The following is a 172,112-nucleotide window of genomic DNA, read 5'->3' as shown; positions in this document are numbered from 1 at the left end:
CACCCGCCGCTGCCGAGACATTCGCTAGGTTGATCCCGCATTCGACTCTGAAGATATTTCCGAAGGCCGGCCACTTCATATTTCTGGACACGTGCACTCTGGTCGGAAGCGCATTCTTTCGGAGCACGTGCCGCGATCCCGATGACGCCGACCGTGAGGCAGTTCATGCCGAGACGATCAGACTTGCGGTCGATTTCTTCACCACGTATCTGCGCTGAGCGCTTTCATTGTTGGTCTTCTCGACTGCAATTTATCTGCTGGCTTGTGTTTAGTCCTAATAGCGATCCGTTGTCGTGCTAGGCTGTGGGCATTGTGTTTGGCGGGGTGCATGTGATTCGAACTCCCAAACTGGAGAGCGAATCATGCGCTACGAACTCGCCGACTATGAATGGGTTGCCATCAAGCCATGCTGCCCAACAAGCCGCATGGCGCTCCTCGGGTGAACGACCGTCGGGTCCTTAATGGCATCTTCTGGGTCTTGCGATCTGGAGCGCCATGGCGCGACGTGCCAGACGCCTACGGCCCGTACACGACCTGCTACAATCGCTTTGTTCGTTGGCGACAAGTCGGTGTTTGGGCCAAGATTCTGAACGCACTGGCAGGCGCCCATGATGCCGCTGTCCAGATGATCGACACCTCCATCGTCCGCGTCCATCAGCATGGAGCTTGCATCACAAAGAACCAGCGTCAATCGATGGGACGGTCACGCGGCCGCCTGACGAGCAAAATTCACGCGGTTGTCGATAGCAATGATCTGCCGGTACGGCTTGCGTTGAGCCCCGGCGAAGCTCACGACGTTCGACTTGCCGGGAAACTGCTGTCTCGTATGAAATCCGGATCAATGCTGCTTGCGGACCGTGGCTATGGCGCCGACTGGATCAGGGAGCTTGCCATGAAGGGCGCGTGGGCAAACAGCGCGAGGGCCAGCCGCCGTCCTGCAGGATCTCGATCGACAATATCGCGCGCGATGTGGTGCCGCAGATCCGCGCTGCGCTTGGGGTGCGCGCCTATATCGATGTGCTCTACCGCGAATATCTCGGCAGCGACCTGACCGGCCCGGCCTATGGTCCCGTGCAGTTCGAGCTGCGCAACATCCAGATGACGGGGACCACCGTGACCGGAACGGTCATCGCGAAGAACCTGCAGAACAAGCGCTTTCAGCGCATCACCAAGAACTACGACTATCAGCAGTTTCCGAGCCTGTTGTCCTGATCATGAAAATGAGATGGCTCGATAGAAATAGCTCGCGATGTATCCATAAGCGACAGCGAGCAGGACGGCCTTCAGCAGGAACAGAATGTGCATGGGAAGATCGAGCAGCGGTGTGTGACGGAAATCCTCGTTCTCCTTGATGCCAACGATCTCCTGCTTCCGATAGTACAAGAACCAGATGATTGCTCCGAGGAAATACTGGAGGAGATCAGCCAGTAGACCGCACGCAATCAGAAGGAGCGGAATCAATAGCTCGCGCGGAATAGCGGATCGTCCTGTGACGTCCTTCTTGAACGTCCAAATGATAACAACGCCTGTCAGACCCAGATGACGACAGATGTCGCTTACCTTGCCGGAGTACGTCGCGAACGCGTCTCGGCAGTCCTGAAGGTTCATCGTGTTTTCGAGTCACGGCTGAAGATCTTCAGGCGACCAAACCGCTCCCTTTGTTTTGCCTCTAAAGAACCGCGCCCGGCTGTCGGACCTCTGAAGAGGTCTTCCCACCATCGCCTCTTGCGGTGCACGAATTCCACCTTTGGCTTCTCCACGAATGCCGTCGGCGTGTCGGGCTTATGGTTATCGACCATGTCGCAACCTCCAATTGCATGACGCAATATGACAGCGTGGCCGAGAGAATTCAACTGACATGGGACGCGGCGACCGAGCGGCCTTTCTCAGCCTCCTGATCGGCGAGCCCTGGGCCTGGGCCCAGCACAATTGCTGGCAGTTTGCGGCGGCGGTGCAGCGCGAGCTGTTCGGCCGCGAGCCGCCGCATGTCGGCGTGCCCACCGGCTTTTCGCGGTGCTGGGTGATCGAGGAGTTCGCCGGCCATGCCGCTCGCGCGGCCGCGCCCGACTGCGCGTCGCAAGCGTGCGCCGAAATCGCCGCCAAGGATGACCAGGACTGCCGGAGCTACGGCGCGCAGCCGGGCACGGACGCCTATGTTCAATGCCGGGCGACGCGCGCATCTGCAGTTTGCGAGGCCGATCAAAGCGCCCTAGCGGAAGATCCCTCTTGCTTGAAACGCTTTCAGGGGATTGCCTCGCGAAAGGGCGACCTGCTGCTGCTGCTAGAGAATAGGCAAATTAAGACCTACAGGAGTGATCGAGAGGCATGTCGGCGAGATCCAAACGGCGAGAGGTGCGTCGTCTTCCGGCTAGACGCACTATATCCTTCGCAGAACTCGCTCCTGATTGAGGGAATTCTGGCGACTGCGGGGCACTATGAGTTCATTAGCCGCAAGACCGGCAGTATCGTCCAAATGTCCAATGCCACGAGGCCGGTACAGTCACCGAACGGCCGGTATCTGGTATCCATTGATCGGAGCGACGAATGCAGTCGTCCCTACGACGCCTCGATTTGGTCAACCGATTCCGATCCGCCGACACAACAGCTTAAATACACAGCTAAGCGGTATGAAAATTGGAACATCTTCACATGGGTCGGAGATGAACTAATCAACTTCAAAGTCATCGTTAGTGATCACGACGGATCCTTCGAGCAAGAAGCCCAAGCGACTCGGTCTGCAGAAGGCTGGAAGCTGGTATGGGGAAAGCGAACTCAGCCCCGCTAGTTTGCGCAGGAGGTGTCGGATTGGATGATATGACGCGGTTGGGAAACACATTGATGGTCGCTTGAGCGCTGCGACCAATCACATTGGTTATTGGCCGGCGCGCGGGAAGTCCTTTTTCGGGGATCAGCCGGAAATAGTCCGTTGGCCTGCCGTGCCGCGCTCGTAACCGGGTTGAGCGGTTCTTCAATAGGATCAAGCAATGTCGCCGGGGGGGCGACGCGCTACGACAGTCTGGCCGCGAACTACCTTGCCTTCGTTCAACTCGCGTCAATCCGGCTATGGCTGCGTCTTTATGAGTCCGCGTCCTAGTTGCGTCGGATCAGCGTGAGTGCTCCAGCGGCAATGGTGCCGCAGCCTTCCGTGTCTCGATGGCGATGTTGCTTTTGACCTCCCGGACGATGGGGAGGTTCAGCAGCCGCTCGACCAGGAACTTTCGATAGTGCTCCAGGTCGGCGGTCACGACCTCGAGCAGGTAGTCCGACTCGCCGGAAACCAGATGGCAGGCGAGGACTTCCGGCATGGCGCAGACGGTCTCCTCGAACGCCAGGGCGTGCTCGTTGGCGTGTCCTTCGATCTTGATCGCCAGGAACGCCGAAAAGCCGAGACCGACGCCATCGCGATTCAAGACGGCGCGATAGCCTTGGATGATGCCCTCCTGCTCCAGCCGCTTGACGCGCCGAAGGCAGGGCGAGGGTGACAGACCGACCCGATCGGCAAGCTCGACATTGCTGAGCCGCGCATCGGCCTGCAATTCCCCGATGATGCGCTGGTCGATCGCATCGAGCTTGGCTTTTGGCATATTTCTGACAATCCGGGCGCCGGGAGGACGGTTTATTGCGCGGCAGGCCGTTATGGTAGCACAGTTCGCAAGGACATGCCCGCCGGTCCGGAGCGAAGATGAGGTGAGATCAACCCGCCCGGAGATCCCTCGACATGACCGATACTGCTACCCATCAAGGATTGTTCGCCGCCGTCGAGCGATACTTCGACCTGATGTTCGATTCCGACGTCGACCGGTTTGACCGCGTGTTCGCGCCGACCGCGCAGCTGCATGGCCTGCGTGACCAGGCTCTGCGCGTTCTGACCGCGACCGACTATCGTCAGCTGCTGGCGACCACTCCCTCTCCGCAGTCGAAGGGAGCGCCCCGCCAACAGGAGATTCTGCTGATCGACTTCGCGTCGCTCTCGCAGGCGGTCGTGAAGGTGCGCGTCAGGATCGATCCGATCCTCTATCTCGACTATCTCTGCCTTCACCTGATCGATGGCGAGTGGCTGGTGACGGCCAAGTCGTTTCATGTCGAGCAGCGCTTTACGGACGGAGAGTGATCTCGGTCTGGTGCCGCGCCGCATATCCGCTGCCTGCAGACAGCCCGTCGGGCTAATCTGTCGCATGAGATTTTGATTGCTATTTTTCCGAAGTTGTGCTCTTATCCGCGCACCCCGTCCTCATGCAGAGGGGCGTACGCGTCGTCACGATACGTAGAGGCGGGGAGCGGTGGCCGCGTGCCTGTCAGGCGCTCTTGCGCTGACGAACGGCAGCGCGCGGACGGTCAAGCCGTGTGGTCCTGGCGCCCCGATGCTGGCGCCAATCTCGCGATGACGTTCGTGCGTCGTGGCGGGCGACGGGGGCAAACAAGCCGGTCCCCGGGGAGAGTACGGAGCAGCCGTTAAACCCATCGCGCAGGGAGGGCCGGGATGTCTCGGCTGAACCTGTGGTGACCGCCGCGTGCATTTTCTTTCGCACGCGGGCCATGGGGGCGGCCAGCTCCCGGCCTTCCCTGCGCCCTCGCATTTTCAGAGGGCGAGATCGATCAGCATAGCTCGGGCAAGCATGGCCGCGAGATCGACGCAGCGCGTCTCGTTAGCAACTCTCCGATGATCAACGATGCCTTGGCTGATGTGAGCACGCGCCTCGCAGAACGATCAGTTCTCACCTCGCCCCGCTTGCGGGGAGAGGTCGGATTGCATCGAAGATGCAATCCGGGTGAGGGGGGCTCTCCGCGAGTCTGGTGTGCATGGAGAGCCCCCCTCACCCCAGCCCTCTCCCCGCAAGCGGGGCGAGGGAGCGCACCGCCGATACGGTACCAGTTCGGCTCCCACTCCGAAGAAAATACTGCCTTCGGCTCCGTCATCGCGGCGAGAGACGTGCAGTGCTCAGATCTTCAGCTCGCTGCCCGTCACCCGCCGGAACGCCTCCAGATAGCGCTGGCTGGTCGCATCCACCACGCTCTGCGGCAAGGGCGGCGGCGGGGCGTCGCCGTTCCAGCGGCCGGCACGGCGCTCGGCATCGAGATAGTCGCGCAGCGGCTGCTTGTCGAAGCTCGGCTGCGGCTGGCCCGGCTGATAGGCATCGACGGCCCAGAAGCGCGACGAGTCGGGCGTCATCACCTCGTCGATCAGGATGATGTGACCGTCCTTGTCGCGGCCGAACTCGAACTTGGTGTCGGCGATGATGATGCCCTGCTCGCGCGCCAGCTTTTCACCCAGCGTGTAGACCGCCCGCGTCATGCTCTCCAGCGTATACGCGGTGTCGTCGCCGACCACCTCGCGCATCCGCGCAATGGTGATGTTCTCGTCATGGCCGGTCTCGGCCTTGGTCGCGGGGCTGAAGATCGCGGGGTCGAGCTTCTGGCTCTCGACGAGGCCGGCGGGAAGCTGCTCGCCGGCCAGCGTTCCATGGGCCGCATATTCCTTCCAGGCCGAGCCGGAGAGATAGCCGCGGATCACGCATTCGATCGGGAACACGGTGGTGCGCTTGCACAGCATCGCGCGCCCAAGAATCTCGTCGCGATGCGGCGCCAGCGCTGGCACCTCCGCGATGATCGTGTCGGTGTCGGCCGAGATCATGTGGTGATGCACCACGCCTTCGAGCGCGTTGAACCAGTAGGCCGAGATCTGCGTCAGCACCGCGCCCTTCATCGGGATGGTTTCGTTCATCACGACGTCGAAGGCCGAGATGCGGTCGGTGGTCAGCAGCAGCACGCGGTCGTCGCCGACGGCATAGATGTCGCGGACCTTGCCGCGGCCGATCTTCGGGAGCGGCAGATTGCTGGCGAGAAGCGTGGTCATCGTGCAGAGCCTTCGAAACGGGAGCGTTGCGACCGCAATAGCCTATTCCGGCAGCGGAATGAACTCGTGCTCCTGCGGAACGGCGGCGAAGCGGCCGGTTTTCCAGTCCTGCTTGGCCTGCTCGATGCGCTCCTTGCTGGAGGAGACGAAATTCCACCACACGTGCCGCGGCCCTTCCAGGGCGTCGCCGCCAAGGAACATCATCCGGGTCGGCTTCACCGTGCGCACGCTGATGGCGTCGCCCGGGCGGAAGATCAGGAGCCGCGGGCCCTCGTGGCGCTCGCGCGCGATCTCGACCTCGCCATCGACGATATAGATGGCGCGCTCCTCGTGATCGGGATCGAGCGGCACCACCGTGCCGGCCTGCGCCGTGACCTCGACATAGAACCAGGGCGAGACCATCGTCACCGGCGAGGCCGCGCCGAACGCCTTGCCGGCAATGACGCGCGCGGAGAAGCCGGTGTCGCTGACCGTCGGCAGCGCGTCCGCCGCGTAGTGCTGGAAGCTCGGCGCGATCTCTTCCGATTCGACCGGCAGCGCGATCCAGCTCTGCAGGCCCAGCATCTTCTGCCCGTTCTGCCGCTGCAGGTCGGGTGTGCGCTCGGAATGCGCGATGCCGCGGCCCGCCGTCATCAGGTTCATCGCGCCGGGCTGGATCTCCCGCACGTTGCCCTCGCTGTCGCGATGCATGATGGCGCCGTCGAACAGATAGGTGACGGTGGCAAGCCCGATATGCGGATGCGGCCGCACGTCCATGCCCTTGCCGGACATGAATTGCACCGGGCCGAAATGATCGAAGAAGATGAACGGCCCGACCATCTGCCGGCGGCCGTGCGGCAGCGCTCGGCGCACGGCAAAGCCGTCGCCGAGATCGCGGGTGCGCGGCACGATGACGTGCTCCAGCGCGTCGCAGGATGTGGGATCGCCGAACTCGGGATCGATCGATGGCTGCCAGCTCATGGGGCGCTCCTGCAATGTGGTCGCGCGAGCTTAGCAGCTTCACGAGGGCGAGGGCAGGGCACGAGGTCGCGGCATCCGCGCGATTTGAACGAAGCGAAGCTCCGGCCTAGAGTTCCGGTGCCGACAACGGACCCATGACGATGACGCTCGAAAGCCTCGACCTCGCGCTTCGCGCCGCCGCCATCGCGCTGCTGGCCGTGCTCGCCGTCGCGCTGGGACGCGATCTCGGCAGGCAATGGCGCGGCCGGCTGGCAATCGCGCTGGCGCTGGGCTCGGCCGCGCATGCCGCGACCTTCAACATCGGCGGCACGGCTGCGCCATCGCTCGCTTCCGTGCCGCTGATTGCGCTGGCGACCGCCGACATCGTCGTGCTCTGGCTGTTCTGCCGCGCGCTGTTCGACGACGGCTTTGCGTTGCGTTGGCTGCACGGCCTGATCTGGCTCGCGGTGTTCGGCTTCAGCCTGCTGAGCTGTCTCGTGCTGGGGCCTGCCGGACATGGACGGCTCGTGATGGTCGCCAATAATGTGCTGGCTCTCGGCTTCCTCGGCCTGACCTTGGCGCAGACCATCCGTTCCTGGGCGGCGGATCTCGTCGAGGGACGGCGGCGCATCCGCGCCTTCGTCGTGATCGCGGCGCTGTCCTACGGTGGCGTCAATGCGCTGCTGCAGATGGCGTCCGCCGGCAGCGGCCCGTCCGAGCTTGCCAATGTGGTCAATGTGGCGATGTTCTTGGTCGTGGTCGGCGCCGTTGCGCTGATGCTGCTCAAGGTCGGTGCCGGCGATGTGCTCGCGCCGGAGGCGCCACCGGCTGCGGCGCTCGAAGCGGTGGCTCCGAAAGCCGCCGACCGCAGGTTGGTGGACGCGCTGATGCGGCTGATGGCGGACGAGCGGATCTATCGTCAGGAGAACGTCACGATCGGCATGCTGGCGACGAAGCTCTCCATTCCTGAATACCGGCTGCGGCGGCTGATCAATGGCGAGCTCGGCTACCGCAACTTCAACACCTTCCTCAACGCCCACCGCATCGAGGAGGCCAAGGCCGCGCTCGCCGATCCTGCCCAGGCCGAGGTGCCCGTGATCACCATCGCGATGGACGCTGGGTTCCAGTCGCTTGGGCCCTTCAACCGCGCCTTCAAGGCGGTGACCGGGGTGACGCCGACCGAATACCGGCGCATGAGGCTGTCGGCGGCGTGATCTGTTCAGCCTTGAAACTGCAGAGGAATTCCAGAATTGGCGAGATCCCGGCGATTCTCGGCTGGGATGATTTCCGAAATCGGCGAGCGTCCGGGCCGCGGCCGCGGTCTGGTCCGGCAGATCCAACTGCCGGAGCTCCTCATGACCAGACGCCGCCTGCTGCTTGCTCTCGTTGCCACCACCGCGCTGACCGCCCTGGCGGTCGGCGGGGCCCGTGCCCGCGATATGCCGAAGGTGGCAACCGGCTTCATCGCCAGCCTCCTGTGCTCGGAGACCTTCGTCTCCGGTCTCGACCCGGACCGCACGCTCTCCGAGACCCGGGCCGCGATGCCCGGCGCCGGCCTGCTGAGCTGGGCGATGGACGTCCGCGTCGATCGCGCCGCCAAGGACGTCACCGTGACGCTGCTCGGGATCGGGCAGAGCCGGGCCGTGTATCGCGACGGGCTCGGCTGCCACATGGACCATGGCGAAGCGGCGGATTGGCCGGCCATCCGGCCCGCTGCGCCAACCCCCGCCTTGCTGCCCGACATCGCTCCGCCACGCGTCGTCGCGCCGGTCACTCCGGCCCTCGCGGCAGCGCTGGATCGCGCCTTTGCCGAGCCGGACTCGCCGCCGTTCCGGCATACCCATGCCGTCCTGGTGATGAAGGACGGCAAGGTGATCGCCGAGCGCTACGCCCAGGGCTTCACGCTCGACACGCAGCTGCTCGGCTTCTCTGCGACCAAGTCGATGACCGCGACCTTGATCGGCATTCTGGTCCGCCAGGGCAAGCTCGCGCTGCATGCGCCCGCGCCCATCGCGGCGTGGCGGGACGACAAAGATCCGCGCCACGCCATCACCGTCGATCACCTCTTGCGCCACACCGCAGGCCTCGCGCTCGGCAGCTCGCTGCAGGCCTCGCTGTTCTCGGCGCTCGAGCCGGTCAACCGCATGAAATTCGTCGAAACGGACCGCGCCGCCTTCGCCGAAACCATGCCGCTCGAAACCACGCCGGGCGCGGTCAGCAATTATCACGACGGCAACACCGTCATCCTCTCTCATCTCATCCGCGACGCCGTCGGCGGCAGCGCTGCGGATGTGCTGCGTTTTGCGCATCGCGAACTGTTCGATCCGCTCGGCATGACCAGCGTCACCCTCGAATTCGATGCCGCCGGCACACCGGAGGGATCGAGCCAGATGCTGGCCTCGGCGCGCGACTGGGCGCGGCTCGGCCAGCTGTATCTCGACGACGGCGTCGTGGCTGGCCGCCGCATCCTGCCCGCCGGCTGGGTCGCGTATGCCAGCGCGCCGACGCCCGGCGCGTTCGTCGGCCTCGGCGCCGGCTTCTGGACCAACAGTGGCGACAGCTTTGGCGCCAACTACCGCACCTCCCATGGCTGGCCGCGCGACGCGTTCTTCGCCAAGGGCACGCTCGGCCAATATGTCATCGTCGTCCCGTCGGAGCGTCTCGTCATCACGCGTTTCGGCCGCACCGTGAACTGGCCGCCGGAGGCCGATGGCGTCGCGCAGCTCGTGAGCGACGTGATCGCGGCGACGCAGGGAGAATGACGCATGCGTTATGCTCTTCCCAAAGCGGTGGCCTGCTCGACACGTTCGAATCGCTCCAGCGACAGGATCGCGTCGGCGAAGCTCTGTGCCCGGCTGCTCAGCACTGGCCGCGCCAGCGTCAGAAACTTGTCGCTCATCGCCTGCGCTGCCGGAAACGAGGTCGGCTCGCCGGAGGGATCGCCGTGCAGCCGCTCGTGCACGCCATCCGCGGTGGTGATGGTGACGCGCGCGCCGAACGGATGGCTGCGGCCGATCTCCAATTTGTCGTCCTGCACGACGTCGAACTTGTCGGCCAGCGCATTGATCGCGGCGTCGCCAAGGCGCGTGTAGTCGTCCCAGCCGAAGCGGCCCTGGTCGAGCGCGAGCGCGCCGGTGAAGAACATCGAGAACTGGCCGCCGACGATCGAGGTCGGATGGCGCTTGGTGGCGGCATCGCCCGTCAGGGTGATGCCGTTGCGATGCAGGCCGATCTCGACGCGCTTGACCTGGTCCGGAGTCAGATTGTGCTCGCGGCGGAGCGCGATGATGGCGTCGATCGCCGCATGGGTATAGCGGCAGCTCGGATACGGCTTCACGCCGATCTTCATTGTCTCGTAGGTGGAGCCGAGCCCTGCGACCGCCTTGTCGTGATGCGGCGTGTCGGTGTAGCCGACGAGGAGGCCGTGCTTGCCCTCGACGGATTCGATCGCGCCGACGAAGCCGTTCTTGGCGAGCGTCGCCGCGATCACGCCGTTCATCGCCGACGCCCCGACCTGATAGCGCTTGTTCCAGGCGCCGTTGACGAGAAACTGCAGCGAGCCCGCGGCCTGGCTGCCGGACACGCCGAAAGCGTAGATCAATTGCTGCTCCGACAGGCCGAACAGCTTGCCGGCGGCGGCCGCCGCGCCATAGGTGCCTGCGGTCGCGGTCGGGTGGAAGCCGCGGGCATAATGCGAGGTCGGATCGAGCGCGTTGCCGAGCCGGCAGCACACCTCGTAACCGGCGACAACAGCGGTCAGCACCTCGCGGCCCGAGGCGCCGACCATCTCGCCGACGGCGAAGGCGGCCGGCACCACCGGCGCGCTCGGATGCAGCGAGGAATCGGCGTGGGTATCGTCGAAGTCGAGCGAATGGCCCATCATGCCGTTGAGCAGCGCCGCCACCGCCGGCGTCCAGGTTCTGTCGTCGCCGAATACGGTCGCCTCGCCCGCTGTATCGAGCTTCAGCGCCGCCAGCATCTTCACCACCGACGGCGTCGATTCCGCCTCGCGCCGGGCCCGGATGGCGCTGCCGAGGAAGTCGAGCGTCAGCACCTTGGCGCGGTCGAGCACCTCGGGCGGGATATCGTCATATTTCAGCTCCGCGACATAGGCGGCGAGCGTTGCGGTTTCCTGGGCCATCGTGTTTCCTCGCATCGTTGCAATGACCGTAGGCAAGCCGATTCCGCCTTTCAAGCCGGTTCGGCCCGGTGGGGAGCTGCCATGCCGCGATCGCGCTGGTGCTTTTCGAGGTGAGCGACTGATGGTGTCCTTGAAACGGCTGTTCGGCCGGTTGCGCGCCCGCAAGGCGCCGATGTCGCTGGCGGTCCGCGGCACGGTGGCGGCGACGCTTGCCTTCGCGATCGCCACGGCCTTCCACCTGAAGCTGCCGCTGTGGGCGGTGCTGACCTCGCTGATCGTGACGCAAGGCAGCGTCGGGCGCTCGCTGAAGGCAACGCGCGACTACATGTTCGGTACCATCGGCGGTGCGATCTATGGCGGCGCCATCACGGTCTTCATCCCGCATTCGGGCGAACTGCAACTGCTCGGCATGCTGATCCTGGCGGTGACGCCGCTCGCCTTCATCGCCGCGATCAATCCAAGTCTCAACGCGGCGACGGTGACGGCCGTGATCGTGCTGCTGGTGCCCACGATGGGCCATCTCGATCCGCTGGGATCGGCGATCGACCGTGTGTTCGAGGTCGCGGTCGGCGCGCTGACCGGCCTCGCCGTTTCGTTCATCGTGCTGCCGTCGCGCGCGCACGTGCAGATGCGTAGCGCGGCGGGCCGTCTGCTCGAGCTGATCGCAGCCGCCTTCACCGAGCTGCTGGCCGGCCTGTCGCGCGGCCGCGACAACGACGCGTTGCATCGGATCCAGGACGGCATCGGTACCGCGCTCACCGAATTGAATGCGACAGGAGCGGAGGCCGAGCGGGAGCGCTCGGCGCGGCTGTCCTCCGGCGCCGATACCGGCCCACTGCTGCGGACGATCCTGCGCCTGCGCCACGACGTCGTGATGATCGGCCGTGCCAGCGTGGTGCCGCTGCCGTCGGAGCTCCAGGCGCGCTTGTCCGGACCAGTGTCGCGCGTCAGCGATGCCATCGCGAGCTATCTGCGCGGCTGTGCCGCGGCCATCCGCAACGGCTCCGGTCCGCCGGCGATCTGGCCGATCCACGTCGCGGTGAAGGCCTATGCGGAAGAGGTCGCCGCCGTCCGCAGCGACGGTCTCACGCGGGGCCTGCCGGGTGACGCCGCCGAGCGCTTCTTCGCGCTCGGCTTCTCGCTGGAGCAGATGCGCCAGAACCTGATCGACCTCGAGCGCGTCGTTGCTGAATGGGCGGGAGCGTCGACCGGGAAGCCGCATCGACCGGAGCGCGACGAGACGCCGGATACAGCGGGGGCCTGATCTCCTCATCGCGACAACCGCAGGAAGCGCAGCACCAGCAGGGCCGCATAGATGGCGGTGCCGATCGACAGCCCGATCCAGATTCCGATCGCGCCGAGCTTGGTGTGCAGGCCAAGCACGTAGGATGCGGGAAAGCCGATCAGCCAATAGCCGAGCACGGCGAGCAGCAGCGGCACGCGCGTGTCCTTGATGCCGCGCAGCGCGCCGACCGCGATGGTTTGCAGCGCATCGGTGATGAAGAAGGTCGTGCCGACCAGGAGCAGCGTGGCAGCAAGTGCCACAGTCGCCGCGGCATCGGCGAGGCCGGCGCCGAGGAACAGCTGCACGATGTCATGGCGGGCAATGACGATGCCGAGCGTGAACAGCATTGCGAGACTTAGGCCGAGCGACATTGCCATCAGTCCGGCGCGACGGACTCCGGCCGCATCGTTACGTCCGGCGGCGTGGCCGACGCGCACGGTCGCAGCCATGCTGATGCCGAACGGCACCATGAACAGGATCGCCGTGATCTGCAGCGCGATCTGATGCGCGGCGAGAGCGGCCGTGCTGATCAGTCCCATCAGGATCGCCGCCGCCGAGAACAGGCCATATTCGAGCAGGAACGACAGCGAGATCGGCGCGCCGATGATCAGGAGCTGCCGCATCAGCCGCCAGTCGATGCGCCCGAGCCGGGCCAGGACATGATAGTCGCGGAACGGCGGGCGCAACGCGGCGAACCACAGGCCGGCGAGAAACGTTCCGAGGTTGACGGTCGAGGTGGCGAGGCCGACGCCGGTCAGGCCGAGCTGCGGAAAACCCCAGTGGCCGTAGAGCAGCGGATAGACCAGCAGCGCGTTGAGCGGGATCGCGGCCAGGGTGATCCAAAGCACCGGCTCGGGGCGGTTGACGGCGCCCATGAAGCTGCGCAGCGCCAGGAACCACAGCATCGGCGCGATCCCCCAGGCGAGACCGGCGAGATAGTCCTGCGCGAGATGCGCCACGTCCGGCGCCTGTCCGAGTGCGAGCAGGATGATCTCGCCGTTCAGCGCGATCAGCATGATCGGCAACGCGATGAACAGCCCGGCCCACAGCCCGACACGCAGCGCGCGCCGGACCAGCCCGGCATCGGCCGCGCCGAACGCCTGCGCGGCGAGCGGCGCCACCGCGGACATCAGACCCATGCCGAAGGTCGAGCCGACGAAGTAGACGGTGCCCGCTAACGCGGCCGCTGCAACGGCATCGCCGCCGAGACGGCCGATGAAGGCGAGATCGGTCGACATCATCGCGATCTGCGACAGCTGCGTCAGCGCCATCGGCGCGGCGAGGCGGACCGTCTCCCAGAGGTCGAGCGCGAGAGAAGGTGTCGGCGCCGCCGGCGGCGGCGCGTGGTCGGTTCCGGCTGTGGAGGTCATGATCGAGGCTATAGCAGTCCCCGCAGTGTCGTGCACATCACGCCGTCGTCGTCATGGGCCGTGCGAGATGCGAGCGTCGCGGCAACATCATCGTTGGAGCTTGGGTTCGCGACGTCGGCCATCGCGGACTGCTCTCGTGCCGAACCAGATCGGATCGGACGGCCACACGCGTTCCCGCGACACGGCGTGCCCGGGTGATGCTCGATTTGCTCCCCTCGAACAGGAAGAGGGGCAGGGAAGGCCGGGTGCTTGACCACACCCATGGCCCGCCTGCAAAAGAAGTAGCAGGCGGCAGTCACCACAGGTGGGCCGCACATCCGGCCTTCCCTGCGCCATGGTTGGAACGGCTTATACGTACTCTCCCCGGGGACCGGGCTTGTTTGCCCCCGTCACCTGCAGATCGCTCGCCGGCTTGACCTCAGCATCGGGAGGCCAGGACCATACGATTTCGCCGTATGCGACAGCCCCTTCGTCCACGCGCCAGCCTCAAGAGAACCTGAGTGCGCGTTGTGAGCCGCCGCATCCATCGCATCCCACCCTCAACGGTCCGTGACGATCGCGAAGCGCCCCTCTCATGAGGACGGGACGGGTGCAGTATTTCCGATTTTCGGAAGTAAAGCAAGCGGAAAGTTTAGGCCAGATGATCTCGATCGGACCATGTGTCTGAGGTGGCTATCGAAATCAATGTTTGCACGCGGCCTGCTCTCTGCTGACGAGCCGAGTGTAGCGCACACGTCAGCCGTCCATGTGGGCGCGGAGCGCTTTGGAGCCGCGGAGCTCCACGATCAAGATGTGCTCCTGGTCGGTTCGCGAAGCGAACGACATATCCCAATCAGCAGGTCCCGCGTTCAGCAGCGGAACCGAAAAGCTGTTGAGTACGAATTCCGTGTCGAACGAAGCTTCGAGCGGTTTGCCGAACCAATGCTCGTAAGTCGCGCGCGCGCCATGATCGATGTTGCGGATGATGTCGGTGTAGTCGCGTTCAACCCAGGCGAAGAACTCGCGCTGTCGTTGGTCGGGCGCCAGCCGGTCGCCAGGCGCATCAATGAAGAGCTCGATCTCGGTCTGCGTTGGTGAGAACTGCCGCTTTGCTTCCCAGTAGGATCCCATCGAGACGAGATGTCCAAAGAACGCGTCGTCAATTTCAACCCGCCTCATGATCAGTTCGCTGAACAGCCTGCGTATCAGGCCCATCTGATCGCCCCCTGACGCACAATGCGCCGTGCCTTCATTTTTCAAAGCAAGCCGAATTGCGCAAGAGCATCGCGCGCCTGCTGATCCAGTCCTTCCTGTCTTTCGTCCTCGCTCGGCGTGCTGCAAAGCCGCCTGAGCTCAGGGAGAAACTGGAGAGCAACGTCCTCGGGAAGGAACGGGATGAGCAGCTGGAGTATCCAATACTTCCAAACGGCATCGTCGGAATTCAAGACATGCCAGATGTGCGGTGCCATCGGCGCGCCGATCGAAGCGAGGAAGGGGGCGAGAATGTGCGCCACCGGCCAATTGTAGTCCTTTAGCCACGCCGTCAGCTCGGGAAGGATTGGCGCGACGGCCGGGTAGCCGGCCTGCACGGCTGCCCGCGCACGATCGAGGTCGGCCTTTCCCTTTGGGATGAGCTGATGGATATCGTCCATGATGGGTCTCGGTAAAGACAGATTGATGAACTTCTGCGGGCCGTTCTGGCGAAGATGATCGCGCTATGCTGGCACGCGTTTCGCGAGAGTCACGGGCGGCGAGTTGGAGTATGTGCAGGCCTCGCTGAACCAGATCGCACCCGTGCTACATGTGCTGCTGGCGGCCGAGCAGGTCTTGGCTCTCGGGATCGATTTGCGCCAGGAGGCCGCGGGGTCAGGCGGGCGCTGCGACCTGCCGGAGCATTGTCTTCACCACCAGCCGGTGAAACGGCATGATGGCGGCGAGATAGGAGCGGCCGAGCGTGTTGTGCGTGTGCACCAACGTGGTCGCGGTCACCTGCGAGGCCTTGCCAATTGGGCTGACGTCGGACCTGACGTCGACCACGACACGAAAATCCAGATGCTTGTCGTCGAAGCCGAGCACGATTCGTTGCGGCGTTTCGTCCACGACGGGAAACATCCCGATCAGAGGACGTGGGTTGCCTGGATCCGCGCCCGAGGTCTTCAGACCGAACGGCCTGACCAGCAGGTTGCGGAGCTTCAGGAGCGCCGTCATCCACCAGGGCGCGTGACCGAGCATGCGCTCGGCCGCCGTGCGGGCATTGATGGCCGGCTCGTCAATCGCGATGCGAAAGGCATCAGCGAACTCCGCGCCGGCGAGCCATCTGGTACGGTCGACGTTGGGAGGGATCTGGCTGACGGCCATGTGCAATGAGCCTCACATGTCACGGTTGTGCCCGCGCTGTGCGCGATGCGGAGCATCATCGCACGCTCATGTTCGCGAAGCCAGCGCGCGAATGGAATAGCGTTACGGCCGGTCATTCGTCATTGCTTCGCTTCGCGCTTCGCTCGCAACGACGTCGGAGAAATGCTGCGTGAATGGCGCTACCGTCCGCGTTCCGGCACGCGCGTGATCTTGGCGCCCAGCGCATTCAGCCGCTCGTCGATGCGTTCGTAGCCGCGCTCGATCTGGTCGGCGTTGTCGATATACGAGGTCCCCTCGGCGCACAGCGCGGCGAGCAGCATGGCCATGCCGGCGCGGATGTCGGGCGACACGACGCGGGCGCCGCGCAGGCGGCTCGGGCCGGCGACGATGGCGCGGTGCGGGTCGCACAGCACGATGCGCGCGCCCATCGAGATCAGCTTGTCGACGAAGAACATCCGCGACTCGAACATCTTCTCGAACATCAGGATCACGCCCTCGCATTGCGTGGCGGTGACGAGCGCGATCGACATCAGGTCGGCGGGAAAGGCCGGCCAGGGCTGGTCCTCCAGCTTCGGCACGTGGCCGCCGAAATCGTCCTTGATCCGCAGCGTCTGCTCCGAGGGCACGATGAGATCGTCGCCGGCAACCTCGCAGACGATGCCGAGCCGCTCGAAGCCCATGCGGATCGAGCGGAGATGCTCGGTGCCGGCGCGCACGATGCGTAAGGGAGAGCGAGTCACGGCGGCAAGGCCGATCAGCGAGCCGACCTCGATGTGATCGGGCTGGATCGAGTAGCTCGCCTGGCCCAGCGTGCTGGCGCCATGGATCACCATCGTGTTGGTGCCGATGCCCTCGATGTTGGCCCCGAGCGCCACCAGGAAATGCGCGAGGTCCTGGACATGCGGCTCCGAGGCGGCGTTGCGCAAGTAAGTCGTGCCGTGGGCGGCCACCGCGGCCACCAGCGCGTTCTCGGTCGCGGTGACACTGGGCTCGTCCAGGAAGACGTCGGCGCCCTTGAGGCCGGAGGCGCGCAGCTCGATCTTGTCGGTTGCGGTGACGGTGGCGCCGAGCTGCTCGAAGGCGAGGAAATGGGTGTCGAGGCGGCGGCGGCCGATGACGTCGCCGCCTGGCGGCGGCAGCGCCACTTCGCCGCAGCGGGCGAGCAGGGGCCCTGCCAGCAGGATCGACGCGCGGATGCGCGCGCAGAGGTCCGGATCGAGGTCCGCGGCGCGGATCTCCTTGGCATGGATCGTGAGCCTGTTCCGGCCGCGCCATTCGGCGGAGGCGCCGACCGAGCGCACCAGCTCGACCAGCGTCTCGGTGTCGCGGATGCGCGGCACGTTGTCGAGCGTGACCGGATGCTCGGTCAGCAGCGCGGCGGCGATGATCGGCAGCGCGGCGTTCTTGTTGCCGGACGGCTCGATCGCGCCCTTGAGCCGGTGACCGCCCTCGACGATGTATTGAATGGGCGCCATGCGCGAAAAGTCCGTTCTGAGATGGTGATTCGCCCGGGGACCGGCGAAAGCGGAACATCGATCTTCAACGGAATTAACACGGAAGGCACGGGCAGGCCACTGCTCCGCAGACTCAGGGTGCGCCTGGTCGTCTATCGCGCCAGTGCGAGGTAGACTCGGGCTGGACGTCGCGACTACACGTCCACGTTGGCCGACAGCGAGTTGTCCTGGATGAACTCGCGGCGCGGCTCGACCACGTCACCCATCAGCTTGGTGAAGATGTCGTCGGCCTCGTCGACCTCCTTGACCTTCACCTGGAGCAGCGTACGGGCCTCGGTGTCGAGCGTGGTCTCCCAGAGCTGTTGCGGGTTCATCTCGCCGAGGCCTTTGTAACGCTGCATGTTGATGCCCTTGCGGCCGGCATCGGTGACCGCCTCGAACAAATCGACCGGGCCATGGATCACGGTCTGGACGTCGCCACGGCGCAAGGCGCCGGGCTTCGCATAGGCCTCCTGCAGGCGGCCCGCATATTCGTCCAGCTTGCGGGCATCGACGGACGCGAGCAATGCGTCGTCGATGACGGCGACGTCCTTGACGCCCCGCACGGTGCGCTCGAAGGTGAAGCCCTGGCCCTCGACGAAGTGGCCGATCCAGCCGCGCTCGACCTCGTCGGCCAGCACGTCGAGCCGTTTTGCGATGTAGGCGGCCGCGGCGTCCGCCGTCGGGATGTCGCGGGTGATGTCCGGGCGCAGCACGCCGGCGATCGCGGCCTGCTCGACGACCTTGCGGTCGTAGCGCGTGTGCAGGTTGCGCAGGATGTTGCGGACGAGACGCGCTTCCTCGACCAGCGCCAGGAGGTCACGCCCCTTGCGCTCCTCGCCTTCCGCCGTCTTGAACACGCAATCGTCGAGGCCGGTGCCGATCAAATAGTCCTCGAGCGCGCGCTCGTCCTTCAAATACTGCTCGGACTTGCCGCGCGTGACTTTGTAGAGCGGCGGCTGGGCGATGTAGAGGTGGCCGCGATCGATGATCTCGCGCATCTGCCGGTAGAAGAAGGTCAGCAGCAGCGTGCGGATGTGGGCGCCGTCGACGTCGGCGTCCGTCATCACGATGATCTTGTGATAGCGCAGCTTGTCGATCGAGAACTCGTCGCTGATGCCGGTGCCGAGCGCGGTGATCAGGGTGCCGATCTGCTCGCTCGACAGCATCTTGTCGGGGCGCACGCGCTCGACGTTGAGGATCTTGCCGCGCAGCGGCAGCACCGCCTGGAACTCGCGGTTGCGGCCCTGCTTGGCGCTGCCGCCGGCCGAGTCACCCTCGACGATGAAGAGCTCGGACTTGGCCGGATCCTTCTCCTGGCAGTCGGCGAGCTTGCCGGGCAGCGAGGAGACGCTGAGCGGGCTCTTGCGGGTCAGCTCGCGCGCCTTGCGCGCGGCCTCGCGTGCCGCCGCGGCCTGGATCACCTTGCCGACGATGGTCTTGGCCTCGCCCGGATGCTCCTCGAACCAGGCGGCGAGCGCCTCGTTCAGAACGTTCTCGACCACGGGACGCACTTCCGAGGACACCAGCTTGTCCTTGGTCTGCGACGAGAATTTCGGATCCGGCACCTTCACGGAAAGAACGGCGGTGAGACCCTCGCGACAGTCGTCGCCGGTCAGCGCGATCTTCTCCTTCTTCGCATTGGCCTCGGCGTAACCGTTGACCTGACGCGTCAGCGCGCCGCGGAAGCCGGCGAGATGGGTGCCGCCGTCACGCTGCGGGATGTTGTTGGTGAAGCACAGCACGTTCTCATGATAGCTGTCGTTCCACCACAGCGCAGCTTCCACCGTGATGCCGTTGACCTCCGAGCGCACCATGATCGGCGCCGGAACGATCGCCTTCTTGTTGCGGTCGAGATATTTGACGAACTCCTCGACGCCGCCGTCGTAATGCATCTCCTCGCGCTTCTCGACCGCGTGGCGCATGTCGGAGAGCACGATGTTGACGCCGGAATTGAGGAAGGCGAGCTCGCGCAGGCGATGCTCGAGCGTCGCGTAGTCGTATTCGACGTTCTTGAAGGTCTCCGTCGAGGCCAGGAACGTCACCTCGGTGCCGCGCTTGCCCTTGGCCTCGCCGACCACTTTCAGCGGCGCAATCGCGTCGCCATGGGCGAACTCGATGAGATGCTCCTTGTCGTCGCGCCAGACCCGAAGCTGCAGCTTGCTCGACAGCGCGTTGACGACGGAGACGCCGACGCCGTGCAGTCCGCCGGACACCTTGTAGGAGTTCTGGTCGAACTTTCCGCCGGCGTGCAGCTGGGTCATGATGACCTCGGCGGCGGACACACCTTCGCCCTTGTGAATGTCCACGGGAATGCCGCGGCCGTCGTCGCGCACGGTGACCGAATTGTCCGGATTGAGCACCACCTCGACCGCAGTGGCGTGACCAGCCAGCGCCTCGTCGATCGCGTTGTCGACGACTTCGTAGACCATGTGATGCAGGCCGGAGCCGTCATCGGTATCGCCGATATACATGCCCGGGCGCTTGCGCACGGCATCCAGGCCCTTCAACACCCGGATCGATTCTGCGCCGTATTCGTTCGCGGTTGCAGGCTCGTTGTCGGCGATGGTTTGCCGGGCGGGTTCGGTCATGTGGGGCCTTCGGAAGGGGTGGTCGAATCGGCATTGCAGATCGCATGCCGAGAGCGCTCTTTCTCTCACGAAAGGAGCCACGCGCCTAGCGCAAAGTGGCCCGTCGTAAGACATTGAAGAGATAGCGCTTTTTAACGGTTTTTCAAGGCCTGGCGAGGGTCGTTTTCGTCCCCTCCGAAAGCCGGATTCAGGCCATTCCCGCGGCTGGTTTTGAGGCGTGCGGCGGGGCGCTTTCGCGTGCGATTCAGGGCACGAGTCACGCGTGACGCGGCAGGTGCCGCCTCAGTAGAGCGGGAGCGGCAGGGCGGTGCCACCCGGGCCAACCATGAGGCCCCAGGCATCGCCGGCGGCGAGCTCCAGCGTGTCGATCACGGCGGGCCGGCGGGCGATCTTCAGCTCGTAGCGGTGCTTGCCTGGCGGCAGGTCGAGCAGCGGGCCGTTGGGCGATTGCGGGCTGCCGGTGCCGGCCGCGATCCCGATCGTCTGCCCGTTGATGGTCAGCACGGCGTCGGTGTCGCCGATATTGCCGAGCATCAGCTTGGCCCGGCCAGGCTTCGGCAGGATGCCGGCCTTGGCCGCCGCTTCTGCGTTCCTTTGCACCAGGTTGACCGAGGTCTCGCCCTTGGCGCGCCCGAGCGTGAGCACGGCGGGTCCCTGCGACGAGGTAAAGGTGAGCCGGACCCGATCGGGGCTGGCCTGCGCGTCCTCGGGCTTCTCCCGCCAGCCGAGCCTGGTCAGCTCGGCGCGGTAGAAGGCCGTGACGGCACCGAGCTCGGCCGGGACGCTGGCCTCCAGCTCCAGCCGCAGCGGCGTGTCCGTTCCCGGCGCCCTGGACCGCGACAGCGCGGTCGCGCTGTGCTGCTTCGGCACCGGCAGCGCCGAGTCGGGATCAGCCTCGAGCGGCGTCGCGTCCTTGGTCGGTCGGGCCGCGGCCGAAGGCCGGGCGGCGGCGAGCAGGCCGGTGCCGTCGGCCGTGACGTTCACCTTGGGGCCCATCTGCATGATCGTGAACGCCACCGACTTGCCCTTCGCCGAGAACTCCAGGCGCGCCATGGTCGGATTGTCGATCACGGTCGGCGACTCCTTCCAGCCGGCCGTCTTCAACGTGGAACGGAAGAAGCCGGCGAGTGTCTTCACTGACGAAGCCGACTTGAACGCGAGCTGTCCCCGGTCGCCATCGAAGCTCACGGCCTCGGCGGTCTCGGGCAGCGCGATCGGCGCCGGATTGTCGGCCAGCGGCTTCACGGGCGCATCCGACATGGCGCCGGCCTGCACGGCGCGGCGCGCCGCGTCGGCGGCGATCACCTGCTTGGCCATCGCGGCGGCATCCGCCATGAACCTGTCGTCGGCGTCCTTCTTCGCCTTGGCGCGGGCGGCCAAGGCGGCTTCGGTGGTGCGCATCGACAGCTCGACCATGGTGAGATCGTACTTGCGGGACAGCTTCAAGGTCCCGTTGTCCTCGGGCGCGACGACCTTGAGCGTGACCTCGTCCGGCGTTCCCGGACCGGCCGTCTCGATCCGCCAGCCGCGCGCGGGGATCTCCCGCGTGTAGAAGGCGAGCACGGCCGGCAGCTCGGCGATCACGGCGGCCTTGGCCTGCCGGGTCGGCAAACTCGCGCTGCCGAGGCTTTGCGACCACTTGGTCGGCTTCGGCATCGGCAGGCCGGCGTGGTCGTCGCCGGCTTCGAGGGTGGAGGGCAGCGCGAATGGCGCGATCCGGATCTCGACATGGGTCCGGCCGTCGTCGCGCCGGGTCAGCGTCAGCATCACCGGATTCTGCCGGCGATAACCGTCGCCGTCGTCATGGCCGTAGAAGGCGCGCACGCCGCCCGGCGCGGTCTCGCTCAGATCGGCATTGGGCCAGCGCGCGGCGGCCCCGGCGGTCAGCGGCTCCCAGCCGAGGGCGGACATCTCCTTGCGGAACAAGGTCCGCGCCGCATCCAGCGTCATCGGCGCGATGCATGACAGATAAGGCCGCGTCTCGTCGAACACGATGTCAGCAGCGCCATCGGGGAACGGCAAATTGGCGTAGATCCGCTGCGGCGAGTAGGTCACCTCCGACTGCCCGGCGCGGCCGGCGCTGCCCGTGAAGAAGACCAGGAGCCCCTGCTTGCCCTTCTTGTAGCTGAGCGTCGGATTGCGCTCTTCGAGCGGCCTGACATACCGCACCCAGCCGTCGGCGCCGAGCAACTGCTGCGTGGCGGTATTGGCCGCAGCGACAGGCGCCGGCAGACGATAGATGGCGCGGTAGCGGTCGGGATGCGACGTGTCTTCCACCGCACCCTCTAGCCGTGGCAGCGCGTGGACGTCGACGATGGCGTCGTCGGCGCGCGCAGGTCCGGCACAGCTCGCGAGCAGCAACAGCCCACACGCGAACCGACGCAGCCGCGGCGCGGCGATGGCCTGCTGCCAAAGCTCTGACATCATCGATCTCCGGGATTTCGAGTTCGGGGCGCTTGGGCCCTCGGGCGCTGGAGGAGAGCGGTTGGCGCCGGCGTGCCATCCAACGACAACTAGTCGAACCCGCGAACTGATAGGTTCAACGGCGGAATGAGTTACCGCCGCGCGCTGATCCGCCCCGCCTCGACGTCGAAGATCTCGCCGAGCTCGCGTAGTTCGGCAAACGCCGCGGGATCGGCGCCGGTCAGCCATACCTGGGCACCGAGCGTGCCGAGCTCGGCGAACAAGGCGGTGCGGCGGCCGGGATCGAGATGGGCGACGATCTCGTCGAGCAGCAGCATCGGCACGATGCCGGTGGTTTCGGCGACCAGCGTCGCATGCGCGAGGATGAGGCCGATCAGCAGCGCCTTCTGCTCGCCGGTCGACGCGTCGCGCGCCGGCATGTTCTTCGGCGCATAGACGACATGGAGATCGGTGAGATGCGGACCGTCGAGCGTGCGGCCGGCGGCGGCATCGCGCGCGCGATTGTCGCGCAGGACAGCGCGATAGCGGTCCTCGACGGCGAGGGCCGGCTCGCTCAGCAGCGCATTCTCCATCCAGCCGTCGAGCGCAATCTCGGCGGACGGGAACGCCGAGGCTTGTCCGCGCTGCCGCAGCATCGCGGCGAGCTTCACCGCGGTCTGGCCGCGGCTCGCGGCGACGGCGACCGCGAGCTCCGCGGTCTCGCGCTCGATCGCGTCACACCAATGATCGTCGAAATTGCGGACCTCGAGCAGCCGGTTGCGCGAGCGCAGCGAGCGCTCCAGCGCCGACACCCGGCTCGAATGTTCGCTGTCGATCGCGAGCACCAGGCGGTCGAAGAAGCGCCGCCGCTCCGAGGCCGCGCCCATGAACAGGCCATCCATCGAAGGCGTCAGCCACACCATGCGGATATGATCGCCGAAGGCGGCGGCCGAGCCGACCGGTTCGCGGTCGATGCGGCAGCGGCGTGTTGTGCTCGCATCGCTGCGCGGCGGCTCGATGCCGGTGCCGAAGGTCGTCAGCCCCAGCGCGCCCTCGACCTCCGCCGAGACCGCCCACGACCCGTCGCCCTGGTTGTCGGCGACGTCCTCCAGGGTGGCACGGCGCAGGCCGCGGCCCGGCGCGAAGAACGAGATCGCCTCCAGGCAATTGGTCTTGCCGGCGCCGTTGGCCCCGACCAGCGCGACCATGTCCGCCTGCACGCTGACGCTGGCAGCGCGATAGCTGCGAAAATGCGTCAGCGCGAGACGGTGGATGCGGGAGGGGGTCATGGGGTGGAGTTGCAAGCCCAGTTCTGTCATTGCCGGGCTTGACCCGGCAATCCATCGTCCGCGTCAGCGGACGATTTCATCATAGAGATCGCGCCAGTCCGGATTGTTTGCGACGATCAAGTCGACCTTCCATTCGCGTGACCAGTGCTTGATGTTCTTCTCACGCTGCAATGCCGCGGCGATCGTCTCATGCGCTTCGAAATACACCAGGCGCTTGATGCCGTAGCGTCGGGTGAAGCTCTCGGCGAGTCCTTCGCGATCGAGATGGATGGCCGGGTCACGCCCGGCCATGACGAGTTAACTTAAGAGCTCGCAGCGGATCACTTGTCACACGCGCATCGGCATCAGCACGTACAGCGCATTCCTGTTGTCACGGTCCTGGATCAGCGTCGGCGAGCCTGGATCGGCGAGCCGGAGCACGGCGACCTCGCCCTCGATCTGGGCAGCGATGTCGAGCAGATAGCGCGAGTTGAAGCCGATATCGAGCGCGTCGGCGGCGTATTCAACCTCGAGCTCTTCGGTCGCGCTGCCGGAATCCGGATTGGTCACCGACAGCACCAGCTTGCCGGGCGCCAGCGCCAGCTTCACGGCGCGGCCGCGCTCGGAGGAAATGGTGGAGACGCGGTCGACGGCGGCGGCGAAATCGGCCTTATCGACGACCAGCTCCTTGTCGTTGTTCTGCGGAATGACGCGGCCGTAATCCGGGAAGGTGCCGTCGATCAGCTTCGAAGTCAGCACCACCTGCCCCAAGGTGAAGCGGATCTTGCCCTGCGACAGCTCGATCCTGATCTCGCTGTCATTGTCCTCGATCAGCCGCTGCACCTCGCCGACGGTCTTGCGCGGCACGATCACGCCTGGCATCTCGGCGGCGCCGGCCGGCTGCGGCAGGTCGACCTGGGCGAGGCGGTGGCCGTCGGTGGCGACGGCGCGCAAGGTCGGCTGCTTGGCGGTGCCGCCGGCGTGCAGATAGATGCCGTTGAGGTAATAGCGCGTCTCCTCGGTGGAGATCGCGAACTGCGTGCGGTCGATCAGGCTCTTGATGTCCTTGGCGGGAACCGCGAAGGCGTGCGTCATGTCGCCTGCGGCGAGATCCGGGAAGTCGCTCTCCGGCAGCGTCTGCAAGGTGAACTTGGAGCGGCCGGCGCGGATCGCGAGCACCGCGCGCTCGCCGTCGCTCTCCAGCACGATCTGCGAGCCGTCCGGCAGCTTGCGGACGATGTCGTAGAACATGTGCGCCGGAACTGTGGTCGAGCCCGCGGTGGCGGTCTCGGCAGCCAGGGTTTCCGTCACTTCGAGATCGAGATCGGTCGCGCGCAGCGACAGCCGGGCATTCTCGGCGCGCACCAGCACATTGCCCAGGATCGGGATGGTGTTGCGGCGCTCGACCACACGATGGACGTGGCCCAGCGACTTCAGGAGCTGTGCGCGTTCGACGGTCACCTTCATTGTATTATACCCGCCCGTTCCAACTGAGCTTGTCCTGGAATGCCGGCGGGCTATAGCAGCGCCGCGGCCGATGGCACCTCGCGCCCGAACGGCGCTTGGCCAGCGTCCAGGAGCGTGAGGGGGAGGCGTAAAGTGGCGCGGATGAGGCTCAAGCGCAAGGGATGCGGAGCCGATTTCCCATGTTTCGGCAGGCTCTTCCGTGACCCGGAGGCAGGGGCCGAGCATGACGTCCGAGGACAGCGTCGAACGGCCGGGACAACGGCCCGGCTGGGGGCGAACCTTCTGTCCGCTCCCCTGGCCGTGCGTGCCCTCTAATCCTGCAACTGGCGCTTCAGCGACTCGACTTCGTCGTTCAGCGCGACGTCCTTGCCGACCAGCGCCTCGATCTTGCGCACCGCATGCAGCACGGTGGTGTGGTCACGCCCGCCGAAGCGGCGGCCGATCTCGGGCAGCGAGCGCAGGGTCAGCGTCTTGGCGAGGTACATCGCGACCTGGCGCGGGCGCACCACGTTGGCGGTGCGGCGCGACGACAGGAGGTCGGAGCGGCTGACGTTGTACTGCCGCGCCACGACGCGCTGGATGTCCTCGATCTTGATGCGCTTCGGTTCCTGCGGCCGCACCAGGTCGCGCACCTCGCGCTCGGCCATGTCGAGCGTGACCGGCTGGTTGTTGAGCTTGGAATGCGCCAGCAGGCGGTTGATCGCGCCCTCGAGATCGCGGCCGTTATGGGTGATGGAGCGGGCGAGATAGTCAAGCACCGGCTCCGGCACGTCGAAGCTCGCATGATGCGCGCGGGCCGCCGCGACGCGCGACTTGAGAATGCCGAGGCGGAGATCCTCGCCCAAAGTTGCCATCTCGACGACGAGGCCGCCGGCAAGCCGCGAGCGGACGCGATCATCGAGACTTTCGAGGTCGGACGGCGGCCGGTCGGCTGCGATCACAACCTGACGCCCTGCGTCGATCAGCGCATTCAGCGTATGGCAGAACTCCGCCTGGGTGGATTTGCCCTGCAGGAACTGCAGGTCGTCGATCACCAGCACGTCGATGCCGCGCAGCGCCTCCTTGAAGGCCAGCGCGGTCTGCGATTTCAGCGCTGCGACGAAGCCGTACATGAATTTCTCGGCGGTGAGATACAGCACCTTGCGTTCGCCGCCGGCGTTGCCGGCCCAGGTCACGGCCTGCAGCAGATGCGTCTTGCCCAGCCCGACACCGGCATGGATGTAGAGCGGGTTGAACATCACGGGATCGCCGCGGCGACCGTCGGCAACCTGGCGCGCCGCCGCATGGGCCAGCGTGTTGGCGCGGCCGACGACGAAGCTGGCGAAGGTCAGCCGCGGATCGAGCGGCGAGCCGCCGAGCGCATCATGGCTCGTGGCGAGCGAAGCCGCAGCCGACGCCGTTCGCGCGTCGGCGCTGGTCGCCGGCCTGGCGTCGTTGCGTTCGGCGCGGCGGGCTTCGACGGCGACGGGAGCTTCCTTGACCGGTGCCGCGCAGCGCATCGCGGTGCGAACGGACAGATCGATACGGTGCACCTCCGGCATCTCGGCCTGCCAGCACGACAGCACGCGCTCGGCATAATGCGCCTGGATCCAGCTCTTCAGGAAACGCGTCGGCACCGACAGATGAACGCTTTCGTCCTGGACGGCTTCGAGGTCCATCCGCGCGAACCAGCTCGTATAGACGTCCTCGCCGACGGTCGAGCGCAGCCGACCCTTCACGCGAGACCAGCGTTCCTGTTCCGAATTTGTCATGGCAGTCGCAACTTTTCGAATTGAGTGGTGGTGTCGTGTGATCGCCGGGCAGACGTCCCGTGAAAGGACACGTGTGCCGCAGCGAGACCTCGAGCGGAGGCTCAACTCCAGACATGGCTCGCCGTTCGGCGTGGACGCCGTCGGGCCATCAATGCTGGTGGAAGAAGCTTCTCCGCGAGGTCAGCGCATACTCAGATGCGCGATGGACGCGGGAGGGCCGATCGCCGTGCTGGCAATGGCCGGGCTGGAGATGTCGATCACTTCAGTGTTGACCGCCAAGGGTGCGTTATCCGGAACCAGCCTGTAGTGTGTGCCCGCAATGTGTCCGTAAAACATGCAACCTCCCCGCCCTGCCGTGATTGCTCACGGCAAGTTGTCATCCCAATGCCGCCGCGCCCGAACCCCAAGATTCAGCCGCACCGCCGTACATCCCCGTCCAACTTGTCCACTCGCTGAGCGAAGCCGCCACGAGCTCCAGCCGGGTCGACCGATGTCGTATTTCTCTTGTTCAAAGCGGCGCAACGATGATGCTGCGCCCGAGAAATTTCGACAAAGTTCGATCGTTCCCCATATTGCTATGGGTACAGATCCGGCCATCGCTTTGGAAAGCGTCGCCAACGCGCACACCGCCGCCGATTTGCACGTCCGCCCCGTTTCTAAAACCGCGCTGGTCTCAAGATCGTGGGCGCCGCGAGTGATTAAAGAAATACACGATGCGTCAGGACTCGCAATCCATAAGATCGGAGCACGCGTTACGAGTCTTCGCAGCGGTTGCGACGCGGTGTTGCGCGTTAAGAAAGCAACGTTTTGAATCATCGCGAGGAATCTCGGATGTGACAAACAACATCGTCTGCCCAAAATTTCTTCATAATTTTTTTATGTTTCGACCGGCCTCACCCGCTTTTCCAATCACTTGGTCGCGCTATGCGCTTAAGTCATTTTCGAGACGATGTTTTTCGCGATTGCTCGAAGCGGGTAACTCCCGCGATGCGCGGTGCGCAAAGTGAACGGCGCATCGTGCGCACTTGACATCGATGCGCAAGCGAGGCGCGCAGATTCGCATTGTTTCAGGTGAGACAATATTGTCACCGCGTAGAATTACGGAACCTCACGTAGGACTACGGAGCGTGTGTCAGGCGCACACGACATCGCGTGTGTTCCAACACGCGCGAAGATCGTATTCGCGATGCAATGTCGCCATCAAATAGAAGGCGCGACGAGATGGAGGAGTGCGCGCCAGCGCAATGTACAAAAGAAAAGCCCGGCGCGAGCCGGGCTGTTTGCATCTTGATAGTTCGTCAGCCGCCCGGTCGCGTCACTTCGCGAGCTTGGCGATCTGATGCGTGAGGCGCGACACTTTGCGGCTCGCGTTGTTCTTGTGAATGATGTTGCGCTGCGCGGCGCGCATCAGCTGCGGCTCGGCATTGGCCATCGCCTTCAGCGCGGCGTCGCGATCGCCCTTCTTGATCGCGTCCTCGACGGAGCGAACGGCGCCGCGCATCTGGGTGCGGCGCGACTTGTTGATGATGGTGCGGCGGGCAATCTTGCGCGTCGCTTTCTTCGCGGAGGTCGTGTTGGCCATGCTCTCAAATATCCTTCGGCGGCGAGCAGTCGCCGCTCTTGCGGGTACGCGCGCGGCCCGCTTGACGCGGCCCCATCGACGCGGTGGGTTGTTCGGACGCCTCTCTGAGAATGCCATGACCGGAGCGGATGCTCGGCGGATCGGCGCTGCTCAAAGAACAGCGGCGGCGGGATTGCGCCCACCGCCAATGGCGACCTTATAGGGGCAGCCCTGCCGAGCGTCAACGGTCTCGGAGCGCCCGCGGCGGCCGGAATCGACCAAAACCCGGTTCTAAGCCCCTGACGAGGTTGAATTTCTGCGGGGCCCCCGCTATGGCCTTGCTGCCCGCAAGGGCGAGCGAGAGAGGGCAGGTGAGGCATGATCCGCGGTTTTTTCCGTCTGGTAGGGCTGTTGCTGCTGGCCGGAAGCTTCATCTTCCTGGTCTATGACGGCGCGCGCTGGGTGGCCGACCAGACCCTGCAGTTCACCCGTTTCGGCCAGCTCTGGAACGACGTCCACCAGGCGAGCCAGGCCGCCTTCAAGGCCTGGATCGAGGCCAAGGCCCCGTTCCTGTGGGAGTGGATCGTCAAGGTATTTTTGGATCAGCCAGTGTTTGCGGTGCTTGGTCTGCTCGGAATCCTGCTGATGCTGCTGTTCCGGCCGCGCAAGCCGCTGATCGGCTACGGGCGCGACTGAGCGCGGCGGTTCGTCTCGTCGCGCCGGCAGCTGTCTTGGATTCCGCTGGCAGCGCGGCGCGGGAACCGCTGGCGCGGCGTAACAGCGCTACTGCCGGACCCGTAGAGCCCTATATATTCCCCTGACAAGAGGTCATCGCGCCGTGGGCCGTCCCGCGGGCGCTGGCCATGAGCGGAGACATCCCATGTTCTTCATGCGCAAAGCCCCTGTCATGCCGTCTGCCGCCGAGGCGCTGCCCGGCCGCGCTCAGCCGATCCCCACCGCCGCGACGCATTTCGTCAACGGTCGCCGCCTGTTGCCGCCCTATCCGGACGGCCTCGAGCAGGCCGTGTTCGGGCTCGGCTGCTTCTGGGGCGCGGAGCGCAAGTTCTGGCAGCTCGGTGACGGCATCCACGTCACCGCCGTCGGCTATGCCGGAGGCCATACGCCAAACCCGACCTACGAGGAGGTGTGCTCGGGGCAGACGGCGCACACGGAGGTCGTGCTGGTGGTGTTCGATCCCAAGACCGTGTCCTACGAGCGCCTCCTGAAGACGTTCTGGGAGAGCCACGACCCGACCCAGGGCATGCGTCAGGGCAACGACGTCGGCACGCAATATCGCTCGGCGATCTACACGTTCAGCGACGCGCAGCGCGAGGCGGCCGAGGCGTCGAAGACGGCCTACGAGTCGGCGCTGCGCGCCAAGGGGCTCGGAGCGATTACGACGGAGATCGTCCCGGCAGGGCCGTTCTATTTCGCCGAGGATTATCATCAGCAGTACCTGGCCAAGAATCCGGCCGGATATTGCGGCCTGGGCGGAACGGGCGTCGCGTGCCCGATCGGAGTCGGCGTGAGCGCATAGGCAGGCTGAGCGCGCCCGATCACGGTGAACATCGGATCCCTCTCCCACGCCGTGGGAGGGGGATTTTTTCCGGCGGCTTTCACCGTGGCCCGCTTGCGACGGGGACTACACGCGCCAACGGTTTGTTAACCTTAACCGCGCATGACTAGCGCACATCCTCATTCAAGGATTGTTCGAGTGCGCGCGTTGTTTGTTCCGGTCATTGCCGTCCTGTCCGCGATCCTGTTGTCGGGCTGCATGCAGACGATCTCCCCCGTCGCTGCCGTCCAGCCGCAGAGCGATCTCGACGCGATGGCCTATGGAACGCCTTCCACCGGCCCGGTTGCCGCCACCGGGCAGGGCGGGGCGATCCCGGCGCTGCGCAACTCGTTCGCTGCCGCCACCGGCGCAGGCGCCTATGTCGTTCCCGCCGGCTATGCGCCGGCGCGCCGCGACTCCGCCTATCATCTCGACGCCGGCGATAAGCTGCGCGTCGTCGTCTACGGCCAGGAGGGCCTGACCAACACCTATGCGATCGATGCGTCCGGATCGATCACGATGCCGCTGATCGGCAGCGTGCCGGCGCGCGGCCGCACCACCGCCGGCCTCGCTGCCGAGATCACCGCCAAGCTGCGCAACGGCTATATCCGCGAGCCCTCGGTGGCCGTCGAGATCGAAGCCTATCGCCCGTTCTTCATCCTCGGCGAGGTGCAGGCGCCCGGCCAATACCCCTACGTGCCCAACATGACGGTGGAGAGCGCGATCGCGATCGCCGGCGGCTTCTCGCCTCGGGCGCGGCGCGACGTCGTCACCCTGACCCACACCGATGCTTCCGGGGCCGCGCGCTACGAGGTGCCGCTTGGCACCTCGCTCAAGCCGGGCGACACCATCCAGGTCGGCGAGCGCTGGTTCTGATCTCCGCACGAGTGATTGCGGCTCAACGCCTACCCGAGCACCTGCGTCGACCTGACGCTGAGTGACGCGAGGCTCCTCGCAATGACGGTGGTTGGACGTTCAGCGCAGGTGCTGCGCAAAGAACGCCAGGCTGCGCGTCCAGGCGAGATCGGCGCTCGGCTGATCGTAGCTGGCGCGCTCGTCGCAACCGAAGCCGTGCTGTGCGCCGGGATAGACGAAGATCTCGACGTCCGGCCGCTTGGCCTTGATGGCCTCGACGTCGCTCAAGGGGATGCCCGCGTCCTTCTCGCCGAAATGTAGCTGGGTCGGCACCGTCGGCTTGTCGTCGGCGAACCGCGCGACAGCGCCGCCGTAATAGCCGACGGCAGCGCGGAGGCCCGACAGCTTGGTCGCAGCCGCATAGGCGATGCTGCCGCCGAGGCAGAAACCGATGATGCCGACCGGCCCAACATTCTTCACGCCGTCGATTGCGGCCTGGGTGTCGCGCAAAAAGGCCGCCCAATCCGGATTGGCGACGAACTTGCGCGCGACCGCGATCTCGTCGGGCGAATAGCCTGAGGTGAAGCCGGGCTCGACGCGGTCGAAGATCGCCGGCGCGATGGCAACGTAGCCCGCGGCGGCAAGGCGGTCGCAGACGTTGCGGATGTGATGGTTGACTCCGAAGATCTCCTGGATGACGACCAGCGCGCCCTTTGCAGTTCCCGTCGGATCGGCGCGATAGGCGCCGAGCTGGAAGCCGTCGGATGCCTTCAGCTTGATATCTTGTCCCACGTTCTGTCCTCTTTGCGGTCGTCAAGCGCGCGTCAGCGCCACATCCAGTTGGTGCCGTAGTCCTCTTTCCAGCCGGTCAGCCGTCCCCTGCGGAACTTCAGGTAGAGGCGGTGATGGTGCGGGACCAGTCCGCTGCCGCCGAGATTACGCAGTGCCAGAAAGGTCTCGTTGCCGGGCGCGCCGTTCAGATAGATCAACGGCTGCTCCAGCACGCGCGATGTCTCACCGACATCCATGCCGAAGGCAAGCGGCGTGACGTTGGATAACGTCGCTGTGAAAGGCGCGTCGGCGACGCCGAGCGTCTGCCCTGCCGCAGCAGGGCTTACGGCCGACAGGCTCGGCAGCATGGCCGCAGCCAGGCACAGCGTCATACGTACGGATGGTCTCATGGGCTGAAATCTCCTTTCGCTGTCGGCGTTGGCTGCACCTTCTTAACCTGCCCGGCGTCACCAGCCCAGCATCGTTCGCGCTGCACAACGCAAATGCCGTTTCATGTGGCAGGCCGGCGTTCAAATCTCGTTGCGTCGCCGTCGCAACGGGATCATTCTTATGATGGCTGGCATCTATCCGGTGGGTCCCAGCGAATCGATAAAACCGAACTTCGCCATAAGCGAAGTCGCACGCCGGGCGGGGAAGAAACCAAATGCCCAATCTCACCATCAACGGGCGGACCATGTCCGTCGACGCGGCGCACGACACGCCGCTGCTATGGGTCATCCGCGAGCAGTTGCAGATGACCGGCACCAAGTTCGGCTGCGGCGCCGGGCTGTGCGGCGCCTGCACCGTGCATGTCAACGGCGAGGCCGTGCGCTCGTGCCAGACCATGGTCGGCGACGTCGCGAACAAGAAGATCACGACCATCGAGGGGCTGTCGCAGAAGGGCGATCATCCCTTGCAGAAGGCGTGGATCGCCGAGCAGGTGCCGCAATGCGGCTACTGCCAGTCCGGCCAGATCATGCAGGCGGCCACGCTGCTCGCCAAGACCACGAGCCCGACCAAGGAGGAGATCGTCGCGCATATGGACGGCAATCTCTGCCGCTGCATGACCTATTCGCGGATTCAGAAGGCGATCCAGCGCGCCGCGTCCGAAATGCGCACCGCGTCCAACTCGAGCGACCGGAGAGCGACATGAACCAGCACGTCAAAACCAATTCCTCGGTCGCGACCGATCTCAGCCGCCGCTCCTTCCTGGTCGGCACCGCCGCCACCGGCCTCGTGCTCGGCTATGCCGGCCTCGCCGACAGCGCACTGGCGGCCGCGGCGCCGGCCAATTTCGAACCCAGCGTCTGGTATGCGATCGCGCCGGATGGCCTGGTCACCGTGACCTGCGGCAAGGCCGACATGGGCCAGCACATTGCGTCCACCATGGCGCAGATCGTCTGCGAGGAGCTCGGCGCGGCCTGGAAGGACATGCGGGTCCAGCTCGCCTCCAACGATCCGAAGTTCAACGATCCCGTGCTCGGCGCCCAGATCACGGGCGGCAGCTGGAGCACGATGATGAACTTCGATGCCATGAGCCGCGCCGGCGCCGCGGGCCGCATCGCGCTCACCGAAGCCGCTGCGACCGCGATGGGCGTGCCGGCCAACGAACTCGTGGTGCGCGACGGCGTCGTGATGCATCCGAAGTCCAAGAAGCAGATGAGCTACGCCGAGATCGTCAGGAGCGGCAAGATCACCAAGAGCTTCACGCCTGACGAATTGAAGGCGCTGACGCTGAAGACGCCCGATCAGTACACGATGATCGGCGTCTCGGTGCCGCAGCTCGACATTCCCTCCAAGACCAACGGCACGGCGAAATATGGCATCGATACGATGCTGCCGGGCATGGTCTACGGCAAGGTCGTCACGCCGCCGGTGCGCTTCGGCGCGACGGTCACCGCGGTCGACGACTCCGAGGCCAAGAAGGTGCCGGGCTTCATCAAGGCGGTGACGCTCGACGACAAGACCGGCTCGACCTCGGGCTGGGTGGTGGCGGTCGCCAACACCTATGCCAACGCCAGGAAGGCGGCGGACGCGCTCAAGATCAGCTATGACAAAGGCCCCTATGCCAATGTCAGCACCGACACCATCATCACCGAGGCGATGCGGCTGCAGGCGCAGGACGATGCCGGGCAGTTCTTCGTCAAGGACGGCGATCCCGTTGCAGCGATGTCGGGCGCGGCCAAGGTGCTGGAGGCGGAGTACACCACCAGCATCAACATCCATGCGCCGCTGGAGCCGATGAACGCGACCGCCGAGTTCAAGGGTGACATCCTGCACATCTACACCGGCAATCAGTTCGCGACCCGTTCCGGCGCGATCGCGGCGGCTGCGGCCGGGATCGATCCGAAATACGTCGTGATGCACCAGGCCTGGCTCGGCGGCGGCTTCGGCCGCAGGCTCGATGCCGACATGATGGTGCCGGCGGTGCAGGCGGCCAAGGCGGTCGGCAAGCCGGTCAAGGTGATCTACTCGCGCGAGAACGACATGACGATGGACTACTCGCGGCCGCTCACCTACCAGAAGGTCAAGGCCGGGCTCGACAGCAACGGCAAGCTGATCGCGCTCAGCCATGACGTCGTCTCGGCCTGGCCGACGGCGCGCTGGGGCATCCCGGACTTCCTGTCGCCCTCGGTCGACAAGAAGGGCCCGCTCGACTCGTTCACGGTCAATGGCGCCGACTTCTTCTACACCGTGCCCAATCATCATGTGCGCGCGATCAAGAACGAACTCGCGCATAATGCGACGCCATCGGGACAACTCCGTTCGGTGGCGCCGGGTTGGACGTTCTGGGCGGTCGAGAGCATGATCGACGAGATCGCGGTGGCCTCGGGGCAGGACCCGGCGCAGTTCCGCATTGCGCTGCTCGACGGCAAGGGCAAGAACGACGGCGGCGCGCAGCGATTGCGCAACACGCTGCTGGCAGCGATGGGCCTGTCCGGCTACGGCGCCCGGAAGCTCCCGCAAGGCGAAGGCATGGGCGTCTCCTGCGTTTCATCGCAGGAGCGTGCCACGGCGAGCTGGACGGCGTGCGTCGCCCATGTCGCGGTTGCGCCCACGGGCGCGGTCACGGTGAAGAAGCTCACCGTGGCGACCGATGTCGGCACCCAGGTGCATCCCGACAACATCCGCGCCCAGGTCGAGGGCGCGGCGCTGTGGGGGCTGTCGCTGGCGATGTACGAGAAGGCGACGCTGAAGGACGGCGGCATCGAGCAGACCAACTTCGACAGCTACACGCCGCTGCGGATGAGCCAGGTGCCGGAGGTCGCGATCGCCGTGATCGCCAATGGCGAGAAGGCGACCGGCGTCGGCGAGCCCGCGGTGACCGTGGTCGCGCCAGCGCTCGGCAACGCCATCTACAACGCCTGTGGCGCGCGGTTGCGCTCGCTGCCGATCACCGCCGCAGCGGTCAAGGCGGCGATGAAGGCCTAGCGTCGTCGCGAGACCATTCCTGTATCTGGGAACCGCCGGAGCTCGTCTCCGGCGGTTCTTTTTTGCGCTGCGGTCAGGTTCCCGCGCGGCACGATTTGAATGATCCTCTTAACGTCTCGCTCACCTGAAACGATACAGCTTGAATGATCGGCTTAAGCCGCGACGAACCCGTATCCCGGTAACTTGCATGGGCAGTAAACCGCAGGGGGCGAGCACGTATGAGCGCGACAGCCAAGCAGACCGTGACCCAGACCGCGAACAGGCGCCATCTCCTGCTCGCGTCGGATCGCGGTGACCAGAGCAGCGAGCTGGCGCGCATCCTGCGCTCGGTCGGCGACGTCGACATGATGCCGACCACCGAAATCCCCGAGAACCCCGGCAACCGCTTCTCCGGCGTCATCGTCGACATCAACCTGCGTTCGCCCGAGAGCGTGCAGCGGGTGCGCAAGAAGCTGTCGTCACGCGCCTATAGCGACGTGCCGCGGCTGTTCGTGCTCGCGGAGGCGCTGCACCACGCCACCATGCAGGCATGGGCGCTCGGCGCCACCGATACCATCGCGCGGCCGTTCAGCCCCGCCGACGTGCTGCAGCGCATCCGCTCGGCGCTTCCCGCCGACGACGGCTATGACGAGACCGATCGCGGCAAGCTGCTCAATCGCGGCGTCGAGGCCGCGCAGGCCATCATGGTCAAGATCTTCGAGAAGCTGCCCACCGGCGCGCATCTGACGATGGAGGACATCGTCGCGGCCGAGAACAAGATCCTGAAGGCGATCAAGCACTCCTCGCTGCGCGAATGGATGACCGTGGTCGGCTGTCATCACAACGACACCTATCGGCATTGCCTGTTCGTGACCGGCCTTGCGGTCGGCTTCTCGATTCATCTGGGCATGCGCGACGACGACCAGCGCCGGCTGGTCCGCGCGGCGCTGCTGCACGACGTCGGCAAGGCGTTCATCCCGGTCGCGATCCTCGACAAGCAGGGCAAGCTGACGGCGGAAGAGATCGCGCTGCTGCGCCAGCATCCGCGCCGCGGCTACGAGGCGCTGTGGCGGCAGGGCGGCTTCCCGCCGGAGATGCTCGACGTCATCCTGCATCACCACGAATTCCTCGACGGCTCCGGCTATCCCGACGCGCTGCACAACGAGCAGATCAGCGACATCGTGCGCCTCACCACGATCGTGGACATCTACGCCGCGCTGATCGAGCACCGCGCCTATCGGCCGGCCTTCACCCATGCGCGCGCGTTCCAGATCATGGAGAACATGGGCCCGAAGCTCGACCAGCAGCTGCTACAGGCGTTCCGCCCGGTCGCGATGGGCGCGCATTGACGCGATCGCCTGAGAGCGCATCCATCGCCCGAGGGTAGCCGCTCGACGCAAGTGCATCTCGGCCGAGGCGCACTATCCTACCCGCCAATCGGTGAAAGGCGGGAGGAGCAGCATGGGCGCAGCCGAACAGGCCGGCGAGGTCATTCCCGGGCACATCGCCGCCGCGCTGGTCGATCCGGCCTGTTATGCCGACCACCGCATCCATGATGCCTATCGCTGGCTGCGCGCCAACAATCCGCTCGGGCGGGCCGAGCTCGATGCGTTCGATCCGTTCTGGGTGGTGACGCGGCACGCTGACATTCTCGCCATCAGCCGTCAGAACGATCTGTTCCACAATGCCGACCGTGCGACCACGCTGACCAACAAGGCGGTGCTGGAGCGCGTTCACAAGATTACCGGCCAGCCCAATCTCGTGCGTTCGCTGGTGCAGATGGATGCGCCGGACCATCCGAAATATCGCGCGCTGACGCAGGGCTGGTTCATGCCGGCCAACATCGCCAAGTTCGAGCCGCGCATTCGCGAGATCGCGCGGGCGACCGTCGGCCGCATGGCGGCGAAGGCCGCGGCGAATGGCGGCGTCTGCGATTTCGTCGCCGAGGTCGCGCTCCACTATCCGCTGCACGTGATCATGGAGATTCTCGGCGTGCCGGAGGAGGACGAGCCGCGCATGCTCAAGCTGACGCAGGAGCTGTTCGGCCCGCAGGATCCGGACACGGCGCGGGTGCGGGAGGCGCTGTCGGCCGAGGTGTTCGCGGCGATGCTGCAGGCGGTGGTGGCCGATTTCGCCGCCTACTTCCAGCGCATCACCGAAGACCGCAAGGCTCATCCGCGCGACGATCTCGCCACCGTCATTGCCAACGCCAGGATCAATGGCGAGGACATGCCGCTGCACGACCGCACCAGCTACTACATGATCGTGGCGACCGCGGGTCACGACACGACGTCGTCGTCCACGGCAGGCGCGATCTGGGCGCTGGCGGAAGATCCCGAGCAGTTCGCGCGCGTCAAAGCCAATCCCGAGCTGATCCCGGGCCTCGTCGACGAGGCGATCCGCTGGATGACGCCGGTCAAGCATTTCATGCGCAGCGCCACCGCCGACACCGAGCTCGGCGGCCGCAGGATCGCCAAGGGCGACTGGCTGATGCTGTGCTACGCGTCCGGCAATCGCGACGAGGCGGTGTTCGAGCAGCCCGACACGTTCCGCTGTGACCGCAAGCCGAACCGCCACGTCGCGTTCGGCTATGGCGCGCATCTCTGCCTCGGCCAGCATCTCGCCAAGCTCGAGATGCGCATCCTGTTCGAGGAACTGCTGCCGCGGCTCACATCGCTGTCGCCGGCAGGGCCGGTGCTGATGACGCGGGCAACGTTCGTGAACGGACCGAAGAAGCTGCCGATCCGCGTCACGATGGGCTGACGCGGCGCTCAATCCAGCAGCTTGCGCAGCTCGGTCTTTGCGACCTTCTCCAAGGTTGAGCGCGGCATCTCGTCGACCAGCTTGACCTCGCGCGGCACCTTGAAGTCGGCGAGCCCGGCGCGGCAGGCGGCCAGCACCTTGTCGGGCAGCTCCTCGCGCGCGATCCCGGGCTGCGGGATCACGAACGCGACCGGCACCTCGTCCAGCATCGGATGCTTCCTGGCGACGACGGCGGTCTCGCGTACGCCGGGCACGGTGATGATGACCTGCTCGATCTCGGACGCCGCGACGTTCTCGCCGCCGACCTTGAGCATGTCCTTGGTGCGATCGCCGAACTTGATGAAGCCGTCGGCCAGGCGCGTGACGCGGTCGCCGGTCAGGAAGAAGCCGTCGGCATCGAAGCTCGTGCGCGTCGCTTCGTCGTTGTAGAGATATTCGGCGAACAGCGACAGGCCGGGCACGCCCTTGATGGCGAGATTGCCGGTGGCGCCGACCTCGGTCGGCCGGCCGTCATCGTCGGTGATGCGGATGGTGTATTCCGGCGCCGCGCGGCCGATCGACATCGGCGCGTTCGGCTGATCGACCTCGCCGACGATGCCGTGGGTGATGGTCTCGGTCATGCCCCACCAGCCGATGATCTTGATGCCGAACTTGGCGAAGGCGGGCGGCTCGGACACCGCCGTGCCCCACAGCCGGAACTTGTGATGCTTCGGCACGTCCTGGTCGAGCAGCGCCTTCATGCAGAACGGGATGGTCGAGGTCCAGGTGCTGCCATGCTCGAGCGCCGCGCTCCAGAACCGGCTCGCGGAGAAGCGCGGCTGGATCACGCAGGTCGCGCCGACCCAGAGTGTGGCAAGCATCGAATAGGCCAGCGCGTTGGTGTGGAACAGCGGCAGATAGGTCTGGTGCACGTCGCCCTGATGCAGGTCCTCATGGACGGCGTTGACCTTGGCGCCCCACAGCGCGTTGGCATGCGTCCACAGCACCGCCTTCGGCCGAGACGTCGTACCCGAGGTGTACTGCACGCTGCACGGCGCCAGCGGATCGGCCGGCCGCCGCGGCCGATCGGCGCTGTCGGCAAACAGCGCTTCGAAGCGCTCGCCTCGTTCGACGGCCGACGCCTCCGCCTGACCCGGATCGTGCGAGATCACGGCCATCCATTTGAGGCCGCGGCAATGCGCTGCGATCATCTCGGCATAGGCCGGCTGCGTGATCGCAGCCACCGCGCGACAGTGCTCCGCGAAGTAGCTCATCTCGGCGGCTGCCGAGCGCGTGTTGGTCGTGACGGCGAGCGCGCCCAGCTCGACGCAGGCAAACCAGGCAAGCATCGCCTCGACGCAATTGTCGAGATGGATCAGCACGGCATCGCCGGGCTGGACGCCGCGCTTGACCAGCCCGGCCGCCAATGCGCCGACACGCTCGTGAAACTCGCCATAGGTCCAGCGGCGCGCCGGTGCCTCGAACGGCGCCGAGATCAGGAACGGATGATCGCGCCGGGTCTCGCTGCGCAGCTTCAACAGCCACGGCACGTCCATGCCGTCGAACGGCGTCACCGTGCCCGCTGCCATCGTCGTTCCCTTCATCTTCGCTCCCGTCGTTCTTGAGTACGGCCTGTCTCCGGCCGCTTCGTTCTCGTCGTCATCTTCTGCCACCTTGCGTCGCCGCGATCAAATCGGGATTGAACCCGTCTCCGTTCGCGGGCGACCAATGGCGCGGCAAGACACGCCCGGAGGTTTGCATGCAGGCCGAGCCACGACCATGGCGGCTGCCCGATGCCCGCTATTTCCAGATCGCGGCATTGGCGACGCTGCTGGCGATCAATTTCGCCATGATCGATTTCGGCGCGCGTCCCGCAGCGAGCGTCGTCGCGGTCGCCATGGCGCTGCTCACGCAAGTGGTCTGCTGCCGCATCTCCGGCGCGCCGCTCGATCTCAAGTCACCGCTGATCACCGGCCTGTCGCTCAGCCTGCTGCTGCGCGCCGACGCGCTGTGGCTGCATGCGGCGTCAGCCGTGATCGCCATCGGCTCGAAATTCGTGCTGCGCGTCGACGGCAAGCACGTGTTCAACCCGGCGGGGCTGGCGATCGTGGCGCTGCTGTTCAGCTCCAAGGGCGTGTGGATCTCGCCCGGCCAATGGGGGACGGAGATCTGGTTCGCGAGCCTCGCCGGCTTCTTCGCGATCCTGGTGCTCGGCGCCTCTCGACGCGCGGACATCGCATTCTATTTTTTCGCCAGCCATGCCGCACTGCTGCTGCTGCGCGCCGCCTGGCTCGGCGATCCCCTGGCGATTCCGCTGCATCAGTTGCAGAGCGGCTCGCTGCTGATCTTCACCTTCTTCATGATCTCCGACCCGCGCACCTCGCCGGACTCGCGCGTCGGCCGGCTGCTGTTCGCGCTGAGCGTTGCGGTCGCGGCGCACTACCTCACCTTCGCCATGCAGATGCGGCCGGCGCTCTACGTGTCGCTGATCGCGCTGTCGCCGCTCACGCTGCTGCTCGACCGGCTCGTCCCTGAGACCCGCTTTTCCTGGCGTTCGCCCGTTCCCGAAGGAGTGTCGACATGACCCTGCGTTACAGCAAGCTCTTCCGCACCGGCGTCGCGGCCGCCGCGATCCTGGCGAACGCAGCGATGGCGCCCGCGAATGCCTTTTGCGGCTTCTATGTCGCCCAGGCCGACGCGAAGCTGTTCAACCAGTCATCGAAGGTCGTGCTGGCCCGCGACGGCGAGCAGACGGCGATCACGATGGCCAGCGACTTCGAGGGCGACGTGAAGGAGTTCGCGGTGGTCGTCCCCGTGCCGACCTTCATCGAGCGCAAGCAGATCGGCGTGGTCGAGCCGAAGACCATCGACCATCTCGACAAATACACCGCGCCGCGGCTGGTCGAATATCATGATGCCGATCCATGCGCGCCGGTCGTCGTTGCGGCGCGGGCGATGCCGGCGGCGCCGATGATGGCAGGCGCTGTCTACGAAATGACCCGGCGGAACTACGGCGTCACCGTCGAGGCCAGCTACGACGTCGCCGAATACGACGTGCTGATCCTGTCGGCGCAGGAGAGCGACGGACTGACGCGCTGGCTGACCGACAACGACTATCGCATCCCGCAAGGCGCCGAGGCCGTGCTCGGCAGCTACATCAGGCAGGGCATGCGGTTCTTCGTCGCGAAGGTCAATGTCGAGCGGATGAAGGGGATCGGCAACGGCTCCCTGCGGCCCCTGCAGGTGCGCTACCGGAGCGCCAAGTTCATGGTGCCGCTGCGGCTCGGCACGGTCAACGCCAGGGGACCGCAGGACCTGATCATCTATGCGCTCACCAGGAGCGGCCGCATCGAGGCGGCCAACTATCGAACGGTGAAGATCCCATCCGATATCGATGTTCCGCTCTATGTGAAGGACGAGTTCGGGCCGTTCTACAAGGCGCTGTTCGAGCGGGCGGTGGCGCGCGAGAACATGCAGGCGGTGTTCGTGGAATATGCCTGGGACATGGGATGGTGCGACCCCTGCGCCGCCGATCCCATGAGCAACAAGGAACTGGTCGAGCTCGGCGCGCGCTGGATCGGCAGCGACGATGACACCGCCTTCAGTCTCCGCCGGGGCACGGCCGGAGCCAGCGCCTTCGTGACCCGGCTGCACGTGCGCTACGATGCGAAGTCCTTCCCCGAGGACATCGTCTTCGCCGAGACCAAGGACCGCAGCAATTTCCAGGGTCGCTATGTCCAGCACCATCCCTGGCGCGGCGAGGCGTCCTGTGCCGCGGCGAAGACCTACCGGGACAGTCTCGCCGCACGTTTCGCCACGCAGGCGACGGATCTCGCGCAACTGACCGGATGGTCGCGCAGCGAGATCATCGCGAAAATGGACAAGAGCGGCGAGACCGTGACGAAATGACCTAAGGGCGGCCTCGGCTCAATCCTGATACGAGGAGATCTCGATCAGGCTGCCGTCGGGATCGCGGCAATACACCGAGCGCAGCGTGCCGCGCGCGCCCTGCTTGGCGACCGGGCCCTCCTCGATGGCAATGCCGAGCGCCTCGAGATGCGCCACCACCTCGTCGGGGGTGCTGGTGGTGAGGAAGCAAAGGTCGTCGCTGCCCGCCGCGACATGGTCGGCCGTGAACCAATCGACCTTGTCCGCGTCCTTCGGTCGCACGTTGATCTTCTGGTTCCCGAATAGCAGCGACGTGCGCCTCGCCTTGCCTTGTCCGGGATCGAACACCTGGACCGTCATGCCCAGCACCTGTTGGTACCACGCCGTCGTGCGGTCCACGTCGGCGACATTGATGACCAGATGATCGAGCGCATCGACCTTGACCGGCATGGGCTCTTCCCTCCTGATGGGGCATCGATCTCGCCGCAATCGCGGCACTCTGCTACAATCGATCCCGGCGGCTCGTTAACCGCCGCTCAACGATAATGCCTGAGGAAACGCATGATTTCACGTCGTACCGCGCTTGGTCTGATCGCCTCCGCCGTCCCGTCCATCGCGGCCGTTCGCAAGGCGTCCGCGGCCGACTATCCCACCCGTCCCGTCCGCTTCGTGGTGGGTTATCCTCCGGGCGGCGCGACCGACATCCTGGCGCGGCTGATCGGCCAGCGGCTGTCCGAGACGCTCGGTCAGCAGTTCATCGTCGAGAACAAGCCGGGGGCCGGCAACAATATCGGCACCGATGCCGTCGTGAACGCGGCGGCCGACGGCTACACCGTGCTGCTGGTCAATCCGGCCAACTACATCAATGCGAGCCTCTACACCAATCTCAAGTTCAACTTCGTCCGCGACATCGCGCCGGTGGCCTCGTTCAACCGCGTCCCCAACGTGATGACCGTCAACAAGGACATCGAGGCCAAGAACGTCGCCGAGTTCATCGCCTATCTCAAGGCAAACCCCGGCAAGGTGAACATGGCCTCGTCCGGCAACGGCACCTCGGTGCATCTGTCGGGTGAGATGTTCATGGCGATGACCGGAACCAAGATGCAACACGTGCCCTATCGCGGCGCGGCGCCCGCGATCACCGACATGCTCGGCGGCCAGGTGCAGGTCATCTTCGACAACATGCCCTCCATCATCCAGCACATCCGCTCCGGCTCGTTGCGAGCGCTCGGCGTCACCACGCAGCAGCGTTCGCCGCAATTGCCGGACGTCCAGGCCGTCGCCGAGACCGTACCCGGTTACGAGGCGAGCGCGCTGTTCGGCATCGGCGCGCCGAAGAACACGCCAAAGGAGATCGTCGAGAAGCTCAACAAGCAGGTCAACACCATCCTGGCCGAGCCCGAGATCAAGGCCCGTCTGGTCGATCTCGGCGGCGAGCCGCTGATCCAGTCGCCGGAGCAGTTCGGCGCCCAGATCGCCGCCGAGACCGAGAAGTGGAAGAAGGTCGTCGAGTTCGCCGGCCTGAAGGTCGAATGAGTCGACCTGGCGACGCCGCAATCGCTGGGCCGCGTGCCGCGACGGGTCTTCGATGAGGCGCCGGCCCGCGAGACGGGCGTCGAGGGCTGAAGGTGACGTGCCGCGCATGCGACACGTCACGGCCTTGGTTGGTGATCCGTTCCGCCGATTTGTCGTTTTTTGACCATGCCGGTGTGGTGCAACCCTCCGGCCAAAAGAGGAACAGATCATGCGCAAGGTTATGATGATGGCAGCCGGCCTCGTCGGCGTTGCACTTGGTGGCGGTATCGCGCCGGCCTCCGCAGGCGGTTACGACTATCCCTGGTGTGTGCAGGGCCGAGGCGTCGGTTACCCCGGCGACTGCTCCTATCAGACCTTCGAGCAATGCCGGGCGAGTGCCTCCGGGCGCAATGCAGGCTGTGGCATCAATCCGCGCGTCGCGTTCGATCCTGCCCGCCGCGGCCCCTCGGTCTATGTCGACATGCCGCCGCCGCGCCGCGTGCACCGCTATCAGTATTACTGACGCCTCTACGGAGCGGGTCGGCACGCGCGGCCAAGCGGCTGACGCAGGCGCGCTTCCGGAATCGCGCGGGCTTGCATCGACTTTGCGTTCGTATATACTTTGTATTGCAAAGTTAAACGAGCCGTTCCGGGCCTCAGGTGAGACATGCGCGACCTCGATAAGGCGCTGGCGGACATCATCGCGATCCGCAGCCAGCTTGCGGCGGGCACGGCATTTCGCGGCTACGGGCCGGCGACGATGGCCGCGACCTCGGCCGTAGCGCTGGTCACTGCGCTGCTTCAGCAGCTGTTTCTGCGCGACCCGACGGCCGACGCGTGGACGTTCCTGCTCGGATGGGCGGCGGCAGCCTGCGTGTCGCTGACGATGATCTGGTTCGAGATGCGGGCGCGGTCGCGCCGGCATCATTCCGGCCTTGCGGACGCGATGATTCATCAGGCGGTCGAGCAGTTCCTGCCAGCGGGCATCGCTGGCGTCCTGCTCGCGGTGCTGCTGTGGAAGTTCGCGCCGGAGGCGCTGTGGATGCTGCCGGGCCTGTGGCAGATCCTGATGTCGCTCGGCGTGTTCGCGTCGGTGCGCTCGCTGCCACGCACGGTGGCGCTTGCCGGGGCGTTCTATTTCATGGCCGGCTTCGCCGTGCTGCTGGTCGGCAGCGCCACGCATGCGCTGTCGCCATGGACGATGGGGCTTCCGTTCGCGATCGGACAGGGGCTGATGGCGGGCATTCTGTATTTTGCGACCGGAGAGTCCGATGTCGAAGACTGACGGCAGCGCGCCGTTCTCCTATGACGGCCTCGATCGCGTCATCCACGAGAAGGCACGGCTCGGCCTGCTCACCTCGCTGATGGCGCACCCGAAGGGTCTCGCTTTTGCCGACCTCAAGCAGCTCTGCGGGCTGACGGACGGCAATCTGTCCCGCCATCTGCAGGTGTTGCAGGAAGCCGGTCTCGTCGAGGTCACCAAGGGCTATGAGGGCAATCGCCCACATACCACCTGCCGGCTGACCAAGGCGGGACGCCGCCGCTTCCTCGATTATCTCGCCGTGCTCGAGCGCCTCGTCCGCGACGCCGCGGCGGCTGCCGGCAAGGAACATACGCCATCGTCGGTCGGCCTGATCCCGGGCCGCATCTGAATCGCGCATCGCACTTTTTCGACCTGGAGCTTTGCAATGCAAAGTAGTCTGCAACCTAAATCGCCTGCTGTGGTGGATGGCCTGCATGTCGGCATCATCATGGACGGGAACGGCCGCTGGGCGACGCGCAAGGGCCTGTCGCGGCTGCGCGGGCACGAGGCGGGGGTCGAGGCGATCCGGCGCGTCGTCGAAGCCGCGCCCGACCAGGGCATTGGGACGCTGACGCTGTATGCGTTCTCCAGCGACAATTGGCGACGCCCACGTGCCGAGGTCGCCGCCTTGATGGCGCTGTTGCGGGTCTATCTCGCCAGCGAGGTGGAGTCGCTGGTACGCAACGGCGTCCGCCTCACCGTGATCGGCCGTCGCGACCGGTTGCCCGGCGGCATCGCCGACGCGATCGGCCGGGCCGAGGCGGCAACCCGCGACGGCAGCACCCTGCATCTGCGCATCGCCGTCGACTATTCGGCGCGCGACGCGATCCTCGAGGCCGCGGCGAAGGCCCGCGAAATCGACGGCCTGACGCGTGCGGCGTTCTCCGACCTCGTGACCGGCGAAGCCGGCTTGCGCGACGTCGATCTGATCATCCGCACCTCCGGCGAGCAGCGCCTGTCCGATTTCCTGCTCTGGGAAGGCGCCTATGCCGAGCTGCATTTCACCCAGCGGATGTGGCCCGATTTCGATGCCGCAGATCTCGCGCAGGCGCTCGCCTCGTTCCGCAGCCGCGAGCGCCGCTTCGGAGGACTCGAGGCGGTGCCGCTGGCGCCGGCACCGGTCGCCTGACGACGGCCCAATCTTTCCGCACATCGGGGAATCATCTACCGCTTGCAGCACGAGCGCAGAGATCCCCTGATGAAGCACAAGCAGCGCCGGCCTGCCGGCAAGCCTCCGGTCAGATCCGGATCGATGGGCCACACCGATACGCCCGATGCGCTGTGCGCCGCCGCGCTGCGGCTGCTGCGCGCCGGCCGGCTCGCGCAGGCCGAGGATGCGTGCCGCCGCGCGCTGACGCTGGACGCGGCCTCGCTCGACGCGCTGCGTGCGATGGGACAGGTCTGCCTGGCGCTCAAGCGCGTCGATGATGCGATCGAGTGGTTTGCCCGCGCCGTTCGGCAGGACATGTCCGCAGCGGAGTCCTTCGTCGGCTTGGCGCAGGCGCTGCGGGACTCCGGCCGCGTCGATGAAGCGATCAAGGCCTATGATCGCGCGCTGCAGCTTCAGCCGGATGCGGTGGAAAGCTGGGATGCGCTTGGCGAACTGCTGCAACTGAGGGAGCGGCACGCCGAGGCGGCGCTGGCCTGCGATCGGCTGCTGCAGCTCGCGCCCGATCGTGCCGCGACGTGGTTTCGTCTCGGCGAGGTGCTCGAAGCCCAGGGCCGGCGTGACGAGGCGGCGCTGGCCTTCGATCAGGTGGCGCAGCTCAAGCCAGATCACGTCGAGGCGGCCAACAAGGCCGGAGCGCTTCATTTCGATGCCGGCCATTACGAGCAGGCCATCTCGCGCTTCGGGCAGTCGCTGGCAGTGATGCCGGATCAGGCGGGTGTGCTGTACCTGAAGGGCATCGCGCTGCGGCGGCTGCGCCGCTACCAGGAAGCCGAGACTCTCGGCCATCGCGCGCAGGTGCTGGCGCCTGACAATCCCGACTTCGCCAATGGCTATGGATGCATCCTGCAGAATCTCGGCCGTCACGATGACGCCGTCGCCATGTTCGACAAGGCGATCGCGCTCCGGCCGCAGACCGCGGATTTCCACAATCATCGCGGCACGTCGCTGGCCGAGCTGCATCGCTTTGCAGAGGCGTTCGAAAGCTTCGATCGCGCCGTCGCGCTGAAGCCTGATCTGGCCGATGCGCATTGGAACGCGGCGCTGTTCCGGCTGCTGACCGGCGACTTCGCCCGCGGCTGGGCGGCGCGCGAATGGGGACGAAAATGTCGCGCCGTCGGCTTCGTCGAGCGCAGCTTCGAGGCGCCGCTGTGGCTTGCGGACGCGCCCCTCGCCGGCAAGACGATCCTGCTCCATAGCGACGAGGGGCTCGGCGACACGATCCAGTTTTCGCGCTACGCCACCCTGGTGGCCAAGCAGGGCGCGCGCGTCGTGCTCGAGGTCGACGCGCCGCTGCAGCCGCTTCTGTCCGGCCTGGATGGCGTGGCGCAGTGCCTTGCCCGCGGCATCGATGCGCTGCCTGCCGTCGACTATCACTGCCCGCTGTCGAGCCTGCCGCTCGCCTTCGCCACCCGGCTCGACACCATCCCTGCCGCGCCGTGCTATCTGCCGCGCCCTCCCGAGGCGCGCCGGGCGATCTGGGAACAGCGACTCGGTCCGCATGACCGCTTGCGGGTGGGCCTGGTCTGGTCGGGCAACCCCGCGCATCTCAATGATCACAACCGTTCGATTTCGTTGCCGACGCTCGCGCCGCTGCTTGAGACCGGCGCGCGGTTCGTTAGTCTGCAGAAGGAGCCTCGGCCGTCCGACAAGGCCGCGCTCGCCGCGCGCGACGACATTCTCGATCTCACCGCTGACATCCGTGACTTCGTCGATACGGCGGCGCTGATCGACAATCTCGACCTGGTCATCACCGTCGATACCAGCGTGGCGCATCTGGCCGGCGCGCTGGGCAAGCCGACCTGGATCTTGCTGCCCTTCACGCCGGACTATCGCTGGCTGCTCGGCCGTGACGACAGTCCCTGGTATCCGAGCGTGCGGCTGTTCCGCCAGGACGCGCGACGTGACTATGCCGACGTCGTCGCGCGCGTGCGCGAGGCGCTCGCCGCACAGCTCGCGACGGTCAGCGTGTGCTGAACGTTTGAGCATCAACGACGCCATAACTGAAACGTGATCGGCTGGCTGAGCCGCCGGCACGTGCCGCCCGATGGCGATTGAGCTGCGTCAACGGATTTCTGCGTGCGTATGGCACACGGTACGCCTGCTTCAGCGACGAAGGCGTTTTTGGAATGAATCAGCAGGAATCCGAGCTTGTCAGTGACATCCGGCCTGTTCGGGATGCGCATGCTGCGCCCGGCGCTGTCGTTCCCTCGTCGGCGGTGCCTGTTCCCGTGTCCCATCAGCCGCGGCGCAGGTGGGCGTTGTGGCCGTTTCTGCTGCTCGTGCTCGCCGTCGGGGCAGCCGGTGGTGGCGGCTACGTCTGGTGGCAGCGCCTGCATCCGCCGCTGCCGGTGGGCATCAGCGTCAGCAACGGCCGCATCGAGGCTGACGAGATCGACATCGCGACCAAATATGCCGGGCGCGTTGCCGAGCTGCGCGCCGATATCGGCGATCGCGTCGAGGCCGGGCAGATCGTGGCGCGGATGGACACGAAGGAGCTGCAGCAATCGCTGTCGAAGGCGCAAGCCCAGGCCGAGCAGGCGCAGCACGTCGTCGACCAGGCCCGTGCCAATCTCGCGCAACTGCAGGCGCAGAAGACGCTCGCCGAGCAGGAGATGGAGCGCACCCGCAGCCTGCTGCAGAGCGGCTGGACCACACGCGAGCTGGCCGATCAGCGCCAGCAGGCGCTCGACAATGCGACCGCCGGCCTTGCCGGCGCGCAGGCGCGGATTTTCGAAGCCGAACGCGGGCTCGAAGCGGTTCGTCACGACGTCGCGCTCTACACCGTTCAGATCGCCGACAATTCCTTGATCGCGCCGAAGCCCGGCCGCATTCAATATCGTCTCGCCAATGTCGGCGAAGTTCTCGCCGCCGGCGGCAAGGTCTTCACCATGCTGGACATCGGCTATGTCTACATGGACGTGTTCCTGCCGACCGAGGAGGTCGGCAAGGTCAAGATCGGCACCGAAGCGCGGATCGTGCTCGATGCCTATCCGGATCGTCCGATCCCGGCGAAAGTTGCGTTCGTGGCGAGCCAGGCGCAGTTCACGCCGAAGACGGTCGAGACCCGCAGCGAGCGTGACAAGCTGATGTTTCGCATCCGTGTACGAGTCGATCCGGACAGACTGGCTGCGCATGCCGATGCCGTGAGGAGCGGATTGCCGGGCGTGGCGTATGTCAGGTGGAATCCCGACGTCGCATGGCCGGCGCGTCTGCAAGTCTCGCCATGATGGCCGACATGATCGGCGATGCGTCTCCGGTCGCGATGGTCAGGAACGTCTCGCAGCGCTATCGCGGCGTGATCGCGCTCGACAACGTCTCGATCGACATTCCCGCCGGCCGCGTGGTCGGGCTCATCGGTCCCGATGGCGTCGGCAAGTCGTCGCTGCTGTCGATCCTGGCCGGCGCGCGCGCGATCCAGGACGGGCAGGCGCGCGTGCTCGGGGCCGACATGACGGACCGGCGCGCCCGCACGCAGGTGTGTCCGCGGATCGCCTACATGCCGCAGGGTCTCGGCAAGAATCTCTATCCTGATCTCAGCGTGCGCGAGAACATCGCGTTCTTTGCCCGGCTGTTCGGCCAGTCGAGGTCCGAGCGCGACTGGCGCATCGCCGAGCTGATGGCGGCGACGGCGCTGTCCGATTTCGCCGACCGGCCGGCAAAAAAGCTGTCCGGCGGCATGAAGCAGAAGCTCGGCCTGTGCTGCTCGCTGATCCATGATCCCGATCTGCTCATCCTCGACGAGCCGACCACCGGCGTCGATCCGCTGTCGCGCCGGCAGTTCTGGGACCTGATCGACCGTCTGCGCGCGCGCAGCGCGGCGGGCATGAGCGTCATCGTCGCCACCGCCTATATGGAGGAGGCGGAGCGTTTCGACTGGCTGATCGCGATGAACGACGGGCGCATCCTCGCGACCGGCACGCCGACGGAGCTCAAGGCGCAGACCCACGCGGCGTCGATCGAGGACGCGTTCGTCGCGCTGCTGCCCGACCGGCCGGCGCGCGACCGCGCCGAGATGCCGGCCAAGTCCGAGCTCGACGGCAGCCACGAGACCGTGATCGTCGCGCGCGACCTGACCTGCCGCTTCGGCGATTTCACCGCGGTCGACGGCGTGAACTTCCAGATCCGCAAGGGCGAGATCTTCGGCTTCGTCGGCTCCAACGGCTGCGGCAAGACCACGACGATGAAGATGCTGACGGGGCTGCTGCCTCCCAGCGCCGGCGAGGCGCTGATCTTCGGCCGCTCCATGGAGGCCGGCAATCATGAATCGCGCAGCCGCGTCGGCTACATGTCGCAGGCGTTCTCGCTGTATGGCGAGCTCACCGTGCGGCAGAACCTGGTGCTGCATGCGCGGCTGTTCCATCTGCCGCTGGCCGCTGCCGGGAAGCGGATTGCCGAACTGGTCGAGCGCTGCGACCTCACCGACCATATCGACAGCCTCGCGGCCGATCTTCCCCTCGGCATCCGCCAGCGCCTGTCGCTCGCGGTGGCGATCGTCCACGGACCCGATCTGCTGATCCTGGACGAGCCGACGTCGGGCGTCGATCCGGTCGCGCGCAATCAGTTCTGGCGCCTGCTGATCGAACTTTCGCGTCAAGATGAGATGACGATCTTCGTCTCGACGCATTTCATGAACGAGGCGGCGCGTTGCGACCGGCTGTCGCTGATGCATGAGGGGCGGGTGCTGGCGACCGACACGCCGGACGGCCTGATCCGCGCCAAGGGCGCGCAGACGCTGGAGCAGGCGTTCATCGCCTTCCTCGAGCAGGATGCCGGCGTCGCCGATCCGCCGGTCACGCTGACCCAGGCGCGACCCTATCCACGCCCCGCCGATCGGCCGCGGGACGAGCAACGGCAGGCCGCCGTCAGCCCGCGGCGGCTGCTCGCCTATACGATCCGCGAAGGTCTCGAGCTGATCCGTGACCCGATCCGGCTGATGTTCGCGCTGTTCGGAACGGCGTTCCTGATGATCGTGATCGGCTTCGGCATCTCCACGGACGTCAACAACCTGACCTTCGCCGCGCTCGACCGCGATCAGTCGCCAGAGAGTCGCGCCTATCTGTCGGAGCTCAGAGGCTCGCGCTATTTCGTCGAAAGGCCACCGCTCGCCAACTATGCCGAGCTCGAACGGCGGATGAAGAGCGGCGACATCAAGGCCTCGATCGAGATCCCGCCGAACTTCGGTGTCGACATCAAGCGCGGCCGGCCGGCCTTCGTGTCGGCCTGGATCGACGGCGCGATGCCGTTCCGCGCCGAGACCATCCGAGGCTACCTCGAAGGCACGCATCAGCTCTATCTCTCCGATCCCGCCGTCAAGACGACGCAGCCGTTGCCGGCCTCGCCGGTCAATGTCGAGATCAGGTTCAAGTACAACCAGTCCTTCGACAGCATCTACGCGATGGCCCCAAGCACGATCGCACTGCTGCTCGCGCTGTTTCCGGCCATCCTGATGGCGCTCGCGGTCGTGCGCGAGAAGGAGCTGGGGTCGATCACCAATCTCTATGTCACGCCGGTGACGCGGCTCGAATTCCTGCTTGGCAAGCAGCTGCCTTACATCGCCGTCGCGCTGGTGAATTTCGCGCTGATGTACGTGATGGCGATGGTCCTGTTCCGAGTCCCGCTCAAGGGCGCCTTTCTGCCGCTGATGGTCGGCACCTTGGTCTACGTCGTCACCACGACCGGCTTCGGCATGCTGATCTCGACCTTCTGCCGCACCCAGATCGCGGCCCTGTTCGGGACCGCGATCCTGACCGTGCTGCCGGCCACGCAATTCTCGGGCATGCTGGTCCCGGTGTCGTCGCTGTCCGGCGTGGCCAAGCTGATCGGCATGGTCTTCCCGATGACGTACTACCGCCCGATCGCGGTCGGCACCTTCACCAAGGGGCTGGGCTTTGCCGATGTCGGCGCCGACATCCTGATCCTTTTGATCTTCATTCCCGTCCTGACCGGGTTCAGCCTGGCGATGCTGCCGAAGCAGGAGGCGTGAGCCATGATGCGCTCGCTCTCCAACGTGTTCTGGCTCGGAACCAAGGAGCTGCGTAGCCTGTTCGGCGACGTCGTGCTGATCGGGCTCGTGATCTATTCGTTCACCGTGGCGGTGATCAGCCAGGCGCAGAGCAGTTCGCAGGAGCTGCATCGCGCCTCGATCGCCGTCGTCGACGAGGACAGCTCCGAGCTGTCGCGCCGGATCGCCAGCGTATTCCAGCTGCCTTACTTCCAGCCGCCTGTCTACATCAGCCAAGGCGAGGTGGAGCGGCTCATGAACAGCGGCCGCTTCACGTTCGTGCTCGACATCCCGCCGAATTTCCAGCGTGACGTCCTTGCCGGGCGCAAGCCGTCGGTGCAGGTGAACGTCGATGCGACCGCGATGATCCAGGCGGGAATCGGATCCGGCTATGCGCTGCAGATCATCAATACGGAGGTCGCCTGGTTCGTCGCCCGCTCCGAGACATCCTCGTCCGCCCCGGTCAACCTGGTGACGCGGATCGCGTTCAATCCCAACGTCACGACGGCCTGGTTCGAAGGCGTGATGGGCATCATCAACAGCGTCACCATGCTCGCGATCATCCTGGCCGGCGCGGCGCTGGTGCGTGAGCGCGAACATGGCACCATGGATCATCTGCTGGTCATGCCGCTGTCGCCCTTCGAGATCGCGATGTCGAAGATCTGGGCCAATGCGCTGGTGATCGCGGTCGCCGTCGCCATCGCGCTCTACGCCGTCGTGCGGTGGTATCTGCGCGTGCCCATCATGGGCTCGATCCCGCTGTTCATGGTGGGCACCGTGCTGTATCTGTTCTTCGCGACCGCCGTCGGGCTGTTTCTCGGCACCATCGCGCGGTCGATGCCCCAGCTCGGTCTGCTCTATATCCTCGTCGCCGTGCCGATGAACCTGTTGTCGGGCGGGATGACGCCGGTGGAAAGCCAGCCGGTGTGGCTCGCCACCATCATGAAGGCATCGCCGTCGACGCATTTCGTGTCGTTCGCCCAGTCGATCCTCTATCGCGGCGCCGGCATCGATGTCGTCTGGCCGCAATTCGCAGCGGTGGCCGCGATCGGCGCGGTGGTCCTGGCGTTGACCTTGCGCCGCTTCCGGGCGGCGATCGCGGCGGCCTGAGCCCGCCATCGACCCCAACAAAAAAGCCTCGGCACTGGGCCGAGGCTTTTCCTTGAATGGCGTCGCTATGGATGACGACGATCAGTAGCGCGCGGCCGCCGGGCCGCCAAACTTGTAGTTCACGCCGACCCGGACCGTGTGGAATGAGAAGTCCTGGGACAGGCGCTCGACGTAGTTCGAGCCGGGCGGGGCGAAGGTGCTGCCCGGGACGTAGGCCGAGGTGTAGTTGATGCTGCCGAGGTCGGTGTAGAGATACTCTGCCTTGACGGTCCAGTTCGGTGCGAACGCATGCTCGACACCCGCGCCGACGGTCCAGCCGACCCGGGTCTCGTTGGCCGAGGCGGTCTTGGTGTAGCCGTTTGCCGAGGTCAGATCCCAGCTGCCCTTGACATTGCCGACCGCGAGACCGCCAGTGACGTAGAACAGCGTCGTATCGACCGCGTAACCGGCGCGGCCGCGCAGGGTCATGAACCAGTCGTTCCGGATGCTCTCGTTGAAGGTGCGGGTCGTGGGCGGGTTGGCCGCCGTGTAGACAGTCCGCTTGTTGAGGTCCGATCCGTTGATGTCGGCCTCGATGCCGAAGACGCCGGCGCCGCTCTGCCAGTTGTAGCCGGCCTGGAGACCGCCGAGCACGCCGGCCGGATTGAGCCGGTTGTTGCTGATGTTGACGAACTCATTCTGGAAGGCGGCGCCCTCGACCGCCCAGCTGCTGGTCTGGTCCAGCGTCGTGTTCAAGTTCGACCGGCCCCAGCCGTAGCCGACGCTGCCGCCGAAGTAGAAGCCGGTCCAGTTGTAGATCGCGACCGGAGGGGGAGCCTTGGTGTAGCGGGCCGGCAGATCCGCGGCGAATGCGCCGAGCGAGCTGGCGAGGAGCAAAGAGACGGCTGAGGCAAGGGTTTTCATCGGTCACAATCCTCAATCAAAATCAGCAACATTGAGACAAGCTTTTCTCACAATTCGGCCGATTAGGCTGTAGTTCAACTACAACACTCGTGAGCGTAAGTATCTGTGACGACGTCACTTTCCGCGCGTGTGGTCTTAACCTTAAGTCATTGTAAATCCGACGAGGCGGTCAACTGATACCGAGCCGTTTCGACGAAGCGGACAATCGGCCGCACCGCGTTAGTCAAGGATTCGCCAACCATCCGGGCACGCGGTCTTGCCCGCTAACGATTTCGCAAATCGGGCGCGTGCACCTTCGGCGCGTCCTGGGGGACGGAGAGGGGAGAGCATCATGATGATGAATGGGGAAGCGGTTCTCGAGAACGTGCGGCGCTATCGGACCATCGCCTCCTTGTACCGCCAGACTGCGGCATTTCGCCCACATCAGCGTGACTCGCTGCTGGCGCAGGCGGCCGAATGGGAAAGCCGTGCGGTCGCCGAGCTCGAGGATTATTTCGTCGCTCGCCAGGCACCGTCGCAACCGCCGGCGAACATCAACTACAATATCGGCCATCACGGGGGCTCCTACCGGCCGTCGCACCGGCAGATGGCGGCCGCGTAGTTCTTCGGGCACAGCGCGTCATTCCTGCGGCGCGATCGGCGCCCGAGCGACAGTGAGGGAGTTGTCACAGCGCGTCTCCATTTCATCCGCAGGCCGGGGTCTGGCGCAGGACTTGCTGGGTCTGATGTCAGCTCCGCCATGGATGGACCTGAATGAGATCGCTCGGGCGCGACCGCGGCATGTGTGCCTGGGACGATTTCGCCCGGTCGTCGACCGATGCCCGGCTGTCGCTGGCGCAGGCGCGATCGGGGCAAATTCCGCCATTCCTGCTGCTATCGGTGCCCGGCATGAGCGCCGGCGAGCATCGCCTTTGCTCCGAGCTGTGGACCCGCGACCGGATCGCCGCCAGCAGCGCCGAGCGGGCGCGGCTGGATTTTCGCTTCGATCTGACATTCCGCGACAAGCTTCGTGTCGGATACCTTTCAAACGACTTCCACGACCACGCCACGGCGCATCTGCTGATCGAAGCGCTCGAGGCGCATGACCGCGATCGCTGCGAGCTGCATGCGTTCTCGTTCGGCGCCGACGATCGCGGCGCCATGCGGGGCCGGCTGCACGCCGTCTTCGACGGCTTCCATGATGTGACCGCGCAGAGCGACAGCGCCGCTGCGGCCGCGGTGCATGCCGCGCAGATCGATATTCTGGTTGACCTCAAGGGCTATACGCGCGGCGCCCGGACCGGCATCCTGATGCTGCATCCGGCGCCGGTCCAGGTGAATTTCCTCGGCTATCCCGGGACGCTGGGCGGCGACATCTGCGACTACATCATCACCGATCCGTTCATGACGCCGCTGGCCGTTGCGGGCGATTATTCGGAGAGTTTTGCCTACATGCCGCATTCGTACCAGCCGCACGGCCGGGCGGCGCTGGGCGCGGCGCCGACCCGTGCGGAGGTCGGCCTGCCGGACGCCGGCATCGTGTTCTGCTGCTTCAACCAGGCCTACAAGTTCACGCCCGCGGTGTTCGACCTGTGGTGCCGCCTGCTCGACGCGACGCCGGACAGCGTGCTGTGGCTGCTGGCGTCCGATCGGGCCGAGGGCAATCTGCGCGGCGAGGCGCTTCGGCGCGGCGTGGCGCCCGGTCGCCTGGTGTTCGCGCCGGAAACGACGCAAGGCGAGCATCTGCGCCGGCTCCAGCTCGCCGATCTCGTGCTCGACACCGCGCCCTATGGCGCCCACACCACGGCGAGCGACGCGCTGTGGGCCGGCGTGCCGATCGTGAGCTGCGCCGGGGATACGTTTGCCTCGCGGGTGGCTGGCAGCCTGTTACATGCGGTCGGATGTCCCGAGCTCATTGCATCGGACGAGGCCGACTATCTGGCGGTGGCGCTGACGCTCGCCGCCGAGCCGGATCTGCTGCGGGCGGCCAAGGCCAGGCTCTGGCGCAACCGGCCGGCCGCGCCGCTGTTCGACGCTGCCGCCTATGCCCGGTCGCTGCAGGATCTCTACGACCAGATGTGGCACCGCCGCAGCAGCGGCGGCGCGCCAGGGCCGATCTGGGCGTCGAAGTCTTGAGCAGGGACGAGGCGGGCTTGCTGCGCCTTACTGCGTCGCCATGCGTCCGGCAGCGAGGATCCCGATCAGGGCCGTCAGCGCGCCGACGCTGGTCGCGTTGATTGCGACGGGCGACCCGTAATTGGAGTTGGCGACCTTCATCAGCGGCGCGCCAAGGCGGGCATCGATCAGCAGATAGGACACGAATGGCAGTCCCAACAAAGGCAACGACATCAGGCGCTCCGCTGGCCTGAACAGCAGCGCGCCGAGCAGGGCGCAAGGCAGCAGGAACAGCTCGACGCCGCTCTGCGCGCCGAACAGCTTGACGGAGAACACCGTGTTGGCCGTGCCGGTCAGGACCATCAAGGCGCGGCCGGCGAACGGATTGCGCCGCGCGAGCATCGGCACGCTGGCGAACAATGGCGTCGTGAGCAGCGTCAGCCAGGCCGGCCACGCCGCCGCGCCCACGATGGCATGGAGATAGAGCGGATAGAACGGCTGGTTGGAGACGATGATCAGCGCGACCTTGGCGGCGATGTCGGACTGCGGGTCATCGGCCGACGCATAGGCCTGCACGGCGGCCAGCCCGCGTGAAAACATCTCAGCCATTCAAGTCCCTCAGCTCCGCAAGAAGGTGCGCATCACCGGCCCGGAAACGCGCGCGCCTGCAGGCCGGATCATGCGTCGCGCATCGCACGGTCAAGAGTTCAGGGCGGTCCGCAGCATGCGTGCGAGATCGGCGCTCTGATACGGCTTGGTGAGCAGCAGCACACCGGCATCGAGGCGGCCGTGGTGAACGATCGCGTTCTCCGTATAGCCCGACGTGTACAGCACCTTGAGGCTGGGACGCCGCTTCAGCGCCTCGATCGCGAGCTGGCGGCCGTTCATTCCGCCGGGCATGATGATGTCGGTGAACAAAAGATCGATCCGCGTCGCGCTGTCGATCAGCGCCAGCGCCTCGTCGGCCTTGCTAGCCGCGAGCGTCGTGTAACCGAGCCGCTTGATCTGGGCGATGACATATTCGCGCACCAGCGAATCGTCCTCGACGATCAGGATCGTCTCGTCGCCGCGCTCCATGCCCTCGGCGCCGATGGTCGACAGTGCCGCATCGGCATCGGCATTGGCCTGCGGCAGGTACAGCTTGACCGAGGTTCCGTGCCCCGGCTCGCTGTAGATCTTGATGTGACCGTTGGACTGCTTGACGAAGCCGTAGACCATGCTGAGGCCGAGGCCGACGCCCTTGCCGACGTCCTTGGTGGTGAAGAACGGCTCGAACACCTTGTCGAGCAGGTTGGCGGGAATGCCCTCGCCGGTGTCGCTGACCGCGATCATCACGTAGTTGCCGGGGATCACCTCCGGGTTCATGCGCGCATAGGCGGCGTCGAGCAGCACGTTCTTGGTTTCCAGCGTGAGCTTGCCGCCGTTCGGCATGGCATCGCGCGCGTTGAGCGCGAGGTTCAGGATCGCGGTCGACAGCTGGCTGGGGTCGATCATCGCCGGCGCCGAATCGTGCGCCAGCATGGATTCGATCTCGATCTGCTCGCCGAGCGTCCGGCGCAGCAGGCGCGCGGTGTCGACCACCATGCCGTTGATGTCGACGCTGCGCGGCTGCAGCGGCTGGCGGCGGGCGAACGCCAACAGGTGCTTCGTCAGGTCGGCGCCGCGCGCCGCCGCCGAGTTGATCAGGCTGGTGATCTGCACCAGCTGCGGCCGGTCCTTGACCGCCTCGGCCAGGATCTCGATGGTGCCGGTGATCACGGTGAGGATGTTGTTGAAGTCGTGGGCGACGCCGCCGGTGAGCTGGCCGATCGCCTCCATCTTCTGCGCCTGCCGCACCTGCGCCTCCGTGGCCTCGATCTCCTGGAACCGCCGGACCATGGCTTCCGCACTGCGCCGCTGCCGCGTCTCCTCCTCGAGTTGCGCATAGGCGTTCCGCAGCTCGGCGCGGGACGGCATCGTCAGCACCCGCGGCAGCAGCAGCAACAGCGCGGCGGCGATGCCGACCGACAGGAAGGCCAGGAAGCCCTTGGTGGCCGCCTCCAGGCTGTAGGCCGGAACCCAGATCGTGAGCACCTCGATCAGCCGTGTCAGCCCGCAGACGGACACCCACAGCGCGAAGGCCCAGAAGATGTAGCTGAACTGAAAGTCGCGGCGGCGATAGACGATGAAGGCGAGCACGAACGCGATGGTGAAGAAGGCGAAGGAGATGAGGATGTCGGACACCGTGTTCACCCAGATCAGCTCAGGTGTCCACAGCAGGCACTCGCCATGCGGCGTGAGCATCGACATGTCCGATATCCCCAAAAGTGTGGCCGACGGACCGTGTCGCCCCCGCGGCGCGGTCGGTTCCCTTAGCAGATCATCGAATTTCCGTTGAGCACACAAGGGTCCTGACTGTCGCGACGCGCACATTTGGTAGAGGGGCACCGCAGGGATAGTAGGCCCTCGCGCGTCGACGCGGATTGCGCACGGCCGAGCCTGTGCCTGGAGCTCCGCTCGACATCTGAGGCTTGACGATGTGTACCGATCGGTATAGTCTATACTATACAGTACAGTACACAAGGAGATGTCCCGTGAGCTCTCTCGCCCCGCCGTTCACGCTGCAGACAGCCACCCAGAAGGTGCGCATGGCCGAGGATGGCTGGAACAGCCGCGACCCCGAGCGCGTGTCGCTGGTCTACACCCCCGACAGCCGGTGGCGGAATCGGGCCGAGTTCATCACCGGCCGCGCCGAGATCGTCGCCTTCCTCTCCCGCAAATGGGCCAAGGAGCTCGACTACCGCCTGATCAAGGAGATCTGGGCCCACAGCGATGACCGGATCGCGGTGCGCTTCGCCTATGAGTGGCACGACGACAGCGGCAACTGGTTTCGCTCCTACGGCAACGAGAACTGGGAGTTCGACGCGCAGGGGCTGATGCAGCGCCGTTACGCCTGCATCAATGACCTGCCGATCAAGGCGGTCGATCGCAAATTCCACTGGCCTCTCGGGCGCCGGCCGGACGATCATCCCGGACTGACCGACTTGGGACTTTGACGCAGGGAGAGCCATGCGGACGCTCAACGAGCGCGCCGACGTCATCCCGCTGATTGCCGAGGTGTTCCGCGAGTTCGGCTTCGAGGGCACCTCGCTCAGCCGGATCACCGAGATGACGGGATTGGGCAAAGGCAGCCTCTATCACTTCTTTCCAGGCGGGAAGGACGAGATGGGGCGGGCGGTGCTGGCGCATGTCGACGCCTGGTTCGAGCGCGAGATCTATGCGCCGCTGCGCGATGATCCGCCGGAGCAGTCGATCGCGCGGATGTGGCGTGGCGTCGACGACTACTTCCGTTCCGGCCGACGCGTCTGCCTCGTCGGGGCGTTCGCGCTCGACGAGACGCGGGATCGCTTCGCCGCCGCCATCGCCAGCTACTTCACACGCTGGATCGAGGCCTTGCGCGATGCGCTGATCCGCGACGGCTGGCCGGCGGCACAGGCCGCCGACGGCGCCGAGGAGGTGGTGCTCGGCATCCAGGGTGCACTGGTGCTGGCGCGCGCAACCGGTGAGGCGGCCGTTTTCGGCCGCGCGCTGACGCGGTTCCAAGCGCGCCTGCAACGATCATCCGTCGTCTGACTCTCGAAACGCCGGCGACCGCTGCCTCAGCAAGCGGCAAATGGCGGGCTGAAATATCGGCGCGCGGCTCTCGTGAAATCGTGGTTGTCTCGAGCAACGTCTCGAGCAGTGGCGACATCCAGGGAGGTCCGGCATGAACGGGTTAGGCGGTCTCAATAAATCCGACAACGGCGTGGTCATCGGCCTGGTGCAGCTGCAGCTGCCGGTCGTTGTGACCAAGGACGACCTCGCGCGGCAGACCGAGAAGATCGTCTGGATGGTCGGCAAGGCCCGGCGGAATCTCGGCACCATGGATCTCGTGGTGTTCCCGGAATACTCGCTACACGGGCTGTCGATGGACACCAATCCCGAGATCATGTGCCGGCTCGACGGGCCGGAGGTCGCCGCGTTCAGGCAGGCCTGCATCGACAACAAGATCTGGGGCTGCTTCTCGATCATGGAGCACAACCCCGACGGCAACCCCTACAATTCGGGTCTGATCATCGACGACCGCGGCGACATCAAGCTGTATTACCGGAAGCTGCATCCGTGGATTCCGGTCGAGCCGTGGGAGCCCGGCGATCTCGGCATACCCGTGATCGAGGGACCGCGCGGCGCCAAGATCGCGCTCATCATCTGCCATGACGGCATGTTCCCGGAGATGGCGCGGGAATGCGCCTACAAGGGCGCCGAAATCATGATCCGCACCGCCGGCTACACCGCGCCGATCCGCGACAGCTGGCGCTTCACCAATCAGGCCAATGCGTTCCAGAACCTGATGGTGACGGCCAATGTCTGCATGTGCGGCTCCGACGGCTCGTTCGATTCGATGGGCGAGGGCATGATCGTCAATTTCGACGGCAGCATCATCGCGCACGGCACGACGGGGCGCGCCGACGAGATCATCACCGCCGAGGTGCGCCCCGATCTCGTGCGCGAGGCTCGCATCAACTGGGGCGTCGAGAACAACATCTACCAGCTCTGGCACCGCGGCTATGTCGCGGTGAAAGGCGGCGCGATGGATTGTCCCTACACCTTCATGCACGACATGGTCGCCGGCACCTACCGGCTGCCGTGGGAGGACCAGGTCAAGGTCACCGACGGCACCTCCTGCGGCTTCCCGGCCCCGACACGCGCCTTCGGCAAGCTCGGCAGGGCGGCGGAGTGAGCGAATGCGGCGGCGCGCCCGGCCGCCGCAAGCTTGACAGATCGATCCTCCGCCAATTATTTTATACTTAAAATAATTGGCGGACAGGTCTTGTCATGAGTGTTTCGGCGAAGGTGATCCCCCGCGACTGGCTCGACTGGCCGTTCTTCGAGTCGCGTCACCGCGCTCTGTGCGACCAGCTCGACCGCTTCGTCGGCTCGGGCGTTCTCGACGACGTCGATCACGGCGATGTCGACACCGCCTGCCGCAAGATCGTTCGCGCGCTTGGTGCCGCAGGCTTGCTCGACAGCGCCGTCGTGGCGCCCGACGCGGATGCCGGCGCGATCGACTCACGCGCGATCTGCCTGTCGCGCGAGACGCTCGCTTATGCCGACGGTTTGGCCGATTTCGCCTTCGCCATGCAGGGACTGGGCTCCGGCGCCATCGCGCTCGGCGGCTCGCCGGAGCTGCGCGCCAGTGTGCTGCCCAAGGTGCGCGCCGGCGAATGGCTCGCGGCCTTCGCGCTGTCGGAGAAGGAGGCGGGCTCCGATGTCGCCGCGATGGCCTGCGCGGCGCGGCTGGACGGCGATACTTACGTGCTCGATGGCGAGAAGACCTGGATTTCCAACGGCGGCATCGCCGACGTCTACACGCTGTTCGCCCGCACCGGCGAGGCGCCCGGCGCGCGCGGCATCTCCGCCTTCGTCGTGTTTCCCGACGATCCGGGGTTCTCCGTGGCCGAGCGCATCGAGGTGATCGCACCGCATCCCCTGGCGACGCTCCGCCTGCAGAATTGCCGCATCCCGGCCAACCGCCGGCTCGGCGCGCCCGGCGGCGGCTTCAAGCTGGCGATGCAGACGCTCGACATCTTCCGCGCCTCGGTGGCGGCCGCCGCCCTCGGCTTCGGCCGTCGCGCGCTCGACGAGGCGCAGGCGCATGCGCAGAGCCGCAAGATGTTCGGCGCCACGTTGTCGGACTTGCAGATGACGCAGGCGGCGTTCGGCGAGATGGCGACCGAGACCGATGCCGCCGCGCTCCTGACCTACCGCGCGGCCTGGCGCCGCGACGTGCAGAAGCTGCCGACCACGCGCGAGGCCGCGATGGCCAAGCTCACGGCCACCGAGACCGCCCAGCGCGTCATCGACCGTGCCGTGCAGATGTTCGGCGGCCGCGGCGTCCGCAAGGGTGAGATCGTGGAGAGCCTCTACCGCGAGATCCGCGCGCTGCGCATCTATGAAGGCGCGACCGAAGTGCAGAAGCTGATCGTCGCGCGCGAGTTCCTGAAGTCGCGGGCCGGCGTGGTGCGCGGCTGAGGCGCGCTGCGCGTCAGGCCCGCAGACGCAAGGGCGCCTGCCAGCCGGGATCTCTGTCGCACGCAGCCTCGCCCATGGTCACGCGGCGGCCTCGGTCGTCACGCAGCAGTTGGATTTCGATCTCGTCGAAGGCGAACCGGGCGATCACCTGCAATGGGGCGACCACCCGTTTTCCGAACGTCCACGGATCGGAGTTTCCGCGCGGCATGGGAAACGCGAAAGGACGCGAGGGGATGCGGAAGAGAAGGCGGCCATCCCAGGACTCGCGATCGCGCAGCTCAGGTTGCCGCATGCCGACGTGACTCAGATAGGCTTGGCAGGCCTGCTCTCGTAGCGAGATGGTCACCCTGAAGCCCGTGAAGTCGATGTCGCCGCGCATGTACTGATCGTAGACCAGTGCCTCCTTCACCTCGACGCTGCCCAGTGAGCTGCCGCTCTCGTCCGGCCGGAAAGAGAAGAAGCGGTCCGAACACATGTGATCGTAAGGGACGATCTCCTGGCGCGGCGGTCGCTGCGCCAAAGCCCGATCCAGGCCGCTGCAAAAGCCGATGTCATCAATGTCGCCGCGGACAGGCTCGAAAAAGAGTCCTTTGGGGGGGGAGCGACGTCTTCGTGCAGCGAACTCGAAGAGACCGAGGGAGAGAGCGACTTAGCCGCGTAATCCAACACGTACAACTTGATAGCTGAGCCAGCGCGCCGTGACGCTGCGACGTCGAGATCCGCTGTCTCGAACCCGACCGCGTCTTCAAGTGGAAGTCGGAGGCGTACCTCCTCTGGATACTTCGCCCCCGACCTCTTTCGCAGGAAAATATTAGAGCTCTCCGAGGGCTTGCGATCAAGAAATCTGCGGATCAACGGCACCATCGCTTCCGCTTTATCCTTGAGCAACGTGCGACGCTGAAGTTTCTCCAGGTCGGAATGGCGACTGGCTGAGCTCTCCGGCTTGAACAATCATTGCGCGGGATGAGCCGTGGTCTGCGGGTGGTCCTCGCCGGTTGGTTCGGCACGGGTTGGTTGCTCCCCGCGCAAATTCGCGACCGCGCGGGTGGCCGGTTCCCCTTCCGCGCGGCTACGTCCTTTTCCGGCTTGAAGATCCTCCGGATCCGCAACCATGCCGCCAAAGGCCGCAGCCGTGCTGCAGCCGAGGGCCGGATCGGCAGCATTGTCGGCGAAGATGCCGCGATTGAAGCCATCCGACAGATGGCAGCGAACGGAGCTGATGAGCAGGCGATCGATGTGTACACGCGTCGCGTGGTGCATTGCCGAGGCAACGTCGTGCCTGACGCGGGAGCGATCCACGCCGGCTCGGATGATGGAATGCTCGATCGCCGCCGTGCATGGCCCCGGCGGTCCTTCGATCCAGGCACGGACGCTTTCAGGGCGGCCATTCGCCGTCGCGGCCACGAAGTGTTCGACGCCGGAACTCGCCGCAGAACAGCGTCCTGCAGGTACATCGTAGACGTAATGAACGGTCTCACCTACGAGCTGCGGTGGCGGTGCCGTCCGGTCCACAGCGCAGCCTGCAGCCAGCACCGCGAGGGCGATGGCGAGGCCGCTTCTGATCGGTGCCATGTTTATCGCTCCTTGGAGGACCGTCATTCGATCAGGAAGCCGGCATCGCCACGCAATCTCCGGCCCGGCACCGGCACCTCAATCGGGCCTGCCCCGGGGCGGGTCGTTCCAAGACGGCCGAATATGATGCGCTCGAGCTCGGAAGGCGGCCCGACGAAGTCGGTCGGGACCGGTATGCGTGCCGATTCGCCGATCGGGCGAACGATTGTCGGCGTGACGATGATGATCAGTTCGGATTCGTTCTTCCGGAACTGTGTCGACCTGAACAGAGCCCCCAGTACCGGTAGGTCGCCCAGCCCCGGCAACATGTCCAGGCCGGTATTGAACTTGTTCTGCAGCAGTCCGGCGATTATGAAGCTCTCCCCGCTGCCGAGCTCGACTGTGGTCTCCGCCCGCCGGGTAATCAGGCTCGGGACGCGGGCGCCGTTCATGATCAGGGCGCCTTCGTTCGAGAGCTCGCTGACCTCGGGCTTGACCTGCAGGTTGACCAGACGATCGGAGAGCACCGTCGGTGTGAACTCCAGTCCCACGCCGTAGCGACGAAAGTCGATCGAGATGCGGTCCAGCCCTTGGGCGACGGGGATCGGAAATTCGCCGCCTGCCAGGAAGTTCGCCTTCTGACCCGAAACAGCGGTGAGCGTCGGTTCTGCCAGGATTGAAACCAGTCCCTCCTGAGCGAGCGCATCCACGATGGCAGTCACGCTGTAGCTGCCGTTTGCCGGCGTATTGATCCTCCCTGAGGCCGCCGACGAGAGCCCAAAGCTGAAGCCACCGGCCGAGCCTGCGGCCTCCCAGTTGACGCCGAGTTGCTTCACCGCGTTGCGCGAGACCTCGGCAATACGGACCCGCAGGTTCACCTGCGTGCTACCGCCGATCTTCAACTGATTGAGCAGCACCTCGTCCTCGCCGAGGAACTGCGCGCAGGTGGAGCGGACCTTCTCGGCGATGTCGGCGTTGGGCACCAGCCCGCTCAGCACCGCGCCGCGCGGCGTCCGCGACAGCCTGACGTCGAGGTCTGCGAATTGAGCTCGCAGCAGCTGCCGTAGATCACTCTCGTCATAGGCAATCGCAATCCGGAACGTCGCGACGGTCGCGCCGGAATCGTCGAGCGCGAAGAGCGTCGTACGGCCGGGCTTTTTGCCGAAAACGAAGACGCGGTTGGCGGCCGCGACCTGGACGTCCGCAACAGCCGGCTCGGCGACGAAGACCTTGGAAGCCGGACGGGGCAAGGTCAGCATCTCGCCCTGAGACGCGTAGATCCGCACCTGTTGCCGCGCATTGGATGATGCCGGCGCGCAATGAACCAGCATCGTAAGGATCACCACGATCGAGGTCAGCCAGGCGGACGGCGAAATTCGAAAGGGTCCCATCGTCAGCGCCGCATCGCCGAGAGCATCTCGAGATTGAGCCTCACGTCCTCTTCCCGAAGGTCGACCCGCGCAAGCTTGGCGGCGCCATCGCGATCTCCGCTCAGCGCCATAGCGATCACGAGGTTCTGGCGTGCACGAGGCGAGGCGCTCTCACCGAGCGCGATCGGCCGCAGAACCGTCATCGCGTCGGCGTACCGGCCCGTCAAGGTAAGCGACAGTCCCAGATTGTTGCTTGCGATCATGTCGGCGGGAGCGATTGCGAGCACCTGACGATAGGCTGTCTGAGCTTCGTCATGGCGGCCGAGCATGTCGAGAGCCACTCCGAGGCCGTTGAGCGCCGGAATGTTCTCGGGGTCCGAGGTGAGCACGCTGGTGAAGATTGCCAGGGCGGGCTCGGCCTGATGTCTGGCGAGCTCGCTTCGCGCTTTTCTGATTCGATCGTCCTTGTCTTCCATCCCGGCGACTTGGTTGGCGGGAGCTGCTGCGGCTGCCGTGGAGGCCGGGAGATTGCGACCCTCGACCGAGGCGCGTGCGGTCGTGGGCGTCGGCACCGGTCCGCCAATGTCTGGGGTCAGCGACGAACAGGCGCAGAGCAGACCGGCGATGCTGCCAGCCAGCGCCATTCGCCTGCAAACACCGGCACTCGGTGTCAGATGGTTGTTGAACACGGTTTCCCGGCCTTCAGAGCTACGCATGTACTTCCTACGGATATTGCACTGTCTTATAGTTCAAGTCTCGAAACCTCGCAGGTGTCGTCGCGGGTTGACTGGTTCATTGCATCGCCGAGATCGGGGAAGGTTCAGCCTGCTCGCGTGATTCATCCAATCCAAGGACGGCGATCGGCTCGACCCGAAAGTCCTTTGAGATTTCCTGATAGGAGAGCACGACCACATTGAGACCGGACGGCGCAAGCAGCGTCCAGACCACCCGGCGCAGGTCGGCGGAGGCCAGTACAATACTCGGCGATGCGGCAAGATGATCGACGTCGGCAAGCTGCCGGGTCAACGCATCAAGCAGGCGCGTGCTGACGGCAGGATCGAGAGACGTCTGAGCGTTTTCATCGAGGGCGTGCACGGCCGTTCGGATCGCTTCCTCTGTCTGTCGATCAAGCACGAAGCAGCGCAAGGTCCGATCAAAGCCTGAGCTTTCGAAGCAGATCTGTCGGCGCAGCGCCAGCCGCACGTGCTCGACCAGCATGACGCTGCTCTGCTCCCGCATTCCCCACTCGGCCAGCGTCTCAAGAATCAGCCGCAGATTGCGGATGGAGACCCGCTCGTCGAGCAGCCGGCGAAGGACATCGGTGATGCGCTGTGTAGGGACCACACGCAAGGCCTCGCGCACCAAGTCGGCGTAGTCAGCCTCTAACTGGTTGAGCAGGCGCTTGGTCTCCTGTATGCCGAGGAACTCCGGCGCATAGCGGACAAGAACGCGCCGCAGCTCGGCATCGACTGCGGAGATGGCCGGTCCCCCCGCCGTTCGGGTTGCCGGCTGATCCAGTTCACCGGACGAGAGCAGAAGAGGCACGCCATGCAGCTCGATCCTGAAATGACCGGGCGCCAGGGCGCTGCTTTCGTCGACTGCCGCCCCTGGACAGGCGCATCCGAGCCAGTCTGCCACGTCCTGTCGCGTCCGCCTGATCCGATCATGAATGCCGGCTCTCCGCAGTTCATCGCACAAGGCGGCTTCCGCGAGGATCATGATCGGTGCAGACTTGGCCGCCGGGATAGCGATCCGCGAACTTCTCGCGGGCTCTGACGGGTCGGACGGTTGCGCCGTGCCGGAGGTTCGTTGTGATCGCCGTCGAGCCAAGAGCATCGCAACGCCGGAGCCGCCGAACACGGTGGCCATAAAAAGGAAAATCGGCGCCGGAAAACCCGGTACGAACGCCAGCCCGAGCATCATGAGACCGGCCAGCTGCAGGGATTGCGGCTGCGACGTGATCTGCTCCATGATCTCGGAACCAAGATTGCTCGGCGCTTCTGTCGCAACCCGGGTCACGACCGTTCCCGCCGCCATCGACACGAACAGCGCCGGGACTTGGGAGACCAAGCCGTCGCCGATCGTCAACAACGAGTAGAGCTGGATCGCTTCGCTGATACGCAGCCTGTGCTGCACGGTGCCGACAACGATGCCGCCAACGAGGTTGACGGCGATGATAATGAGACCGGCGATCGCATCACCTTTGACGAACTTCATGGCGCCGTCCATCGCTCCGTAGAGCTGGCTCTCGCGCTCCAGCCGGCGTCGGCGGCGCCGGGCCTCGGCCTGGTTGATGTCGCCGTTGCGAAGGTCGGCATCGATGCTCATCTGCTTACCCGGCAGTGCATCGAGCGTGAATCGGGCAGCAACTTCGGCGACCCGTTCAGATCCTTTGGTGATAACGACGAACTGGACGATCGTGATGATCAGGAACACCACGAGCCCAACCACGACATTGCTGGAAACGACGAACTCGCCAAAGGTCTGAACGATGGACCCGGCATCGGCCTGGCTGAGCACTAGGCGCGTAATGGTGATGGAAATCGAGAGCCGGAACACCGTGGATATGAGAATGATTGCCGGAAGTGCGGAGAATTCGACCGCGGCGTTCAAGTAGAACGCCACCATCAGCAGCAGAATCGACGCGCCGATGTTGACGGACACCATGACGTCGACGAGCGCCGTCGGAATCGGCAGGATCATCGCCATGATCGTGGTGACGATCAGGATGACGACGAGAAGCTCGCGCTTGTCGTTCGACCAGCGGGTCAAGCTCTCGACAATGGCCGTCATAGTCTGCGGTTCCATCCAAGCGGGATCGAAACCTTCGTCACATTGATCGAAACGCAGAGCGGCATGGTCTTACAAGCTCACGGCGAGCAGGTCTGCGCCGCGACGCAATACGACCCGGTCTTGTTCGATTCGATCGACGATCCACCCTTCGCTGATAACGGCGCCTGCGAACAGCTTCTGACCGCGTCCATCAATGACATACGGCCCATTTCCGGCCCAAATCGCCTGAACGGTCAAAGGGGCGCTACGCTTTACAGATTTCGCCTCGACCTGGCTCGTCAACACGATGGCAATGCCGAACGTGCCGTCGAACCATCGCTCAATGTCGCGCCACCTGCCTAACGCCGCGGGTTCAATGTTTCCTCTCGCCGTGATGGCGTTTGAGTCGCTGACAATCTCGACGGTCGTGAGGCCCGCAGTTAGCAATCGCTGGCGCAGCGCGTCCGCCGCGCTGTTCAAATCCGCCACCGGCGCGCCGGGCTCCGCGCCGGCCCGTCCCGTTCTGTCCTGGCCGGGCAGTCGTGCGGGGGTAAGGGTGGGGGCGGGCGAATTGGGCGCGTGCCTGCTCGGATATTTTGTCGAACAGTCGGAGTCGCAGCGGGGGGATCTCAGCCGCTCAGCTGTGGCATAGCCGCCATCGCCGGGCACCTTGTCCGCACCAGCGGGAAATCCCTGCAGAAGCAGGGCTAGACAGACCAGGATCGCGGCGGTGCCGAGTCCATACCTCAAGAAGGTATAGCGGGTTGTTCTGCGCTTGCGGGTGCAGCGGAGCTGAATTCCATTCAGAACGACATCGGCCGGATAACGACTGATCCGTGCTTCTCCGGCACCGAGCAGGGTGCCGTTCAGCAGAACATTATCTGCGGTGCCTTCGATTTCGCAACAGTCCGCCTCTAGCGCGAACCGCGCGTGCAAAGGAGCCAGACAGTCATCCATGAGAACGACATCGGCGTCCATCGAGTGACCCACCAGATAGGTCCCGGAGTCGAGTTCTTGCCGGACCCCGGCATGAAGGCCCGATCGGATCGTGAGTTCGAATGGGGACGGTGATGCCGGCATTCTCTGCCTCTCCATCAGGACCTAGCAGCCATGTTGGCAGCGGAGCGCTCGGTACGAACGCCCCGTGCCGTAAGCGGTTGGTAGCTGTCCGAGGGCGATCGCTGGATCAGCCGACGTTCGGGCGCTGCTGCGCGACCGTCTCGATCGATCCCCAGTGCGTCTTCTTGGTCGTGATCTCGGCATTCGTCTTGATCGCTTCGTCGAAGGCACTCTTCATCTTTGCGATCGCGCTATCGATGCTCGAGTTCGATGACGTCGTCGAAGAAACGGAGCCTGTTGAATGGGACATCGCTTTATCTCTCTATGCTTGTGTTGCGTTGAGGATTGGGCTGTCGGGGAATGCCCTCCAGCCGGGAAGTGATCGTTAGCGTTGTCCACGCTGATCACCTCTCGGCTGAAGCGGCGGCTTGGATCCCGTCCCGAGGCGCACCTTGTGAGGTACGCCTCTCGCGCTTCCTTCAACGTCCTGGTCTCATCGCTCTCGTCGCGTTGCGAGAATGAGTCCTCGTTGCTTTACTCAGCTCTGTCAGTGATATGGTTGTCGGCCGAGAGGTGTCCCGCGGAGCGGTCGCATGGCGATCCCGAGCCTGAATCCGCGAGTTGCAGAATGATCGAGGAAAGCTTGTCGAGGATGTTGTTCTTCGTCGCTTGGTCAAGGCCCTTTGCCTCTGAGACTTGGCTGACGAGCTGATTCAGCGTCTTGAGTATCGAGCTGTTCGCGCCGGGGTGATGGGATGGGCCGGACACGAGTTGCTTCAGGATCTTCGCGATCCCGTCGAGCAGCTCACCTTTGGCGGGGTCGCTGGGCCCGTTGGAATTCGTGATCTGATGGGTCAGGTCACCAAGGATCTTGGCAACGCGGCCGTTGTTCCGCGCGTCGCACTGGCTCGGTCCGCCCCTCAGGATGCTGATGGCCGCCGAGATCAGAGCCGCCTTGTCTGCAGGTGTCTTTGCGTCCGCGACCAATCCAAGAACGTCCGATGCTATGGAAGACGTCCGCGGATCTTGCTGCTGCGAAGCGGGCGGCATCGACGACTGCCACCAATCCCCCGCATCACAGCGATGAGCCGGATGAGCTGACGACCCGCCGGGCGTGGGCTGAAATCCTGCAAAGCCGGGCCAGGACGACGCGTGTCCGTGCGGACCCATCATGTGACCGGTGTGAGCTTCACGTGAGGATGATGCGTGGGAGCTGACCCTAGACATGCAACTCTCTCCTTGTTTGCGATCCGATGTCTTATCTGTCTTGTTCTGAGCAAAGGGTCTAACGAGGCGTCAGTCGGCATGCTCCGTCACGGATCCGGGGTTGCACTATTCTCGTCGCCGACGGATGCCATCTCCTGAATGCCGTCCTGAGCAACAGTCATGAGCATGAACGCGGCCGCCTGCGGCATTGCGCTGAGAAACGCCTCCTCGAACTTTGCTTGATCCTCAGCCGAGACTGCCTCGCTGCTGCTCGGGGCGCTTGCCGTCGCGGTCGTCATGCTCGATGCTTCTACGGCCATTCTGACACTCCTTTGATCCGTCCGGTCGATCTGGCAGGACTTGCGAACCCGTTGATTTGCGTCATGGCACGTCGCCTGGGGCGTTGAGCTTGACCACTTGGACGTGCTCCCCGCGATAGACGGTGACGGACGATGGCTGGTCAGCTCGAGGCTTCAGTGCTGCGAGCGTACGCTCCACCGCTTGGATGTATTGGGGGGGACCCGAGACCAGGGCCATGTCGGCCTGCTTGATGGATCTGAGTGAGAATCGCGCGTCGGAGAGCGCGAGATCGCGAAGTGCGGCTTCGAGACGCTGGAGCGGCACGGCACCGAGTTGAACGAGCCTGCTCGAAGCTTCCTTGTTGCTAGTGACATAAATCCGGAAGCCGTCGAAATACCAGTCGAGCCCGTAGTTCCGGGATAGATGCTCGATGAATTCTCTGGCCTTGAGTTCAGGCAGAGGCCCGCGCACACGTCCCCGTACTTCCGGGCTCACTTCTAACCGCAGGCCGGTATTCCGTCCGAATTCCTGAAGAACGTTGCCAAGGTCTTGGTCGACGATGGTGTACCTGTAGGACTCGGTCGGCCAAGCAGGTTCACCCGCGTCTGCGGACGTGGTGTGGATTGCAGCCGCCGAGAGCGTCAGGTAGACGGTCGCGATCGCAGCCACGCTGCGCAATGGGACCAGAACCCGAGATGCCAAATGGTCGCATGGGAAAACGTGGCCTTCGTGCGACCTTGTCGCGGAACAATCGTGGCAATCGTGTAGTTGATCGCGCGTACCCACGAGCAAACTCACATGTACTTGTTGCTATCAGCTCATCTCATTCAATCACAGCGGTCGCGGGTGCGTCGGAGAATATATTAGGAAAATATTATGCTCTGCCCCGCTGGGCGCCGTGCAAAGCTCTGTCTGATCTGTTGTGCAAGCCATGGTCCGGCTGTCCTTGTGAGTCATTATTTGTTTGGAGTGAGCAATGGCGAGAGCACGAGGGGTCCTGAGACGGCATGGAGCGGTGACATGACGACGATTGCGCCGTTGGGTGGCGTCACAGCTTCCGGAACAGTTGGTGTCAGTTTCGGAGCCGTTGAGCCCGGAGCGGCCGCCCAGCAGTCGTTTCAGGACGCTCTGCATAGATCGGTCACTAAACTGCCTATGGAGCCTGAGCACGCCGTCGACCAACTCGGCAGCAAGGTGATGGAGTGGATGGAGAGTTCGTACGAGCGGGTCCAGCGCAATGCCGCGCCCGAGCTCAATCTCATGCCGGAGCCGGCAGCATCCGGTCCAGCATCTTCCAACATTGGCGGAACGGCCCTGGGAGCGGACAAGCCAGACGCGGGCCGTCAGGCCCTGCAAATGCTGGAGCACGCATTCTCGTTTGCCATTGAGGCGACGCTGATGTCGAAAATCTCGACCGAGTCGACCCGAATCTTCAACACGTTCTTGAAGGGACAATGAGAATGGCCGGTTGCGGCAAACAATGGCTGGCCGCTCGAGGGCGCGGATTGAATTTGGCGCTGGTGCTGGGCTTGGCGTTCATGCTGAGCGGTTGCAAGGGTGAGCTCTATAGCCGCTTGAGCGAGAAGGAGGCTAATCTGATGATGGCCCTTCTGCTGCACCACGGCATCGCCGCCGACCGACTCCAGGCAAAGGACGGTAGCAATACTGTCAGGGTCGAGCAGGAGCGATTTGCCGACGCTGTGACGCTGCTGAATGCGTCCGGGTTGCCGCATGCGAAGTTCGAAGACATGGGCAGCATATTCTCAAGCAATGGTCTGGTGTCGTCACCCACAGAGGAGCGAGTCAGGTTGATTCACGCGCTCAATCAAGAGTTGGCAAGGACGATCATGGAGATCGACGGAGTCATCTCTGCCCGAGTCCACGTGGTGCTGCCTAAGATAGACCCGTTGCGTCACGATCAGGTTCCGTCGTCGGCGGCATCGGTGTTCATCAAGCACGATGCGCGCGCCGAAATCGCCGTGCTCCTACCGCAGATCAAGACCCTCATTGCCAATAGTGTCGAAGGACTGACGTACGACAGGGTGGCCGTGGTTTTCGTGCGTGGCAGTTCGGATCCCGTCGAAGTCAGCCCTTCCACGTCGATCGAGACGACGGCATCCGTTCTATCTCACGACGGATCTGCCCTGCGTGACGGTCCGCTCATCCTGCAGGTGTCAGCCGCGGTAGGGCTGGGGCTGCTGGGATCGATCGGAATCTTCCAGCTCTGGCGCCGGGCACGCGTGGGATATGCGCAACGCAACGCGCCGCGTCGGGAGGCGCGAATGCCGGCGCGTGATCCGCTGCGTGTCGTATCCTAGTGCGATTGAAGTGGGCTTGGCCGGCAAATGAGTAGGCTTGTGCAACCTGGAGCATCCCTTGGTTTGCGTGCTCCGAAGGTCGGCGGTGGCTGCGAACCCGGCGCGCCGGTGGGGCATTGGCCGGTGATGGATATGGACACGTTTTGTCGATTACCGGCACGCTACATCCACGTTGAACGATTTCTCGCGTGCGTACCGGGCGTTTCGCCCGGGCTTGCCGCACGGATACTCGCCTGCGACCGACTCCACCGAGATATCTCAGAGCGGATCGTTGTGCATTACGAGCTTGATTGCTGCACGGCAGCCGACGTCGCTGACACGCGCAGTCGCATTGCGTTTCTCGACTGCGAGCAACTATGCCGCGTCGGTGAGCTGGCCGGCGGTGTTTGGCATGCCCACGCAATTCGTTCCATGGTCCTCAAGACTACGCTCCGGGAGCATCTCGGAGAATTCGATTCCCGACTCCACAAGGTCGCGCTCGCCAATATCGATCTGTCGCCCAAACCCGATCGCCCCCCGAATCCATCTGCGCTTGCGGACCTCATCCGAGGTGATGGGATGCAATGTCTCAATGCCGCAATCTGGCGACTCCCCGCCACCTTGCGTAGCCGCATCCTTCTTCGATTTCCGATTAACTCGCCGCTGGGCTCCTCGGTCTCGCGGCGACACCAGCAGCTTGGTCCGGAGATTGTTGATCGCGTTCTAGCCGATGGGATGGTGCCGTGAAAGCCCGCGAGAGTGACAAGCCTGTCGGCACGTTCCATCCGCTCGGACCCGTGGTTCGAGCCGAAGAGGCGGAGACCTGGTTTTCCGCGGCTGCCTCTCTTGCCGACGCCCGGCGGCAATGCGAGCAGATCGCCGCGCAGGCCCGGCTCGCGTTCGAAGAGCAGCGCATGAGAGGCTTTGAGGATGGTCGTCTCGCGGGAGTTGAGGAGGCGGCTCGCCTGATTGCGGAAACGAAGGTCACGGTTGATGATTTCGTCGCCGATCTGCAAGACGAACTTATCACGCTCGTCGTCGAGATCATCAGGGAGATCCTCGGAAGTTTTGAGCCGGACGATCTCGCCGCGCGCGCCATCACCAGAGCACTCGAAGAGATCCGTTCCGGTACGGCCCTCGTGCTGATGACTGCGCCGCAGGAGATGGAGTCCATCCGTGTACGAGTGGCGACGCTGCTGGAGGATGGGGCCGACCAGCTCACCATCGTGTCCGACCCGCAGTTTGCGCCGGGGCGCTGTATGCTTTGGAGCGAGTTCGGGCAGATCGATGTTTCCGTTGACGCTCAACTGGAGCAGCTCGCCTTGGCGCTGCGTGCCGGTTTCGAGGGCGTGGAGCCATGATGCCGGCAGGCTCTGCCACGCACCGACTCGCGCGAATCCTGCCGCAGTTGCGTGAAGCTGCAGGCCGTTCGCAACTGCGCCCGATCCGCGGGCGCGTGATTCAGGTGTCGGGGACCCTCATCAGGGCGATCGTTCCCGATGCGCGTGTTGGCGATATCTGTTTGCTCCGTTCTGCCCATGCCTCGCCTGATCTGCGGGCCGAGATCGTGGGCATCGAAGGCGGAGTCGCGTTGCTGACGCCTCTCGGAGACGTGGCGGGTCTCTCAACAAGAACGGAAGTCGTCTCGACAAGGCAGGCCCTCGGCATCATGGTTGGGCCAGCGCTGCTCGGCCGCGTCGTCGACGGGCTCGGGCGCCCTCTCGACGTTCAGGAACGAGGATGGCCCGAGTTCGACCAGATTCGACGAGTCCGCGGAGCTGCGCCGGCGCCCTTGGCACGGCGGCTCGTTGACGGCCCTTTGTCACTTGGTATCCGGGCGATCGATGGTCTGCTCAGCTGCGGCGAGGGGCAGCGGATCGGCATCTATGGCGAACCCGGCGCGGGCAAATCGTCGCTTGTCGCCCAGATCGTCCAGAACGCGGACGTCGACGTCTGCGTTGTCGCACTGATTGGCGAGCGTGGGCGCGAAGTTCGAGAAATGGTCGAGCGCTGCCTGGCCGGAGCGGCTCGGGCGCGATCAGTCGTGATTGTCGCAACCTCCGACCGGCCGCCGACGGAGCGCGTCACGGCTGCCTATGTCGCCGTGACGATCGCGGAGTACTTCCGGGATTGCAACGCACGCGTGCTCCTGGTGCAGGACAGTGTCACTCGCTTTGCGAGGGCATTGCGTGAGATCGGACTGGCCGCGGGCGAGCCGCCGACGCGCCGGGGCTTTCCGCCGTCGGTGTTTGCGGCATTGCCCGAGTTGCTCGAGCGGTCCGGTCCCGGAGTCGCCGGCTCAATCACTGCATTCTACACCGTGCTGGTTGAGGGGGATGGTACCGCGGATCCGATCGCGGAGGAGACGCGCAGCATTCTGGACGGGCACATCGCGTTGTCACCTAAGCTCGCACAGTCGGCGCATTTCCCTGCGATTGACATCGTGTCCAGCCTCAGCCGCGTCATGGATCAGGTCGTGACGAGCCGTCATCGCTCTGCAGCCAGGAGGGTGCGTGAACTCATAGCTCGCTATGCAGAGCTTGAGTTCCTGCTGCAGGTTGGGGAGTACAAGGCCGGATCCGATCCGATCGCCGATGAGGCGATCGCCAAGCAGGATGCTATCAAGTCCTTTCTGCGGCAGGGCCTCGGCGAGGTCGTTCCGTGGGATCGCACGATCCATCAACTCGAGCAGCTCGCGTCATGAGGTACGATCCACTGCTCACGCGCATACGCAGGATGCGGATCGTTCTCGGAGAGAGGGAGCGGCGGGCGAATTCCGCGCTTCAGCGCGGCGTGGAGGCACAGGTCGAAGCGGCTGCGGAACTGACGCAGATCAATCATGCGCTCGCGTTGCAAGCAGCGGCGCGTGGCGCACGCGAACGTCAGATCTACCAGCAGATGGTAGGGCGTCCAATTTCCGCGCGGGAGATCACCCAACTTGACGCGCAACTCAGGCGCCTCGAGTCGCTGGCAATGGCGCTTGCCGAGCAGCGCCTTGCGAGCATCCGTACGCTCGACCATGCGCGTAACGAAGTTCAGGGTCTACGCCTCGAATTCGTGAAGGCTCATCGGAGGCGTCGCAAGTGGGATGAGTTATCGCAGCAATCACGTCGCCGTCGCGAGGACCGTGAGACGTTGCTAGAGGAGATGGCTAATTCGGACGGCAGGGCGGCGGGGCGGCAAGCATGAACGCGCCATTCCCCGCTCGCAGGCGCGGAGCGCCTGACGGTGAGATCACCGAATTTCATCCGGACGTGCTATCCATTGCTGATGTTCTACGTGCCCGTCGTTGGTGTCGGCGGCTGGCTGAACTCACCTGCGAGTTGGCAGGTCTGCCGCTGCGGATTTCCTTCTCGGGCGCCTCCTCGGGCGTTTCGAGCCGGCCGGCGTGTCGTCTGCATTTTACGATCGGCGGTGATCCATGCGCCGTAAGTCTGCCTGTCGAGGTGATCGATGCAACGCTGCAGGCGATTGATGGTCCGCCTCGAACTACGCTCGCCGAGCCCGATCTGCTGCTTCTGATCGAGTTCGCCTGCGCCGCCATACTTGATTCAATCGAGGAGACGCTCGGCCTCCCCGTCACCCTCACGCATGCTTCCTTCGATGGCAGCGTTCCGGACTCGATTGGAATCCTGTGTCGCGGCAGGTTTGGCGAACGATCGTTCAGTGCTTACCTGTCTTTACCAGAGCCATACGAATCCCGTTTGGCAAATCAAGTTCAAGCATTGGGTCCGGCTGCTGCCGCCGGAGTTCCGATCTGCGCGGCCTTCCGGCTTGGTGTTACGCGCGTCAGCGCCCGCTTGCTTGCGAGCTTACGGCCGGGAGACGTCGTGATCGTCGAACACGCGATGCCGGATGGACGCGTCGCCGCCGTCTTCGGCGAGCGTCGTCTCACCTCATGCCGCTTCGAGGGAAGCGACGCGACAGTGGTGGACACGTTGCACCAGATCAGAGGCGATCTTCATCATCATTGGACGGCTGTGGACATGACGGCACATGAAAGCGTCGATACAGGCGCAGACGATGTGAGCCTGGACGACCTCCAGATCAAGCTCCTATTTGAGATCGGCCAGCTCGAGATACCTCTCGGCGAGTTGCGCATGATCGCGCCCGGCTATGTCTTCAATCTCGGTCGGGATCCGCGACATGCAATTGAGATTCACGCGGGGAATCGGCGGATCGGGCAGGGCGAGATCGTCAGGATCGGCGAGGCACTCGGCGTGCGGATCGCCAGATTGTTCAATCACGAATGAGCTGAAGCCGTGACCCAGTTCAATTTGTTCGCTGTTCTCGCGGTCATCGCCGGACTTGGCCTTATCATCTTTGTCGTCGTGACGATGACATCGTTCGTCAAGATCGCCGTGGTCCTGTTCCTGATCCGGAACGCGCTGGGAGTGCAGCAGACGCCTCCAAACCTCGTGCTCTATGCCATTGCGCTGGTTCTGACGGCCTATGTCAGCGCGCCGCTAGTGGAGACCGTGTATGAGCGCGTCAATGATCGTCCCAGCGAGTTTCAAACCTTTACCGACTGGAAAGATGCTGCTGAGCGGGCAGGCCAGCCAATTCGCGAACATCTGAGCCGGTTCACGACGGTCGCGGAGCGGGAGTTTTTCGTCACTGCCACCGGCAGCTTATGGCCCGATAGCAGCAGAGCCAAGCTATCGAGCGAAGATCTTGTTATTCTCGTTCCCTCCTTCATGAGCTCGGAGCTCAAGCGCGCCTTCGAGATCGGCTTCCTGCTCTATCTGCCCTTCATCGCGATTGATCTCGTGGTGTCCGCGGTCTTGATGTCCCTTGGCATGTCGATGGTGCCGCCATCGACGATCTCCGTCCCATTCAAGTTGTTCTTGTTCGTGATGGTCGAGGGCTGGTCCAAGCTGATGCATGGCCTGGTGTTGAGTTACGGATAGCCTGCGAGATGGGGAGGGAAAGCAATGGGCCAAGCGACAATCGTCGATCATCTGGTCAGGGGTCTGACGGTCGTTCTCATATTTGCCATGCCTCCCCTGGGTGTGGCGATGGTTGTTGGCCTCTTCGTCTCAATTCTTCAGGCCGCAACCCAGATTCAGGATCAGGTGCTGCCGCAGACGATCAAACTGATTGCCGTCGTGGCCACGCTGGCGGTGTTCGGCGCAGTGTTGGCGGCACCGCTGATCCAATATGCCGATCAGATCCTTGCGGATTTTCCTGCACTGACGCGTTGACGGGCCTTCCCTTCATAGCGCTCGGAGGGACATGGGCGACGCGGAGTGGCGATGGGGCTTGACCTCATGCCGTTGGACAGCATCGAGGCGGGGGCCAATCTCGTCTTCCGTCATCTTCTTTCGTTGGCGCTCGCCATCGCGCGTCCCAGCGCCTTCGTCATGACCTTTCCGGTGTTTGTTCGCCTCGGGCTGACCGGCTTGATTCGTGGTGCCTTCGTGGTCGCGATCTCGCTACCGGTCATGACCGGACTTGTTGAGGTGCTTCCTCCGATCGGCACGCAAACATTGCGATTGGTCGCGGTCGGGTTCAAGGAAGCGATCATCGGAGGGCTCCTTGGTCTGCTGCTTGGGATCCCGTTCTGGGCCGCCGAGGTCGCGGGCGACCTGCTCGACTACGAACGTCAGGCCCCCGATGCCCAGCTTCAGGATCCCAACGCCATGACCGAGTCCACCGCGTCTGGCACGCTTTTTATGCTCGCTGCGGTGGTTCTGTTCGTCGCAGCCGACGGCTTTCATAGCGTCGTCGAAGCCCTTTATGGCAGCTACAGGCTCTGGCCGGTCATTGAGCTCGCGCCGTTGCTACGCGCGGAGAGCGGCCTATTGGCGCTGGAAATGCTCGTCCGCGTGCTGCAGTTGGCATTGATCCTGGCATTCCCAGTGCTGGCGGCCATGTTCGTTGCGATGTTCGCGCTGATGGTGATCGCCCGTTTCGCACCGCAGTTGAATGTGTTCGATCTTTCGATGGCGGCGCGCAACTTGGTCTATTTCCTGGTTCTGCCGCCCTATGCGGCCGTTCTGCTCGATCACTTCGGTACTCAGCTTGGAGAGTTGACCGGAATCCTGGACCAGCTAGGGCAGTTCCTGCGATGAGTGAGGATGGCGGCACTGAGGAGCGGACGCTGCCTCCGAGCGAGCGGAAGTTACGTAAGGCGCGCGAAAAGGGACAGGTCTTTCGCAGCACCGATATGGTCGCCGGTGCATGCCTGTCGTCCATGCTGCTCTATCTCTGGCTGATCTTGCCGGAGCTTTTCGCGCGGCTACGGGGAGCCATGATGCTCGTGGGCGATGCGGGCGGGCAACCGTTTCGGGAAGCTGCGGGCACGATCGGAACGATGATGTACGAAGCCGCCGTGCCATACCTTGCAAGGGGGGCGGCCATCGTCGTCCTAATGTCCCTCGTCGTCAACGTCGCCGTCACCAAGGGGATCGTCTTCAGCCTTGACCCTATCAAGCCCCGCGCAGAGCGCTTGCATCCCGCAAAGGGTTTGAAGCGAATTTTCGCGCTCAAGAGCCTGATCGAGCTGGTGAAGAGTCTGGTCAAGACGACCCTGCTCGTCACGATCTCGGTTTTCGTCCTCGCGATGTCGCTCAACTCCTTGGTTCACACGCCAGGATGCGGCCTTTCGTGCCTCGCGCCGGTGATCGGGGCGGTGATGGCACCGCTCGTCGTCGCGGCAATCGTCGTGCTGATGGTGGGCGGCCTTATCGACGTTCTCTTGCAGCGCGGACTGTTCATGCGCGAGATGCGGATGACACGAAGCGAGGCGAAGCGCGAGCGGAGAGACCAGGAGGGCCTGCCGGAGGTGCGCTCCGCACAACGCCGTCAGCGTCAATCGCTGGCGCACGGGGGAGGGCGGGGAGGAATCGAAAGCGCAACACTGGTCATTGAGGGCGACGATGTGATGGTCGGGTTGCGCTATGTTCCGGGTGAGACACAGGTCCCAAGGCTTGTGTGCAAGGGACGTTCCGTCCGCGCGCACAACCTCACCGAAGCTGCCACTGAGCTCGGCATTCCTCGTCTGCGCAATCCAGACCTTGCAGCGGAACTCGATCGCCGCATCGCCCAGGACCATTACATCACTGAGGAGTTTTTCCAGCCAGTGGCGTCGGCGTTGCGCGCGAGCGGCATGTCCTGACTGTCGCTGCGCCGCCCAACAGTATTTTCATAATATATTCCGGATCAGCGGCTGGCTGACGTCCTACAATGCCGCTCGGAGTTCACCGAATGGGCTGCACGGCTGACGATATGCGCCGGCCAAAGCAGCACTGTCGCCATTGACGGGGAGACGCGCGAATGCGGATAGATGACGCAGGTGGTTCGGTTGTCGCCAGCCCGCCGCCTCCTCCGCCTCCGCCGCCACCCCCGCCACCACCTCCTCCGCCGCCGCCACCTCCGCGGCCGAAGTCCACGGCGTCGTCTTCGGGCATGCTCGATCGCAATTCGACGCACAGCGTTGGATCATCATCGACGGCACCTTTGCCGCTCTTTCAGCCCGCTCGGCCAATCATGGGTCCGGTTCTGCAACCGACGCCCGTGTTGTTTGGTCCCCCTGTTCCGCCGAAGGCGGTGGCCGCGTGTCCGGGGGTCCCCGCCCCGGCGTCGGCGGCGCCGGTCCCAGACGCCGTTTCGCAGGCAAAAGCGGTTCAGACAAAGGCGCAGACGACACTCGATGGTGATGCTGGAAAGCTGCATAAACTGCAGAGCGAGCTGACTGATGCGCAGGGCACGAAGGCTCCGATCGGGTACGGTCGCGGCGCCGGCGCCGCGGCGGCTGCCCATCAAACCCATATCAACGATCTGAAGAAGCAGGTTGCGGCCGCTCAGCAGCAAGTCACCGCCGACCAGGCGGTGTTGAGTTCGGCCAAGAGCAATCTGAGTGCTGCACAACGCATCGACGCCGCCGCAGCGAACTACAAGCCGGCACCGCCGCCGGTCACCGTGAAAGATCCAGTCGCGCGGAAAGTTGCCCCGCTCGTCGACGCGGCCTCGGCCCAGGTTTCCGAGGGAAAGGCCAAGGTCACCGCCGATACGGCTGCTCTCGAGCAGACCAAATCGCAGCTCGGCCGTCTGGACACCGAGATGGACCGGGGGATCAGCGCCGGAACATTGCACCGTCTGTCGTTGCTGAATCAGCAGCAGGATGCGCAGCAACACAAGCTGGCGACGGACCAGCGCAAGCTTGATGCCGCGGGCGCCGACCTTGCGGCAGGGAAAAGCGTCGTCTACGGGCAGCAGGCCGCGGCGGACAAGAAAGAGCTCGAGAGCGCTTCCACAGCGCTGAAGAAAGCCGGGGTCACGATCGACCAGAACGAAAATCCGACCCAGGCGGATTTGACGCCATCGCAGCTGCGCGCCTATGACGACTTCACCGTCGCGCGGAGCAAGCTCAACGCCGATGTCGGCATGGTCGCGCAGGGCAAGGCCCAGCTCCAGTATTATGCTTCGAATTCCGAGAAATACGGGACGGTTGCGAAGGATGCCCAGGATCGGGTGAACGACGCTCTGCATCCATTGGGGTACACCGTACGTGCAACGCGCGGCAGCGATCCGCAGCAGGCATCGCTCGATCTCAAGCTCGCGAACGGGAACGCTGATTACCAGAATGCAGGCTGGGCCGCGGCTCAGCACCGAGTGGCATTTGCGGCGGCAGCGCAGACCGATCTTGAGGCAGCGCAGGACTCCGATCTTGCCAAATTGTCCCCGCAAGCCCGGCAGACCGCTACCACGGCGAAGATCGACTACGATCAGGCAAGCGCCTATCAGAACAAAGTCGGGACCGACCTCGCCCTGATCAAGGGCCACCAGGCCGTCTCGGATGCGCAGGCCGCCTATATCAAGAATCCGACGGCCGCCACGGAGCTCAAGCTGAACCAAGCGCAGCATCAGTTGCGCGAGCTCTCGACAATGTCCGACATTGCGACGGCGGGCTTCAAGTCGGCAACCGGGCTTGCCTACGCCGACCGGCGCAATACGACATTGGCTAATCTGGAGCAGACCTATAGCCATGTTCCCTTGCCCTCAAACTCGCCGGTGTTGCAGCAGATAGCGCAGGCAAGAACTGATGCGGCATCGGCCGGCCTGATCACGAAAGAGCTGGCTGCAACGACCAACAGGCTGGTTCAGGATTATCGTGTCACACAGAGCGAGGCGGCGGTCGCAACCGCGCGGCAGTCCGCCAACACTGATTTGGTACAAGCTGGCAATGTACAGGCTGTGGGTTTCACCAAAGCGGGCAGCGCCCTGACGACGGCTCAGCAATCGCTTCAATATGCACAACTTCAACAGAAGCTGGCTCAATATCAGCTGCTGGACTCCCAGTTTCGGCTGACGTTGCCGCAAAATCTACTTGATCCGCAAACGGCCGCTGACCAGAGCGCGCTCTCGCATGCGTACAATACATTCTTTGCGCAGCATCCGGGTGCCTTGAGCGATGGCGCGGTCGCTGAGCAGCTTGCGAGCCTCAAGGACGCGAACGCGCGAGTGGATATCGGTCAAGGGCTGCATGAGCTGCAGGATGCCATCGGCAGGGAAGACAAAGCGCTCGGCAACCGCAGCCTTCTGCAGAAGGGCGGCGATTGGGTCGGGGGGCTGTTCGGTGCCAACCGGTCTGAGCTCGAGTCGGATCTGCAGGACAAGAAAGAGGCGCTCACGGCCCTGCAGAAAAATCAGAGAGGGATGACTGCCCAGGAGGTCAACGGCGAGTATCTGAAAATCATGGGTAATCTGGCCACCCAGAATGACCGGATGTTCGAGAACGAGCGCAAGACCGACGCCAATTGGTCGAGTGCACAGGAAGTCGTGCGCGACGTCGCGATCGCCGCGGCTGCGACCGCTGTCACCATGGCCACGGCCGGAGCCGGCGCGCCTGTCTTGGCCGCCCTCGCAGCGGGCACCTTGGTAGGAACGGGAACGGCAGAAGCCATCGACACGGCCCAGAATGCAGCGACTGTGTTCGGTGGCGGCGACATTCACAGCAGCTCTCACGTCTCCCTCGATGCGGCGCTGACCAACAACTTCTTCCAAGGTGGCGGCAGCTGGGATGAAGTGAAGCAGGCGGGCGTCGATGCGACCGTATCGGGCGTGCAGTCCCTGGGCGCAGCAGGCGGGGCGTTGACGGGCGGAGCGACGGAGGCCTTCGTTACGCGCGGCCTCGACCAGGCTGCAAGCTCGGTCGTCTCGAAGCTGGCAACCGGATCAACGGTCATGGTCGCCAATCAGGGGGTCATGGGCCTCGGCAACGTCGCGGGGACCTACGTCGAGTCCCAGTATCAGCTCTCCGAGGGACGGCTCACGCAGGACGAAGCCAACGCGCAGATGAAGGACGCGTTCTCGGGGTACTTCAAGAATGTCGCGATGGCCGGCGTGACTGGCGGTCTGACGAAGTTCGTCGACGGCAAGGTCGCCGTGCGGACCTCAAGCGCGGCACGGCCGAATGGCCTCGTGTCGAACCCGCTTTATCAGACAGCCTCCCAGCTGGGCGCGAACACCATGCTGACTGCGGGTCCCGGCCTCCTGTCAGGCAAGGCGCCGACCACGCAAGACTATCTGTCCATCGGACTCAATACAGTTTCCGGTGTGGCTTCTCATCACTATCAGCAGAGCAGATCCCGCACCGCGACCGAAGCGGGCCTCGCCGGACAGCCCGCTGCGTTCGACGCGGGAAGGAAGGTGTTTGACGCCTATCAAGGTCGGACGAGCGGCTCAGCGCCGAATGGCATCCGGCTGCAGGCCATGGATCCTGCCGATTTCGCCCGTGCATATCAAAAAGCCGGCGGCCAGCACGATCCGGCGGCCGTCGATGCTTTCAGCATCGCATCGGATCGGGGGCATCGCGTCTATGTGCGGACCGACAGATTGAGCCCGGACGTGGTCGCGCACGAGGCGGTGCATGCACTGACTTCGGAATCGTTCAAGAAGCTCGCAAGCACCTTGGTCGTTGATTCAAGCCGGCCACATTCGAACTTGAACGAAGGTGTGACCGAGTTTCTCGCCTCGCAGGTCGTGCCGCGCCGCGGCACATCGCCCTATGCGACGGAGGCAAAGATCGCGGAGGCCATTCGCGACCGGATGGGGGAGACCGACTTCCACAAGGCGGTTTTCGGAGGCGATCCAGCGGCACTCGCATCGTTCCGGCAGACCGCTTTGGGGTTGCAGGATACGCCAATCAGCCAAGATCACGCGGCCGATTGGGCTCTGGCCGCCTCGACGACACCTCAGGCGGGAGGCGGCGCCAAGCGCATCGCGAATCGATTGAGAGAATGGGTCGCTGCCGCTCCGCCGGCCGCAGCATCGGCAGCCGTTGCCGGCGAACTGGTGTTGGCCACGCATGGTGCGCCGGCATTGAGCGAGGCCATCGCTGATCTTAATCCAGTAGGTCGCGCGTTTTTCAACAGTCCCCTGGCGCATGCGCGGGTGAGGACGTGGCTCGGGTCGTCTCGTGAAGCGGCGGCTCGCGCCGTCGTCGCCTCGAGTTTCGGGACCAACGCCTCGATCAATTTCATGAAGGCTGCGAGTGGATGGCATACAGACAGGGCCGCCGCCATATCGGACGGTTTGCTCGGTCTTGGGCAGGCAGCTTTCGCCTTGCGCAATGGTGTGAGCTCCCAAGCGCTGATGCGCTCGCGCGGGACGAAAGTCGACGTTCTGCCAGGCGATACGATGGTCAGCATTGCCCAAAGGCTTGGCCTCATACCGCGCGACCTCACGCGAAGCAATCCTGGCGTTCAAGACATCAATCCGACAGTTACCGCTCTCAACAGTTCTGGTGCGACATGGGCCGAGATTGCGAAGCGCGAGGGGGTCGATGTCAAGACGCTCGTGGCGCTGAACCTGGATCGGCATGGATGGTCGATCCCCGCTCGGAAGGATTCCGCAGGCGCATCCGTTCCGGCAGTCGATGACGCACGCGTGCAAGCCGGTCAAAGCCCGCAGGAGTTTCTCGACAGCCACAGCACCTCGCTGCGATCGATCGCCAAGGCCAACGCCAAGAATGTAGCGCCCGCCGAGATCCTGGTTCCTCAGCGGCTTCGTCAGGTCACGAATGGCGTGACCTACGGGGAATTTGCAACCGATCAGGGACTCAGCCTGAAGCGGCTGTTGGAGGCGAACGGGCACCGTGGTTTGTCCATCCCACCACGACGGGTTTATGATGCAGCGAGCGGTGGCCGCGTGCTTCGCGGGGCAACGACCGATCGCTTGCAACCAGGCGAGTCACTGGAGAGTTTCGCTCGCAGGCATGGTGTCGGGATCAAGAAGCTGATCACGGCAAACAAGGACAGTCGTGCACCTTTGCGGATTGACGTTCCGGGCCAAGCCTCGTCGGCCAGCAACCCAACAGCCGTGACATGGGAACAGATCGCCAAAAAAACCGGTGTGCCTCTCCGACGTCTGTTGTCGATGAGCGGCCAGAATCTGCACGTTCCCGGGCAAAAGCAAGCCGTCGATCTCCAGCCGGGACAATCTCTGAGAGATCTCGCAAAGGAGCATGGCACAACAGTCAGAAAGATCGTGGCCGAGAACCGGACTTGGATCCCCCAGACTTACGAGCTTCCGCGGGCCGGGGCTTGGGTCGGTGACAAGCTCTCGGTCGACCGCGTCTACGATAATCGTGACGTCCAAGATCCGTCGAAGGGCAGGCTGACATGGGTGCAGGTGGCGCGGAGAACGGGGCGCACGACGAAAGAATTGATGAGCTACAATAAGGCCAGCTCTGCAAACAAGAAGGACTTGGCTCCTCCAACTGTAAATATTCCCACCAAGTCAAGTTGGGAAACATCAACCAAATCCGGAAAAGGCCTTCAATTTGTCGGCGCGATCGGGCTCGTTCCGGGCAATCTGGTAGCGGCTGATGTACACGCTCACGCGGGGAACTGGGCGCTCATTGGTCCCGATGTCGGTGTCGCTGTCGGGGTCGGCCTTGCTGCAACGCGTTCAGCGGTCGGGTCCGTTGCGAAGAGTGGTGCAGCAAAGAAATGGGCGAGGGCCCGTCCCCGCGACGCGTGGACCTCCGGACTTTCTTTCGGCGCCAAGGGTTTGATCAAGTACATCGAATCGTTCCGGCCCTAAGGAACGGTTCTGACATTCGGTTCAGTAGATCTGCGTGCCGGATGTCATGTGCCAAGCCGCACTCGTCACTGGTTTGCCGCGGCTCCGATGCGCGCAATCCGACGCTCCGAAATGATTCGCGCGTCGGGGTTCGGCACCAAGCCGCCGAATGCTGAAGGTGCGTTGTTGGACGATATGAAGGACCCGCGATCTCCTGAGGCCATCGCCATCTCCTGAGCCTGTATGCGAACGCATGGTTCTCTCCGGCGTTGCAGCAGATGCTTGGCCCATGTGTGCGTCGCCTCCGACGCTGAGTAGTCGAGAACGGCGTCGCCGCGGTTCCTCGATCGCCAGCTCGTTGGGCCAGGAGAATTTCGTCAAGAAAACGACTCAATGATGTTTCATGCTTCGGTTGAGTTTGGTGGTTGCACCTCATAATGGTTGTGTGTCTTTTAGGGCAAGCAATCATTGGCTGAACGGGCTATGGAGATCGTGATCGATCTGAGTCCTTCGGGTCTCGCCGGTCGCGATTGCGCGACAGTCTTCGCGAGATGAGTCCGATATGCGCAGCGCAACATTGATTTGACGCTTGGTATTATCGTGCCGAGCTGATATTTTCTCAAAGCAATCTTAAGTTGTCGGAGACGGTTGAATCGCACGGGCGGCAGTGCGTCGTGCCGCAGCCATGAAAGAGTATCGTGTAGGTTGGCCATTGGTTAGCGCATGAAGGATAGCGGTGTTCCGCTTATAGGAAGGGACCAGGAGTCGAACCGGCTTCGCGAGCTTCTCCCGAGCACGAATGGACGCGCTGTCGGCGCGGTCCTGATAGGAGAGGCTGGTATCGGCAAGAGCCGTCTGGTCGAGGCACTGGCCCTAACTGCGAAGCAGCGCGGTTTCTGTGTCGCGAGGGGGGCCGCCTACGAGATGGCCGAACCTCTGCCCTATGGATTGTTCGCCGACACGTTCTCCCAATGGGCTCGCGAGCAGCCGACACTCCTCAACCATGCTCGCAATGATATGATTCGGCCGCTGTCTCGCCTAGTGCCGGCGTTCGCGGCCGCTGCGGATCTTCCTGCTCTCAAAGGACTCTCCGGACCGGACGAGCGGTTTCGGCTGTTCGAATCCGCCGTTCATCTGCTTCATGCGGTTGCAGTCGAATCTCCACTGTTGCTCGTGCTGGAGGACCTGCACTGGGCCGATCGCGAATCCTGGTCGATGTTGCTGCATTGCTTACGCTCGACGCGGTCTCTCCCGCTGCTGACCGTCATCACCCTCCGTCCTGACGAGACCGGTGGCGAGCCGCTGGAACTCAATGCGCTGGCGCGTGAGAGCGAGCTTCATCGGATCGCGGTTCGGCCGCTCGAGCCTGCGGACACGATGCGCATGCTTGAGTCGTTGGCAGGCGAGCGGCTTCCCGCATCGCTTGCGACGGCAATTCACCGTGAGACTGGTGGCAATCCGTTCTATGTGCGCCAGCTCTTCAACCACCTCGTCGACGAGGGAAGATTTCCGGGGCGCCAGGGCCAATGGCCCGCCGATCTCGTGACCAACGGTGTCGGCATCCCGGCCGGATTGCGTCCGCTGCTGTCGCGACGGTTCGCGCGGCTCTCGGCGCCGACCCTGGGGATGCTACGGATCGCTGCGATATTTCCGGAAGGCTTCGATCTCGGCCGATTGCAGCTTCTGATATCGGATTCCGAAGAGACGATTCTCGACCAAATCGACGAGGCGATGAGGGCCGGGGTCCTCGTCGTGCGAGGTGATGGCTACGTCTTTGCGCATGCGTTGCTGCGGCGTGCCATGTACGACGAACTGAACCCCGACCGGCGAGCGATCTTGCATCGGCGCGCGGCGACGCGTCTCGCCGAGCTCGATGCCGATCCCGGAGAGATTGCACATCAGTATCACGCCTCGCAGCGCATCGCGGGTGCCGAGATCGGCGGGGTCTTCGCACTGAAGGCAGCCGAGCGCGCGCGAGCGAACTATATCAGCGAGCACGAAGCTGCATTCCTTCGGATCGCTTGCGATCTCGCAGGCGATGCTGTCTCGGACGAGATGCTTCGTGATCTCGCGCTTGCCCAGGCCGCATCACTCGACGTCGAAGCCGCCGACGCGACGTCGCGCCTTCTGTTCGGCCGATGCTGGGAGCGGCAGCCATCATGGATCATGAGTTTCTTGGTGACGATTGTCCGCAGGCTGCGGGACGCCGGCGCTCCCACCGAGATGTGGCAGCCTCTGGTGGAACGCGGACTGGAGGCCTGCGGTGCTCGCCGAGATTTGCACTGGGCCCGATTGGAGGTGCTCCGACAGCACTGGCGATGCCGATGGAATGACGGGACGTTTGAGACGATCTACCACGCGCCGGATCCGGTTGCGCTCGATCTCGTCCGTCAGCTTGGAGACGAAGAGGACCGTGCCTCGGCGCTCGACCTGTATGCTCCGCGATCAATCGAACAGACAGAGCAGGTGCAACGTTGGGCCGCCGAATGGCAGAGTCCGGCGGCCATCATCCGGGCTCGAGAGGTCGTCACCCATGATTGGATCTATCGGCATGGACAACTCGCCATGGGGGTCGAAACTGCGCACGACCTGTTGCGGGATGCCAAGTGTTTCGGGTCGCTTCCTGGCCGGATCGAGGCCTTAACCTCTCTCGCGATTGCCGAGGCGAGCCTGGGCCATTTGACAAGCTCCGACGCGGCGCTGCGCGACGCGCGGGCGCTGGCTGTCCGACTGGGACCGTGGCACCGGTTGCATCTCGCCCTGGAGCTTTCCGCGGTCGCATGGCGGGCCTATTTGTATGGGGGCGACTGGCCGGCAATCGGCCGAATCGCTTCGCGTGCGCTGCAGATCGTCAAGGATCATCCGGTGCGCCTTGGACAGATCGTGCTCGGCTTCGCCGCTCTGACTGAAGCGTTCTTGCCTGGCGAAAACGAATATGACGTTCGCATCGAGGCGCTGCTCCGATCCTTGGAGAACACAAATTGCGACAGACAGCTGTCGGATGATGCACTTGGGCTCGGGGTCTGCGCCGCCTGGCAGCGTGAGGACGTCAAGCGCGCGCGCCGGTTCGAAGCGTTGGTCCGCGCTCCAAAACACGGAAGCACGATCGGTGCAGCCGGTGAATGCCGTGAATTCATCCTCGGACGTCTGGCGGCCCTTCAGGGTCACACGGTTGCGGCATGCACGCACTTCGCAAAGGCCCGCGGCGACCTTGAGCGGGCAGGCCAGGTCTGCCTCCGAGCGCTCGTCGATCTTGACGAGGCGATCGTGACGGGAACCTCAGGCGACAAGCCGTCCTCGCATGCGCTGCTGCAGCGGGGACGCGAGCAGTTCGTAGCACTCGGCATGCGAAGCTGGCAGGAGCGTGTCGATCGAGCACGGATAGAGGGAGTCGAGGTCGGGCCGCGCAACTTATACGCGCGAGGCCCTGATGATCTTTCGCCGCGAGAAATGGAGATCCTCAGCAAGCTCGCTGCCGGCAGCCGCTCCAAGGCCATTGCCGCGGAACTACGCCTTAGTGTGCCGACCGTCAACAGACACATCGCGAACATATATATGAAGATCGGCGTGAGCTCGCGCGCCGCTGCAACCGCTTACGCGATGAGACACCGTCTCAGTATGCTCCAGTGAACCAGTACACATCGATTGCATAGTTTTTATGATGGTGACGGCTGCAATGAGTGCGTAAGCTTACAGTGTGTAAAAAATGACAGTCATGGGCGGACAACGAGTAGCAGGGCAAGGGTTCGACGTCGGGCGTCGCCGAACCCGTTCATGCGTGCTCGTCGGCGCGGTCGGAGCATTCCGGGAACAAGGCATACGCCTCTCCGGTGCTACGTCTGCGGCCGGCAAGTAGCGTCCGCCTAGGGTGGTTCAAGGGGACGTGGCATGCGTGATACAGACGGGGATATCAGCAAGGTAGACACCGCTTACACTAAGCTCAAGGACCTCGTCATCCACTATGATCTGGTCCCTGACAGCAAGGTCCGGGTGCTTCCGGGAGAGCATCTGCACATTGACGATCTGGCGGATCGCGTCAATGCGAGCGCAACGCCTGTGCGCCAAGCGCTGGAGCGCCTGCAAGGCGAGGGACTGATCGACAGCATCGCGAAGCGAGGCTTCTTTTCCAAGGTTCCGAACGCGTCCGAGCTGCAGGACCTGTATGAATTTGCCCGGCTGGTTCTTGAGCACAATATCACGAGGCCACTCGATCCGTCCTCGGTTGCGCGTCTCGGCCGGGGTTTGATGAAAGTGGAAGCCGTTGCAGTGGGTCACTCGGCAACGAAGTGCGTCAAACATCATGCGATGACCATCGAAGGCGTCTTCGAGCAGATCACGCAGCTGTCGCGAAACGAGCAGATGCTGAGAATGATGCGGAACTTCAATGATCGCAGCCGATATGTCCGATGCCTCTCGATCCTGCAAAGCCCGGATCAAGGCGCCCAGGTACGAGAATGTCTCGAGTTGATCGAATTGCTCCGTGATCAGGATCCGAAAGGTGCGTGTGCCAAATTGGAAACGCACATGTGTCGGATGATCGTCGATCTGCCGGAGCTCATCAGGGACGCCAGGTCACGCTGGACGATGGCTGCGGCCGTATAGATCTCATTCGACCGTAAAACGCCGCGGGGTACATCGACCTTCGACTCATAAGAGGGTCCAAGACTCCGGTTGCGGGTGAAGCTCTGGATCCGGCATGAGCGGGGAGAATTCGCGAGGTGACCGAAGCGTAGGTCAGGTCCATCATTCGAGCTGGCGTGAGCGGGAGTGTATCAATGTCGGCGTGGTTTTCGAGCCGACTGGAACTGCCGCGTGAGCTCTCAAGGGCTTGGCCGGTTATCGCGGCCGTTGCCATCCTGGCAATCGTGGGAGTCGCGCTGCTGTCCTACCGATTGGCCCTGAGCGCTGGGCTCGCGCAGATGAGCCGCGATTCCGATGATCGGCTCACGTTGATCGGCAGCACGTTCGATGCAACCGTTGCCCGCTTCCGATATCTGCCCACGGTTCTTTCACTCGCCGACCCGGTGCGCCGGCTGTTCCGGACACCGGGCGACGGGGCAGTCGTCGAAGCAGCCAACCGCTATCTCAAGTCGCTAAATCAGGCCGCGGGATCGGCCGAGCTCTACGTACTGGACACGGCAGGGGTGGCGCTAGCAGCAAGCAATTATGATGGAGCAAAGAGCTTCGTCGGGCATGCGTACGACTTTCGCCCCTATTTCCAGAGCGCAATCCGTGACGGGGAAGGGCAGCTCTATGCCGTCGGGGTGACGACCGGCCTGCCTGGTTACTTCTTGTCGCAACGGATCACGGAAGGCGAGCTTACGATCGGGGTCGCCGTCGTGAAGATCGATTTGACGCCGCTGGAGGCCGATTGGGTCAGGGCCGGTGATCTGGTGGCCATGGAAGATGAAGGAGGCGTGGTGATCTTGGCCAGCCGCGCGCGGTGGAAATATCACCCGCTGCGAACGCTGCCCTCGAGCGCGGTCGCGCGTCTCAACAAGTCCCGGCAGTTCGGCGACACGATCGAAAATGCCCCGATCCTGCATTCCTCGGCGGCATCAGGCAACGTATCGGTTGGACTGGGCGACGACAATGACGTTCACGAATATGCGCTGCGTGCGCGGCATCTGCCGGCGCATGGGTGGCAGCTTCTGATCTTCTCGGATATCGGAGACGCGCGACGGCATGCAATGACGGTCGCCGCCACAGCCGGCTTTGCCGTTCTCACAGTACAGCTGCTCGGACTTGTAGCCTATCAATGGCGGCAATCGATGAAAGCCAAGGGCGAAGCAAACGAGCTGCTGGAACGAAGTGTTGCGGAGCGCACGATGGAGCTTCGCGAAGCCAATCGTCAGCTGACGAGCGAAGTCCTGGAACGGACGCGCACCGAACAGGAGTTGCGACAAACCCACGAGAGCTTGGTGCAGAGTGCGAAGCTTGCCAGTCTTGGACAGGCGCTGGCGGGGGTGGCGCATGAAATCAACCAGCCACTCGCGGCACTCACCACTTACATCGCAAGCAGCCGAGTCTTGTTGCAACGCAACGAGATCGAACGAACGGCCTTGAACCTCGACTTGATGTCGTCCATAGCCGAGCGAATGATGGCATTGATCGGTCACTTGCGCATGTTCGCGCGCAAGGAGACAGGGGCAACCAGCAGAGTCGATGTCGGTGTGACACTTGGCAATGCGATGCGGCTTCTGCAGTACCGGATCAGAAATGAAGGTATCGAGGTTGTCCTGGACTTGCCAGCGGAGCCGGCTCACGTCGAAGCGAACCCGATCCGTCTGGAGCAGGTCTTCGTCAACCTGCTCTCGAACGCGGTCCAGTCGATGCGTGATCGCCCGCGCCGAGTTCTCACGGTCTCCATCCGTCGTGCGGGGAGCACCGTTACGACCGAGGTCGCAGACACCGGGAGCGGAATCTCCGCGGAGCACATGAAGTCGCTGTTCGATCCGTTCTTCACCACCAAGGAAATCGGTGAAGGGCTCGGCCTCGGTCTTTCAATCAGCTATGGAATCGTGAGGGAGCTCGGAGGCACGATTTCGGTTGAGAGTGAAGCGCAAATCGGAAGCCGGTTTTGGGTGACCCTGCCGGCGCCGTCCGCGCCGGCCTAGATCTATCGGGGTATGTGGATGAGCAAATCGATTCTTGTCGTCGACGACGAGGAGATCGTTCGCAGCTCGATCAGACAATGGCTGGAGCTGGGCGGCTTCGACGTGCGCACCGCCCGAAATGCGGACGAGGCGCTTTCGATGCTTCAGGCCGAGCTGCCCGACGTGGTACTGACCGACTTCCGGATGCCGCATCGATCCGGCATCGAACTGATGCGCGACGTGCAGCGCATCGATCCCGACATTCCGGTCATACTGCTGACTGCTCACGGCGACGTTGCACTCGCGGTAGCGGCCATGCGCGAGGGCGTCTACGACTTTTTGCAGAAACCTGCCAACCCGGATCATATGTCTGCCGTGCTGGCACGGGCGGCAGAACAATCAGGATTGAAGCGTCAACTCAGGCAACTCACGAGCCGGCTCGGCGCCGAAGGTGAGCTGGAGCGACGTCTCCTCGGGACATCGCCAGCGATGGCCACGCTGCGAAAGTCCGTTGGCGAGCTCGCCGAGCACGACAGGGATGTGATCCTCTTCGGCGAGAGCGGCACGGGAAAGGAGGTCGTCGCTCGCGCACTGCACGACCTTGGTCCGCGGGCACGAGCTCCTTTCGTTGCGGTGAATTGCGCGGCCGTCCCCGCCGAGCTGTTCGAGAGCGAACTGCTGGGTCACGAGGCGGGGGCGTTTACCGGCGCACGCGGGGCTCGCATCGGGAAGTTCGAACATGCCAGCGGCGGAACCCTCCTGCTCGATGAAATTGAAAGCATGCCACACGCGTTTCAGGTCAAGATCCTGCGCGTTCTTCAGGAGCGCGTGGTCGAGCGGGTGGGATCGAACCGGCTGATCCCGATCGACGTCCGTGTGATCGCCGCCGCGAAGGCCGATCTCGCGGCCGACAGCCGCAGCGGCCGCTTTCGTGCCGATCTCTACTTCCGCTTGGCCGCGGCGGAGATCCGTCTGCCGCCGCTGCGCGAACGGGGCAACGACGTGCTGCTGCTATTCCAGCATTTCGCCGCGGAAGCCGCCCGGCGCAGCGGCCGTGACTTGACCCCACTCGGAGCCGAGGATTTCGATGCGCTGCTGACCCATGACTGGCCAGGCAACGTTCGGGAATTGAAGAACGTGGCTGAACGCTACGCGCTCGGCCTGGCCGCAACGGGTCGCCGCGTCGCGGAAATTCTGCGGCGGGCCGAAGGAGCGGGCGCAAGGCGCTCGCTCTCCGAGCGTGTCGCAGCTTATGAGCGCATGCTGATCGAGGCGTCTTTGCTGGAGCACAACTGGTCGGTTGTGGCGGTTATGGAAAGTCTCGGCGTGCCACGGCGGACGCTCAACGAAAAAATGGCAAGGTACGGCTTGCTGCGACCCAGCCGAACCTCCTGCTAGGCACGAGGCGGATTCCCGCTCACACGCCGACGCGGATCGGCGGAATTCCGCTGAGCGCCGCGAGCCCGTTTCACGCGGGGCGCAATGCAACCATCTGAAATCGCTTTGTTTGCCGGCGCGGTCGGCGGCCGCGGCCGGCTGGCACGCGGGTTGCTCAGGCATGAGCACGATTGGCCTTAGAGCCTAAGAAAACGTGCACTCGGAGGACGCCATGAATCTTGAGCGAGCTATCAACCCCACCCTCGTTGCGGCCGCCGATGAAGCACGCCGTGACGGCCTTGGGATGGGTAGCCGCTTGCGCGCGATCTTCGTCGGCTCGATCGGAAATCTGGTGGAATGGTATGACTTCTACGCCTATGCCGCGTTTGCGTTGTATTTCGCCAAATCGTTCTTTCCTGAGGGCGACGAGGTTGTGCAGCAGTTGAATGCCGCGCTGCTGTTTGCCGCCGGCTTTCTTGTCCGCCCACTTGGAGGCTGGCTATTCGGCCATTTTGCAGATCATCATGGCCGCCGCAATGCCTTGACCTTGTCGGTCTTGATGATGTGCTTCGGCTCTCTGATCATCGCCGTGACGCCCACCTATGCGTCGATCGGCTTTGCGGCGCCGGTCCTGCTTGGTTTCGCGCGAGTCGTGCAGGGAATCAGCCTTGGCGGTGAATATGGCGCCAGCGCAACTTACCTGAGCGAGGTCGCGGACGAAAAGAACCGCGGATTCTATTCCAGCTTCCAATATGTGACGTTGATTGGCGGCCAGCTCTGCGCGATCGTCGTTCTCCTGGTCTTGCAGAAGGTGCTCCTGACGGAGGAGCAGCTTCGGGGATGGGGCTGGCGTATTCCGTTCGTGATCGGCGCGCTGCTGGCCGTCGTGGCCGCCGTCATGCGTCGTAATCTGCACGAAACGGATGTATTCACCCGCGCGAAGGCGGCAAGACAGGGGAGTTCGCTGCGTGCGCTGGGTCAGTTCCGACGTGAAGTCCTGCTCGTTGTTGGACTAACCATGGGCGGGACTGCGGCCTTCTACACCTATACCACCTACATGCAGAAATACCTGAAGCTCTCCGTCAAGCTGACCGATGATCAAACGACCATGGTCACCGCCTGTAGCCTGATCTTCGCGATGGCGCTGCAGCCGCTCTATGGCGCCCTTTCCGATCGCATCGGACGCAAATGGCTGTTGATCGGGTTCGGATTGGGCGGAACTCTGTTCACGATTCCGCTTCTGAACACGCTGCAGGGAGTCCACGATCCGTTTACCGCATTCCTCCTGATCGCGGCGGCGTGGTTGATCGTATCCGGCTATACCTCGATCAATGCGGTGGTCAAGGCCGAACTGTTCCCAACTGCAATTCGAGCAACGGGCGTAGCGCTGCCATATGCATTGACCGTTTCGATCTTCGGCGGCACGGCAGAGTCGATCGCGCTTTGGTTCAAGTCGATCGGTCACGAAAGCTGGTTCTATTTCTACCTCACCGGCTGCATTGCGACCTCTCTTGTCGTCTATCTCGCCATGCGCGACACCCGGCGGCACTCGGCGATCGATCGTGAGCAGGAAGCGAGATGAGCGACGCGTCGCATGAGCGCGCGACGCGCCGCGCAGCCTTCGGCTCAAGCCCGCCGGATCAGCAATCCTCGCGCAGCAGGTATCGATATGGACAGCGAATTCAATCGAGTCGATGTTGCCTACGCCCGAATCAAGGAATTGGTCACACATTACGAGTTGACGTCGGAGTCGAAGATCATTTTGCCAGGCGAGCACCTGCGCATCGACGAGCTTGCTGACTATGTCAGGGCGAGCGCGACACCGGTGAGACAAGCTCTCGAGCGTCTTCATGGCGAGGGGCTGATTGATATCGTTCCGAAGCGAGGCTTCTTCTCGAGGGTCCCGGACGCAGCGGAGCTGCAGGACCTCTATGAGTTTGCTCGGCTGGTACTCGCGTATAATCTCAGGAAGGCTTTGGAGTCGTCGTCGGCCGTACGCTTTGGCCGAAGCGCGATGAGAGTGGCGGCGCTTCCGCCCGCGAATTCGGCAAGGAATCGCGCCAAGCATTATGCTGCCGCCATCGAGGGTGTGTTCGAGCAGATCGCGCAGATATCGAGGAACGAGGAGATGCTGCGAATGATAAAAAACTTCAACGACCGCAGCCGGTATATTCGATGCCTCGTCATCTCCCAAGACGCCGATCCGGACTCCGAGCTCCGTGACTGTCTTGATATCGCGGACGGCGTCCGCAGCCAGAACGCCGCGCGCGCGTGCGCGCGCCTGGAAGCCCACATGCACCGAACGATCGCAAATTTGCCAGAATTGATACGGGAGGCCAGATCGCGCTGGGCCATTGCCGCCGCTGCAGGCTGAACCATCCCACCTGGTGGTCTCGCACTCACGGCGCCCGCGAAGTTCGACGGTCGATCGTTGCCATCGATCGAGCTGGTGGGTCGTTTGCGTTCGTGTGGACTGGCAAACTGGTCTTTAGCTGCAGTCTCGTGCCGACCTTACTCGACGTTTGCGGACGTGTGCGGCCGACCGCAAGGAGCCGCTCCTGATAGTTGCGCTCGAACCGTTCACGGTCGACGAGCAGCGGCCGCGCTTTGAGGGCTACCTCAGCATCCCGGGCATCCAGGCCCTGGAGCGCTATGAGGAAGTGGAGCTAAGCCGGTATTGATGAACTCCAAAAGATCCGCCGGGTATTCGAGGAGGTGCGGCCTTATGGCTCGCTCGATGCCGAAGCCGCCTACAAGAACGCTGAGCTTGCCCGCGAAGCGGCTGGCAGCCGGGTCAACCGCGCCAGCCGCGCGCTCGACCTCGAGACCGAACTGCGCATCGATTCGGGCCGCCGCGCCGACTGCTTCGCTGGCGGCTCTCGGGCGCAACCGGGCGGCGCGCAATCGTCAACAGGCAGCAAGGGTGCGGCATGATATGCGGCAGGTCGTGCGCCGCAAGCGCACGCGGCATCTCATTGAACTCGGCGGCCTCGTCGTCAAGGCTCGTGTCGTGGACTTGACCGGCGATGATCGCGGACCGATCGCCGCTCGGGATCATCGCGGCCGTGCCGGTCATGGATGGTCAGAACAGGGTCGAGAGCGCGCGCATCCTGACGATGAACGCAAAGGCGCGCGAGATCCTGCGGCAGGACCCATCACGTTTTCAGATTCACACCATCGGCGAACTGATCCGACATACCAGCAATCGGCTGGGCTGGACGGTCGTCAGGACCGTGCAGGATGGCCAGGCAACGCGGATCGACTATCACAGCCCGGACGGTGAGCTGTTCTCGATGGTGATCGAATATGTCGCCCAGATCGTCCTGATCTCCCTGGCGGTGCTGAACCGGTCGGAACAGCCGGAGATTGAACAGCAGCCGGAGGTGAGGACAGCAACCCGCTTCGCACGGATGATCGGGCTGAGCTGAGATCGGCAAGTCGTCTGCGCGCCGCCTCGCGCAGACGATGCTCAGGAGCCGTCCGCCGATCTCGGGATGGTCCAGGCGCTCCAGGGCCGCCCCAACGCCGTTGGGACGGTGTTTCTAGAATCTGTCCTGGCCCGCCGTAACTTGGTGCCGTTCAATGTTGACCAACGACCCTGTAACGCCATCTTACAAGAACTCCACCCGAACTAACTGCGTCGACTCCTTCGACCGAGAGTCGTTGTGGCAAGCGCGGCGTAGGCTTGCACGGAGCTCTCCGGCGCAAGGGTCCTTCAGTCGAGGCAACCTCAGTCCGCCTTACGACGAAGCTTGCGCTGCAGTTCTCGCTCATGCTCGCATATTCTTCGGCGACCCCGCCGCGCCTGCTTGGTGCGCTCGGGATGTGAAAGTAGTATCGGGACGGGAACGTTATCCCGGAACGTCCTAATCCATGACGGGCCCGGCTCTTTGAGAACCAGCGCTTTGATCTGAACGATCATCGGTCACTGCTCGTCGTGCAACATCCAAGACGACCTTGATTTCGCAAATCGGGTCGTTGAGGTGTCGACCATGCCGAGCCGCTGCGTCGGCGTTTCGCCGAGCGTCACCACCATCAAGGGTACCGATGAGCGCAGCATGGCCCACGACCTACAAACCGGCGATCGCGAGGGCTTGCGTATCAGCCATTGCTGGCATTCCGTCGTCCGGCGAGCCCGCTGGCCGAGCGCTGCGACGGCGTCCGCCCCGATACGGTAGGGCATCTAAGGCCGACCGCCTGCGTCGTTCGTTAGGGATCACAGCGCCAACCGGCCCGGGAAGCCGCTCTCGCACGACGTGGGCGCCGCATCCTTAGTGCGTTCCACGACCACGCGATTTCGGCCCGCCGTCTTGGCTGCGTAAAGCGCCTTGTCTGCGCGGTTGACCAGATCGAGGAGCTTGTCGCGCGGATCGTCGAGAGGCGCGAGCCCGATGCTGACGGTCACGCGTTCGCTGCCCGGCAGCCAAGTCCCGACGTTCGACACCGACCGTCTCACCTGCTCGGCCACGTGTTCGGCCGAGGTCTTGCTCAGGCCGATCAGCGCGACGCAAAACTCTTCACCGCCGTAACGGCCGACCAGATGCGGCCCGCCGCAGAATGTCTGCAACTGGTCGGAGAGCCCGACCAGCACCTTGTCGCCGAAGGCATGGCCGAACCGATCGTTGATCCGCTTGAAGTGGTCGGCGTCGACCATCATGAAGACGAACGGACGCCGAGTGCGGATTGCTTCGGTCAGCAGTGCTTCCGCCTGTTCGAAAAAGGTGCGACGGTTGAGACAGCCGGTCAGAGGGTCGCGCGAGGCAAGATATTGCAACTCGAGATTCTGATCGGAGATATGCCGCTGTGCCTTGCGCAGCTCCTCGACCGAGGCGCTCAGCCGCATATTGGTTTCATGCAAGGCCGTCACGTCGGTGAACGTGACGATGGCGCCGCGTGCCGTCCCGCTGCCGTCGAGGATGCGGGTCGCGTTGACGACGAGCCGGTGCATGCCGCCGCCGGCATCGCGAATGCTCAGCTCCGCGCCGAGCACCGGATGCTCATGTTCCAGGGCGACACGCCACGGCAGATCGCTTGGCGCAACCGGAGCCGCCACCGACGAAAGCCACGGCAATCCGCTGGCCGGAGAGCCGAGCTCAAGCTCGCCACCGGTCAGAACGTTGTGTTTGAAAGCCCGGTTTGCGAGCAGCACGCGCTCGTCGTCGTCAATGATCAGCACGCCCTCAGCGAGGGTATCGAACGCCGCCTCGATCCGCTTCGGAATCGTGCGACTCGGATCGAGCTCGCGCAGGGCGCGGCCAAGCACCAGGTAGAAGCCGGCAAAGCCCGTAACCGCCATGAATCCCACGAACGCGAACAGGGCCGGCCCCAGATCGAGCGGGTTCGCTCCGCTGGTGAGCGGCCTGAAGGCGATCTCGATCCGACCGGCAGGCGTGTCATCATTGAACAGCGGCACCTGGATATGCGTCGCGGTCGACTTGCCGTCGGGCAGCTCGCGCCAGTGGGTCAGGTGGCGATCGGATCCGGCGAGGATATTGCCATGCGCGTCGCGGATGGCAATGGAGAGGATGGCTGGGCTGCGGCTGACCACGACGTCGATCGTGTCCTTGATCGCGGCCGTGTCATTGCGGCTGGCGAGGACGGCGAGTTGCACCGCCAGCGCGGTTGCGGTGACGCCGCGCTGCTCCAGCTCGGCTCTCTCCTCGTTTGGCAGCAAGCCAAGCGAGGCGGCGACGAGAATTAGGCTGACGGTCAAGGATACCAGACCGAGGCTGAGCTGGAGTTTGGGGGACAGCCATCGCTTCATCACGTGATGTCCGCGAGCGATCGACCGGCTCCCTGGCCGCCCTCGAACATCGCATCAACCTCGGATGTGGCGCGGGTCCTTTCCGTCCTCCGCGGCCGCAGCACCACCATCAAAGGATCGAAGCCGCGCCACAGCGGGACCGAGGCCAGGAACGCGGCGAGCAGCGTCCCGCCGCGCAGCAGCCAAGCGATGAAGCCGACGGTCAGGACCGAGCTTGCGGCCGCAATGGTGAATTCGGCGGCCCTCAATGACCTCGCGGCGGAGCGGGCCACACGCGAAATTTCCTCGGCAATGGTGGTCGCGAGCGCTTCGCGATTGAGGCGCGACAGCGCAAGATCGACCATGCTTCGGGCTGGCGCAGGCGCGATCGTGGTGGGCGGCGCGGATAAGATCGGTGGCTCGGGGGCAGCTTGGGCGGGTTGGCTCGGCGGCGGCACGGGTGCGGCGGCCGGCGGAGCCGCAGCGGCATGCTCGGCTGCGGACTTTGCCGGGCCGGCTGCAGGGCCTTGGCCTGCCGAACCCTGGGAAGCGCTCGAGGCAGAGGCCGCACCGCCCAAGCCGCCATGGCCACCTCCAGCACCGCCGCTGGTCCTTCCATTGTTCACTGACTCAGCTGCGGCTCCAAAGCCGTTCAAGACGCCGGAATCGGGCGTGGAGGACGGCGAGGGGGGAATCAGAGCGGGCGTCGATGGGGCCGGAATGAGATCCGTGTTCGCGGACGATGAGCCATTCCCGGCCGTCCCGGGCGCGGCAGCCGCAAACAGGTAACGATTGCCCGGCGCACTCACGCTCCCCGGCGGCACCGACTGGTAGGTCGCGTTCCAGATCGCAGGATTGCCGCTGTCCAATCCGCCGAAACTGTCGGCGCCGGGTGCGGCCGAATAGATCAGCCAGCGGCCGGACGTCGCGCTCACCGCGCCGCTGCCGGCATTGTTGATGAAGGCACGAGCTGCCGATAGGACCGGGCTTGCGGCGACCACCGCGCTGCCGCTTGCGATCGTCAGGTCGCCGGCCGAGAGGATCGTCGCGTTGGCGCTGGCGCTGATTCCGCTGATCCCCTGTACCGCACCGATGGTCAAACTCTGTGCGTTGTTGAAGGTGAGCGCGCCGATACCGCTGGCGGCAAGCGTGCCGACAGTGTTGTCGGCGCCAAGCACGTAGCTCGTTCCGCCCGACAGCCGCAGCGCCGTAGCAGCGATGGCGCCGCCGATCTGGCTCACCGCACCAGTGTCACTGATCACCACCGGCGCCGCGCCTGAGGTGATCGTGGCGCCGAGCCGGTCGCCGCCGCGACCGTCGAGGATGAGGGTGCCGGTGCCGTTGTTGGTGATCGCAACCCCGGCTGCAGACGTGTCGATTCCGACAGCCGAGGCGGACGAGGTGCTGCCTGCAAGGGTGACCGCGCCCGAGTTGGCCGTAATGGCGTTGCTACCGCTGGCGACGAGGCCGGATCCGGTGCTGCTCGTCCCCCTCAGCTGCAGGTCGCCTGAGGTCGTGAGCGGGCTGCCTTGATCGATCGTCACTCCGGCCCCGCTGGTGCTCGTGCCGGCGAACGTCACGGCGGTTCCGCTCAGATTGTCGATCGTGGTGCTGCCCCGCAAATAGATGCCGTTGCCGCTGGTCGAGCTGCCTGAGATCGACGTGGTGCCGGACGAGGTCACATTGGCGTTGACCGCGATGCCGCTTCCGCCGCTACTCGTTCCGCTGATCGACACAAGCCCCGAGCCGCTGGTGGCGAGCGTCCCGCGCAGTTGCAGGCCATCAGCGGACACCGAAGTGCCTTGCAGGATCAAAGCGCCGCTCGTCGCGGTCAGCGTGTTGCCTCCGTTGGCGACCATGCCGACATTGCTGTTCGAGGTGCCGGTCAGCGTCACACTTCCCGTTGCGGTGAAGCTGGCGAGCGATGCCAACACGCCATAACCCGTGCTCGACGTTCCAGCCAGCGACATGGTGCCAGATGTAGTTACAGCAGAGAAATTCCGGAACTGGAGTCCGTAGCCGGACGGATTGAATCCCGAAATGGCCAGCGTGCCAGCGCCGGAATTGCTGATGGCGTCGGTGCCGGCAAAGAGCACGCCGGCGCTCCCGCTGTTCGTCGGCCCCGTGTCGTTGGAGGTTCCAGTGATGGTCAGCGATCCGCTGCCCGAGTTACTGACCGTCGCACCGGAGAAGTAAGTGCCGACCGTCGAGCCCGACCCGCTCGTGGCGGTGGAGATGCCGCTGACGGCGACGTTCCCGCCCGTTACGGCGAGGCTCGAGGCTGATCCAAAGCTGACGCCGTCGCTCGCCGTCGAGATGCCCGCGAACGATACGTTGCCGGACACAGTGTTCGTCCCGGTGAAGTTCACGCCAAAGCCGCTGTTTGACGTGCCCGAGAACGTCGCCGTGCCGGTCCCCTGGTTATCGATGGTCGTGGCGCCCTGGAAGAAGACGCCGCTGCCGGAGGTCGAGCTGCCTGCAAAGCTCGGCGTGCCGTTCAGAATCGTGACGATGTTGCTGCCTTTGAACGACAGGCCTTCACCGCTTCCCGACGACCCGTTCAGTGAGACGGAGCCCAGGGTGGTCAGATTGCTGCCGGTATTGAAGCGGATGCCACGACTGGCGCTGGGTGTGCTGCCGATCAGCTGGAATGTGCCGGCCCCCGCGTTGGTCAGCGCCAAGGTGCCGTTGCCCTGATCCCAGACGCCATTCGAACCCGTCGAGGAGCCGCTCAGCGTGAGATTGCCCGAGTTGCTGGTGATCGCGGAGCCGTTCAGGTACAGGCCGTAGGAGGTGCCGGTGTCGGTGCCGGAGATCGAGATGTTGCCCGACGTCGTCAGGTCGGAATTGATGGCCGCGCCAAATCCCCCTCCCGCGCCCGCAACCGAACTGCCTGAGATCGAAAGAGCTCCCGTCCCGGAATTGGTCAGCGTTGTTGGTGTGGCGGTAAAGAAGACGCCGATGCCGGTGGTACTGGCTCCGCTGACGGTAAGGTTTCCGGCAGTGTCGGTGACGAGGTTCGAGCCTTGGAATTCGACACCGTTGGAGGTGATCGATGTGCCGGTGAGCGTGACCGTGCCCGACGTGGTCAGGCCCACGCCTGAGTTAAATGCGATGCCCTGGGATCCGGATGAGGTCGTGACCGTGCCGTTCAGCGCGAGCGTGCCGCCACCAGAGTTGGTGAAGGTGTTGTTGCCACTGTTGATCCAGAATCCGACGTTGGATGACGTCGTCCCGCTCAGGGTCAGACCGCCGGAATGATCGGTGATGGTGTTGTTGCCCAGCAGATAGACGCCGACACTGCTGTTCGACGTTCCGGTGATGCTGACTGCGCCGGCGGTATCCAGACTCGCACCGGCCTGCAGCACGAATGCCGGCAACGTGGGGCTGCTTCCGCTGATGCTCAACGTGCCGCCGCTGGTGTTGGTGATGGCGTTCGATCCGGCGAATACGACCCCGTTGCCGGAGGCCGAGGTGCCCGTGAGCGTCAGAGCGCCGACGTTGAGGGTGCTATTGGCCAGCCAGACAGCCGCGTTGCTCCCCGCCTGAACTGCGGACCCGGTCAGCGCGCCGCCATTCGTGTCGATGGTTGCGCCGTTGATAACGAGCGAGCCCGAGCTTCCGGACGCAGCCAGATTGACGTTGAGGGCTCCGCCGGTGGCCGTGATGCTGCTGCTGACATTCACGTCGCGGCCGGCCGACACCGAGAATGTCCCGCCGCCGCTGGTGCTGATGCCCGCATTGACGTTGACGTCACGCGCGGCGTTCAACGTCAGCGAGTGGCCGCTGGCCCAGGTCACTGCGTTCGCCACGGTGATGTCGCCGCTCTGTGACCCGCCGCTTCCGGTGTCGACGGTGACATTTGCCGTCGCCAGCGCGCCTTGCAGCGTGGCGACCGACAGCACCGAGCTGTTGCCGGTCGGCGAGTAGGTGTTGCCGCTGCTCGACATGTTGCTATCGGCCGCGGTCGAGATGGTCACGTCATAGGGGTCGAGCAGCAGCGTGCCGGTCTTGCCGCCCGTGGCGGTCAGGTCGACACTGCCGCGGAAGTCCAGCAGGCCGTGGCTCGAGACCTCGGCGCCGCCGCCATTGCCGCCATCAGCGCCGGTCGCAACGACGCTGCCGCGGAAGTCGGTCGTCTGCTCCGACCACAGCACGACCTTGCCGCCATCGCCGGCACTGCCTTTCGCCGAGATGGTCGCGCCCTGCGCGACCGAAGTGGTCTCGGCCGTCGGCACGTCATCGGCGACCAGCTTCGCGGACGGATCCCGGCCGCCGCGCATATCGCCGCCGATCAGCACCTTGCCGCCGCTCTTGCCGTCGGCGCTCACCTTCGCTGTCGCGGTCAGCGCAACCTTCTTCCCGGTCACCACGATGGTGCCGCCGGCATTGCTGCGGCCGCCATTGGCCGCAAGCCGTCCTGATATGGTCACCGCGCCGCTTCCGCCGCCGAGCACGATGCGGCCGGAGCGGCCCGACAGCGAGCGGGCGCTGAGCACGCCGGACACGTTGACCACGTCGCGCACGGCCTGCTGGGCCGCCGCCGCCTTGATCTCGATCGCGCCGCCCGCCGCCTTGATCCTGCCGGCGATGTCGATGATCGCCTTGCCATCGGCGGTGGTGGACTTGGTGGGAAGCGCGACCTGCAGGAAGCCGTCGCCTGTCGGATTGAGCGTGATCGCCTCTCCGGCGCCGAGCCCGACGCGGCCGAGCGGCACGGTGATCGTGCCGCTGTTGGACACGGTCCCGCCGATCAGCCCGACAAATGCACCGCTCGCGCCGGAAATCGCGCCGGCATTGCTGACGGCGGCCGAAGCGCCCTTGCCGGTGAAGATCAGGCGGCCGGCGTTGAAATCGGCATTGCCGATGTCGAGCGTCGAGGCCACGAAGCCGCCGCCAACCTGCACCGACCCAGTTGGCGTGATCGCGATGCCGTTGGGATTGACCAGGAACACCTGCCCGTTTGCGCTGACCTGGCCGGCAATGGTCGAGGTCGTCGTCCCCGTGACCCGGTTGAGGATGGCTGCGCTCGAGTTCGGCTGGACGAAGTTGACGCTGTTTCCGGCACTGACAGAGAAGCTGTTCCAGTCGACGATCGCCCTGGAGGATGTCTGGTTGATCGTGAGGGTATTGCCCGCCGGCGCGCCGATCGTGGCCTGACCTGACACGACGCTGCCGCCCTGCGGCAGACCGGCTTGCGCCAGCGCGCGCGATGATATGGCGAGCAGAGAGGTGCAGCCGAGCAAGAGGGCAGCGCGTCTGCGCCATCCGCTCGCCGCTCGCGCGTTTCGTGCGTGGTCGAACGCGCGCATCAGAAGCTCACCGTGCCCAGGACATTGGCCCGCCAGCCCTGCCGCACGCCGCTGACGTCGGTGAAGCCGCGCGCGATCTCGACTGCAAGGCTCGCATCGGCGGAGCTGCCGGGAATGCTGACGCTGCTGCGGACGCCGGTCCCCACGGCTCCCGCGTTGAGGGCGGCTTGTTCGACGGCCGAGGGACTCGCGATCCAGCCCCGGCCGCCGGCTGCAAACAGATAGGGCGATGCGGCGGCCCCCGTGCCGAACGCATTGAACACGAACGGGTAGGCCAGCTCTCCGCGCAAGGTGAAGCCCTCATCGGCATTCAACGTGCCGGACGCGAAGGCAGACAGCGCGTCGCTTCCGTCGAGCGACAGCTGCTCGGAGCGCAGCATGGCCTTGCCGCCGGTGATCTGGCTGGTGCCGATGACATCGAAGCGGAAGCCGGCGGGCAAAGGTTGCGACAGGCGCGCGGTGGCCGCAAGCTTGACGAAGTCGGGCGTCGCGCCGATCCGCGACAACGGCACGCGCGAGGTGATCGCGTCCTCGGCATTGCGTCCGCCGAGCCCCTTCGAGAGCTGCGCTCCGAGCTGCAGCCCTGCCTGCGACGGCAACGTCGTGGCGTAGTCGATGCCGCCGCGAAGCACGCGGTAATGATCGTGGCTGAGCGCCACCCCGAAATCCGGCGCCGAGATCTGCTGCTCGACATCCTCGACGGCGAGGTTGGCGTAGAGCGACGCCTTTCGCGACAGCCCGATCGGCCCGCGCAGGCGTAGCGCGAACCGGTCGAAGCTGCCGAGCGAAGCGGGGGCGCCGGGCGTCTGCTTCGTGACCGTCCGCGAATGCGTGTATTCCGGATTGACCGTGATGCCGTCCGCTCCGATCGGCACGACGGCCCCGCCGCCGTAGAGCGAGAACGGCGCGTCGCCTGCCGAGGCCGCACGCAAATCCGTGCTGAGTCCGGCCGTGCCGTAGATCTGCTCGCCAGCGCCGAGCGCGCTGTTGAGCGCCAGCGTGCCGCGCAGCTGCCAAGTGCCGAGCGAACGCGACAGGCGATCGTCGGCTCCGGCCGAGCCCGAGATCAGCCGATGCTCGCCCTCGAGCACGAGCCGTACCCCGCCTTCGCGCGTGCCGCGCACCAGGGTGCTGCGCAGCCTCAAGCCGGGAACGTCGCCCGCGATCAGCAGCGCACGCTCGATTTGTTCGGTCGTGAGATGCGGCCGCCCCAGCAGCAAGTTGGTCCGGCCGGCGACCACGTTTCGCACGCGCTCAGGAAGCGTATTGACGTCGATCGCTTCGATGAAGCCGTCGATGACAACAAGGCGAAGTGTCCCGCCGTCGACCAGCTGTTGCGGCGGCACGCTGACCCGCACCAGCGGATAGCCGGCGCGCGAATAGAGGCCTTCGAGGTTGGTCGCGAGCGCATAGATCTGGGCAACGCTGACACGTTGGCCCTTGACGCGAGCGATCAGGGGGTCGGTGAGCGTGCGAAGCTCGGGAAACGCGCCATCGAGCTGCGCCTCGCCGACCACGACGGCCATGGCTGCGTTGCCGGGCGGCACGGCCGTTTCCAGCGGCCCCGGTAGTCGCAACGGCTGCTCGCCCGCCGGGAATTGAGGTCGCAGGCTCGGCGGAGTCACCTGACTGGGAGCTGCGATCTGGGATAGCGCGGACGAGGAGTACATCAGCGCCCCGATACTGGCTGCGGCACATAGAAGGGAGCTGACAGGCTTCGCCATATGCCGCTTCGACTCATGTCACTCCGCGAGCCAACGGTGTTGTCCGAGGCGCGCGCACTTCTTTCAGCCCAACGACCTAAGCGCTTCATGCTTAATGGGACGTTGAAGTGGAGCTCTCTGCGGGGTCAGCCAGTAATTCCACGGAGCGATCGTGAGCCAGCCAGCGCCAAGCCGTCCTCCTCGCCGACAGGTACACGCTCCATGAGACGCACGGCTATTCCGCAGCCATGATCTCATTGGGACTTCGGCTTCGTCAATTTCGGCGAGGCGGCCGAGATAAAGATCGACACCTTCAACTTCACCCATTACGGCCTTGTCTACGGCAGGGTGCTGAGCGTCTCGCAGGACGCCGGCGCCCTGGCCGAGACCGGCGTTAGGCGCCGCGAACAATCCGCAGATGTAAGCCTCACTAAAGTGCAGTTTGATTGACCATTATGCCATATTTGACCACCCGGCGATTGAGCGATGGGCTGGGGCGCGTGGTCGTGTCCCCGGTGGTGGTGTAGCTCGGTAGAGCAAAGCCGCTCGGACGCGCGCCTCCGATAGCGCCGTAGCGGGCGGGCGGCTTTGCGGTGGTCACCGGCAGTTCTCCGGTAGGATCGGGTTGCGACACGCCAACGCAACCGAGGAACCACCGATGACCGACGAAATGATGAACCTGCGCACGCTCGTGGAGAAGACCCCTGATGCCGATCTGTTGCGCGAGATGATCGGCTTTGCTGCTCAGCGGCTGATGAAGATGGAAGTCGAAGGCCAGACCGGGGCGGCCTACGGCGAGAAGACCCCCGAGCGCCTGGCCCAGCGCAACGGCTATCGCGACCGGACCTGGGAGACTCGTGCCGGCACGGTCGAGCTTCGCATCCCCAAGCTGCGCAAGGGCTCCTACTTCCCCGGCTTCCTGGAGCCGCGCCGGATGGCCGAGAAGGCGCTCACCGCCGTGGTTCAGGAAGCCTATGTGCAGGGCGTCTCGACCCGTTCGGTGGACGATCTGGTGCAGGCCATGGGCATGACCGGTATTTCGAAGAGCCAAGTGAGCCGGCTCTGCGCGGAGATCGACGACAAGGTGAAGGCGTTCCTCGCCCGTCCGATCGAAGGCGACTGGCCGTATCTGTGGATCGACGCCACCTACGTGAAGGTGCGTCAGAACGGGCGCATCGTGTCGGTCGCGGTGATTGTTGCGGTCGGCGTCAATAGCGATGGCCGACGCGAGGTGCTCGGGATGGACATCGGTCCCTTTGAAGCCGAGACGTTCTGGACCGCTTTCCTGCGCAAGCTCGCCCGCCGCGGCCTGCGCGGTGTCAAGCTGGTCGTGTCCGACGCCCATGAAGGTATCAAGGCCACCGTCGCCAAGGTGCTCAACGCCAGCTGGCAGCGGTGCTGCGTGCACTTCATGCGCAACGCGCTGGCGCATGCCGGCATGAGCGGCCGGCGCGTGGTCTCCGCCTTCATCGCCACCGCCTTTGCCCAGGACGATGCCGAGGCTGCACAAGCGCAGTGGCGGAAGGTCGCCGATCAACTCCGCCCCAAACTGCCTAAGCTTGCTGGCTTCCTCGACGAGGTCGAGACCGATGTGCTGGCCTATATGACGTTCCCACCGCAGCACCGGACCAAGCTGCACTCGACCAATCCGATCGAGCGCCTCAACGGCGAGATGAAGCGCCGGACCGAGGTTGTCGGCATCTTCCCCAATGAAGACGCCATCGTCCGCCTCATCAGCGCGATCCTGCTTGAGCAAAACGATGAATGGGCCGTCCAGCACGCCCGCTACATGACACTGGAAACAATCGCGCCGTTGAGCGATGATCCCACCGTCAGCCTTCCGGCGATCGCCAGCTGACCTGCCCAGCTCTCCCCGGCGAACGCGCTGCCCCACCGCTAGCTACACCACGCAATGGGACACGATCCCGACGCATCGATATTGCCGCCCGACAAAATCACCCCGACCTTCTTTCCGGCCAAGCGGGCGCGCTCTTGCAAAAGCCCGGCAAGCGGAGCGCCACCCGCGCCATCGGCAACGTTGTGCGTAACCGGAAAATAGGAACGCACCGCTTCGGCGAGGTCGTCCTCATACCAGCAACCCGATTGGACCAGCTAGCTAGGGCTGCTGCGACGGTGGCACGCGACGATCAGAATGCTCGCCGGGGATATTGAGCAGGGCCGGGAGAGAATGCGCTGCGGACCGATGCGCAGGCGAGGCAAAAGCCAGCAGGCTGTCCAACCGCGTCACGGGACCAAGCCAGGACTGGCGCACCCGACACGATTCGAACGTGTGACCTTTGCCTTCGGAGTATTTTAAGTTGTCCTGCGCAAGGAAACGCCAGGACATCCAATGCTACGATATCCTACTCTAACCATTAGTAAATCTCGAATGAGCGTCCGCCGGCTCTATCCTGCGATACGCCCCGGTTTTCCTCCAAGTGCTTACGTGGTGCTTACGCGGGAGACGGGCTTCGGAGGAGAGAAAATCCGTGCCTAAGCTCAGTAAACGCGTTGTCGATGGCGCCGAACCGCAAGACAAGGACTACGTCATCTGGGATGACGATCTGCCTGGCTTTGGTCTGCGCGTCTTCAAATCGGGCAAGCGCAGCTACCTGATTCAATACCGTTCAGCCGGCCGCTCTCGCCGCTACAGTATCGGTGTTCACGGCGTTTGGACGCCGGAGCTTGCTCGTAAGGAAGCCAAGATCCAGTTGGGGCGGGTGGCACAAGGCGACAACCCGGCCGAGGAGCGGCAGCTCGACCACAAGGCGGTCACGGTCAAGGAGCTCTGCGAACTCTACCTCAAAGACTTCGAAGCGGGCCTTATTCTAGGCAAGGGCGGACGCCCGAAGAAGTCGACAACGTTGGTGACGGACACTGGACGCATCAATCGCCACATCATTCCGTTGATTGGCACGCGACGCGTCAAGGATCTCGTCAAAGCAGACGTCAACAAGGTCCTGAAGGACATCATGGCCGGGAAGACCCGTGCCAGCGTCAAGACCAAGAAGCTTCGTGGCAGGGCCAATGTACGTGGCGGCGTCGGCACGGCAACGCGAACCGTCGGTCTCCTCGGGGGCATTCTCACCTACGCGGTCGAGGCTGGGATCATCGAGCACAATCCAGCCCACGGCATTCGCAAGCCGAAGGACAATGTCCGCAATCGTCGGCTTACGGAGGCCGAGTACCGGACGCTGGGCGAGATGCTGGAGGAAGCAGCAAAGGACGAAAAGTACGCCATAACGGTCGACATCATTCGCCAGATAGCGCTGACCGGCTGCCGTCGCAGTGAAATCATCGGCCTGAGGTGGTCGGAAGTGGATACCGAGTCGAGCTGTCTGCGTCTAGCGGACAGCAAGGAGGGTGCCTCAATCCGACCGATTGGGCTTCCTGTGGTGGAATTCATGGACGCCCGAAAACGGAAGAAAGTCGGCTCTTACGTTTTCCCGGGGTACAGAGACGATAACGCATTCGGCAGCTTCCCGAATCACTGGGAACAGTTGTTCAGCAAATCGTCGCTTTCAAATTTCACGCCTCACGTGCTGCGTCACAGTTTTGCTAGCATCGCGAACGACCTCGGCTTCACCGAGGTTACGATCGCAGCGCTGGTTGGTCATTCGAAGGGTTCTGTCACCAGCAAGTACATCCATACACTCGACACCGCGCTCGTCATGGCCGCCGATACGATTTCGGGCTACATTCAGGGACTTCTCGACGGAGTGAAATTCAAGCAAACTGCCTACGCACTCGATCGTGATTCGCGGCAAGCAGCATTAGCTCGCTTCTTAGCCCAAGCTGTTGGTGAGCGGGCCGCCCGGGTCGAGGGTTCGGAGAGCCCTGCTGGCTAGCGTGCCTGCGATCTGCAGATCTGAGGGGCGGACGTCGCAGCGAAAGACCATTCTGCGAATATTCGTCTCAAGGTCAAGGTAAACGAAGTGGGGATTGTAGCTCTCTACCCTCCAAAATTGTTTTCTTTCCAGGTGAATTCCATAGTTATCCGGCACTGCCAGCATTCCAGCGTCTTCAACCGACGTAGTCTTTCAAAGAAGCTTTGCGGTCTTCTACAGAGGAACAAAGGGAGGGACCTCGAGAGACTCGATCGTCGTGGCTTTCTCTCGGATGTTCACCCACTGTTGACGGCGGAAGAACGGGAACGCTTTGACGACGTGGCTGCCGACATTCTAGCGAGTGTTTGACGGTTTCGTCAGCAAGATCCCTGGTAAGGCTTGGGCTTCAACGACGGATCTAATCAAGAAACCCGATTTAACACTCGCCGCGACGGCATCAAATTGTGGCGATCTCCGCGCTACGCGTGGTGTGTGGGTGATCGCTCAATAAGGTCGCTCGCGCGGAGTGACCCGATCAGACGTCTTGCCACTGCTGCCATGCACTACAGCGTTGCTGACGAAGTCGCGTACCGCTCGGTCTGAGTTAGACTGCAGATGTCCGCTCGCTTTACCTTGGGGTAAGTTGAGGAGCTGGTGGCGAACTTAGGCGTCACCACCGGCTATCCCCACGCATCTGAGTTACTGTATCAGATGAGCTCTCTGGGCTGCGATGATGCTGACCAAGATGGCCCCTAAGAGTGCGCCGATAGAAAAAGGTAGGTGTGCGAGCATCTGTTGTTGTACAACATCTGCGAGATTAAGGATTTCGTCGATGCCGCCGCGCAAATAAGCTGCGACGATTGCTCCGTTGGTTGCAGCAAGTGCCACGTTTCTCGCTAGCGGGACGAATGCGGTGCCCCCGAGCAAGATGGCGCCCACGACGGCCCCAGCGACGAGGTCGAAACTGAACAGGTCCATATTTCTTCTCCTAAGTTACGTCTGGCGTTAGGCCACTGCCGAAAGTGCTCGGCTGCGGCACGCGCATTAGGCGCGCGCAACCGTGGCCAGCCGGGTGCTGGAGCGGGTTTCCTAGGTGAGTGTAGAGTGCAGCCGACAGTCAATGGCCGCGCGGTAGCTGCACGGAGTTCGCACGCTATCCGGAGCGGACTGGAGCGCCGCTTGATTGTGCTTCGGAGGAGCTCTGCAAAGTCAGGGCTAGTAATTCGACACAGAGATTTTGACTCTTTGCTTTCTCGCTGCTGCCGCGGAGATTTTGGGATAGGCGTGGCCTAGCTTGGCACGAGCCTGTTCGGTCGTGAACATCCATTTGATCCGTGCTAGCTCGGCGTTCCGACGTTTCTCCCATGCGGCGGTCTCTCTGACGAGGCCGGCGTAACTGTCGATGCGCCGGTCGAGGCACTGGCGGACGAGGACGCCGATCTCGATCGCGACCATGTTGAGCCAACTGACATGCTTTGGGGTGTGATGGAACTCCAGGCGACGCAGCAGCCGACGCGCCTGGTCAGCCGGGAACGCCTGTTAGAGCGCGCCGGCCGTATGGGTGGACAGATTGTCGAGCACCACGCGAATGCGATCGGCCTTGGGATAGTGCACGTCGACGAGTTCGCGCATGCATTGGGCGAAGTCGGTTGCGGCGCGGTGCTCGGTGACCTTCACATTTGCGCCAGGGACGGTTCACGTCGATGAGCACGAACAGATTGGCCGTGCCATTGCGCCGGTACTCGTAATCGTAGCGCTCGATCTGTCCAGGCTTTGCCGGAATCGGTGACTGGGTCCCGGCAATGAGCTGGACCGGACTCTCATCAAAGCAGATCACAGGCTGACGCGGATCGGATGGCTCGGCGTACAGATTGAGCACATCCTCCATGCGCGCGACATACTCCGCGTCGACCTTTGGCACGCACCACATGCACCTGCGCCATGGTTTGAGATCGTTCTCGGCTAGGCGCCCGCCGCACCGTCTCGCGCGACAGGCTCTCGTGGGACGTCAACCTGACCATCTCGTCGGCCAGAAGCTCCAGCGTCCAACGCGCCCGCCCCGCAGGCGGGCTCGAGCAGGCGGTGGCCACCAGCAGCGCTTCCTGCTTCTCGGTGAGCTTGCGTTCCGCACCGGCCCGTGGCTCCTCACTCAGGGCCGCAGTCAGATTGCCTTCGACGAAACGCCGTCGGGTCCGATACCCCGTCGAATGACCGACGCCTACGCTAGTGGCAATGTCGTCGTCGCTCATCCCGGCATCGGCTGCCAGCAGGATCTGCGCCCGCTTGAGCTTGCGGACCGCCTGGCTGCCGCCAGCCAGCAAGAGCTCCAGTTCCGCCCGCTCGGCGCTGCTCATATCGACATGATAGCGTATGTTCATCGCGGCCTCCGTCTTGGAGGCCGAGCTGAATCGGCCGATGAATCAAATGTCTGGCAAAGCCGCCCGGCTTCACTCCCAAGCAGGGCCAATATCTAGCGTTCATCGACGCCTACACCCGCGTCAACCGGCAGCCGCCGGCCGAACGCGACATCCAGCGCTATTTCGGCGTCACGCCGGCGACCGTGCACCAAATGATCCTTACACTTGAGCGCGCCGGCTTCATTCGCAGAACCCCGGGAACCTCACGCAGCATCCAAGTCCTACGCGCACCCGAAGACCTGCCGATCCTGCAGGACCCCGATCACCGGTCAAAACCTCTGTGTCGAGGTACTAGTATACAAATGGCTAGCTGACGATGAATGGAATGATGTCTGTCTTGCGCTGCAGGATGCGATCCATCTTCACGACTGCTCGAGCGTCTATGGGTGAACGAAGCGCGCTGGCGATGATGCCGAGCACTTGCTCGTCAGTGGCTAGCACCGCGCTTTTTCCGGCCTCAGTATCAACTAGATTGAGCACTGCGCTCGCAGTGTTCCGAGAAGCAGCGAATTGTCTCATCGCCGGTATCAAGTCTGGCCTCGATAGTATCTGAAGAGCGCCGGGCGCCTCAACCTGAGCAATAACGACCTGTCCGTGCCGTGTTTCGAAAACCTTGGCGTCGCTGTTTAAAAGGACATCCGTAGCAAGCAAGACTTTCTCGCGTCGGATCTGCCGCATTCCGTCAAGAAGCCGAAGATCAAGAGGTCTAATCCGCGCAAGGGATTCGTTCGCTCGTCGATCTCTGTTGCTGGTCGCCGGCGCGCTAAATTCAAGCGTATTTGATAGAATGGCCGCTTGCAGGAGAACAGCAATTTCAGCTGGCATATTGACACTGCGGCGCTCGAAACGCTCAGCAACCAGCGTGGCGGCAGCACCCACTGCTTCATTCTGGATCTCAGCGTGTGGATAGGTCTCCGGACTGCCGCCGGGGTGGTGATCTATGATCTGCGTTACCAAATGTGCGGGAAAGCCCGCTGGTAGCTGCTTGGGGTGATGGGTATCCACGAGCCAGATGACCTCGACGTTGGACCAGTCCGTCAAGGTAAGTGGTATAGGAAGGTCTAGGGTATCCAACACGAGCCTGGTCTCGCGGTCCAAATTTCCAAGAACTCGGGCCGCCAAAGCCGGATACTCTAAGGCCGCCAAGGCTATGGAGCAAGCCACACCATCTAGATCAGGATTGAAGTACGAAACTATGATCGCATTCATGAGAAGCTCCGAGCAGGGTTACTCTTGCGGCTTTCGACAAAGAGCGATCTGAGGCATCAATTTCGACAACCGCTTCGTCTGGCAATGATCCGATCAACAAGTTGTCCTCGAGCGCCACGGCCGGAATTCCCTTCTCGCGCAAGACGACTGCAAGGTGGGCAAGTATAGAGCCTCTTTCAAAAATGAAGCCAGATACTCCCGGGGCTCCGACGAACGGCAACAAGTCTACTGAGGCGCGCTCTGCTACGATGACGACGTTATCCCCGGTTACGGGAGCCGCCTCGGGTCGATCGTGAAGGTGGCTGTCGAGTGCGCCGATGGCGGAAAGAGTGACGCGGCGGATCCGGCCACGGCACTTTCCTACCGAAAGAACCCCAGAGCGGATTAGTTCTATGTCCAGTGACAACCCAGCTGTGTCGCCCTCAGCGACATCGATCAGGTATGGTCGTAATCCATCCGTCGCCTCTAAAAGCCCAAATTCCAAGGCTGCATCTCCGTACAATTCGAAAAGTGGGTCAAAGGCGGCAGCAATGGTTCTTAGTGCGGTGCCATCAAGTTTTAATTGGTGTTCCGGTGGCGCTTCGGTAACAACGTGGCCATCGATAAAGCGATAGGCCGCCGGTTGCTCCCGCCATACCGTCGAGATCACGTGGCGCTCGTGGTCAAGAACGATCGTCGAAGTTGGAACAACTCCCTTGGGGACGAAGTGCCCCTGTGCAAGCTCGATCAAGTATCCATCATTGGTGCGTCGAATGATGCCAGTCGCGAATGCGTCCCATACCGCTTGGACAATGGCGACTGAAAGCCAGGAAGTCTCCAAACCCGCCTTGAGCACTGACTCCTTTGCGGCAGAAACACCTATAGAACGAGGATAGCGCCTAATAGAATAGCGCCGGCAACCGCGCGTAAAGAAGTCCACATCAGATCCCCGCACGGAAGCGAACTCGCGTACAACTTGGCTCTGGACGCGCTCGGGATGTAGCAGAACTACGCTAACGCCGGCCGGCTCGCCGAGATCGTCATTCGCGGCAAGTGGACTTTGAGGTGGACAAGATGACCATGACTCGACAATGGCGGGTGCCATCAAGACACCTCGCTCGAAAGCCTGCCTTCGGAGTCGAATCTTGGGATGCTGCTTCACGAGATTTGGCAAGCGAGCAAAGCTATCCAAATTATCGAGCGAGAGGTGAATGTCACTTGGCAAGACCACGGGGCGCGCCTGAACCAGCCAGAGTTCGTGGTCTTGGTCGATGGCCCACTCAATGTCGGCTGGAGCTCGATGAAGGTCCGCGATCCGTCGAATAAATTCTGCGATCTGCCTGAGCAAGCCTACCGCAATCGGCCAGCTGCCAACTTGAATCTCGTCCTCTGCACTTATGATAACCGTATTACCCGTCTCATCGCCGGCCACCAATCGATCTGCAAGTCCCTGGGTCCAAACAACGGTAGTTTCATTTCGCGTATATGAAAGGGGATCACAAGAAAATGCAACGCCCGCAATGATGGGAGCGAGAAGCGGCTGCACGATGACAGACATAGCAGGGCCCGATTGCCTTACGCGCGCGATCGCATCGGACAACGCATCGCGATCAAAGGTGCCGAGCAAGCTCAAATAATGCCCCGCCCTGGATTCGCTCTCGGAATCCTCCATCCCCGACGAACTGCGAACCGCAAGAGGCCAGGCGTCGACTGTTCGACTGACGTTGGATCTTAGCCAGGTTACGATGGCATCGAGATCGACAACGCGGTCCGCGCAAGGAACCACGAGAGTGGGAGGCACCCTCACGCGGATAGACATCAGTTCATTTAGGTAGAAGGCCTTGCCGCCTATCAGCTCGCGTTGTAAATGCGTCCTGCCATCGAGTTCGTACATTGTAGCACCTTACATACTAGTTTTAGTGACGATGTCCCTCGTTCGGCTTGCTCGTGTTCTCGGACGCTTGAGCAGCTTCTTAGGAAGAAGGAAGCCAACCCGATCGATCGATATGTAGGGCAACCCCTGGTGGGACGAATTGGCGCCAGGGGCGGTTCTCTTGCATCAGACGGCGGAGCTCCGTTCCCGATGTGACACGTTGAGACATGCTGCGACGCCAGAGAATTTCAACTTTATAGCCGAGGTCTTCGAGGCGGCGGGCTTTCTCCTCGCCCCAAGCATCATAGATCGTGATGAAGACGGTCGTTCGCGTAGCAGTCGGAAGAAAGGCCGTGACTTTTGAGAGGTCAGCGACATCGGCCGGTACAATTGCGAACGAATCCGGCGGCCATCCAGCGTCACGAAGGGACTGATCGACCATTTCGTATCGCAGGAAATACGAGAATGGATTGTTCTCGTTCTTGGAACGATTGGGATCAGCTTGGTGATGAATTAGAGACGAGGTATCAGGGTTGGTTATGCCAACCACCAGGCGATCGCATGAACGCTTTGCGGCCTCCAGGTACTCCATGTGACCGATGTGCAGCGGCTGAAATCGACCGAGAACTAGTCCATAGTGCGTCATAGGACATCTCCGATGGGGACCGCATTTGCCCAGGTTTCATTGAAGAGAAGAAGAAATGCTTCAGCCAGCGGATAGGTGGCCATAGGGTCAAGAACGACGTGAGGCGCCTCCCAGCCGTGGTTGCTTGCGAGATAGGCGTCTGCTGCAAGCCGGTAGGGCGAAAAACTTACCACGTCGTCGTCAATCACAACGATGCGAAAGGACGGTAGGCCGTTATATAGTCGAACCTGTAAGCTGCGGTGTCTTTCGGCCAGGATCTTCATTGGTGCGATTGACTCCGCCGATATGTTGCCTTCGCGCAGTTCGTTCAGTCGCCGAAAGCCGTCTCCATTCGGGTTGATCATGAGAAACCGAACGTCACCCTCATCCTTGTCGAGCCGTGTCAGCAGTTCGTTGAATTTGCTGCGCACCGCGGGTTCAATAACCCACTTGGAGGCGAGAACGCCGGAAAAATAGAGGCGACTTCGCGTGCGGCGGATGCAGGCTAGGGGCGTCAAATGCGAGTCAAGGAGACGCATTTGTGATGCTGTGGTAATTCCCAGCATCGAGCAAAGGGATTGAAGCGTCTGTGCGTTTTTATCCTGCACGGCGACATCATCGTCTTGAGTCGACTCGTTAGGACTCGTTACATTCGAGCGGAAGGGATTCTTGAATTTTCCGTTTCCGATACTCTGTCTGAGGCTACTGAGCGCCTTTGGCGTCCGCCCTTCGTAGTGTTCAACTATGCGTTGCCACGTCGAGTGGAGCTGTGAGTTTTTGCCAGTGGCATGATATGCCAAAAGCAGTAGCTCCCACGTAATATCATCGGCAGCTCGCCGACTCCTGTGCTCTAGCTCTTGGATTGCCTCGTGTATCAATCCCTGCTGCTGTGAACAAAGTTGAGAAATGAGGAGCCGGTCTTCGGCCTTCTTTTTCAACGAGTCAAATCGGGATTCAAGATTGGTTTCGACCGGAAGATGAATCGCTGGGTTCTCGTGCCAGAACGCAAGGACGCGCTTCAGTTTGGGAATATCGAGCCGGGCATTTTCGGAATCGATATTCTGGCCGAGTTGGCCGTCGAACGCGCCGGGCATCGGATCAATGGTATCCCGGAATTCATGGGCGTCCACGTGCCAACCCTTCACCAATGCTCGGTAGCCTGCGGATCGATCATTGTGTATCAGGTCATCGCTACCGATCTTGCGCAATTGTTCACGTAGATCGCGGATTTTTCCGCGAGCAGAATCGATATCGGTATCGCGCAATTGCGCGATCAATTCATTGGAAACCGTACGTCCGTCGTTGAGAATGAGTAGACGAAATAATTCCCTTTGCCGTCCTGTAATCTCTATTTTCTGCCCGTTGCGGACGACCACCGGGTCAGCACGCATGATTTCTATTTTCTGGTCCATTGTCCGATCATGCTCCATCTATGTGCTGGGGCTATGCGAACTGCGTGCGGATTTCGTGCGATTCACCAGGCAGAAGCACACAAATGTCCAACGCTCCAACGAACTCGAGCGGATTGCCATAGCAGCAGGCTGGCCATTAGCCTGAGCTGCAGAGCTTCATGGAGCCATTTGGACCTAGCCGGTGTCTGACGAAACGTTTGGCGGCAGTCCCCACTGACCTAGTATTGAACGTGGCTAAATATCCTTACACACGCATTCCGAGAAAGTTCGACCTCAATACGGAACGCACGCAGTGTCAAGTCTTGCGAAACCGGGATGCAAGTTAAACACCTGAAGTTGTGATGATTTCTAATAGTCATATCTCGTCGCTTCTCGCGCAGGGTGGACCATCTGAATCGGGATTTTTGCCTGATCTGGCGGAATTGGCCACGAACGTCTTGAAAACCGTAAGTCCGCCGGGCGTTGCAGAACATTGGGCTGGGCTGGTACCAGAGATTTACCGTTACAGCGCCCACGCTGTTGGCGAGATCCTTATGGCCGGACGTGTAGGCGCCGGAGTAATCGCTCAGGGCCGTCCCCCTGACGTGTTTGACTCGAAGTGCTATGTCGCGCCAACCGCCGCCGACCGGCGGAAACACGCCGGACCTCTGTTGCAGTACATGGAGACGGTCGACGCGTCGCGCGGCGCCGTCGTCAATCGGATGGTTATCCGTGCAGGAGTTGTCTCAATGTGCCGCCGCAGCCTGTCCCGCCTCGAGACGACTATCGAAATTTGGACTTCGACCTGCAAACGTAGTGGGACGATTGATCAGTCGGATATCGATCGGATAATCGGCGGGCGCGGCGAAACTGGCCGCGCGCTCGACGCGGATAGGCTCACGAACCTTCAATCAGAAAGCTATTGCGGAAATCTCGTATTTGAACGCCAATACTGAGCGACGCGCCGAAAGGGCCACGGAATCTGAAGTGAAGCGCAAGGGTGATCAGAGGCGTGCCGAGTCCGCTTCCCTGCCACTGGTGGGGAACTTCACACATCGAAATTCCGGTCGATCTTCGATGCGAGCTTACGGCTCCCGCAGCATCACTGAGAGTCTGAACAAGGCGGCTAACAAGGGGCTAATGCTGCATCAGCCAGCGGATCGCTCCGAAGGCGTCACCCAGCGTCACCCAGCGTCAGCGGGCGCTCGCCGATCGGTCCGGTGCCGCCGGCCATCGTATCACGCTCGAGGAGTGGACTGCCCAGCAAGGCGGCGCAGGCGACGACCAAGCTCTTTTGAAGGTGGACAAGCTCCTCGGCGAACTTGCTGGCCTTGGGATCGAGCAGAGTCCTTTTTCCGCCCGGATTGCGGCTCTCGAGGCTGAGCCACGCGCCCGGCGGGCACTTAGTGCTGACAGTCTGCTTCTCGATCTCAGCGCTGCGATTAAAGTCGGACACGAGCTAGCGCCTCTAACGGGACCTTGCTGGGGACCATGTCGAGCTGTCGGAGATGAAACCGGCCTAGGCGCGCGCGGCGACAATCAAGGTGAGAACCCAGCGACAATCAGGATGAGAGAGCGCCGGCGGGAGCGGGACGAAGGGAGGGCGTGGCCCGACCGGAGGTCCGCTCTATGGCCGCGGAGGAGCGGCGACGCGCCGTCTTGGACGGGCTCGCGAGCCTCGGCTATGAGGCCTCCGAGGGAATGATGACGGCGTGGGTCGCGGGCGGCCGGGGCGTTCCCCGAAAGCTGGCTACTCCAGGGTATGGGGTCGAGCTTTCAGGTGGATCGCAGGCGGACATCATGCAGGTAAGGGCCGTAGGTATCGGCAATCCGACCGACGCGCGCGATGTAGGACGAGATAAGGATATGGAAACAATCTGGTGTAGCGTCTGGGCGGTTGCAGTCGTTGTCGCGAAAGCCGGAGGAAGCGTTTCCATCGAAAGTGCGCGTCCCCTGGGTCAATTTCCGCTCAAAGTGGTACCTGACCTCGGCGTCGCTGCAACCGATAGTGACAGCCCAATCACTCACCATAGAGCTCGTACGGGTCGTGCCGCCGACTTTGATCGCATCTTTGGCCACTTGACTTCCTATCAGGCTACAAGACGAGCAGCGCATCCTTGGAGGCCTTTCGATCGCTTTCTCCGATCGGAGGCGAATATTTCCAAAGTTGCTCGGTCTGAACTTAGAGACTACCGCTCCCCTAGGCACAGCTGAGTGGTAGTCGATGCGGAAATGGAAGAGCGTCAGGGATGAACTCGGGGTTTCGGATACACTGGCGCAGGAAGGGTTCGCGATCGGAATTAAGGGCGGACGAAGAAACGATGCGTGAGCGACAGTCTCTACGCCGTGCCGCCGGTTAAAGGACGGGCCGTAGGGGTCACCTGGCTCTTGGAGACCCGCCCTCGGGACGCCACCCAAGAGGATCTGCGATCCAGCGGTTGACATCGGATTCACGCCAGCCCGAGCCGTTGCTGCTGATTTTGAGCTGGGCCGGGAAGGTGCCCTCCGCGATCTTGCGGTAGATGGTAGATCGGGACAGACCAGTCCTGGTGAGGACGGTCTTTAGCCGAATGATACGGTCTGGTTCGCGCATGGCCGCGCTGCCTCTTGCTGGCTGTTGTTGAGGGCTTATGAGACCAGAGAGGCCTAGCGGCTGCGGACGGACAAGAGGATCTCGCAAGTTGCTAGGTATAGCGTAGAGCCGGCGGCAAACGAGATGATTCAAATTCCTAGGCCCCGGCCCCTGCCGAGGTCGATGCCATGGGCGAAAGCCAATTCATGACCGAGCCTGCGGCCTGATTCGAACGCGATACCGAGTTCCCGCTTGCGGTTGGCGAGGATAGATTCCAGTTGCGGATCGCGTTCGAGGCTCTTGGCCATGTCGCCCATTACCGAGCGGTTGGCCTTGTAGCCAGACCAGTCGCCCGCCTGGTACAGGCGATGGCTGGCCTGGTCGAGCTTCCGCCATCGCTCGACGAAGTGGTCGGCGCGACGACCCGGATCGCTTCGGAGTTCGGTTTCGAGCTGGAGCGCGCGGATGGCGCGATTGACCCGGCCGTCCGCCGCGTCGCGGGCGAACTCCGGGTTCTTCTTGTAGGCGGCCTCGGCATCGCGCGAGCCAAACGGACGCACCTCTTCGAAGGCTTGGCGGGCCTTCTGCAGCTCTTTCACCTGCTCGGGACTGGCCCTGCCACCCGTCTCCTGTGCCTTGAAGATCGCGTCCACGGCGCGGGCATGGCGCACGAGCGCCCGGGTCCGGCCGCGACGCGCTTCCACTTCGGGATCTTGCGCCACGTTCCTTGCCGGCATTTCGGCTCCGCGGCGGCCGGCGGCTGTAGCGCTGTTTTCCCTTTCCGGCGATCCCTGCTCGGGTCTTCGCCCGCTATCCCGGCCGGGCACGTCTCCAAGGACGCGCAGGCCGTCGAACATGTCGCGCAGCTTCACGTCCACGACCTTGCGCACGATCTCGGCCACGCGCTCTCGGAGCGTGATGCCACGCCGCTCGGCGTAGCTCTGGACCGGATTGGGGCGGTTGTAGTCCGAGGCCATATCCTTGGCGCGATCGCGCGACAGGGCACGGACAAGCCGGTCCTGACGGGCAAAATCATCGTGGCCATAGTGCAGCTCCACCCAATCGCGGTGCCGCGACAGGGCGACATAGCTGCTATGGGCGTCCATCCCGGGCGTCGCCAGCACATGGGCGCGGTCAACCGTCATGCCCTGCGCCTTGTGGATCGTCGCGGCATAGCCATGATCGATCCGGTCGTAATCCTTGAGTTCGAAGCGCACAGACCGACCATCGTCGACCTGTACGGTCATGGATTGCGCGCTGACCTGTTCGACCGTCCCGAGCGTGCCGTTCTTCACGCCAAGGCCGCGCTCGTTCTGCAGGAACATGACGCGGTCCCCGCTCGCGAAGATTCGCGCACCGCGCTCGACTGTTACACCCACCTCGTCGCCCAGATCGCCGGCAGCCCGCATCCGTTCCCGCGCCGCCTCGTTGAGGATGCGGACTTCGTCGTTGGTGTGGGTGAGTATGATTCGGCTCCGGTCCGGTGACGCCTGCCGGTCGCGGTCCCAGCGCTCGATCAGATCGCCGCGCGCCTGCTCGCGGGTCTGGGCCTCGTGCACCATGCCGTGAGCGCGGTAGACTTCGAGCGCATGGCCCACTTTGCCGGTCGCTAGATCGTGTGTGGCGTCGCGCTGCCAGTCCTCCCGTTGACGGCGTACTTCACCGATCTCAGCGCCGCCGTGACGCTCATGGATGGAGCGGAACGCTGCGCCTGCCTCGATGGCCTGCAATTGTTGCGGATCGCCGACCAGCACCACCTTTGCGCCAGCCTCGGCAGCATGGGACAGCACGCGCTCGAGCTGGCGCGTGCCGACCATGCCGGCCTCATCGATCACCAGCACATCGCTCGACCTGAGCAGATCACGGCCTTGTTCCCAGCCATGCTCCAGGCTGGCGATTGTGCGCGACGCAATGCCCGATCCGCTCTTGAGGTTTTCTGCGGCAATGCCGGACAGCGCGACGCCCTGGACATCGAAGCCGGCTGCTTCCCACGCCTCCCGCGCTACCCCCAGCATCGCGCTCTTTCCCGTCCCGGCATGGCCGACCACGACGCTGAGATCACGTCCGTTCGTGATGAGTGCCAGCGCGTCTGCCTGCTCGCCTGAAAGCACCAGGCCGCGCGATCCCCCTCGCGCCAAAGCGGCTCGGCGGTTCACGTCGCGAACCTGATGGCGCTCTCGTTCCGCCATCCGTTCAGCAGCCCGGTACAGGCGCTGTTCGGCCGCGATCATTCCGCGGGTGGTGAATCGATCCTCGCCGCGGCCGTCCCTGCCGAGTTCGACCAGATCCGGCGCTCGCTGCATCGCGCTCATGACCTGGTTGAACTGGTCGAGGCCGTCACTGTGCCGGTGCGCAAACCTTGTTAGGTCGCGGCGTGTGAAGGTCGATTGCTGCTGGGTGATGGCGTCCAGTCCAAGCGAGGGATCGGCGATAATTCGCGCGCCATTGTTCCGTGCGATCTCGCGGTGCATCTCAGCGCGGTCGGCTTCCATCCGTTCGCCATCAATCCCCCCAACCTCGATGCGTTTGGCGGGGGCGCCGATCTGGCTTTGCGGCTCCAGTGCTATGCCCTGGGCCTCCAGACTCCGATGGTCGACCCGCGCATCGATGTCGAGCTCGGCCAGCCGTTCATTGGCGAGCTCGGCCCAGCGTTCGCGCCAGCGCTCGACCATCTCGGCGCGGTTCCAGTCCCGCACCTTCCGGCCAAAGCCGTTCTCGTCGACCGCGCGCATCGTCAGCATGACATGGGCATGAGGTTTGGCCAGTCCGTCCTCGGCCCTGTCCCAATGCACATTGAGATCGGCGATCATGCCGAGGCCGACGAACTCGCCCCGAACGAAGTCGCGGGCGAGCTCGATGCCCTGCGCCTGACTCATCTCGCGCGGAAGGGCGAGCTCGACCTCGCGGGCAAGCTGGGCATCCTTCCGGAGTTCGCAGGCCTCGACATCGTTCCAAAGCCGCTCGCGATCGGCCCAGGCCTCCGGCGCGTACTCTGGCAGCAACACCTCGGAATGGACGACGCCGCGCTTGCCGGAAAAGTCCTGATCACGGCCAAGCCGTTCGTCGCGCAGCCGCGACGCTGAGCGGTAGGCCGCCGAAGCCACCGCGCTGCTCCCGGCCTTGCGGCCAATGACCTTGACGTGAAGATGATAGATCGCCATCGCGACCGGATCATCTACACGGCGAAGCGAACGTCGGAACGACGTATAAGCGCGCCCTCCCTCGAAAAAATCTCAGGAGGGACCGCACCGTCTCAGCCCATCCTGGCAACCCTACAGCATTGCGTCGGATGCTCGACTATCATTTTTCCATTCACACCGACGGAGACGACGATGCGCAAACCACGGGACTTTGATACCGAACTCAAGGCGCTTGGGGACAAGGCGCGTGACCTCAAGAGCCGTAAAGTGCAGCAGCTCGGTGAACTGGTCATCGCCACCGGGGCAGATGGCCTCAGCGTCGATGAACTGGCGGGCGGCCTGATCGTGCTGACTGAGACGAAAGATGCCGGAAAGAAGGAGGCTTGGGCCAGGCGCGGGGCCATGTTTTTTCAGGGACGAGCGCGGCGAAATGCACCGGCAACTGTCCGCGACACGGACGGCCCTCTGGCGCAACCGGGCAGCGCGCAACCGGCATCAGTCCGCAAGGGCGCGGCATGACATGCGCACGTGGCAGGTCGAGCGCCGCAAGCGGACGCGGCAACTCATCGAACTCGGCGGGCTCGTCGTCAAAGCCGGCATAGTGGACCTGACCGGCGATGATCGGGCCACCGTCCTCGGCGCGTTGCTTTGGATGGCCGACAAGCTCAGAGGCAGTCATGGCGAACGGGCGCGAGCGCTGTGGGCCGCAAAGGGGAAGCAGGCGTTCGAGGCCGACCCGGCAACATACAAGGAGACAGATCGAAGTGTTCCAGCAGTTCGTCGCTGACGCGCCACAAATCGCATATCAGCTGAGCGACTGCACGCCCGGAGCGACACTGGATAATGCGACTGGTGCGGGAAGCGGCGGCGGCCGAATTCACGATGCGCCAAACTCATCTGCGAATGCGATCGCAGCAGAAGGAATCCGCTCTTGCCGTCGATCCGCTTTGGCGTTGCTCTGTCCGGCGCAGGCTCGCGAAGCCGAGATCAATAATTCCGGAACAAATGTCGAACACTGTTTCACGCCAGCCTAAAAGCAACCGTCGGAGGGTGCCGATAGACAGGCAAGATTGCCGTCAAGTTGATCAACCACTATAGGGATTTGGTGCTCAAGGTGTTTGCGGTGTGATGCTCGAGCTCGCCCTGACATTCAATCGCAGCCTCGATCGTCTGCCGGCCGCCGAGCAGGCGGCAGCGAAGCAGGTTGCGTTCGACTACCTGGCCGATGCGACACGGCCCGGTCTTTCGCTGCACCGGATTGACCGGGCGCGCGACAAGCGATTTTGGACGGTTCGGGTCAACCGCGATCTCAGGATCGTTGTTTTCAAGGACGGCGGTCGGTCAATATTCTGCTACGTCGGGCATCATGACGATGCCTATGCGTGGGCGGAGCGACGCAAGTTCGAGGTGCACGCGACCACCGGCGCCGCGCAGATCGTCGAGATCGCGGAGATTGTCCGCGAGGAGATCCGGGTCGTCACGCGAGAAGTACCACGTCCAGGCATTCTTGCGAACGAGGATCCGGCCTACCTGCTGAGTCTTGGGGTTCCTGCAAGCTATCTCGATCTCCTGCGCGGTGTCGACGATGACGGCTTCCTCGATCTGCTGCCTCGCTTGCCGGAGGAGGCTCGCGAGGCGCTCTGGGCGCTGGCAACGGGACAACGGCCAGCTGCCCGTCCGGCCGACCTTAGTATCGCTGATCCGTTCTCCCATCCCGATGCGCAGCGCCGTTTTTGGGTGGCGACTGACGAGGAGGCACTTGCGCAGGCGCTGGAAAAGCCTTGGGCCGAATGGCTGGTGTTTCTCCACCCGTCGCAGCGGGCAGCGGTCGTCCGGAATTTCAATGGACCGGCACGCGTATGCGGTGCCGCCGGCACCGGCAAGAGCGTCGTGGCAATGCATCGTGCCGCGAATCTTGCCCATCAGTCGCAAGGCGGCCGCATCCTGCTAACGACCTTCTCAAAGGTGCTGGCCTCGCGGCTGTCGGAGGGCATGGACACATTGCTCGGTCCTGCTTCCAGCGCGCGCGCTCGGGTCGATGTCGCCCACCTTCACGCCTACGCGCATGGGCATGCGTCACGCTTCGGAAAACTGACCATCGCGGATGACCGCACGATCGATCAGTTGATCGCCGAGTCTCGCGGCAATCTAGACGCCGCGTTCGACGACCCATTTCTCCGTGCCGAATGGGATACGGTGATCGACTTCTGGGGCATTTCGTCGTTTGAGGGCTATCGCGACATACCACGCATAGGGCGTGGTATGGCGCTGTCGTCACGGATCCGGAGGCGACTATGGGACGTGTTCGCCGGCGTGATTGGCGGCTTGGCAGCCCGTAACTTGCACACATTCGGCCAGGTTTGCGACCGCTTGCGGGAGCGCATCGATGCCGCGGGTACGCGGCCATTTCAGCATGTGGTCGTCGACGAGGCACAGGATCTCGGGCCGCGTGAGTTGCGGCTCATTGCGGCGCTCGCGACGCCGGGCCCACGGGCACTGTTCTTCGCCGGAGATGTCGGGCAGCGCATTTTTCGGTGGCCGTTCTCTTGGTTTGCGGCTGGTGTCGACGTCCGCGGCCGTGCGCAGCGTCTCAAAGTCAATTACCGAACCAGCGCCGAAATCCACCGCTTCTCGAATGGTCTTCTGCCGGCGCACGTGACTGAGGTAGACGACGTAGCGGAGGAACGCGAGACGCTGTCTTTGTTGCGCGGTCCGGACCCGGAAATCAGGAGCGCGGCAGATCTTTCCGGCGAGATCGAAATTTTGGCAACTTGGCTCGCGGCGGCCCGCGAGCGAGGCATCGCTCCAGCCGAGATCGCGATATTCGCCCGCACCCGGAAAGCGCTGGAGGAGCGTGCTAGACCGGCACTCGCCCGCGTCGGCCTGAACTGCGCCTGGCTGTCGGTGGATCAGGAGATTGAGGGGGGAACCGTAACGCTGGCCACGCTTCATTCTGCGAAAGGGCTCGAGTTTCGAGCGGTAGCCGTCGTGTCGTGCAACGACGCGCAACTGCCCTTGCACCAGGCGCTTGACGCGGCGAAGGAGCCAGAGGCGAAACGGCTAATCGAAGAACGCGAGCTGAGCCTTCTCTATGTCGGTTGCACGCGGGCGCGCGACCAACTGCTCGTCTCGTGGTCAGACGAGCCCTCACGCTTCATCCGCCACGTTACAAAGTAGCCATCGCTGCAGCGCCGCGTTTCCACCCACTGGGGTGCGTCTACGACCCCGGAACCGCTCCGCCGAACAAAGTCTCGACGTCGCCTTGGCTCGTTGGCGGTGCCAGCATATGCCGTGAAAGCTGGCGCTTCTTCTCGATGAGGCGATCAAGCGCCTCGTCGAACGATCCCCCCGGAAAGTCGGGATGGACCGCCATAGGCAGATGGATCGTGACAGCCTTTGTCTGGCCGATGCGATAGACACGATCATTGCATTGATCTTCGACGGCCGGATTCCACCACCGGCTTAGGTGGATCACGTGGTTGGCGGAGACGATGTTCAGACCGACGCCGGCTGCCTTCGGTGAGAGTACGAGCAAACCGAAACCGTCCCGCGATAGCTCGAAAGCATCGACGATTGCCAAACGCTTTTCGCCAGGTGTTCCACCGTTAATGATCGCTGGCCTACGTTCGAGGTCGAATAACCTTGCGGCGCCCTTCGAGACGACCTCCTGCATGGCGATATCTTCGATGAATACCAGCGCCTTCTCGCGTCTTTGCGCAATTTCTCGCAAGATCTGCATCGTGGTCGACAATCGGGCCGACTGGCGAGCGAACGCTTCGAATCGCAGCCTCTCGGACGTGTCGGCGCCGGCAGGATCGTGCGGGTGCAAGGAGATTCCGCGCATCTCGTGCAGAATACGAAGCATGAATCCGGGCGCCCGTTTGTCGCCCTTATGCGCTTCAGCGATCAGCTCGCGATAGGCCTGCGCCTGTTCCGGAGGCATCGGGGTGGCGTATTTCTGTTCGCGCTTGTTGGGCAAGCCGTCTAGAATGTCGACTTTCATCCTCCGCTTCATCACCGCGGGAGCCCCGTCAATTGGCGTGTCGAGCGCCTTCTTGAGCTCGGTCAGCTTGTCGGGCGCATCTTCACGGTACGTCCTCGAAAAGGTCTTGAGGTCATCAAGGTAGCCCGGAACAAGGCGGTCGAAGATGCACCACAGGTCTTCCATCCGGTTCTCGATCGGTGTTCCAGTCAATCCCAAGACAAAGTCGGCGTTGAGTGTTCTCGCTGCCTTGGTGTTGAGCGTGTCCGGCGCCTTTACCTTCTGCATTTCATCGAACACGACGACGGCATAGGGTATTCTCGCAAACGCGCGCTCGTGATCGGTCAGCGTCTCGTAGGTTGTCAATATCCAATCCGAGCCGCGCAGCTTCGCCACATCGAGTGTCTCCCCCGGCTCGTCGCGATGCGAAGGGTCGAGCTTGATCTTTCGCAGCGCATGGCCGTACGCGTCGATCCGCTGGCCGAGGCCAACGACCGACAGGCGCTCGGCACATTCCCTTTCCCAGTTCTTGAGAAGTGCCGTGGGCGCGACCACGAGTAAAGGCCCGTCGGCCACCGACCCGATGCCGCGTCGTCTCGCGTTCCGAGAATTGCTCTTGATCCACGCTAGGAAGGCGAGTGTCTGATAAGTCTTGCCCAGGCCCATATCATCCGCGAGGAGCACACCAGGCCAACCCGCCCGCCAAGCACTCACCAGCCAGCGGAAACCCTCGTGTTGGTGAAGTTTTAGCGGTGTTTGACCCATACGATCCGTCGGCGGAGTTGGTTCAATCAGCGCTTCGCGGCGCCTCAAGGCTAGAAAATAGTCCTTGCCATCGAAATTGGTCTTCTTGATCACCAGTACGAGCCGCTCCGCTGGCTTGGAGTCGGCCTTGGCCGAACCGACTTTGACGTGATCCGTTGCGGTCGCGGTCCGTCGTCGCTCGTCCTCCAGGACTTTCGGGGCTGCGTCCAGGGGGATGGGGATGCCGCGTATGACGACGTGTGGATCGCCCCTTGCCTCCGCCGCTTCCACCTCGTCTTCGAGTTTCTTGAGCTCATCGACGCTGAGCGGCGGCGGATCGACCGGCGATCCGTCGGCGACCCAGCCGGCTTCGGGTAGCCATTGATTTGGTGCCCGCGTGAGCCATGGCAGGTACGGCCGCTGCCAAATGCCCAGACTATCGACGCGGTCGGAATAGTTCTTTGTGTCGATGAAAAGGATGGCCGTCGAAGTTTCGTCGGTGTCCGACCCGAGAGCTTCGCAGAGGACTGCACGCGGATTGCGTAGGAACGCAAGGCGCTCTTCCTGAGGGCCACTCCGTTTGGCTTTTACGACGTCGAGCGCGCGTTTCAACGCGGCATCGATTAGAACGTAACGGTTTTTTCCCAGCACATAGGCGTCCTTCGTAGCACCTGATTTTCTGATTGCCTGCTCGAGGAAAGCTCGATGGTCTTCGGAGGAGAGCAAAGCGTCGCTGAGGGGATCACGCAGCTCGGAGCCAGTGTAGGATTCCCCCGACGGATTGAGGCGATCGCGCAAGTCGTCGGCCGGCGCCTCGTCGAGCAGTGAGGCCGGCTTTTGGCGGCTCATAAGGATCGGCGTGAAGTCGATGCCCTCCTCGACCTGCTGAATATCCAACGCGAACGAGCCAGCCTGATATAGCGTGAACGTGCCGAGGTAGCCGTCGCGCTGTACCTCGGTGTCGGTAGCCGCGGCTAAGGCCGTTTGCATCGGCATCCAGCCGGCCACGCGCTCGTCAATTGGGCGCCCCTTCGTTCGGTTATATGCTTCGGCAGCCTCCGCAACACGGTATAGCGGAGCGGAAAGACGAGCCGCCTGCTCGCCCCATCGTAAGAGGACTCCCGTTCGTTCCGGTCGTAGCTGCCGGCCGGATCTGTCCGTCCAGCGTAGATGAATGCGCCCCTCGGGGCTTTCGATCCGTCCGTCCAACGCGACAGCAAGGCCGAGGGGAACGAGCGGGGGAAGGCCGATGCCATCGGCGATCTCAGGGCTGAGCGTCGCAGCCACCACCGATGGCAGCAGCACCTCAGTGTCCGTAGCCGTGGCCGCGCCGTCTTCAACTAGGTCTTTGACATTTCTGAGCACGCGGCGATCGTTCGCAATATCGTCCCAGTCAGCGTAGCGAATTGGTGATTTCTTGCCGAAAATCGACGCGTGCACCAGCGAGACGTGAATGCCGTTCAGATCGATCCGGCTGCGAAAGCGGGCCGCCATGTCAGCGCACACGGTATGCGTACTGCGGGATCCGTACGCCGATCATTTCCAGGAGCCGGCCCGCGACACGGTCCTGCCAAACGTAGTTTTCCGATCCGACATGGCTGAACATGTCGTGCCGATTGAGATTGGCTTCGCTCAGGTCCTTAGGAAGCGGGCGCCCGACATCGCTCGTCGTGTAGCTTTCGGCGTTCATATTCCTTGGCCGAGTCGGGTCTGAGTTTGGCCATATTGTGCAATATCCGGTGTGGCTCCAATCCGCGACGACGCACTGACCGAGATCCATCAGCAAGACCGCGTGTCCGCGGAGCACCTGCTTGCGCCCGCCACTGCGGAAAACTCCGAACCGAACGGCATCCCCAAAGGAACGCTTTGCTTCCGCAGCCCCATCAGAGCCAAACACGACCCAGGCATTTCGGATCAGCGACGGCTTATGATCGAAGTACGCTTGCCAGAATGCGCGACGATAGCGCCAATGAGACGGTTGGGCGATCTTGTCGAGCACGTCGAAGAATTGCCGTAGCGACTGCTCGGTAAGCCAGCGCTTCAAGATCTCTGCGACATCGTCCATTCCGATCCAACGGCCAGGGGCCACCCTCGGGTCGCCGAACTTGCCGACGAGAAAGCCGACCAGGAGATCACGATCGACGGCGGGCGGGACGCGATCGCCAAACGGGAGAACGACGGCTCGAGCCAAGCCTGCGCTGCAATCTTTGAAAATGAACGTGTCATCCGCTCGAAGGCACCAGCGGCGGATGATTTCCAGGCGACTAGTGGCGCTCGTCACCGTCGTCCCGCAGAGGTGATGCAGCCCGATGTCGTGAACCGTCTTGGCAAAGCCGCCTTCACGCAGTGCGCCGCCGAGACCTGCCGATTCAAGAAGTTGTTGCACGTTCCTTTCCTCGTTTAACGCTGTACGTGCAATCCGAAATGCCCCTTCCCTCCAGTCGAAAATGCCGAATTTTGTTTGTGCACGGTCCCAGGGGCTTCCTGCTTTCGGTGCGAAGGCGGCAAGAACGCCCGCGACGCGATCAAGGCGCGGTCGATCGGGTGCGAAATCGGCAAGGTACGCCGATGCAAGCTGGCGATAGGGTCTCGCCCGTTCCATGCGGGCCACTCGACCGAGTACCGCATCGAGCGCTTGGTCATGCTCGGCAATCGCCGGTCGCGTCGTCCAAAGGCACCACGCGATCTTATTCCAATCGCCGGGAACGGGCTCGTCGCCCTTTCGCATTGATAGAATGAACCGATCCGCCACGGTGTTAAGATCGGCCGTCGGCCTCCTGTCCATTCCTATGCCGGTTGCCGAAAGGGCCGCCGCAAGACGGGCAGTGCGGCTGGTGGCTGGCAAGGGCTGTACCATAAGCCGTCCACCGGCGAGGGCTCCGCGCAAGCTCATGGTGGCGAACCCCGGAGTTCCTGGATCGTTGTTCGCATGCTCAGGAGCAACGCACGCATGTCTTGCAGCCCTGGCGATGGATCCGTGTCCATCACGAAGCGCAGATCGATTCGGCGATTTTTCTTTCGAGCAATGTCGTTGGCCGCAGAATCGACGGGGCGCGTCGAGGAGTATCCAGCGACCGAGAAGATCTCTTCCTGAGCCCTATTGAGCATCTGTCTTAGATCTGGCGATGCCGCCATCAGCTCGCGGTATGTATTCGCGGCTCGATACGTCGAAAATGTCCAGTTCGAATCGTCAGGACCAGTACTATCCGTATGGCCTTCGACGAAAACAGTCTCTAGAGAGGGGGCGCTCTTCTTCGGACATGAGGGGCCGGACTGCGTCATTAGACAGGCCGCATATGGAGGCAGAATACGCCCGAGCACGCGCGCGATCTTATCGACGTTGGTCTTTGCTTGCCCAAAGAGAGTAGTATCGTTTGAGCGAAACAGAACGGCCTCTTCGGTCAGTCGAAGCACGCCGCTGGAGTCGACGACTTCGACGGCCAAGCCTTCTCGACGCAGCTGGATCTGAAGCTCTGTCAGGAGGCGCGAGCGGAGTTGACTTGCCTCCTGAATTTCGTGCATGCGCCGGCTAATACGCGTTTCGAGCTCATCAAGCTTTCGCCCGACCTCCTTGGCAACTTCGATCTTGTCCTGTTGCTCCTGGGTCTTGACTTCTTGCGTGTCTGTCTGCTGCCTGAATGCCAAAGCGAAGCTCATGAGAAGGATGATGAAGATAAACAGCATTCCGACCATCATGTCGGTCATGGAAACGAAATAGTTTTCGCCCTGGTTGAACTCTGACGCACCTGCGTCCTGTTCAAGAGCCATTACAATTCATCCTCTATTCTGCCGCTTGGGCTGGAGGAAACGTTCTGAGAAAGCCATCCATCGTTTCATGCAGCGCTTCAACGCTCTCGTTGAGGCCTGCCACGGCGCTGCTAACTTTGCTCAGGATCTCCTTCGTATGTTCATCGATGTCCTTGACGAAGTCTCGCATCGCTTCCTGATGACGTGATACCTCCGTATGGAAACGGTCTGCCGCCTTACCGAAGTCCTCGTCTACGTTCTTGAAGCGCGCCTCGTACTGGTCCCAGACGCGCCCGATCTGAGTGAGATGGGCGGAAAGCTGTTCCGCGACGGAGCGAGCGGCGTCCTCTGCCACCGACAACGCTCCGACGGAGCTCTCGATAGAAGCTGCCATGCGGTCGGTGGAGTTGGCGACGCGCTCCGAATGAACGAGCAGCGGCTGACTGGCCGAACGGACATCGCTGGCCGCTCGGCCGAAAGCGTCTGCGGTGTCGCGCGAGCGAGCGGTGACGGCATTAATCTGATCCGTTTGGCCGGCAATGGCGCCTGAGACCGCGCGAATAGTGCCCGATAGCTGTCCGATGTCGTCACGCAAACTCGCGACCACTTCGCGCATGCTCGAGAGCACAACCGCCGCGGTCTCTTGGCCTGCTTCGCGCGACACGCGTGCGCTCTCTCGCATCTGTCCGCCGATGTCGGCTTGGAGTGTCGCGAGTCCTGTTCCGAACGCGGAGGTCTGCGCCTCCAGCTTTTCGACGACGCTCGCCATTGCGGCGTCCACGGCTCCGGCGACCCCCGTAGCGGAGCCGCCGAGCGCCCGCGCTGCGTCGGTGACGACTTGGGTCATGGTATCGGCAGCCTTCGCGAGGTTGCTCGAGAAGTCGTTGCCTGAGCCAGCGAGGTCCTTCTGCGTCCGCTCGATACTTTCTCTTAGTCCGGTCAGCGTCCGGGCGACCTCTGTCAGCTCGCGGCCGGCCCCCTGGTTGAGGCTTTCCATAAAGGTACGGACCAGATCGTCGACCCCGGTCTGCGACGTCTGGGCGAGCGTTTTCACGGTGCGATCCAGGGTCTCAGAAATGGGGCTGATTGCATCTTGCATGGCGTGCTGGAGTCGCGGAGCGACGGTATCGCCAAGGCGCGCAAAGAAGCCCTCGCTGTTGATCTGCTTGAGCTCATCGCGCTGGGCCGCAAGCACGTTCAACGAGTCGGCAGCGACCCGCTGCGGCGGCTGGAATATCATCCGCTCTTCGAGCGCCCGCCCAAATCCATTGAAGGCCCCTTCGATCCAAATCTGATATGAGCGAAACAGCAGAGAAAGAAGTAGTGAGGATCCGAGGCCTGCAATCGATGTCGAGAACTTGAACGTGGCGGCCGCCAGCAATTCGCTTAAGGAGTTCGTCATTGCTTCGGCCGAGTGGGCCCCGGTGCTCGCCGCCGCCTTGTTTAGAGCGAGCACCAACCCGATGAACGTGAGCAGCAGGCCGAGGCCGACGAAGAAGCCTGGGATCGAGCCCATCATCTTCAGGCCAAAAAGGTATTCGCGCGCGTCGGCCAAGTTTATGAAGTTCTGGGGACGAACGGTGTTGTGTACAGCGTCGTCCCTGCGGATGGCAGTCTGCTCGAATTGGCGCCAAGCATGTCGAACGATCGCGTTTTGCGCAAGCCTCTCAGAAATGGCGTCGAATCTTGTCGCGAATCCGCGAAGATCTCTGTCCGGGCCGAGATCCCGTTTCGCGGTGTAGAGGGCGGCCCGAAGCAGCAGCACATGCGCAACGAAGATCGCGAATGCAAAGGCGAGCGCGAGCTGAACAATTGCCGAGGACAGTGCGAACGCGAAGCTTTGCTCGGCGACATGGTCGATATCACCGGCACGAACCTCGTTCAAAACGCTATCGACAAGCTGCCAGTTCGAGTACGGCGTTATGTGGGAAACGGCAGTCAGCCCAAAGCCCACGAGGCTCCAGAACAGCAAAAAACGAACTATACCGCTCCACAGCGTTGCTGACGCGAAGACTCTCAACCTGAACCCCCCATCGACCTTTTCAGCAGCTTACGAGTAGAGGGCTTAAAGGACAACCGTTGTTGCGAACATGCGCGTGGCCGCCACATCGGAGGGGAAAACTTCTGGGCCGATATGGCAAGGTATTGCAGGGGCTTACAGGCAGGCCCACCAACAACACGGCCACCGCTTCCGAAGATGGGATCGTCTTTGCTCGGGCCTTGCTATCGGGTGGTCGCAGCTATCTCTGATCCAGCCCACGTGGCGCCATTGGTGGGTCTGAGTCTCAGATAAGTGGCATCCCGTCAGGAGTAGGAGACTGAAAGCAACAGCAACGTATTGTCTCCCCATCTCCGTGCCGCTGCCAAAGCAGTCTCGGATGAAAATGCATCGCATGAAGCCTTCGCGTCTCGCGGGCTTTCACTGGTATGTGGATGCCAAGACGTTGGACAAAAGAGGGACGCCCCCAAGCTATATTTCCCCCCAAAACATGTCGGGACCCGCTTTCTTTCCCGACGGGTTCGTGCATTCTACCTTAGGGAGAGTGTGAGATGTCCGGCGCCTCGGGGGATAGCCTTACTGATCTTTCGCAGCTGGGTGACAAGCGCCTTGCTGAGATTTTTGAGCAGCAAGGTGATGATCCGAACGTTCTCGAAGCCCTGAACCACGAGCTGAAGAAACGAGACAGCGATCAGGCCTCCGAACTACACATGGAGGTGGCGAAAGCGCGCTTCTCTAAGTCAGCTTCTGTAGCCACGGACCCAATAACCAGACGACCCAGGAGCTCGCTAGGCGAATGGATCTGGACATTTCTGAATGCCAGGAGGTTGGCTGAACCCGATCAGCGGCCGCTTTATCGCTATCGGATGACTGATGGCGAATATGAAGACGCAAAGGGCATCCTTCGGCAACTTGCGGCGACGGGTCGTCTAGCGAATCCAGATCGTCATTCAGGTGCGATGTTCGTTTCATTTGGCGCCGAATGGTTCAGGCGTGAATCCAACTCCACATTTCACCGCTGGGATGACCTGGCTCCAGACATTTTTCCCTGGCTTGCCTACTCCAACAAACAGCAATTGACCCTCCTGGGTTTGAAATTCTGGCGCCGCGAGCTCCGGCGAGGTCCGCACGGGCGCGAGTTCTTGCTGACGCTGGCCCTCGAAGGAGGCTTTCCCGTCAGGATTCTAGCCGAGGGCGAACGGGGCTGGCTGAAGGATTACCTTCGGATCATCATGCGCAGGGCGATCGCGTCGAAAGTGAGTACCGAAGACGAGGTTCTCGCGATTGCTGAGGAAGAACGCGGGCGTATGCGTAAGGGGTATCAGCGCGATGAGTTCGTCGCGCTGTGCTCTGAACTCGCGGAGAGCCTTTTGCTGCTTCGGCATATCGCAGAGAATGAAGGTGCCCCCGGCGTCCGAAATACATTGATGCTCGATGCGAAATGCCCGGGCTGGCGCGAGGAACTGCCGATCTATCTCCCAGCTGAAGACGAGGCGCTCGCAGCCGAGCTTCTGACCGGGTTGCTCAACGAGAGAATGAGCGGTCCGGTCACTCACGGCGTCGAGGTCAGGCGCTATCTGGTTAAGAGGGGCGGCGAATGGCTTCCTGCGGTGCAGATATTGGCCGATGGCGAAATTCAGGCGTCGAAATTGCCGGAGCTATCGGGCCAGAGCCGAGCGCGGGTCATTCCAATGGGAGAGCTTGGCAATCACCTCACTGGCGAGCTGGCGCTGATGGAGCCTCCTGTCGGAGAACCTCGGCTTTGGCGTGTCCGTCCCTTCGCGCGGACAGGCAAGCTCCTGACGGGCTTTCCATTCAGTGCACCGGTCAATACGACCGTGACCTCGCCCGATCATGCGCCGTGCCACTGGACTTGGCCAGGAGGTGAAGCCCTGCGGTCTGATATCCTGGTGTTCCAACAGGACGAGGGATCGACACCTCAGGAACCGCTGCTCCGATTCTTGCGGGCTGGCTCGGTGAGCTCGCCGGCGAAGACACTTTACGCATTGGTTCCTGCCGAATGGATTGTGGAGCCGTCCTCTGAGACCTCAGTCACTGAAACATTGATCTCTTCGCTGGGACGCCGGCTCGTTTGTGTCGCTGGAGCGACCTACTTTTCGAGCGGAGATTTCGAATCCAGTCGTTTCAAAGTGGAACCAGATACGGACGGCGTCGACCGTGACCTCGAAATCAGCTCCGTGACGGCGGCGGAGATCGATCTCGCCGATGATCGTTGCGAGCTTGTGCCAACACCTGCCTATGTGCGGATCCGAGAGCAGGGAAGGCAGCCTCGGCCGCCTGTGAGTGGCGAATTGTTCGTTCGATGCCCGGGTGGCAAATGGGGGGCGCTGTCCGGACCCCTCCAGGGAGTCGGCCTAATCGAGCTCTCCTGGCGTGATCCAACTGCCAATTTTCAGATCGAGAAGCGCCTGCTCGCGCTTGTTCCGGGCGGAGCGCGCATAAGCGGTGTTCTGAAGGACGCAGTCAGCGGCGAGCTACGTCTTCAAGGCCTTGCTGGGTGGTCGGCATCCCTTCGGGACGCAGACTGCACCGTTGGGCAGGCGGATGCATCTACACTCTGGTTTCGATTCGCCGGACGCCCGACATATCGTCTTCCGATGCGATTACGGCCGCCGGCCGGTCCTGCCCTTGAGGTGGTCGTTTCGCTCGTCGGCCGCAACGCGGCCATCGCTCTTGCCAACAGCTCTCTCGTTACGCCTGGCTCCCGGATCGACTTCAGCTCGCTACGCGGGGCGTTAGCTATATCACCTCATCGCAAAGGCATTCATCTCGCGCCGAAGGGAGCAAAATCGACTGGACTGAGAACGGATGTCGATGGCGAGCTTCCTCTCGGGACATTGCGAAGCTCGATTGACGAGATGCTTGCCACGTTGCCAGGTCAGGACGACCTCGTGGAGCTCGAATTCATCGGTGACAATCGTCCACCAATCCGAATCAGCCGATATCGACTGGACAAGCTCACGATTGAAGCGGGTATCGTGCGATATTCCCTCCCGACTAATTCTCTGAGAGCTGTCCCAGTCGCGAAGATGATCCTAGATCCGCGGCGAGAGCACGCGCTTGAACCCGAGAGTGATGGACGATGGCGTATACCCGAGCGCTGCAAAGGTCTTTGCATCATCTATCTGCGGGATGGCGTAGACGTCGTATCGCGACCGGTCCCGATCATGCGACCGGGAATGCCCGCGATGTATGGTGGGGATCTGGTATCAACGCTCACGATTGCGGATTTCAACGTTCGTCAACGAGAAATTGCGGCAGCGCTGTCAAAGTTGGCGCGCGTACAAAACAAAAGTGACGACCTCACCTGGTTGCTAGACGTAGCGACCAATCTAAATGGTCTACCTCCCAGCGCGTTTGACGCGTTGAAGCTATTGCCATCAAACCCTGAGGCCTTGGTTTGCCTACTGCTGAATGCTCGCGACGCCGAGGAGCAGGGCACCGTCTGGTCGCTGCAGAATGAGCTTCCGTTTCTCTGGCTCGGCTTGCCCATGTCTGCATGGCAAAGCGCGCTACAGAACGATTACATATCTTTTGCACAAGCGCTCAAAGATGTCTTCGGCCCGGAGAGAGCTGCCGGCGAAGCCGCCGCGCGGCTTCGCCGCCTTCGCGACGAACTGACTGAACTGGAACCAGCCCTTGAAAAGATCTTCGGGCTCGCCGGTCTGTCGGGGACGGATTTAAAGAATTCAAAGGAGACGCCGTCGCTTAGTGACTTGACAAATGGCTATATCGTTTCTCAGTCCAGTCGCAGTGACGAGCCGCAAAATGACTATGCCGACCGATTGCGGTCGAAGGGCCTAAGACTTCCCGGCGAGATTGAAACCAAATCTCATGCGGACTTTGCGGGTCTCTTTGCGCCGGTTCTCCTGGCAGCGAGCGCCAGAGGGAGGATCTCGCTTGATCGCGAGATGGCGCTGCTCGCGCGACGTACGCTCCGCGAGGACCCGGCCTATGTTTCGATGGCCTGGCGCCGTCTGGTCGACTTCTACAGCTAAGAATGGTCCCGGATTGAGATGACGCAGTTCGAAACGCTACACGAAATCAAGCAGCGCTCCGCGGAAGCGATTATCGCACAATCCGGGCTGTCACACGAGGGGCTGAAACGGATCTTGCGCGGACTGCTGTCCGGCGATGATCCGGCGATCGGCGCATTGCTGCAGGAGCCGATGATCGAAGGCGCCCATCCCTTTGTTTCTGTCAACCATACGATGGAGGCCCTAGTAGGGTCATCCCTGCACCCTGACCTGGTGAAGGCATTGGATGGGTTGCCTGATGATCACGAATACCGGTTTCCACGAACGCGCAAGCCCTTTCGTCATCAGGCCGAGACCTGGCAAATCCTTTCGGCCAAAGATCCGCAATCCGTGCTGGTGACATCGGGTACGGGCTCCGGAAAGACCGAGTGCTTCCTATTTCCAATTCTGAATGACCTTGCCGCCCAAGCGCGCGGGACACGGGATCCGATCACAGGGGTGCAAGCGATCATGCTCTATCCCCTGAACGCACTGATTGAAAGTCAGCGCGAGCGTCTTTCAGCATGGACGAGACCGTTCGGCGGGAAAATTCGCTTTTGTCTCTACAACGGAAACCTTCCGTCCTCTGAGAAGGAATCCGAACGTCGGCGCACTCCGGAACAGATTATCGATCGCGTGCAATTCCGCGCCAACCCGCCTCCCCTGCTCGTCACCAACGTGACGATGCTCGAGTACATGCTGGTTCGCACAGAAGACCAGCCGATCATCGACCTATCGAGAGGCGCGCTCAAGTGGATCGTTCTTGATGAGGCACATTCGCTCGTAGGGGCGGCTGCGGCCGAGATCGCCCTGCTCTTGCGTCGCGTACTGCGTGCATTTGATGTTCAGCCGGAAACAGTCCGATTCATTGCGACGTCCGCAACGATTGGATCGGGGGAGAATGTCCGCCAGCAGCTTCAACAATTTCTTGCCGACGTCGCCGGCATTCCGGACGGCCAGGTCCAGGTCATCGAGGGCCTGCGGCAAATGCCGATGCGGCCATCGGGTCAGTTCAGTGGTCGCTTGCCCGCCATTCGTGACGCCGAACCCAATCAGCTCTATGAACTCCTTGGCCGCGACCCGAAGGTTTGGCGCCTGGTTGAGCGACTTTTCAATGGCAGTGTGCCTCTTTCAGACTTCAGAGACGCTGCAAACTCCTACGGTATCGCTGAGGACGATCTCGCGCTGGCCATGGCGCGGGCTGCAAGCACGACGGCGGAAGGAGATCAGGAGCGCCTGGCGCCGATCCGCATTCATGCATTTGAGCGAGCCGTACCTGGCTTTTGGAGTTGCATCAATCCCGATTGCGCGGGTCGTTCTCCGAATTGGCCATTCGGGCGCATCCTGCCTGAGCGCGCCGACCAGTGCCCTTCCTGCGCGGCGCCGGTGTTGGAGGTCGTTAGCTGCTGCGAATGTGGTGAAGCCTATCTTGAGGGGGTTGAATCAGGATCTCGTCTATCGGCGCCGATGCGCACTCCGCCACGAGATGAGTTCGCATTCGACAGCGAGCGCGAAATTGATGCTGGCCGCGATGAGGACGATAGCGGCGACGCTGCCGCGGAAGCTGAACGGGAACCGATTCTGATCGTGGATCGACTCTTTGCGGCGAATCCAACGTCTTCCGCGCGACCGTTCTGGTTGGACAGACGGGGCAATTGGCGCGTTGTGGATGCGGCTGCCGAAGATGGCGTGTCACTGCTCGCAGAGGATCATGGCGGCCCGCGGGCCTGCCCTCACTGCAATCCTGCGGGTCAGGGCGCGTCCGAGTTGATTCGGCCCCTGCGGTTCGGGGCGCCATTTATCCTGAGCAACGCGGCACCCATTCTGCTCGAGGGCATAGAGCCGGCAAAATCAGAAGCAGGAGAGAAATTGCCTTCCGGCGGAAGGAGACTTCTTTCGTTTACCGACTCGCGGCAAGGCACGGCCCGAATGGCAGCCAAACTGCAGGTCGAATCGGAGCGGAACTTCGTACGCTCCTTTATCTACCATCAGGTGCAGTCTTCGATGCAGCCCCCCATCGGGGCAGACGAGGAGCGGGTCAACCTAACAACCGAGATTGAGAAATACGAGGAGGCTTACAAGCAGACGCGCCTGGAACTACTAACGACAGAGATAGCGAAGCGAAAGTGCAGACTTGCTGAACTTGCTTTCGGGAACAGCGATGGCATTTCTTGGCCCGAGCTCGTGGACCGTTTGGCGGCAAGGATTGAGGTCGCCGAGTGGATCAAGGGGGTTTGGCAGGCCCGTGATGAAGAGCTTTTCTCGGCGCCATCTAAGATCGCAGAGTTTCTCCTACTGCGCGAGTTTGCGCGCCGGCCGCGACGGGCCAACTCGGTTGAAGTCCTCGGAATCGCCCGGCTTCGCAATCCCTCCATCGACCGGCTCAACGAGACGCATCTACCTAAAGGCTTTCGGCGCAAGGGAGGGACCATTGAGGACTGGCGAGCCTATTTGGACTCGGTGCTGACCTGGTTCGTGAGGGCGAATAGCGCCGTCTCCATCTCCCGGGAGATGCAGCACTGGATATCGCCGAAGGTCAGGCTAACCTCGCTCGTTGGCCCGGACGCCCAGACCAATGGTGACAGAACGCTTCAAGCTTGGCCGAACGGCTTCTTCCGCGCGTATACTCGATCCCGGCCGGTCGCATTTCTGGTGCAGGGGGTGGGGTTCAATCTTAGCGATCCTGCTGAGAGGTCAGACCTCGACGAGGCTCTTCACGCCGCATGGACGCAGGTCTCGTTCACTTTCGGCGCCGATCCAGAACGGCGCGTCTATGACTTTTCAAAGGCCTATGTTGCGCCAATTGTCGATGCATTTTACTGTCCAGTCACGCACCGCTTGTTGGACCGGGCGCCGTTCGGGCTGACTCCGTACGGCCTCGAAGAGCATGCACCGGATCGCCGAAAGGCTGCTCCCGTCGCTATGCCGCGGCACCCCGAAAGCGTGATGGGACTTGCCGATCTGGGCAAAGCGCGCGAGGTCACTCGTCAATGGATAGCCAGTGATCAAGTTATCCAGGAGCTTAGAGCGAGGGGAGCTTGGAACAACATCTCCGATCGGATCGCGCTGTTTGCCAACTATGCCCGCTCGGCCGAGCATTCCGCGCAGCAAGACAGCGTCCGGCTACGTCGCTACGAGCGGGATTTTAAGGCAGGCAGAATCAACATTTTGAGCTGCTCGACAACGATGGAGATGGGTGTCGACATCGGCTCGGTGTCGTCGGTCATGATGACCAACGTACCACCATCGATCGCAAACTACCGACAGCGGGTTGGTCGTGCTGGTCGGCGGGGGCAAGACGTGGCGATGGCCTTCACATTCTGCAAGGATCGCCCACTGGACAGCGAGGCATTCCGGGATCCACAGACCTTCTTGCGCAGCACGATCGCCGCACCAAAGGTCACGTTGAGCAGCCGACCGATCGTGCAGCGTCACATCAATGCGTTCCTTCTTGGATGCTTCTTCCGCGAGCGCGTCGGCGACGCGCTGAAGATGCAAATCGGTGTCTTCCTCGGTTGTCCGGCAGACCCGAGGGAAGCGCGGCCCTCAAAGTCGGATCGACCTGTCGAAACCTTCATCGCGTGGCTCGAGCAGCCCGCAACAGCCCGAGAACATACGGAGAGTCTGACGATCCTGACCCAGCGCTCGATCCTCGAGGGGGATCAAAGGCTCGTCGAAGATACCAGGAATGCAATTGGCGCATTGTCGGATAACTTTGTCGCCGAATGGAACGGGCTAATAGGTCTTGCAAAAGACGAGGGCTTGCAGGATGCAGGCAGGTCACGGATGGGCCTGGAGTTGAAGCGAATGTGCGGAGAATTCCTGCTTGGCAGCTTGGCGGACCGAGGCTTCCTGCCGGGTCACGGCTTCCCGACCGACGTGGTTTCATTCCTGCCTGGTAAGGAATACAAGCCCCCTCAAGATGCTGCTCAGGACGGAGCGCGCCAATTCCGGACGGTCGGTCCGCAGCGGTCGCTTGATCTCGCTATACGTGATTATGCACCTGGATCGGAGGTCGTGCTTGACGGACTCGTCCACAAGTCGGCGGGAGTGACGCTGAACTGGAAGCGGCCGGCGAGCGAAGAGAACCTGGCCGAGATTCAAAGTCTGCGGCATTTCTGGCACTGCGAGCAGTGTGGTACAAGCGACACTCGACGCGACGGCCCACCAGAGTTCTGTCCATCCTGCGGATCCGAGCGGCCAGCCAGCACAGAATTCCTTCGGCCGGCGGGATTTTCCGTTGATCCTCGGGTCCGGGCGCATGCCGATACCAACATGCTTTCTTTCGTACCCGCGGAAGATCCAATGGTCTCTGCCCGCGATGCTGCATGGCGGACTCTCCCTGCACCCGAACTGGGTCGCTATCGCTGCAGCCGCGAGGGGCTCGTTTATTATTCCAATCGTGGTGGCCCAGGAAAATTTGGGTATGCCATTTGCTTGCATTGTGGCCGGGCTGAAGCCGACACCGACAACAGAGAGGTGCACCCTCCGCCGCGGGCACTCGTTGATCACAAGCCGCTGCGCTATCGAAGGGGTGAAGACTATTGCGCCGGCAATGATAAGCCATTCAGCATCAAGCGTCACCTAGCGCTGGGCCTTGAGATTACCACCGACGTATTTGAGCTGCAGCTGAAGCACCCTATGCGGCGCGCGGTTGCCAACGCGCTTGTGATCGCGCTGCGAGAATCGCTCGCGCAGGAACTCGGCATCGAGGCCGACGAGATGGGATTTGCTGTCGGCCACACCAGGAATGCGCTCGGCGCGGACGCGGTCTCGCTCTTCTTATTCGATCGTGCAGCGGGCGGGGCGGGTTTTGCCGTGGCCCTAGAGTATCTGCTTCGACCGGTTATCGGTCGCGCGGAAAAACTTCTTGATTGCCAAACCCCCGGCTGTGAGCGGGGTTGCGCAGCCTGCGTGCTGACGCCAGATGCGCCCACTGCTCCAGGCGAGTTGGATCGCATTAATGCCCTTCAATATTTGCTTGCCCATCTGATTTTTCCATCAGAGCTCGATATTGATGACCGCTTTACGGACGGCGCCGTCCTGTCGCTCGCCCCGCTCGACGAGATCGACCGCTCGCTCCGTCGCGCGGCGCGCTCAACACTGACTGTCTTCTTGCCCGATCGTAGCGTTCCGGCTGCGATGCAGGACTGGCCACTCGCTCCCCAGCTCCTTCACTGGACGATGCGTGGACATCCAGTGAGAGTGGCAATCTCACCGAGGCTGATCCAGGCTCTAACTCCGGCAGAGAAGCTTGTCCTTCGCGACTTTGCTCTAAAGCACAACATCAAACTCATGGCGGAGGAGCCGCTCACATTCAAAAATGGCGCATGCGCGTTTGCGATCGTCGATACGTTGGGCGACGAAGGTACAATTTGGGCCGCACGTGATGTAGAGCCGCGACTTCCGGGACCTGCTTGGGGCCAACCTGCCAATCTGCCATTGGCGCGTGGACAAGGATCGTTCGTCAAACAATCAGCGCTGATTGATCTCAATACGCTTCTACCCCGATCCGGCTCCCAACTTATTCAAATCGGCTCGGAACTCGACTGCAATCTTGCGGCATTCGGTGCACTCGCTTCCGAAATACTATTCAAGCTACTGGCCAGCAGCGAAATATCGACAAAGTCGGGTATTACTCGTGCTGTGTATCAAGATCCATTTGTTTCGTCCCCTCTCGTCGCGCGTCTGTTGATCGACACCGTCGGTCAGATTTTCGCAAAATCAGGCAACGGAGATGCTCTGCTATCTATTGAAACGCGGCAACCGAGGGGTGGCTCGCGCGGACAACCGTGGCAGATATCGCATGATTGGCTCAGCCCAGCGGACCAGAAGGCCGTGATCGAACTTTTTGGGAAGGAGCGCGGCGTTCGGGTCATATTGCTCCACAGGGACGTTCCGCATGGCCGGTATCTCAGGCTTGAATTCCAAGACGGTCGCCAGGCGACCATTGTGCTGGATCAGGGCTTCGGCGCTTGGGCTCCGCCCAGGAATGTTCCCGTAAGATTTGATTTTAGTGCCGGTGCAGCCGTTCAGTCCAAGAGGTTATCGACTCTCAACGCGATGCTTCAGCGTAGAGGTGTCGGCCAGACTTATCTTGTCGCTGCTTCGAGCTGAGGCAATCAAGCGGCCACACTGGAACTCAAGAGGAATCTCGATCAAGCCGCACAGCTGCGCCGCTGCTATCGACGAACTCGGACGTGGTCTCCGGCTTAGCCTTCCTTTTAGCTTAGTACGCATCCGGTGAAGACCGCAGGCGGGAGTAGCCCGCGCGGATAGACGATTGATCAGAGCGATCAAGCAGCGGCAGGGATGGCGGTGTGCTTCCAGTTCCAGGGCAGCAGGTCTGCGATGCTGCTAGCCGGATGATCGGGCAGTCTGGCGAGCACATCGGCGAGCCAGGCCTGCGGGTCGACGTCGTTGAGCCTGGCGCTCTGGATCAGGGTGTAGATGGCGGCGGCACGGCGGCCGCCCTCGTCGGAGCCGGCGAAGGTCCAGTTCTTGCGGCCGACGGCCACGGCGCGCAGCTCGCGTTCGGCCGCGTTGTTGGTCATGCACAGCCGGCCATCGTCGATGAAGCGCGTGAACACCTCCCAGCGCTTGAGGCTGTAGTCGATCGCCTTGGCGGTCTCGCTCTTGCCGGAGAGCTTGGCGCGGCGCTCGTGCAGGAAGGTATGAAGCTCATCGACCAGCGGGCGGCTGCGCGCATGGCGCGCGGCTCTGCGCTCGTGCGGCGGCAAACCATTGATCTCGCGCTCGATCGCGAACAGGGCGTCGATCTTAGCGATCGCTTCGATCGCGATCGGCGCCTTCTTCAGCCGTGCGATCTCGAAGAACTTGCGCCGTGCATGCGCCCAGCAGCCGACCTCGATGACCGGACCAGGCTTGCGCGATACCTCGTAAAGCCTGTTGAAGCCGGCATAGGCATCCGCCTGCATGGGTCCGGGGCATAGGTCGCAAGATGCGCCTCTGGATCGGTGCCGGAGCGGTCGGGCGAGTAGAAGCGGCAGTCTTTGTGGCGCGCCGCGCGGCCATTGGACAGGAAACCGGCTTTTGGTCGCATTCGAAGTCAAAGACGGGAAGCTACGCGCCATACCGCCATGGCGCTTTGAGATAGATATGCGTGTCGAGGCGTGCGCTCGCCGTCTCGCGCACGGGAGACCGTCCAGCGGCGACTTCGGCGGGCAGCGGCCACAAAAGCGCCAACCGCAACCAGCCGGGGACCACCCCAGGGCGCGTAAAAGCGCATCTATTGGGCGGTATCGAACAAGGTCACATTGGCGTTTGTCTTGAGGCCCACTTTTCAGCCCCCAGAACGATCGGCACCGCCGAGGCCAAATCGCTGGCCGAGATCTCGATCGCATGATGCAAGGACGCGCCGAGGTTCCCCGCTTCAATGCGGCGTTGCCTGACGCAATAGTCGATCAGCTTTTTGACGGCTCGGCGCTCGTTCGGCGGAAACGAGAAGCTAAACACGCGGTTCGTGTCGTGAATAAGCTGGCCGAAAACGATCCTCTTACCGTTCAGATCGCCAATCTTTTTGACGCGGTATACCCCGCCGATTTCGGCCGGCTTTGCGACATCGGCATAAAGCCAAAAACTCACGACGAACGATCCCACAGGTAAGGCCCACGTATTGCCGTGGTCAATGTAGAACGGGTGGTCGTCGCCGTTGTGCTGGATTTCTGCTGCGGAATAAACGGGAGGGCGGAGCGCTTTTATCTCCGTCCACGCCTGGTCGTACTCCTTGTTGGAGCGCTTGCGAGATGGCTCGATGAACGCCAGGAAATGGATTTTGAAATCGGCGAGGAGCACTGGCGCCCTGGTCAGGAGCTTCAGGAACGTCAGCGACGCCTGAGGCGGCGGTACCGCCTTGAGGATCTCTTCGTCCACATCGAGGGACCCGTCATCCTCCCAGAGACGGTCGAACCACCGTCTGGCGTCGGCGACGGACGTCGCGTCAGAAATGGCGGCCTCGAGATCGGACAGGTTCTTTAGCCCGCGGTTGGACGCGTTGGCCGATCCTACGACCACAGTTTTGGGTCCGAGGTAAACCTTGGAATGCAGTCCGTTTCGAGTCTTGACCGTCGTCTTCTTGCGAGCGAGGAGGCGCCTGATCTCGCCCGGATCGCAGAAGCCGCTGTTCAGGTCGCACAAGATGCGGACGGGCGCAGCGGTCTCAAAGAGCTTCAGCTGATCAGACATGCCGCGACCCCAGTATGCCACTGCGAGGTCGATCGACGTCGACTTGGCCTGCGTAACCGAGGAGTTGATCGCGTCAAGAATCTTGGGGCCGGAAAGAAATTGAGCCATCGTTATCACCTCGACGAAAGCCGTCGATTGATTCATGAGGATACTTTTCCGTCAAGCTCCGGCTCCGGCCGGCAGGCCCGCGCGCCCTCATCGTCCAGCTCAATGAGCTCCACGAGATCAATCCGACCCGCCCTGAGCAGTCCCGACATCGGCCGGGATTGACGGCTTTCCGGGCCGATCGAGTGGTACACACAGGTGGTCACAAACCTTCGGCTTTTTCTGGAATGCCTTGCTTTACAGGGTTTTTATGGTACCTGCGGCCTTTGAGTGGGAATCCATCCCTCTCCTCCGTCTCGAAAGAAGTCTGCAAGAGACTAACGGTCCCTCAGCTCTGATCATCGAGGCGTGATTCCAACTGCCGCTGCCTGATGTCTGTTTCGAGTTCGGCCGTGCGTTCAATCATGCTGTGGACGATCGTTTCGCGGTCGAGTTGGGTTAGTCCGCGGATCCCATGTGCTCGCAACTCCTCTTCGAGGATCGCGGCCATGATCGATACGATGCGCATTCGCTCCAATCCCTTTGTCGAAAGTTGAACGGCAGCAAGATCTGTACAGCGCGGCTATTTCACTTCTTTAGAGTTCGGCTCGAAGGAAAATGGTATGGAGGCCACTTCGCACACCGCTTCAATCAAGGAACGTACGGCCCGAGCATCCCAGTCGATCTGATCAATCGGCGCATCCCAATATTCGGAAATAACGTAGGCTGCGTGGCGAGCTTTTACGCCCAGACCGGCTAGGGTTCGTGCCGGTGTGGCCAATATGGCCTGCTCTATGGGCGCTAGCTCGGCGAGCATGCTTTCGATTCCTTCGAGATGATCTGGTGATGCCGGATCGTACAAGGCTCGTATCTTGGCAATAGCCTCTTCGAGCTGCTTGCCCATTATGATCAAGCCTGAATCGTCGTCGGTTGCCTTGACCCGTATGTTGGCGACGTCTGAAGCTGAACGTCTATAGGCTTTGTCGGGGTTGTCGCGGTCGCGGCTGCCGGAGCGAGATCCGATTTTGGTCTGAGGCTCGTAGGACGGTTGGGACGAGGGGGTCTTCATTGCTTACGCATCTCAATGAACGGCAACAAGCACCTGAAAATTGCGCAGACGGCTCAACTCGAAACTCTCAAGGCTATCCACATGAGATTTCATTCCGATACGGGTGGATAATACCCTTAAGAGGTGTATTTATAACCTTATAGTGGCGCTTTTGCTAGGGCTGTCGATGGTGATCTCATGATCACCTCTCGACAAATTCGGGCTGCTAGAGCGTTGCTTGGCTGGTCCCAGCAGCAACTTGCGGACAAGGCGATTGTGTCCCTGAACGCCGTTGCGAGGCTCGAGGGCGGGGTGGTGGATTCTCGGATAAGTACGGTGCAGGCCGTTCAGGAAGCTTTGGCCAAAGCCGGTATAGAGTTTCTCGATGCGGACCAAAAAGGCGAGGGCGTGAGGCTAAAGAGTCCGAAAGCCTAACCGGGCCCCAGATCTACGATCCCTGCGTGCCCCCGATCAACGGCGCTCGATTCAAGCGCATCAGTTGGCTTCTGACGACCTAATCCACTAGGGCGCGAAGGCGCCTTTGATGCTGAACGCAAATTGATCGGTAGTCACGGGGAATGTGTCGGGAGATCCTCCCGACTTGCGAAAGAGCTTTTGATTGGGTGGCGCACCCGACACGATTCGAACGTGTGGCCTTCGCCTTCGGAGGGCGACGCTCTATCCAGCTGAGCTACGGGTGCCTGCGCTGCTTACGCAGTGCTTACGCGGAAACTTCGTGGCTGTGAAGCGATCCGCGCCGATTTCTTAAGTGTCTGAAACCCAAGTGACTTTTTACTTTCACACTGCCGCAAAACAGCTTGACATCTGCCTTCGGAGGGCAACGCTCTATCCAGCTGAGCTACGGGTGCGTACGGCAAATCGTTTAGCCGATTGCCTGGGCGACGGCAACGGCCTTGGATGCTCCCCGGACCAGGCGGACGGGCCGCTCGCGCCGCGAGGCGGCAGTTCGGCGGGGTGCGCGGCCGGACCGCTCCCGCCGACCCGCCTTACGCCGGCACGATGGTCTTGCCGATCGGCCACAACGCCAGCCCGGCGAGCTTCAGATGGGCCCAGGCGAAGGGCAGGCCGACGATGCTTACCGCGAGCACGATTGCGGTCAGGAGGTGGCCGAGCGCCAGCCACCAGCCGGCCAGCACGAACCAGATGATGTTGCCGAGCAGCCCGAGAACGCCGGTTCCGACGTCTTCCATGCCGGTGAGCTGGTCGCGGCGGACGGCGCGCGAGCCGAACGGCAGCAGCGTATAGGCGGCGATGTTGAATGCGGCGCGGGACCAGGGCAGCCCGACGATCGTGATCGCCATGACGACCGCGGCGACCAGCCAGCCGAACGCCATGTAGGCGCCGCCGCACAGGATCCAGAGGATGTTCAGAAGCATGGAAACCGGCTGCATGACGACCTGCCAACTCCGTTGTTGCCGCTCCGGATATAGGAACGCGGCGCCAAGGCCGGTAGCGGGCCGGTCGTCGAAATCTGCGTGGCCTCGCGCCGCAGGCTCGGCCGGGGCGGCCAGGCGTTGACGGCGCCGCAAAGCGGGCTCAGCCGGCGGCCTGCAAGCTCCCTGCCGCCGCTTCCGGACCGAACAGCTTGCGCAGCTCGGCCGCCGGCTTCGGGGCGCTGAACAGGTAGCCCTGCATCTCCGTGCAGCCGAGCTGGCGCAGCGCCGTCTGCTGCGCCCCGGTCTCGACGCCCTCGGCCGTGGTCGTCATGTTGCTGGCGGTGGCGATGCTCACCACCGCCTGGACGATCGCCGACGAGCTGCCGGCGCCGATGTCGCTGACGAAGCAGCGGTCGATCTTGATCTTGTCGAACGGAAACCGCTTCAGATAACTCAGCGACGAATAGCCGGTGCCGAAATCGTCGAGTGCGATACGCACGCCCATGTCGTGCAACTGGTGCAGGATGCCGAGCGCGACGTCGTCGTCGCTGATCAGCACCGCCTCGGTGATCTCGACCTCGAGCCGTTCGGGCGCAAGGCCGGCCGTCGACAGCGCGCCTGCGATCCGCAGCGCCAGGGTCGGCGATTTGAGCTGCACCGGCGAGACGTTCACGGCGATGCGGATGCCGGCGGGCCAATGCGCGGCCTCGGCGCAGGCGGTGCGCAACACCCAGTCGCCGATCTCGTTGATGAGCCCGGTGTCCTCGGCGAGCGGAATGAAGTCGAGCGGCGGCACCATCCCTCGCTCCGGATGACGCCAGCGCAACAGCGCCTCGCAGCCGGTCATGACGTTCTCGCTGAAGCCGAGCAGCGGCTGGTAATGCAGCTCGAACTGGCCTTCGGTGATCGCCCGGCGCAGGTCCTGCTGCAACTGCAGCCGCGCGCGCGCGGTTTCATCCATCGCGGGCTCGAAGAAACGGAAAGTGCGGCGGCCGCCGGCCTTGGCGGCATACATTGCGAGGTCGGCATTCTTGGTCAGCTGGTCGCGCTCGACGCCGTCATGGGGCGCCAGCGCGATGCCGATGCTGGCGTCGGTCGACAATTGGTGGCCCAGGCATTTATAGGGCTTGCGGATCGCGTCGAGGATCTCCTTCACGGCCACGATGACCTCGTCCCGGTCCGCAACGGTGGTCAGCAGCACCGCGAATTCGTCGCCGCCGAGCCGGGCCACCATATCCTCCGGCGCGAGACAGCCCTCGATGCGCCGCGCGATCGTCTTCAACAGCTCGTCGCCGACATGATGGCCGAGCGAATCGTTGATGCCCTTGAACTCGTCGACATCGATATAGAGCAGCGCGAAGAAGGTGCCGTGGCGCGCGCGTTCCAGCTCCTCATCGATGCGTTCCTGGAACAGCACGCGGTTCGGCAGCTCGGTCAACGCGTCGAAATGCGCGAGATGGGCGATCTTCTCGTCGGCCAGCCGCCGCTCCGTGGTGTCCTCGATCACGTTGATCAGATAGCGCGGCCGCTGCGCATCATCCGCGATGGCGATGCGCCGTGACGTGATGTAACGCAATCCCAGCCCCGGACTCTGCCAGGGATGTTCGGCGAGAAACAGCCCGTCCGACTGCTCCAGAGCCCGGTCGTCGTCCGCGGTCACCTTTTCCGCGACCGGTCGCGGCAGCAGGTCGAACGCCGTCTTGCCGACGATCTCCTCGCGCGGCACGCCGAAGCGCTGCTCGGTCGACTGGTTGACCAGTACATAGCGCCGGTCGCGAACGTCCTTGACCATGATGTGCGACGGGATGTGGTCGATGATCTCGCGCAGGAATGCGTAGTTGCGGTCGCGCTCCTGCTCGAGCCTGCGATGCTCGCTGATGTCCTCGATCGTCGTGACCCATCCGCCCGAGGCCAGCGGCTTGTCGATGATGTTGAAGAAGCGGCCGGCTCCGCCCTCCGCGATCATCTGCGACGTGCCGCCTGCCGCGGCTCTGTCGATGATGTCGGCGCAGAAGTCGGTCACGTCGCCGTTGAAGGATCCGCGCGCCTTGCAGTGCGCGATGACCTCGCTGAGGTGGGCGCCGGGCCTGATCACGTCCGTGGACAGGCCGAGCAGGTCGATGAAGCGCTGATTGAACATCACGACGCATGCGTTCGCGTCGAACGAGATCAGCCCCTGCGTCATGTTGTCCAGCGCAGTCTCGACCCTTTGCTTCTCGGTCTCCAGTTGACGCGTTGCCGCACGCCCCTGTCGCACGATCTGCCGGATCATCAGGGTGAACGTCACGGCGATGACGGCGATCGCAAGCACCGCCGCACCCACGATCAGCACCATCTGCGATCGCCAGTCCGCGAGCGCATCGTCGACCGGCCTATTGGCCGAGATGACGAGCGGAAAGCGCCCGATCCTGGAAGCCGACGCGATCTTCTCCAGGTTGTCGACGGAGCTCGTGAGCAGGGTCGTGCGCAGGCCACTCTCGGCGACCCCCTTCAGCAACTCGTCGTTCCCTATCCTGGCGCCCATCAGGGATTCGGCGTGCGGGTAGCGCGCCAGCACGGCGCCGTCGGAATGGACCAGCATGATCGACGAGCCCTTCCCGAGAGCCATCGATTCCAGGAACGTCTCGTAGGTGTGCGGATCCACGCGGCGGGTCAGCAAGCCAAGGAATTCCCCGTTGGCGCCGTTCAGGCGATGCGCGACGATGGTCGCCCAGCCGCCGGTGACGCGGCTCATGACCGGCAGGATCACGAAGCTGTCCGGCCGCGATGCCGATTGCAGGTCCTTGAAGTAGGAGCGGTCCGCGACGTTGATGGGCGGCAGTGGGTCGCTGGACGACCAGTTCACGAAATTGCCGTCGACGTCGACGATCGTGAGGTCTCCCATATAGGACAGGCCGCTGACCTGAGAGCGCAGCATCTCGCTGATCTCGGGTCTTGCCATCTCGGACCGGAACGCCTCCGGCGAACCGATCGACTCGAGCTGCATGCGGCGGATCGCATGCGAAACCGCGGTCTCGGCGTCTTCGAATTGCTGCGCGAAATGCCGGCTCAACAGCAGTACGGTGTTTTCGAGTTCGCGCTCGTTGTTGGCGATCGCACGCGCCCGAAAACCGCTGGCCATGACGATCGTCCCGATGACGATGGCTGCGATCAGAAGCGCTCCGCACGCGATCAGCCATGGCACCGGACCGCGCCAGAGGGACGTGCCAATCCATTCCGGCTCGCTACCGCCGGTCCCTGACGTGTCTGCTGCGCCTTGCATGCCTTGATCGACCCGGGAGGAAATGACTTGTTGCAAGCTCGCTTGATAACAAGGCACTGGTGCCGGTCCGGTTAGGAAATGCGGTTAGCCGTCGCTTAAGCGCGCGTCGAAACTTCGCGGCAAACGATAATTTCCGCATGTGGATACCGTGCGGCCTAGGCTGCTCCGGCGCCGCCGCGCAGAATTTCGGGGGTACTTGCAGCTCAGCGCGCCGCGCCCGGCTTGTTGCGAAGGCGGCCGACGACGCCGGTCGGAAAGAAATAGACGCTGGCGATGAACAGGAGGCCGAGCCACAGCAGCCAGCGGTCGGGGTGCAGCAGGCCGGGCAGCAGCGGCAGTCCGGCGTCCGCCGCCGCGGTCGAAGCGATCCCCATCAGGGCCTGCAGATAATTCTGCGCCAGGATGAAGATGGCAGCCCCAATGATGGCGCCGTAGATCGTGCCCATGCCGCCGATCACGACCATCAGCAGGATGTCGAGCATGATCGAGAAGCTGAGCGACGTGTCGGGGCCGGCATAGCGCAGCCAGAGTGCGTTCAGCATCCCCGCGCAGGCCGCGATCATGGCTGCGATGCAGTTGGCATAGGTGAGATGAAAGACCGTGCGATAGCCGAGCGCCTCGGCGCGGAAGCGGTTCTCGCGGATCGCCTGCAGCACGCGGCCGAACGGCGAGTTGACGACGCGCAGCAGGGCCAGGATCATCAGCGCGCAGGCCGACAGCACCAGGTAATAGGTCAGGATGCGACCGTTGATCGGGAAGCCGAACCAGTCCTTGCCGATGAACACCGTGCCCGGGCGCAACAGCTCGGGCAGCTGGAAGCTGCGGCCGTCCTCGCCGCCCGTCAGCCACGACAATTGCGATGCCAGCACCAGGAAGGCCGAGGCGACCGCGAGCGTGATCATGGCAAAGAAGATCGCCTCGACCCGCAGCGAGAACAGGCCGATCGCGAGCGCCAGCAGCAGCGCGAGCGGCAACCCGGCGGCGGCGGCAATTGCCACCGATGACCAGTTGGGACCGAGGCCATAGAGCGCGATCGCGACCGCGTAGGAGCCAATGCCGTAGAACATCGTATGCGCGAACGACACCGAGCCGGTATAGCCGAGCAGCAGATCGTAGGAGGCGACCAGCGCGGCAAAGATGCAGATCTTGGCGGCGACGTTGAGCGCCTTGGCGCCGGGGAAGATGAAGGGCGTCGCCAGCAGCGCCAGGATGATGACGGTGAGCAGGATGGACAGCGCGCGGCTGCGGGGCGGATCGCCGGACAGGATCATCATCGGCTGGTCACCGCATAGAGACCGCGCGGCCGCCACATCAGCACGGCGACCATCAGCAGGATGTTGGAGACGAGGGCGAGCTTGGGCACCAGGAAGCCGCCATAGTTGGCGACCATCGCAACCAGGACCGCGCCGATGAAGCAGCCGGTGATCGAGCCGAGCCCGCCGATGATCACGACGATGAACACCAGCACGGTGAGCTCGTCGCCGATCGAGGCATGCACCTGCTCGCGATACAGCCCCCACATCACGCCGCCGAGGCCGGCCAGCGCCGAGCCGGTCATGAACACGCCGAGGAACAGCCGGCGGATGCGATAGCCGAGCGCCTCGACCATCTCGCGGTTTTCGACACCGGCGCGGATTAACAGGCCGATCTTGGTCCGGTTCAGCACCAGCTCGATGGCGACGAAGATCGCGAAGCCGACGAGCATGGCCAGCAGCCGGTATTTCGAGATCGCGACGTCGCCGATGATGAAAGACCCGCGCAACGCCGCGGGCAGCGGCATGGGAATGATCTGCGGACCGAACAGCGCATACAGCGTCTGCTCGGCGACGATGAGTCCGCCGGTGGTCATCAGGATCTGCTTGAGGTGCTGGCCGTAGACCGGCAGCACCAGCACGCGCTCGACCACGAGGCCGAGTGCGCCGGTCACGCCCATCGACAGCAGCGCCGCCGGAACGAGGACGGCAAGGTTGGTCAGCAGCGAGTCGGACTGGGCCCAGCCCGCCAGTGGCAGCAGCACCAGCGTCGCAACGTAGGCGCCGACGGCGATGAAGGCACCGTGGCCGAAATTGAGCACGTCCATCAGGCCGAAGACGAGCGTCAGGCCCGAGGCCATGATGAAGATCATCATGCCCATCGCGAGGCTCGCGACCGTCAGGGTCACCCAGGAGCTCGCTGACCCGACCAGCGGGATCATCAGGAGCGCCAGCACGACCGGCAGCAGCAGCGGCGCGATGTCGCGCTTCGGTTTCGGCAGTGCCTCGGTCGCAGCGATCTCGCTCATTGATGCGCCTCCAGGCTGAGGCCGAGCAGGCGCTCCTGCAACGGCACGTCGGCCGCGAGCGCGGCCATCTCGCCGCGATGGACGATGGTGCCATTGTCCATCACAAGCACCTGGTCGCCGAGCTCGCGCGCGGCGTGGAAATTCTGTTCAACGAGGAGAATGGTTGCGCCACGGCGCTTGATCTCCTTGAGGCATTCGATCAGCGACACCACGATCGCCGGCGCCAGGCCCTTGGTGGGCTCGTCGATGAGGAGCAGCTTGCGCGGCTCGACGATGGCGCGGGCGATCGACAGCATCTGCTTCTGGCCGCCGGACAGGCTGCCGGCGCGCGACAGCCAGAACTTCTTCAAGGCGGGAAAGAAGCCGAAGATCCAGGCGAGCTGGGCATCGTCGAGCGGGCCGTTGCGCGCCGCCAGGATCAGGTTCTCCTTCACCGTGAGGTCGGAGAACACGGCCATGCTCTCGGGCACGTAGCCGACGCCGCGCTGCGCGATGTCGGGCGTTGCCAGCCTCTCGATCGGCTCGCCGGCGAGTGAGATGGTGCCGTTCCTGGCCTGCCAGAGGCCCATGATGGTGCGCAAGGTCGTGGTCTTGCCGGCGCCGTTGCGGCCGAGCAGCATCGTGGTCTGGCCCTCGGGCACCTCGAAGTCGACGCGCTGCAGGATGTGATAGCGTCCGATATAGGTCTCGACGCCCGCAAGCTTCAGTAGCGTGCTCATGCCGCACTCCGCGGCGCCACGCCAAGGTAGGCTTCCTGCACGATTGGCGAGGCGATGACCTCCGCGGGCGGACCGTCGGCGACCAGCTGTCCGTTGTGCAGCACGATGATGCGGTCGGCGAGCGAGCGCACGACGTCCATCTTGTGCTCGACCAGCAGGATGATCTTGCTCGTGTCCTGCTTGAGCCTGCCGATGAGGTCGAGCACGACCGGCACCTCGTCGATGCTCATGCCGGCGGTGGGCTCGTCGAACATGAAGACCTTCGGCTCCAGCGCCATCATCAGCGCGACTTCGAGCTTGCGCTGATCGCCATGCGACAGCGTCGTCGCGGTGACGCTGCGGCGGCCGCCGAGCGCGACCTGGTCGAGGATCGCGTCCGCGCGCGCAATCAGGTCGCGCCGCGCCATCCAGGGGCGGAGCAGGTCATAGTGCACGCCGCTCTGCGCCTGCGCAGCGAGCCGCACGTTCTCCTCGACGCTGAGATTGGGAAACAGGTTGGTGAGCTGGAACGCGCGTCCCAAGCCGGCGCGGGTGCGCAGCGGCGCCGAGAGACCGGTGATGTCGCGGCCGTCGAACAGGATGGAGCCCGAGGAGGCCGTCAGCTGGCCGGAGATCAGGTTGAAATAGGTGGTCTTGCCGGCCCCGTTGGGGCCGACGATGGCGGTCAGCTCACCCGGCCTGAAGCTGCAACTGACGCTGTTGACCGCGACATGACCGCCGAAACGGATGGTGAGGTCGCGGGTTTCGAGGGTAAGGGCCATGTCGCCAGCTTGTCACTGCCAGTAAGAATGTGCCCGGCGCGAGGGCCGGGCACGCGATCCATTATCTCACCGCTTGTTGCGGATCGGCACCGCCATCTCGTCGATCTTGATCTCGCGCACCGGCTCGTTGACGGCCCAGGCAAGGTTCGGATCGACCTTGACGCGGAAGTGATACATGCTTTGCAGCGCCTGGTGATCCTCTTTCCGGAAGATCATCTTGCCCTTCGGCGTATCGAACTCCATGCCCTCCATCGCCGCGATCAGCTTCTCGGTGTCGGTCGACTTGGCCTTGGTTACGGCGGTGACGACGGCCATCGCGGCCGAGAAGCCGCCGGCGGTGAAGAAGTCCGGCGGCGCGTTGAAGCGCTTCTGGTGCTCGGCCACCAGCCAGTCGTTCACCGGGTTCTTGGGAATGTCATAATAGTAGTAGGTGGCGCCTTCCATGCCGGGCAGACGCTTGTAGGCGGCAAGCGCCGGCAGGATGTTGCCGCCGGTCGACAGCTCGATGCCGTAGCGCTTCGGATCCATGTCCTGCAGCTTCGTCAGTGGATCGCCGGCGCCGGCCCAGATCACCCAGATGATCTTCTTGCCGGGCTTGTCCTTCAGCGCGTCGAACAGGCGCTGGCCGACGGCGGTGAAGTCGGTGGTGCTGGTCGGCACATATTCCTCGGCGCCCAGCGTCGCGCCGGTCTTGGCCAGCGCCTCCTTGAAGGCAGCGACGCCGTCGCGGCCGAAGGCATAGTCCTGCGCAAGGGTGGCGACCGTGACGCCGGGCTTGCCGATCGCGACCGCGTTGGAGATCGCGTCCTGTGAGGAGTTGCGGCCGGTGCGGAAGATGTAGCGGTTCCACTTCTCGCCCGTGATCTGGTCGGCGACCGCAGGCTCGACGATGAGGATCTTCTTGTTCTCCTCGGCGACCGGCAGGTCGGCCAGCGCTGCGGCCGAGGAGGTCGTGCCGATCGCGATGTCGGCGCCGTCATCCTGATAGGCTTCGGAGAGCGCGGCCTTCGACAGGTCGGGCTTGCCCTGGTCGTCCTTGGTGATGATGACGATCTTGCGACCGTCGATCATGTTGGTGCCCTTGGTGGCATATTCGAAGCCGAGGCGGAGACCGGCCTCGGTCTGCTTGGCATAGGCCTCGAGCGGGCCGGTCTTGCCGTAGATGAGAGCGATTTTCAGATCATCGGCCTGGGCGGCGGTCGCCAGCAGGGCGGCAGTCAATGATGAAACAATACCTTTGAGAATATGTGACGTCTTCACGAGCCTTCCTCCCAGCTACTGGCGGCTGTTGCCTGCAACTGATAGTGTGCAGGCTCGGCCTGGGTCAAGGCGCTTTCGGCGGCAGCCCGTGACGGCTCATACCTTGGGTCGAAGGGTGTCGTCCTCCAAAAGCTCAGCGCCGATAGCGGCTGCTGCGCGCATAGACCTGGCGATTTTCCTGCACAGGGCGACTGGCGAGACTGATGCGCGCTTCGCTTGCAAGCGGGGCCGCCGGCTTCAGCTCCTCCAGGAAGATCGGACGCGAGAAGTAGTAGCCCTGCGCATAGCGGATCTTGGTCGCGGCCTGCAGATAGGCGAGCTCCTCGAACGACTCGATGCCCTCCGCGATCACCGTCATGCCCAGCGCCTCGCTCAGGGATTCGATCGCACGCAGGATGCCCTGGCTGCGCGGTCGCTTATGAATGTCGGTGATGAAGGACCGGTCGATCTTGATCTCGTCCGCCGTGATGTCGGCGAGTGCCGACAGCGACGAATAGCCGATGCCGAAATCATCGATCGAGATGCCGACGCCGATCCCGCGCAGCAGCGGCACGATCTCGTCCTGGAAATGGCTGCGGGTCACGAACGCGTCCTCGGTGACCTCGATCATGAACCGCTTGGGAAAGCCGGTCGCTGCGATCGCCCGGGCGAAGGGCTGCATGAAGTCCGGGTTCGACGCCTGCTTGGCCGCGACGTTGATGCTGATCGTCGCCTCGGGTCCGAAGGTGTCGTTGATCAGGTCAATCGACTTGACGATCTCGTCGAGCACGAGATGGGCGAGCTCGTCGATGAGACCGAGCTCGACCGCAAGGTTGATGAACGATCCGGGTGCCTGGATCACGCCTTCATTGTCGCGCAGCCGCACCAGCGCCTCGATGCCCTTGATCTCCTCGGTGCGGATGTCGACCTTGGCCTGGAACGCGCAGCAGAAGCGCTTTTCGAGGATCGCGAGCCGCAGCGACTGCTCGACCTTCATGCGCGCCAGCGCCTCGTGCTCCATCGCGCTGGAGAAGAAGGCCAGCGTGCCCTTGCCGCTGTTCTTGACGCGGTACATCGCCAGATCCGCGTTCTGGCGCAGCACGTCGTAGCTTGCGCCGTGCTCGGGAAACAGGCTCACTCCGACGGACGCGGAGGCGAACACCTCGGCGCCGTCGATGAAGAAGGGCGCATTCAGGCGTTCCAGCATCGCGTGCAGGAATTCGGCGACCTCCTCGGCGCGCTCGATCGGATGCAGCAGCAGCAGGAACTCGTCGCCGCTGATGCGCGACAGCAGGTCCGACTCGCGCAGGTCGCGGCTGATGCGCTTGGCGAGCTCGACCAGCAGCGCATCGCCGGTGGCGTGGCCGTAATAGTCGTTGATGTACTTGAAATTGTCGAGGTCGAGAAAGGCGAGTGCGAAGCGTCCGTCGACGCGGCCGCGCCGGACCAGCAGGTCGGCGCGATGCTCGACCACGCGGCGCATCGGCAGGCCGGTCAACTCGTCGTAATAGGCGGCGCGAAACAACTGGTCCTCGAACTCCTTCTGCTCGCTGATATCGGCCGAGCTGGAGATGAGGACGGTCTGGTCGCCGATGCGAACCGGCCGATGCGCGGTCAGCAAGGTCTGCGCGCCGCGCTCGCCTGCCACTTTTTCCTCGCCGATCACCGTTCGACCCCGGCCGAGGATCTCGCGGCAGGCCGTGCGCCGGTTATGGAGATGCGGCGCCGAGAGGCCGTCGATGCTGCTGGCGGCGGCGCCGAGCTGGACGGCGGCCGTATCGTTGACCAGCAGAAAGCGACCGTGCTCGTCCTGGACCGTGACGCCCGACGGCAGCTGGCTGAGGACGCTGCGCAGGAAGCGCAGCTCGGCCTCGGTCGAGCCCAGCCCCTCGTTCGGCCCGGGGGAAAAGTTGAATCGGTCGCTGCAGTACATGCGCCGATTGTGCAAAGTTCCCGCTTCATTTTAGTTAAGCGCTACGTAGAAACCCGGAACGCGCGAGCCAAGTCTCGGGAATGACGGAGCTTTGTGCCGCGGCGTCATTAACCGTTCCTGAATCGGAGCAGCGACGCGGCCGCGCGCATGCGGCGAAAGTGGTAGGCAGGAATGGCCGCCCGGCGGCCGGTTCAGCTTGGTGGCACGCGACACTGCAAGGTGCAGTGAAGGCCGGATTCGAGAAATCTGGTCTCGGTCCTGCCATCGAACGACGACAGCACGGACTTCAGCAATTTGCTTCCGAAACCGGGCTTGCCGATCGGACCGATCGGCGGACCCGCGGCCTCGTCCCAGGTCAGATGGAGGCGGTCCTCCTGCATCGTCCATGACACCTGAAGGAAGCCGCGCGGCGAGGCAAAGGCGCCGTACTTGCCGGCATTGGTCGCAAGCTCGTGAAAGATCAAAGCGAGGCTGACGGCGAGCTTGGCAGGCAGGAACAGCGGCGGGCCGTGGAGCTCGAAGCGGACATGGCCATATGGCCCGAGCTCGGAGACCAGCAGATCCTTCAGGTCGCAGCCCTGTCCGTCGGCGCGCGCGATCAGGTCGTCCGCGGTCGCGAGCGCGCGGATGCGCTGGTCGATGCGGCTCCACACCTGCGGCTGGTCGTACAGCACCTGATGCAGCACGGCGTGAATGGTGGAAGTCTTGTTCTTGAGCCGGTGGTGCAGCTCGTCGACCAGGAGCTTGCGATACTGCTCCTCCTGGGTGAGCCGCCGGGCGATCTCGCGCTGCTTGGCGGCCAGGCGCCGGTAGTGATCGACGCCCCAGATCACCAGCAGCGCCACGACCATATACATCGCCATCAGCGCGAGCCGGGCGCCATCGGCCGGACCGCCGCCAAAATCGAGCGTCAGGCCGAGCGCTGCGCCTGCGATCGCCGTCGCCAGGCCGACGCCCGATCCGCCCATCGCGGTGGCGAAGAAGACGGCCGGCAGGTAGGGCGTGAAGAACACGTCGGGCCGCAGATGCGCCATGCCGTAGCGGATCGCCGTGGCTGCGAGCAGGCACATCGCAGCAAACATGCAGCTCCATGTCAGGGAAGGCTGCTGCTCGCCGCGCCAGATCCGCTTGATGTCGTCGATGAGTCGCGTCATGGACATCCATGAGCCTCAACTGCGCAACCAAATTAAGGCCGACGTGGCGGTAATTTGTCCGGTTGATGGAGGCCGTCTTGCGTGTGTTGCAACCTGGCGCGCAGGATGATGGTTCCGCGGCGGAACTCAGGCGCTTGTTATTCCGCCGCCCAGAACGAGCACGCAGCAGCAAAGGAAGGAGCAGGGAATGGGACGGTTGGAGGGCAAGGTCGCCGTGATCACGGGCGCGACCAGCGGCATCGGCCTGCGGACGGCGGAAATCTTCGTAGCCGAGGGTGCGAAGGTCGTTGTCGCGGGCCGGCGCAGCGCCGAGGGCGAGGCGCTGGCGAGCAGGCTCGGGGCCAGCTGCGTGTTCCGGCAGACCGATGTCACGGTCGACGGGCAGATGCGGGCATTGATCGATGGCGCGGTCGAGCGCTTCGGCCGGCTCGATTGCGTGTTCAACAATGCCGGCGGTCCGGCGCAGACCGGCGGCATCGAAGGCCTCGACGCCGATCGGTTCGATCAGGCCATGGCGGTGCTGGTGCGCAGCGTCATGCTCGGCATGAAATACGCCGCGCCCCACATGAAGCGGCAAGGCTCCGGCAGCATCATCAACAACGGCTCGATCGCCGGCCGGCTCGCCGGCTTCTCCACCTCGGTGGTCTACAGCACGGCGAAGGCGGCGGTGATCCATCTGACGAAGTGCGTGGCGATGGAGCTCGGCGAATCCGGCGTGCGCGTCAACTCGATCTCGCCCGGACTGATCGCCACCGGCATCTTCGGCAAGGCGCTGGGCCTGTCGACCGAGGCGGCCGAGAAGACGCCGGAGACGATCCGCAACGCCTATGCCACGGCGCAGCCGATTCCGCGTGCCGGCCTGCCCGACGACATCGCCTACGCTGCGGTGTTTCTCGCCAGCGACGAATCGAGCTTCATCAACGGCCATGATCTCGTCATCGACGGTGCCATCACCGGCGGCCGCAACTGGAGCCAGCAGCAGCAGGGCTATCAGGCGATGCGCAAGCTGCTGGGGGATGCGGTGGAGTAGGGGACGGCGAAGTATACATTTCGTCATGCCCGGACATCCACGTCTCTCATCCGCGCGTTGCAGCAGGATGGATGGCCGGGTCAAGCCCGGCCATGACGAGGAGGAAGACGACGGGGAAAGAGTCCGCAACAAACCAAGATCCCTGGCGCCCTCGCTGCATCAATGCGCGCGGGTCATACCGCCTTCAGCATCACCTTCAGCCCGTCGCGCGGTTTCGGGATCGGCCAGACCTGCCAGTTCGGCTGATAGCCGGGGGCGAAGGAGACCTCGAGGTTGGCGAGGAAGTGCCGCGCGAAGCACTTCACCTGCATGTAGGCGAAGTGCAGGCCGAGGCACATGTGCGCGCCGCCGCCGAACGGCACCCAGGCGAAGCGGTGGCGGCCGCGCTGGGCCTCGTCGGTGAAGCGCATCGGGTCGAACCGCTCCGGCTCCGGCCAGATCTCCGGCATGTGATGGGTGTACATCGGGTTGATGCCGACGCCGGTGCCGGCGGGAATCGCGTAGCCCTTGAAGGTGAAATCCCGGATCGGCCGGCGCGGCAGCGACGGCACCGGCGGCATCAGCCGCAGGGTCTCCTGGAACGCCATCTCGGTCAGCTTCATCTTCTCCAGATGCTCCGAGGTCATCGGTTCGTCCTTGGCGAGGCCGAGGCTCGTCACCTCGTCGCGCAGCTTCTGCTGCCACTGTGGATGCGCGGCGAGCTGGGCGACGAAGGAGGTCAGCGACGAGGTCAGCGTGTCGTGCGCCGCCATCATCAGGAAGCTCATGTGGTCGACGATGTCCTGCGTCGACAGCAACGCGCCGTGGTCATCGGTGGCGCGGCACAGATGCGAGAACAGATCGTCGCCGTCGGCCTTGGCGCGGCGCAGCGGAATCTGCTCCGAGAAATAGGCGACGATGCGCTGGCGGCCCTTGACCCCGCGCGCCATCTGCGTGCCTGGCAGCGGCCTGCGGATCGGCGCCACCGAGGCCGCGACCATGTCGACGAAGGCGCGGTTGATGGCGTCGACCTCCGGCCCGATCTCGGTGCCGAGGAAGGACGTCGCGGCGAGGTCGAGCGTGAGCTGCTTGATCGCCGGATAGAACAGCATCTCGCCCGGATTTGCCTTCCACTGCGCGATGCGCGCGGCGATGCCGCGGTCGAGCCCGGCGAGATAGGACTTCATCGGCCCGGCCTTGAAGGCGACGGACAGCGCCTTGCGGTGCATGCGGTGCTCGTCGAAATCGAGCAGCATCAGGCCGCGCGGAAACAGCAGGTTGAGGATGTGGCCCCAGCCATGCGCCGACGAGAACAGCTTGGCCTGGTCGAACAGCACCAGCTCGTTGGCTTCGGGGCCGAGCAGCACGACGTTGACCTCGCCGAACATGTGGGTGCGGTAGACGGGGCCATACTTCCTGGCGTTGCGCTCGACGTGACCCTTGGGGTCGGCGAGGGTCTCGAACGTCTTGCCGATGATCGGCCAGCCTTCGTCGCCGGGGATATGGGTCAGTGAGTTGCGCCGCGGCGAGGTCAGGCGGAACGATGGCGTGGCCACACTTTGCATCGACATCAAGGAGGCTCCGTTTTCGAGGCGGCGGGGCGCGGCGACGCGCCGGCACATCATTGAAGGGCGGTTGCAGCCATCATGCAATACGCTGCGTTATTTCGTCTCGGTGTAGTTGTGCTGCATCGCACGCGTTGGCGATCTCGCGACGCGCTTCATGCGTCCGAGTCCTGCTGGACTTGCTGCCCCCCAAGCAGAGGGCACGGGGAATGCCGGGCGCTGGCCGCACCCATGGCCCGCCTGCAGAAAAAAATGCAGGCGGCAGGTACCACAGGTTCAGCCGAGGCATCCCGGCATTCCCCGCGCGATGGTTTTCACGGCTGCTTCGCGTTCTCCCCGGTGCGCCGGGCTTTTTGGCCACCGTTGCCTGCGCGACGCGTGAGCGCCGCTGCAAGCGTAACACCAGCATCGGGGTGCCAGGACCACGCGACTTGACCGTGCGCATCGCCGCCGTTCGTCCGCGCGGGATAACCACGCTGCGACATCGACACGCCCACCGCATCCCGCCTCAACGTTCGTGACGACCCGCGAAGCGCCCCTCTTAATCGAGACGGGACTGCGTTAAGGTATGCTTGATTCGGAAAAACGAAAGCAGAATATTTTTGCGCGCAGGACTGGACAGGGATGATGTGATTGAGGTGTTTCGTGAAATGAGTTTTTCGGCGCGCACCGCTTCATGGTGATGAGCCTGTGATCGACAGGCCGGCGCGGTGCGGTTTCGCCTTCTCAAAGGCGCTTTGCTGGAAGCGATTTGCCCGTCGGCCCCGACGGTCGCCAATACGTCCTGCTGTCGCTCGCCGGTGATGCCGCGATTTCGGCGGTCAATCCGCGCAGGGTCAGCGGATCATCTTTCGAGGCGGGCAAGCCTCGCCGCAGGCAGAAGCCGCCACGCGTTCCGACCTGGAGCCAAGTCCATCAGCCGCCCGATTTGTTGATCTTCTTCACCTTGGCGTCGGTTGCCTCGATCGAGGCCGCCAGCTCCAGGATCGCCTTCGCCAGGAGGTCGGCGGCCTCCTTGGGGTCCTGCGAACGTTCGGCGCGCAGCGCGTAGTTCTTGGCTGAGGAGAGCGACATTTGCGACCTTTCTCGCGGAAAAACCTGCCGGGTCGAGACGGCGGGCTGCCTGGCGCATCCTACGCGCGAGCGGTCCCCCGCAGACCGTGCGCGATTGGCGGCGAACATGGCAGGCCGGGGTTAAGAAAATCCTCGTGACGCCCGATCGCCGATGCGTCCTCGGCTGCGCGCGTAGCCGCGTCGCGCACGCGTCCGTTCGTCCCAAGGCGGCTATTTTCAAAGTGCGACGCCATGACGGTAGGCGAGTTTCGCGTGGCCATATATCCGTGTGCCCCGCCGCGTCACCTCAAGGGCGATCTGATCGCGGTCGATTCGGGTCATCAAGACGCCGAGGCAGTCATATCTCGCCGCTCCAATGTCGCGGCTGGTTTCGACGTGCAGCTGTAGGCGAGCCGGGTCTGGGCCGAAGTTGCGCACGATCGCGTCGTCGCCATAGAATCGCTTGATCGTGTCCTTGATGAAAATGATTTCATCAGCAGACACGGGGGCGGGCGGCCGTGGAAAGCATTGAGGTTTGGCAGCAGGCATGCCGCTCAAAGTAGCGCCCGGGCAGTTTGGAGCCAAGCCTCGCCGGCCCTATGGTTTGACGGTGCTCACGCTCATCGGCGAGCGCATGACAGTGCGCGTCAGGACCAGCCGCGCCTCAGAACTTGTAGGCGAGGCCGATCGTCGCCGTATGAGTTCGCGTCGTCACGTGCGCGGTGAAGCGGTCGTCGAACCCGACCCCGACGCCGCCGGCGACGAAGAAGGGCTGAGTCCAGGTGCCGAAATCGGCGTAGCGGTAGTCGGCCCGCACCAGCCAGCGGCCGCCGATCATGTGCTCGATGCCGCCGCCGACGGTCCATCCGACCCGGGTCGAGGCGTAGGTCTCATCGTGCGGACTGCCGAAGCAGAACGGGTTGCCGGGAACGATGGTGCAACTGGCGTTCAGCTCGAGGCGCTGCCATGCCACGCCGCCGCTGCCATAGATCAGCGTAGATGGCGCGATCAGATAACCCAGACGGGCGCGCACGCTGCCGTCCCAGGTTTCCTTCACCGAGCCGGACGGCAGGCCGACCAGCGGCGTGCCGAAGAACAGCCCGGCCGTGCCCGGCAGCGCACTCGCCCGCTTGGTGTTGTCGGCCCAGCCGAAGTCGCCCTCGACGCCAGCCACCCATGACGGGGCGAACTGCCAGTTGACGCCGAGATAGCCGCCGATCCTGGCGGCCACACTGTCCATCGCTCCGCCGGTGCCGGCCGTCGGCACGAACACGCCGGCACCGAAGTTCGGGGAGATGTCGCTGGTCCGCCAATCATTGTCCGCCCAGCGGGCGCCGACCGACACGCCGGCATAGACGCCGGTCCACGACGGCGCCGCGACAACCGGCGGTGCCTTCACCGGCAGGTCGGCCGCCTTCGCCGCTCCCGCCAGCGCGATGCTCGCGAACGCGAACGCAATCGCCGCTACTCCAGATTTCGTCATGCTTTGCCCTAGCGCGCGACGTCGATTCGACATGGTTGCGGCACCATCGCCGGTTGCATCGAACGCGGCAATTGCATCGCGATCGGCTGAGCCAAAAAGTTCGCGGTGTTGCTGGTGGGATACGTCGACTTGGCCGAAGCGACGTTGGACGGTCCACCCCGCCCGAGGTCGGCCCCCGCGTGCTCTTGACCCGTAAATCCACGGAGCCAAATGTTTACCACCCGGCCATCGGCCTCATCTAGCAACGGCCAGACCTGACGTCTGGTCAGCAGACAACGAGGGCAAGGGCATGAGCAATCAGTTGCTGGTGATCGAGGATGCCGAGGTGCATCTGTCGATCCTGCGCAAGATCGCCGCGCAGTGCGGCTACGAGGCGACCTGCGTGACCTCGGTCGGGGCTGCGGCGGAGGTGCTGCGCCAGCGGACCTTCGACTGCATCACCCTGGATCTGTCGCTCGGCGATCGCTGCGGCGCCGATATCCTGCTGCTGCTCAACGAGCTGAAATCGCGCACGCCGGTGATCTTCATCAGCGGCGCCGAGGACGCCACGCGCGAGGAGCACGTCCGGCTCGCGACCGTGCTCGGGCTCGTCGTCTATCCGCAATTCCAGAAGCCCGTCGACCTGCCGGCGCTCCGCGAGACACTGAAGCAGATCGCGACCATCGCCGACTGCGGGAGGCTGGTCGCGGCGGTGAGGTGAGGGCCATGGGTAGGGCGGATTAGCGCAGCGTAATCCGCCGTCAGGGTACGGCGTAGTGACCTGCCCACCCGGCATATACGATGCTCGATCGTGATACCGACGACGACCTGATGAAGTCTCTCGTGAGGGTCGGCGGATTACGCTGCGCTAATCCGCCCTACGCACCGTCGTTGATTCACCCCCGCTGCTTCGCCGCGGCCTGCTGCAGGTCCGGCGCATTCACCGCGGGAATCGCGACGCGGCCGGGTCCCGTCTGCGACAGCGCCGCGGCGGCCTTGTCGTTGTCCATGATCTTGGCCATCACGGCCTGACCGGCGCGCTCGAAGATGGCGCGGTTCTCGATGACGAATTTCTGCGAGCGGCGCAGCCCGTCGATGTAGCCGTTGATCTCCGGCACGACGTAGCGCGCGACCATGTCCCAGCTGCGGCGCGTGTTCTCCGGATTGGCCCAGTCGTGCACGAAGCCGATGATGGCGCCGACACCGCCGGACACCTGCATCAGGTTCTTGATCGTCTTGACGAGGTCGTCGGGCGTGCCGATCGTCGACGCCGCGCCGTCGACGAAGGCGGTCTTGTCGACGGCTTCATCGGGCGAAGAGAACGGCTTCAGGCCCGGCCGCATCAGGGTGCCCACGGTATACTCGTTGTGCCAGCGCATCAGCCCAGGGCCGGCCTCGCGGCGCGCCTGCTCGCGCGTCTCGGCGATGTGCCAGGACAACAGCACGCGCCAGTTCGCGCGGCTCACGGTCGTGCCGTGCTTCTTCGCGGCATCCTCGGCGAACTCCCATTGCTGCGGCAGCGCCATCAGGCCCTGCGTCGACATCGAGCCGAGCGAGATGATGCCGATGCCGTATTTGCCCGCGAGCGTCATGCCGGACGGCGAGATCTGCGACGCCACGACGAACGGCATCTCCTCCTGCAAGGGGAGGATCTGCAGCGCTGCGTCATTCATCGTGAACCAGTCGCTCTTGGCGGTGACGCGCTCGCCGTTGAACAGGCGACGGATGATCGCGATCGCCTCGTCCTGACGGTCACGCTGCGTCATCGGATCGATGCCGAGCGTGTGGGCATCGGAGGCGAGCGCGCCCGGGCCCGAGCCGAAGATGGCGCGGCCGCCAGTCATGTGATCGAGCTGCACCATCCGCTGCGCGACGTTGTAGGGATGATGATAGGGCAGCGAGATGACGCCGGTGCCGAGTCTGATGCGCTTGGTGCGCTCGCCGGCTGCGGCGAGAAACATCTCGGGCGAGGCAATCATTTCCCAGCCGCTGGAATGATGCTCGCCGCACCAGAACTCGTCATAGCCGAGCTCGTCGAGCTGAGAAACCAGATCGAGGTCGCGGCGGAATTGCAGCATCGGATGCTCGCCGATCGGATGATGCGGAGCGAGGAAAGCGCCAAATTTGAGCCGCGCCATGTGTTTTCTCCCAAGCGGAATTCGTTGTTGCTTGCCGATCAGGCTAGTTGGCGCCTCGGTGTGAGGCAATCATCTTGCCGCGCACGGCGACCGGTGCATGGCTGCCATTTGTTTGTTTACTGATCGCCGATCGGTGCTCACACTTCATTCGCGCGGAGCGATTCGCCATGTGATGATGCCGTCGAGCGCGTGGTGCGGGTCTTGCTGGTTGCGGCGCGCCTCGCTCTCACGTTCGCGGCGATTGACGTGCTCCGCGGTTCGCGTTTCGGTGATTGCTGCGTGAAGTGCCGCCTCGGCGTGGCATTTAGATCGCAGCAAGAACGAAATTCGCAATCAAATTGCTGAGGTCCGCAGTCTCGCGGGCTTTTTCTTTTGCACTGCAGCAACCATCTGGGTGATGGTGGATTGTCTACCCGCTGACGTGAATACGTGAATGCCTAAGGAGCTTGCCGTTGTCCCTCGCTGAAAATGTTGAGTACTTGCGAAGGCTGCGCGAGCTGAACAGCATCACCGGATTTGCCGATTTTCATCGTCAGCCGCGTCGCGCCCCGGAGACTCCGCTGATCGAGATCGAGCATTTCGGCACCAATCCTGGGCGCCTGAAGATGTTCGCCCATGTGCCGGCGCAGCGTCAGCCGCTGGCGCCACTGGTCGTCGTGCTGCATGGCTGCGGGCAGGGCGCCGCCGAGTACGATCTCGGCGCCGGCTGGTCGACGCTCGCCAAGCATTTCGGCTTCGCGCTGCTGTTGCCGGAGCAGCAGCGGGTCAACAATCCGCAGCGCTGCTTCAACTGGTTTCAGTCGGAGGACATCACGCGTGGCCAGGGCGAGGTCGCCTCGATCCGTGAGATGATCGCGCGCATGGTGGCGGACTATGCCATCGATCCCAGGCGCATCTACGTCACCGGCCTGTCGGCGGGCGGCGCGATGACCATGGCGCTGCTCTCCGCGCATCCCGAATTGTTCGCTGCCGGCGCCGTCATCGCCGGGCTGCCGTTCGGCACCGCGCGCAGCATGCGCGACGCGATCCTGCAGATGCGGATGCCGCCGGCGCGCCCCGCCGGCGAGCTCGGCGATCTCGTTCGCCGGGCCTCGAACCACCGCGGCAAGTGGCCGAAGCTGTCGGTGTGGCACGGCACAGCGGACTACACGGTGCATCCGGACAATGCGGGCGAGATCGTCAAGCAGTGGCTGGACCTGCACCATCTGCCGTTGGCGCCAATGGCCGCAGCCGAGGTGAACGGCTATCCGCATGAGCAATGGTGGAATGCCGACGGCGAGACCGTCGTGGAATCGTTCACGATTTCCAACATGGCGCATGGCACGCCGATCGGGCTCGCGGCCAACGACAAGCGCTATGGCAAGGCCGGACCGTTCCTGCTCGAGGCCGGCATTTCCTCGTCCTATCACATCGCGAAATTCTTCGGCGTCACCGATTGGATTCGTCCGCTCAAGGCGGCCACGACGTCGCCGAGCACGAAGCTGATCCCGCAGGTGTCGCCGATCTCGGCGGTGCCGGCCTTGACCAAGATCTTGCGACGCGCGGCGGACGCCCCACCGCCCGCTGCGGAGCCGGTCGACGTCAAGCCAGCCGAGATCAAAGTGGTCGAGCCCCGAATGTCGCCGACCGGCATGTTGCTCTCTGCACCGGCATCCGCTGTGGTCCCGCAGCCCAAGGTCGCGCCCGAGGCGCCGGCATCCGAGTCGTGGAAAGCGGCCAAGCCCAAGCCGGACCAGAAGCCGGAGTCCAAGCCCGCGGCCGTCTCCAAGCCCCCGGAGCCGAAACGGCTGGAGTCGTCGACCGGCGAATCTTCGATCAACGGCAGTGGCGCGACCGCCAAGCCGCGGCGCCGGACCATCAACGTCGCCGCCGTGATCGACCGTGCCCTGCAAGCGGCCGGCCTGAAGTAGACGCGCCGTAGCCGTTCATGGCTCGCGCGCGAGAGACGCGCGGGTCAGACGGTCCCCGTCAGGAACGGGTTCGTCATCCGCTCCTGGCCGAAGCTCGATCCGGCGCCATGGCCGCAGATGAAGCCGACGTCGTCGCCGAGCGGCAGCAGCTTGTCCTTGATCGAGCGGATCAGCGTGTCGTGGCTGCCGCCGGGCAGGTCGGTGCGGCCGACCGAGCCGTTGAACAAGACGTCGCCGACATGGGCGAAGCGCATTTCCTTGTTGAAGAACACGACACTGCCCGGCGAATGGCCGGGGCAGTGCAGGATGTCGAATACGAGCTCGCCGATTTCGACCGTATCGCCTTCCTCGAGCCAGCGGTCGGGCGTCACGTCGCGCACGCCCGTGATGCCGAAGCGCGCGCCGCTGGTGACGACGTTGTCGAGCAGGAATTTGTCGGCGACATGCGGCCCCTCGATCGGCACCTTCAGCTGATCGCGCAGATCGGCCGCGCCGCCGACGTGATCGATATGGCCATGCGTCAGCCAAATCTTCTCCACGGTGACATTGGCCTGCGCGATCGCCGCCTGGATGTTCGGCACGTCGCCGCCGGGATCGATCACGATCGCCTTCTTCGTCGCCTCGCACCACAGGATGGTGCAGTTCTGCTCGAACGGCGTCACGGGCACGATCATCGCGCCGGCCTTCGCCCTGGTCTGGTTCTGCTCGGTCATGGCGCCAGCATGCCGATTTTTCGCAATGCGCCAAGTGAAAAACACCCTGCGGGCGGCTCGACGTCCCGGCCAGGGCGACCAAGGCGGGGCTTGTGAACCTGCCGCCGGTTCCTGCGTTGGGCCGCACGTTGCGAGCAGAAAGCGGTCGACATGGCGGAGCAGGGCGCCTGGTGGCGCGAGGGGATTTTCTACCAGATCTATCCGCGCTCGTTCCAGGACAGCGACGGCGACGGGGTCGGCGACCTCACCGGCATCGTCCATCGCCTGCCCTATCTCTTGACGCTCGGTGTCGATGCGATCTGGCTGTCGCCGATCTTCACCTCGCCGATGGCCGATTTCGGCTACGACATCGCCGACTACACCGGCATCGATCCGCTGTTCGGGACGATGGAGGATTTCGACGCGCTGGTGAAGGCCGCGCATGACGGCGGCCTCAAGCTCATTCTCGATCTCGTGCCGAACCACACCTCCGATCAGCATCCCTGGTTCCTGCAGGCGTGCCACTCGCGCGACGACCCGCACCGCGACTGGTACATCTGGCGCGATCCCGCCGCCGATGGCGGGCCGCCGAACAACTGGCTGTCCGAGTTCGGCGGTAGCGCCTGGCAGTTCGAGTCCCGGACCGGGCAGTACTACTATCACGCCTTCCTGGCGCAGCAGCCGGACCTGAACTGGCGCAATCCGCAGGTGCGGGCGGCGATCTATGACGTCATGCGGTTCTGGCTGCGCAAAGGCGTCGACGGCTTTCGCGTGGACGTGATCTGGCACCTCATCAAGGACGCCGAGTTTCGCGACAACCCGGCCAATCCCGAATATCACGGCGGAAGGCCGCCGCATGAGCAGATCCTGTCGCGCTACTCCGCCGACCAGCCGGACGTGCACGAGGTCGTCGCCGAGATGCGGCAGGTGATCGACGAATTCGACGACCGCGTGCTGATCGGCGAGATCTACCTGCCGCTGGAGCGGCTGATGACCTATTACGGCAAGGATCTCGGCGGCGCGCATCTGCCGTTCAATTTCGCGCTGCTGTCCGCGCCCTGGCATGCGCGCGAGATCGAGAGGATCATCGCCGACTACGAAGCCGCGCTGCCACCGGGCGCCTGGCCCAACTGGGTGCTCGGCAACCACGACCGGCCCCGGGTGGCGAGCCGTGTCGGGCCCGAGCAGGCGCGGGTAGCGGCGATGCTGCTGCTGACCTTGCGCGGCACGCCGACGCTGTATTACGGCGACGAGATCGGGATGCATCAGGTCGCCATCAGCCCGGAGCAGGTGCGCGATCCCTTCGAGAAGAACGTGCCCGGCATCGGCGTCGGCCGCGACGGCTGCCGCACCCCGATGCAATGGAGCGCGCTGCCGCAGGCCGGCTTCAGCCAAGCCGCGCCGTGGCTGCCGGTTGCCGATGACTACATGCATGAGAATGTCGTCAATCTGACCGCCGACCGGCGCTCGGTCCTCAATCTCACCCGTGCGCTCATTCGTCTGCGGAAGCAGCACCGCGTGCTCGTCACCGGGTCCTATCGGCCGGTCGCGGCGCAAGGCGATCTCCTGCTCTACCGCCGCGAAGGCGACGGCGAGGTGCTGACCATCGCGCTCAATCTCGGCGGCGAGCCGGTTTCCATCGCGACCGAAGCAGGCGGCCTTACCGGCGAGATCCTGCTCTCGACCTGGCTCGACCGCGGCGGCGAACGCATCGACGGCACGCTGGATTTGCGCGGCAATGAGGGCGTGGTCGTCGGCAGGAGGACGTAGCCACGTCCCTGGCGAGGCGGCGGCGCGTCGCAATCGATGTCTTTGAGGCCCGATCGCAGGGCTTCGCTGGACGCCTTCAGCCGTATTGCTCGGGTCTTCCGTGCCGCCGTGTCCCCGGAATTGTTGAGGTTCCCACCGAACGGCGCCATATTGCGCGACAGATGCCGGGGAATCTTCGGCCTTCAAGGAGATGACGTGTACTGGTCTCCGAAACCGGTACTTCGCGGGAGTTCGAACTGATGAATACGCTGCCGCCGACGACGTCTGACAGTCTCACCGCGGCCGTGACCACGATCAATACGCCGCTGCCGGTCCGCATTGGCGAGGCGACGTTGCTGGCCTGCCTCAAGGCCGAGAAACTGGAGCCGAAATGGCGTGTCCACGTGCAGGCGTTCTTTGACGAAATTGATGCCTCTGTGATCCATCATCTCGTCCTAGACAAGGCTGTGACGTTCGAAGAACTATCGAAGGCGATCGACACTTGGCAGGTTGTGGGGTCCGAAAATGAGAGATGGGTCAGGGAAATGGCGGCCTTCGAGGTGGCAAGACCTCATGCAGAAGGCGCTGCTGTCCCTCGATAGCCTGGAGGGCGGCCCTGGGGCGTGGACGTTCGGGGGCGGCACGGCCCTGGCGCAGAGCTTCGATCATCGCATCAGCTACGACGTCGACATCTTTCTGGATTCGAGCACGGCCCTGAAGCGGCTCGCGCCGAACATGAATCCTGTCACGAAGGCCCTTTGCGA

136 protein-coding genes, 1 tRNA gene and 6 pseudogenes (1 of these 143 only partly in view) are annotated in these 172,112 nt (G+C 63.6%); 71 read left to right on the top strand and 72 right to left on the bottom strand.

From position 1 onward, the window contains the following. The 3 genes and pseudogenes from QW863_RS18145 to QW863_RS18135 all read left to right on the top strand — a co-directional run. A partial coding sequence (locus QW863_RS18145; protein WP_409998022.1) for an alpha/beta fold hydrolase occupies positions 1-218 on the top strand: 218 nt, incomplete at its 5' end. 144 nt (positions 219-362) lie between these two features. Beyond that, a pseudogene (locus QW863_RS18140) lies at positions 363-934 on the top strand (IS5 family transposase); the annotation flags it as partial. Next, on the top strand, positions 904-1,212 hold the full coding sequence (locus QW863_RS18135; protein WP_315715001.1) for a DUF1833 family protein: 309 nt from the start codon (positions 904-906) through the stop codon (positions 1,210-1,212). The pseudogene QW863_RS18140 and the gene QW863_RS18135, both read left to right, overlap by 31 nt. Here the strand turns inward: QW863_RS18135 and QW863_RS18130 are convergent, their stop codons facing one another. Both QW863_RS18130 and QW863_RS18125 read right to left on the bottom strand, forming a co-directional pair. Next, positions 1,213-1,608, bottom strand: a complete 396-nt coding sequence (locus QW863_RS18130; protein ID WP_315715002.1) for a hypothetical protein — start codon at positions 1,606-1,608, stop codon at positions 1,213-1,215. Continuing rightward, on the bottom strand, positions 1,605-1,799 hold the full coding sequence (locus QW863_RS18125) for a hypothetical protein (protein WP_315715003.1): 195 nt from the start codon (positions 1,797-1,799) through the stop codon (positions 1,605-1,607). Before QW863_RS18125 ends, QW863_RS18130 begins: the two co-directional genes overlap by 4 nt. 59 nt (positions 1,800-1,858) lie before the next feature. Between QW863_RS18125 and QW863_RS18120 the strand changes: the two genes are divergently transcribed. Both QW863_RS18120 and QW863_RS18115 read left to right on the top strand, forming a co-directional pair. Then, a complete protein-coding gene (locus tag QW863_RS18120) occupies positions 1,859-2,785 on the top strand; it encodes a hypothetical protein (protein ID WP_315715004.1) in 927 nt (308 codons plus the stop codon). Between the two features lie 155 nt (positions 2,786-2,940). After that, a pseudogene (locus QW863_RS18115) lies at positions 2,941-3,094 on the top strand (IS5/IS1182 family transposase); the annotation flags it as partial. 10 nt (positions 3,095-3,104) lie between these two features. Here QW863_RS18115 and QW863_RS18110 read toward each other — a convergent pair. Next, positions 3,105-3,584, bottom strand: coding sequence for an Lrp/AsnC family transcriptional regulator (locus QW863_RS18110; protein ID WP_315715005.1), 480 nt, complete (start codon positions 3,582-3,584; stop codon positions 3,105-3,107). Between the two features lie 134 nt (positions 3,585-3,718). Here QW863_RS18110 and QW863_RS18105 point away from each other — a divergent pair, with 134 nt between their 5' ends. After that, complete coding sequence (locus QW863_RS18105; RefSeq protein WP_315715006.1) at positions 3,719-4,111, top strand: nuclear transport factor 2 family protein; 393 nt, start codon at positions 3,719-3,721, stop codon at positions 4,109-4,111. 828 nt (positions 4,112-4,939) lie between these two features. Here the strand turns inward: QW863_RS18105 and QW863_RS18100 are convergent. Both QW863_RS18100 and QW863_RS18095 read right to left on the bottom strand, forming a co-directional pair. Further along, entirely contained in the window at positions 4,940-5,854 is a 915-nt protein-coding gene (locus QW863_RS18100) for a phosphoribosylaminoimidazolesuccinocarboxamide synthase (protein WP_315715007.1), read from the bottom strand. Between the two features lie 42 nt (positions 5,855-5,896). Beyond that, the gene (locus QW863_RS18095) at positions 5,897-6,814 is read right to left on the bottom strand and encodes a pirin family protein (RefSeq protein ID WP_315715008.1); all 918 of its coding nucleotides are present in this window, start codon (positions 6,812-6,814) and stop codon (positions 5,897-5,899) included. A gap of 140 nt (positions 6,815-6,954) precedes the next feature. Here QW863_RS18095 and QW863_RS18090 point away from each other — a divergent pair, with 140 nt between their 5' ends. Both QW863_RS18090 and QW863_RS18085 read left to right on the top strand, forming a co-directional pair. Then, the gene (locus QW863_RS18090; protein WP_315715009.1) at positions 6,955-8,007 is read left to right on the top strand and encodes a helix-turn-helix domain-containing protein; all 1,053 of its coding nucleotides are present in this window, start codon (positions 6,955-6,957) and stop codon (positions 8,005-8,007) included. A 141-nt stretch (positions 8,008-8,148) separates the two neighbouring features. Next, positions 8,149-9,555 carry a serine hydrolase gene (locus tag QW863_RS18085; RefSeq protein WP_315715010.1) on the top strand — a complete coding sequence of 469 codons (1,407 nt, stop codon included), beginning with the start codon at positions 8,149-8,151 and terminating at the stop codon, positions 9,553-9,555. An 8-nt stretch (positions 9,556-9,563) separates the two neighbouring features. On the opposite strand, the gene QW863_RS18080 is transcribed toward QW863_RS18085, so the two are convergent. Beyond that, a complete protein-coding gene (locus tag QW863_RS18080; protein ID WP_315715011.1) occupies positions 9,564-10,934 on the bottom strand; it encodes an MmgE/PrpD family protein in 1,371 nt (456 codons plus the stop codon). Between the two features lie 121 nt (positions 10,935-11,055). Here QW863_RS18080 and QW863_RS18075 point away from each other — a divergent pair, with 121 nt between their 5' ends. Further along, on the top strand, positions 11,056-12,198 hold the full coding sequence (locus QW863_RS18075) for an FUSC family protein (RefSeq protein WP_315715012.1): 1,143 nt from the start codon (positions 11,056-11,058) through the stop codon (positions 12,196-12,198). Positions 12,199-12,203: 5 nt separating this feature from the next. Here the strand turns inward: QW863_RS18075 and QW863_RS18070 are convergent, their stop codons facing one another. The 12 genes from QW863_RS18070 to QW863_RS18015 all read right to left on the bottom strand — a co-directional run bounded on the left by QW863_RS18070 (position 12,204) and on the right by QW863_RS18015 (position 27,235). Further along, positions 12,204-13,589 (bottom strand): MATE family efflux transporter, encoded by a 1,386-nt coding sequence (locus tag QW863_RS18070; RefSeq protein ID WP_315715013.1) that lies wholly within the window; start codon positions 13,587-13,589, stop codon positions 12,204-12,206. A gap of 735 nt (positions 13,590-14,324) precedes the next feature. Beyond that, positions 14,325-14,783 carry a hypothetical protein gene (locus QW863_RS18065; protein WP_315715014.1) on the bottom strand — a complete coding sequence of 153 codons (459 nt, stop codon included), beginning with the start codon at positions 14,781-14,783 and terminating at the stop codon, positions 14,325-14,327. A gap of 41 nt (positions 14,784-14,824) precedes the next feature. After that, positions 14,825-15,220, bottom strand: coding sequence for a DUF5071 domain-containing protein (locus QW863_RS18060; RefSeq protein WP_315715015.1), 396 nt, complete (start codon positions 15,218-15,220; stop codon positions 14,825-14,827). 214 nt (positions 15,221-15,434) lie between these two features. Next, positions 15,435-15,926, bottom strand: a complete 492-nt coding sequence (locus QW863_RS18055) for a DUF2867 domain-containing protein (protein ID WP_315715016.1) — start codon at positions 15,924-15,926, stop codon at positions 15,435-15,437. A gap of 179 nt (positions 15,927-16,105) precedes the next feature. After that, positions 16,106-17,401 (bottom strand): UDP-N-acetylglucosamine 1-carboxyvinyltransferase, encoded by a 1,296-nt coding sequence (gene murA, locus QW863_RS18050; protein ID WP_315715017.1) that lies wholly within the window; start codon positions 17,399-17,401, stop codon positions 16,106-16,108. Positions 17,402-17,574: 173 nt separating this feature from the next. Continuing rightward, complete coding sequence (gyrB, locus tag QW863_RS18045) at positions 17,575-20,010, bottom strand: DNA topoisomerase (ATP-hydrolyzing) subunit B (protein WP_315715018.1); 2,436 nt, start codon at positions 20,008-20,010, stop codon at positions 17,575-17,577. 282 nt (positions 20,011-20,292) lie between these two features. Continuing rightward, positions 20,293-22,434, bottom strand: coding sequence for a hypothetical protein (locus QW863_RS18040; protein WP_315715019.1), 2,142 nt, complete (start codon positions 22,432-22,434; stop codon positions 20,293-20,295). 131 nt (positions 22,435-22,565) lie between these two features. After that, entirely contained in the window at positions 22,566-23,702 is a 1,137-nt protein-coding gene (gene recF, locus QW863_RS18035) for a DNA replication/repair protein RecF (RefSeq protein WP_315715020.1), read from the bottom strand. Positions 23,703-23,765: 63 nt separating this feature from the next. Next, positions 23,766-23,993, bottom strand: coding sequence for a GIY-YIG nuclease family protein (locus QW863_RS18030; protein WP_315715021.1), 228 nt, complete (start codon positions 23,991-23,993; stop codon positions 23,766-23,768). 36 nt (positions 23,994-24,029) lie between these two features. Continuing rightward, positions 24,030-25,148, bottom strand: a complete 1,119-nt coding sequence (dnaN, locus tag QW863_RS18025; protein ID WP_315715022.1) for a DNA polymerase III subunit beta — start codon at positions 25,146-25,148, stop codon at positions 24,030-24,032. 311 nt (positions 25,149-25,459) lie between these two features. After that, complete coding sequence (gene dnaA, locus QW863_RS18020; protein WP_315715023.1) at positions 25,460-26,899, bottom strand: chromosomal replication initiator protein DnaA; 1,440 nt, start codon at positions 26,897-26,899, stop codon at positions 25,460-25,462. 180 nt (positions 26,900-27,079) lie between these two features. Beyond that, positions 27,080-27,235, bottom strand: coding sequence for a hypothetical protein (locus QW863_RS18015; protein ID WP_315715024.1), 156 nt, complete (start codon positions 27,233-27,235; stop codon positions 27,080-27,082). Positions 27,236-27,389: 154 nt separating this feature from the next. Here QW863_RS18015 and QW863_RS18010 point away from each other — a divergent pair, with 154 nt between their 5' ends. After that, a complete protein-coding gene (locus QW863_RS18010) occupies positions 27,390-27,710 on the top strand; it encodes a hypothetical protein (protein ID WP_315715025.1) in 321 nt (106 codons plus the stop codon). Between the two features lie 504 nt (positions 27,711-28,214). On the opposite strand, the gene rpsT is transcribed toward QW863_RS18010, so the two are convergent. Continuing rightward, positions 28,215-28,481 (bottom strand): 30S ribosomal protein S20, encoded by a 267-nt coding sequence (gene rpsT / locus QW863_RS18005; protein ID WP_315715026.1) that lies wholly within the window; start codon positions 28,479-28,481, stop codon positions 28,215-28,217. Positions 28,482-28,838: 357 nt separating this feature from the next. On the opposite strand from rpsT, the gene QW863_RS18000 reads away from it, so the two are divergent. From QW863_RS18000 to QW863_RS17990, 3 genes are all read left to right on the top strand, one after another. Then, positions 28,839-29,156, top strand: a complete 318-nt coding sequence (locus QW863_RS18000) for a hypothetical protein (RefSeq protein WP_315715027.1) — start codon at positions 28,839-28,841, stop codon at positions 29,154-29,156. Between the two features lie 184 nt (positions 29,157-29,340). Beyond that, entirely contained in the window at positions 29,341-29,997 is a 657-nt protein-coding gene (gene msrA, locus QW863_RS17995; RefSeq protein ID WP_315715028.1) for a peptide-methionine (S)-S-oxide reductase MsrA, read from the top strand. Between the two features lie 177 nt (positions 29,998-30,174). Further along, on the top strand, positions 30,175-30,891 hold the full coding sequence (locus tag QW863_RS17990; protein WP_315715029.1) for a polysaccharide biosynthesis/export family protein: 717 nt from the start codon (positions 30,175-30,177) through the stop codon (positions 30,889-30,891). Between the two features lie 99 nt (positions 30,892-30,990). Here the strand turns inward: QW863_RS17990 and QW863_RS17985 are convergent, their stop codons facing one another. Then, positions 30,991-31,662, bottom strand: coding sequence for a dienelactone hydrolase family protein (locus QW863_RS17985; protein ID WP_315715030.1), 672 nt, complete (start codon positions 31,660-31,662; stop codon positions 30,991-30,993). 32 nt (positions 31,663-31,694) lie between these two features. Continuing rightward, complete coding sequence (locus QW863_RS17980) at positions 31,695-32,009, bottom strand: hypothetical protein (RefSeq protein ID WP_409977940.1); 315 nt, start codon at positions 32,007-32,009, stop codon at positions 31,695-31,697. 296 nt (positions 32,010-32,305) lie between these two features. On the opposite strand from QW863_RS17980, the gene QW863_RS17975 reads away from it, so the two are divergent. The 4 genes from QW863_RS17975 to QW863_RS17960 all read left to right on the top strand — a co-directional run bounded on the left by QW863_RS17975 (position 32,306) and on the right by QW863_RS17960 (position 37,815). Next, positions 32,306-32,794 carry a (2Fe-2S)-binding protein gene (locus QW863_RS17975; RefSeq protein ID WP_315715032.1) on the top strand — a complete coding sequence of 163 codons (489 nt, stop codon included), beginning with the start codon at positions 32,306-32,308 and terminating at the stop codon, positions 32,792-32,794. Continuing rightward, complete coding sequence (locus QW863_RS17970; RefSeq protein WP_315715033.1) at positions 32,791-35,073, top strand: xanthine dehydrogenase family protein molybdopterin-binding subunit; 2,283 nt, start codon at positions 32,791-32,793, stop codon at positions 35,071-35,073. Before QW863_RS17975 ends, QW863_RS17970 begins: the two co-directional genes overlap by 4 nt. A 218-nt stretch (positions 35,074-35,291) precedes the next feature. After that, positions 35,292-36,401 carry an HD-GYP domain-containing protein gene (locus QW863_RS17965; RefSeq protein WP_315715034.1) on the top strand — a complete coding sequence of 370 codons (1,110 nt, stop codon included), beginning with the start codon at positions 35,292-35,294 and terminating at the stop codon, positions 36,399-36,401. 112 nt (positions 36,402-36,513) lie between these two features. Beyond that, the gene (locus QW863_RS17960; protein WP_315715035.1) at positions 36,514-37,815 is read left to right on the top strand and encodes a cytochrome P450; all 1,302 of its coding nucleotides are present in this window, start codon (positions 36,514-36,516) and stop codon (positions 37,813-37,815) included. An 8-nt stretch (positions 37,816-37,823) separates the two neighbouring features. Here QW863_RS17960 and QW863_RS17955 read toward each other — a convergent pair whose 3' ends face one another. Next, a complete protein-coding gene (locus QW863_RS17955; RefSeq protein WP_315715036.1) occupies positions 37,824-39,398 on the bottom strand; it encodes an AMP-binding protein in 1,575 nt (524 codons plus the stop codon). Positions 39,399-39,553: 155 nt separating this feature from the next. On the opposite strand from QW863_RS17955, the gene QW863_RS17950 reads away from it, so the two are divergent. Both QW863_RS17950 and QW863_RS17945 read left to right on the top strand, forming a co-directional pair. After that, positions 39,554-40,378, top strand: coding sequence for an RnfABCDGE type electron transport complex subunit D (locus QW863_RS17950; protein ID WP_315715037.1), 825 nt, complete (start codon positions 39,554-39,556; stop codon positions 40,376-40,378). Next, positions 40,375-41,703: a DUF2330 domain-containing protein gene (locus tag QW863_RS17945; protein ID WP_315715038.1), complete on the top strand. Its 1,329-nt coding sequence runs from the start codon at positions 40,375-40,377 to the stop codon at positions 41,701-41,703. The genes QW863_RS17950 and QW863_RS17945 overlap by 4 nt, the downstream gene beginning before the upstream one ends. Positions 41,704-41,721: 18 nt before the next feature. Here the strand turns inward: QW863_RS17945 and QW863_RS17940 are convergent, their stop codons facing one another. Beyond that, entirely contained in the window at positions 41,722-42,132 is a 411-nt protein-coding gene (locus QW863_RS17940) for a VOC family protein (protein ID WP_315715039.1), read from the bottom strand. Between the two features lie 111 nt (positions 42,133-42,243). On the opposite strand from QW863_RS17940, the gene QW863_RS17935 reads away from it, so the two are divergent. The 9 genes from QW863_RS17935 to QW863_RS17895 all read left to right on the top strand — a co-directional run bounded on the left by QW863_RS17935 (position 42,244) and on the right by QW863_RS17895 (position 52,782). Then, positions 42,244-43,218 carry a tripartite tricarboxylate transporter substrate binding protein gene (locus tag QW863_RS17935; protein WP_315715040.1) on the top strand — a complete coding sequence of 325 codons (975 nt, stop codon included), beginning with the start codon at positions 42,244-42,246 and terminating at the stop codon, positions 43,216-43,218. Positions 43,219-43,426: 208 nt separating this feature from the next. Next, on the top strand, positions 43,427-43,720 hold the full coding sequence (locus QW863_RS17930) for a DUF3551 domain-containing protein (RefSeq protein ID WP_315715041.1): 294 nt from the start codon (positions 43,427-43,429) through the stop codon (positions 43,718-43,720). 144 nt (positions 43,721-43,864) lie between these two features. Next, positions 43,865-44,482: a hypothetical protein gene (locus QW863_RS17925; protein ID WP_315715042.1), complete on the top strand. Its 618-nt coding sequence runs from the start codon at positions 43,865-43,867 to the stop codon at positions 44,480-44,482. After that, positions 44,469-44,849: a transcriptional regulator gene (locus tag QW863_RS17920; protein ID WP_315715043.1), complete on the top strand. Its 381-nt coding sequence runs from the start codon at positions 44,469-44,471 to the stop codon at positions 44,847-44,849. Before QW863_RS17925 ends, QW863_RS17920 begins: the two co-directional genes overlap by 14 nt. A gap of 36 nt (positions 44,850-44,885) precedes the next feature. Further along, positions 44,886-45,629: a di-trans,poly-cis-decaprenylcistransferase gene (locus QW863_RS17915; protein WP_315715044.1), complete on the top strand. Its 744-nt coding sequence runs from the start codon at positions 44,886-44,888 to the stop codon at positions 45,627-45,629. Positions 45,630-45,698: 69 nt separating this feature from the next. Further along, positions 45,699-47,645, top strand: a complete 1,947-nt coding sequence (locus QW863_RS17910; RefSeq protein ID WP_315715045.1) for a tetratricopeptide repeat protein — start codon at positions 45,699-45,701, stop codon at positions 47,643-47,645. A 152-nt stretch (positions 47,646-47,797) separates the two neighbouring features. Then, positions 47,798-48,898: an HlyD family secretion protein gene (locus QW863_RS17905; protein WP_315715046.1), complete on the top strand. Its 1,101-nt coding sequence runs from the start codon at positions 47,798-47,800 to the stop codon at positions 48,896-48,898. A gap of 8 nt (positions 48,899-48,906) precedes the next feature. Further along, positions 48,907-51,654, top strand: a complete 2,748-nt coding sequence (gene rbbA / locus QW863_RS17900; protein ID WP_315715417.1) for a ribosome-associated ATPase/putative transporter RbbA — start codon at positions 48,907-48,909, stop codon at positions 51,652-51,654. Between the two features lie 3 nt (positions 51,655-51,657). Then, positions 51,658-52,782, top strand: coding sequence for an ABC transporter permease (locus tag QW863_RS17895; RefSeq protein ID WP_315715047.1), 1,125 nt, complete (start codon positions 51,658-51,660; stop codon positions 52,780-52,782). 81 nt (positions 52,783-52,863) lie between these two features. On the opposite strand, the gene QW863_RS17890 is transcribed toward QW863_RS17895, so the two are convergent. Continuing rightward, the gene (locus tag QW863_RS17890; protein WP_315715048.1) at positions 52,864-53,685 is read right to left on the bottom strand and encodes a porin family protein; all 822 of its coding nucleotides are present in this window, start codon (positions 53,683-53,685) and stop codon (positions 52,864-52,866) included. A 331-nt stretch (positions 53,686-54,016) separates the two neighbouring features. On the opposite strand from QW863_RS17890, the gene QW863_RS17885 reads away from it, so the two are divergent. Then, positions 54,017-54,286: a hypothetical protein gene (locus QW863_RS17885; protein ID WP_315715049.1), complete on the top strand. Its 270-nt coding sequence runs from the start codon at positions 54,017-54,019 to the stop codon at positions 54,284-54,286. 152 nt (positions 54,287-54,438) lie between these two features. Beyond that, positions 54,439-55,800 (top strand): UDP-N-acetylglucosamine-peptide N-acetylglucosaminyltransferase, encoded by a 1,362-nt coding sequence (locus QW863_RS17880; protein ID WP_315715050.1) that lies wholly within the window; start codon positions 54,439-54,441, stop codon positions 55,798-55,800. Positions 55,801-55,827: 27 nt separating this feature from the next. Here QW863_RS17880 and QW863_RS17875 read toward each other — a convergent pair whose 3' ends face one another. Beyond that, positions 55,828-56,388 carry a hypothetical protein gene (locus QW863_RS17875; protein ID WP_315715051.1) on the bottom strand — a complete coding sequence of 187 codons (561 nt, stop codon included), beginning with the start codon at positions 56,386-56,388 and terminating at the stop codon, positions 55,828-55,830. A gap of 90 nt (positions 56,389-56,478) precedes the next feature. Continuing rightward, the gene (locus tag QW863_RS17870) at positions 56,479-58,068 is read right to left on the bottom strand and encodes an ATP-binding protein (protein ID WP_315715052.1); all 1,590 of its coding nucleotides are present in this window, start codon (positions 58,066-58,068) and stop codon (positions 56,479-56,481) included. A 284-nt stretch (positions 58,069-58,352) separates the two neighbouring features. Here QW863_RS17870 and QW863_RS17865 point away from each other — a divergent pair, with 284 nt between their 5' ends. From QW863_RS17865 to QW863_RS17850, 4 genes are all read left to right on the top strand, one after another. Beyond that, entirely contained in the window at positions 58,353-58,814 is a 462-nt protein-coding gene (locus QW863_RS17865) for a nuclear transport factor 2 family protein (RefSeq protein ID WP_315715053.1), read from the top strand. 13 nt (positions 58,815-58,827) lie between these two features. Further along, entirely contained in the window at positions 58,828-59,391 is a 564-nt protein-coding gene (locus tag QW863_RS17860; RefSeq protein ID WP_315715054.1) for a TetR/AcrR family transcriptional regulator, read from the top strand. 133 nt (positions 59,392-59,524) lie between these two features. Then, on the top strand, positions 59,525-60,538 hold the full coding sequence (locus QW863_RS17855; RefSeq protein WP_315715055.1) for a formamidase: 1,014 nt from the start codon (positions 59,525-59,527) through the stop codon (positions 60,536-60,538). Positions 60,539-60,633: 95 nt separating this feature from the next. Continuing rightward, positions 60,634-61,830 (top strand): acyl-CoA dehydrogenase family protein, encoded by a 1,197-nt coding sequence (locus QW863_RS17850; RefSeq protein ID WP_315715056.1) that lies wholly within the window; start codon positions 60,634-60,636, stop codon positions 61,828-61,830. 13 nt (positions 61,831-61,843) lie between these two features. Here QW863_RS17850 and QW863_RS17845 read toward each other — a convergent pair whose 3' ends face one another. From QW863_RS17845 to QW863_RS17805, 9 genes are all read right to left on the bottom strand, one after another. After that, positions 61,844-62,350, bottom strand: a complete 507-nt coding sequence (locus tag QW863_RS17845) for a hypothetical protein (RefSeq protein ID WP_315715057.1) — start codon at positions 62,348-62,350, stop codon at positions 61,844-61,846. 431 nt (positions 62,351-62,781) lie between these two features. Further along, a complete protein-coding gene (locus tag QW863_RS17840) occupies positions 62,782-63,402 on the bottom strand; it encodes a hypothetical protein (RefSeq protein ID WP_315715058.1) in 621 nt (206 codons plus the stop codon). A gap of 23 nt (positions 63,403-63,425) precedes the next feature. Then, positions 63,426-64,712: a type II and III secretion system protein family protein gene (locus tag QW863_RS17835; RefSeq protein WP_315768101.1), complete on the bottom strand. Its 1,287-nt coding sequence runs from the start codon at positions 64,710-64,712 to the stop codon at positions 63,426-63,428. A gap of 62 nt (positions 64,713-64,774) precedes the next feature. After that, complete coding sequence (locus QW863_RS17830) at positions 64,775-65,395, bottom strand: tetratricopeptide repeat protein (RefSeq protein ID WP_315715060.1); 621 nt, start codon at positions 65,393-65,395, stop codon at positions 64,775-64,777. Positions 65,396-65,543: 148 nt separating this feature from the next. Continuing rightward, a complete protein-coding gene (locus QW863_RS17825; RefSeq protein ID WP_315715061.1) occupies positions 65,544-67,544 on the bottom strand; it encodes a flagellar biosynthesis protein FlhA in 2,001 nt (666 codons plus the stop codon). A gap of 69 nt (positions 67,545-67,613) precedes the next feature. Then, entirely contained in the window at positions 67,614-68,603 is a 990-nt protein-coding gene (locus QW863_RS17820; RefSeq protein WP_315715062.1) for an FHA domain-containing protein, read from the bottom strand. Between the two features lie 513 nt (positions 68,604-69,116). After that, positions 69,117-69,569 carry a hypothetical protein gene (locus tag QW863_RS17815; RefSeq protein ID WP_315715063.1) on the bottom strand — a complete coding sequence of 151 codons (453 nt, stop codon included), beginning with the start codon at positions 69,567-69,569 and terminating at the stop codon, positions 69,117-69,119. 326 nt (positions 69,570-69,895) lie between these two features. Next, positions 69,896-70,108, bottom strand: coding sequence for a hypothetical protein (locus QW863_RS17810; RefSeq protein ID WP_315715064.1), 213 nt, complete (start codon positions 70,106-70,108; stop codon positions 69,896-69,898). A gap of 61 nt (positions 70,109-70,169) precedes the next feature. Then, positions 70,170-70,757: a nodulation protein NolW gene (locus tag QW863_RS17805; protein ID WP_315729337.1), complete on the bottom strand. Its 588-nt coding sequence runs from the start codon at positions 70,755-70,757 to the stop codon at positions 70,170-70,172. A 351-nt stretch (positions 70,758-71,108) separates the two neighbouring features. Here QW863_RS17805 and QW863_RS17800 point away from each other — a divergent pair, with 351 nt between their 5' ends. The 21 genes and pseudogenes from QW863_RS17800 (at position 71,109) to QW863_RS17700 (ending at position 96,815) form a co-directional block, all read left to right on the top strand. Further along, positions 71,109-71,546, top strand: a complete 438-nt coding sequence (locus QW863_RS17800; protein WP_315715066.1) for a hypothetical protein — start codon at positions 71,109-71,111, stop codon at positions 71,544-71,546. 2 nt (positions 71,547-71,548) lie between these two features. Next, positions 71,549-72,406, top strand: coding sequence for a type III secretion system inner membrane ring lipoprotein SctJ (sctJ, locus tag QW863_RS17795; RefSeq protein ID WP_315715067.1), 858 nt, complete (start codon positions 71,549-71,551; stop codon positions 72,404-72,406). A gap of 63 nt (positions 72,407-72,469) precedes the next feature. Beyond that, positions 72,470-73,132: a SctK family type III secretion system sorting platform protein gene (locus QW863_RS17790; protein ID WP_315715068.1), complete on the top strand. Its 663-nt coding sequence runs from the start codon at positions 72,470-72,472 to the stop codon at positions 73,130-73,132. Beyond that, positions 73,129-73,746 carry a type III secretion system stator protein SctL gene (gene sctL / locus QW863_RS17785; RefSeq protein ID WP_315715069.1) on the top strand — a complete coding sequence of 206 codons (618 nt, stop codon included), beginning with the start codon at positions 73,129-73,131 and terminating at the stop codon, positions 73,744-73,746. Before QW863_RS17790 ends, sctL begins: the two co-directional genes overlap by 4 nt. Further along, positions 73,746-75,089 (top strand): FliI/YscN family ATPase, encoded by a 1,344-nt coding sequence (locus QW863_RS17780; RefSeq protein WP_315729338.1) that lies wholly within the window; start codon positions 73,746-73,748, stop codon positions 75,087-75,089. The genes sctL and QW863_RS17780 overlap by 1 nt, the downstream gene beginning before the upstream one ends. A gap of 32 nt (positions 75,090-75,121) precedes the next feature. Next, positions 75,122-75,574: a hypothetical protein gene (locus QW863_RS17775; RefSeq protein ID WP_315715071.1), complete on the top strand. Its 453-nt coding sequence runs from the start codon at positions 75,122-75,124 to the stop codon at positions 75,572-75,574. Further along, positions 75,571-76,638, top strand: a complete 1,068-nt coding sequence (gene sctQ / locus QW863_RS17770) for a type III secretion system cytoplasmic ring protein SctQ (RefSeq protein ID WP_315715072.1) — start codon at positions 75,571-75,573, stop codon at positions 76,636-76,638. Before QW863_RS17775 ends, sctQ begins: the two co-directional genes overlap by 4 nt. 9 nt (positions 76,639-76,647) lie before the next feature. Beyond that, entirely contained in the window at positions 76,648-77,295 is a 648-nt protein-coding gene (sctR, locus tag QW863_RS17765; RefSeq protein ID WP_315715073.1) for a type III secretion system export apparatus subunit SctR, read from the top strand. A gap of 24 nt (positions 77,296-77,319) precedes the next feature. Further along, a complete protein-coding gene (gene sctS / locus QW863_RS17760; protein WP_315715074.1) occupies positions 77,320-77,589 on the top strand; it encodes a type III secretion system export apparatus subunit SctS in 270 nt (89 codons plus the stop codon). A gap of 51 nt (positions 77,590-77,640) precedes the next feature. Next, on the top strand, positions 77,641-78,459 hold the full coding sequence (gene sctT, locus QW863_RS17755; protein ID WP_315715075.1) for a type III secretion system export apparatus subunit SctT: 819 nt from the start codon (positions 77,641-77,643) through the stop codon (positions 78,457-78,459). Next, positions 78,456-79,505: an EscU/YscU/HrcU family type III secretion system export apparatus switch protein gene (locus QW863_RS17750; RefSeq protein ID WP_315715076.1), complete on the top strand. Its 1,050-nt coding sequence runs from the start codon at positions 78,456-78,458 to the stop codon at positions 79,503-79,505. The genes sctT and QW863_RS17750 overlap by 4 nt, the downstream gene beginning before the upstream one ends. Positions 79,506-79,876: 371 nt before the next feature. Beyond that, positions 79,877-85,435: a LysM peptidoglycan-binding domain-containing protein gene (locus QW863_RS17745; RefSeq protein ID WP_315729339.1), complete on the top strand. Its 5,559-nt coding sequence runs from the start codon at positions 79,877-79,879 to the stop codon at positions 85,433-85,435. A 702-nt stretch (positions 85,436-86,137) separates the two neighbouring features. Next, entirely contained in the window at positions 86,138-89,044 is a 2,907-nt protein-coding gene (locus QW863_RS17740) for a helix-turn-helix transcriptional regulator (RefSeq protein WP_315715078.1), read from the top strand. 258 nt (positions 89,045-89,302) lie between these two features. After that, a complete protein-coding gene (locus tag QW863_RS17735) occupies positions 89,303-90,016 on the top strand; it encodes a GntR family transcriptional regulator (RefSeq protein ID WP_315715079.1) in 714 nt (237 codons plus the stop codon). Positions 90,017-90,189: 173 nt separating this feature from the next. Next, complete coding sequence (locus QW863_RS17730) at positions 90,190-92,031, top strand: ATP-binding protein (protein WP_315715080.1); 1,842 nt, start codon at positions 90,190-90,192, stop codon at positions 92,029-92,031. A gap of 18 nt (positions 92,032-92,049) precedes the next feature. Beyond that, positions 92,050-93,408: a sigma-54 dependent transcriptional regulator gene (locus QW863_RS17725; protein WP_315715081.1), complete on the top strand. Its 1,359-nt coding sequence runs from the start codon at positions 92,050-92,052 to the stop codon at positions 93,406-93,408. A gap of 283 nt (positions 93,409-93,691) precedes the next feature. Continuing rightward, on the top strand, positions 93,692-94,969 hold the full coding sequence (locus QW863_RS17720) for an MFS transporter (protein ID WP_315715418.1): 1,278 nt from the start codon (positions 93,692-93,694) through the stop codon (positions 94,967-94,969). A gap of 12 nt (positions 94,970-94,981) precedes the next feature. Continuing rightward, complete coding sequence (locus QW863_RS17715) at positions 94,982-95,761, top strand: GntR family transcriptional regulator (RefSeq protein WP_315715082.1); 780 nt, start codon at positions 94,982-94,984, stop codon at positions 95,759-95,761. Between the two features lie 302 nt (positions 95,762-96,063). After that, positions 96,064-96,255: pseudogene (locus tag QW863_RS17710) on the top strand (conjugal transfer protein TraA); the annotation flags it as partial. Between the two features lie 67 nt (positions 96,256-96,322). Beyond that, a pseudogene (locus QW863_RS17705) lies at positions 96,323-96,421 on the top strand (conjugal transfer protein TraD); the annotation flags it as partial. After that, positions 96,414-96,815 carry a hypothetical protein gene (locus QW863_RS17700; RefSeq protein ID WP_315715440.1) on the top strand — a complete coding sequence of 134 codons (402 nt, stop codon included), beginning with the start codon at positions 96,414-96,416 and terminating at the stop codon, positions 96,813-96,815. The pseudogene QW863_RS17705 and the gene QW863_RS17700, both read left to right, overlap by 8 nt. 497 nt (positions 96,816-97,312) lie before the next feature. On the opposite strand, the gene QW863_RS17695 is transcribed toward QW863_RS17700, so the two are convergent. Genes QW863_RS17695 through QW863_RS17675 form a run of 4 tightly spaced genes read right to left on the bottom strand, consistent with a single transcriptional unit; the run spans position 97,313 to position 105,989 of the window. Continuing rightward, positions 97,313-97,570: a hypothetical protein gene (locus QW863_RS17695; protein WP_315768080.1), complete on the bottom strand. Its 258-nt coding sequence runs from the start codon at positions 97,568-97,570 to the stop codon at positions 97,313-97,315. Positions 97,571-97,603: 33 nt separating this feature from the next. Next, positions 97,604-99,151, bottom strand: coding sequence for a diguanylate cyclase (locus QW863_RS17690; protein WP_315715083.1), 1,548 nt, complete (start codon positions 99,149-99,151; stop codon positions 97,604-97,606). Next, positions 99,151-104,442, bottom strand: a complete 5,292-nt coding sequence (locus QW863_RS17685; protein WP_409977939.1) for a filamentous hemagglutinin N-terminal domain-containing protein — start codon at positions 104,440-104,442, stop codon at positions 99,151-99,153. The genes QW863_RS17690 and QW863_RS17685 overlap by 1 nt, the downstream gene beginning before the upstream one ends. Further along, complete coding sequence (locus tag QW863_RS17675; RefSeq protein ID WP_315715086.1) at positions 104,442-105,989, bottom strand: ShlB/FhaC/HecB family hemolysin secretion/activation protein; 1,548 nt, start codon at positions 105,987-105,989, stop codon at positions 104,442-104,444. The genes QW863_RS17685 and QW863_RS17675 overlap by 1 nt, the downstream gene beginning before the upstream one ends. A gap of 814 nt (positions 105,990-106,803) precedes the next feature. Here QW863_RS17675 and QW863_RS17670 point away from each other — a divergent pair. Both QW863_RS17670 and QW863_RS17665 read left to right on the top strand, forming a co-directional pair. Then, positions 106,804-108,003 carry an IS256 family transposase gene (locus QW863_RS17670; protein WP_315715087.1) on the top strand — a complete coding sequence of 400 codons (1,200 nt, stop codon included), beginning with the start codon at positions 106,804-106,806 and terminating at the stop codon, positions 108,001-108,003. A 631-nt stretch (positions 108,004-108,634) separates the two neighbouring features. After that, positions 108,635-109,993 carry a tyrosine-type recombinase/integrase gene (locus QW863_RS17665; protein ID WP_315715088.1) on the top strand — a complete coding sequence of 453 codons (1,359 nt, stop codon included), beginning with the start codon at positions 108,635-108,637 and terminating at the stop codon, positions 109,991-109,993. Between the two features lie 678 nt (positions 109,994-110,671). Here QW863_RS17665 and QW863_RS17660 read toward each other — a convergent pair. Both QW863_RS17660 and QW863_RS17655 read right to left on the bottom strand, forming a co-directional pair. Beyond that, on the bottom strand, positions 110,672-110,950 hold the full coding sequence (locus tag QW863_RS17660; RefSeq protein ID WP_315715089.1) for a hypothetical protein: 279 nt from the start codon (positions 110,948-110,950) through the stop codon (positions 110,672-110,674). A 237-nt stretch (positions 110,951-111,187) separates the two neighbouring features. Further along, positions 111,188-112,350 (bottom strand): annotated as a pseudogene (locus QW863_RS17655) (IS630 family transposase). Between the two features lie 41 nt (positions 112,351-112,391). On the opposite strand from QW863_RS17655, the gene QW863_RS17650 reads away from it, so the two are divergent. Continuing rightward, positions 112,392-112,703 (top strand): LexA family protein, encoded by a 312-nt coding sequence (locus QW863_RS17650; protein WP_315768099.1) that lies wholly within the window; start codon positions 112,392-112,394, stop codon positions 112,701-112,703. On the opposite strand, the gene QW863_RS17645 is transcribed toward QW863_RS17650, so the two are convergent. The 4 genes from QW863_RS17645 to QW863_RS17630 form a co-directional block, all read right to left on the bottom strand. Then, positions 112,696-113,598, bottom strand: a complete 903-nt coding sequence (locus QW863_RS17645) for a DHH family phosphoesterase (RefSeq protein ID WP_315715090.1) — start codon at positions 113,596-113,598, stop codon at positions 112,696-112,698. The genes QW863_RS17650 and QW863_RS17645 overlap by 8 nt on opposite strands. After that, entirely contained in the window at positions 113,564-115,471 is a 1,908-nt protein-coding gene (locus QW863_RS17640) for a PEP-utilizing enzyme (protein ID WP_315715091.1), read from the bottom strand. The genes QW863_RS17645 and QW863_RS17640 overlap by 35 nt, the downstream gene beginning before the upstream one ends. Positions 115,472-115,550: 79 nt before the next feature. Then, a complete protein-coding gene (locus QW863_RS17635) occupies positions 115,551-116,096 on the bottom strand; it encodes an adenylyltransferase/cytidyltransferase family protein (protein WP_315715092.1) in 546 nt (181 codons plus the stop codon). Then, positions 116,093-117,487, bottom strand: coding sequence for a hypothetical protein (locus QW863_RS17630; protein WP_315768075.1), 1,395 nt, complete (start codon positions 117,485-117,487; stop codon positions 116,093-116,095). The genes QW863_RS17635 and QW863_RS17630 overlap by 4 nt, the downstream gene beginning before the upstream one ends. Positions 117,488-117,828: 341 nt before the next feature. Between QW863_RS17630 and QW863_RS17625 the strand changes: the two genes are divergently transcribed. Then, a complete protein-coding gene (locus tag QW863_RS17625; protein WP_315715094.1) occupies positions 117,829-118,422 on the top strand; it encodes a hypothetical protein in 594 nt (197 codons plus the stop codon). Between the two features lie 218 nt (positions 118,423-118,640). Here QW863_RS17625 and QW863_RS17620 read toward each other — a convergent pair whose 3' ends face one another. The 3 genes from QW863_RS17620 to traA form a co-directional block, all read right to left on the bottom strand. Further along, positions 118,641-118,922: a hypothetical protein gene (locus QW863_RS17620; protein WP_315715095.1), complete on the bottom strand. Its 282-nt coding sequence runs from the start codon at positions 118,920-118,922 to the stop codon at positions 118,641-118,643. A gap of 921 nt (positions 118,923-119,843) precedes the next feature. Next, positions 119,844-120,059: a helix-turn-helix transcriptional regulator gene (locus QW863_RS17615; protein ID WP_315715096.1), complete on the bottom strand. Its 216-nt coding sequence runs from the start codon at positions 120,057-120,059 to the stop codon at positions 119,844-119,846. Between the two features lie 128 nt (positions 120,060-120,187). After that, positions 120,188-123,199, bottom strand: a complete 3,012-nt coding sequence (gene traA / locus QW863_RS17610) for a Ti-type conjugative transfer relaxase TraA (RefSeq protein WP_315715097.1) — start codon at positions 123,197-123,199, stop codon at positions 120,188-120,190. Between the two features lie 171 nt (positions 123,200-123,370). Between traA and QW863_RS17605 the strand changes: the two genes are divergently transcribed. The 3 genes from QW863_RS17605 (at position 123,371) to QW863_RS17595 (ending at position 126,355) form a co-directional block, all read left to right on the top strand. Then, positions 123,371-123,697: a conjugal transfer protein TraD gene (locus QW863_RS17605; protein WP_315715098.1), complete on the top strand. Its 327-nt coding sequence runs from the start codon at positions 123,371-123,373 to the stop codon at positions 123,695-123,697. A gap of 1 nt (position 123,698) precedes the next feature. Beyond that, positions 123,699-123,965, top strand: coding sequence for a conjugal transfer protein TraD (locus QW863_RS17600; RefSeq protein WP_315715099.1), 267 nt, complete (start codon positions 123,699-123,701; stop codon positions 123,963-123,965). Positions 123,966-124,306: 341 nt separating this feature from the next. Further along, complete coding sequence (locus QW863_RS17595) at positions 124,307-126,355, top strand: 3'-5' exonuclease (RefSeq protein WP_315768071.1); 2,049 nt, start codon at positions 124,307-124,309, stop codon at positions 126,353-126,355. A gap of 40 nt (positions 126,356-126,395) precedes the next feature. Here the strand turns inward: QW863_RS17595 and QW863_RS17590 are convergent, their stop codons facing one another. The 4 genes from QW863_RS17590 to zorA are packed head-to-tail and all read right to left on the bottom strand — an operon-like array spanning position 126,396 to position 133,671. After that, complete coding sequence (locus QW863_RS17590) at positions 126,396-129,398, bottom strand: DEAD/DEAH box helicase (RefSeq protein WP_315715101.1); 3,003 nt, start codon at positions 129,396-129,398, stop codon at positions 126,396-126,398. Position 129,399: 1 nt separating this feature from the next. Then, on the bottom strand, positions 129,400-130,761 hold the full coding sequence (locus QW863_RS17585) for an EH signature domain-containing protein (protein ID WP_315768069.1): 1,362 nt from the start codon (positions 130,759-130,761) through the stop codon (positions 129,400-129,402). 32 nt (positions 130,762-130,793) lie between these two features. Beyond that, entirely contained in the window at positions 130,794-131,672 is an 879-nt protein-coding gene (locus QW863_RS17580; protein WP_315715103.1) for a flagellar motor protein MotB, read from the bottom strand. A gap of 13 nt (positions 131,673-131,685) precedes the next feature. Next, positions 131,686-133,671: an anti-phage ZorAB system protein ZorA gene (gene zorA / locus QW863_RS17575; RefSeq protein ID WP_315715104.1), complete on the bottom strand. Its 1,986-nt coding sequence runs from the start codon at positions 133,669-133,671 to the stop codon at positions 131,686-131,688. 530 nt (positions 133,672-134,201) lie between these two features. On the opposite strand from zorA, the gene QW863_RS17570 reads away from it, so the two are divergent. Then, on the top strand, positions 134,202-137,669 hold the full coding sequence (locus QW863_RS17570; RefSeq protein WP_315715105.1) for an STY4851/ECs_5259 family protein: 3,468 nt from the start codon (positions 134,202-134,204) through the stop codon (positions 137,667-137,669). Positions 137,670-137,687: 18 nt separating this feature from the next. Further along, positions 137,688-143,804, top strand: a complete 6,117-nt coding sequence (locus QW863_RS17565; protein WP_315768066.1) for a DEAD/DEAH box helicase — start codon at positions 137,688-137,690, stop codon at positions 143,802-143,804. Between the two features lie 179 nt (positions 143,805-143,983). On the opposite strand, the pseudogene tnpC reads toward QW863_RS17565, so the two are convergent. From tnpC to QW863_RS17545, 4 genes and pseudogenes are all read right to left on the bottom strand, one after another. After that, positions 143,984-144,687 (bottom strand): annotated as a pseudogene (gene tnpC / locus QW863_RS17560) (IS66 family transposase); the annotation flags it as partial. 272 nt (positions 144,688-144,959) lie between these two features. Then, on the bottom strand, positions 144,960-146,036 hold the full coding sequence (locus QW863_RS17555; RefSeq protein ID WP_315715107.1) for a phospholipase D family protein: 1,077 nt from the start codon (positions 146,034-146,036) through the stop codon (positions 144,960-144,962). A gap of 289 nt (positions 146,037-146,325) precedes the next feature. After that, positions 146,326-146,505, bottom strand: a complete 180-nt coding sequence (locus tag QW863_RS17550) for a hypothetical protein (RefSeq protein ID WP_315715108.1) — start codon at positions 146,503-146,505, stop codon at positions 146,326-146,328. Between the two features lie 54 nt (positions 146,506-146,559). Beyond that, a complete protein-coding gene (locus QW863_RS17545; protein ID WP_315715109.1) occupies positions 146,560-147,045 on the bottom strand; it encodes a hypothetical protein in 486 nt (161 codons plus the stop codon). A 177-nt stretch (positions 147,046-147,222) separates the two neighbouring features. Between QW863_RS17545 and QW863_RS17540 the strand changes: the two genes are divergently transcribed. Continuing rightward, positions 147,223-147,459: a multiprotein-bridging factor 1 family protein gene (locus tag QW863_RS17540; RefSeq protein WP_315715110.1), complete on the top strand. Its 237-nt coding sequence runs from the start codon at positions 147,223-147,225 to the stop codon at positions 147,457-147,459. A 189-nt stretch (positions 147,460-147,648) separates the two neighbouring features. On the opposite strand, the gene QW863_RS17535 is transcribed toward QW863_RS17540, so the two are convergent. From QW863_RS17535 to QW863_RS17490, 10 genes are all read right to left on the bottom strand, one after another. Beyond that, a tRNA-Arg gene (locus QW863_RS17535) sits at positions 147,649-147,725 on the bottom strand. Between the two features lie 306 nt (positions 147,726-148,031). Continuing rightward, complete coding sequence (locus QW863_RS17530) at positions 148,032-148,436, bottom strand: YccF domain-containing protein (protein ID WP_315715111.1); 405 nt, start codon at positions 148,434-148,436, stop codon at positions 148,032-148,034. Positions 148,437-148,581: 145 nt separating this feature from the next. Beyond that, complete coding sequence (locus QW863_RS17525; RefSeq protein WP_315715112.1) at positions 148,582-151,683, bottom strand: EAL domain-containing protein; 3,102 nt, start codon at positions 151,681-151,683, stop codon at positions 148,582-148,584. A gap of 203 nt (positions 151,684-151,886) precedes the next feature. After that, positions 151,887-152,957 carry a branched-chain amino acid ABC transporter permease gene (locus QW863_RS17520; RefSeq protein ID WP_315715113.1) on the bottom strand — a complete coding sequence of 357 codons (1,071 nt, stop codon included), beginning with the start codon at positions 152,955-152,957 and terminating at the stop codon, positions 151,887-151,889. Next, on the bottom strand, positions 152,954-153,964 hold the full coding sequence (locus tag QW863_RS17515; RefSeq protein ID WP_315715114.1) for a branched-chain amino acid ABC transporter permease: 1,011 nt from the start codon (positions 153,962-153,964) through the stop codon (positions 152,954-152,956). Before QW863_RS17515 ends, QW863_RS17520 begins: the two co-directional genes overlap by 4 nt. Beyond that, entirely contained in the window at positions 153,961-154,683 is a 723-nt protein-coding gene (locus tag QW863_RS17510; RefSeq protein WP_315715115.1) for an ABC transporter ATP-binding protein, read from the bottom strand. Before QW863_RS17510 ends, QW863_RS17515 begins: the two co-directional genes overlap by 4 nt. After that, positions 154,680-155,444, bottom strand: coding sequence for an ABC transporter ATP-binding protein (locus QW863_RS17505; RefSeq protein ID WP_315715116.1), 765 nt, complete (start codon positions 155,442-155,444; stop codon positions 154,680-154,682). Before QW863_RS17505 ends, QW863_RS17510 begins: the two co-directional genes overlap by 4 nt. A gap of 66 nt (positions 155,445-155,510) precedes the next feature. After that, positions 155,511-156,704: a substrate-binding domain-containing protein gene (locus QW863_RS17500; RefSeq protein ID WP_315715117.1), complete on the bottom strand. Its 1,194-nt coding sequence runs from the start codon at positions 156,702-156,704 to the stop codon at positions 155,511-155,513. A gap of 133 nt (positions 156,705-156,837) precedes the next feature. Next, on the bottom strand, positions 156,838-158,616 hold the full coding sequence (locus QW863_RS17495; RefSeq protein ID WP_315715118.1) for a putative bifunctional diguanylate cyclase/phosphodiesterase: 1,779 nt from the start codon (positions 158,614-158,616) through the stop codon (positions 156,838-156,840). 191 nt (positions 158,617-158,807) lie between these two features. Further along, the gene (locus QW863_RS17490; RefSeq protein ID WP_315715119.1) at positions 158,808-159,776 is read right to left on the bottom strand and encodes a sensor histidine kinase; all 969 of its coding nucleotides are present in this window, start codon (positions 159,774-159,776) and stop codon (positions 158,808-158,810) included. Between the two features lie 181 nt (positions 159,777-159,957). Here QW863_RS17490 and QW863_RS17485 point away from each other — a divergent pair, with 181 nt between their 5' ends. Continuing rightward, the gene (locus tag QW863_RS17485; protein WP_315715120.1) at positions 159,958-160,800 is read left to right on the top strand and encodes a glucose 1-dehydrogenase; all 843 of its coding nucleotides are present in this window, start codon (positions 159,958-159,960) and stop codon (positions 160,798-160,800) included. Between the two features lie 173 nt (positions 160,801-160,973). Here QW863_RS17485 and QW863_RS17480 read toward each other — a convergent pair whose 3' ends face one another. The 4 genes from QW863_RS17480 to QW863_RS17465 form a co-directional block, all read right to left on the bottom strand. Then, a complete protein-coding gene (locus tag QW863_RS17480; RefSeq protein ID WP_315715121.1) occupies positions 160,974-162,350 on the bottom strand; it encodes a cytochrome P450 in 1,377 nt (458 codons plus the stop codon). A 909-nt stretch (positions 162,351-163,259) separates the two neighbouring features. After that, positions 163,260-163,418 carry a hypothetical protein gene (locus QW863_RS17475; RefSeq protein ID WP_213737209.1) on the bottom strand — a complete coding sequence of 53 codons (159 nt, stop codon included), beginning with the start codon at positions 163,416-163,418 and terminating at the stop codon, positions 163,260-163,262. Between the two features lie 216 nt (positions 163,419-163,634). Beyond that, on the bottom strand, positions 163,635-163,946 hold the full coding sequence (locus QW863_RS17470) for a hypothetical protein (RefSeq protein ID WP_315715122.1): 312 nt from the start codon (positions 163,944-163,946) through the stop codon (positions 163,635-163,637). Between the two features lie 115 nt (positions 163,947-164,061). Next, positions 164,062-164,880 carry an outer membrane protein gene (locus QW863_RS17465; RefSeq protein ID WP_315715123.1) on the bottom strand — a complete coding sequence of 273 codons (819 nt, stop codon included), beginning with the start codon at positions 164,878-164,880 and terminating at the stop codon, positions 164,062-164,064. Between the two features lie 289 nt (positions 164,881-165,169). Between QW863_RS17465 and QW863_RS17460 the strand changes: the two genes are divergently transcribed. Beyond that, positions 165,170-165,580 (top strand): response regulator, encoded by a 411-nt coding sequence (locus tag QW863_RS17460; protein WP_315715124.1) that lies wholly within the window; start codon positions 165,170-165,172, stop codon positions 165,578-165,580. 175 nt (positions 165,581-165,755) lie between these two features. Here QW863_RS17460 and QW863_RS17455 read toward each other — a convergent pair whose 3' ends face one another. Beyond that, the gene (locus tag QW863_RS17455; RefSeq protein WP_315715125.1) at positions 165,756-166,997 is read right to left on the bottom strand and encodes an LLM class flavin-dependent oxidoreductase; all 1,242 of its coding nucleotides are present in this window, start codon (positions 166,995-166,997) and stop codon (positions 165,756-165,758) included. A 452-nt stretch (positions 166,998-167,449) separates the two neighbouring features. Here QW863_RS17455 and QW863_RS17450 point away from each other — a divergent pair, with 452 nt between their 5' ends. Further along, complete coding sequence (locus QW863_RS17450; RefSeq protein WP_315715126.1) at positions 167,450-168,907, top strand: PHB depolymerase family esterase; 1,458 nt, start codon at positions 167,450-167,452, stop codon at positions 168,905-168,907. A gap of 44 nt (positions 168,908-168,951) precedes the next feature. Here QW863_RS17450 and QW863_RS17445 read toward each other — a convergent pair whose 3' ends face one another. Beyond that, on the bottom strand, positions 168,952-169,620 hold the full coding sequence (locus tag QW863_RS17445; protein WP_315715127.1) for an MBL fold metallo-hydrolase: 669 nt from the start codon (positions 169,618-169,620) through the stop codon (positions 168,952-168,954). Between the two features lie 150 nt (positions 169,621-169,770). Here QW863_RS17445 and QW863_RS17440 point away from each other — a divergent pair, with 150 nt between their 5' ends. The 3 genes from QW863_RS17440 to QW863_RS17430 form a co-directional block, all read left to right on the top strand. Then, complete coding sequence (locus QW863_RS17440; RefSeq protein WP_315715128.1) at positions 169,771-171,369, top strand: alpha-amylase family glycosyl hydrolase; 1,599 nt, start codon at positions 169,771-169,773, stop codon at positions 171,367-171,369. Positions 171,370-171,608: 239 nt separating this feature from the next. Further along, positions 171,609-171,950 carry a hypothetical protein gene (locus QW863_RS17435; RefSeq protein ID WP_315715129.1) on the top strand — a complete coding sequence of 114 codons (342 nt, stop codon included), beginning with the start codon at positions 171,609-171,611 and terminating at the stop codon, positions 171,948-171,950. Further along, positions 171,922-172,112, top strand: the 5' end (the start) of a protein-coding gene (locus QW863_RS17430) for a nucleotidyl transferase AbiEii/AbiGii toxin family protein (RefSeq protein WP_315715130.1). It continues 466 nt past the right edge of the window; only the first 191 of its 657 coding nucleotides appear in the window; the start codon lies at positions 171,922-171,924; the stop codon falls past the right edge of the window. Before QW863_RS17435 ends, QW863_RS17430 begins: the two co-directional genes overlap by 29 nt.

Origin of the sequence: Bradyrhizobium sp. SZCCHNR1017, from assembly GCF_032381375.1 — a bacterium.
In the GTDB taxonomy this organism is placed as follows: Bacteria; Pseudomonadota; Alphaproteobacteria; order Rhizobiales; family Xanthobacteraceae; genus Bradyrhizobium.
This window is presented reverse-complemented; position numbering and strand designations above follow the sequence as displayed.

Bases quoted from the DNA above. Each gene is read 5' to 3' on its own strand.
- QW863_RS18130 (WP_315715002.1), bottom strand. From the start codon at position 1,608: ATGAACCTTCAGGACTGCCGAGACGCGTTCGCGACGTACTCCGGCAAG.
- QW863_RS18125 (WP_315715003.1), bottom strand. From the start codon at position 1,799: ATGGTCGATAACCATAAGCCCGACACGCCGACGGCATTCGTGGAGAAG.
- QW863_RS18120 (WP_315715004.1), top strand. From the start codon at position 1,859: ATGGGACGCGGCGACCGAGCGGCCTTTCTCAGCCTCCTGATCGGCGAG.
- QW863_RS18110 (WP_315715005.1), bottom strand. From the start codon at position 3,584: ATGCCAAAAGCCAAGCTCGATGCGATCGACCAGCGCATCATCGGGGAA.
- QW863_RS18105 (WP_315715006.1), top strand. From the start codon at position 3,719: ATGACCGATACTGCTACCCATCAAGGATTGTTCGCCGCCGTCGAGCGA.
- QW863_RS18100 (WP_315715007.1), bottom strand. From the start codon at position 5,854: ATGACCACGCTTCTCGCCAGCAATCTGCCGCTCCCGAAGATCGGCCGC.
- QW863_RS18095 (WP_315715008.1), bottom strand. From the start codon at position 6,814: ATGAGCTGGCAGCCATCGATCGATCCCGAGTTCGGCGATCCCACATCC.
- QW863_RS18090 (WP_315715009.1), top strand. From the start codon at position 6,955: ATGACGCTCGAAAGCCTCGACCTCGCGCTTCGCGCCGCCGCCATCGCG.
- QW863_RS18085 (WP_315715010.1), top strand. From the start codon at position 8,149: ATGACCAGACGCCGCCTGCTGCTTGCTCTCGTTGCCACCACCGCGCTG.
- QW863_RS18080 (WP_315715011.1), bottom strand. From the start codon at position 10,934: ATGGCCCAGGAAACCGCAACGCTCGCCGCCTATGTCGCGGAGCTGAAA.
- QW863_RS18075 (WP_315715012.1), top strand. From the start codon at position 11,056: ATGGTGTCCTTGAAACGGCTGTTCGGCCGGTTGCGCGCCCGCAAGGCG.
- QW863_RS18070 (WP_315715013.1), bottom strand. From the start codon at position 13,589: ATGACCTCCACAGCCGGAACCGACCACGCGCCGCCGCCGGCGGCGCCG.
- QW863_RS18065 (WP_315715014.1), bottom strand. From the start codon at position 14,783: ATGGGCCTGATACGCAGGCTGTTCAGCGAACTGATCATGAGGCGGGTT.
- QW863_RS18060 (WP_315715015.1), bottom strand. From the start codon at position 15,220: ATGGACGATATCCATCAGCTCATCCCAAAGGGAAAGGCCGACCTCGAT.
- QW863_RS18055 (WP_315715016.1), bottom strand. From the start codon at position 15,926: ATGGCCGTCAGCCAGATCCCTCCCAACGTCGACCGTACCAGATGGCTC.
- murA (WP_315715017.1), bottom strand. From the start codon at position 17,401: ATGGCGCCCATTCAATACATCGTCGAGGGCGGTCACCGGCTCAAGGGC.
- gyrB (WP_315715018.1), bottom strand. From the start codon at position 20,010: ATGACCGAACCCGCCCGGCAAACCATCGCCGACAACGAGCCTGCAACC.
- QW863_RS18040 (WP_315715019.1), bottom strand. From the start codon at position 22,434: ATGTCAGAGCTTTGGCAGCAGGCCATCGCCGCGCCGCGGCTGCGTCGG.
- recF (WP_315715020.1), bottom strand. From the start codon at position 23,702: ATGACCCCCTCCCGCATCCACCGTCTCGCGCTGACGCATTTTCGCAGC.
- QW863_RS18030 (WP_315715021.1), bottom strand. From the start codon at position 23,993: ATGGCCGGGCGTGACCCGGCCATCCATCTCGATCGCGAAGGACTCGCC.
- dnaN (WP_315715022.1), bottom strand. From the start codon at position 25,148: ATGAAGGTGACCGTCGAACGCGCACAGCTCCTGAAGTCGCTGGGCCAC.
- dnaA (WP_315715023.1), bottom strand. From the start codon at position 26,899: ATGACAAATTCGGAACAGGAACGCTGGTCTCGCGTGAAGGGTCGGCTG.
- QW863_RS18015 (WP_315715024.1), bottom strand. From the start codon at position 27,235: ATGTTTTACGGACACATTGCGGGCACACACTACAGGCTGGTTCCGGAT.
- QW863_RS18010 (WP_315715025.1), top strand. From the start codon at position 27,390: ATGTCGTATTTCTCTTGTTCAAAGCGGCGCAACGATGATGCTGCGCCC.
- rpsT (WP_315715026.1), bottom strand. From the start codon at position 28,481: ATGGCCAACACGACCTCCGCGAAGAAAGCGACGCGCAAGATTGCCCGC.
- QW863_RS18000 (WP_315715027.1), top strand. From the start codon at position 28,839: ATGATCCGCGGTTTTTTCCGTCTGGTAGGGCTGTTGCTGCTGGCCGGA.
- msrA (WP_315715028.1), top strand. From the start codon at position 29,341: ATGTTCTTCATGCGCAAAGCCCCTGTCATGCCGTCTGCCGCCGAGGCG.
- QW863_RS17980 (WP_409977940.1), bottom strand. From the start codon at position 32,009: ATGCTGCCGAGCCTGTCGGCCGTAAGCCCTGCTGCGGCAGGGCAGACG.
- QW863_RS17975 (WP_315715032.1), top strand. From the start codon at position 32,306: ATGCCCAATCTCACCATCAACGGGCGGACCATGTCCGTCGACGCGGCG.
- QW863_RS17970 (WP_315715033.1), top strand. From the start codon at position 32,791: ATGAACCAGCACGTCAAAACCAATTCCTCGGTCGCGACCGATCTCAGC.
- QW863_RS17965 (WP_315715034.1), top strand. From the start codon at position 35,292: ATGAGCGCGACAGCCAAGCAGACCGTGACCCAGACCGCGAACAGGCGC.
- QW863_RS17960 (WP_315715035.1), top strand. From the start codon at position 36,514: ATGGGCGCAGCCGAACAGGCCGGCGAGGTCATTCCCGGGCACATCGCC.
- QW863_RS17955 (WP_315715036.1), bottom strand. From the start codon at position 39,398: ATGAAGGGAACGACGATGGCAGCGGGCACGGTGACGCCGTTCGACGGC.
- QW863_RS17950 (WP_315715037.1), top strand. From the start codon at position 39,554: ATGCAGGCCGAGCCACGACCATGGCGGCTGCCCGATGCCCGCTATTTC.
- QW863_RS17945 (WP_315715038.1), top strand. From the start codon at position 40,375: ATGACCCTGCGTTACAGCAAGCTCTTCCGCACCGGCGTCGCGGCCGCC.
- QW863_RS17940 (WP_315715039.1), bottom strand. From the start codon at position 42,132: ATGCCGGTCAAGGTCGATGCGCTCGATCATCTGGTCATCAATGTCGCC.
- QW863_RS17935 (WP_315715040.1), top strand. From the start codon at position 42,244: ATGATTTCACGTCGTACCGCGCTTGGTCTGATCGCCTCCGCCGTCCCG.
- QW863_RS17930 (WP_315715041.1), top strand. From the start codon at position 43,427: ATGCGCAAGGTTATGATGATGGCAGCCGGCCTCGTCGGCGTTGCACTT.
- QW863_RS17925 (WP_315715042.1), top strand. From the start codon at position 43,865: ATGCGCGACCTCGATAAGGCGCTGGCGGACATCATCGCGATCCGCAGC.
- QW863_RS17920 (WP_315715043.1), top strand. From the start codon at position 44,469: ATGTCGAAGACTGACGGCAGCGCGCCGTTCTCCTATGACGGCCTCGAT.
- QW863_RS17915 (WP_315715044.1), top strand. From the start codon at position 44,886: ATGCAAAGTAGTCTGCAACCTAAATCGCCTGCTGTGGTGGATGGCCTG.
- QW863_RS17910 (WP_315715045.1), top strand. From the start codon at position 45,699: ATGAAGCACAAGCAGCGCCGGCCTGCCGGCAAGCCTCCGGTCAGATCC.
- QW863_RS17905 (WP_315715046.1), top strand. From the start codon at position 47,798: ATGAATCAGCAGGAATCCGAGCTTGTCAGTGACATCCGGCCTGTTCGG.
- rbbA (WP_315715417.1), top strand. From the start codon at position 48,907: ATGATCGGCGATGCGTCTCCGGTCGCGATGGTCAGGAACGTCTCGCAG.
- QW863_RS17895 (WP_315715047.1), top strand. From the start codon at position 51,658: ATGATGCGCTCGCTCTCCAACGTGTTCTGGCTCGGAACCAAGGAGCTG.
- QW863_RS17890 (WP_315715048.1), bottom strand. From the start codon at position 53,685: ATGAAAACCCTTGCCTCAGCCGTCTCTTTGCTCCTCGCCAGCTCGCTC.
- QW863_RS17885 (WP_315715049.1), top strand. From the start codon at position 54,017: ATGATGATGAATGGGGAAGCGGTTCTCGAGAACGTGCGGCGCTATCGG.
- QW863_RS17880 (WP_315715050.1), top strand. From the start codon at position 54,439: ATGAGATCGCTCGGGCGCGACCGCGGCATGTGTGCCTGGGACGATTTC.
- QW863_RS17875 (WP_315715051.1), bottom strand. From the start codon at position 56,388: ATGGCTGAGATGTTTTCACGCGGGCTGGCCGCCGTGCAGGCCTATGCG.
- QW863_RS17870 (WP_315715052.1), bottom strand. From the start codon at position 58,068: ATGTCGATGCTCACGCCGCATGGCGAGTGCCTGCTGTGGACACCTGAG.
- QW863_RS17860 (WP_315715054.1), top strand. From the start codon at position 58,828: ATGCGGACGCTCAACGAGCGCGCCGACGTCATCCCGCTGATTGCCGAG.
- QW863_RS17855 (WP_315715055.1), top strand. From the start codon at position 59,525: ATGAACGGGTTAGGCGGTCTCAATAAATCCGACAACGGCGTGGTCATC.
- QW863_RS17850 (WP_315715056.1), top strand. From the start codon at position 60,634: ATGAGTGTTTCGGCGAAGGTGATCCCCCGCGACTGGCTCGACTGGCCG.
- QW863_RS17840 (WP_315715058.1), bottom strand. From the start codon at position 63,402: ATGGCACCGATCAGAAGCGGCCTCGCCATCGCCCTCGCGGTGCTGGCT.
- QW863_RS17835 (WP_315768101.1), bottom strand. From the start codon at position 64,712: ATGCTGGTTCATTGCGCGCCGGCATCATCCAATGCGCGGCAACAGGTG.
- QW863_RS17830 (WP_315715060.1), bottom strand. From the start codon at position 65,395: ATGGCGCTGGCTGGCAGCATCGCCGGTCTGCTCTGCGCCTGTTCGTCG.
- QW863_RS17825 (WP_315715061.1), bottom strand. From the start codon at position 67,544: ATGACGGCCATTGTCGAGAGCTTGACCCGCTGGTCGAACGACAAGCGC.
- QW863_RS17820 (WP_315715062.1), bottom strand. From the start codon at position 68,603: ATGCCGGCATCACCGTCCCCATTCGAACTCACGATCCGATCGGGCCTT.
- QW863_RS17810 (WP_315715064.1), bottom strand. From the start codon at position 70,108: ATGGCCGTAGAAGCATCGAGCATGACGACCGCGACGGCAAGCGCCCCG.
- QW863_RS17800 (WP_315715066.1), top strand. From the start codon at position 71,109: ATGACGACGATTGCGCCGTTGGGTGGCGTCACAGCTTCCGGAACAGTT.
- sctJ (WP_315715067.1), top strand. From the start codon at position 71,549: ATGGCCGGTTGCGGCAAACAATGGCTGGCCGCTCGAGGGCGCGGATTG.
- QW863_RS17780 (WP_315729338.1), top strand. From the start codon at position 73,746: ATGCCGGCAGGCTCTGCCACGCACCGACTCGCGCGAATCCTGCCGCAG.
- QW863_RS17775 (WP_315715071.1), top strand. From the start codon at position 75,122: ATGCGGATCGTTCTCGGAGAGAGGGAGCGGCGGGCGAATTCCGCGCTT.
- sctQ (WP_315715072.1), top strand. From the start codon at position 75,571: ATGAACGCGCCATTCCCCGCTCGCAGGCGCGGAGCGCCTGACGGTGAG.
- sctS (WP_315715074.1), top strand. From the start codon at position 77,320: ATGGGCCAAGCGACAATCGTCGATCATCTGGTCAGGGGTCTGACGGTC.
- sctT (WP_315715075.1), top strand. From the start codon at position 77,641: ATGGGGCTTGACCTCATGCCGTTGGACAGCATCGAGGCGGGGGCCAAT.
- QW863_RS17750 (WP_315715076.1), top strand. From the start codon at position 78,456: ATGAGTGAGGATGGCGGCACTGAGGAGCGGACGCTGCCTCCGAGCGAG.
- QW863_RS17745 (WP_315729339.1), top strand. From the start codon at position 79,877: ATGGGTCCGGTTCTGCAACCGACGCCCGTGTTGTTTGGTCCCCCTGTT.
- QW863_RS17740 (WP_315715078.1), top strand. From the start codon at position 86,138: ATGAAGGATAGCGGTGTTCCGCTTATAGGAAGGGACCAGGAGTCGAAC.
- QW863_RS17735 (WP_315715079.1), top strand. From the start codon at position 89,303: ATGCGTGATACAGACGGGGATATCAGCAAGGTAGACACCGCTTACACT.
- QW863_RS17730 (WP_315715080.1), top strand. From the start codon at position 90,190: ATGTCGGCGTGGTTTTCGAGCCGACTGGAACTGCCGCGTGAGCTCTCA.
- QW863_RS17725 (WP_315715081.1), top strand. From the start codon at position 92,050: ATGAGCAAATCGATTCTTGTCGTCGACGACGAGGAGATCGTTCGCAGC.
- QW863_RS17720 (WP_315715418.1), top strand. From the start codon at position 93,692: ATGGGTAGCCGCTTGCGCGCGATCTTCGTCGGCTCGATCGGAAATCTG.
- QW863_RS17715 (WP_315715082.1), top strand. From the start codon at position 94,982: ATGAGCGCGCGACGCGCCGCGCAGCCTTCGGCTCAAGCCCGCCGGATC.
- QW863_RS17700 (WP_315715440.1), top strand. From the start codon at position 96,414: ATGATCGCGGACCGATCGCCGCTCGGGATCATCGCGGCCGTGCCGGTC.
- QW863_RS17695 (WP_315768080.1), bottom strand. From the start codon at position 97,570: ATGCCCTACCGTATCGGGGCGGACGCCGTCGCAGCGCTCGGCCAGCGG.
- QW863_RS17690 (WP_315715083.1), bottom strand. From the start codon at position 99,151: ATGAAGCGATGGCTGTCCCCCAAACTCCAGCTCAGCCTCGGTCTGGTA.
- QW863_RS17685 (WP_409977939.1), bottom strand. From the start codon at position 104,442: ATGCGCGCGTTCGACCACGCACGAAACGCGCGAGCGGCGAGCGGATGG.
- QW863_RS17670 (WP_315715087.1), top strand. From the start codon at position 106,804: ATGACCGACGAAATGATGAACCTGCGCACGCTCGTGGAGAAGACCCCT.
- QW863_RS17660 (WP_315715089.1), bottom strand. From the start codon at position 110,950: ATGGACCTGTTCAGTTTCGACCTCGTCGCTGGGGCCGTCGTGGGCGCC.
- QW863_RS17645 (WP_315715090.1), bottom strand. From the start codon at position 113,598: ATGAATGCGATCATAGTTTCGTACTTCAATCCTGATCTAGATGGTGTG.
- QW863_RS17640 (WP_315715091.1), bottom strand. From the start codon at position 115,471: ATGTACGAACTCGATGGCAGGACGCATTTACAACGCGAGCTGATAGGC.
- QW863_RS17635 (WP_315715092.1), bottom strand. From the start codon at position 116,096: ATGACGCACTATGGACTAGTTCTCGGTCGATTTCAGCCGCTGCACATC.
- QW863_RS17630 (WP_315768075.1), bottom strand. From the start codon at position 117,487: ATGGACCAGAAAATAGAAATCATGCGTGCTGACCCGGTGGTCGTCCGC.
- QW863_RS17625 (WP_315715094.1), top strand. From the start codon at position 117,829: ATGATTTCTAATAGTCATATCTCGTCGCTTCTCGCGCAGGGTGGACCA.
- QW863_RS17615 (WP_315715096.1), bottom strand. From the start codon at position 120,059: ATGCGCGAACCAGACCGTATCATTCGGCTAAAGACCGTCCTCACCAGG.
- traA (WP_315715097.1), bottom strand. From the start codon at position 123,199: ATGGCGATCTATCATCTTCACGTCAAGGTCATTGGCCGCAAGGCCGGG.
- QW863_RS17605 (WP_315715098.1), top strand. From the start codon at position 123,371: ATGCGCAAACCACGGGACTTTGATACCGAACTCAAGGCGCTTGGGGAC.
- QW863_RS17600 (WP_315715099.1), top strand. From the start codon at position 123,699: ATGCGCACGTGGCAGGTCGAGCGCCGCAAGCGGACGCGGCAACTCATC.
- QW863_RS17595 (WP_315768071.1), top strand. From the start codon at position 124,307: ATGCTCGAGCTCGCCCTGACATTCAATCGCAGCCTCGATCGTCTGCCG.
- QW863_RS17590 (WP_315715101.1), bottom strand. From the start codon at position 129,398: ATGGCGGCCCGCTTTCGCAGCCGGATCGATCTGAACGGCATTCACGTC.
- QW863_RS17585 (WP_315768069.1), bottom strand. From the start codon at position 130,761: ATGGTACAGCCCTTGCCAGCCACCAGCCGCACTGCCCGTCTTGCGGCG.
- QW863_RS17580 (WP_315715103.1), bottom strand. From the start codon at position 131,672: ATGGCTCTTGAACAGGACGCAGGTGCGTCAGAGTTCAACCAGGGCGAA.
- QW863_RS17570 (WP_315715105.1), top strand. From the start codon at position 134,202: ATGTCCGGCGCCTCGGGGGATAGCCTTACTGATCTTTCGCAGCTGGGT.
- QW863_RS17565 (WP_315768066.1), top strand. From the start codon at position 137,688: ATGACGCAGTTCGAAACGCTACACGAAATCAAGCAGCGCTCCGCGGAA.
- QW863_RS17555 (WP_315715107.1), bottom strand. From the start codon at position 146,036: ATGAATCAATCGACGGCTTTCGTCGAGGTGATAACGATGGCTCAATTT.
- QW863_RS17550 (WP_315715108.1), bottom strand. From the start codon at position 146,505: ATGCGCATCGTATCGATCATGGCCGCGATCCTCGAAGAGGAGTTGCGA.
- QW863_RS17545 (WP_315715109.1), bottom strand. From the start codon at position 147,045: ATGAAGACCCCCTCGTCCCAACCGTCCTACGAGCCTCAGACCAAAATC.
- QW863_RS17540 (WP_315715110.1), top strand. From the start codon at position 147,223: ATGATCACCTCTCGACAAATTCGGGCTGCTAGAGCGTTGCTTGGCTGG.
- QW863_RS17530 (WP_315715111.1), bottom strand. From the start codon at position 148,436: ATGCAGCCGGTTTCCATGCTTCTGAACATCCTCTGGATCCTGTGCGGC.
- QW863_RS17525 (WP_315715112.1), bottom strand. From the start codon at position 151,683: ATGCAAGGCGCAGCAGACACGTCAGGGACCGGCGGTAGCGAGCCGGAA.
- QW863_RS17520 (WP_315715113.1), bottom strand. From the start codon at position 152,957: ATGATGATCCTGTCCGGCGATCCGCCCCGCAGCCGCGCGCTGTCCATC.
- QW863_RS17515 (WP_315715114.1), bottom strand. From the start codon at position 153,964: ATGAGCGAGATCGCTGCGACCGAGGCACTGCCGAAACCGAAGCGCGAC.
- QW863_RS17510 (WP_315715115.1), bottom strand. From the start codon at position 154,683: ATGAGCACGCTACTGAAGCTTGCGGGCGTCGAGACCTATATCGGACGC.
- QW863_RS17505 (WP_315715116.1), bottom strand. From the start codon at position 155,444: ATGGCCCTTACCCTCGAAACCCGCGACCTCACCATCCGTTTCGGCGGT.
- QW863_RS17495 (WP_315715118.1), bottom strand. From the start codon at position 158,616: ATGTACTGCAGCGACCGATTCAACTTTTCCCCCGGGCCGAACGAGGGG.
- QW863_RS17490 (WP_315715119.1), bottom strand. From the start codon at position 159,776: ATGTCCATGACGCGACTCATCGACGACATCAAGCGGATCTGGCGCGGC.
- QW863_RS17485 (WP_315715120.1), top strand. From the start codon at position 159,958: ATGGGACGGTTGGAGGGCAAGGTCGCCGTGATCACGGGCGCGACCAGC.
- QW863_RS17480 (WP_315715121.1), bottom strand. From the start codon at position 162,350: ATGTCGATGCAAAGTGTGGCCACGCCATCGTTCCGCCTGACCTCGCCG.
- QW863_RS17475 (WP_213737209.1), bottom strand. From the start codon at position 163,418: ATGTCGCTCTCCTCAGCCAAGAACTACGCGCTGCGCGCCGAACGTTCG.
- QW863_RS17470 (WP_315715122.1), bottom strand. From the start codon at position 163,946: ATGCCTGCTGCCAAACCTCAATGCTTTCCACGGCCGCCCGCCCCCGTG.
- QW863_RS17465 (WP_315715123.1), bottom strand. From the start codon at position 164,880: ATGACGAAATCTGGAGTAGCGGCGATTGCGTTCGCGTTCGCGAGCATC.
- QW863_RS17460 (WP_315715124.1), top strand. From the start codon at position 165,170: ATGAGCAATCAGTTGCTGGTGATCGAGGATGCCGAGGTGCATCTGTCG.
- QW863_RS17455 (WP_315715125.1), bottom strand. From the start codon at position 166,997: ATGGCGCGGCTCAAATTTGGCGCTTTCCTCGCTCCGCATCATCCGATC.
- QW863_RS17445 (WP_315715127.1), bottom strand. From the start codon at position 169,620: ATGACCGAGCAGAACCAGACCAGGGCGAAGGCCGGCGCGATGATCGTG.
- QW863_RS17440 (WP_315715128.1), top strand. From the start codon at position 169,771: ATGGCGGAGCAGGGCGCCTGGTGGCGCGAGGGGATTTTCTACCAGATC.
- QW863_RS17435 (WP_315715129.1), top strand. From the start codon at position 171,609: ATGAATACGCTGCCGCCGACGACGTCTGACAGTCTCACCGCGGCCGTG.